At 41.2% G+C, this 230,686-nt stretch carries 227 protein-coding genes and 5 pseudogenes (2 of these 232 only partly in view); 157 read left to right on the top strand and 75 right to left on the bottom strand.

Translation table 11 applies throughout. The features are described 5' to 3' along the window. Both nfsA and C6W18_RS09030 read left to right on the top strand, forming a co-directional pair. Positions 1-53, top strand: partial view of an oxygen-insensitive NADPH nitroreductase gene (nfsA, locus tag C6W18_RS09035; protein WP_105927369.1) — the 3' end only. The gene continues 697 nt to the left of window position 1, outside the view; 53 of the gene's 750 nt are visible here — the last part of the coding sequence; its start codon lies beyond the left edge, outside the window; its stop codon occupies positions 51-53. A gap of 57 nt (positions 54-110) precedes the next feature. After that, complete coding sequence (locus C6W18_RS09030) at positions 111-1,112, top strand: LLM class flavin-dependent oxidoreductase (RefSeq protein WP_105927367.1); 1,002 nt, start codon at positions 111-113, stop codon at positions 1,110-1,112. Between the two features lie 258 nt (positions 1,113-1,370). Here C6W18_RS09030 and C6W18_RS09025 read toward each other — a convergent pair whose 3' ends face one another. Continuing rightward, complete coding sequence (locus tag C6W18_RS09025) at positions 1,371-3,797, bottom strand: S8 family peptidase (RefSeq protein ID WP_105927366.1); 2,427 nt, start codon at positions 3,795-3,797, stop codon at positions 1,371-1,373. Between the two features lie 500 nt (positions 3,798-4,297). On the opposite strand from C6W18_RS09025, the gene C6W18_RS09020 reads away from it, so the two are divergent. The 5 genes from C6W18_RS09020 to C6W18_RS09000 all read left to right on the top strand — a co-directional run bounded on the left by C6W18_RS09020 (position 4,298) and on the right by C6W18_RS09000 (position 9,022). Beyond that, the gene (locus C6W18_RS09020) at positions 4,298-4,573 is read left to right on the top strand and encodes a hypothetical protein (protein ID WP_034321992.1); all 276 of its coding nucleotides are present in this window, start codon (positions 4,298-4,300) and stop codon (positions 4,571-4,573) included. A gap of 52 nt (positions 4,574-4,625) precedes the next feature. Further along, the gene (locus tag C6W18_RS09015; RefSeq protein WP_034321994.1) at positions 4,626-5,459 is read left to right on the top strand and encodes a PRD domain-containing protein; all 834 of its coding nucleotides are present in this window, start codon (positions 4,626-4,628) and stop codon (positions 5,457-5,459) included. Between the two features lie 254 nt (positions 5,460-5,713). After that, positions 5,714-7,102, top strand: coding sequence for a sucrose-specific PTS transporter subunit IIBC (locus C6W18_RS09010; RefSeq protein WP_105927364.1), 1,389 nt, complete (start codon positions 5,714-5,716; stop codon positions 7,100-7,102). A gap of 19 nt (positions 7,103-7,121) precedes the next feature. Continuing rightward, positions 7,122-8,579: a sucrose-6-phosphate hydrolase gene (locus C6W18_RS09005; RefSeq protein WP_105927362.1), complete on the top strand. Its 1,458-nt coding sequence runs from the start codon at positions 7,122-7,124 to the stop codon at positions 8,577-8,579. Between the two features lie 188 nt (positions 8,580-8,767). After that, positions 8,768-9,022: a hypothetical protein gene (locus C6W18_RS09000; protein ID WP_008359596.1), complete on the top strand. Its 255-nt coding sequence runs from the start codon at positions 8,768-8,770 to the stop codon at positions 9,020-9,022. Positions 9,023-9,410: 388 nt separating this feature from the next. Here the strand turns inward: C6W18_RS09000 and C6W18_RS08995 are convergent. Then, positions 9,411-9,824, bottom strand: a pseudogene (locus C6W18_RS08995) (Rgg family transcriptional regulator); the annotation flags it as partial. 402 nt (positions 9,825-10,226) lie between these two features. On the opposite strand from C6W18_RS08995, the gene C6W18_RS08985 reads away from it, so the two are divergent. From C6W18_RS08985 to C6W18_RS08975, 3 genes are read left to right on the top strand one after another with little or no spacing between them, the layout of a single operon-like run. Continuing rightward, positions 10,227-10,745 carry a stage II sporulation protein M gene (locus C6W18_RS08985; protein ID WP_105927357.1) on the top strand — a complete coding sequence of 173 codons (519 nt, stop codon included), beginning with the start codon at positions 10,227-10,229 and terminating at the stop codon, positions 10,743-10,745. A 14-nt stretch (positions 10,746-10,759) separates the two neighbouring features. Continuing rightward, positions 10,760-12,541, top strand: a complete 1,782-nt coding sequence (locus C6W18_RS08980; RefSeq protein WP_105927355.1) for a hypothetical protein — start codon at positions 10,760-10,762, stop codon at positions 12,539-12,541. Positions 12,542-12,544: 3 nt separating this feature from the next. Further along, positions 12,545-13,273 (top strand): ATP-binding cassette domain-containing protein, encoded by a 729-nt coding sequence (locus C6W18_RS08975; RefSeq protein WP_105927353.1) that lies wholly within the window; start codon positions 12,545-12,547, stop codon positions 13,271-13,273. 854 nt (positions 13,274-14,127) lie between these two features. Here C6W18_RS08975 and C6W18_RS08970 read toward each other — a convergent pair. After that, positions 14,128-14,937, bottom strand: a complete 810-nt coding sequence (locus C6W18_RS08970) for a bifunctional hydroxymethylpyrimidine kinase/phosphomethylpyrimidine kinase (protein WP_105927351.1) — start codon at positions 14,935-14,937, stop codon at positions 14,128-14,130. A gap of 126 nt (positions 14,938-15,063) precedes the next feature. After that, the gene (locus tag C6W18_RS08965) at positions 15,064-15,369 is read right to left on the bottom strand and encodes a general stress protein (RefSeq protein WP_105927349.1); all 306 of its coding nucleotides are present in this window, start codon (positions 15,367-15,369) and stop codon (positions 15,064-15,066) included. Positions 15,370-15,497: 128 nt separating this feature from the next. Here C6W18_RS08965 and C6W18_RS08960 point away from each other — a divergent pair, with 128 nt between their 5' ends. Further along, positions 15,498-16,325: a glycosyltransferase family 2 protein gene (locus C6W18_RS08960; RefSeq protein ID WP_105927347.1), complete on the top strand. Its 828-nt coding sequence runs from the start codon at positions 15,498-15,500 to the stop codon at positions 16,323-16,325. Next, the gene (locus tag C6W18_RS08955) at positions 16,322-17,002 is read left to right on the top strand and encodes a uracil-DNA glycosylase (RefSeq protein WP_105927345.1); all 681 of its coding nucleotides are present in this window, start codon (positions 16,322-16,324) and stop codon (positions 17,000-17,002) included. Before C6W18_RS08960 ends, C6W18_RS08955 begins: the two co-directional genes overlap by 4 nt. Before the next feature lie 32 nt (positions 17,003-17,034). Here C6W18_RS08955 and C6W18_RS08950 read toward each other — a convergent pair whose 3' ends face one another. Then, positions 17,035-18,393 carry an aldehyde dehydrogenase gene (locus tag C6W18_RS08950; RefSeq protein WP_105927343.1) on the bottom strand — a complete coding sequence of 453 codons (1,359 nt, stop codon included), beginning with the start codon at positions 18,391-18,393 and terminating at the stop codon, positions 17,035-17,037. A 169-nt stretch (positions 18,394-18,562) separates the two neighbouring features. Here C6W18_RS08950 and C6W18_RS08945 point away from each other — a divergent pair, with 169 nt between their 5' ends. The 3 genes from C6W18_RS08945 to C6W18_RS08935 all read left to right on the top strand — a co-directional run bounded on the left by C6W18_RS08945 (position 18,563) and on the right by C6W18_RS08935 (position 20,678). Continuing rightward, positions 18,563-18,895, top strand: a complete 333-nt coding sequence (locus tag C6W18_RS08945; protein ID WP_034322014.1) for a YwdI family protein — start codon at positions 18,563-18,565, stop codon at positions 18,893-18,895. 33 nt (positions 18,896-18,928) lie between these two features. Beyond that, the gene (locus C6W18_RS08940) at positions 18,929-20,236 is read left to right on the top strand and encodes a purine/pyrimidine permease (protein WP_034322016.1); all 1,308 of its coding nucleotides are present in this window, start codon (positions 18,929-18,931) and stop codon (positions 20,234-20,236) included. Positions 20,237-20,306: 70 nt separating this feature from the next. Next, entirely contained in the window at positions 20,307-20,678 is a 372-nt protein-coding gene (locus C6W18_RS08935; protein WP_003215282.1) for a DUF423 domain-containing protein, read from the top strand. Positions 20,679-20,716: 38 nt separating this feature from the next. Here the strand turns inward: C6W18_RS08935 and C6W18_RS08930 are convergent, their stop codons facing one another. The 3 genes from C6W18_RS08930 to C6W18_RS08920 form a co-directional block, all read right to left on the bottom strand. Next, the gene (locus C6W18_RS08930; protein ID WP_034322019.1) at positions 20,717-21,334 is read right to left on the bottom strand and encodes a cupin domain-containing protein; all 618 of its coding nucleotides are present in this window, start codon (positions 21,332-21,334) and stop codon (positions 20,717-20,719) included. Between the two features lie 125 nt (positions 21,335-21,459). Then, on the bottom strand, positions 21,460-22,002 hold the full coding sequence (gene gerQ / locus C6W18_RS08925; protein WP_034322022.1) for a spore coat protein GerQ: 543 nt from the start codon (positions 22,000-22,002) through the stop codon (positions 21,460-21,462). A gap of 150 nt (positions 22,003-22,152) precedes the next feature. Further along, complete coding sequence (locus tag C6W18_RS08920; protein WP_105927341.1) at positions 22,153-22,827, bottom strand: YIP1 family protein; 675 nt, start codon at positions 22,825-22,827, stop codon at positions 22,153-22,155. 175 nt (positions 22,828-23,002) lie between these two features. Here C6W18_RS08920 and C6W18_RS08915 point away from each other — a divergent pair, with 175 nt between their 5' ends. The 12 genes from C6W18_RS08915 to C6W18_RS08860 all read left to right on the top strand — a co-directional run bounded on the left by C6W18_RS08915 (position 23,003) and on the right by C6W18_RS08860 (position 34,051). Then, positions 23,003-23,773 carry a glycosyltransferase family 2 protein gene (locus C6W18_RS08915; RefSeq protein ID WP_189318064.1) on the top strand — a complete coding sequence of 257 codons (771 nt, stop codon included), beginning with the start codon at positions 23,003-23,005 and terminating at the stop codon, positions 23,771-23,773. Positions 23,774-23,779: 6 nt separating this feature from the next. After that, positions 23,780-25,192: a capsular polysaccharide export protein, LipB/KpsS family gene (locus C6W18_RS08910; protein WP_105927339.1), complete on the top strand. Its 1,413-nt coding sequence runs from the start codon at positions 23,780-23,782 to the stop codon at positions 25,190-25,192. 21 nt (positions 25,193-25,213) lie between these two features. After that, entirely contained in the window at positions 25,214-26,392 is a 1,179-nt protein-coding gene (locus tag C6W18_RS08905) for a DegT/DnrJ/EryC1/StrS family aminotransferase (protein ID WP_105927337.1), read from the top strand. Further along, positions 26,389-27,264 (top strand): GNAT family N-acetyltransferase, encoded by an 876-nt coding sequence (locus C6W18_RS08900; protein ID WP_105927335.1) that lies wholly within the window; start codon positions 26,389-26,391, stop codon positions 27,262-27,264. The genes C6W18_RS08905 and C6W18_RS08900 overlap by 4 nt, the downstream gene beginning before the upstream one ends. A 1-nt stretch (position 27,265) precedes the next feature. Next, entirely contained in the window at positions 27,266-28,390 is a 1,125-nt protein-coding gene (locus C6W18_RS08895) for an N-acetylneuraminate synthase family protein (RefSeq protein WP_105927333.1), read from the top strand. Next, entirely contained in the window at positions 28,380-29,120 is a 741-nt protein-coding gene (locus tag C6W18_RS08890; RefSeq protein WP_105927331.1) for a cytidylyltransferase domain-containing protein, read from the top strand. The genes C6W18_RS08895 and C6W18_RS08890 overlap by 11 nt, the downstream gene beginning before the upstream one ends. Then, positions 29,117-30,145 (top strand): PseG/SpsG family protein, encoded by a 1,029-nt coding sequence (locus C6W18_RS08885; RefSeq protein ID WP_105927329.1) that lies wholly within the window; start codon positions 29,117-29,119, stop codon positions 30,143-30,145. Before C6W18_RS08890 ends, C6W18_RS08885 begins: the two co-directional genes overlap by 4 nt. Before the next feature lie 2 nt (positions 30,146-30,147). Beyond that, entirely contained in the window at positions 30,148-30,888 is a 741-nt protein-coding gene (locus C6W18_RS08880; RefSeq protein ID WP_034322044.1) for a sugar phosphate nucleotidyltransferase, read from the top strand. After that, positions 30,885-31,850 carry a dTDP-glucose 4,6-dehydratase gene (gene rfbB, locus C6W18_RS08875; RefSeq protein WP_034322047.1) on the top strand — a complete coding sequence of 322 codons (966 nt, stop codon included), beginning with the start codon at positions 30,885-30,887 and terminating at the stop codon, positions 31,848-31,850. The genes C6W18_RS08880 and rfbB overlap by 4 nt, the downstream gene beginning before the upstream one ends. 3 nt (positions 31,851-31,853) lie before the next feature. Next, positions 31,854-32,708 carry a dTDP-4-dehydrorhamnose reductase gene (gene rfbD / locus C6W18_RS08870; RefSeq protein ID WP_105927327.1) on the top strand — a complete coding sequence of 285 codons (855 nt, stop codon included), beginning with the start codon at positions 31,854-31,856 and terminating at the stop codon, positions 32,706-32,708. After that, positions 32,701-33,156, top strand: coding sequence for a dTDP-4-dehydrorhamnose 3,5-epimerase family protein (locus C6W18_RS08865; protein WP_105927325.1), 456 nt, complete (start codon positions 32,701-32,703; stop codon positions 33,154-33,156). Before rfbD ends, C6W18_RS08865 begins: the two co-directional genes overlap by 8 nt. A 103-nt stretch (positions 33,157-33,259) precedes the next feature. Further along, positions 33,260-34,051, top strand: coding sequence for an SDR family oxidoreductase (locus tag C6W18_RS08860; RefSeq protein WP_309219300.1), 792 nt, complete (start codon positions 33,260-33,262; stop codon positions 34,049-34,051). 13 nt (positions 34,052-34,064) lie between these two features. Here the strand turns inward: C6W18_RS08860 and C6W18_RS08855 are convergent, their stop codons facing one another. The 6 genes from C6W18_RS08855 to C6W18_RS08830 form a co-directional block, all read right to left on the bottom strand. Further along, positions 34,065-35,258: an aminotransferase class I/II-fold pyridoxal phosphate-dependent enzyme gene (locus tag C6W18_RS08855; RefSeq protein ID WP_189318063.1), complete on the bottom strand. Its 1,194-nt coding sequence runs from the start codon at positions 35,256-35,258 to the stop codon at positions 34,065-34,067. Between the two features lie 17 nt (positions 35,259-35,275). Beyond that, positions 35,276-36,697, bottom strand: a complete 1,422-nt coding sequence (gene bacD / locus C6W18_RS08850) for an alanine--anticapsin ligase (protein WP_105927319.1) — start codon at positions 36,695-36,697, stop codon at positions 35,276-35,278. A 15-nt stretch (positions 36,698-36,712) separates the two neighbouring features. Then, the gene (locus C6W18_RS08845; protein WP_105927317.1) at positions 36,713-37,474 is read right to left on the bottom strand and encodes a glucose 1-dehydrogenase; all 762 of its coding nucleotides are present in this window, start codon (positions 37,472-37,474) and stop codon (positions 36,713-36,715) included. Then, a complete protein-coding gene (gene bacB / locus C6W18_RS08840) occupies positions 37,471-38,178 on the bottom strand; it encodes a 3-((4R)-4-hydroxycyclohexa-1,5-dien-1-yl)-2-oxopropanoate isomerase (protein ID WP_034322057.1) in 708 nt (235 codons plus the stop codon). The genes C6W18_RS08845 and bacB overlap by 4 nt, the downstream gene beginning before the upstream one ends. Before the next feature lies 1 nt (position 38,179). Then, positions 38,180-38,782 (bottom strand): type 2 periplasmic-binding domain-containing protein, encoded by a 603-nt coding sequence (locus C6W18_RS08835; protein ID WP_105927315.1) that lies wholly within the window; start codon positions 38,780-38,782, stop codon positions 38,180-38,182. A 150-nt stretch (positions 38,783-38,932) separates the two neighbouring features. Beyond that, positions 38,933-40,165, bottom strand: a complete 1,233-nt coding sequence (locus C6W18_RS08830; RefSeq protein ID WP_034322059.1) for an MFS transporter — start codon at positions 40,163-40,165, stop codon at positions 38,933-38,935. Positions 40,166-40,310: 145 nt separating this feature from the next. Here C6W18_RS08830 and C6W18_RS08825 point away from each other — a divergent pair, with 145 nt between their 5' ends. Next, positions 40,311-40,790 (top strand): Lrp/AsnC family transcriptional regulator, encoded by a 480-nt coding sequence (locus tag C6W18_RS08825; RefSeq protein ID WP_105927313.1) that lies wholly within the window; start codon positions 40,311-40,313, stop codon positions 40,788-40,790. Positions 40,791-41,072: 282 nt separating this feature from the next. Then, entirely contained in the window at positions 41,073-42,041 is a 969-nt protein-coding gene (locus C6W18_RS08815; RefSeq protein ID WP_105927311.1) for an alpha/beta hydrolase family protein, read from the top strand. 234 nt (positions 42,042-42,275) lie between these two features. Here the strand turns inward: C6W18_RS08815 and C6W18_RS08810 are convergent. Both C6W18_RS08810 and hemQ read right to left on the bottom strand, forming a co-directional pair. Then, positions 42,276-42,392, bottom strand: a pseudogene (locus C6W18_RS08810) (MFS transporter); the annotation flags it as partial. A gap of 67 nt (positions 42,393-42,459) precedes the next feature. Then, positions 42,460-43,230: a hydrogen peroxide-dependent heme synthase gene (gene hemQ / locus C6W18_RS08805; protein WP_105927308.1), complete on the bottom strand. Its 771-nt coding sequence runs from the start codon at positions 43,228-43,230 to the stop codon at positions 42,460-42,462. 240 nt (positions 43,231-43,470) lie between these two features. Here hemQ and pta point away from each other — a divergent pair, with 240 nt between their 5' ends. From pta to lipL, 13 genes and pseudogenes are all read left to right on the top strand, one after another. Further along, positions 43,471-44,442, top strand: coding sequence for a phosphate acetyltransferase (pta, locus tag C6W18_RS08800; protein WP_105927306.1), 972 nt, complete (start codon positions 43,471-43,473; stop codon positions 44,440-44,442). 112 nt (positions 44,443-44,554) lie between these two features. Next, positions 44,555-45,406 carry a MurR/RpiR family transcriptional regulator gene (locus C6W18_RS08795; protein WP_105927304.1) on the top strand — a complete coding sequence of 284 codons (852 nt, stop codon included), beginning with the start codon at positions 44,555-44,557 and terminating at the stop codon, positions 45,404-45,406. A gap of 152 nt (positions 45,407-45,558) precedes the next feature. Continuing rightward, the gene (locus C6W18_RS08790; RefSeq protein ID WP_105927302.1) at positions 45,559-46,230 is read left to right on the top strand and encodes an RraA family protein; all 672 of its coding nucleotides are present in this window, start codon (positions 45,559-45,561) and stop codon (positions 46,228-46,230) included. 11 nt (positions 46,231-46,241) lie between these two features. After that, positions 46,242-47,117: a prephenate dehydrogenase/arogenate dehydrogenase family protein gene (locus C6W18_RS08785; RefSeq protein WP_105927300.1), complete on the top strand. Its 876-nt coding sequence runs from the start codon at positions 46,242-46,244 to the stop codon at positions 47,115-47,117. Positions 47,118-47,172: 55 nt separating this feature from the next. Continuing rightward, complete coding sequence (locus C6W18_RS08780) at positions 47,173-48,507, top strand: TRAP transporter large permease subunit (RefSeq protein ID WP_034318166.1); 1,335 nt, start codon at positions 47,173-47,175, stop codon at positions 48,505-48,507. Positions 48,508-48,520: 13 nt separating this feature from the next. Then, positions 48,521-48,787, top strand: a complete 267-nt coding sequence (locus C6W18_RS08775; RefSeq protein ID WP_034318169.1) for a hypothetical protein — start codon at positions 48,521-48,523, stop codon at positions 48,785-48,787. A gap of 166 nt (positions 48,788-48,953) precedes the next feature. Continuing rightward, complete coding sequence (locus tag C6W18_RS08770) at positions 48,954-49,361, top strand: YwqH-like family protein (protein ID WP_223251659.1); 408 nt, start codon at positions 48,954-48,956, stop codon at positions 49,359-49,361. Position 49,362: 1 nt separating this feature from the next. After that, positions 49,363-49,641 carry a YwqI/YxiC family protein gene (locus C6W18_RS08765; RefSeq protein ID WP_105927298.1) on the top strand — a complete coding sequence of 93 codons (279 nt, stop codon included), beginning with the start codon at positions 49,363-49,365 and terminating at the stop codon, positions 49,639-49,641. Positions 49,642-49,652: 11 nt separating this feature from the next. Beyond that, the gene (locus tag C6W18_RS08760; protein WP_105927296.1) at positions 49,653-51,323 is read left to right on the top strand and encodes a T7SS effector LXG polymorphic toxin; all 1,671 of its coding nucleotides are present in this window, start codon (positions 49,653-49,655) and stop codon (positions 51,321-51,323) included. 16 nt (positions 51,324-51,339) lie between these two features. Beyond that, positions 51,340-51,702: a hypothetical protein gene (locus C6W18_RS08755; protein WP_105927294.1), complete on the top strand. Its 363-nt coding sequence runs from the start codon at positions 51,340-51,342 to the stop codon at positions 51,700-51,702. Between the two features lie 102 nt (positions 51,703-51,804). Beyond that, positions 51,805-52,037, top strand: a pseudogene (locus C6W18_RS20625) (hypothetical protein). 80 nt (positions 52,038-52,117) lie between these two features. Next, a complete protein-coding gene (locus tag C6W18_RS08745; RefSeq protein WP_105927292.1) occupies positions 52,118-52,504 on the top strand; it encodes an SMI1/KNR4 family protein in 387 nt (128 codons plus the stop codon). Between the two features lie 282 nt (positions 52,505-52,786). Further along, entirely contained in the window at positions 52,787-53,632 is an 846-nt protein-coding gene (gene lipL / locus C6W18_RS08735; protein WP_105927288.1) for an octanoyl-[GcvH]:protein N-octanoyltransferase, read from the top strand. A 73-nt stretch (positions 53,633-53,705) separates the two neighbouring features. Here the strand turns inward: lipL and C6W18_RS08730 are convergent, their stop codons facing one another. Continuing rightward, on the bottom strand, positions 53,706-54,551 hold the full coding sequence (locus tag C6W18_RS08730; protein WP_105927286.1) for a hypothetical protein: 846 nt from the start codon (positions 54,549-54,551) through the stop codon (positions 53,706-53,708). Positions 54,552-55,026: 475 nt separating this feature from the next. On the opposite strand from C6W18_RS08730, the pseudogene C6W18_RS08725 reads away from it, so the two are divergent. The 3 genes and pseudogenes from C6W18_RS08725 to C6W18_RS08715 all read left to right on the top strand — a co-directional run. Next, positions 55,027-55,308: pseudogene (locus C6W18_RS08725) on the top strand (tetratricopeptide repeat protein); the annotation flags it as partial. Between the two features lie 118 nt (positions 55,309-55,426). After that, a complete protein-coding gene (locus tag C6W18_RS08720; RefSeq protein ID WP_105927284.1) occupies positions 55,427-57,703 on the top strand; it encodes a glycosyltransferase in 2,277 nt (758 codons plus the stop codon). Then, the gene (locus C6W18_RS08715; protein ID WP_034318189.1) at positions 57,700-57,933 is read left to right on the top strand and encodes a DUF5970 family protein; all 234 of its coding nucleotides are present in this window, start codon (positions 57,700-57,702) and stop codon (positions 57,931-57,933) included. Before C6W18_RS08720 ends, C6W18_RS08715 begins: the two co-directional genes overlap by 4 nt. 34 nt (positions 57,934-57,967) lie before the next feature. Here the strand turns inward: C6W18_RS08715 and C6W18_RS08710 are convergent, their stop codons facing one another. Next, on the bottom strand, positions 57,968-58,768 hold the full coding sequence (locus C6W18_RS08710) for an RsfA family transcriptional regulator (RefSeq protein WP_034318191.1): 801 nt from the start codon (positions 58,766-58,768) through the stop codon (positions 57,968-57,970). A 242-nt stretch (positions 58,769-59,010) separates the two neighbouring features. Here C6W18_RS08710 and C6W18_RS08705 point away from each other — a divergent pair, with 242 nt between their 5' ends. The 4 genes from C6W18_RS08705 to C6W18_RS08690 all read left to right on the top strand — a co-directional run bounded on the left by C6W18_RS08705 (position 59,011) and on the right by C6W18_RS08690 (position 62,273). Continuing rightward, a complete protein-coding gene (locus tag C6W18_RS08705) occupies positions 59,011-59,232 on the top strand; it encodes a YuzB family protein (protein WP_003215259.1) in 222 nt (73 codons plus the stop codon). A gap of 170 nt (positions 59,233-59,402) precedes the next feature. After that, a complete protein-coding gene (locus C6W18_RS08700) occupies positions 59,403-60,704 on the top strand; it encodes an HD domain-containing protein (protein WP_105927282.1) in 1,302 nt (433 codons plus the stop codon). Between the two features lie 30 nt (positions 60,705-60,734). Beyond that, complete coding sequence (locus C6W18_RS08695) at positions 60,735-61,235, top strand: YwgA family protein (protein ID WP_034318197.1); 501 nt, start codon at positions 60,735-60,737, stop codon at positions 61,233-61,235. A 225-nt stretch (positions 61,236-61,460) separates the two neighbouring features. Further along, positions 61,461-62,273 (top strand): zinc-dependent metalloprotease, encoded by an 813-nt coding sequence (locus C6W18_RS08690; RefSeq protein ID WP_034318200.1) that lies wholly within the window; start codon positions 61,461-61,463, stop codon positions 62,271-62,273. A 55-nt stretch (positions 62,274-62,328) separates the two neighbouring features. Here the strand turns inward: C6W18_RS08690 and C6W18_RS08685 are convergent, their stop codons facing one another. Then, complete coding sequence (locus tag C6W18_RS08685) at positions 62,329-62,514, bottom strand: 2-hydroxymuconate tautomerase (RefSeq protein WP_003214939.1); 186 nt, start codon at positions 62,512-62,514, stop codon at positions 62,329-62,331. A gap of 107 nt (positions 62,515-62,621) precedes the next feature. Between C6W18_RS08685 and C6W18_RS08680 the strand changes: the two genes are divergently transcribed. Beyond that, positions 62,622-63,284: a site-2 protease family protein gene (locus C6W18_RS08680; protein ID WP_034318205.1), complete on the top strand. Its 663-nt coding sequence runs from the start codon at positions 62,622-62,624 to the stop codon at positions 63,282-63,284. A 12-nt stretch (positions 63,285-63,296) separates the two neighbouring features. After that, the gene (locus tag C6W18_RS08675) at positions 63,297-63,815 is read left to right on the top strand and encodes a YwhD family protein (protein ID WP_105927280.1); all 519 of its coding nucleotides are present in this window, start codon (positions 63,297-63,299) and stop codon (positions 63,813-63,815) included. A 131-nt stretch (positions 63,816-63,946) separates the two neighbouring features. Here C6W18_RS08675 and C6W18_RS08670 read toward each other — a convergent pair whose 3' ends face one another. Further along, positions 63,947-66,016 carry a transglycosylase domain-containing protein gene (locus C6W18_RS08670; RefSeq protein ID WP_105927278.1) on the bottom strand — a complete coding sequence of 690 codons (2,070 nt, stop codon included), beginning with the start codon at positions 66,014-66,016 and terminating at the stop codon, positions 63,947-63,949. Between the two features lie 226 nt (positions 66,017-66,242). Between C6W18_RS08670 and speE the strand changes: the two genes are divergently transcribed. The 5 genes from speE (at position 66,243) to argS (ending at position 70,660) form a co-directional block, all read left to right on the top strand. Then, entirely contained in the window at positions 66,243-67,073 is an 831-nt protein-coding gene (speE, locus tag C6W18_RS08665) for a spermidine synthase (RefSeq protein ID WP_105927276.1), read from the top strand. A 69-nt stretch (positions 67,074-67,142) separates the two neighbouring features. Further along, positions 67,143-68,015, top strand: coding sequence for an agmatinase (gene speB / locus C6W18_RS08660; RefSeq protein ID WP_105927274.1), 873 nt, complete (start codon positions 67,143-67,145; stop codon positions 68,013-68,015). An 80-nt stretch (positions 68,016-68,095) separates the two neighbouring features. Continuing rightward, positions 68,096-68,443, top strand: coding sequence for a hypothetical protein (locus C6W18_RS08655; protein ID WP_105927272.1), 348 nt, complete (start codon positions 68,096-68,098; stop codon positions 68,441-68,443). A 124-nt stretch (positions 68,444-68,567) separates the two neighbouring features. Continuing rightward, positions 68,568-68,990 (top strand): YwiB family protein, encoded by a 423-nt coding sequence (locus C6W18_RS08650; protein WP_105927270.1) that lies wholly within the window; start codon positions 68,568-68,570, stop codon positions 68,988-68,990. After that, the gene (gene argS, locus C6W18_RS08645) at positions 68,987-70,660 is read left to right on the top strand and encodes an arginine--tRNA ligase (protein ID WP_105927268.1); all 1,674 of its coding nucleotides are present in this window, start codon (positions 68,987-68,989) and stop codon (positions 70,658-70,660) included. Before C6W18_RS08650 ends, argS begins: the two co-directional genes overlap by 4 nt. A gap of 129 nt (positions 70,661-70,789) precedes the next feature. On the opposite strand, the gene C6W18_RS08640 is transcribed toward argS, so the two are convergent. The 3 genes from C6W18_RS08640 to C6W18_RS08630 all read right to left on the bottom strand — a co-directional run bounded on the left by C6W18_RS08640 (position 70,790) and on the right by C6W18_RS08630 (position 72,192). Then, a complete protein-coding gene (locus C6W18_RS08640) occupies positions 70,790-71,107 on the bottom strand; it encodes a YolC/YozM family protein (protein WP_105927267.1) in 318 nt (105 codons plus the stop codon). Between the two features lie 370 nt (positions 71,108-71,477). After that, on the bottom strand, positions 71,478-71,864 hold the full coding sequence (locus tag C6W18_RS08635) for a hemopexin repeat-containing protein (RefSeq protein WP_105927265.1): 387 nt from the start codon (positions 71,862-71,864) through the stop codon (positions 71,478-71,480). Positions 71,865-71,907: 43 nt separating this feature from the next. Continuing rightward, positions 71,908-72,192: a hypothetical protein gene (locus C6W18_RS08630; protein ID WP_223251657.1), complete on the bottom strand. Its 285-nt coding sequence runs from the start codon at positions 72,190-72,192 to the stop codon at positions 71,908-71,910. A 497-nt stretch (positions 72,193-72,689) separates the two neighbouring features. Between C6W18_RS08630 and cls (C6W18_RS08625) the strand changes: the two genes are divergently transcribed. From cls (C6W18_RS08625) to C6W18_RS08605, 5 genes are all read left to right on the top strand, one after another. Beyond that, positions 72,690-74,192: a cardiolipin synthase gene (gene cls, locus C6W18_RS08625; RefSeq protein ID WP_223251656.1), complete on the top strand. Its 1,503-nt coding sequence runs from the start codon at positions 72,690-72,692 to the stop codon at positions 74,190-74,192. 105 nt (positions 74,193-74,297) lie between these two features. Continuing rightward, positions 74,298-76,013: an ABC transporter ATP-binding protein gene (locus C6W18_RS08620; RefSeq protein ID WP_105927433.1), complete on the top strand. Its 1,716-nt coding sequence runs from the start codon at positions 74,298-74,300 to the stop codon at positions 76,011-76,013. 315 nt (positions 76,014-76,328) lie between these two features. After that, positions 76,329-77,258 carry a DUF6731 family protein gene (locus C6W18_RS08615; RefSeq protein ID WP_105927263.1) on the top strand — a complete coding sequence of 310 codons (930 nt, stop codon included), beginning with the start codon at positions 76,329-76,331 and terminating at the stop codon, positions 77,256-77,258. Between the two features lie 35 nt (positions 77,259-77,293). Next, positions 77,294-77,905 (top strand): hypothetical protein, encoded by a 612-nt coding sequence (locus C6W18_RS08610; RefSeq protein ID WP_105927261.1) that lies wholly within the window; start codon positions 77,294-77,296, stop codon positions 77,903-77,905. A 330-nt stretch (positions 77,906-78,235) separates the two neighbouring features. Next, positions 78,236-79,234 (top strand): S66 family peptidase, encoded by a 999-nt coding sequence (locus tag C6W18_RS08605; protein ID WP_105927259.1) that lies wholly within the window; start codon positions 78,236-78,238, stop codon positions 79,232-79,234. Between the two features lie 219 nt (positions 79,235-79,453). Here C6W18_RS08605 and C6W18_RS08600 read toward each other — a convergent pair whose 3' ends face one another. The 3 genes from C6W18_RS08600 to cls (C6W18_RS08590) form a co-directional block, all read right to left on the bottom strand. Further along, positions 79,454-79,708: a hypothetical protein gene (locus tag C6W18_RS08600; protein ID WP_003215306.1), complete on the bottom strand. Its 255-nt coding sequence runs from the start codon at positions 79,706-79,708 to the stop codon at positions 79,454-79,456. A 73-nt stretch (positions 79,709-79,781) separates the two neighbouring features. Further along, positions 79,782-80,744, bottom strand: a complete 963-nt coding sequence (gene uvsE / locus C6W18_RS08595) for a UV DNA damage repair endonuclease UvsE (RefSeq protein ID WP_105927257.1) — start codon at positions 80,742-80,744, stop codon at positions 79,782-79,784. Between the two features lie 12 nt (positions 80,745-80,756). Then, a complete protein-coding gene (gene cls, locus C6W18_RS08590) occupies positions 80,757-81,953 on the bottom strand; it encodes a cardiolipin synthase (RefSeq protein ID WP_105927255.1) in 1,197 nt (398 codons plus the stop codon). Between the two features lie 142 nt (positions 81,954-82,095). Here cls (C6W18_RS08590) and C6W18_RS08585 point away from each other — a divergent pair, with 142 nt between their 5' ends. The 5 genes from C6W18_RS08585 (at position 82,096) to C6W18_RS08565 (ending at position 88,650) form a co-directional block, all read left to right on the top strand. Then, positions 82,096-84,207: a (Fe-S)-binding protein gene (locus C6W18_RS08585; RefSeq protein ID WP_105927253.1), complete on the top strand. Its 2,112-nt coding sequence runs from the start codon at positions 82,096-82,098 to the stop codon at positions 84,205-84,207. 101 nt (positions 84,208-84,308) lie between these two features. Next, positions 84,309-85,484, top strand: a complete 1,176-nt coding sequence (locus C6W18_RS08580; RefSeq protein WP_105927251.1) for an acetyl-CoA C-acetyltransferase — start codon at positions 84,309-84,311, stop codon at positions 85,482-85,484. A gap of 19 nt (positions 85,485-85,503) precedes the next feature. Further along, the gene (locus tag C6W18_RS08575; RefSeq protein ID WP_105927249.1) at positions 85,504-86,367 is read left to right on the top strand and encodes a 3-hydroxybutyryl-CoA dehydrogenase; all 864 of its coding nucleotides are present in this window, start codon (positions 85,504-85,506) and stop codon (positions 86,365-86,367) included. Between the two features lie 11 nt (positions 86,368-86,378). Next, the gene (locus C6W18_RS08570; protein ID WP_105927247.1) at positions 86,379-87,491 is read left to right on the top strand and encodes an acyl-CoA dehydrogenase family protein; all 1,113 of its coding nucleotides are present in this window, start codon (positions 86,379-86,381) and stop codon (positions 87,489-87,491) included. A gap of 16 nt (positions 87,492-87,507) precedes the next feature. Continuing rightward, the gene (locus tag C6W18_RS08565) at positions 87,508-88,650 is read left to right on the top strand and encodes an acyl-CoA dehydrogenase (protein WP_105927245.1); all 1,143 of its coding nucleotides are present in this window, start codon (positions 87,508-87,510) and stop codon (positions 88,648-88,650) included. A 346-nt stretch (positions 88,651-88,996) separates the two neighbouring features. On the opposite strand, the gene C6W18_RS08555 is transcribed toward C6W18_RS08565, so the two are convergent. Continuing rightward, a complete protein-coding gene (locus C6W18_RS08555) occupies positions 88,997-89,470 on the bottom strand; it encodes a DUF2798 domain-containing protein (RefSeq protein WP_223251678.1) in 474 nt (157 codons plus the stop codon). Between the two features lie 377 nt (positions 89,471-89,847). Here C6W18_RS08555 and rpoE point away from each other — a divergent pair, with 377 nt between their 5' ends. Both rpoE and pyrG read left to right on the top strand, forming a co-directional pair. Further along, positions 89,848-90,387, top strand: coding sequence for a DNA-directed RNA polymerase subunit delta (gene rpoE, locus C6W18_RS08550; protein ID WP_105927241.1), 540 nt, complete (start codon positions 89,848-89,850; stop codon positions 90,385-90,387). A gap of 238 nt (positions 90,388-90,625) precedes the next feature. After that, positions 90,626-92,233 (top strand): glutamine hydrolyzing CTP synthase, encoded by a 1,608-nt coding sequence (gene pyrG, locus C6W18_RS08545; RefSeq protein WP_034318251.1) that lies wholly within the window; start codon positions 90,626-90,628, stop codon positions 92,231-92,233. Between the two features lie 41 nt (positions 92,234-92,274). On the opposite strand, the gene C6W18_RS08540 is transcribed toward pyrG, so the two are convergent. Beyond that, positions 92,275-92,805 carry a DUF2529 domain-containing protein gene (locus C6W18_RS08540; protein WP_105927239.1) on the bottom strand — a complete coding sequence of 177 codons (531 nt, stop codon included), beginning with the start codon at positions 92,803-92,805 and terminating at the stop codon, positions 92,275-92,277. Between the two features lie 180 nt (positions 92,806-92,985). Here C6W18_RS08540 and C6W18_RS08535 point away from each other — a divergent pair, with 180 nt between their 5' ends. The 10 genes from C6W18_RS08535 to C6W18_RS08490 all read left to right on the top strand — a co-directional run bounded on the left by C6W18_RS08535 (position 92,986) and on the right by C6W18_RS08490 (position 103,379). After that, positions 92,986-93,360 (top strand): response regulator, encoded by a 375-nt coding sequence (locus C6W18_RS08535; protein WP_003214681.1) that lies wholly within the window; start codon positions 92,986-92,988, stop codon positions 93,358-93,360. A gap of 181 nt (positions 93,361-93,541) precedes the next feature. After that, positions 93,542-94,399 (top strand): class II fructose-bisphosphate aldolase, encoded by an 858-nt coding sequence (locus tag C6W18_RS08530; RefSeq protein WP_034318256.1) that lies wholly within the window; start codon positions 93,542-93,544, stop codon positions 94,397-94,399. A 111-nt stretch (positions 94,400-94,510) separates the two neighbouring features. Continuing rightward, complete coding sequence (gene fsa / locus C6W18_RS08525) at positions 94,511-95,149, top strand: fructose-6-phosphate aldolase (protein ID WP_003215343.1); 639 nt, start codon at positions 94,511-94,513, stop codon at positions 95,147-95,149. A gap of 247 nt (positions 95,150-95,396) precedes the next feature. Next, on the top strand, positions 95,397-96,686 hold the full coding sequence (locus C6W18_RS08520) for a UDP-N-acetylglucosamine 1-carboxyvinyltransferase (RefSeq protein ID WP_105927237.1): 1,290 nt from the start codon (positions 95,397-95,399) through the stop codon (positions 96,684-96,686). 32 nt (positions 96,687-96,718) lie between these two features. Continuing rightward, positions 96,719-97,684, top strand: a complete 966-nt coding sequence (gene glpX / locus C6W18_RS08515; RefSeq protein ID WP_034318265.1) for a class II fructose-bisphosphatase — start codon at positions 96,719-96,721, stop codon at positions 97,682-97,684. A 364-nt stretch (positions 97,685-98,048) separates the two neighbouring features. Further along, positions 98,049-99,332, top strand: coding sequence for a transcription termination factor Rho (rho, locus tag C6W18_RS08510; RefSeq protein WP_105927235.1), 1,284 nt, complete (start codon positions 98,049-98,051; stop codon positions 99,330-99,332). A gap of 130 nt (positions 99,333-99,462) precedes the next feature. Next, positions 99,463-99,663: a 50S ribosomal protein L31 gene (gene rpmE, locus C6W18_RS08505; protein WP_034318270.1), complete on the top strand. Its 201-nt coding sequence runs from the start codon at positions 99,463-99,465 to the stop codon at positions 99,661-99,663. 87 nt (positions 99,664-99,750) lie between these two features. Next, the gene (locus C6W18_RS08500) at positions 99,751-100,353 is read left to right on the top strand and encodes a thymidine kinase (protein WP_003214626.1); all 603 of its coding nucleotides are present in this window, start codon (positions 99,751-99,753) and stop codon (positions 100,351-100,353) included. A gap of 279 nt (positions 100,354-100,632) precedes the next feature. Then, complete coding sequence (gene malS / locus C6W18_RS08495) at positions 100,633-102,333, top strand: oxaloacetate-decarboxylating malate dehydrogenase (RefSeq protein WP_105927233.1); 1,701 nt, start codon at positions 100,633-100,635, stop codon at positions 102,331-102,333. Positions 102,334-102,422: 89 nt separating this feature from the next. Next, a complete protein-coding gene (locus C6W18_RS08490; RefSeq protein WP_105927231.1) occupies positions 102,423-103,379 on the top strand; it encodes an AEC family transporter in 957 nt (318 codons plus the stop codon). A 34-nt stretch (positions 103,380-103,413) separates the two neighbouring features. On the opposite strand, the gene racA is transcribed toward C6W18_RS08490, so the two are convergent. Then, positions 103,414-103,962: a chromosome-anchoring protein RacA gene (gene racA / locus C6W18_RS08485; RefSeq protein ID WP_105927229.1), complete on the bottom strand. Its 549-nt coding sequence runs from the start codon at positions 103,960-103,962 to the stop codon at positions 103,414-103,416. 210 nt (positions 103,963-104,172) lie between these two features. Here racA and prfA point away from each other — a divergent pair, with 210 nt between their 5' ends. The 21 genes from prfA to C6W18_RS08380 all read left to right on the top strand — a co-directional run bounded on the left by prfA (position 104,173) and on the right by C6W18_RS08380 (position 121,131). Further along, on the top strand, positions 104,173-105,240 hold the full coding sequence (prfA, locus tag C6W18_RS08480; protein WP_034318282.1) for a peptide chain release factor 1: 1,068 nt from the start codon (positions 104,173-104,175) through the stop codon (positions 105,238-105,240). Next, positions 105,230-106,114, top strand: a complete 885-nt coding sequence (gene prmC, locus C6W18_RS08475; RefSeq protein WP_105927227.1) for a peptide chain release factor N(5)-glutamine methyltransferase — start codon at positions 105,230-105,232, stop codon at positions 106,112-106,114. Before prfA ends, prmC begins: the two co-directional genes overlap by 11 nt. A 142-nt stretch (positions 106,115-106,256) precedes the next feature. Continuing rightward, positions 106,257-106,736 carry a hypothetical protein gene (locus C6W18_RS08470; RefSeq protein ID WP_034318287.1) on the top strand — a complete coding sequence of 160 codons (480 nt, stop codon included), beginning with the start codon at positions 106,257-106,259 and terminating at the stop codon, positions 106,734-106,736. Between the two features lie 120 nt (positions 106,737-106,856). Further along, complete coding sequence (gene spoIIR / locus C6W18_RS08465; RefSeq protein WP_034318289.1) at positions 106,857-107,513, top strand: stage II sporulation protein R; 657 nt, start codon at positions 106,857-106,859, stop codon at positions 107,511-107,513. Between the two features lie 63 nt (positions 107,514-107,576). Next, positions 107,577-108,020, top strand: a complete 444-nt coding sequence (locus C6W18_RS08460; protein WP_034318292.1) for a GNAT family N-acetyltransferase — start codon at positions 107,577-107,579, stop codon at positions 108,018-108,020. A gap of 161 nt (positions 108,021-108,181) precedes the next feature. Further along, positions 108,182-109,234 (top strand): L-threonylcarbamoyladenylate synthase, encoded by a 1,053-nt coding sequence (locus tag C6W18_RS08455; protein WP_105927225.1) that lies wholly within the window; start codon positions 108,182-108,184, stop codon positions 109,232-109,234. A gap of 60 nt (positions 109,235-109,294) precedes the next feature. Beyond that, positions 109,295-109,849 carry a manganese efflux pump MntP gene (locus C6W18_RS08450; RefSeq protein ID WP_034318298.1) on the top strand — a complete coding sequence of 185 codons (555 nt, stop codon included), beginning with the start codon at positions 109,295-109,297 and terminating at the stop codon, positions 109,847-109,849. A gap of 63 nt (positions 109,850-109,912) precedes the next feature. Further along, on the top strand, positions 109,913-110,371 hold the full coding sequence (locus C6W18_RS08445; RefSeq protein WP_105927224.1) for a low molecular weight protein arginine phosphatase: 459 nt from the start codon (positions 109,913-109,915) through the stop codon (positions 110,369-110,371). Positions 110,372-110,512: 141 nt separating this feature from the next. Beyond that, on the top strand, positions 110,513-110,962 hold the full coding sequence (gene rpiB / locus C6W18_RS08440) for a ribose 5-phosphate isomerase B (protein ID WP_034318306.1): 450 nt from the start codon (positions 110,513-110,515) through the stop codon (positions 110,960-110,962). A gap of 12 nt (positions 110,963-110,974) precedes the next feature. Next, a complete protein-coding gene (locus tag C6W18_RS08435; RefSeq protein ID WP_034318309.1) occupies positions 110,975-111,514 on the top strand; it encodes a TIGR01440 family protein in 540 nt (179 codons plus the stop codon). A gap of 177 nt (positions 111,515-111,691) precedes the next feature. After that, positions 111,692-112,939, top strand: coding sequence for a serine hydroxymethyltransferase (gene glyA / locus C6W18_RS08430; protein WP_105927222.1), 1,248 nt, complete (start codon positions 111,692-111,694; stop codon positions 112,937-112,939). 147 nt (positions 112,940-113,086) lie between these two features. Continuing rightward, positions 113,087-113,716: a uracil phosphoribosyltransferase gene (upp, locus tag C6W18_RS08425; protein ID WP_003214553.1), complete on the top strand. Its 630-nt coding sequence runs from the start codon at positions 113,087-113,089 to the stop codon at positions 113,714-113,716. A 497-nt stretch (positions 113,717-114,213) separates the two neighbouring features. Continuing rightward, on the top strand, positions 114,214-114,597 hold the full coding sequence (locus tag C6W18_RS08420; RefSeq protein ID WP_034318313.1) for an ATP synthase subunit I: 384 nt from the start codon (positions 114,214-114,216) through the stop codon (positions 114,595-114,597). A gap of 7 nt (positions 114,598-114,604) precedes the next feature. Further along, complete coding sequence (gene atpB, locus C6W18_RS08415; RefSeq protein WP_034318315.1) at positions 114,605-115,339, top strand: F0F1 ATP synthase subunit A; 735 nt, start codon at positions 114,605-114,607, stop codon at positions 115,337-115,339. 48 nt (positions 115,340-115,387) lie between these two features. Further along, complete coding sequence (gene atpE / locus C6W18_RS08410) at positions 115,388-115,600, top strand: F0F1 ATP synthase subunit C (RefSeq protein ID WP_003214968.1); 213 nt, start codon at positions 115,388-115,390, stop codon at positions 115,598-115,600. Between the two features lie 120 nt (positions 115,601-115,720). After that, positions 115,721-116,242: a F0F1 ATP synthase subunit B gene (atpF, locus tag C6W18_RS08405; RefSeq protein ID WP_034318318.1), complete on the top strand. Its 522-nt coding sequence runs from the start codon at positions 115,721-115,723 to the stop codon at positions 116,240-116,242. Continuing rightward, positions 116,239-116,784, top strand: a complete 546-nt coding sequence (locus C6W18_RS08400; RefSeq protein ID WP_105927220.1) for a F0F1 ATP synthase subunit delta — start codon at positions 116,239-116,241, stop codon at positions 116,782-116,784. Before atpF ends, C6W18_RS08400 begins: the two co-directional genes overlap by 4 nt. A gap of 16 nt (positions 116,785-116,800) precedes the next feature. Beyond that, on the top strand, positions 116,801-118,309 hold the full coding sequence (atpA, locus tag C6W18_RS08395) for a F0F1 ATP synthase subunit alpha (RefSeq protein ID WP_034318323.1): 1,509 nt from the start codon (positions 116,801-116,803) through the stop codon (positions 118,307-118,309). An 89-nt stretch (positions 118,310-118,398) separates the two neighbouring features. Then, positions 118,399-119,265, top strand: coding sequence for a F0F1 ATP synthase subunit gamma (locus C6W18_RS08390; RefSeq protein ID WP_034318324.1), 867 nt, complete (start codon positions 118,399-118,401; stop codon positions 119,263-119,265). Between the two features lie 24 nt (positions 119,266-119,289). Then, positions 119,290-120,711, top strand: a complete 1,422-nt coding sequence (gene atpD, locus C6W18_RS08385) for a F0F1 ATP synthase subunit beta (protein WP_034318326.1) — start codon at positions 119,290-119,292, stop codon at positions 120,709-120,711. A 24-nt stretch (positions 120,712-120,735) separates the two neighbouring features. Next, positions 120,736-121,131 (top strand): F0F1 ATP synthase subunit epsilon, encoded by a 396-nt coding sequence (locus C6W18_RS08380; RefSeq protein ID WP_034318329.1) that lies wholly within the window; start codon positions 120,736-120,738, stop codon positions 121,129-121,131. 48 nt (positions 121,132-121,179) lie between these two features. Here C6W18_RS08380 and C6W18_RS08375 read toward each other — a convergent pair whose 3' ends face one another. Further along, a complete protein-coding gene (locus C6W18_RS08375) occupies positions 121,180-121,647 on the bottom strand; it encodes a hypothetical protein (RefSeq protein ID WP_105927432.1) in 468 nt (155 codons plus the stop codon). Positions 121,648-121,817: 170 nt separating this feature from the next. Between C6W18_RS08375 and C6W18_RS08370 the strand changes: the two genes are divergently transcribed. From C6W18_RS08370 to C6W18_RS08345, 6 genes are all read left to right on the top strand, one after another. Continuing rightward, positions 121,818-122,048: a DUF1146 family protein gene (locus C6W18_RS08370; protein WP_008354922.1), complete on the top strand. Its 231-nt coding sequence runs from the start codon at positions 121,818-121,820 to the stop codon at positions 122,046-122,048. Between the two features lie 128 nt (positions 122,049-122,176). After that, positions 122,177-122,911, top strand: a complete 735-nt coding sequence (locus C6W18_RS08365; protein ID WP_105927218.1) for a YwmB family TATA-box binding protein — start codon at positions 122,177-122,179, stop codon at positions 122,909-122,911. A 32-nt stretch (positions 122,912-122,943) separates the two neighbouring features. Beyond that, positions 122,944-124,251, top strand: coding sequence for a UDP-N-acetylglucosamine 1-carboxyvinyltransferase (gene murA, locus C6W18_RS08360; protein WP_034318336.1), 1,308 nt, complete (start codon positions 122,944-122,946; stop codon positions 124,249-124,251). A 257-nt stretch (positions 124,252-124,508) separates the two neighbouring features. Beyond that, complete coding sequence (spoIID, locus tag C6W18_RS08355; RefSeq protein WP_105927216.1) at positions 124,509-125,534, top strand: stage II sporulation protein D; 1,026 nt, start codon at positions 124,509-124,511, stop codon at positions 125,532-125,534. A gap of 324 nt (positions 125,535-125,858) precedes the next feature. After that, entirely contained in the window at positions 125,859-126,557 is a 699-nt protein-coding gene (locus tag C6W18_RS08350; RefSeq protein WP_105927214.1) for a VWA domain-containing protein, read from the top strand. A gap of 82 nt (positions 126,558-126,639) precedes the next feature. Continuing rightward, a complete protein-coding gene (locus C6W18_RS08345) occupies positions 126,640-127,314 on the top strand; it encodes a VWA domain-containing protein (RefSeq protein ID WP_105927212.1) in 675 nt (224 codons plus the stop codon). Positions 127,315-127,366: 52 nt separating this feature from the next. Here C6W18_RS08345 and C6W18_RS08340 read toward each other — a convergent pair whose 3' ends face one another. Together C6W18_RS08340 and C6W18_RS08335 are read right to left on the bottom strand one after the other, a co-directional pair. After that, the gene (locus tag C6W18_RS08340; protein WP_105927210.1) at positions 127,367-129,715 is read right to left on the bottom strand and encodes an FdhF/YdeP family oxidoreductase; all 2,349 of its coding nucleotides are present in this window, start codon (positions 129,713-129,715) and stop codon (positions 127,367-127,369) included. Positions 129,716-129,798: 83 nt separating this feature from the next. After that, the gene (locus C6W18_RS08335; protein ID WP_105927208.1) at positions 129,799-131,064 is read right to left on the bottom strand and encodes an L-lactate MFS transporter; all 1,266 of its coding nucleotides are present in this window, start codon (positions 131,062-131,064) and stop codon (positions 129,799-129,801) included. Positions 131,065-131,198: 134 nt separating this feature from the next. On the opposite strand from C6W18_RS08335, the gene fdhD reads away from it, so the two are divergent. Next, positions 131,199-131,987 (top strand): formate dehydrogenase accessory sulfurtransferase FdhD, encoded by a 789-nt coding sequence (fdhD, locus tag C6W18_RS08330; RefSeq protein ID WP_105927206.1) that lies wholly within the window; start codon positions 131,199-131,201, stop codon positions 131,985-131,987. 10 nt (positions 131,988-131,997) lie between these two features. Then, the gene (gene moaA / locus C6W18_RS08325; protein ID WP_105927204.1) at positions 131,998-133,005 is read left to right on the top strand and encodes a GTP 3',8-cyclase MoaA; all 1,008 of its coding nucleotides are present in this window, start codon (positions 131,998-132,000) and stop codon (positions 133,003-133,005) included. Between the two features lie 254 nt (positions 133,006-133,259). On the opposite strand, the gene rpsN is transcribed toward moaA, so the two are convergent. The 4 genes from rpsN to C6W18_RS08305 all read right to left on the bottom strand — a co-directional run bounded on the left by rpsN (position 133,260) and on the right by C6W18_RS08305 (position 135,539). After that, the gene (rpsN, locus tag C6W18_RS08320; protein ID WP_105927202.1) at positions 133,260-133,529 is read right to left on the bottom strand and encodes a 30S ribosomal protein S14; all 270 of its coding nucleotides are present in this window, start codon (positions 133,527-133,529) and stop codon (positions 133,260-133,262) included. 16 nt (positions 133,530-133,545) lie between these two features. Beyond that, a complete protein-coding gene (locus tag C6W18_RS08315) occupies positions 133,546-134,742 on the bottom strand; it encodes a GTP-binding protein (protein WP_105927200.1) in 1,197 nt (398 codons plus the stop codon). Between the two features lie 81 nt (positions 134,743-134,823). Continuing rightward, a complete protein-coding gene (gene rpmG / locus C6W18_RS08310; RefSeq protein WP_003214771.1) occupies positions 134,824-134,973 on the bottom strand; it encodes a 50S ribosomal protein L33 in 150 nt (49 codons plus the stop codon). 143 nt (positions 134,974-135,116) lie between these two features. After that, the gene (locus tag C6W18_RS08305) at positions 135,117-135,539 is read right to left on the bottom strand and encodes a DUF5362 family protein (RefSeq protein WP_105927198.1); all 423 of its coding nucleotides are present in this window, start codon (positions 135,537-135,539) and stop codon (positions 135,117-135,119) included. A 298-nt stretch (positions 135,540-135,837) separates the two neighbouring features. Between C6W18_RS08305 and C6W18_RS08300 the strand changes: the two genes are divergently transcribed. After that, positions 135,838-136,032 (top strand): hypothetical protein, encoded by a 195-nt coding sequence (locus tag C6W18_RS08300; RefSeq protein ID WP_078061637.1) that lies wholly within the window; start codon positions 135,838-135,840, stop codon positions 136,030-136,032. Between the two features lie 33 nt (positions 136,033-136,065). Then, positions 136,066-136,467, top strand: coding sequence for a hypothetical protein (locus tag C6W18_RS08295; protein WP_105927196.1), 402 nt, complete (start codon positions 136,066-136,068; stop codon positions 136,465-136,467). Between the two features lie 48 nt (positions 136,468-136,515). Here the strand turns inward: C6W18_RS08295 and C6W18_RS08290 are convergent, their stop codons facing one another. Further along, on the bottom strand, positions 136,516-137,025 hold the full coding sequence (locus tag C6W18_RS08290) for a thioredoxin fold domain-containing protein (RefSeq protein WP_105927194.1): 510 nt from the start codon (positions 137,023-137,025) through the stop codon (positions 136,516-136,518). Positions 137,026-137,123: 98 nt separating this feature from the next. Between C6W18_RS08290 and C6W18_RS08285 the strand changes: the two genes are divergently transcribed. The 3 genes from C6W18_RS08285 to C6W18_RS08275 are packed head-to-tail and all read left to right on the top strand — an operon-like array spanning position 137,124 to position 140,009. Then, on the top strand, positions 137,124-138,923 hold the full coding sequence (locus tag C6W18_RS08285; protein ID WP_105927192.1) for an ABC transporter ATP-binding protein: 1,800 nt from the start codon (positions 137,124-137,126) through the stop codon (positions 138,921-138,923). A gap of 1 nt (position 138,924) precedes the next feature. Beyond that, positions 138,925-139,482 carry a MauE/DoxX family redox-associated membrane protein gene (locus C6W18_RS08280; RefSeq protein WP_105927190.1) on the top strand — a complete coding sequence of 186 codons (558 nt, stop codon included), beginning with the start codon at positions 138,925-138,927 and terminating at the stop codon, positions 139,480-139,482. Next, on the top strand, positions 139,479-140,009 hold the full coding sequence (locus C6W18_RS08275; RefSeq protein ID WP_105927188.1) for a TlpA family protein disulfide reductase: 531 nt from the start codon (positions 139,479-139,481) through the stop codon (positions 140,007-140,009). The genes C6W18_RS08280 and C6W18_RS08275 overlap by 4 nt, the downstream gene beginning before the upstream one ends. A 32-nt stretch (positions 140,010-140,041) precedes the next feature. Here C6W18_RS08275 and C6W18_RS08270 read toward each other — a convergent pair whose 3' ends face one another. After that, the gene (locus C6W18_RS08270) at positions 140,042-140,551 is read right to left on the bottom strand and encodes a GNAT family N-acetyltransferase (RefSeq protein WP_189318062.1); all 510 of its coding nucleotides are present in this window, start codon (positions 140,549-140,551) and stop codon (positions 140,042-140,044) included. 116 nt (positions 140,552-140,667) lie between these two features. Between C6W18_RS08270 and spoIIQ the strand changes: the two genes are divergently transcribed. Next, complete coding sequence (gene spoIIQ / locus C6W18_RS08265; protein ID WP_003214850.1) at positions 140,668-141,564, top strand: stage II sporulation protein SpoIIQ; 897 nt, start codon at positions 140,668-140,670, stop codon at positions 141,562-141,564. A gap of 85 nt (positions 141,565-141,649) precedes the next feature. On the opposite strand, the gene C6W18_RS08260 is transcribed toward spoIIQ, so the two are convergent. The 5 genes and pseudogenes from C6W18_RS08260 to C6W18_RS08235 form a co-directional block, all read right to left on the bottom strand. Continuing rightward, the gene (locus C6W18_RS08260) at positions 141,650-141,997 is read right to left on the bottom strand and encodes a P-II family nitrogen regulator (protein WP_034318379.1); all 348 of its coding nucleotides are present in this window, start codon (positions 141,995-141,997) and stop codon (positions 141,650-141,652) included. Between the two features lie 18 nt (positions 141,998-142,015). Then, entirely contained in the window at positions 142,016-143,224 is a 1,209-nt protein-coding gene (locus tag C6W18_RS08255; protein WP_034318381.1) for an ammonium transporter, read from the bottom strand. A gap of 192 nt (positions 143,225-143,416) precedes the next feature. Continuing rightward, positions 143,417-144,157 carry an amino acid ABC transporter ATP-binding protein gene (locus C6W18_RS08245; RefSeq protein WP_105927186.1) on the bottom strand — a complete coding sequence of 247 codons (741 nt, stop codon included), beginning with the start codon at positions 144,155-144,157 and terminating at the stop codon, positions 143,417-143,419. A gap of 10 nt (positions 144,158-144,167) precedes the next feature. Then, the gene (locus tag C6W18_RS08240) at positions 144,168-144,845 is read right to left on the bottom strand and encodes an amino acid ABC transporter permease (RefSeq protein ID WP_078061638.1); all 678 of its coding nucleotides are present in this window, start codon (positions 144,843-144,845) and stop codon (positions 144,168-144,170) included. A 41-nt stretch (positions 144,846-144,886) separates the two neighbouring features. Then, positions 144,887-145,773 (bottom strand): annotated as a pseudogene (locus tag C6W18_RS08235) (transporter substrate-binding domain-containing protein). 178 nt (positions 145,774-145,951) lie between these two features. On the opposite strand from C6W18_RS08235, the gene C6W18_RS08230 reads away from it, so the two are divergent. Beyond that, positions 145,952-147,340, top strand: coding sequence for an MFS transporter (locus C6W18_RS08230; RefSeq protein WP_034318386.1), 1,389 nt, complete (start codon positions 145,952-145,954; stop codon positions 147,338-147,340). Positions 147,341-147,378: 38 nt separating this feature from the next. Here the strand turns inward: C6W18_RS08230 and C6W18_RS08225 are convergent, their stop codons facing one another. The 3 genes from C6W18_RS08225 to C6W18_RS08215 all read right to left on the bottom strand — a co-directional run bounded on the left by C6W18_RS08225 (position 147,379) and on the right by C6W18_RS08215 (position 149,706). After that, positions 147,379-147,978, bottom strand: coding sequence for an undecaprenyl-diphosphatase (locus C6W18_RS08225; RefSeq protein ID WP_034318388.1), 600 nt, complete (start codon positions 147,976-147,978; stop codon positions 147,379-147,381). 111 nt (positions 147,979-148,089) lie between these two features. Beyond that, positions 148,090-149,277, bottom strand: coding sequence for an MFS transporter (locus tag C6W18_RS08220; RefSeq protein WP_034318390.1), 1,188 nt, complete (start codon positions 149,275-149,277; stop codon positions 148,090-148,092). Between the two features lie 15 nt (positions 149,278-149,292). Then, on the bottom strand, positions 149,293-149,706 hold the full coding sequence (locus C6W18_RS08215) for a MarR family winged helix-turn-helix transcriptional regulator (RefSeq protein ID WP_105927184.1): 414 nt from the start codon (positions 149,704-149,706) through the stop codon (positions 149,293-149,295). A 348-nt stretch (positions 149,707-150,054) separates the two neighbouring features. On the opposite strand from C6W18_RS08215, the gene spoIIID reads away from it, so the two are divergent. The 4 genes from spoIIID to C6W18_RS08195 all read left to right on the top strand — a co-directional run bounded on the left by spoIIID (position 150,055) and on the right by C6W18_RS08195 (position 153,332). Further along, positions 150,055-150,333 (top strand): sporulation transcriptional regulator SpoIIID, encoded by a 279-nt coding sequence (spoIIID, locus tag C6W18_RS08210; RefSeq protein WP_008343327.1) that lies wholly within the window; start codon positions 150,055-150,057, stop codon positions 150,331-150,333. A 184-nt stretch (positions 150,334-150,517) separates the two neighbouring features. Further along, positions 150,518-151,519: a cell shape-determining protein Mbl gene (gene mbl / locus C6W18_RS08205; protein ID WP_034318394.1), complete on the top strand. Its 1,002-nt coding sequence runs from the start codon at positions 150,518-150,520 to the stop codon at positions 151,517-151,519. Between the two features lie 124 nt (positions 151,520-151,643). Further along, entirely contained in the window at positions 151,644-152,483 is an 840-nt protein-coding gene (locus C6W18_RS08200) for a flagellar hook-basal body protein (protein ID WP_034318395.1), read from the top strand. Between the two features lie 30 nt (positions 152,484-152,513). After that, positions 152,514-153,332 carry a flagellar hook-basal body protein gene (locus C6W18_RS08195; RefSeq protein WP_105927182.1) on the top strand — a complete coding sequence of 273 codons (819 nt, stop codon included), beginning with the start codon at positions 152,514-152,516 and terminating at the stop codon, positions 153,330-153,332. 14 nt (positions 153,333-153,346) lie between these two features. On the opposite strand, the gene C6W18_RS08190 is transcribed toward C6W18_RS08195, so the two are convergent. Continuing rightward, complete coding sequence (locus C6W18_RS08190; RefSeq protein WP_105927180.1) at positions 153,347-154,402, bottom strand: tetratricopeptide repeat protein; 1,056 nt, start codon at positions 154,400-154,402, stop codon at positions 153,347-153,349. Between the two features lie 219 nt (positions 154,403-154,621). Here C6W18_RS08190 and fabZ point away from each other — a divergent pair, with 219 nt between their 5' ends. Both fabZ and mscL read left to right on the top strand, forming a co-directional pair. Next, positions 154,622-155,056 (top strand): 3-hydroxyacyl-ACP dehydratase FabZ, encoded by a 435-nt coding sequence (gene fabZ, locus C6W18_RS08185; RefSeq protein WP_034318400.1) that lies wholly within the window; start codon positions 154,622-154,624, stop codon positions 155,054-155,056. Positions 155,057-155,182: 126 nt separating this feature from the next. Beyond that, positions 155,183-155,578 (top strand): large conductance mechanosensitive channel protein MscL, encoded by a 396-nt coding sequence (mscL, locus tag C6W18_RS08180; RefSeq protein WP_105927178.1) that lies wholly within the window; start codon positions 155,183-155,185, stop codon positions 155,576-155,578. 27 nt (positions 155,579-155,605) lie between these two features. Here mscL and C6W18_RS08175 read toward each other — a convergent pair whose 3' ends face one another. Further along, complete coding sequence (locus C6W18_RS08175) at positions 155,606-156,016, bottom strand: YwpF-like family protein (protein ID WP_003215215.1); 411 nt, start codon at positions 156,014-156,016, stop codon at positions 155,606-155,608. 117 nt (positions 156,017-156,133) lie between these two features. On the opposite strand from C6W18_RS08175, the gene C6W18_RS08170 reads away from it, so the two are divergent. The 3 genes from C6W18_RS08170 to ytvA all read left to right on the top strand — a co-directional run bounded on the left by C6W18_RS08170 (position 156,134) and on the right by ytvA (position 158,693). Then, positions 156,134-156,490 (top strand): hypothetical protein, encoded by a 357-nt coding sequence (locus tag C6W18_RS08170; protein WP_034318403.1) that lies wholly within the window; start codon positions 156,134-156,136, stop codon positions 156,488-156,490. 402 nt (positions 156,491-156,892) lie between these two features. Continuing rightward, positions 156,893-157,753 carry a Cof-type HAD-IIB family hydrolase gene (locus C6W18_RS08165; protein ID WP_223251676.1) on the top strand — a complete coding sequence of 287 codons (861 nt, stop codon included), beginning with the start codon at positions 156,893-156,895 and terminating at the stop codon, positions 157,751-157,753. A gap of 151 nt (positions 157,754-157,904) precedes the next feature. Further along, on the top strand, positions 157,905-158,693 hold the full coding sequence (gene ytvA, locus C6W18_RS08160; protein WP_105927174.1) for a YtvA family blue-light photoreceptor: 789 nt from the start codon (positions 157,905-157,907) through the stop codon (positions 158,691-158,693). A 77-nt stretch (positions 158,694-158,770) separates the two neighbouring features. Here the strand turns inward: ytvA and C6W18_RS08155 are convergent, their stop codons facing one another. Beyond that, on the bottom strand, positions 158,771-161,548 hold the full coding sequence (locus C6W18_RS08155) for a DEAD/DEAH box helicase (protein ID WP_105927173.1): 2,778 nt from the start codon (positions 161,546-161,548) through the stop codon (positions 158,771-158,773). Beyond that, positions 161,535-163,142, bottom strand: a complete 1,608-nt coding sequence (locus tag C6W18_RS08150; protein WP_105927170.1) for an SWIM zinc finger family protein — start codon at positions 163,140-163,142, stop codon at positions 161,535-161,537. Before C6W18_RS08150 ends, C6W18_RS08155 begins: the two co-directional genes overlap by 14 nt. Positions 163,143-163,328: 186 nt before the next feature. On the opposite strand from C6W18_RS08150, the gene C6W18_RS20035 reads away from it, so the two are divergent. Continuing rightward, entirely contained in the window at positions 163,329-163,472 is a 144-nt protein-coding gene (locus C6W18_RS20035; protein WP_189318061.1) for a YwzD family small protein, read from the top strand. Between the two features lie 116 nt (positions 163,473-163,588). Further along, positions 163,589-164,908: a UDP-glucose dehydrogenase family protein gene (locus tag C6W18_RS08145; RefSeq protein ID WP_105927167.1), complete on the top strand. Its 1,320-nt coding sequence runs from the start codon at positions 163,589-163,591 to the stop codon at positions 164,906-164,908. Between the two features lie 40 nt (positions 164,909-164,948). Here the strand turns inward: C6W18_RS08145 and chrA are convergent, their stop codons facing one another. The 5 genes from chrA to alsS form a co-directional block, all read right to left on the bottom strand. Then, entirely contained in the window at positions 164,949-165,482 is a 534-nt protein-coding gene (chrA, locus tag C6W18_RS08140; RefSeq protein WP_034318729.1) for a chromate efflux transporter ChrA, read from the bottom strand. After that, the gene (gene chrB / locus C6W18_RS08135; protein WP_105927165.1) at positions 165,482-166,063 is read right to left on the bottom strand and encodes a chromate efflux transporter ChrB; all 582 of its coding nucleotides are present in this window, start codon (positions 166,061-166,063) and stop codon (positions 165,482-165,484) included. Before chrB ends, chrA begins: the two co-directional genes overlap by 1 nt. Positions 166,064-166,079: 16 nt before the next feature. Next, positions 166,080-166,556, bottom strand: a complete 477-nt coding sequence (gene chrS, locus C6W18_RS08130; protein WP_034318424.1) for a chromate efflux transcriptional regulator ChrS — start codon at positions 166,554-166,556, stop codon at positions 166,080-166,082. Positions 166,557-166,709: 153 nt separating this feature from the next. After that, positions 166,710-167,480, bottom strand: a complete 771-nt coding sequence (budA, locus tag C6W18_RS08125; protein WP_034318426.1) for an acetolactate decarboxylase — start codon at positions 167,478-167,480, stop codon at positions 166,710-166,712. Positions 167,481-167,515: 35 nt separating this feature from the next. After that, positions 167,516-169,216, bottom strand: coding sequence for an acetolactate synthase AlsS (gene alsS, locus C6W18_RS08120; protein ID WP_105927162.1), 1,701 nt, complete (start codon positions 169,214-169,216; stop codon positions 167,516-167,518). Between the two features lie 150 nt (positions 169,217-169,366). Between alsS and alsR the strand changes: the two genes are divergently transcribed. Together alsR and C6W18_RS08110 are read left to right on the top strand one after the other, a co-directional pair. Next, entirely contained in the window at positions 169,367-170,254 is an 888-nt protein-coding gene (alsR, locus tag C6W18_RS08115; RefSeq protein WP_034318431.1) for an acetoin biosynthesis transcriptional regulator AlsR, read from the top strand. A gap of 59 nt (positions 170,255-170,313) precedes the next feature. Then, entirely contained in the window at positions 170,314-170,931 is a 618-nt protein-coding gene (locus tag C6W18_RS08110) for a flavin reductase family protein (RefSeq protein WP_034318731.1), read from the top strand. 30 nt (positions 170,932-170,961) lie between these two features. Here the strand turns inward: C6W18_RS08110 and rbsB are convergent, their stop codons facing one another. From rbsB to C6W18_RS08065, 9 genes are all read right to left on the bottom strand, one after another. Continuing rightward, a complete protein-coding gene (rbsB, locus tag C6W18_RS08105) occupies positions 170,962-171,879 on the bottom strand; it encodes a ribose ABC transporter substrate-binding protein RbsB (protein WP_034318433.1) in 918 nt (305 codons plus the stop codon). A 13-nt stretch (positions 171,880-171,892) separates the two neighbouring features. Next, positions 171,893-172,846, bottom strand: a complete 954-nt coding sequence (gene rbsC / locus C6W18_RS08100) for a ribose ABC transporter permease RbsC (protein ID WP_105927160.1) — start codon at positions 172,844-172,846, stop codon at positions 171,893-171,895. Between the two features lies 1 nt (position 172,847). Then, positions 172,848-174,329, bottom strand: coding sequence for a sugar ABC transporter ATP-binding protein (locus C6W18_RS08095; RefSeq protein WP_105927158.1), 1,482 nt, complete (start codon positions 174,327-174,329; stop codon positions 172,848-172,850). Positions 174,330-174,344: 15 nt separating this feature from the next. Further along, positions 174,345-174,737, bottom strand: coding sequence for a D-ribose pyranase (rbsD, locus tag C6W18_RS08090; protein WP_105927156.1), 393 nt, complete (start codon positions 174,735-174,737; stop codon positions 174,345-174,347). Beyond that, on the bottom strand, positions 174,734-175,612 hold the full coding sequence (rbsK, locus tag C6W18_RS08085; protein WP_105927154.1) for a ribokinase: 879 nt from the start codon (positions 175,610-175,612) through the stop codon (positions 174,734-174,736). The genes rbsD and rbsK overlap by 4 nt, the downstream gene beginning before the upstream one ends. Further along, positions 175,609-176,592, bottom strand: a complete 984-nt coding sequence (locus C6W18_RS08080; protein WP_105927152.1) for a LacI family DNA-binding transcriptional regulator — start codon at positions 176,590-176,592, stop codon at positions 175,609-175,611. The genes rbsK and C6W18_RS08080 overlap by 4 nt, the downstream gene beginning before the upstream one ends. A gap of 117 nt (positions 176,593-176,709) precedes the next feature. Further along, positions 176,710-177,852 carry a Ger(x)C family spore germination protein gene (locus tag C6W18_RS08075; protein WP_105927150.1) on the bottom strand — a complete coding sequence of 381 codons (1,143 nt, stop codon included), beginning with the start codon at positions 177,850-177,852 and terminating at the stop codon, positions 176,710-176,712. Then, positions 177,842-178,939 carry a GerAB/ArcD/ProY family transporter gene (locus C6W18_RS08070; RefSeq protein WP_105927148.1) on the bottom strand — a complete coding sequence of 366 codons (1,098 nt, stop codon included), beginning with the start codon at positions 178,937-178,939 and terminating at the stop codon, positions 177,842-177,844. The genes C6W18_RS08075 and C6W18_RS08070 overlap by 11 nt, the downstream gene beginning before the upstream one ends. Continuing rightward, positions 178,929-180,410, bottom strand: a complete 1,482-nt coding sequence (locus C6W18_RS08065; protein ID WP_105927146.1) for a spore germination protein — start codon at positions 180,408-180,410, stop codon at positions 178,929-178,931. The genes C6W18_RS08070 and C6W18_RS08065 overlap by 11 nt, the downstream gene beginning before the upstream one ends. A gap of 748 nt (positions 180,411-181,158) precedes the next feature. On the opposite strand from C6W18_RS08065, the gene pgsB reads away from it, so the two are divergent. The 5 genes from pgsB (at position 181,159) to C6W18_RS08045 (ending at position 185,487) form a co-directional block, all read left to right on the top strand. Beyond that, on the top strand, positions 181,159-182,340 hold the full coding sequence (pgsB, locus tag C6W18_RS08060; RefSeq protein WP_105927144.1) for a poly-gamma-glutamate synthase PgsB: 1,182 nt from the start codon (positions 181,159-181,161) through the stop codon (positions 182,338-182,340). Positions 182,341-182,355: 15 nt separating this feature from the next. Then, positions 182,356-182,805 (top strand): poly-gamma-glutamate biosynthesis protein PgsC, encoded by a 450-nt coding sequence (pgsC, locus tag C6W18_RS08055; protein ID WP_012011488.1) that lies wholly within the window; start codon positions 182,356-182,358, stop codon positions 182,803-182,805. Between the two features lie 18 nt (positions 182,806-182,823). Next, the gene (locus C6W18_RS08050) at positions 182,824-183,990 is read left to right on the top strand and encodes a CapA family protein (RefSeq protein ID WP_034318460.1); all 1,167 of its coding nucleotides are present in this window, start codon (positions 182,824-182,826) and stop codon (positions 183,988-183,990) included. Next, complete coding sequence (gene edmS, locus C6W18_RS20030; RefSeq protein ID WP_167331424.1) at positions 183,987-184,157, top strand: extrachromosomal elements maintenance protein EdmS; 171 nt, start codon at positions 183,987-183,989, stop codon at positions 184,155-184,157. Before C6W18_RS08050 ends, edmS begins: the two co-directional genes overlap by 4 nt. A 109-nt stretch (positions 184,158-184,266) precedes the next feature. Continuing rightward, a complete protein-coding gene (locus C6W18_RS08045; protein ID WP_105927142.1) occupies positions 184,267-185,487 on the top strand; it encodes a C40 family peptidase in 1,221 nt (406 codons plus the stop codon). Between the two features lie 48 nt (positions 185,488-185,535). Here the strand turns inward: C6W18_RS08045 and C6W18_RS08040 are convergent, their stop codons facing one another. After that, positions 185,536-186,417 (bottom strand): Cof-type HAD-IIB family hydrolase, encoded by an 882-nt coding sequence (locus C6W18_RS08040; protein ID WP_189318060.1) that lies wholly within the window; start codon positions 186,415-186,417, stop codon positions 185,536-185,538. A 303-nt stretch (positions 186,418-186,720) separates the two neighbouring features. Then, positions 186,721-187,686, bottom strand: coding sequence for an LCP family protein (locus C6W18_RS08030; RefSeq protein ID WP_034318469.1), 966 nt, complete (start codon positions 187,684-187,686; stop codon positions 186,721-186,723). A 268-nt stretch (positions 187,687-187,954) separates the two neighbouring features. Here C6W18_RS08030 and C6W18_RS08025 point away from each other — a divergent pair, with 268 nt between their 5' ends. Both C6W18_RS08025 and C6W18_RS08020 read left to right on the top strand, forming a co-directional pair. Then, positions 187,955-189,322 carry a sugar porter family MFS transporter gene (locus tag C6W18_RS08025; RefSeq protein WP_105927137.1) on the top strand — a complete coding sequence of 456 codons (1,368 nt, stop codon included), beginning with the start codon at positions 187,955-187,957 and terminating at the stop codon, positions 189,320-189,322. Between the two features lie 136 nt (positions 189,323-189,458). Continuing rightward, positions 189,459-190,847, top strand: a complete 1,389-nt coding sequence (locus tag C6W18_RS08020) for a bifunctional glycosyltransferase family 2 protein/class I SAM-dependent methyltransferase (protein WP_105927135.1) — start codon at positions 189,459-189,461, stop codon at positions 190,845-190,847. Positions 190,848-190,868: 21 nt separating this feature from the next. Here the strand turns inward: C6W18_RS08020 and C6W18_RS08015 are convergent, their stop codons facing one another. The 5 genes from C6W18_RS08015 to kduI all read right to left on the bottom strand — a co-directional run bounded on the left by C6W18_RS08015 (position 190,869) and on the right by kduI (position 196,293). Continuing rightward, on the bottom strand, positions 190,869-192,014 hold the full coding sequence (locus C6W18_RS08015) for a Ger(x)C family spore germination protein (protein WP_105927133.1): 1,146 nt from the start codon (positions 192,012-192,014) through the stop codon (positions 190,869-190,871). Next, positions 192,011-193,111: a GerAB/ArcD/ProY family transporter gene (locus C6W18_RS08010; protein WP_105927131.1), complete on the bottom strand. Its 1,101-nt coding sequence runs from the start codon at positions 193,109-193,111 to the stop codon at positions 192,011-192,013. The genes C6W18_RS08015 and C6W18_RS08010 overlap by 4 nt, the downstream gene beginning before the upstream one ends. Before the next feature lie 3 nt (positions 193,112-193,114). Beyond that, positions 193,115-194,581 carry a spore germination protein gene (locus C6W18_RS08005; RefSeq protein ID WP_105927129.1) on the bottom strand — a complete coding sequence of 489 codons (1,467 nt, stop codon included), beginning with the start codon at positions 194,579-194,581 and terminating at the stop codon, positions 193,115-193,117. A gap of 106 nt (positions 194,582-194,687) precedes the next feature. Further along, positions 194,688-195,461 carry a 2-dehydro-3-deoxy-D-gluconate 5-dehydrogenase KduD gene (gene kduD / locus C6W18_RS08000; protein WP_105927127.1) on the bottom strand — a complete coding sequence of 258 codons (774 nt, stop codon included), beginning with the start codon at positions 195,459-195,461 and terminating at the stop codon, positions 194,688-194,690. A gap of 4 nt (positions 195,462-195,465) precedes the next feature. Then, on the bottom strand, positions 195,466-196,293 hold the full coding sequence (gene kduI / locus C6W18_RS07995) for a 5-dehydro-4-deoxy-D-glucuronate isomerase (protein ID WP_105927125.1): 828 nt from the start codon (positions 196,291-196,293) through the stop codon (positions 195,466-195,468). Positions 196,294-196,553: 260 nt separating this feature from the next. Here kduI and C6W18_RS07990 point away from each other — a divergent pair, with 260 nt between their 5' ends. The 12 genes from C6W18_RS07990 (at position 196,554) to C6W18_RS07935 (ending at position 210,800) form a co-directional block, all read left to right on the top strand. Further along, positions 196,554-197,564, top strand: coding sequence for a LacI family DNA-binding transcriptional regulator (locus C6W18_RS07990; RefSeq protein ID WP_105927123.1), 1,011 nt, complete (start codon positions 196,554-196,556; stop codon positions 197,562-197,564). Positions 197,565-197,650: 86 nt separating this feature from the next. Next, positions 197,651-198,667, top strand: a complete 1,017-nt coding sequence (locus tag C6W18_RS07985; protein WP_105927121.1) for a sugar kinase — start codon at positions 197,651-197,653, stop codon at positions 198,665-198,667. Continuing rightward, on the top strand, positions 198,639-199,238 hold the full coding sequence (locus C6W18_RS07980; RefSeq protein ID WP_105927119.1) for a bifunctional 4-hydroxy-2-oxoglutarate aldolase/2-dehydro-3-deoxy-phosphogluconate aldolase: 600 nt from the start codon (positions 198,639-198,641) through the stop codon (positions 199,236-199,238). Before C6W18_RS07985 ends, C6W18_RS07980 begins: the two co-directional genes overlap by 29 nt. A gap of 118 nt (positions 199,239-199,356) precedes the next feature. Beyond that, positions 199,357-199,812, top strand: coding sequence for a GNAT family N-acetyltransferase (locus C6W18_RS07975; protein ID WP_034318500.1), 456 nt, complete (start codon positions 199,357-199,359; stop codon positions 199,810-199,812). A gap of 69 nt (positions 199,813-199,881) precedes the next feature. Next, on the top strand, positions 199,882-200,883 hold the full coding sequence (locus C6W18_RS07970) for a sugar-binding protein (protein WP_034318502.1): 1,002 nt from the start codon (positions 199,882-199,884) through the stop codon (positions 200,881-200,883). After that, the gene (locus C6W18_RS07965) at positions 200,880-202,322 is read left to right on the top strand and encodes a sensor histidine kinase (protein WP_105927117.1); all 1,443 of its coding nucleotides are present in this window, start codon (positions 200,880-200,882) and stop codon (positions 202,320-202,322) included. The genes C6W18_RS07970 and C6W18_RS07965 overlap by 4 nt, the downstream gene beginning before the upstream one ends. Beyond that, positions 202,316-203,734: a response regulator gene (locus C6W18_RS07960; RefSeq protein WP_105927115.1), complete on the top strand. Its 1,419-nt coding sequence runs from the start codon at positions 202,316-202,318 to the stop codon at positions 203,732-203,734. The genes C6W18_RS07965 and C6W18_RS07960 overlap by 7 nt, the downstream gene beginning before the upstream one ends. 102 nt (positions 203,735-203,836) lie before the next feature. Next, the gene (locus tag C6W18_RS07955) at positions 203,837-205,102 is read left to right on the top strand and encodes an ABC transporter substrate-binding protein (protein ID WP_034318511.1); all 1,266 of its coding nucleotides are present in this window, start codon (positions 203,837-203,839) and stop codon (positions 205,100-205,102) included. Between the two features lie 56 nt (positions 205,103-205,158). Continuing rightward, positions 205,159-206,130: a carbohydrate ABC transporter permease gene (locus C6W18_RS07950; protein WP_105927113.1), complete on the top strand. Its 972-nt coding sequence runs from the start codon at positions 205,159-205,161 to the stop codon at positions 206,128-206,130. After that, entirely contained in the window at positions 206,127-206,948 is an 822-nt protein-coding gene (locus C6W18_RS07945; protein ID WP_105927111.1) for a carbohydrate ABC transporter permease, read from the top strand. The genes C6W18_RS07950 and C6W18_RS07945 overlap by 4 nt, the downstream gene beginning before the upstream one ends. A gap of 145 nt (positions 206,949-207,093) precedes the next feature. Then, on the top strand, positions 207,094-208,044 hold the full coding sequence (manA, locus tag C6W18_RS07940) for a mannose-6-phosphate isomerase, class I (RefSeq protein WP_105927109.1): 951 nt from the start codon (positions 207,094-207,096) through the stop codon (positions 208,042-208,044). A 125-nt stretch (positions 208,045-208,169) separates the two neighbouring features. Further along, positions 208,170-210,800: an N-acetylglucosaminidase gene (locus tag C6W18_RS07935; protein ID WP_105927107.1), complete on the top strand. Its 2,631-nt coding sequence runs from the start codon at positions 208,170-208,172 to the stop codon at positions 210,798-210,800. A gap of 17 nt (positions 210,801-210,817) precedes the next feature. Here the strand turns inward: C6W18_RS07935 and C6W18_RS07930 are convergent, their stop codons facing one another. Both C6W18_RS07930 and C6W18_RS07925 read right to left on the bottom strand, forming a co-directional pair. Continuing rightward, positions 210,818-212,005, bottom strand: a complete 1,188-nt coding sequence (locus C6W18_RS07930; protein ID WP_105927105.1) for a CDP-glycerol glycerophosphotransferase family protein — start codon at positions 212,003-212,005, stop codon at positions 210,818-210,820. Between the two features lie 11 nt (positions 212,006-212,016). Then, entirely contained in the window at positions 212,017-212,787 is a 771-nt protein-coding gene (locus tag C6W18_RS07925) for a WecB/TagA/CpsF family glycosyltransferase (RefSeq protein WP_034318523.1), read from the bottom strand. 370 nt (positions 212,788-213,157) lie between these two features. Here C6W18_RS07925 and tagD point away from each other — a divergent pair, with 370 nt between their 5' ends. The 10 genes from tagD to tagH all read left to right on the top strand — a co-directional run bounded on the left by tagD (position 213,158) and on the right by tagH (position 227,708). Further along, positions 213,158-213,547 (top strand): glycerol-3-phosphate cytidylyltransferase, encoded by a 390-nt coding sequence (tagD, locus tag C6W18_RS07920; protein WP_008343212.1) that lies wholly within the window; start codon positions 213,158-213,160, stop codon positions 213,545-213,547. A 96-nt stretch (positions 213,548-213,643) separates the two neighbouring features. Further along, complete coding sequence (locus tag C6W18_RS07915; protein ID WP_105927103.1) at positions 213,644-215,110, top strand: alpha-glucosyltransferase N-terminal domain-containing protein; 1,467 nt, start codon at positions 213,644-213,646, stop codon at positions 215,108-215,110. A 48-nt stretch (positions 215,111-215,158) separates the two neighbouring features. Continuing rightward, the gene (locus C6W18_RS07910) at positions 215,159-217,417 is read left to right on the top strand and encodes a CDP-glycerol glycerophosphotransferase family protein (protein ID WP_105927101.1); all 2,259 of its coding nucleotides are present in this window, start codon (positions 215,159-215,161) and stop codon (positions 217,415-217,417) included. Between the two features lie 298 nt (positions 217,418-217,715). Then, positions 217,716-218,927, top strand: coding sequence for a glycosyltransferase family 4 protein (locus tag C6W18_RS07905; RefSeq protein WP_105927099.1), 1,212 nt, complete (start codon positions 217,716-217,718; stop codon positions 218,925-218,927). Beyond that, a complete protein-coding gene (locus C6W18_RS07900) occupies positions 218,924-220,213 on the top strand; it encodes a glycosyltransferase (RefSeq protein ID WP_105927097.1) in 1,290 nt (429 codons plus the stop codon). The genes C6W18_RS07905 and C6W18_RS07900 overlap by 4 nt, the downstream gene beginning before the upstream one ends. Before the next feature lie 14 nt (positions 220,214-220,227). Then, positions 220,228-221,505: a nucleotide sugar dehydrogenase gene (locus C6W18_RS07895; protein WP_105927094.1), complete on the top strand. Its 1,278-nt coding sequence runs from the start codon at positions 220,228-220,230 to the stop codon at positions 221,503-221,505. Positions 221,506-221,559: 54 nt separating this feature from the next. Then, on the top strand, positions 221,560-222,303 hold the full coding sequence (locus C6W18_RS07890) for a hypothetical protein (protein ID WP_105927092.1): 744 nt from the start codon (positions 221,560-221,562) through the stop codon (positions 222,301-222,303). A gap of 6 nt (positions 222,304-222,309) precedes the next feature. Further along, the gene (locus tag C6W18_RS07885; RefSeq protein WP_223251654.1) at positions 222,310-224,988 is read left to right on the top strand and encodes a glycosyltransferase; all 2,679 of its coding nucleotides are present in this window, start codon (positions 222,310-222,312) and stop codon (positions 224,986-224,988) included. Positions 224,989-225,247: 259 nt separating this feature from the next. Beyond that, positions 225,248-226,087 (top strand): ABC transporter permease, encoded by an 840-nt coding sequence (locus C6W18_RS07880; protein ID WP_105927090.1) that lies wholly within the window; start codon positions 225,248-225,250, stop codon positions 226,085-226,087. 19 nt (positions 226,088-226,106) lie between these two features. Then, positions 226,107-227,708 carry a teichoic acids export ABC transporter ATP-binding subunit TagH gene (gene tagH / locus C6W18_RS07875; RefSeq protein WP_105927088.1) on the top strand — a complete coding sequence of 534 codons (1,602 nt, stop codon included), beginning with the start codon at positions 226,107-226,109 and terminating at the stop codon, positions 227,706-227,708. Between the two features lie 26 nt (positions 227,709-227,734). Here tagH and galU read toward each other — a convergent pair whose 3' ends face one another. Then, complete coding sequence (gene galU, locus C6W18_RS07870; protein ID WP_034318540.1) at positions 227,735-228,616, bottom strand: UTP--glucose-1-phosphate uridylyltransferase GalU; 882 nt, start codon at positions 228,614-228,616, stop codon at positions 227,735-227,737. A 269-nt stretch (positions 228,617-228,885) separates the two neighbouring features. Here galU and wecB point away from each other — a divergent pair, with 269 nt between their 5' ends. Next, positions 228,886-230,025: a non-hydrolyzing UDP-N-acetylglucosamine 2-epimerase gene (gene wecB, locus C6W18_RS07865; RefSeq protein WP_105927086.1), complete on the top strand. Its 1,140-nt coding sequence runs from the start codon at positions 228,886-228,888 to the stop codon at positions 230,023-230,025. 234 nt (positions 230,026-230,259) lie between these two features. Here wecB and tagU read toward each other — a convergent pair whose 3' ends face one another. Then, a protein-coding gene (gene tagU, locus C6W18_RS07860; RefSeq protein WP_105927084.1) for a polyisoprenyl-teichoic acid--peptidoglycan teichoic acid transferase TagU crosses the window boundary here: on the bottom strand, positions 230,260-230,686 show its final stretch. The gene runs 494 nt beyond the window's last position; 427 of the gene's 921 nt are visible here — the last part of the coding sequence; its start codon lies off the right edge, out of view — the gene reads right to left on this strand; it ends in the stop codon at positions 230,260-230,262.

Below are 230,686 nucleotides of genomic sequence, written 5' to 3'. Positions count from 1 at the left end.
AGCGTGCCTTCCTTGGAGATTTTGTGAAAGAGAAGGGCTTTAATCGAAAATAAATAATGACATCCCCCTTTCGATTGAGAGAGGGGGATTTCTGTAAGAGGTGCAGCTTAATGAAATTAAGTATACTGGATCAATCTCCTTTGATTGGAGATGCAACGCCTGCTGAAGCGCTGAGACAAACCGTTGAGCTGGCAAAGCAGGCGGAAGAGTGGGGCTATCACCGTTTTTGGGTATCAGAGCATCACTTTTCAAACCGGCTTGCAGGATCGAGCCCTGAGGTGCTTCTCGGCCATTTATCAGCCGTTACGTCACACATGCGCATTGGCTCAGGCGGCGTCATGCTTCCTCACTACAGCGCGTATAAAGTAGCAGAGAACTTCAGGGTTCTCGAAGCATTGGCTCCGGGCAGAATTGATCTTGGGATTGGACGTGCCCCTGGAGGTATGCCGATCTCCTCTATTGCACTTCATCATGGTGAACGAAAGCGTCTAGGTGATCAATATCCTGAGCAAGTAGAAGAATTGAAGATCTATTTACATGATCTAGCGGATGAATTCTACCCGCTGCCTCACCTGACCGCTTCTCCGAAGGTAGAAACCGCACCAGAGGTATGGATGCTTGGTTCATCTGGAGAAAGTGCAAGGCTAGCAGCGAAAGTAGGTGCTGGCTACACGTTTGCTCTTTTTATTAATGGTGAAGGCGGAGAAAACTCTGTGGAGCAATATATCAATCGGTTCGAGCCTTCAGCATTCGGTGATGAGCCGCGCGTCAGTCTTGCGGTTTTCGTTTTATGCGCAGAAACAGAGGAGCAGGCAGAAAAACTGGCTGTCAGCCTAGATTTATCCTTACTAGCCAATGAACAGGGTCAGAACCTTGGGGGCTTTCCTTCATATGAAGATGCAAAGGCTTATTCATACAGTCCATATGAACAAAAACGAGTGGCTGCCAATCGGAAGAGGATGGTGGTTGGGACGCCATCTTCTGTGAAACAGCAGCTTACAGCACTAGCAAAGGCTTATCGTACAGATGAATTGATCGCTGTGACCATCACACAACATATGCAAGATCGGCTCACATCGTATCGTTTATTAAAGGAAGCATTTGATGCATAATATGTATCTTTACCGTACGCGCAGCCAATAAAAGGGGCGTAGGACCATCATGATAAGGCTTGTCGCTAGCAAGCCATTAAGCTCGCATGTAAAAGGTAAAAAAAATAAACCAAGGTGATCGAAAGATAAAAAGCAGTAAAAAAAAGAAACGATCCATAGCCATCTCAACATCAGTCGCTCTTTCCTCCATACATGATAGAAATAAAAAAGCCTTGATGAGCTGATCCGCTCATACAAGGCTTTTTATGTGATTTTCGTTTATTCAGGATAAATGTCGAAAGGTTCTTTCGTTTGAACGGTATCTGATTTACCTTTCAGACTCGCATACGCAACCATTGTATACTCTCCAGCTTCTAGCTTTTGACCTTGATTGATCGTGCCATTCCATTTCAAGCGTTGTTCCCCTTTATCAACATGTTGATAAACACCCGCTTCACCTAAATACTCTCCATCTGTCGAGTAGACGAGGAATGCGAGGTTCTCAGCACCGCCTGGCAGATAGCTGCTAATGACATAGCTTCCAGCACGGTTATCAGGCTCTACGGAAACCGAAGTGACGCGCGGATAATCAGGCTCTTTCACAATCAGTAAAGTAGGGATTTCAGTGACCTTTTTGCCATTTTCGCGGATCGTGATACTGCCTTGGTGCGTTCCTTTTTTTGTTTTTGCGTAATTCACTTGTACCGCGGAAGTAAAGGATCCAGTGGAATTCCCTTTGACGGTGATTTTTTTCGTTCCGTTTGTACTAATGCCGCTGCCATCGAATTTGTAATCAATGGTATAGGTTTTCGGTGCTTTTGAAAGGTTTTCTACCTTGAATTTTTTCGTTTTGATTTGAACGCCTTTTTCTTTTAAGAAAGTGCCGTAAGAATAGCTGGCATCAGAAACGATAGAAGACGCTTGAAGTGATTCGATGATTCGAACGCTGCCTGTTCCCTGTGTGTTGTGAGGGAATGGGCTGCCATTTGCGTCATACAGTTTTTCCGATGTATTCATCATCAATGCTTTGATTTGTTCAGTTGAGTACGATGGTTTTGCTTGCTTAATGATCGCTGCAACCCCTGCGACATGTGGAGATGCCATGCTTGTTCCTTGCTTAGAGCCATATCCGTATGGCTGCGAAGGATCATGCGTCGGGATTGTACTCACAATGCTGACGCCAGGCGCTGATAGATCAGGCTTAATCATCCACGTATCCACAACAGGTCCGCGAGATGAGAAGTCCGCTACTTGTTCACTGAGTTCTTTGACAAATTGAATGGAGAAAGTCGTTGTATTGTTTCCAGCCTCAATGGCTTTGACAAGCGCTGTTCCTTCAGCTTTTGAAAGCTTAATTGTAGGAAGAGCAAGACCTGGTACATCTACTGGAATTTCTCCATCGGTATTGTTATACATGACAACGCCGATCGCACCAGCGGCTTTTGCATTGTCCACTTTATCAACAAAGGCAATGGCTCCGCGTTCAATCACCGCAACCTTTCCTTTGACATCGATGTATTCAAATGCATTTTCGTCACCAATACCTGCTGGGACGAGTGTGACTTGTTTTTGGTCAAGTGCTTTTAAATCACTTTCTTGATAATAGCCCATGATTTTTGCCGTAGAATAGTTCGGGAATTTCACATTGTAAAGGCTGTACGGAAGCTGAGTTGCTCCGACAGAAATGGCATCTCTTGACGTACCAGGAGAACCGACTGTCCAGCTGTTCGGACCGCTGTTTCCATTTGATGTAACAGCGACAACGCCTTCAGACATGGCCCAATCGAGTGCGATGCTCGTTGCGTAATCAGGGTTATTGACACTGTTTCCGAGGGATAGGTTCATGACATCTGCTCCGTCAGTGACAGCCCGGTCGATGCCTGCAAGGACGTTCTCAGTTGTCCCAGATCCACCTGGTCCAAGTACACGGTACGCAAGAAGTGTGGCATCTTTTGCGACACCTTTAATTTGCCCATTCGCCGCAATCGTTCCTGCGACGTGTGTACCATGATCTGTGGATTCGCCTCTAGGATCTCCTTTAGGTGTTTCTTGTGGAGAATAGTCATTATCAACAAAATCATAGCCTTTGTATAAACCGAAGTTTCCTTTTAAATCAGGGTGGGTATAGTCAACTCCAGTATCAATGACAGCAACTTTTACCCCTTTGCCAGAATAGCCGGCATCCCAAGCTTTTGGTGCACCGATAAATGGAGCGCTTTTATCCATAAGTGGGGAGACATCCTCATTTGGAAGCTGGACACTTTCCTTTTTCACTTCATCTGTTTTATATGTAACATCCGGATAAACGGCTTTTACTCCGTCAACTGCGAGCAGCTTCGGGATTTCGTTAGCAGGAAGTTTCATAGAGAAACCTGAAAAGACTTTTTCATATTCTTGACGAACACTCGCTTTATCTACCTCTTTGAGTGCTGCTTTCTTTACTTTTGTTCGAGATTTTTTGAGGGAGGCTTTCGTTTGTGCTTCGCCTTCTTGCTTGGCTTCAACTAAGGATTTTTCCTTTAATTCAACAATGACAGTGGTTTGTTTTCTTGAGTTGACATTGATTTCGCCGAAGACTTCTGCTTTTTCCAATTCCATCTTTTTGTTAGATGGAGCGGCAGCAGCCTGTTGACCTGAAAAGAATGTGGATAGAATAAAAATAGTGGAGAACAATAGAACAGAAGAACGAGAGATTCCTTTTTTCAATTAATTTTCCCCTTTCTAGCTGTGTATTTAGGGAGATAGCCTTTCTTTTTGTGGATAAATAGGAAAGATTCACTGCCCGTTATTAAGTATTCAATACGATGAAAACAATTCCTTTACTAAAATGGTCTTATTTTACATAGTTATAAAGAACTATTTTGTTTATAAAGTCGCACTTATGCACAATTGTCTGTTGATAACTCAAATATCCGGATACATATATGGAAAACAAAAAAAATCCATACACAAAATCTAGTGAGGGGGTGTTGATATGTGGATAAACCCTGTTGATAAGGTGTGCTTATCTTTTGGATAGTGTGTGTATAATATTTTTCTTAAAAGATCATGGAACGTGAGGATCTTCTGCACTTTTCAACAAAACCTCTGAAAACTAGTTTGTTTTTTCACCCAGATTGTGACAAACCTCTCTTTTTTCTCGGGATATGATAGGAGCAGTTATTTTGCTAGAGCTGCTAGATTCTAAGAAAAGCGGGGGATGTTCAGTGAAGAAATTGAAGAGCTGGTTGAGTGTATGGTTTGGTTTCATGATGAATGTGCTTGTGAATCCTGGTGTGATGATGAAGCAAGGCTTTAAAGCGGCCGCAGTGGATGCTGGATTCTTTCAAGTAGTGAAAGAGAGAGAGCTAGAGAAGCTGGCAGAGGAAAATAAGAAGAAGCGCAGGGCAGAGAAACAGTTTCAGCAAAGTCTGATGATGCTTTATGAGAAGGCGACGAGAGAGGCGCGTGCTGGTCCGCTCTTACCTTTACAGAAGAGGTGAAACAGGGTAAAATCCCACATAAGAAACGTTATCTGGTGGGAGAGGATACCCCTTGAAGATATATAAAATATTGAATAACAATGCAGTGGTTGTAAAGGAGGGTGATCAGGAGAAAATTGTGATGGGGCCCGGAATTGCTTTTCAGAAGGGGAAAAATGACGTCGTTCCCGTTCAAAAAATAGAGAAAATATTTGTTGTGCGTGAAGAAAATGAGAAATTCAAACAAATTCTTGCAACATTGCCAGAAGCGCATATTGAGGTGGCAGAGCATATTATCAGTTATGCAGAGGGTGAACTCATGATGCCGCTCAGTGATCATATCCACATATCACTGACGGATCATTTATCCTTCGCCATTGAACGCGTTCAAAAAGGCATTGTGCTATATAATAAATTGCTTGGTGAGATCAAAGTCTTATATAAGCAGGAATATGACATTGGAAAGTATGCCATTCGTTATGTAAAGGAGCGGCTTGGGGTTGAACTGCCGGACGATGAGGCAGGATATGTGGCGCTTCATATTCATACGGCCAAAATGAATACGGAGTCCATGAAGAAGACCGTCAAATACACAACGATGATCAAAGAAATGATCGAGCATATTGAAAGCTATTTTCATCACTCGATTGATGAAGATAGTATATCCTATCAGCGGCTAGTGACACATTTGAGGTATGCTCTAGGCAGGTTGGAATCGAATGAAGCATTTCAAATTATGGACGATGAGATGCTGATTTTTATCCAAACAAAGTATGATTCGGCTTACCAGTGTGCACTTGGACTCGCTGACTTGTTGAAAAATGAATATGGACTTCATCTCCCTAAATCGGAGATCGGCTACATCACGCTGCATGTCCAGCGTCTGCATGATGCCGAATTGGTTTAATGGTTGTGCCTGCATGCAGGCTTTTTTTTATGCACACTACTCTTATTAGTGTATATGGGTCAATTGATTCGAAAAAATAGATTGACGCAGGTCGCACTCTTATACTATGATGAAAGCGTAATCAAAATTCGATATCGTGGGATTGTGACTGTCAGGCAGGCAAGACCTAAAATTTGCGTAACGATTGGACGTGTATGTCCTTTGATCGTTGGTGAATTTTAGGTCTTTTTTGTTTTAAAAAAGGAGGAGACAGCATGGATTATCAAAAAACAGCCAAAGAATTAACAAAATTATTAGGTGGTAAAGAAAATGTCATCAGTGCAACGCATTGTGCCACACGACTCAGGTTGGTGATGAAGGATGAGGACCTGATTGACAAAGAGGCCATTGAAGAACTTGAAGGTGTGAAGGGGGCCTTCTCAAGCTCAGGACAATTTCAGGTCATTTTTGGGACTGGGTCTGTCAACAAAGTATATGAGCCATTTGCTCGTGAGACCGGTCTTGAGACAGACGACGAGAAACAAAAGCCTGTCAGCCATGATGAAGCAGTGAAACAAAAAATGAATCCACTTGCCCGTTTTGCCAAGACGTTATCGAATATTTTTGTACCAATTATCCCGGCGATTGTTGCGAGCGGTTTATTAATGGGTCTTCTAGGCATGATGAAAGCATTTAAATGGGTTGATCCAAGCTCTGCGATCTTCCAAATGCTTGATATGTTCTCAAGTGCTTCCTTTATCATTTTACCGATTTTAATTGGTGTCAGTGCAGCGAAAGAGTTTGGTGGAAATCCGTACTTAGGTGCCGTCATTGGGGGAATTATGATTCACCCTAACCTGCTCAACCCATGGGGACTGACAGAGGCGAAACCAGAGTATATGCATTTATTCAATTTTGATATTGCTCTTCTTGGTTACCAAGGAACGGTCATTCCAGTCTTATTGACTGTGTATATCATGTGTCTTGTTGAAAAGAATTTAAGAAAAGTCGTTCCAAACAGTATTGATTTACTTGTGACCCCGTTTGTGACGGTGATTGTGACTGGATTTGTGACGTTTATTGCGGTTGGGCCGCTCGGAAGAATGCTCGGTACAGGAATTTCAAATGCACTGACATTTGTTTATGACCATGCAGGATTCTTAGCCGGACTCATTTTCGGAGGTACTTACTCTTTAATTGTGCTCACAGGGGTTCATCATAGCTTCCATGCGATTGAGGCAGGATTGCTGAATGATATTGGAAGGAACTATTTGTTGCCGATCTGGGCAATGTCCAACGTAGCACAAGGCGGGGCGGGATTGGCTGTCTTTTTCTTAGCGAAGCGTGCGAAAACAAAAGAAATCGCGCTTCCAGCAGCATTTTCTGCTTTTTTAGGCATTACAGAGCCTGTGATATTCGGTGTGAACCTTCGCTATCGTAAGCCGTTTATTGCCGCAATGATCGGAGGCGCATTAGGCGGCGCATTCGTTGTCTTCACGAAGGTAGCAGCTAACGCTTATGGTTTAACAGGTATTCCGATGATTGCCGTTGCAGCACCATTTGGTTTACAAAATGTGGTAAATTATGTTATTGGTATGTTAATCGCTGTTGCTGTTTCATTTATTCTCACTATCATTTTTAAAGTAAAAGAAGTCGAAAAATAATCAAGGAGTGGTCACAGTCATGACAACAATTGATGCAGCACTTCGTCAAAAGGTAGCAGATCGTATTCGAAACTATGAGCATTTGGTGAAAAAAGATGTGTACCGCCAGCATTTTCATCTGATGCCGCCAGTTGGTCTTTTAAATGATCCGAATGGATTGATTCAGTGGAAGGGGATATACCATGTCTTTTATCAATGGCAGCCATTCAAAACGGGACATGGTGCAAAGTTCTGGGGTCACTACACATCTACTGATCTAGTAAATTGGCAGCATGAAGAAGCCGCTCTTGCCCCAAGTGATTGGTTTGATCAAAACGGCTGTTATTCAGGCAGTGCCTTTATAGACGACGGACACATGTGTGTGATGTACACTGGAAACGTTCGGGATGAACAAGGAAACCGTGAGACATATCAATGTTTAGCTGTTTCAGACGATGGAATTCATTTTCAGAAAAAGGGAGTCGTGGCGACATTGCCAGAAGGATTCACCGCACATTTTCGTGATCCGAAGGTATGGAAGCGAAATGGTCAGTGGTACATGGTTCTAGGTGCACAAAGCCAAGACCTCAAAGGACATCTTGTCTTGTTCACCTCTGATACATTAGACAATTGGACGTTTCAGGGCATGATTGCGGGCAGTGGAAAAAATGGTTTAGACGATTTCGGCTATATGTGGGAATGCCCAGATCTGTTTGAATTAGACGGCCGTGATGTATTGATTGTGTCGCCGCAAGGGCTCAAGCCTGATGGCTTAAAATATCACAATACACATCAATCAGGCTATTTTGTTGGCACATTGGATGATGCGTCTTATCAATATACACACGGAGCATTTGAGGAGCTGGATCGCGGCTTTGATTTCTATGCGCAGCAGACCTTTCAAGACGAATCAGGCAGACGTATTTTAATTGGATGGATGGGTGTGCCTGATCAAGGAGAAGAGCATCACCCGACGATTTCCTATCAATGGATACACTGTTTAACGATTCCGAGAGAGCTCCGTTTAGATGATGAGGGACATCTTATTCAAAAGCCAGTAACTGAGCTTCAGACCATGCGGACAAATGAACAAGAGCATGTATTTTATATTAAGCGCTCTGTTCATTCCATTCCTGTAGATGATATTACTAGTGCAGAGGTATTCATTGATCAAATTGAAACACAGAAAGGGTTTGAATGCTGTATTCGTGCGGCTGCCCGTATCATTTATGATAAAGACGAGGGGAAACTGACATTAGAACGAGATCGATTTGAAGATCGATCAAAGGAAATTCGTGAAGTGGAAATAGAGGAATTACAGGACCTGCATATCTTTATCGATGCATCGTCGATTGAGATTTTTGTAAACGGAGGCAGGGAAGTATTTACCTCACGCTACTTTCCTTCCCCGGGAAATAAATCAATCTCGATGAGTGGCAGAAATGAAACGAAGCTGAAATTGAAGACATGGCATTTACAAAAAGAAGCAGGTCATTGATCTGCTTTTTTCTAGTGAGATCAGCCTGTATCTTAGAGCCTATAGCGTGTATATACAAGGTTGGCCTGAAGCGGTTTGATGACGTTTTACATATATGATAACAGGTTGAATTATGGTATCATTTTAAAATATATACAGCTGAGGCTGACGTTTATCCAAATGCGGTGGGACAAAAAGGGGTTGTTTACTTGAATTCAAAACAGCAACCGACGACTAGAAAACGCTTGGAGACAATGGCAGATCATGTTGAAGATAAACGTGAAGAATATAAAGAATTGCTGATTCAAGTCCAATCTATTCTCGGTGAACCTTCTCTAGAGCAGGAAGAATTAAAAGAGAAGCTGTCAGATACGTATAAACAAATGAAAGAATATGCCTTATTTGTTGAATCTATTGAAGCCTTTATTCGAAAAATGGCGAAAGAATCTGATCAGCAAAAGTAGGTAAAAAAGTATGGTGAAAGAGTGTACCTGGGTGCGGGTATGCTTTTTTTATTTAAAGATTATCTATGTTAGTTTTATTCTAAATCTTAATGTATGAAGATAAATAGAAATTTGTAGATAGATTATTTAATGTATATGAGTTATAAAAGTGCAAGAAATATTACAATGGCGGAAGGATAACCATTCTTCTCAAAACGAATGTAGAGAGAACTGATATCCATATTTTATCTAATATATGAGTGGATAGTAAAAATAATCCTAAGGGCTGTCTTAGGATTATTTTTTGAAATTCTTTTATGTATTTCTTGAACCCACTTTCAATCCAGTAAAGTGAGATCAATTATAGTATTTTGTATCTTATTGAATTGTAGAATTTATTTTTATAGCTTTAATAATAGTTTTTGATCTCCGTATTTAACATTTCTTCTAGTTTTTTTTCCTCTAGTATATTAAGGACTGTTACAGCTTTTTCAGAATACTCTTCAGGTGAAGCTATATTTAAGTTTTTTAGACATATCCCTTTACGACCATAGCAGATTGCCATCTCCCTGTATGCACCATGTCTTTTACAGAGAGGGATTGCTTCTTCTAATACAACTAATGCCGACTTAAATTTATTGTATTTTATTAAAAGAAGCGAAAAATTAACTCGAATATTAATTTCAATTTTATAAGTATCTTGAAAATTCTTATATAAATTAAGTCTTTTCAATGCATTCTTTGCTATATGTATAGCCGTTTCTATAGGAAATATAAAAAGTATAGAGTTTATAAGTCTAATATCGATCAGGTACCAATTTTCAAGCTTAGAAAGACGTTCCCAAACAGTATCTGCGTGATTGCGTGCTTGCGTGCTTGTTCAATACTACCCGTTTCATGAAGCACTATTAAAGCTGTACAAATACATTGAATATCACTGACCAATTGGTCCTCAGAATCTGATAGCAACCTTTCAGATTCTGTTTTCAATTGTCTTAATTTGTTTGGATGATTGAAAGTCGTACGAAAAAAATCGTTAATAAACTTTTGCCTTCGAGTATATTGAAAATCGTTCATAATATAGTGAAACTCATCTAAAGAAACGTCTACTTTTTCCAGTAAAGCCATAAAAGATGACGCAAGTATGTCGATTCGATGTAGTTCAAACTTTGAATAAGCACTTTGTGATAGTAAACCACTAGAAACATAATGCTGAGTATATCCTTTGTTCTTTCTAATTGATCGCATAGTCCGTCCTATATTGCTAAGCAATTTATTGTCCCCTTTCAGTTTAGCCTTTTTATTCGGATATTTAACAGGCGATCACATAGATTTTTCTGAAAAAAACACTTTATTAACTGCACCTTCACCTAGTATAGAGTTAACTATAGAGCTTTTTGTTAACAATATTACGGTATGCTTATTTCTGATTAGTGGAGTTTTTTTATTCAGTATACCAACTGTTTTTTTACTTTTACTTAATGGTTTTTTTCTGGGTATCGGTGTAAAATCATTAATGATGTTAGGGCTAAATGGAACAAATCTCTTTATGAAGCTGTTGCCACATGGAATTCTAGAAATCCCTGCATTCTTATTATCAGCTAGCATAGGATTTTTAGGTTTAACTTTTTATTTCAATTCTCCTAAAAAATATCTGAAGAAAATACTAAAACCGTTGATTTTAGTAGTCATTTTAGTTTTTATGGCTGCTATAATTGAAGGTTTTATAACTGTTTCTTTATAAAGTGAGTGATTACTTTGCAAACAATATTTTCATGGGTTAAATGGAAAACTTATATTAGATGGAAAAGTACATGGGGGTCTTTTTACTTTGTAAGCGGTAAATGGGGTGAGAGACTGGGTTTATTAATTCTATTAATAGATTCAGTTAAAGCTATACTTTATACAACAGTATATTACTCAGTGTTCACATTTATTATATTTAATGAAAATTTGGATTTAATTGATAATCAAAACGCAACTATTGGCTACATAATAAATAAAATAGCCAGTATACAAAATAATTCTTTAATAATATGGAATATTTATTTTTTAATCCTGCTAATGTATTGTGTATTCGTTGGTGTCAAAGCCTCTAACTGGAGTCAGTTTTCAGAGGATATAGAACTATTATCAAACACTAAATTGTCAAAAAAGTATACTAGATCACTTTTGCTTTTTGAGTCGATGATATGGAACTACAGAACTTTTGTTTTAAATATAGTTACTTTAGGTATATCCTTAAATTTAGCTGCGGGAGCAAATTTTATTAATATAGTTATTTTTTTCATAATTGCGAATTTCCTTTATCTTATTTTGAGTTTTACTTTTGCTCTCATACACTATTTGTATATATTTTATAGAAGCTATTGGATGAAAGGAAGTATATTGATCCTCCAAATAGTTTTAACCAGACTCATATTGATTTATGTTGGATATAATTTAGCATCAATATTTCAAAATTGGATTCGGAAAGCACCATTTTATTCAACTGGATTTACTAACGAAGACTTAGAATTATGGACTCACCAGGGTTATTCTATTGTGACAGATAATATATCTTTTCTTTTCACTTCAAAATGGATTCCATACAACTATATATCCTCATTATATTATAATGATAGATTTGGTTTGCTATTTTTGATTTTATCCGCTTTAGTATTAATAATTTTTTTCGTACTAGTCATATTCAAAAATATATTCACATTCGAAAAATACAAGTCTGATTATAATTACACACTCCTACCTCTTTTGGAAAAGTTACATCGTAATTTTATGTTTAAAATACCATTTATAGGTAAAAAAAGCAATTATTTTAAAATGTTTTTCCGTTCTTCTATTGCCTTTAGAAAAATGGATCATCTTGTGGGGGGATTGTTCTTTTGGGGATTAATCGGGATATATAGCGGTTTGCTAAGCGGAACCGATCTATCTGAAAAACCTTCAATATTTATTATATATTTAATTGTCTATTTTAATACATATTTTTTCTGTGAAAATTTTTATAATCACTTTAAAGGTTTAATAGCTCTAGATAGCGAAGGAGAGAAGGCTTTGCTTTATCTAAACACAAGTCAAAACCTATGGAAATTATTGAAACAAAAGATATTAATATTCTCAGTATATACAATTTTAATTACCCTTATTTCACAAACTATATTAACAGTTGTTTCAGGATCTAATTTGAATTTAATGATTTGGTTATTATTAAGCCAGACGTCATCTTTAATCATGTTTATTCTCTTTTTGCTAATTCCAAGTGTCTATAATGCTCACTTTAATTTTTTTAATATTGAACAAGTAGGGGAATTTGCAGATCAAAAAACAACTTCTTCTATCATAAATCTAGTTATAACAGGAGCTTTAATTCCATTATTAATGATACCTTGTATCTTGTATTTATTTGAAAGAATTGATTTAACCAAGTTGATATTTGTGAATTGTATAATTATTCTAGGGCAATTTCTTGTATCGATTGGATTAATTGTCTTATTTAAGAAAAAAGTGAGTAATACAAAATATTTTTGGGGGAGGTATTAGAGTATGAAGGCGGCAACTGAAGATATTTTTTTTGAAGTATCTAACTTAACAAAGAAATTAGGAGATACAGTTGTTTTGGATAATTTGTCTTTTAGAATTCCTCAGGGATCCATTGTAGGTTTTTTAGGGCAAAATGGAGCTGGAAAGACTACAACACTAAAAGTACTTGCAAATATTATTCCTGAAGATAGTGGCATTCTGAAGTTTAATGGTAAAGTCCATACTCAGAAGGATAAAGGGGAAATCATGTTTCTTCCAGATACACCATTAGTATATTCGGTACTAACTGGTAAAGAATATCTTTCTTTTATGAGTGAATTATTGCAACATGATGCAAGTAAATACTCGTACTATACAAAAAAGTTATGTATAGAGGATGCTCTTGATAAAAAGATTTCGGAGTATTCTTTAGGTATGAAAAAAAAGATATCGCTTATACCATTATTATTGAAAAGACCAAAACTTCTCTTATTAGATGAGTATTTCTCAGGTATAGACCCTATCAGTATGAGAGACATAAAGATAGTTTTAAATGAATATATAATAGGTGGTAATAGTGTTCTATTATCTACGCACCAATTAGATGCAGCACAAAGCACATGTGATTTTATAATAGTAATTGATAAAGGTAAGATACATAAGCCAGTCATTAGTATGGAAGAAATTTTGGGAAATGAAAATAGTGTAGAGGACTATTTTATAAACAGCATTACAAAAATAGAGGAGAGTTGACTAAATGATAATTTGGGCTTTAATCACTACAATAGTATCTTTTATTTTAATTTTTAATTTTTGGAATGAAGATAGAAAAACATCATATGTATTCATAATGGCGACAATTTTTCTTATTTTTCTTGACCTTGGTTTAATATTTATTTGAGTATTAAAATTGTGTTTATTTTGCGGGTTGAAATAAGAGTATTTGTCGTGATTATGATTTCTCGCCTAATATTAATAATTGCCTCTATAAACTTTAAAGAATACTTAGGTAATAGAGAAGTAATCGTTGATGTTGTTGTACCGAAATAAAAAATTTCTTTTGAGACGATAAATCAGGCGAAGTTCGACTTAAAGAGTACCAAAAAATTGCCGTGTTGCAACTTTATGTGAACATATTACATACATATGTTGGAGTAGAAGGGGTGTTAAAATAGGAACACCTATTATTCAATATTTAAACCTAACTTTAATAAGTGAATTGTAATCGCACAATTCCTTAGAATATAACTCTATGTTCCAAGGAAGATGTGGAAAGGTATCTTTGGAAAAGATAGTATCAAAACGAATTAAGATTGATTAAATCAAATGAATGGAACATCCGGAGTTTATAAAAATAGGAGAATTCAGGAAATATCTAAGTAGAAGAACTCTTATAATGACTTAGCGGAAGGCTTGTATACTGATATAAGTTGAACCCCCAAAATTTACTTATTACATATAGAATGCAACAAATATAAGAAGGGAGTTCAACTGTTGATGAATTGTAGTTTACACATCAATACGCTCTGTAAGTTTTATAAATTACTTTGAAATTTATTTATACATATGGTTTATTGCGATGCTTCTGTATCCTTTAAATTTTTCCCTTATTTGTCCAAACGATGTGCGGAATGTTTCGTTGGTCCGATGTATTCGTTTAGTTGGAAAGAGCCTTTAATGGCAGCAGTGATGAATTCTTTTGCTGCATAAATGGCTTCTTTCACGTCTGAGCCGTTTGCTAGTTCAGCTGTGACTGCCGCAGAGAATGTGCAGCCTGCGCCATGTGTGTATTGTGTGTCGATCTTATCAGATTCAAGGCGTTCAAAGGTTTGTCCATCATAAAGCAAATCAATCGCTTTATCTTGGCTTAGCTTACCGCCTCCAGTGATGACGACATACTTTGCACCAAGTTCGTGGATGCGTTTTGCTGCTTCTTCCATTTGTTCGATCGTTTTGATCTCACCGATGCCGCTTAATTGACCTGCTTCGAAAAGGTTAGGTGTGATAACGGTTGCCAGTGGCGCGAGCTTTTCACGTAAAGCTTCAGCATGCTCTGGGTAAAGGACTTCGTTTGCACCCTTACAAACCATGACAGGATCAATGACGACATTTTTCAAATCATATGTTTTGATGGTTTCAGCCGCGAGTTCAATCACGTCGACCGTTGGGAGCATACCTGTTTTCAGAGCGTCTACACCAATGCCTTCCACAATTGTAGAGAGCTGCGCACGAATGGTCGCCGTATCGATTGGAAACACCTGATGATCCCATGAGTTATGAGGGTCCATTGCAACGACAACTGTTAAAGCTGTCATCCCGTAGACGTTTTTCTCTTGAAACGTTTTTAAATCTGCTTGGATACCTGCACCGCCGCTTGAATCCGAACCTGCGATGGTGAGTGCTTTATTCATAGACATAGTTGCTGAACCTCCAATGTGATGTGTAACAGTTATTGTTCTATCCCTTATTATAATCAGCTTTTCCATTTATCACAATGAAACGGCATAAAAAAGCGTTCCTCAACGAGAGAAACGCTTCAAATCTTATCTTTTACAAATCACCAATTTCCCTTTTTTCAGTTCCTCTAAAAGTGTTAAGGCTAACTCCTGATCAGCGCCGACCGACATCATTTTGGCCATGAGCTCATCATCCCTCGTGCGAATGACATTGGCTACTTGATCTAAAATCCCTTGATCGACTGCTGTCATGCTTTTGGCATCCGTATACTCAGTTACGGTATCAGAGCGTTCTGGATCGTACGCAAAAACGAAGATGGCATCCTTTGATGAATGTAAGCTTTCAATAGTCTGTTTCGCTTCTTTGCTATTCTCTACCGTGATATATTCCATAGTGATCACTCCTTTTCATCAAAAATTCCCATTTTCCCACAAGATCAAACCGCCTTTTATATCATGAGAAGAAAGCCAATTTATGTTTTAATGGAAAAAGACGAATCTATTAAAGGAGTAAGTTCAATATGAAGATATCCTTATTAATTGTGACGCATAACAGACTAAGCGCACTGTGTGAGCTGCTTGAATCTATTTCGAGACAAACCGTACAGCCTTTTGAAATTGTAGTAGTGAATGATGCAGGTAAGCGAGTGGATATCATTCAGGAACTCTATTCTGAGCTTCCGATCCGCTTAATTCATTTAGATGAGAATGTCCAGCATGTCAATGCAAGAAATGTGGGGGTGCGTGAGCTGACAGGCGATGTCATCATGCTAAGTGACGACGATGATTACTTTACACCTTGTCATATCGAACGTATGAGCAAGGCGCTGGACGACGCCGACTTTGTCTTTTCTGACGCGGAAATAGTTTCATTTGAAGAAAAAGGCGCTACCCGTTTTCCATTATCGAGACGTTTGTTTGCTTATACAGCGGATATTGAGGATATGCGTGTCTTTTCTACATATGTTCCTTCAGGCAGTATGTATAAACGCCACATACACGAAGAGGTTGGCTACTTTGACCCGGCCATGCATCATTACTGGGATTGGGATTTTTTCTTGCGTGTATCACAACATGCGCGAGTAAAACGGGTACCAGCTGCCAGCGTGATCTATGCGTTTTTTGACGGCGGTGGTAATCAGTCTAGTGATCTTGGGGAAACAAGGAAGAACTACTTAGATGATCTAAGTGAAAAGCATGAACTGGGCGATCTGCCGACAGCTAACTTTGCTGTCCTATTAGAAGAACCAGCGATGAAAAAACGAGAATCAGAGAGTGAGATTGTGTGGGATGGAAAACCGATGATCTCAAGATTGGCACAGCAGACAGAAGGAGGAGAACCGCAATGAAGCCATTTTTAAATGATAGCTGGTGGGCTGTCATGAAGAGTGAATTTGAACAGCCGTATTATCAGGAGTTACGTGAGTGGATGAAGGAAGAATATCGCACGCAGACCATTTTTCCGAAACCAGAAGACGTTTATCGTGCCCTTCATTTGACGTCGTATGAAGAGGTCAAAGTGGTGATTTTGGGACAAGATCCTTATCATGGCCCAGGACAGGCACATGGGTTAAGCTTTTCTGTTCAGCCTGGTGTCAGACAGCCGCCTTCTTTAAAAAATATTTTTCAGGAGCTAAAGGATGATCTTGGCTGTCCTGTCCCAAACCATGGCTCGCTTGTCAGCTGGGCAGAACAAGGTGTGCTGCTCTTAAACACCGTGCTCACTGTGAGAAAGGGTGAGGCGAATTCGCATAAAGGCAAGGGCTGGGAACGTGTGACAGACCGGGTGATTGATGTGCTGAATGAACGGGATCAGCCCGTCGTCTTTGTGTTATGGGGAAGACATGCCCAAAATAAGAAAGAACGCATTGATCAAAACAAGCATTCCATCATTGAATCACCTCACCCAAGTCCTTTTTCTGCAAGAAACGGCTTTTTTGGCAGCCGTCCGTTTTCTCAGGCAAACGCATATTTAAAGCAACTGGGACTTGAGGAAATCAACTGGTGTATCAAGGATATTGAATGAAAATAGGACGAGGGGAAACCCCTTCGTCCTGTTTATTTTAAAAATTTACGAACAATGTCGAGTCCGTTTTTCGCATTTGGATAACGGAAGGAAAAATCAAAGCGATTGGTCTGGCGCAGGACACTTTTTTCATGCGTAAAGGTGGAAAAGCTTTCCTTACCATGATATCGTCCCATGCCGCTTTCACCGACGCCTCCAAACGGCAAGTAAGACGTGGCCACATGCATCAGTGTGTCGTTGATACAGCCTCCGCCAAATGAGAGGTTGTCTAGAATATAGGATTCTGTTTCTTTATTTGTTGTAAATAAGTAAAGGGCGAGCGGCTTCGGCCTTGCCTTGATCATGTCAGCTGCTTCATGCAGAGAATCAAATGTCATAACAGGCAGAATTGGTCCGAAAATTTCCTCCTGCATCACTGGATCTTCCCATGTGATGTGATCTAAAATGGTCGGTGCGATTTTAAGCTCTTGTTCGTTGCGCTGTCCGCCCGTCACGATCGTACCATTTGAAAGAAATTGTGAGAGCCTATCAAAATGACGCTGGCTCACATTTTTCCCAAAGTGCGGATGCGTTTCGGGTTGTTCGCCATAAAAGTCTCGGATACAAGCCGTCATTTCCTGCAAAAGGTCCTCTTTAATAGATTCATGAACAAGCAAATAGTCTGGTGCAATGCATGTTTGACCAGCATTGGTGAATTTCCCAAAAGTGATTCGCTTTGCAGCAAGCTTAATGTCTGCATCAGGCATGACAATGCAAGGGCTTTTTCCGCCAAGCTCAAGTGTGACAGGTGTCAGATGCTTTGCGGCGGCTTCCATGACGACTTTGCCGACAGCCACACTTCCAGTAAAGAAGATATAATCAAAGGGCAGCTTCAGCAGCTCTGTACTGACATCTACACCGCCTTCTACGACTGCCGCATGATCTTCTTTAAACACACGTTCCACAATTGAGCCGATTACTTGTGAGACTTGCGGCGTCAGTTCTGACGGTTTTAATGTGACGGCATTTCCCGCAGAAATGGCTCCGACTAATGGAGAAAGGGCCAGTTGGAAAGGATAGTTCCAAGGGGCAATAATGAGCACACTTCCGTAAGGTTCCTTGATGATCATGCTTTTCGATCCAATATGAGTCAAAGGTGTTTTCGCGCGGGATGGCTTTGCCCATTTGTGAAGGTGCTTGATGGTATGATTGATTTCTTCATACACCATCCCAATCTCTGTTGTATAAGCTTCCTGTTCCGATTTATGTAAATCATGTGCTAAGGCTTGTAAAATATCCTTTTCATGCTGTTTGATTTCTGCTTTCAAGTCTTTAAGGATGCGGATACGGTCTTGAACCGCCGGCTTGTGAAAGACTTTTTGTTTGTTAAAAAGAGCAGTGAGATTGTTCATTATTCAATCCTTTCATAGACGAGTTTGTCCCTTTTATTATGTGTGAATAACCGATACTGGTCAAATAAGAGGTACATAAGCGCACTGCTTTGAAAAAATGAACCCATTTGGTTTGTTCATTTGGTAAAATAATGTTGAAAACGAATTTTTATGATTGGAGGGTCTACCCTTGAATATTCATATATCAAGTCTGCTTCAAAAAATGGAGGAAGCGATTCAAAAAGCGAAACACAGTGGAAATGATGAAGAGGTGAAGCGTCAAGTGGCGGCGATTTCTTCACTATGTGATGTCATTCTTGACGCGCCGTCACAGGTGCAAATGCCGCAGTCTTCGGTCATTTCACCACCTCCATCGATATCTACACCATCTGCACCGTCTGTGTCTACGGATCAAGCCATGCTTGAGAAGCTGATGGGCACTAGTGGTGCAAAAACATTTCAGCATAAAGAAGAAGGGCAAAAAGGGAAGGATGGGAACGGCGACTCTATTTTTGATTTTTAGTGGTCTTGTCACGACAAAGGGAAGGTGATCGGTTTGAAACTATTTTTGGGCGCCATTCAGTGGATGGCATTTTTTATCGCAGCTTCTATTGCAGTACCGATTGCGATTGCACAAGCGTTTGAATTGAATCAAGTGCAATCGGCAGAGCTGATTCAGAGTACATTCTTTTCACTTGGACTTGTGGCGATGGTGCAGTGTTTATGCGGCCATATGCTGCCAATCAATGAAAGTCCAGCAGGGCTGTGGTGGGGTGTGTATACCCTTTATGCAGGCATGACAGGGACGATCTTTGCGACGTATCCTGAAACCCTGCAAGCATTACAAGGGGCTTTAATTTTTAGTGCTGTTTTCTTTTTTATTTTTAGTTTATTTAAAATCATTAATTGGCTCGCATCTTTATTTACGCCAGTCGTCACAGGTATTTACCTGCTCTTACTTGTTGTGCAGTTAAGTCAGCCGATCATGAAAGGGCTGATGGGCATCGGCTATCGGGGAAATCAGGTGGACGGGCTTGTCTTTTGTTTATCAATCTTGATTATTGTCCTCACCTTCATGATCAGCCGTTCAAAATGGCATTACTTAAGACAGTTTTCTGTGTTATTCGCACTTGCAGGCGGGTGGCTGTTATTCGCTTTACTCGGATTGGCGAAGCCGGTTCGAATTCCTGAGCATATCATCGAGTTTCCGAAGCTGTTTCCATTCGGCATGCCGGTTTTTGACAGTGGATTGCTTGTCACGTCCTTTTTTATTACGATTTTACTCATTGTGAATATGCTGGCAAGTATTCGAATTGTGGAAAGTTCAGTGAAGGCATTTGGTGAACTGCGTGAGCGTAAAAGAGCTCGACCTGCTGGTTTTGTGGCGGCTTTTGGTCATTTACTAAGCGGGATGATCGGTGCGATTGCGCCTGTACCTATTTCGGGGGCAGCAGGCTTTATACAGACAACAAAAATTCCATCGAGAAAGCCATTTTTCCTCGGAAGCCTGCTCATTGTGTTGATTAGTTTATTCCCATTATTGATGAGCTTTTTCTCAGCATTGCCATCACCAGTAGGGCTCGCTGTGAACTTTGTGGTTTTCTCATCTATGATTGGGATCGCCATGTCTGAATTTGATCAATATGAAAAGGAAGAGGTTCCACGCATTCGATTTGTACTGGGAATTGCGGTTTTAGCAGGTGTAGGGGCGATGTTTGTTCCGCAGGCAGCCTTGAAAGGCATGCACCCTGTCTTGATTTCTTTATTAAGCAATGGTCTTGTTCTCGGTACACTCATTGCGATCGTTGTTGACCAAGTCTTGTTAAGAAAGAAGAAGAAATCCGACAATCTCGTGTCAGCATAAAAGGAAAGTTGAATGTCTGATGTGAGGCACGCTATGATAAACATAATGAACGAGATAAGGAGAATGACGAATGAAACTATTTTTCATATTAGGTGCAATTAATGCCATGCTTGCTGTTGGTCTTGGAGCCTTCGGTGCACATGGACTGGAAGGGAAAATCCCTGAAAAGTATATTGAGATTTGGAATAAAGGTGTTCAATATCAGATGTTCCATGCGATTGGACTATTTATAGTGGCCTTTCTTGCAGATAAGCTGTCAGGTGTCTCTTTAGTACCGACCGCTGGCTGGGTAATGCTTGCAGGTATCCTTTTCTTCTCGGGAAGCCTTTATGTGCTGGCATTGACTCAGGTGAAGATTCTAGGTGCCATTACCCCAATTGGCGGAGTGGCATTTATCGCTTCTTGGATCATGCTTGTCATTGCAGCAGCAAAAAATTTATAAGTCAAAAAACCGATGCTCAGATGGGGCATCGGTTTTTTTTAACTCCAATAAGGGGTGTAGTTGGGGGGTGCTTGATAATAAGGGACGTAGTGAGAAGGAGGGACAGGATGCGTTTGGGCCTCTTCCTCTCTGTGGCAGAACGGACCGATAAACACACCTGGTTTCACAGGCTGTGTCGCCTTCTTCCACTGCGTTTCGTTCATGCAATAAGTATGTGCCATGATGTGAGATGGGGTAAGGGTGAGAAGGTCTGAGCCTAGGATCACTTCTGGCGTAGATGCGTTGAAAATGGCTAACAAATGGGTTCTGTCCTGCAAGGCGACTTCATAGTGCCACCAGCCTTGAGGCACGTTCGCCACCTGCCCAGGGGTAATGGTATAGGTATGCAGCTTTTTTGTGAATGGATTCAGCATGGATACAGCAGCAGAACCGGCTATACAGTAAACAAGCTCTGCGGCATTTTGGTGATAATGAGGCTCTACTACTTTGCTTTTACTCAAATATATATCCAGCAGGGATACTTGATCCAACGAGTTTAATTGTTTTTTTCCTAAAACATTTATCAGGTTATGTTGATCATATTTGACAAGGGGGCTTTGATTCAGATCGAATGAATATTTGATATTTGGTGATGTATAATCCAGCTCAACAGTCATTGATGTCACCTCTAGGCTTTTGATAAAAACTACTAGGCATCTTATGAGCGGCGCCCGAAAAGTGTGTCAAAAACCTAGTCAAAAGAAAAAAGCAAGGGCGTCTGCGCCTTGCTTCTTGCTTGAAGTTATCTTGGAGAATACGTTGACATAGAGTATGGATAGTCATATTGAATTTCTCCATCAAACGTAATGTAATCAAGGTAGATCGTTAACAGTAAGTATCGTGTCCCTGTCTTGTTATCACTAATGATAATGTGGTCACGTCCTGCGGCTTCAATGACCCCTCTAAAAATCTTCGAATTCCATTCCTTACTCGCCTCAAACGTCATATAAATCGTGGCTACCTTGCCGCGGTTCAATCGTAAAATATTTTCAATATAGGACTGCTCAATTGGCAGCTGACCGGTGACATTCTGCTGATAAATCGGTCCAGAAGGAATTTGATATGGCTGTCCGCCGCTCTGCGCGCCTTGGCCTCCTTGTGATGGACCAGTAGATGGCATTGGCGAAAAACCCTGCTGCATTTGACCTTGCATTTGACCCTGCGTTTGGGGAGGGACTGAATAACCCATCTGCTGCGCAGGATACGGATTTGCTCCATATTGTTGCTGGCGAAAATCTTGACCTTCGAAACCCGAACCTTGCCCAAATTGATTTTTCAATTTCATAACGTTCCTCCTCTTTCCTCATGGTGTTCTAAACAGAAGGCGTTTAAGCCTGTTGTTTCCATAGCATTCTTTCTCTCTTTCACACTATGAGACAGGAGGGGAGAATATGTACATTGAACGAAAAAAAGGAACTGCTTGAAGGAGTTCCCTTTACATCATCCAGTTGACAGCCCGCTGGACATCAAATAAAAGTGTCATGATGAGAAAAAATGCGGCCAGCGGTGTGATGACGACAATGAAGGCTTGCCATACTCTTAGCTTCATCACAGCGACTATGCCTAACACAGCCATCCCCAATATCCATGTCTTTGCATACGCATTAATAAGTTGCAATATATCGAGATAATACCAAACTTCAAAATGCTGATCTAAATATGGTGAGATTTTCACAAATGTATACGGACCGAGCATCCCCACAGTGGAAATCCAAGTAAGAGCAAATAAAGCGGAAGGGAAAATGACCGTCAGCGTGCAGGCCTTGAGCACATCTCGATAAGGCGTTTTATTGCCAAAAAAGAGCCGTCCTAACCACTGTAAAATGAGTGAACCGATAAATAGAATGAAATTGCCTGCTAAAATACCAAAACCCGCCCCATGTAACAGAATAAAAGGGAATGGAATATGATTGCCCATATACTCGCTAAAATACCCTTCGTAGATCCAGCTCGTACCAGCGATACTTGCAAGGAGCATCATCAGCCAAATTGGGATAGAGGAATGTTGGTATGAGCGAATAATCGTTTTTGTTGCGATGAAAATTTTAAAAAATCGAAAAAATCCTTTTGCTTCCTCTTCTTGGGAGAGATCACTTTTCATAGCTTCCAATGTTCTTTACTCCTTTAATACACACAAATGATTACTTATATTACCAAAAAGTTCGCGTTTTTCAAAGATAGATCAATAAAAAAATACAATTTTATAAAAAATAGGTCCCTCTACAGTCTCTTTAAGAGGAGACACATATGATAAACATAGTTTGAAAGAGACCGAGGTGAAAACTTTGACAAAAGTAACTGTCATTATGACGAGCTACAACAAGGCGGCTTACGTTGGCAGATCGATTGAAGCGGTACTGCAACAGACGTTGTCAGACCTTGAACTTTTTATCATGGATGATGGATCAAACGAAAAAACCCTTGCTGCTATTGAGCCTTTTCGAAAAGATTCGCGTGTTCATTTTATCCAAAGCGGTGTCAAAACGCTGGAGGAGAGAACAGCGAAAACCCGCTATGCTGTGCTCATTAATCAAGCATTAGAACAGGCAAAGGGCGAGTATATTTCCTATGCAACAGATGACAATGTCTACGCCCCGGATCGTTTAGAGAAGCTCATAAATTATCTAGATGCCCGCCCGGGTGAAGATATTGTCTATTCTGGTTCTAAAGTGATCTATTTAAATAGCGAAAAAGAGCCAGTGAAGGAAACGATTCGACCTGCGAAAACAGTGCAATGGAATGCACCCTGTGCCATTGATCATTGCTCAGTCGTTCATCGTGCATCTATTTTAACAAAAATTCATGCTGAATTTGGGTCCTACTGGGACGAGAGTCCGCATTTTTATCGAATAGGGGATGCCCGGTTCTTTTTTCGATTAAATCATTTTTATCCGTTCTACCCCTATGATGAAGTATTAGATACAAATTACATCACAGAACAGTCCATTCATTATCAGCTGGCAGAAGAAGAGAAAAGTGACTTTATTCAAGCACTTCCTCCGCAGTCTACCTGCTGGGAGCTCCGTCATATATTAAAACAAAGACATGGGAGATGACCTTAAGTGACGCACTATATTCATCATTATTGGCAAGTGTACTTTGAGTATGTGAATCTAATGAAGGACTTGTCCTATAAGCAAATTCCACTTGGCTTGATCAGTAATTTTTATCAATACATCAGCCCTGAAGTGAGAGAACATATGGAAGATGAAGCGTTTGGTCAAGAACTGACGACCACTTGTCCATCGCCTGAAGAGATTCAGCCATTTTTTGATCAACATAAACAGCAGATCAATCGTACCGCTTATCGTCCGACGAATGGAAAGGTATTGCTTCATTTCGAACACCTGCGCTTTACTGAACAAAATTACACACGGTTCCATCCGGATCAAACAGTGGTACTCGCTCGCTGGAAGAAGGCTGATTATTTCGGATTACCAGTCATCAGCAAGCCGGAATTAGCCGGAGAGGTTAATAAAGAAGCCCATGCTGAATATATTGAAAAAGCAAATGCTTTACTTAAACCTTACGCACAGCACCCTGTCTTTGGCAATGTCTTTTTTAGAGAAAAACTTCGGAAGGACATTGTGCAATTTATTGATGTGATTGACCAGACAGAAACACTATTTCACCTGCAGCCTATTGCAGCTGTCATTGTTGGGACGACGGAGGATGTTTACAGCCGTGTACTCGCTCTGCAAACAGTGAAACGCCATCTCACGAGTATCTGCCTTCAGCACGGCGCGCTCATGGGAGACGAAGCCTTTTTGCCGATTTTCACCACATGCCACGGGGTGTTTGGAAAGTATGAAAAGGACTGGTATGAAGACAAAGGCTGTCAGCCTGAACAGGTGGAGATCACAGGTCATCCGAGATTTGATTTGGTGAAGGAACGAACGCCGCTTCAACAGGAACTAATATTTCGTAAATTGAACTTCAGTCCAGCCAGAAAGACAGTGCTTGTGGCAACACAGCCGTTTTCAGAAGCCTTCTATGGTGATGTTCTTAAAACGATTGCAAAACGCAAAGACATTCAACTGATCATGAAGCCGCATCCGTGGGAAATCGCCCGAAACCGTTTAGATGAGTACGTGGCCATTGAGCGGGCGGGGAACCATGTGAGGTTGATAAAAAAAGAAATCGACTTGTATGATCTGTTGCCGTATATGGATATGGTCATTACGCTCACATCAACAGTCGGTCTAGAAGCGATGCTTTTTGAAAAGAGTGTGCTGATTGGGAAAATGACAGAAGGCAGAAGATACCCTTATTACGAGTCGCTTGGCAGCTATCATATGGAAAACCCTGTTGAACTGGCTGAGAAAGCAATTCGTATTTTGTCGGATGAACAAGAGATGAAGCTGGCGAAACAGCAAGGTGGTCATTTCATTAAACAGCATTATCCGCATGCGCGATCTACCGATGTTCTGCTTTCTCTGCTCAAAACAAAAACAGGTGTGGATTTTCAGAGATGAAGATAGGGGTGTGCAAGCGATATGGGACAAAAGAGAGCACAATTTCTTCCTTATGCATTGCCTTTGATTGAGCAGGAGGAAATTGACGAAGTCATTGGAACATTAAAGTCCGGCTGGCTGTCAACCGGACCAAAAGTGAGGCAATTTGAAGAAGAATTCCGGCAACTGACAGGTGTGAAACACGCGATAGCTGTCAATTCATGTACAGCTGCTCTATTTTTAGCGTTAAAGGCGAAGGGAATTGGGGCTGGTGATGAAGTGATCACAACCCCACTGACGTTCTGCGCAACAGCCAATACGATCATCCATACGGGAGCAGCACCTATTTTTGTCGATATTGATCCAGAGACTCTCAATCTGGATGCAGAGAAATTGGAAGCGGCCATCACACCACATACAAAAGCGATTGTACCTGTTCATTTTGCTGGTCAATCGTGCGATATGGACCGGATTTTGGCCATTGCCAAAAAGTACGATTTGTTTGTGCTTGAGGATGCTGCTCATGCCCTCTATACGACGTATCATGGTCAGCCCATTGGATCAATTGGTGATGCAACCGCCTTTAGTTTTTATGCGACGAAAAATATAGCGACCGGAGAAGGCGGCATGCTGACGACAAATGATGATGCACTTGCTGCTCGAATCAGAAGACTAGCGCTCCATGGGATGAGCAAGGGAGCGTGGAATCGTTATGGAGAAAAGGGAACATGGTACTACGAGGTCGAGGAACCTGGCTATAAAATGAACATGTTTGACGTGCAGGCGTCGTTAGGACTTGTTCAGTTAAGCAGGCTGGATGACATGCAGGCGCGCAGAGAACAGATTGCGAAAGCATACAATCAGGCTTTTCAAAAAGAAGCAGGGTTGATCTTGCCGCCTGTCCATCAAGAGGGAAGACATGCATGGCATTTGTACGTGCTGCAAGTTGATCCAAGAGAAGCATTCATCACACGTGATGAGATGATCGATCAGCTGCAAAAGGAGTATAAAATCGGCACAAGTGTTCACTTTATTCCTGTTCATTTGCACCCATACTATCAACAAACCTACAACTATTTACCAGAGGATTTCCCTGAATCACTCACCTATTACAAGCGGACTCTCTCACTTCCTCTTTATCCAAGTATGACAGATGAAGATGTGCAGGATGTCATGAATGCGGTGTTATCTATTTTAAAAGATAAGAAGGCATCTGCATGAAGGTCGTTCATGCAATAGACGATCAGGTGCTCTCCACTTGGCTGGTGAAATATGGTCATCAAGCGGAACACATGAAAGGCTTCAAACAGTTTGCTCTTGTCAGCGGTGCCCAGCTTAGAGCGGTGTTGTTATACGATTGGTCAAAATGGGAGAGCGGCATTTTTGATCAGCATATTTTTCATGTGAAGGTTGTGGAAGCTGAGTCAGCGCTTATCTTTAAAGAGTTGATGGAGAAATTCATCAACTGGATGAGAACGGAGAAATGTGATTTCTTCTTTTTACGTCTTGAAGCGGCTGATCTTGAAAAAAACCGCATTGTCCAAAGACTATCACATGTGTACTATGTCGGCGGTCTCACTCGGCTTGAGGCACCGCCTGCTCGAATGGAGATGCCATCAACTGGTCAAGATGTGATGATCAGTCTGCCAGCTGAAAATGAATACGATGAGGCAGTTTTACTAGGTGATCAGGCTTTTGTGAAAAGCCGGTATGCACTTGATCCATATTTAGACCAGAGTGTCGTCCAGCATTTCTATCAGGAATGGATGAGGAATAACTTACTCGGACGCGCAGATATCAATCTCGTGGCAAAGATGAACGATGAAGTGGTTGGCCTGATTCAAGGGATGACAAAGGGCGATGAGATGGCACTTGAGCTTTTTGCGATTAGACCGGATGCACAAGGAAAAGGGATTGGGAAGAAGCTATTTATTGAGATGATGAAGGTCTCTTATGATAGAGGGCATCGATTCATTTCTGCCGGGACACAGCTGCATAATACGACAGCCATCCAGCTGTACGAAAAGATGGGGTTTAGAACAACAAATGCCTTTTTGTATTACCATGTGTGGCCGAAAAAAGGAGAGAGGTAAGATGGCACATTTCTATATTGGAGATCGCAAAGTGGGGGATGGTGCGCCTGTCTTTATCATTGCAGAGGCAGGCATTAACCATGATGGAAAGCTGGATCAGGCCCTTGCTTTAATTGATGTGGCAAAAGAAGCAGGTGCCGATGCGGTGAAGTTTCAGATGTTTCAAGCTGATCGGATGTATCAAAAGGAACCGGGTTTGTACGAAACGGCCAAAGGTGAAGAAGTGTCCATTTTTTCTTTAGTGGAACAAATGGAGCTGCCGCCAGAATGGCTGCCAGCTTTATTAACACGTTGTGAGGAAAAGGGACTGATCTTTTTAAGCACAGTGTGTGACGAGGAATCTGCGGATTTATTGAATCAAACCGATCCGCCTGCTTTTAAACTGGCATCCTATGAAATCAATCATTTACCTCTTTTGCGTCACACCGCTTCTTTTAAAAAGCCGATCATTTTTTCAACAGCTGGGGCAACCATTGCCGATGTTCATGAAGCATATGAGGCCATTACAAGCCAGCAAAATAAGCAAATCGCCATTATGCATTGTGTGGCAAAGTATCCTGCACCAAGAGCATTCACGAATCTTCGTGTGCTTCAAACCTTAACCTCAGCTTTTCCTGAGGCAGTCATTGGCTTTTCAGATCATAGTGAGCATCCGACTGAAGCGCCTGTTGCCGCTGTGAAGCTTGGGGCAGCCATGATTGAAAAGCATTTTACAGTGGATAAAACATTACCTGGAGCAGATCATTCCTTTGCCCTTAATCCTGAAGAATTAAAGGAAATGGTTCAACATATTCGAGCAGCAGAAAAGCAACGAAATCAAACAGAAGGAGACGCTCATTCTGTGTCAGAGGAGCTTCTTGGCAGTTCTTATAAAACGACAACAGCCATTGAAGGTCAGATTCGTGAATTTGCGTATCGAGGGATTTTTACGACAAGAGACATTGCAAAGGGCGAGACATTGACTGCAGAAAATCTAGCTGTATTACGTCCAGGGCAAAAAAGCCAAGGCCTGCACCCGCGATACATGGAGCTTTTACTTGGCGCACAGGCTGTGAGAGACATCCCAGCCCATACAGGCGTTTCGTGGAAAGATGTGCTCACGGAGGAGTCCCAAAATGATCAATGATGTGCTCTTTGTGATACAGGCTAGGATGGGTTCGACAAGGCTGCCAAAAAAGGTAATGAAACCGATCGGAGGTATGGCGCTGATCGATTTGATTGTTGAACGGGTAAAGCAATCAAACCATTACAATCACAAAACGCAAAACCTCATGATCGCCACCACAGTTGAGGCAGAAGATGACCTGTTGGCTCATTATTGTTTATCAAAGGGCTATAAGGTGTTTCGTGGCAGTGAGACGGATGTGCTGCAGCGTTTTGCTCAGATTGTCCGTCAGTTTGAACCACAAACTGTTGTACGCTTAACGGGAGATAATCCATTCATAGATCCGGCACTTTTGTCGAAAATGCTTGAAAAACATAGACTGGAGAAGGCTGATTACACGTATACAAACGGAACACCACTCGGTATTTCCGGGGAAATGATTGATGCACCTATTTTAAGTGAAATCGACAATTTTCCCCTCTCGCAGCCGGAGCGTGAGCATGTCACGCTGTATATCAGAAAGCATCCTGAGCAATTTCACCTTCAATTATTCACACCGCCCAAAGAACTTGCATATCCTGCTTATCGATTCACAATTGATACAGAAGAAGATTACGTGTTTGCTACCCGTTTACTTGAGAAAGCTGGTGGTTCCATTGCTGTGCCAACGGCTGAGCTCATATCCATCTGTGAACAAGATCCAGACATTGTTCGGTTGAATCAATTTGTGAGACAGAAGGATGCTGAATGAACAAAAAAATCATGATTGTTGTCTATGGTGGTTTTTTAAGAGGGATGGGGCATGTCATCAGAATGAAACGGTTAGCAAGGGAGCTGCTTGAGGAGGGGAACGACCTATTTTTCTATACAAATGAGCAGATTTGTGTAGAAATGCTTTCGCATCCAGATTGGCACGTCCACATGGTGCAGGAGTCAAATGCGCTCCTTCAGCTGCGGCAGGATATGAAAGAGCTGAAGCCAGATCTCCTACTGATTGATGTCCTTGAATGTGACCTGTACTTTCTCCGAATGATTAAGCATTCCTGCGGCCTTGCAAGGCTGGTCTTATTCGAGGAAAGAAGAGCGGAAGCCTGTCAGCTTGCGGATGCTGTCGTGAACGGTATTTATGGAGGTCTGGACGGGAAGCACATGCAAGTCAATGGGACGACATATTTTTTTGGAACGCCTTATTTATTGTTAGATCATGAGATTGGCAGATTAAAAGACACATATGAGGTTCGAAAAGAATGCAAAAAGGTGGTCATCAGCCTTGGGGGCAGTGATCCGCGCGGATTGTTACCGAAGGCTGTATCAGCACTCCTCACAGCAAATCATTTACACATTCTAGGGATTACAGGAAAAGCCTCTCACATCAAAGAACAAGTAGACGCTGAACATATTCAATTCATTCGTCATACAGATCAATTAACTGCCCTGCTATGGGAAGCTGATTTGGCTATTGTGGCAGGAGGCATGACATTATATGAAGCGGTTTGTATAGGGGTGCCCAGCATTGTACTTTCGCAAGTAGACCATCAAGCAGTTACAGCCAGTAATTTTGCGCAAAAGGGAGCCTGTCTACATCTTGGATTAGGTGATCATGTGGAAGAAACAGATATATTACGTGCTGCTCGAAGGCTGTCCGGCAGCTACTTTCTCCGCAGGAGTATCCATCTCAACGGACGGACACTCATTGATGGAAAAGGAACCGAACGAGTGAAAAACATTCTTATACACCTCATGAATCATCACCAAAAAGAACATAAGGATGTGTAGATGTGAAGGGAGTTATTTTAGCAGGAGGAAAAGGATCGCGACTGGCCCCATTAACGAAGATTTTTAACAAACATTTATTGCCGGTTGGTCCATATCCGATGATTTATTGGTCATTGTTCAAACTGAAAGAAGCAGGTATTTTAGATGTGATGCTGATTTCACAAGAAGAACAAATCCCGCTGTTTCAAAAATTGCTTGAGGGCGATCAGGGACTTGGGATGAACATTGTTTATCAAGTACAGCCAGAGGCTTCTGGCATTTCAGACGGTTTATCCTATGCAAAGCCCTTTGTAGAAGGAGAGAAGTTTGTGCTCATGCTTGGTGATAACGTATTTGAGGATTCATTAAGCCCTTTTGTCGAAGCCTTTCAGCGGCAAGAAAGCGGAGCTAAGGTCCTTTTGAAAGAAGTCGCAGATCCGAAGCGGTTTGGCATTGCAGAAATTGATGCTGCACACCACCGGATTTTATCAATAGAAGAAAAGCCAGAGCATCCGCGTTCATCCTATTGCGTCACTGGTATCTATTTTTATGATCAAGAAGTCTTTCAATATATTGAGAAAATCTCGCCGTCAGATCGAGGCGAATTAGAGATTACAGATGTGAATAATCTCTATATCTCTAATAGCCAGCTGACCTATGATATGTTAAAAGGGTGGTGGATTGATGCTGGAACACATGAATCTCTTCACCAAGCATCTACGAAAATGTTTGAAACGATGAAGAAAAAAGAGGGATACGAATGACGAAGTCTTATTTAATAACAGGCGGAGCGGGATTTATCGGACTGAATTTTGTGAAACTGCTGCTTCAGGAATCAGATGTCCGGCTCACCGTATTTGATAAATTAACGTATGCCAGTCATCCAGAGGAAGTGGATCAATTATCAAATCTGCCTCATTTCCGTTTTATTCAAGGGGATATCACCCTGCAGCATGAGCTGGATCAAGTATTTGATGAAGCCTATGATGCCATCATTCATTTTGCAGCAGAATCGCATGTCGATCGCAGTATTGAATCGGCAGAACCTTTTATTCAAACAAACGTCCTTGGTACCTATCGTATGCTGGAAGCTGTCTTAAAGGGAAAGGCGAAAAAACTCATTCATATTTCAACAGATGAAGTATATGGAGATTTGGAGCTGGATGATCCTGCTTTCACAGAACAAACACCACTCTCACCGAATAATCCTTATTCAGCAAGCAAGGCGAGTTCAGACCTGCTTGTGAAATCCTATATCCACACCCACCAATTACCCGCAATGATCACACGATGCAGCAATAACTATGGACCCTATCAGCATGAGGAGAAATTAATCCCGACCATTATCAGAAAAGCGGTCAATGGCGAAAAGATTCCGATTTATGGAGACGGCCAGCAGATTCGTGATTGGCTGTATGTAGAGGATCATGCGAGAGCTGTGAAGCAGGTAGTAGAGAACGGGACAGCCGGGCAGGTGTACAATATTGGCGGTGGCAACGAGAAAACGAATCTCGATTTAACCAAAACCATTCTCACACAACTTGGCATCAGTCATGACCAAATTGCGTTTATTCAAGATCGAAAAGGGCATGACAGACGGTATGCTATTGATGCCAGTAAGCTAAAAGGAGAGCTCGGCTGGGCGCAGGAGACTTCATTTGAAGAAGGTATCGAAAAAACGATCAATTGGTATCGTGCCAAATATGATCAGAGCGAAGAAGGGTGACGGATGAAAGTTTTAATCACCGGTGCAGGCGGTCAATTAGGGAAAGAATTGAGCAAACAGCTCAAGGAAAAAAACTTCATCGTCATTGCCTTAACAAGGAGCATGCTCAATATCGCAGATCAACAGGCAGTCAGACACGCGATGAGACATTTCCGGCCTGATATTGTTGTCAGTGCGGCAGCATATACATCTGTTGATCAATGTGAAATAGAAACGGAAAAGGCCTATCTTGTGAATGGCATTGGCGCCTATTATACAGCGCTGGAAGCAAAGAACGTAGGGGCAGATGTGTTACATGTCAGTACAGATTATGTGTTTGACGGGCAAGCAGCTACCCCTTATCAGGTCGATGCACAGGCGGATCCTCAAACCATTTATGGAAAGAGTAAAAAGCTTGGTGAGGAATTGATTCACCTTGTGTCAGATGAAGTGAAAATCATCCGTACATCTTGGCTCTATGGACATGAGGGACACAACTTTGTGAATACCATTCTTCGGCTCGCTCAAACGAAGGATCATTTGCGCATTGTGAATGATCAAATAGGCTCTCCTACGTATACAAAGGATGTAGCAGAGGCCTTGATTCATTTAATTGATCAGAAGGCAGGCATTTATCATGTCAGTAACCGAGAGAGTTGTTCCTGGTTTGATTTTGCGTCAGAAATTGTTGCGAAAAGCGGCCTGTCTACAACCATTGAGCCGATTTCCACGGAAGAGTATGGCTTCCAAACACCTCGTCCAGCCTATTCTGTTTTAGACCTTCAAGCGATTGAAGCCACAGGCTGGCAGCCAAGACATTGGAAGGATGCACTTCACGAATATTTGCAGAAAGAAGGGAGATGGTATCAGCATGATTGATGGTGTACAAACGAAAAAACTCATGAAACATTGTGATGATCGCGGCTTTTTTGCAGAGCTCATTCGAGATGACGAACCGATGCTGAAGCGCTTTGGGCAGGCGTCGTGGTCCAAAAGCTTTCCAGGAGTGATCAAAGCCTTTCATTACCATGAAAAACAAGACGATGTTTGGTTTTTTCCAGCAGGTCATGCACAGGTTGTTTTATACGATTTGAGAAAGGGTTCTCCGACAAACGGTCAAACCGATGTGTATTATATGGGAGAAGACAATCCGATGCTGCTTCTTATTCCGAAAGGTGTCGCACATGGCTACCGTGTACTAGGCGAGACGCCACTGCAAATTGTTTATTTTACTACAGAATCCTACGACCCGAAAAACCCAGATGAAAAGAGAATCGCTTGGAATGATCAGACGATCGGGTTTGACTGGGAAACGACGTTTAAATAGAGAACAGAGGCCTTTCGCAGGAGAAAGGTCTTTTTTTGTTGAAATATATTCTGTATGTGTCATTTTATGTATATTTACTAAGTTGAAAAGAAAAGGGATGTGGATGAGTTTGTCTAAAAGAATTGCATTTGTAACAGGAGCAAGTACAGGTATTGGAAAGGCGATCGCCATAAAGCTTGCTGCTCAGGACGATGTAAAGGTCATCATCAATTCGAGAAATCAATCCTCACTAGAACAGACGCAGCAGCACATTCAAGACATGGCAGAAACAAAGGAGCCGGTGGCTCTTTTCTGTGGTGACATGTCGCATGAGGCAGTGAGGGCTAAGGCCTTTGCGGTAATAGAAAAAGAGTTTGGCAGACTGGATGTGTTAATCAATAACATTCCAGGAGGGAAGCCAGATACATTTGATTCATGTGAAAGTGAGCAGATGCTGGCAGCTTTTTCGCAAAAAGCCATTGCGTACGTTGATACGATGAAGCGTGCGGCAGCCATGATGAAAAGACATGAATATGGACGTATCATTCAAATTGTCGGAAACCTTTGGAAGGAGCCTGGTGACCAAATGTTTACGAACAGTATGATGAATGCAGCGATTATCAATGCAAGTAAAAATGCAGCCACACAGCTAGCACCTTCTGGGATTACGGTGAACTGTTTAAATCCAGGGTTTATTGCAACAGATCGGTATGAACAATTTATCGGTAACATGATGCGTGAAAAGGCATTATCGCGGGAAGAAGCTGTACAGGCTGTCGCTTCAGGTATCCCGATGCAAAGAGTGGGCTCACCGAGTGAGATGGCTTCATTGGCAGCTTTTATCGCATCAGAGGAAGCCTCCTATCTCACAGGACAACAAATATCTGTCGACGGTGGTTCGATGAAGAGTATATAACATCAAAAACCCGCTACATGCGGGTTTTTTGATGAAAGTGAATCGGAAGGATATGAAGCCGGTCGATAAACAGTGCAAGCTGGTCAATTGGAGCAACCATTGAGATGCGTACATGACGTCTTCCATGTGCACCAAACACACCCCCAGGCGTCACAACGACATCAGCATGTTCGAGTAAATAGTCAGCAAATGCATGAGAATCCTTGAAATCATCAGGGATAGGAGCCCACAAATAAAAGGCGCCGGCTGGACGTTCAATGGTCCACCCAAGCTGCTTTTCTGCTCGACGGATGAAGAAATTCATTCGTTCGAGGTACGCTTCTCTCAATGATTGAAGATGACCATCATCACTTTGCAAGGCAATGGTGGCAGCCTGTTGAAATCCGCCATACATACTGACAAATACATGATCTTGAAAGGCGTTAATGGCATTGATGATTTCCTCATTTCCAACAGCAAAAGCGACTCTCCATCCCGCCATATTAAACGTCTTTGATAGAGAATATAACTCCACTCCTACGCTTTTTCCATGAGGAGCATTCATAAAGCTTACTGGTTTTTGCTCATAATGAAATGAACCATAGGCGAAATCATGAATCACATGCAGTCCGTGAGCGGCCGCAAATTCAGCAGCCTCTTCAAAAAATGCCTCATTTGCCACAGCACCAGTTGGGTTATTCGGGTAATTTAAGAAAAGCACCTTTGCCTTTTTTAACACCTCAGGATCAATTGAAGAGAGATTAGGCAAATAGCCATTCTTCTCATCAAGCTGGATACAGAATGGCTTTGCGTCAGCCATTAAAATTCCTGAATGATATTCTGGGTATCCTGGATCGGGGACGAGTGCGATATCCCCTGGATCAAGCAGACACTGACTCATGACATAAAGACCTGTTTTCCCACCATTGAAAAGGGCAATTTCCTTCTGGGGGTCAATCTCAGCACCGAATTCCTTTCTATAAAAATCTGCAATGGCTTGCTTGAAAAAGTCAAAGCCTCTAAAGGGAGCATATTGCTGGAATTGCAAAGTGCCCGCTGCCTCTTGAAGGGCGCTCACGATATGTGCAGGAGTAGGAAGATCGGGATTTCCTTGACCAAGGTTTATGATGTTCGCTCCGTTTTGTGTTTTATGCGCAATTTTCTCAAATACGGTTCCAAATTTCTGTTCTGGCAGCCGTTCAATCATGTTAGATGGTAAGATTTTCACCACATTAGCCTCTCTTTCTATCCCTTCACTAATTCATCCATCAACTGAATCGTTGCCTGCTTCTGAATGTTGCGGATGGACGAGGCAACATTTTGTGAGGATGACCCTTTTAATTCAAGAGACACGATGCCATTAAAGGCTTCAAATAAAGATAGATCCACAAAGGTGCCTTTGGATGGGACTGATTTACTGACGATCACTGTATCTCCAACTAAAGCGTCCTGCGGAATATGAACATGATCAATGGTGATATGCGTGACCTCTGGCGGTATGTGTCCGCTCTCTTTGAAATGCTGAGGGTATAAATGGCAGTCTGCCATATAATAGGTGTGTCCAGAAAGCAGCTGTTTTGGCAGTTCAGCCTTTTTTCCATCGACTAATACATCAATCAGCAGCTTGGCCATATCCACTCCAAAGACCTTTTTGATATTCGGAATCATATTCCAGCCGGCAAATCTAGCCGCTGATTCGATCAGTCCGGTTTCTCGATTTTTCATGAGCTTGATCTCTGTATGGGTTGCGCAGTTTTCAAGACCTAACCCTTCATTTGCCTTTCTTGCTGCCTCAATGATGATTTGCTGAGCTTCATTGTCTAAAATCGACGGAGTGATATGAGCCGTTTCTGTAAAACCGATTTGAGGGGTCTTATCATGAATGACAAAAGGGATATATTCACCCTCGACGACCAACCCTTCAACACTGACATAATCAGAATATCCCTCTTCTTGATACCAATCCTCGTAAGCACCCTCTAAATACGTTTCAGCGACAAGCGGTGCTTCATATGTCACAGCGTTTGGGACTGGAATGGTTTGCAAATAGGATTGTACGTTTAAAAAGAGATCATCACTGCCGGCTCGGTCATGAAAAAGGGTAACGCCAATGGAGCTAGCTAAATATGTAGGCTTTAAAATAAGCGGTGTACCGATATGCTCAATGGCTTTCTGGAAATCAGATAAAGTGGTGACAGGCTGAGTTTTCACCGCTTTGACACCAGCAGCGTTGAATGCAGCCCTCATTTGACTTTTATCACGCGCCATTTCAGCTGCCCTTACCCCGGCACCGCGCAGTCCAAGACGTTCAGCGGCTTTCGCCATTGGTGCAATGAATAATTCATTATTGGTGGTCAGCGCATCTGCTTTGAAAAAGGAAGCCACTCTGATCAGGTCTCCCACAACTTCTTCTTCTGATTTCGGATAATCATCATGTGCCCAATAAATAGAATCATGATGTTCAAAAGAGGGATGTGTTTCAAAATAATCACGATCTTTTATGACCGCAATGGAGTATTTTTCTATTAGCTCAGCGTGTCCCTTTGTAATGGCAAAGGGTCTTGGGATATACGAAACGATATGATACGAAGCAGCCACGCTTTCATAAAACATATGGGGCGGGCATCCTCCTAAGTCAGCGATGACAAGTACGGTTTTTTTACTCAATGAAAGCACTCCTTTTTATCTAGCGGTGTAACCGCCATCTGCTGTGACAACACTCCCAGTCATATAGCTGGATAGATCAGAGGCGAGAAATAGCATCACGCCAGCAATTTCTTCGGGTTTTCCAAGACGTAACAATGGATTCACCTTTGCTTTTTCCTTTTTGACATCCTCAAGACTTTCTGAGTGATTGTCTAAAAAGGATTTTTCATTTAACGGCGTATCAATGATTCCTGGGGCGATACAATTCACCCTAATTTGATGGTCGGCATAGTCGATCGCCATTGACTTTGTTAGTTGGATGACACCGCCCTTTGTTGCGTTGTATGCAGGAATGTCTGGCCACCCAACGAGACCTCCAACAGATCCAGTATTAATAATACTTCCGCTTTTCTTTTCAAGCATATGCGGCAATGTATGCTTACTCATGAGAAATACGCCAGTCAGGTTGACCTGTAGAATGTGGTTCCAATCCTCTAACGTCATCTCGTGAATAGGAGAGACAATTTCAATGCCTGCATTGTTAATCAAAACATCAATGGTCCCGAAACGGCTCAGCACGGCCTGAACGGTTTGACGACAGTCAGCCTCATTTGTTATATCCGTTTTGAAAAACGCAAGATGCTCATGCGACAATGATTCGACGAGTTGTGTGCCGCTTTGTTCATTGATGTCAGCCACTGCTACTTTTGCCCCGTGCTCAAGGAAGAGCTTGACGGCCGCAAGCCCAATCCCTGATGCACCTCCTGTAATCAGGACAACTTTTCCAGCAATGTTCATTTCTTCACCTTAGATGCTTTTGGCTTCAAACGATTATAACGGGGAGGGAAGAAGAGATTAATAGATTTTGATGCTTCTGGCTTTGGATTTATCGCACCGTGATCTTCCTTTGGATCACAGAAATAGGTGGTGCCAAATTCCATTTTTTCTGTAAAGCCTTCAATCGTCATATCATAGCCCCCGCTGATGCAAATGCCGATTTGTTCATTTCGGTGCTTATGAAAAGGCATTTCTCCGCCGTTTCCAGGGATGTTGGCAATCATGAGCTCCATCCAATCCTCCACAAAAAAGGTTACTTCCATGCCAGGGAGTAAATCCCGTGTTTTGAAAATATCTAAGAAATAAGTGGGAGGAGCCGTATATTCTTCACCATCCTTTAATCTCTTAATATCGATTGCTATCACTTCTTCATCTGTCAGATTAGATGCGCCGTGAGGGACAAACGGTGGTGCGATATAGGCAGATTCTAATGGGGTGAGCAATTGGGTAGATTGGCCGACTGTCATTTGAAGCTCGCCTTTTAATACGATTCCGATTTGCGCTTCGGGATGCTTGTGAGGTTCTATGATTGTGTGAGGAGGGACGTATGAAATTAACACTTCAGTATCGCCTCGTACAGTGGAATATTGGGTGACGCCATTATCCCATTCTATTTTTTTCGCTTGAGGAAAATATCGTTCTTGCGTCTTTTGTTCAGTTTGCATATTAAATCTCTCCTTTTCCAAATATGGACCAGCTCATGGGTATGCTTTTAAACGTTCGAATGAAGGTGAGGCCGTATGTGACTCTGGCAACCTCGTTGGTTAAGGCGAAATCAAATTCGCCGTCTCTTACTTTTTGGGCGGCAGTACTTGTGGAATTGACAAGTTCAAATTCAGCATTTTGATGAATGAAATATTGAATCAAATTGACAGGTGCAGGATGAGAGACAATTTTTAAATGGTGGAGCATTTGTTCTTGAAATGGGAAATCTGGTCTGACAGCCAAACCATACATGGGTGTATCACATCTGAAAATTTGTAAAAGCTGTAGGTCGGGTCTCATGTAGAAATGTTTGATTCCTTCGTATGCGTGTGGAACGAGAGTGTATTGAAGTGCGTTAGAGAGTGTGTGTTCAATGCAAGTTTCGAATGTGTCGTAAAGGGATAGTTTCGTATGGGTGCCGAGTGTAGTGGTGGAATGAGAGATGAAATGTTTTGCTGCATATTCACTGCTTGTCCCCTTAGGGCCTAGTGTATTGACTGTAAACATCTTAGGTGAAACGATGGGCTCTTCTTTGAAATGAAAAACATCATTCTTTAAGATCATGTTTACCATCCAATCTTTTTTCAAATTTTTACTAGATTATAAAAAATAAAATTGGCAATTGTCAACAAAATTTATAAAAAATGTATTTTATGATGATATTAAAAATTGATCTAAAAAACTGCACATATCAAGATGTGCAGTGAAATGAGCTTATGTTTCAAATGTGTTTTTATGTTCTTGATGTAAGGCACGTTCACGTTTATAGCTGACGAAGCTAATGATACAACCAACAAGAGTAATGAATGCACATACCAGCCCTACGGTATGATAGCCGAGATGGATATACACTGGTCCCATAAGAGCGGAACCGAGCATAACGGCAAGATTGGAAGCAAGACTGTAAAAAGCCATCACTTTCCCTCGATGGGTTTGGGAGCAGTCGCTCAGAACGGTGCTCAGAAGCGTGACGGATAGACTTTGCATCGCACCCCAAATAAATAGGGCAAAAATCAGCAAAAACCATGAGAACGGTGCATAAGGAAGTAAGGCTAGAACGAGCGTAATTCCACCTAGCACAAAGAAGAGAGAACGCGTTTTACCGAACCAGTCTGCTAATTTCCCGGTAAATACACTCATAGAAAAGCCGACGCCGTAAGCCATGATTAGAAGTCCTGCCGTCGATTGCCCTCCAGAAAACAGACTTTGCAGATAAGCTCCTAAAAACGAGTACATACCATAAAATCCAAGCATATTACAAAATGTCACGGTCAAATAGGCAGGGACACGATCGATTTTCAAAGCTCCCCATAAAGAGCCTGTTTTCCCACTAGCTTGAGGTGCCTTCGTATCAGCTGTTGCGATTTGTTTTCGAGATTCAAGGATGACGAGCAGCAATACAATGAGACTCATCATAGCGAAGATCCAAAATGTCCAGCGCCAGTTCAAACTTTGGCCGATAAATGCTCCAATCGGTACACCAAGCACAAGAGAAAGAGACCAGCTTGACACAATGAGTCCCATCACTTTGCCTCGATATTCGTAAGGAACCCGGTCGCCCACAAGAGCATAGGCCGTTGGCACAAATACACCAGTCGCCAGCCCAGAAATGGCACGGCCAGCAAAAAACACCGCCAGATTCGGTGCAGCAGCACACATCACTGTTCCGATCAAGAAGAAAGAAAGCCCAATGATCAAACACAGTTCTCTTGAATATCGGTCTCCTAAAGGAACGAGTAGTGGTGCTCCGACCAGCACAGCTAACCCATAAATACTGATGGAGAGGGCGAGAATATCAAGAGAGTGCTGAAAGGAGTTAGATAAATCAGGCAGCAGTGGTGAAATCACCAGTTCTTCCGATCCCGCCGCAAAGACGCCAAGTGTGAGCGCAATGGCAAGTGTGATGGGAAACGTTTTAGAAGCCTGGCTGTCTAAAGATTCTTTCATCAGGTGATCCCTCCATACTTGCTTTTTCATTCAATTCCGTTAAAATAAATTCTACCATTATTTAGTTTTATTTTACATTTCATATCATAAGTATCATCATAAAATACTTTTCAAATGGAACGATTTTGGGATAGGAGGGTAACGAATGAAAATCACCGATGTGGATGTGCATATTTTAAACGAATTGAGAGAAGATGCTCGCTTATCGATGAGAGAATTGTCCAAACGAGTTAATTTATCGGCGCCTGCGGTAGCAGAAAGAGTGCGAAAACTAGAGGATGTAGGGATCATTGAAGGTTACTCCGTCCAGGTCAATTATAAAAAGATTGGTCTGATGATTGACTGTTTACTGGAAGTCACCGTATTAAATGGGGAGTATCAGCGTTTTGTGACATTTATGAACCAGCATCCACGTGCGTTCTTTGCTTATCGAGTGGCAGGACAGTCCTGTTTTTTCATTAAGCTGTCTGTTGCTTCACTTGAAGAAATTGAAGCGTTTATTCAAGATGTGTCTGGTTTTACAAAAACGGTCTCCCATATTGTCTTGTCAGAGCACTCTTTTTCTCATCCCATTCAGGAACGTGTGAAACAAATAGAAGAGCCAGAAATGACCGTGGTGAAATAGAAAAAGGACCTGTCTCAGGTCCTTTCAGCGTGAAGACAAACCCTCGCATTCGTTGTCAATCCTGCGCGCTGGTGCTCACGAATGTCTAATTCGCTCCGCGCCAGTGCTCGTCTTTCCTAGACTTCAAGGGTTTTCATATCACGCTGAAAAGAAGACAAAGGGCTAAAATAAAGATCATTTTAGCCCTTTGTAGACAATCTGAAAGGACCTGTCTCAGGTCCTTTTTCCTCTATATTAAAATATTCGTATAGTATTAATTTGAGATTAAAGGAGTTCATTCTTTTGAAGCTTTTAAAAGTAATAGATTACGCAGCATTAATGGATATGCACAGAACAAGAAGCAAAGAAAGTCACTATAATAATTTGCCTATTGACGTAGGTAATAGGGATCGTTTTTTTAGTGCTCAGCCAATTGATTTAGAATTTTACATCGATAACCATACAGCAAACTTAAAAAGTGGAATATTTTCTCTTAATTCAAGCATCAAATCTGGTGAAGATAAGAATGACAAGGTTTCTGGGGAAGTGTTTTTACGAAAAGAGTCAAAGTACAAGCCCAATGTAATCTTCGTACATGGATGGCGAATGGATTCATACGACAGAATCAAGAAGATTTATCACGATAAGATCGTTAAAAATTATGATTGGAATATGTATTACTACACGCTGCCTTATCATTTCGATAGGGAACCACAAAATTCAACATATTCAGGTGAACACATGATTAGCGCCAATATCAGTCGAACAGTTCAATCCTCCCAGCAAGCTATTGTTGAACTTAGAGGGCTGATTAAATGGATCAAGGAAAACGAAGGTGGAGAAATAATAGTAGTTGGCATTAGTTTAGGAGGGTGGCTAACAAACTTATTAGCAACAGTCGAGAAAGACGTGAATATTGTTGTATCAGCTTTTTATGCGAACAATATTGCGCATTCCATTTGGAATACTCTTCCTGGCAAGTATATACGAAGAGATCTGGAGGAACATGGAACAACGTATGAAGAACTCGACAAAGCTTGGGACATTATGAACCCTAGTAAAGCAAAACTTCTCGTAGACAAAGAAAATGTACTCTTAATATCAGGAAAATATGACATGTATATCGACATAAACGATGCTGATACTCTGTGGAATAGCTGGAATCAACCTAAAAGGCACGTATACAGTTGTGGGCATGCTGGAATTGTTCTATCTAGAAATAGAATAGCAACTGACACACTTCAATTTATTGAAAGTAGGTTAAAGAAATAAAATGATGTTCATCCTAACTGCATTGTTGTGGGCCATGAGTTTAGTTTTGTTTCTTACTTATCCTGAAAATGAAAAAACAAGATGGGGCAGTTTTATTGGTTTTTTTTGGGGATTTGGTGGTTTAAGTGTAATTTTATCTTATTACTTGGAGGGTTCATCTAGCCAGCTACAGCTGATCCACTACATTACATCATCGATTGGACACTATGAAACAGCACATGCAATCATGATTTTCGATACATGGAGATCATTTGCGACGTTTGGCAACAGCCCCATAATGACAAATTCAGTCATGCCAATCGAAAATGCACCGAGTGTTAATGCAAAAATAGCGATGGGGAAGTTTTTCATGATGAGATCACCTTTCTAAACAAATACATAAAAAGGCTTCGGAGAGATCCGAAGCCTTAAAAGTTTATCATACATGGAAATATGACGCCAGTTGCTCGTTTGCTAATCGGTTTCCAACAAAGAAGGAACCAAATTCGCCGTAGCGTGCACTGACTTCATCAAATCGCATTTCATAAACCAGTTTTTTGAATTGAAGAACATCGTCAGAGAAAAGGGTGACGCCCCACTCATAATCATCAAAACCGACGGACCCTGTAATGATCTGTTTTACTTTACCAGCATAGCTTCGCCCAATTAAACCGTGGCTTCTCATGAGGGATTTACGTTCATCCATAGAGAGCATGTACCAGTTGTCATTGCCAGAACGTCTTTTATCCATTGGATAGAAGCACACGTATTTAGAAGAAGGGAGCTCAGGGTATAGACGTGCACGTACATGTGGGTTTTCGTAAGGATCCCCGCCATCGCCGCCTCCTGCTAAGTAGTTGCTGAGTTCAACAACTGACACGTACGAATAGGCTGGTATCGTAAATTCTGCTAGTCGTGATTTGTTGAATTCAAGCTCGATTTCATTCAGTTCTTCCATTGTCGGACGTAAAATCATGAGCATAATATCTGCTTTTTGGCCGACAATACTATAGATTGTTTGGCTTCCAGCCTTATCTTGCTCAGCTGTTTTCCATTTTTCCATTAGACCTGTGAACTCATGAATAATGGCTTGACGCTCATCGCTTGTCAGCAGCTTCCAAGCTGTCCAGTCAATTGTTCTAAAATCATGCAGCGCATACCACCCGTCTAGTGTTTGAGCTGCTTCATTTGTTGTATGTTGTTCGCTCATTTCATTCACTCCTATTTACAGTTTTCCATCTGTTCCAACTATAACATAGTTTGTCTACATGAAGATGTGATCAAAACTTGAACGAAGAAAACAGCTTTTATGGAAATTGATTAAATTAGTTTGAAAAATAAGAATTTAATTTGTAAGCGCTATAATATAAGTTGGTAGTTTGAATTTAGGTAGAAGAAGAGTATGCTTAAAAGAGAACGCTTTTTTTGTAAAATCAAGGAGGGTATTGAAGTGGCAGATATTTTTTCAACAGTTCAGGAAAAGGTTGCAGGTAAAGACGTAAAGATCGTTTTTCCTGAGGGAATGGACGAGCGCATTCTAACAGCCGTTCAAAAACTAGCAGATGGCAAAGTTTTGCAGCCAATTGTTGTAGGTAAAACACAAGAAGTTGAAGCAAAAGCAAAAGAATTAGGTCTTACACTTGATGGTGTTGACGTGTATGATCCTCATACATATGAAGGTTTTGAAGAGCTTGTACAAGCTTTCGTAGAAAGACGTAAAGGCAAAGCGACAGAAGAGCAAGCAAGAAAAGCATTACTGGATGAAAACTATTTCGGTACAATGCTTGTATATAAAGGTCTTGCAGACGGACTTGTGAGCGGTGCAGCACACTCAACTGCTGACACAGTACGCCCAGCACTTCAAATCATCAAAACAAAAGAAGGCGTAAAGAAAACGTCTGGCGTCTTCATCATGGCTCGCGGCGAAGAGCAGTATGTGTTTGCTGATTGTGCGATCAATATTGCACCAGACAGCCAGGATCTCGCTGAAATTGCGATCGAAAGTGCAAACACAGCAAAAATGTTTGACATCGAACCACGTGTAGCAATGCTTAGCTTCTCTACAAAAGGTTCAGCAAAATCAGACGAAACAGAAAAAGTATCTGAAGCGGTTCGCATTGCAAAAGAAAAGGCACCTGAGCTTGTACTTGATGGAGAATTCCAATTCGATGCAGCTTTCGTTCCTTCAGTGGCAGCGAAAAAAGCACCAGATTCCGTCATCAAAGGCGACGCTAGCGTATTTGTTTTCCCTAGCCTCGAAGCTGGAAACATCGGCTACAAAATTGCACAGCGCTTAGGTAACTTTGAAGCTGTAGGTCCAATTTTACAAGGCTTAAACCAGCCAGTAAACGATCTTTCAAGAGGCTGTAATGCAGAAGACGTTTACAATCTTGCGCTGATCACAGCAGCTCAAGCACTTTAATGTCATCTCGACTAAGGCAGCCAGTACGATAGATTCGTGCTGGCTGTTTTTTTATTGATGACAAATGTGTACAATATAGGGTGTAAAGCCGATAGAATGGGCAGGTGCTATAATGGAAGATTTAATACATAAACTTCAGCATAAAGTTGTGGAATTAACCGAGGCACAAAGAAGAATTGCAGATTATATTGTACAAAACCCGATGGAGGTCGCTTTTTTAACTGTAGATAAATTGGCGTCAAAAGTAGGGACGAGTACAGCTACCATCATGAGGTTTTCTGCTGCTGTGGGGTATTCCGGTTTTTCTGAGCTTCAAAAAGAGCTTCAATCAAATATGAAGCATAAGGCGGCACCTCAAACGAGACTTGAAGCGAACCTAAAGCATTCAAATAAGAGTAAGCTTCTGCATAATCATGTAGAACTGCAATTCCAAAATATCCAGTACGCACTGGACAATATCACTGAGGAAACCTTTCAGCACATTGTTGAAAAAATAGCAAAGTCCCGCCAGGTTCTCTGTACAAGTGTGCGAAGTGGAAGACCTGTTGGGGAGTACCTGTCACTAGGAATCAATCGGCTATTGGGGAACTGTCAATATATTGATGCAGATCAAAGTGACTGGGTGGATGATCTGGTTCATTTCAATTCTGATGACTTCATTATAGCTGTCAGCTATCCTCGTTATGCAAAACGTATGAAGGACTTGCTGGAGGTAGCGAAGTCATATCAGGTGGAAGTGCTCTTAATTACAGACAGCTACAGCTCTCCACTAACCAAGTATGCACAATATGTATTACCATGTTCCTCAGCGAGTGTAGGTTCTCATAACTCCGTCGTATCTGCTATCTTTATCGTAGATTTCATTTTAAGTGCTTTAGCGATTAATGATCCTGAAAGAACAAAACCACGTTTAGATCAAATCAATCACATGCTAACGAAAATGAGTTATCACACGACACATTAGTGGTGTGGTGACTCATTTTTTATTTTCATATTTTTTATGAAAGCGCTTTACTAAATAAAAACGAGGTGGTATGATCGTATCACAAAAGTAATATATATTACTTTTAATAATTTTAATGTAATGAATATAACTCAAAGGGGATGATGGAAACAATGAGTACAGTTCATTTAGAGTCAAATGATCTCATTGATCGGGCAAAAAAGCTTAACTCGACCTTGCTGTCAGACGTGATGGGGTGTACAGGTGCGATGGATCATCAGATCAAACCAGTTGCGAGAGGCATGAATGTAGTAGGTACAGCTTTTACCGTTAGCTTACGGCCAGGGGATAATTTATTTCTTCATCAAGCGATTTACTCTGCTCAAAAAGGAGATGTTCTCATCGTTGATGGAAAAGACCATAAGGGTCATGCCTATTTAGGGGAATTAATGGCCAGTTCAGCAAAGGCTGTTGGAATAGAAGGAATCGTGATTGACGGGCTTGTTCGCGATAAAGTCGCTTTAGAGGAATTAGCTTTTCCGATATATAGTAAGGGGTTTACGCCAAATGGACCTTTTAAGGACGGACCTGGTGAATTGAACCAAATCATCTCGTGCGGAGGTGTCAAAGTAACACCGGGAGACCTAGTCGTTGCTGATGATGACGGAGTGGTGATTGTTCCAAAGGAGAAGGCAGAAGCTATGCTGTCACTAGCTGAAGAGAAACTAGAATATGAAAACCAAAGACTAAAAACCATTCAACATTACATGAGCGAAGGAAAACAGGATATCAGTCTCTTAGCACCCGCATGGCTGGCAGACAGAATGAAAAAATTCCAGGGATAGGGGAAATGGTGATGAAGTTCGGTTTTATTGGTTATGGAGAAGCTGCATATGAGCTGTCAATGGGTTTAAAAACGGAAGGGTTAGATCATTTTTATGCGTATGATGTACTATTACAGAATGAGAAATATGCTGGAGCGATCAAAGAAAAAGCAGCTCATACAGGAGTTGAATTAACCAGCAGTGTCAGTGAAGTCATTGAGAAATCTGATATTGTGATTGCAGCTGTACCAGCGAATAAAACCTTAGAGGTGGCGCAATCCGTGTTAGGAAGTTTGAAAAAGCAGCAAGTATATGTGGATGTGTCAGCATCAACACCAGACATCAAAAAGCAAGTGGCAAAAGAAATTGACAAGCAAAATGCGCTTTTTGTAGATGCAGCCATGCTAGGATCTCTTCCAGTAAACAAACATAAGGTACCAATCACGGCAAGCGGTAGTGGAACAGACCGGTTCATTGAAGAAACGAAAAAGTATGGCATGAATATCACAAAAATCAGTGACCAACCAGGAGATGCTTCGGCCTTAAAATTGATAAGAAGCATTTATATGAAAGGTATTGTCGGACTTTTGATTGAATTTTTGGAAATTTCAAAAAAATATAATGTCGAAGATCAGGCCATTTCTTCTCTCAGTGAAACGATGGATAGCAAGAGCTTTGAAGAAACCATGAATCGCCTTGTGACAGGCAGTGCTCTGCATGCAAAAAGACGGGCGGTTGAGCTTCTTGGCTCTATTGAAATGCTTGATTCAGCTCATATTGATGCCAGCATGTCTCGGGCAGCACAACAGAAGTTAGAGAAATTAGCAGATTTCAACTTCTTTGAACGATTTGACGGGAAAAAACCAGTCAGCTGGGAAGAGGTCATTGAAGTGATGCAGCAAGGCTGATGTATTTGAAGCATTTCATTTCATCTATTTAATCAGGAGGAGGCGAAGATACGTCATGGGTTTTATTGCATTGATTGTATTCATAGCTGTCATCATTATATGGAATGTCGTAGTGAAACGGAATATGGGAGAAGCCATGCTATTAGGTTTTATTGCAACCACATTATTTGGCGGAATGGATGCATTAAGACTTTTCTGGGATGGTTTAATATTTGCATCCACATATGAGGTGCTTTATGCAGCCGTAGCATTTGTATTTATGGCCTATTTAATCGAAAAGTTAGAATTAATTCATGCACTCTTGCGAATCTTGAATTCAGTTGTAGGCAAACTTCCTGGTGGAGCGGCTTATATGAGTACGTTAGGTTCAGCTGTCTTAGGTGCTCTTTCAGGTTCGAATTCCGCAAACACAGCCGCTACTGGATCTATAACGGCCTCTTGGATGATTAAATCAGGGTGGAGCCGAACCCATACGGCCACTATTCTAGCGGGGAATGGCGGACTTGGAGCCGCACTGCCTCCGAATTCTTCGATGTTTATCATGCTAGGGTTTGCACCAGTTGCAGCCCTCGTGTCTGAGGGGGATTTATATATTGCCCTTTTAATAGGAGGACTGTATCAAGTCGTTTACCGATTTATTCTTGTGTATATTCTTGTGAAAAAGAATAAAATTCAAGCCATGCCGCCAGATGATATTGTCTCCTTTGGGGAAGCTGTAAAAAAAGGGTGGAAGTCGATCTTTATTTTTTTTGGTGCATTGATCCCTATTATCATGACGATTGGTCCACTGGCAAACTATTTAAAAAGTAATCCAAACATCGGACCAGAGGCGATGGATCAAATTTCATTAATTACGTGGATTCCGATTCTCATGATGTTGATTAGCTTAACAATTGGAAGAAAGAAGGCGTCTGCACTAGATTGGTCTAAGTTTTTCAAATCGGCCATTCCTAAGTTTACAACGATTGGAGCATTGATGCTGTTTGCTGTCGCTGCTAGTCAGGTACTGGCTGAGTTAGGATTGGCAGAAGATTTAACACAAATCACGTCAGTGCTTGCGATTCCGAAGTGGCTCATGGTGCTGATTGTCGGTGTTCTTGTGACACTTGTGGCTGGACCATTATCTTCAACGGCTACGTTAACAGCTGTTGGCCTTGTCTCATTTTCAGCTTTAATCTCAGTCGGAGTTGATCCAGTTGTGGCTGTTGTCGCCATTCTTGCCTTTTCATCAACAGAAGGGGCTTCCCCGCCTGCATCAGGGTCGATCTTTATTGCTTCTGGTCTTGCAGGAGCCAAACCGGAAAAAACTTTTATACCGCTGATTCTTTATTATATGCTGCCGATCGTGGGAATTGGCTGGCTCATCGGGATGGAGATACTTCCAGTATAGAAAGGAGAAACACATGAGAGCATTTATGGAATTTTTATTTAAAGTGCTGCTTGTCCTATTTTTAACATCAGGAACTTTGTTGGTATTCGGTCAAATCCTAGGGATTCTCTTGCAAAAGGGAGACATGATCATTGCAAGTACGAACCTATTCAAAAACCCAACACTTGTGTTAAGCGCCTTTTTCAGTCTTGTCGGTTTTTCTCTCCATTATATTCCTGAAAAGAAAGACACCATATATAGCGATCATGAATCAGCATCAGCTGGTGATTCGTTAAAATAAGCGTCAGAAGCTGAATTCAGTTGATGGATTCAGCTTTTTTTGTGCACGAAATAGGTATAAAAACCCAATACATACGATTCATTTTTGCTGAATTCTTTTTCAATCATATGCCTATTGTGCTAGTAAATGGTAACATAACGGAGGACTAATTGAGGAATAGAGGTGTTTGACGATATCTGGAGCAATCATTGGATATAAAGCAGCCTTGTATTCGTTAAAGGCAGACATATCCATAAAAAAAGAACAAATCACAGAACTCAACATGTGTCGAAAAGAAGTAAAAGCGGCAAAAGCGGCCCTGTCAGATGCCAGCAAGAAAATCACTCATCCAGATCTGACTTCACATACATGGTTTGGGAGTCTGGCAGATACGTTTGATGGCCTTCGGGATGAGATGGCATCGGCCAGTCAAGAGATAAAGGGTGCACAGTTGACCAATCTATTGAATCGAATTGATGAAAAAATCAATGATCTCACATCGGATATCCATTCGTTAGAACGTGACATCCATTCGGTTGAAAGAAAAATAGAGAAAGAAAAGCAGAAACAACTAGAAGAAAAAAGAGGTAAGTAAAATGGGCAGAGAAATCAAAATAGATGCCAATGAGGCGAAAAAAGCATTAAAAAATGCAAAACAAGCAGGCGCTCAATTCCGTTCAACATTTCCAAAAACCATCAAAGGGAAAAATGAGCTCACTACCACAGAAAAGATAGAAAAGATCAATCAGCAATTGAACGAACTAAGTACATCCTATATAGACATTCTTCAGAAACAGCTTGTACAAACAGAACAAGCCGTTCACACCATGATTGAGACGGACAAGGCGCTTGCTTCTAGTAGTAAAAGAAAATAAAGGAGAACGCAATGAAAACCCTTGACGCCTTTGCGCTAATAAACGGAATTGATCAAACGCTGAATACGTTAAAGCAGCAATCACAACATATCAGCTCTTTAGAAAAACAAATTCATCATATCATTTCACTCGATGGTGCACTAAAGGGAGAAGCGGGACAAGCCATCCGAGCGTTTTATACAGAATGCCATATCCCCTTCCTGCAATTCTTTCAGGTCGTCATTGAGGAATACAGCTCTGCATTGAAAAAAACAAAGCAGGCACTTCATGCCCTTGAATCAAACCAGCACGGTTTTATTTCACAATCATTTATCGAACACGAACTTGATCAAGGATTAAAAAAAGCTGAGCGTGCGATTTCTGAAATCGTATCAGATGTGAGCCACGCCACCGGCAGAGTCAGTCATATTGTTCATTTACCAAGTATAGATGAATCTGCTTTTCAGCAGAGCTATCAAAAAGCCTGGCTCGAGACCTCAAGAACCATTGGACTGCTTCATGCATTTGACAGAGAACAAACGAGTGCTTTAAATGAAACCAAAAGCTCCCTTCAAACAATGAAGCAATACATAGACACCTTGAGTACTATGTTCACCGGTCCAAGAATCGAGATCACGAGCTATCAAAAGGGATCTATTTTTAAAGATGGAAAAGAAGAAAAAGTGAGCAGTACGATCAGTGGATTGAATGACAAAATAGACAACCCGAAAGACAATCCGATGATGATCATACTTAAGAAGCTGAGTGAGAAAGAACGGGCGAATGTGGAGACGGTTGTTCGTGGTGACACCCACCCAAACATCAACAAACAAGTCAAAGCAAACGAGCCATCGCTTACGACATTGCAAAGGGAAGCCGTAAGCGGAAAAAACAAGATTCATAGAGACATCAGGGTGGTAAATGGTAAACTATACAACGTAAAAGGAATCAAAAAGTTAAAAGAATTCGACATCGCAGATGAAGTCGTCACAAACCCATCAGACATTAATTTTATAGGCGGCCGATATACCGTTTACGCCAATAAACAAATCATTCGAACGTATATCGCAAACGGCGAAGTAAGAATTGAAGAAGTCGACAAAATCCCACAAAGCCGAAGCCGCGGAAACGCCAAACGCATATTAGACGGTGAAGTCGTCTCAACTACCGAAAACATCATCCTAGAATACAGCGGCATCTATGACGGCTACCGAGCTGTCACAGGCAAAGACCCCGAAACCAGCAAAAAAATCAGCAGCACCGACCAAGCCCTATCCGCAACCTCTATTATCCCATTTATGAAAATCATCAAGGGCGGGAAATATGTTTTTAAGATGGATCAAGGGAAGAATGTGGTCAAGAGGATTGAGAAGCCAGCTAAGGGTGCGGGTGAACTGATTAAATTCAAAGGTGATGAAGCTATTATTCATTATGAAAAGCATAGTAAAGAGATAATGGATGCAATGGGTAAAAACCAATACAATATCAAAAATTATCTTGAAGATGCAAATCACCTTATTCAGAAGGGACAATATGTACCAGAACTGAATGGATATGTGAGACTTGTTGGTGGAAAGGGAAGTGCAAAATACGGATTTGTTGGGCTCGATAGAAAAACAGGAAATGTCACCACATTTCATATAAAATCGGTTAAAGAACTTTCTAAAAAAGCACCAAGTTTGGGGATAAAAACAAAGAAGTAAGAAAAGAGTGATCGTATTGAAAATAAAAAAAATAAACTGGATTTCACAAGAAGCTTCAGAAGCTGAAGTAATTGTAACAGATGGTGAACTTGAAATAATGTGTTTTGCACAACCATTAAATTACCTTGAAGAAAGTGAACTATTAGAGCCTATTTATTGTTTAAATGTCTCAGACCTTGTGAAAGTTGAAATGACAGAGTATAGAATTGAAAAATTAGATGATAATTTTAGCTATAGATTTATAGGACAATTAATTGATAAGCATGATGAAAAAGTGAAAATAGGTGAACTTTTATTAGAATTGGATAACAATCTACCAGGAGATATAGCTGAAGGCGATTTTATAAGTTTTAGTTGTCAACGATTAGATATTTATTAATATAAGGTGAAGTCTTAAATAAATAGAGTTGAAAAATAGTATACCTACACTCTATTGCATTGATAAGGGAATGAAAAAGTGCGGAGTCTTTAGTGGCGTTAAATGAACAAAAAAGAAGAGCTAACTAAACAAGTTCAAATAGTAATAGACATTCTAGTGAAAGAATATTCTCATAAGATAATCAAGGTGTTCTCCAATTAATATATAAAAGATATAAGGATGCTCGAAGGATTATTCAAAACAATGAAGATTTCCAAAAGGTCTGTATTATAGTCGGTGTAAGAGCTTATTTGGATAGTGACAATGACTATCTAAATCCCTTTCTAAACGAATGACATAAAGCGAATGTATAAAAGGTTCATGAAAAAGTCAGCTGCTTAAAATATATCTCAACCTTTTAGGAGGCTCTCAAAAAATGATCAATTTACCTCAAATCCCAAACCTGCTCATGAACGAACCAGCAACTGACATACACATCAAAGAGGCAGAATTCCAACTCAACATGATTTTGCCTCATGCCTATAAAGCCTTACTGAAACATACCAATGGGTTATCCATTGGCGGTGAGCTACTTCTATACGGTACTGAGGACATTGTGGAACGTAATGAAACGAGGGAGGTCCACCATTATGCAAACGGCTATGTGGCGATTGGCGATGATGGCGGCGGGCAAGTATTTCTCATGCAGCAGGCTGAAGAAGAGAAAAAAGTATGGATCGTCGATGCTGGTGTGATGGACCCTCAGCATGCGGAGTTGATGACCGAAAACTTGATAAAATGGGTAAGTGATGGCTGTACATAGAAACATGATCCATAAAGGAGATGATCGATTTGCCTTGGAACACATTGATCGCTGCCGGCCTCATAATTGGGGTACCTTTCATTTTGTTCGCCACTGTTTATTTCATCATGAAAACCAAGAACAAGAAAACCAAATCATCCAGCTGAGACGCTCTGTGACGCCCAATGTCATAGAGTTTTTTTGAAATGAATAACTGACAAGTCTCTTATTTTCCCTCCATTCATCCCATGTTCCTTCCATGTTATAATAAACACAGTTTATGAACGAGAGGATATGCAGGAGATGAAAAATGAACCTATTGAATTACTGACACAGCCGAAATGGCGAATCATAGATCAGTCAAGCCTGGGTCTCTATGTAGACCCGAAGCAATCCTTCGCTATGGATGATACGCTTTGTGCGTCGGTGGGGAAGGGGCTCTCACCAGCAACAGCCCGTTCTTGGGTGCATCATAAGACGATTGTACTTGGTATTCAGGATACAAGACTTCCATTTCTTCAAGATGGTGTGAAGCTGCTTGAGGAAGAGGGCTATCGTGTGATTGTGCGCAATTCAGGCGGTCTTGCTGTGGTGCTGGATGAAGGTGTACTGAATGTGTCTTTAATCTTTGCGGAACAAAAGAAGGGCATTGATATTGACCGCGGATATGATGCGATGGTGGCGTTGATTCGCCGAATGCTGGCAATGTATGAGGTGGAGATTGAAGCCTACGAAATTGTCGGCTCTTATTGTCCTGGCAGTTATGATCTAAGCATCAATGGAAAGAAATTTGCAGGCATTTCTCAGCGTAGATTACGCGGTGGAGTTGCTGTGCAGATTTATTTGTGTGCAGATGGAAGCGGGCGGGAACGTGCCGACTTAATCCGCCGTTTTTATGATGCCGCCTTAAAGGATAAACGGCAAGAAGTGAAGGCAGTATTTCCTGATATACAGCCAGATACGATGGCGTCTTTATCAGAATTAACTGGAGAACCAATTGATTGTGCGCTTCTGATGCGTCTTTTACTAGAAGAACTCCAAAAGCTGAGCGAACAACTGATAGCTTCAGGACTGACCACCGAGGAACAGCTAGATTTTGAGAAAAACATGACGCGGATGATTGAACGGAATGAAAAGGTGTTTTCGTGAAGGGGAAGTAAATTTTTAAAAAATATATTTTAGATCGACAAAACAATCAAGGCATTTTGTCGATCTATCTCTATTATTTTAATTCAACTTTATAGCCAATATAAATGTTAGGATAAAAAGTGTATGTTCCAGGCTGATTAAATGTTAATGCATATATTTTGAAGGCATACTTTTGTTTAACCGGATTCCATGTTCCATTAGGGTAATATGATGGGTAGATTTTGAAATCAGGGTATTTTGTGTCAATCCAGGTCATACTAGAATTTGGACGTATACTTCGTTTCAATGTATATAGACTTAGTGAATTTCGACCGCTGTCAGGACCATCAGTTCTAACTTCTGTTATGTAACTATTATCTGGAATTGAACTGTCATTTGATAGGTCGAAATATTGTAGCGAGCTAGTTTTATTAAATGACGTAATCGAAGCTTGGTTAAGCGTAATCCTTTTTTCCATAACCGAGGAGGTCGGAATAGGGTACAAAACAGGCACACCTACAGCAACATTTAATTCATAGGGAAATTGATTTTTTTTATCATCAGAAGGTTCAATGTAAATTAAATAATCTCCTACTGTATTCGTTGGAAATTCAACTTGCGCTGTTCCTTCTTCATTAATCGTGCTTCTTCCTATTCCTCTACTTTGTGAAATGATTTCACTATTAGGATTAGTAATTATGACATCAAATGTTTTAGAAGAGCGAAGGGTTAGTTTTTCTGTCTTATTCATGCCAAGGGAAACTTTATACAGTCGTCGATCCTCTGCATGTGTAATAGTTGTCTGAGTTTCATCTGGCTTTATAAAATTATTATTTCTTTTTAATTCAATTGAATTACTTGGCTCATCTGCTGCTTGTGCGTTAAAGGAGATAGTGCTTAATAAAATAATGATCACTAACCCAAATAGTATTTTCCTCAATATTTAACAACTCCCTTTTAAGTATTAATATGTATATCGGAATTTCTCGTTAGAAATTAACATTATTTCAAATAAATTCATTTTTAGTTTATTAGTTGCAGATAATTAAAATGGAGAAGTTGTGATGAAATCCCAAAAAATCAGTTACCTTTATTTACCATTATTTCCTGTCATTATGGGAGCGGGCTAGGCCAATGTCGATCTTTATATTTTTATGTTCGTAATTTTGGTTAAAGTATGATGCTATTTATGGAGACATTCACCTACAAATTTAAAGCTGTTTTCAAAAAAAATTATCCGATACAATAGAAACACGTCTTAAAAAAGAGAGAAGAAACGATGGATAATCGTAAAATTTGAAATAAATTAAGGAAAAAGTATTTAAAGATCCAGTACGCCGTTATGTTCATGCGAGACATATATAATATTGGGTTTAATAGGATTTTAGCTCCTTCGATCAATTAAACAGCTAGGAGAAGAACTAGAAGACGCTTTACTAGGGTTAGGAAGTACGTACAGAACGTTAGGAGAATATGAAAAGTCAAAACACATATTCCTAAACGGGATGGAAACTTATCCGGATAACAAAGCTATTCAAACGTTCTATGCCATGACTTTGTATAATTTGAAAGAACATCGCAAGGCGATGGAAATATTACTGAACTGTTTAACTGAAACAACAAAAGATCCTGCTATTTTGAGTTATCGAAAAGCGATTGATTTTTATTCAAATCAGTTAGATACATTGTGGAAATAATCAGTTGGTTTGGTTGTTCAAATAGATTCGGAGGGGCAATGTAATGGAAGAATCCTCTCCTTTGTTATGAAATTTTATATGTGATGGTCATTTATGGCGTAAGAAAGAAGGGAATTTGTTGTCATTATTCACCACGTATTACCCGCTATTCATGCTTTGCATTTTGTCTGTGCTGTATGTGATGTATCGTATACAGCCAATAGCTTCTACTGTGAAAAAAATCATCATTGTGCTTTGTGTGTTAACAAATGCCGCATATATTTGCTGGCGTCTCTTCTTTACACTGCCGCATGAAGGTACATTTAATATTGTGATGGGGATTTTGCTTGTTGCCTGTGAATGTATTGGATTTTTACAGCTGCTTGTGTTTTATACACTTGTTTGGAAGCCTTCAAACAGGAAACAAGTCATGATCAGTGATCTTGAAAGGCTGCCAACAGTTGATATTTTCATAGCTACATATAATGAACCAATTGAAGTGCTGAAACGCACGGTTGCTGGTTGTTTGAATCTCTCTTATCCAAAGGAAAGCGTTCAAATTTATTTATGTGATGATGGCAAGAGGGAGGCTGTAGAGCAGCTTGCTTCTGAGTTTGGTGTTCATTATCTGACAAGAACAGATAACCAGTTTGCTAAGGCAGGTAACTTAAATCATGCGATGTCTCAAACGAATGGGGAGCTGATCCTGACTCTTGATGCAGATATGGTCCCCCTTCCAGCCTTTTTAGAAAAGACAGTGCCTTACTTTCATGATGGAGCGACTGCGTTTGTTCAAGTTCCACAGGCGTTTTATAACGAAGATCCTTTTCAATATAATATGTTCTCGAAGGATCGAATTCCAAACGAACAGGACTTCTTTATGCAAACCCTCCAAGCTGGTAAGGATCGGTTTAATGCTGTCATGTATGTGGGGAGTAATACTGTATTTAGAAGAACGGCCTTAGATGAAATTGGTGGATTTGCTACTGGGGTGATTACTGAAGACATGGCGACAGGAATGCTTCTCCAAGGGAAATTCAAATCTGTGTCTGTCGGAGAGGTATTAGCCGTCGGTCTGGCACCTGAAAGCTGGCTTGATTTGTTAAAGCAGAGAGACCGGTGGTCGAGAGGGAACATTCAGTGTGCCCGTAAATTTAATCCTTTGAAGGTTCGCGGCTTAACGTTGATGCAGCGAGTTCTTTATTTAGACGGCATTGTGTATTGGTTTAACGGTTTGTTTAAAATGATTTATATTCTCACGCCGATTTTGTTTTTATTGTTTGGTATTCAAAGTTTCTGGGCGGATTTCCAGTCCATTTTCATGTTTTGGCTGCCGGCATTCTTCAGTTCGTATTTAGCGTTTAAACTTGTGTCGAATCAAAAAAGAAGTATGTTTTGGAGTCATATTTACGAAAGCTCTATGGCATTCCACCTAGCAGGTGTGGCTTTAAGTGAGCTGTTTTTGAAAAAGAGAGTTGAATTTCTTGTCACACCGAAGGGAATTCAAACGGACAAAAGACATTTTCATTTGAAAACGATGATTCCCCATTTGATCTTCTTGCTGCTCTCATTGCTTGTCCTTGTGAAAATAGGATATGAAGTGAAGGTAAAGGGGACGATGAATGCGGATCTCATGCTGATTAATATTTTTTGGGTGCTTTATAACGGTGCAGGTCTATTCATGGCACTGATTGTGGCGTTTGATCGTCCGCGTTATCGGAAATCAGAGCGATTTGTCATTGAAAAAGAGGGGCACCTTCGTTCTGATCATCAAGATCAGTCTATCGCTTGTTTTCTACTAGATATGAGTGATTCAGGTGCACGTCTATCCATTCCATTGGATCAAGCTTCTTCTCTAAATCAAGGACAAATGCAATTATTCTTTTTAGAGGATGAAAGTGTGGCGTGTGATGTGGTTTGGAGCCATTCAGAGGGAGACCAGCTGATGGTTGGTGTTGCTTTTACTGACACACAAAAATCAGAGTATCTATCACTGATTCGCTTCTTATTCACACGAGAGCATGTAGCGATTACGGATCGTGAGAAAAAATCCTATGCTGTACGGACGTTTCTTCGCTTTTTGAGAGAAACAGAGAAAGTGCCAAAGGCCTTGCAGCGCAAATGGCTGAGAAGACCTTTGCAAGGTGTGACAGGAACGTTTTCCTATGAGAGCCAATTAGAAGAGAAGGTGCCGATGATCATACATGATATCAGTTTATCTGGGTGTAAAATCGAGTCTGAAGCTTCCATTGAATTACATGAGAAAGTGCTGATCACCATTGACACAGAATCTCTGACCGATCAGCCGGCGGTTGCGGTCTGGACATCACGAAAGCGCGGCCGTACAATGGTTGGACTCAAGTTTGTTCAGCCTAAAATCAAGCAGATAGAAGAAAGAGAGGGAGTGGTTTCTTGAAATCCAAAAAAGGTGGTTATCTCTACTTACTATGGCTTCCTGTCATCATGGGAGCCGGCTATGGCATTTCGCTTTTAGTACCATTTCTTCAGCCTGTACTGACACTTGGCATCGCAGGGCTTTATATTTTTATTTTTGGTGATTTTCAGGTGAAACAGGTCAGGTATATCTTTATGTTTGTGTTTTTGATCAATGTCCTTTTTAGTGTGATGCTATTTTTGGATATATAAAAAAGTGCTTCCCGCATGCGGGGAGCACCTTTTGTTATTCTGCCATTTTTTCAAGGTTGCCGTTACGATCCATTTTAAAGGTTGGTGCGGCATTGTCGTCATCTTCAAACAAAACTAGTTTTCTTGCACGGTTCATGATTTTGACGAGTGTTTCATAATCTTCTTGAATGGTGAGCTGATCCTTTTCAAGCTTTTTCACTTCAGCCTCTAGCTGGGAGACTTTATGAGAAAGCTCGTTGTTTTCTCGTTTTAAGCGGCTGTTTTCCATACGTAATGCAGTGGATTGCTGTCCATCACCTTCATAGCGGCGTAAGAAATCAATGATATCTTCGATGGTTAATTCCTGACGCTGTCCAAATGGATTGGCTTCTGGCTTTTTCTCTGCGACGTGGGAAGCCTGTGACAATAAATGTGATAAACTAGCTAACTCTTCATTGTAGCTTTGATCCACAAACTGGAGCTGTTCTGCTGTTTCGGCTGCTGGTGCAAACGTTTTGTCTTGCGCTGGTTCCAGCTCTTGAGAGAATTCCTCCTGTGTGATCGTTTCTTCTACTTGCGGCTGATAGAGTAATCGTTTTTTCGCAGGCTGGCCATTGCCGAGTGCACGCATTCGTTGCTTTCGCTGTTTTTTGGCAAGTGCCAAGGCTTTTTCATATTGATGCCTCACGACAGCATTCCATCTAAAACCGCATGCCGCTGAGGTGCGGTTCAGCTTGTCTCCTACTTCTTCAAACGCATTCAGCTGTGTGCTGCCCTCTCTGACATGGCGTAAGACGGTTTCTGCCAGAAGAAGATCATCTTCCTCTGACCAAGCATCTTGTCTTTGTTTTGACATGTGTTTAAACCCCCATATGATTTGATGGTATTAGATTAGCCAAGTTGAAGAAGGTTTATACAAGTTTGCTAAAAGGATAGTGGAAAATACTAGCTTTTATGTGAACACGTATCGGCGGTTACAATGCGTCTTGCAAGTCCAGCCGCTTCGATGTACAATGTTGGGTGGTATATTATTCACTCTTTGTTGTCCAACTGTTTCAGATAGATTGAAGTATCATCATTGAAAGGAAGCGTAAGACCATGGCTAATGAGTTTCGCGTATGTGACGATTGTGATGCGACGAACCTGAAGACGTTATTGCCTCGACTCAAATCGGTTGACCCTGATGCAAAAATTGAGATTGGCTGTCAATCCTATTGTGGTCCAGGACGAAAAAAGGCTTTTGCGTTTGTGAACAATCGCCCATTATCCGCACCAACAGAAGATGAGTTACTCGAAAAGGTTCAAAAAAAAGTCAAATAAATGTCACTGAATGTGTTCAGTCGACCTAAAAAGAGGTCCGTCCCTGTCAGGTCGGGCTTTTTACGTCCGTGTAATCTTTGAGAACACAATCACCAGCAAATTCAAGGATGTTTTCGGGAAAAGTTACCCGATATAATAGAAACACGTCTTAAAAAAAGAGGGACGAAACGATGGCGTATCCAAAAGGGAAATTATCTGAAGAAAAGGTATTTAAAGATCCTGTGCACCGGTATGTTCACGTACGGGACGCATTAATATGGGATTTAATAGGAACAAGAGAGTTTCAGCGCCTGAGACGAATTAAACAGCTAGGAACCACTTACTTGACGTTTCATGGTGCAGAGCACAGCCGATTTAATCATTCACTCGGTGTATACGAGATTGTGAGACGGATTGTCGATGATGTGTTTAAAGGACGACCTGAATGGGATGAAGGGGAGCGTGAGCTTGTACTCAGTGCCGCCTTGCTTCATGACCTCGGTCATGGTCCATTTTCTCATTCCTTTGAAAAGGTCTTCCACTTAGATCATGAATTGTTTACAAGAGATATTATTTTAGGGCAAACGGAAGTAAATGAAGTGCTTCGCCGGGTCAGTGATGATTTCCCAAAGCATGTGGCGGAAGTCATTGCTAAAACCTATCAAAACAAACAGGTTGTCAGTTTGATCTCAAGTCAAATTGATGCTGACCGAATGGACTATTTGCAGCGTGATGCCTACTATACAGGCGTCAGCTATGGCCACTTTGATATGGAGCGTATTTTGCGTGTGATGCGTCCGAGAGAAGATCAGATTGTGATGAAGCAGAGCGGGATGCATGCCGTAGAGGATTATATTATGAGCCGCTATCAAATGTACTGGCAAGTTTATTTCCACCCAGTGACACGCAGTGCGGAAGTCATTTTAACGAAAATCCTTCATCGTGCAAAAGAACTGCATGAAACTGGCTATATATTTACACATGCCCCTGTTCATTTTTATTCGATTTTTGAAGGGAATGTCACCACAGAGGACTATATTAAGCTGGATGAATCCATTGTCTTATTTTATTTTCAGGCGTGGGAAGATGAAGAAGATCATGTGCTGGCTGATTTGTGCCGCCGTTTTATGAACCGCCGATTGTTCCAATATACAGAGTTTAATCCAAATGAAGAAATGACGAAATATTTCAAGCTGACCGCCTTGTTCAAGGAGGCAGGCATTGATCCTGATTATTATTTAGTGGTCGACTCTTCCTCTGACTTGCCCTATGATTTCTACAGACCAGGGGAGGAAGAAGAGAGGCTGCCAATACACCTCTTGACGCAAAGTGGTCATATTAAAGAACTGTCGAGACAGTCAGATATTGTTGACGCCATTTCCGGTAAACGAAGAACCGATCATAAACTTTATTTCCCGATGGACTTAATTGTAGATATGTCGGAAAAAGCTGAAGAAAAGAAGGCGATCATGAAGCTGCTTGGATTGGGATAAGGAAGTACTGAAAAAGGAGATGTCGGGAATTTGTTGAAAGAGCATGCAAAGTTGATGAAGGTATTCTCTGAATCAGGGGAAATCGTTGGACGGAAGAAGCTGCAAAAGATGATTTACATAGCAAAAAAGCTAGATTTGCCTTTTTACGAGAAATACGATTTTCATTTTTATGGCCCCTATTCAGAGGAGTTGACGCTCAGAATTGAAGAGCTGTGCAACCTTGGATTCTTGGACGAAATGAAGGAAAAAAAGGGCGGATACTATCAATATCGCTATTCGCTGACGGACAATGGGAAAGAGTTTCTCGATCAGTGTGAAGTGGACATGCCTGACCTCAAAGTGCTGACGCAGCAGATGAACGAGCAATCGTCTCGTTTTCTAGAGCTTGTCTCAACGATTTTATACTTTGATGATCTGCCAAAAGATGAGGTAAAGGAAAAGGTCTTCACCATTAAAAGCAAGCAGCGCTATACGGACGAAGAATTTGAAGCTGCTCTTCTTTATATCGATCAGTTGAAGGAACTGAACTAGTTTCGCAAAAGCCCAGCATTTAGGGCTTTTTTTTGTTTTGTAAGACCCAGACCAAAAGCGCTATTTTTCGATGAAATTTGTGCCAAAATATCCGAAAAATTAGTGAAAATGACGTGATTCGACTTTCTTCCTGTGCATCTTATTCCCTGTTTTTGACTGAAAAGAAGGAAAATGGTGAATTTTCAGTGAATATATAACCTTGTGAAAAACAAAGGAGGGATAGGAATGAAAAAGCGTTCAGTCTTTTTGTCATTTTTATTGGTAGGTAGTTTGTTACCGGGGGTTAGTTCAGCTTCAGCACCAGTAGCGAGTGCAGGTCATGGGCATGATCATGGTCATGCGCCGTTCGAAACACATATTGGTGAGGGGTTGCCAAAGGCAAATGATTTTAAAGATTTGACGACAGCACCTTCCATTGAACGAGATGTCACAACAAAGGTGTTAGATGAGTCTGGTAAGCAGGTAGGCTCCAGAACCTTTAAGGCCAATACAGGTGATTCTATTTCAACAAAAGCAAGTACAGGCAGTCAGAAAGTGACAGTCTATGCAGTTGCTGATGCGCAGTATCGAGCGAAATATAGTGATTGGCAGACGCGGATTGTCAGCATCATCGAGCAAGCGGACGTCACTTTTAACCGCGATCATGATGTGGACTTTGTGGTGCAAGCAGTAGGATCTTGGACGTCTTCTGGATCAAATGCAGAGCAAATTCTATCAAACCTTCAGCGCAGCTTTGATGGCAGAGGGTACGACTTTGTCACAGGATTTACAGCAAATCCAAACTTTGACGCTGGCGGTATCGCTTATGTATACAATAGTGCACCGCGCGGAAGTGCATTCGCCGTCAACCTTGATCAAGGAACAGCGAATACAGCAAAAGCCGCTACGCATGAATACGGCCATAACTTTGGCTTGCCGCATGACCCTCAAGGCAGTGGAATTGTCTGCTTAATGAATTATGATTATTCCTATACAGTTGATTACTTTGATGCGGCTCACAAAAATCAAGTGAACCGTAATAAAGCATGGTACAGATAAGATAGAATAAGAGACAAAAGGACAAACACAGAGGTGTTTGTCCTTTTTTATATGCTTACAGGTCGCTCATTCTCTTTCCTGCTACAGCATAGTGTTCTTTTTTCATTTCTTCAATAATGACAGAGACTTTTTCTGCACCTGCGCCTGTTGTTTCAACAACGGCATCAGTGACTTTCTCCACAAGAGCTCTTTTCTGCTCGTCTGTTCTTCCTTCAAGCATTTGAACGGTGACAATCGGCAATGCAAAAACCTCCTTTTTCCATTAGTGCTACGCTTCCCTTTAGTTTAAGGGACTTCTTATAGTATACTGAATGAAGTAAATCATTGTATAGAAAGAAAGAGGGATTCATGCCTTTGAACCAATTTCTTGCTTATCCATTAGAACTGATTCCATTTGTCGCCATTACACTTGTTGTTGCATTCACGATGCACGAGCTGGCGCATGCATATGTTGCGTATCGTTTCGGAGACCCGACAGCTAAGAACCAAGGGAGACTCACGCTAAATCCACTAAAGCATCTCGATATATTCGGGACGATCTTGATCTTTGTGGCTGGGTTTGGCTGGGCAAGACCTGTACCGGTAAATCGGTACCATTTTAAGAACCCGCGTTTAGCAGGGATTTGTGTGTCGATCGCTGGGCCTTTAAGTAACTTCGTTTTAGCGTTTCTGGGCTTTTTTGTGTATGTGCTTCTTCAGAAATTTGGAGGAGAGTGGATCATGCGCTTTGAGCCAGGGGTCGATAATTTCTTCTTAATCTTTATTAACTTGAACGTCATTTTGTTCCTATTTAACTTGTTACCGATCCCGCCTCTAGACGGGTATCGTATTATTGAGGACGTCGTCAGTCCGGGCATCCGTGCGAAAATGACGCAATTTGAACAATACGGGATTATTATTTTCCTCATATTCGTCATTACGCCACTCGGTCAGTTTGTGTTTGGTCCATTGATCAGTATGAGAGATCAAATTATTTACTGGTTTAATTTAATTTTGAAACCGCTGCTTTAGGAGGTCTAACAAATGGAAGGTAAAAAGAAGAAACCGATTGGTTTTAATATCATTAAAAAAACAGATGCAACTGACGGTCATGGAGGTTTTGGGGCAGGCGCCCTCAGTCTTGATAATATCTCGCCAGTCATCATTGATGTAGAGGAAAAGGAAGCTATCATTGATATTGGTGCCATGCATGCAAGAAGTGCCGTCGAAAAAGGGATTAAATTTTTGAAAACAAAAGAAGAGGTGCCAAACGGAAAGCCGTATTGGCTCGTATGGGTGACCATTGACCGCAGAGAAGACGGACCTTATTATGCAGGGGTGACGGCTTGTGAAATGACCGTCGACCGTTCGATTCGCCGCGGATATAAGTCACTTCCAGAGCATGTGAATTTAATGGATAAATCGATGAAGCGCAAAATTGTCGTCAATCATATGGATGACGTATCGAAAAAAGTGCTTGCCGATTTTTTGAAGAATCATAATGAAGCATTATGGGAAGCATCCACAGATGAATTAAAAGAAGGATTGGCTGTTCCTGAATAATTGTGAAATTTTTGTGAAGAATGGCGAATGATGACCAATTCCAGCCGTTTTTTGAGTAAACTGGTGTTAAAGCTAGGACATGGAGAATCCCGAGATGTAGTAGATCTCGGGGTTTTTCATGTCTTTTTTATTTATCGCTTCAGCCATTTTTCCCACCATTTCTTTGGTTTTTGATCCTGCACGGGGTCTTGCTCAGAGGATTTCTCCTCAGCACCATAGCAGACACCTGTCGGCTCAGTTCCTTCTATAAAATAGGTGAATACCTTTGATTCACATCCTGGACCAGCAAGGTCGCCGGTTTTTGGATTGATATACACACCTTTTACGCCGTCTGGCGGCATGAAGGAGGAGGCTGGCTGCTTAGAGAGGGCTGTTTCCATAAAGGAAGCCCATATTTTTTTCGCATAGGCGCTTTCTTCGACCGAGTCAATGGTGCGCCCTTTATCGTAACCCGTCCACACTCCAGTGACGAGCTGGGGAGAGAAGCCGATCATCCAGCTGTCGGCTCCTGTTGTTCCTGATTTCCCCCCGTATGTTCGCGTAAGATCCTTCATAATGGTACGTCCAGTAACACTTGTATAGCCATTTAATTGATCATTGAACATCCCTGACATCATGTCGGTGGTAACAAATGCTGCTTTTTCGTCTAGGGCTTGCTCTCGTTTTTGTTTCTCCTCAAAGAGCACGTTGCCTTTTGCGTCTGTTACTTTCGTAATAAAGGTTGGTTTGACGCGTTTTCCACCATTGACAAGCATAGCGTAAGCGTTGGTCATTTCAATTGGTTTGACAGGAGACGTGCCTAGGGCAAGTGAGGGCACTTGATCTAGTTTCTCGTTGATACCAAATGTCTTACCTGCACGTACAAGCTGCTCCATGCCCAAAAACAGATGGGTTTTGACCGCATAAATATTATCAGATAGCGCCAGGGCTTGAAGCATCGTAATGCCGTCATTGGCGTAATAGCCGTGATAGTTGCTTGGTGAATAAGCAGCACCACTTCCTTGATCATCCAGCTCAAAAACCGTTTCCTCACTGCGCATGACAGTTGCTGGTGTAAAACCATTTTGCAAGGCAATGTAATAGAGAAGTGGTTTCATTGTCGAACCGGGCTGTCTTTTGGCTTGTGTCACCCGATTGAATGGACTTTTCTCATAATCTCTTCCCCCAATGAGGGCAAGCACATGTCCTGTTTGGGGATGGATGGCGGTAAAGCCGACTTGGATGTCTGAATGAGAATTCATCGTTTGTTTCAATGTCTTCTCTGCGATGTTCTGTAACTCTGGATTTAGGGTCGTTTGTATATGAAGTCCATAGGTTTCGATCTGTTCCTCTGTTAACCCCAAGGTTTGTTTCAATTCTCTAATCACATCATCATAAAAGTACGGGGCTTGCTTTGCTTGCAGCTGCTTCTGCTTGAGTGGACGATAGGACAGCGTTTCTTTTGCGGCATCAGCGACTGCTTTTTTTGAAATCATGCCATCCTCTTGCATCTGCCTTAGAATCATGGCTTTTCTTGCTTCGGCTTTCTCCTCATTCACATAAGGAGAATAGAGGGAGGGTCCCTTTGGGATACCAGCAAGCAGGGCTGATTCGGCTAGGGTCAAGTCCTTCGCTTTTTTCCCGAAATAAAGACGGGACGCCGCTTCCACACCGTACGCTCCATGACCATAATAAATGGTGTTCAAGTATCCTTCTAAAATCTCATCTTTTGTATAGTTTTGCTCTAAGCGGATCGTATAAAAGGCTTCATTCCACTTCCGCTTCCACGTTTTATCATGATCTAAATAAAGATTTCGTGCATATTGCTGGGTGATCGTGCTGGCACCTTGTACCTTTGCCATTGCACGAATATCGGCTACCGCAGCACCCGCCATCCGTTTCACATCAAAGCCATGATGCTCATAAAAGGTTTTATCCTCAACAGCTACAACTGCTTGCCTGATATGAGGGGACATGTCCTTTAACGGGATCCAATACCTCTTTTCTCCAAAGGTTGACTCTCCAAGTTTTGAGCCATCTGCTGCATAAATGGTCGTGGATTGGGGAACTTGAACAGAAGGGGCACCTTGCCACTTTGCAAGTAATAGAATCGTCAAAAAGACAGTGCCTGCAAATAGAAAAGCGAGCAAGCCAATAAAAAAGCAGGCTCGAATCGTTTTCACGGTCATGCGGATTTTTTTATTACTCATGATTGTGTCCATGCAAAGCCCCCATTTTGACGGTTTTTTATCAGTATGGAACAAAGAAAACCGTTTTAAACAAGCGATTGCATGAGCGTACTTTAAAAAGTGAAGATATGTTATGCGGTTCTTTACAATTTGATATGAATCCACTATACTTTTTTCTTGGACAATCGATATAGTCATAGCCGATATAAGGCGCTAACAATAGATGTTTGTTTATTATTGGATGAGAGGAAGATGGACAATGAGCGAACTTTGGTATACAGAGAAGCAAACGAAGAATTTTGGCATTACATTAAAGGTGAAGAAAACCCTTCACACAGAACAAACAGACTTTCAGCATTTAGAAATGGTGGAAACAGAAGAGTTTGGCAATATGCTGTTTTTAGACGGCATGGTGATGACATCTGAGAAAGATGAGTTTGTATACCACGAAATGGTGGCGCATGTTCCTCTTTTCACTCATCCAAACCCGGAAAATGTTCTTGTCGTAGGCGGAGGAGACGGCGGTGTGATTCGTGAGATCCTCAAACACCCAAGTGTGAAAAAAGCGACACTTGTTGATATTGACGGAAAGGTCATCGAATACTCGAAGAAATTCCTTCCTTCTATTGCTGGGAAACTAGACGATCCTCGAGTGGATGTCAAAGTGGGAGACGGCTTTATGCACATTGCGGAAGCTGACAACGAGTATGACGTCATCATGGTTGACTCGACTGAGCCAGTTGGACCAGCTGTGAACCTGTTCTCTAAAGGTTTCTATGCAGGAATCTCAAAAGCACTGAAAGAAGACGGTATTTTCGTTGCACAAACGGACAACCCTTGGTTCACACCAGAGTTGATTACAAATGTACAGCGTGATGTAAAGGAAATTTTCCCGATCACAAAGCTTTACACAGCGAATATCCCAACGTATCCAAGCGGTCTTTGGACGTTTACAATAGGTTCTAAAAAATATGATCCACTTGCTGTGGAAGACAGCCGCTTCTTTGATATTGAAACAAAATATTACACAAAAGAATTGCACAAAGCGGCATTCGTTCTGCCGAAATTTGTGAGCGACTTATTGAAATAAATCAAGCGAAATGGAAATGCGCAAATGACGGTTTGCGCATTTTTTGAAGCGTAAAAGGAGGAATCTTGCATGAGATTCGACGAGGCTTATTCAGGAAAAGTGTTTATTGGAAGTCAACCGACATGGGAAGATGCAAAGGTCATTTTATACGGCATGCCGATGGACTGGACAGTCAGTTACCGCCCAGGATCACGTTTCGGTCCGAACCGCATCCGTGAAGTATCGATTGGTTTAGAGGAATACAGCCCTTATTTAGATCGTGAGCTTCACGAGGTGCCATTCTTTGATGCGGGTGACATCCCACTTCCTTTTGGGAATGCACAAAAGAGCTTAGATTTAATTGAAGAGTATGTCGATAGTATTTTAGAAAAAGGGAAGTTCCCATTAGGGATGGGCGGAGAGCATCTTGTGTCTTGGCCAGTTTTCCGTGCGATTCATAAGAAATACCCTGATTTGGCGATCATCCATATGGACGCACATACGGATCTTCGTGAGGAATATGAGGGTGAGCCGCTTTCACATTCGACACCGATTCGTAAAGTTGCAGGACTTATTGGACCTGAAAATGTATACTCCTTCGGCATCCGTTCTGGGATGAAAGAAGAATTTGAATGGGCAAAAGAAGCAGGTATGCACATTTCTACATTTGAAGTGCTGGAGCCGTTGAAGCAAGTATTGCCAAAGCTGAAAGGGCGTCCAGTTTATGTGACAATCGACATTGATGTATTAGACCCAGCTCATGCACCTGGTACAGGCACGGTGGATGCTGGCGGTATTACATCAAAAGAGCTGCTTGCATCCATTCATGCGATTGCAGGCTCTGATGTCCAAGTAGTCGGTGCAGACCTAGTTGAGGTAGCACCTGTATATGATCATTCTGACCAAACAGCGAATACAGCGAGCAAGCTTTTGCGTGAAATGTTGCTTGGATTTGTGAAATAAACCTTTTGATAGAGGAGCTTGTCATCTCATGTGGACAAGCTCTTTTTTGACATTGGGCAAAAAGATAAAGGAGGCAGCTCATGGTTTCTTCTATATTGATGGTGATCCTCGCTTTATGTGTGTTAGCGGCAGGTTTTCTCACACTGAAAAAAGAGCTGGCAGCCGATCCGCCCATTTTTAGTTCGAAAAAAAAGGCAAAGGAAGAGATGGTTGGTCTGTTTCAGGATCGAGGTTTTTTCTATCTCACTGGCATTGCGTTATTGATGCAGGTGGTATGTAAGCAAGCGCATATCGTTCCATTTGATTTTTTTCAGGCATTTTTGGCAAGTTCAGGCATACAAGCTCTATTTTATTTCATAAAGAGAAAGGACTTGGGATTAAAGACTGTGCTCGTTATATTGGTCAGTTTCATTTTCCTCTTTTTCTAAAGTGATTCTAGAAGATCAAAAACGAAGTTTAATCCTAGTGAAGAAGAGAAATGATGGTATGATAGGCGATCGTGAATATGGTATACTATTTTAGTTAAACGGGTCTTAGCAAAGGAAGTGCAAAATGACACAAAACCAAATTTCAATTCATGTAAAGTCAGTGATGAAACCAGAGACGGAGCCGGCTGAAACGATCGAATTCCGAACAACTGGAACGTATCAAGAGAAGAATGACAAAACGTATCTCACTTACCATGAAGAACATGAAATGGGTCAAGTAAAAACCGTTGTGAAAATGAGTGAAAAAGAAATTTTTGTCATGAGATCAGGTGCCGTTCAAATGAAGCAGCGCTTTCTCATTGGTGAAACGACCGTGACACATTACACGATGCCATTCGGTACACTTCAGCTCGATGTGCACACACATGGCATTGATCTCGATGCGGACAAGGGTTTACTACACATTACGTACGATATGCTGACAGGTGAAGATCAAAAGCATTTACATACATTATCGATTTCGTATAAGGAGGATTTACGTTCATGAATATCGCAGAACAGGTCAAAGATGCGTTAAAAGAAGAAATCATTGCGGCAGTCGTCAAAGCAGGACTTGCCGAGGAAAGCCAGGTGCCAGATGTCCTTTTGGAAGTGCCAAAAGAGAAAACGCACGGTGATTACTCAACCAACATGGCGATGCAGCTTGCCCGCATTGCGAAAAAAGCACCTCGTCAAATCGCAGAAGACATTGTCAATGCGTTTGACAAAGGGAAAGCTTCTATTGAAAAACTGGATATCGCAGGTCCAGGATTCATCAACTTTTATATGAACAATCAGTATTTAACAAAACTCATCCCAGCTGTCCTTGAGGCAAAAGAGGCATATGGCGAAACGAATACCGGCGGTGGCCAGAAGGTACAAGTCGAATTCGTTTCAGCAAACCCAACAGGTGATCTTCACCTTGGACATGCACGCGGAGCAGCTGTAGGTGATTCCCTTTGCAACATCCTTGATAAAGCAGGGTTCGATGTGAGCCGTGAATACTATATCAACGATGCTGGGAATCAGATCAATAACCTCGCTTTATCTGTAGAAGTACGTTACTTTGAGGCACTCGGTCTTGAAAAAGAAATGCCTGAAGACGGCTACAGAGGAGAAGACATCAAAGGCATCGGGCAGAAACTTGCTGATGAATTTGGTGACCGTTTCGTGCATGAATCAGAAGAAGAGCGTATGAAATTCTTCCGTGAGTACGGATTAAAATACGAATTAGAAAAATTACGTGTAGACCTTGAGAATTTCCGTGTTCCATTTGATGTATGGTATTCCGAAACATCTTTATATGAAAACGGCAAAATCGAACCGGCGCTACAAACGCTTCGTGAAAAAGGCTATATCTTTGAAGAAGATGGCGCAACATGGCTGCGTTCAACTGATTTTGGTGATGACAAGGACCGTGTGCTGATTAAAAAAGACGGTAGCTTCACGTACTTGCTTCCAGACATCGCATATCATAAGGACAAACTGGACAGAGGCTTTGATCAGCTTATTAACATTTGGGGAGCGGACCATCACGGCTATATCCCTCGAATGAAAGCGGCCATCCAAGCCCTCGGATATCCTGCTGATAAGCTTGAAGTAGAAATCATTCAGCTCGTTCACCTTTACAAAAACGGTGAAAAGATGAAAATGAGTAAACGAACAGGAAAAGCAGTCACAATGCGTGATCTGATTGAAGAAGTAGGCTTAGATGCCACTCGTTATTTCTTTGCGATGAGAAGTGCGGCGACACATATGGACTTTGACCTAGACTTAGCGATTTCTACGTCTAACGAAAACCCTGTCTACTATGCGCAATATGCGCATGCGAGAATTTGCAGCATGCTGCGTCAAGGTCAAGAAAAAGGCTACGAGCCGAACCTTGAGAAAGCAGATTTCTCTCACATTCAATCGGAAAAAGAATACGATCTTCTGAAAATCATTGGCAGCTTCCCAGAAGTTGTAGCAGAAGCAGCTGAAAAACGTATTCCGCACCGCGTGACGAACTATATTTATGACCTTGCATCAGCCCTTCACAGCTTCTACAATGCCGAGAAGGTCATTGATGTTGAAAATGAAACAAAAACGATAGCACGTCTATCGCTTATGAAAGCGACACAAATTACGCTTGCTAATGCATTAAAACTAATTGGTGTATCTGCACCGGAAAAGATGTAAGAACACGAAGAAACCCGCTCTGAATAAGAGTGGGTTTTTTTGATGTGAATGAAGGTGTGTGAAGAACTTATAAAATTTTTATCTTGTTATGAATGTATCGTTGAAGGAATGCTCTGTTTATATTTTTCGTCATTCAGCTTTCATATCACTTTTATTTCTCTTAAAAATCTCAATTTCATAAAGCTCTAATGCTTGTTTAGGAAGTTTCTTTTCTAATACAGATTGCAAACCTGCCATATCTTTTGAAGCATTGATACCAATGGAAATCGTTGGATCTGTCTTAACAATTTGATAATGAAACAATCCATGCTCTTTCCATAATGCGTCTAATACTTGTGTTACCTGTTCATCTAATTCCTCTTCAGAAAGAGTGAGAGCATTTGAAGTGGAATTTAATCCAAGGATACAAAGAGCAATAAAAAACAAACCAATCAAACGTTTTTTCATTATAACTCCTTTTGTAAAATAAGTTAATATATTCCTTTACTAGATCATAACATCTAATTTACTAGAATTCTTTGTTAAATAAAAAACCCGCTATCTTTTAGAGAAAGCGGGTTTTGAAAATTAACCAAGCGTATTAATAATGTTAGAAATAGAATCAAATAGTTGGCTGAGGACATCTGAAAACATGTTTGTCCCTCCTTTCTTTTCGTTGTACACCTACTTAACGAGGGGGCTGAAGGTTTGGATCACATTTTTTAAACATGTCATAGAAAAAAGCACCTGATGTACAGGTGCCTTTTGGCTTTATGATAGGCTGTCTTAATTTTAACTGCCCCCATTTATAAATTTCTTTATCATTGAAATATAGAAATCAACTGAGATAACCAAGTAGCCCAAGCCAATTGTTCTTGATGAATAATGGATATCCAGAATCCACCTCGAAATTATTGAGGTCATATCGCAAATATTTCCAACCCTTAAACATATATGCTTTTTTATTAGTAGGCCATACCAGCATTCCGTTTATTGAATGAGACCATGATCCTGGAAACTCACTGATAATTTGAAGTGGGTTGGATGGATCTACTTTGTCCATTTTAATATCATAGCGCATGTATTTATAATCTTTGAAAAACCAAGCTACTTCGTTGTTTAAAACCACTCCTGCATCAATTCTGGCGGCCCAAAGCCCAGGCCAATTATTTTCGATTGGTAACGGGTAGCCTGAATCTACCTTTTCTTTAAGATCCCTAATCATTCAATAAAACTCTATTCCGAATCAAAACAGTGCAGTTTTGGTTTTAATGAATAACATCATGTATATTAGTGATATGAGCATTACCTTCCAAATCAGCATATATAATGACCACTTTACAACCTTGTATTGGGGGATTAGTAGTAGCAGTCGTTTTACAGATAATACAATAGTTATTACCAGAAACTAACTGAGAAGCAACATATAGAACCGGGACATATTGAACACCTACAAAACCTTCAAAAGCCTTGCTGAATGCTGTTGCTACAGGTTGGGGTAAATTACAACCTTCCATATCTTGAAATTCCCATCCGCCGAAACTAATTGACATTTCGAACACATCCTTTCTTGTCTTTAACTTATTTATCTCCTCTCTTGTGTTTTTTATGCAATTATTCAAAGTGACCAAAACAATAACACGAAATCAGCATAAACATGTATTTTTGAATATGATTCCCTGTTCTCTATATGCATATCATTACTTTGTCTTTGTTTCACGGATGTTGTGTTAGAAATTGTGGCATCACTCTGAAAGAAACAATCAACAAGAAGTAAAGAAGAGATTGTATAATTCAACGTAATGAAGGTTGTAATGCGAAATGATATAAGTGGAGAAAAACAGAGTTCGTTTTTTTGTCTCTCAGCCGTTATTTGATGATTTTTTTCAAATATGACATGATTCTGGACGGTAGACGCCCGAATGTAAAGAATCAAACTGCTTCAGACTGTCAAAGCTAGGCTAGAAGAAAGAAGTGGACCGTGCGTTTCATACAAGCTGTGCAAAGGGTATGGAAGAGAAAAAGACAGAAACGAATGAGGGCGGAGAATGTGAAAAAGAGGAGACTGGAATTTTTATTTTTATATTTCATGATATTCGGGGCATATGTGGTGTTTTGGTGGCCAGTGCCAGCATGGGGCTTTCAGCTTTACGCAGCTAGTTATATCGCCATTATTTTATTTAGTATCATCTCGCTGATGCTAGAGAACCGGACATCACAGCACACATTGTTATGGATATATGTGCTGATCTTTTTCCCGATCATTGGCTATATGTTTTATTTATTCTCGGGGCAGCTCTACGTAAAAGGTCATTTGTTCAAATCGAAGAGAATGTATAACCGTGAAAAGTTACGTAGAATATCTGAGCTTGAGAGCAAGCCGGATGAAACACGTTTAACCGAGAATCAGCGTGCTTTTTTTGATTACACAGAAAAAGCGACAGGAATGCATGTGAATACAAATAGTGATATGGAGATTTTAAAGAATGGGGAGGAAACCTTTCCCCGGATTTTTGAAGAGTTGAAAAAGGCAAAAACGTTCATTCATATTGAATATTACATGTTTAAATCTGATTTCCTCGGTCACCAAATGATGGAGATTCTGATTGAAAAAGTGAAAGAAGGGGTAGAGGTTCGCTTCATCTATGATGCGGCAGGCAGCATTCGCTTCTCTCGAAAAGATATTAAACGATTGAAGCAGGCAGGTGTAAAAGTCGCTCCCTTTCTGCCTTTAAAATATGGATTCTTTAATCAAAAATTCAATTTCCGAAATCACCGAAAAATCGTGATTATTGATGGGGAAACGGGATTTGTCGGCGGGTTAAATGTCGGGAAGGAATATGTAGGGCGAGATGCAAGCATCGGCTTTTGGCGTGATACGCATGCGATGTTAAAGGGTGAGGCTGTTCAAACCCTTCATTCCATTTTCATGCTGGACTGGGAGTATGTATCAGATGAAGTGTTAATTGATGATCCGAAGTATCATACGCCGCACCCTGTGACAGGAGAGGATGTCATTCAGGTTGTACCAACTGGACCAGATATGAAGGAAAGTATGAGTGATTTATATGATGCACTCATTTCAAATGCGAAACAATTTGTCTGGATTGCTACACCGTATTTTGTGCCAAATGAGTCGATTCGCACAGCGTTAAAAATCGCTGCCACTAGAGGGGTGGACGTACGTGTGATGGTACCGGAGACAAATGACGGCTTTCTCACACAATACGCCACACGATCCTATTTTGCTGAGCTTCTGAAAGAGGGCATCAAGGTGTATCACTATCAAAAAGGCTTCATGCATCAAAAGGTCATGATCGCAGATGGGGAACTTGCCTCTGTCGGTACCGCAAATGTGGATATGAGAAGCTTTCAGCTCAATTTTGAGGTCAATGTCTTTACAGCCGCGAAGAAGCCAATCGAGCAATTGATAGCCCATTATGAGGAAGATATGAAGGAATGTGAGCAAATGGGACCCGTTCATTTTTATAAAAGAGGCTTAAAAGAGCGTTTGAAGGAATCGTTTGCCCGGTTGTTTTCAGGTGTGTTGTGACCCTTCCCATTAGAAGAAATCATTTCCGAATCTAGTATTTTCATGAGGATTCCTCTATAATTGAAAATGATTATCAATTATAGAGGAAATGAGGTTTTTTTACATATGCTTAAACGCTTTTTCGCCTATTACAGGCCCTATCGAGGTCTGTTCTTTTTAGATTTCTTTTGCGCTGTCGCAGTTGGACTGATGGAACTAGGTTTTCCGCTCATCGTGAACTACTTCATTGATACATTATTACCGTCAGGGAACTGGACGATCATTGGCTGGACCGCACTTGCGCTTTTTGTCATTTATGCACTCAGCTCGGTTATGCAATTTATTGTGTCGTACTGGGGGCACATGCTAGGCATCAATATCGAAACAGATATGAGGAAGAAGCTATTTGATCACTTTCAGCGTCTGTCATTTAAATTCTTTGATAACAACAAAACGGGTAAGCTCATGTCACGAATGACAAATGACCTCATGTACATTGGAGAGGTGGCGCATCATGGGCCTGAAGATTTGTTTATTGCGATTATGACGATTCTTGGTGCCTTTGTTGTCATGCTGATGATTAACTGGCAGCTTGCCATATTAACCTTCCTGATCATGCCGGTCATCATCTGGCTTGCCCTTCATTTTAATAAGAAAATGACGCATGCGATTACACAGCTGAACAATGACATTGGAGACTTTCATGCAAGGGTTGAAAACAATATCGGCGGCATTCGTCTTGTTCAAGCCTTTGCCAATGAACATTTCGAGAAAAAACGTTTTGCTGAAAACAACAACCGTTTTCGCAAGGCGAAGCTTCTTTCCTATAAAATTATGTCGGTCAATGGATCGATTAGTTATATTCTCACGCGGCTTGTGACCCTGTTTGTCCTTCTGGCAGGTACATGGTTTGTCCTGCAAGGTCAATTAACGGCAGGTGGCTTTATTGCGTTTGTTCTGATCACAAATGTTTTATTTAGACCGATTGATAAAATCAACACGGTCATTGAAATGTATCCAAAAGGCATTGCGGGCTTTAAAAGCTATGTCGATTTACTAGAAACAGAGCCGGATGTGAAGGATACAGAAGGGGCACGTGATGTGTACGGATTGAAAGGTGAAATTGAATATCGAAACGTGACGTTTGGCTACGATGAGCACAGTCAAGTGTTGAAGGATATCAATTTGAAGATCAAGCAAGGAGAAACCATTGCGTTTGTAGGGCCTTCAGGAGCGGGGAAATCGACCATTTGCAGTTTGCTGCCTCGTTTTTATGATGTGGATGAAGGAGAGATCACGATTGATGGAGTGAGCACAAAATCCATGACCTTGTCTTCTTTAAGACAGCAGATCGGCATTGTGCAGCAGGATGTCTTTTTATTCTCAGGCACCATTCGTGAAAACATTGCGTACGGCAACCTAGAAGCGAATGATGCAGAGATTTGGGAGGCCGTACGACGTGCGCATTTAGAAGAACTCGTTCAGCGTTTCCCAGAAGGGTTGAATACTGTCATTGGTGAACGTGGCGTTAAGCTATCTGGCGGACAAAAGCAGCGCTTGTCGATTGCACGGATGTTTCTGAAAAACCCTTCCATTCTTATTTTAGATGAAGCCACGTCAGCACTTGATACAGAAACAGAAAAAGCAATACAGGATGCACTGAGCGAACTGGCTGTCGGCAGAACAACACTGGTCATTGCTCACCGGCTTGCGACGATCAAACACGCAGACCGTATCATCGTCGTGACGGAGGAAGGCATCCAAGAACAAGGCCGCCACCAAGACTTAATCCAAATGGGCGGGGTATACAGCAGACTGCATGAAGCGCAGTTTGGTCATTAATTGAAACTTTCAAATTCTGAGTTCATCTTTAGAGATGGACTCAGAATTTAGAAAAAAGGCTAAATTAAACATCACTTTAGCTTTTTTTCTACTTTTAGTGTATTTGAGAACTCTGCAATTTAAGCAGAACGAGCATTGATCGGGGTAAATTTGTGAACGCGAACACTAATTTTTCAGTAGGGACAGCAAATTCGAAGTCGGTATGGACACTGATAATAACTTCTATATATTTCTATAATTTCGATGTTAAGTGTTTAAATCTGAAAGCATGTACCGATGAAAATAATGATAAATAAAATATATAGAGGTGTTCAAGTGAACAAACAAGCATATTTATATAACTGTTTCGTATCATTTAATGGAAAGAAAACAGACTTAGCCTTTGATGATCTTTTGGATAAAATCGTGACTCTAAAACCAGAAAAAAAGTTAAAAAGGGTAAAGCAGGATGATTATACTAGTCTCAGTATGATCCCTGAGAATAATTCACGAATAAGAAAAGTTGGTTTTGGGAAATATAGAAATAAAAAGCCATATGAAACAGAAAAAGGTACTGACGTTGTAGAACTTATTAAAAGAGATGTACTAGAGATGAGTTCAGCTGTTTTTATTCCTAACTCTAGATTAGCAATTATAGAATACAACCATTATGGACCTAAAATGAGTGCGATTTCAGACTATTTAACAAGTTTTTTATATAAAGATGACGATAATCTTTGGGAAGTTGAATTTGAGCCGGTCGAAAGTAAACTTGGGTGGAAAGATATATCTGCCTCAACTGATATAAAAACTCTTGAAATAAAATTAGATATCGGAGGTAAATCAAGACATTTTATTTCAAGAGCTAACAATCCGGAAAGTTTATTTTTTAAATTAATCAAGACTACAGTAACTACACATAATGAATTCGGAGCAAATAAAGCTACTCTATCTTTCAGTAAAGGAAGAAAAGGAATAGGTTTTAATAAAGATAACTTAATGTCTTTACTGGAACTACTTAAATTAGAAAGTGAACTTTTTGAAACTGTTAAGATTAAATATCTTAGTCCAGAAACGAGAAGAACAGAAACGATAGATCTAAAGAACGAGGGTGTGAAAGGACTATATTTAAAAAATGTAACTATAAATAATAACTGGGAATTTATATGCAACGAAATTTTAGAAGAATATCCAAATAACGAAGATTCAACATATGCAAAATATGGTCCTCTACTTCCCAAAAGAATTTCAGATGTGATAATATAGAACAAATGTTCCTATTTTAAGGAGGTCTCTTTTCTATGCATCTTTTAGATCGTCTAGTTAAATTTCTAGAAAAATGGGGCATAATAATTCTATTGTTTATTGTCACATTAAGTTTATTTTGCTTACTTTATTTTCAAAGAGATCTTACTCTTGACACATTTGAATTCTTTTTAAATGAAAAAGAAGGAGCTTTTCTAACAATTGCAGGTATATTTATTGGGATATATTTTGCCATTTTCAGCTTTTTTATTGGAATAAAACCTGATTCTGTAATGGCAGATCTTGATGATGAAGATATACTAACACTGGTTAGATATTTGCGACAAAGTTTTGTGGGTAGTTTTGCATACATCTTTTTAACTCTCTTAAATTTCCCTTTTTTAACGGGTGTATCAAAAATTTGTTATTACTTTATCCTTATTGTTTCATTGTTATACATGCTATTGTCAGCTCTTAAAGTTGGCATTTATATGTATCTTACTTTTAAAGAGGATGTAGTAAACTTAAAAGATAATGTAGAAAATGCAAGAGAAGACTCCTATAAACTCCAAAGAATGTTAAATCTTTTTGAAGATTTTCTCGAAGAAGAGAAAAGAAAAGAGCGAGAACTACGCAATGAGAGAATACGGAACGAAAGCGATGAATGACAAAGGATTTCAATATGATAATAAATAACATATAAGTCCTAGACTATTTGAAGCATGCAAGGACATCAGTAAAGCCGCTTGAAGAATATTTTTTTAAAAGTCCTCGCAAAGACTTTAAAAATCTATAAACAATAATAAGAGAATTCTTTGGGTGATGAATGCGCAATCGAAGCGGGTAAGAATCAATTTAAAGTAATGTGATCTAGCTTCTAAAAAACATCTTGTGCGAAAAGTGCTCAACCTCCTTTTTTGCTAAGATCCAGTAGCCCTTTAGAAATAGGGCTTTTTTTGTTAGGATAGTAAAAACTCGTGTAGGAAGGATCTGATGGAATGAAGGGGCTTCGGCGTTTACAGAAGGGCGATAGGATCGGCATTTTTTCTCCGTCAAGCCCTGCATCAGCAACCTCGCCTCTTAGGTATCAGCGGGCGAAGGAATGGCTTGAACAAAAAGGATTCATTGTGGTACCAGGTTCTTTAACAGGGAAGGAAGATCATTACCGTTCAGGTACAATTCAAGAACGAGCAGATGAGCTGAATGAACTGTTGGCTAGAGACGATTTGGCCTGCGTGATGTCGATGATTGGCGGGACGAATTCGAATAGTTTGCTGCCTTATCTTGATTTTGAGCTGCTGAACAAACATCCGAAGATCCTGATCGGTTATTCAGATGCGACGGCGATTCTTTTAGCGGCTTATGAAAAAACGGGTCTGCCTGTTTTCTACGGACCGGCGCTTGTCCCATCTTTTGGAGAGTTTGAACCGTTCGTCACCCATACATATCAGTCGTTTGAGGACATCCTGATGCACCCGCAGACCATTCCATATCAGGTGGAAAAGCCACCCTTTTGGACAGATGAACGGGTCAACTGGGAAGAGAAGACCTGTGACAAAGAAAAGCGTCCAAACGATTGGCTGTGCGTCATAGAGGGACAGGCAGAAGGCAGACTGATCGGGGGGAATCTAAATGCCATGTATGGCATATGGGGGAGTGAGTTCATGCCCACGATTCGGAAGGGAGACATCCTCCTGATTGAAGATTGTATGAAATCCGCTTCGGTTGTAGAAAAAAACTTCTCTCTTTTGAAGGTAAATGGTGTGTTTGAACAAGTATCAGGTATCCTCTTAGGGAAGCATGAGCTATTTGATGATGAAGGAACGGGCAAGAAACCGCACGATATTTTACTTGAGGTGCTCGGAGATACAAAGAGACCGCTCATCACTGATTTTGACTGTGCTCATACACACCCAATGCTCACCATGCCAATAGGGACACGAGTGAAAATGGATGCAGCTGCAACACAAGTTTGGCTGACAGAAGAGTGGATATAAAGAAGAGCAGCCCAGAGGCTGCTCTCAGCGTGTAGACAAACCCTCGCATTCGTTGTCAGTCCTGCGTGCCGGTGCTCACGAATATTTCATTCGCTCCGCTCCGGTACTCGTCCTTCCTAGACTTCAAGGGCTTTCTATCACGCTGAAAAGAAACAAAGTGCTAAAATAAAGATCATTTTAGCGCTTTGTCAACAATCTGAGAGCAGCCCAGAGGCTGCTCTATGAAACCTTCTCTTTTTCAAATGGTTGAAGGAGATCTTGTGCCTTTTTTCCCTCTACTACAATTAAGTAGTCTGACTCTAAATGAGTGAGCCTGAAGGTTTCAAGCTCTACGATGTTTTTAATGTTGCACATTGTTTTTTTAGAATACACATATAAACGATGCTGAGCCTGATGGCACTTTTCATATAGAGAAATAAGCTTATGTAAATTCAATGCTTTCGCAGCGATTTGGATTGAATAGATTTGAGACATCTTCATATCCTCCTGTTAATAACTTTTTCACAATAGCTTTTTTACCCCTGTTTGCATAGGGATAAACCTTTCTCTATGATTTCCACTCAATGGTTCCTCCGCCCGTTCGCCGATTCCCTCTAATTGCAGACAGCTCTTCGACAAGACGGAGCAGGGCTTGATCCTTTAGCTTCGCCTCAATCATAAAATCCACATCGCGTCCATACGGCTTTAATGCTTGAAAAAGCGGTAAGACAAAGGACATATCTACACCATCGGCATGGCTGCGTATGGCCTTTTCTGATTTTGGTGAGGACAAATGGATTTTAGGCGGAATGCCAGTGTTGATCCAGGTGTCGAACGTTCTTGGCAGAATGTCATCAAGTGCGGCATCGTCATCTTTGTTTGCCACATGATGATGGTAATCAAAAACAAACGGAATGCCGTGCTTTTCGCATACACTGAGCGTTTCTAACGACGTATACGTTTTGTCATCATTCTCAAGAGTCATTCTCGCCTTGATATGAGCCGGAAGCTGTTTTATATTTTCATCAAAGCGGTGAAGTGCCGATGCCTTATCTCCATAAGCACCGCCCACATGAATATTCATATAGCCTTCCATTTCGAGCTTCATCGCCTCAAGCATCTGATAATGATACGTCATATCGATCACGGCATTCTCTGTAATTGAGGGCTTTGGGCTTGTAAATAAGGTGAATTGATTGGGATGAAAGCTAACTCGTAACCCGTGGCGTTTGACCAATTGACCGATCTCAAGAAATTCCTTGCGAAAGGGTGTCACAAAGTCCCAGCGAACCTCAGGATGGGTTGCCAGCGGAACAATCGAGCTGGAAAAACGGTAAAGCGGAATGTCATGAGCAATCGCAAAATAAAGTGTTCTTAATGTATTGACGAGATTGGCCTTCGTAGTTCGCAATAAAGACTCTTCTCTTTCTTCCTTTGAGAGCTTGCTGTATCTTGCAAAGGTCAGCGACTTGGCAGGAGAAGCTTCCCACAGGGTGACGGCATTGGATACATAACCAAATCGATAACGCATATGTCATCTCCTTTATAAAAAATACGAGAACATGGCGCCTACCCACTCAAGCGGCCGTGTGAAAAGCGGGCGCTGTTTAAATTTCTCTTCTGTCATGAGCTCAGACACTTCAATGTGTTCACGAATCTTTTCCTCCACGTGTGCAGTAAAGGCTGCATCATCAATGGCCACATCTACTTCCTCGTTTAAAAACAAGCTTCGTTTATCAAAATTCGCCGTACTGATGATGCACCGACTGTGATCAATGAGAATCGCTTTGGAATGATAAAACCCTTTATAAAAACGATACACAAGACAGCCAGAGGCAATCAGATCCTTCAAATAATGAAATCCAGCTTCTTTCACAAGAGGATGATCTGCCTTCATGGGGATGATGATTTCCACAGTGACGCCTCGCGTTCTCGCCTCAAGCAGGGCCTTGAGAAGAGGGACTGATGGAATAAAATAAGGCGTACAGATGGTGATCTGCTGCCTAGCCTGCTGAATATCACGAAGAAATAAAGCTTCTAAAGAAAAGCCAGCAGTCGCACGTGTAGTGCATTGTAAAGTTCCCGGTTCCAGTGCAGGGAAAACCTCGTATTGCAGCTGATGAATGCCTGACGATCGGTACAAATCATTGAGGAACACATGCTGGAGGTCTGCGACAACCTGTCCTGTCATTCGCAGGTGATAATCCTTCCAAATACCAAATCGCCCCTTTTTCCCTACATATTCATCACCGATATTAAACCCGCCAATATAGCCGATCTTCCCATCAATCACGGTGATCTTACGATGATTCCTCATGTTTAACCGATAAATTAAAAAAGGGAAACGAGGTTTATTTAAAAAGTAAAATTGGATGCCGCTTTTTTCTAGCATGTCAATTGACTTTTGATCAAACGGATAGGACCCTAATCGATCTGTTAGCAAAAAGACTGAAACCCCTTGTTCCGCTTTGGTTTTCAATGCTTGTAAGATCCTTTGCCCAATATCGTCGTTCTTTACAATAAAGAACATCATATGAATAGAAGAAGAGGCATGATGAATATCCGTGAGCAGCTGATCAAAAAGTGGTTCGCCATCATGATAAAAGGCTGCATCGCCACTTGTTTGATTAAAGGTTCGTTCGAAAGCATGGGTAGAAAAATATTTCTTTGCTGTATAAAGGTCCAACATCACGAGTAGTACGATTGCGATGAGTACGAGTAGGATGATCAATGCGATCATGAAGGTTCCTCCTTTTTTGCATATTTCAATAGTGTACCCAAACGCGCAAAAAATATTGACTGAATACTCATTCATTATTTATGATAGAGGTACAACATGGAAACGGAACAAAGTGGGTTGTGGGAATGAAAGGGGGAGCAAGATGAATAGCCTTTTAATGATTAACTTGATCGCTTTTGCGGCGGTGACCGCTTACGCTGTGTATTTGTTTATTTATCTCATTCGAACACGAGCGGCGTATATTCGTCTTGGCAAAAAAGAAGAGTTTCAACAAGACATGAAGAAACGCTTAGAGCGTGTTTGGGTCAATGTGTTTGGGCAAAAGAAGCTGTTAAAGGACAAAAAGAGCGGCATCATTCATGTGCTGTTTTTCTATGGATTTATTCTTGTTCAGTTCGGAGCCCTTGATTTTATTATGAAGGGACTTGTCCCAGATAGCGGGCTCCCGTTAGGTCCGCTGTACGGCGTCTTTACATTCTTCCAAGAGGTCGTCACACTTCTGATTTTAGTGGCGGTTGTTTGGGCTTTCCATAGAAGATATGTAGAGAAGCTTGTCCGTTTAAAAAGAGGCTTTAAATCAGGTCTTGTGCTGCTGTTTATTGGCGGTTTGATGCTGACAGTATTATTAGGGAACGGCATGAACATCATCTGGCATGGACACTCTCTATCACCAACTGAGCCAATTGCTTCAGGCATTGCGTTCTTGCTGGGCGGGCTCTCGCCTCTGGCGGCAACGATTGTTTTTTATGTCGCATGGTGGGTGCATCTCCTGATTTTGCTGACGTTCTTAGTGTACGTCCCGCAATCTAAGCATGCTCATCTAATTGCAGGGCCAGTGAATGTATTTGTCAGCAGATTGGACCCGCCAGGCAAGCTGCAAAAAATTGATTTTGAAGATGAGACGCAAGAGACCTTTGGTGTTGGGAAAATTGAAGATTTCCGTCAGTCTCAGCTGATTGACCTTTACGCCTGTGTGGAATGTGGGCGCTGTACGAATATGTGCCCCGCAACAGGGACAGGAAAGATGCTTTCTCCAATGGATTTGATCTTAAGATTAAGAGATCATTTAACAAATAAAGGGGCCGCCATTACATCAAAGACACCGTGGGTCCCGCAGCTTGCCTTCAAGCAGACAACAGGGAACCAGCTTGCGATGCAGGCGAGAGGAGCTGGAGCGGAAGAATCGGCTGCCAGCACCATGTATCATCCTTCTCTCATTGGTGAGGTCATTACAGAAGAAGAAATCTGGGCATGCACAACGTGCCGAAACTGTGAAGATCAATGCCCTGTCATGAATGAACACGTCGACAAAATTATTGATATGCGCAGATATCTCGTGCTGACAGAAGGAAAAATGGACGCAGATGCACAGCGTGCCATGACAAGCATTGAGCGCCAAGGAAACCCATGGGGATTGAACCGGAAAGAAAGAGAAAATTGGCGTGAGCTTCGAGAAGATGTGCATGTGCCGACAGTGAAAGAGCTGAAAAAATCAGATCAGACCTTTGATTATTTATTCTGGGTTGGTTCGATGGGGGCATATGACAATAGAAGCCAAAAGATTGCGCTTGCCTTTTCAAAACTGCTCAATGAAGCAGGGGTCTCCTTTGCCATCCTAGGCAATAAAGAGAAAAACTCAGGCGATACACCAAGAAGACTTGGGAACGAATTTTTGTTCCAAGAGCTAGCTACAAAGAACATTGAAGAATTTCAGAAAAACGGCGTGACAAAGATCGTCACGATTGATCCGCACGCCTACAATTTATTTAAAAATGAATACCCAGACTTCGGGCTTGAGGCAGAAGTATACCATCATACAGAATTACTGGCAGAGCTAGTGAAAGAAGGGAAATTAACACCTGTACATGAAGTGAACGAGGTGATTACCTTCCACGATTCTTGCTATCTGGGCAGATATAACGAGGTGTATGACCCGCCAAGAGACATTTTAAAAGCCATTCCTGGTGTGACGCTGAAAGAAATGGAGCGCAATCGTGAAACCGGTATGTGCTGCGGTGCAGGCGGAGGCTTAATGTGGATGGAAGAAGAGACAGGTACGCGGATTAACACAGCACGAACGGAGCAGGCCTTACAGCTGCAGCCATCCATTATCAGCTCAGGATGTCCTTATTGTTTAACCATGCTTGGAGATGGAACAAAAGCGAAAGAAGTAGAGGAGCAGGTCGGCACATTTGATGTCGCAGAACTTCTTGAAAAATCAGTGTTTGGCGAGGCTAAAACACAGGCTTCGTAAGGGTGACAGGCCGATGAATATGATGTTCATCGGCCTAAACATGGCACTGTTCATCAGCTGCCTGGCTAAAATGTAAGCGGTAACAAATAGGAGGGGAATGCATGAGCACGACAGTCATTGTATCTGGAGCGAGAACACCATTTGGAAAACTGGGCGGATCTTTAAGTGGTTTAACTGCCGCAGAATTAGGCGGAATGGCAATCAAGGCTACGCTGGACAGAGCCTCAAGTTCTCATAAGGTGGATGAGGTCATCATGGGAAGTGTTCTTCAAGGAGGCCAAGGTCAGATCCCTTCTAGGCAAGCAGCTAGATATGCTGATCTTCCATGGTCGGTTCCGACACAAACCATCAATAAAGTCTGTGCATCTGGCATGCGCAGTGTTAGCACAGCAGATCAAATGATTCGAGCAGGAGATGCAGAGGTCATAGTGGCGGGCGGTATGGAATCCATGTCTCATGCCCCTTATCTTCTAAAAAAAGCGCGATGGGGCTACAAAATGGGAGATGGTGCAGTGCAAGATGCGATGATTTTAGATGGATTAACCTGTTCGTTTACAGGTGTTCATATGGGCGAATATGGAAGCATGACAGCGAAGGAGCTCGGCATCACGCGAGAAGAGCAAGACCTTTGGGCGCTAAGAAGCCATGAGCGAGCCATTGAAGCTCAAAAAAGTGGCTTTTTTAAAAATGAAATCACCCCAGTCACCGTCAAGACGAAAAAAGGGGATCAGTTGATCACAGAAGATGAATCCCCGCGGCGTGATACGTCTTATGAAAGGTTATCAAAGCTCATGCCTGTTTTTGATCAGACCGGTACCATTACTGCTGGGAACGCACCAGGTGTCAATGACGGAGCAAGTGCGCTTCTTCTAATGAAAGACACATATGCTAAGCAGCATGGCGAAAAACCAATGGCTGTCGTGCTTGGACATACACAGGTAGCAGTAGAGGCAAAGGACTTTCCAAAAACACCAGCCTTTGCGATCGAAAAATTGATACAGAAAACAGGAAAGCGTGTAGAGGATATCGATTTGTTTGAAATCAATGAGGCTTTTTCAGCAGTGGCTCTGGCATGCGAAAAAATACTCGGGCTGGACCGGCGGAAAATGAATGTCAACGGAGGAGCAGTCGCGCTCGGTCACCCGATTGGGGCAAGCGGAACACGTATCATACTGACCTTGATTCATGCACTCAGACAAAGAGGCGGCGGCATTGGCATCGCGGCGATTTGTAGTGGGGGCGGTCAAGGAGATGCCATCATGATCAAGGTGGATTAAAAGGGAGGCGTTTATTGTCATGAGTACAGAAGAGACCGTCATGGTCGTCGGGGCTGGTCAAATGGGATCAGGCATTGCCCAAGTGTTTGCTCAGTCAGGCTACACAGTCCTGCTCCATGATGCACAAGAAGAGCAGATTCATAGAGCGATTTCCTCCATGACCAAACAACTGACGACACGAGCGGAAAAAGGAAAGCTGGCACATCAGGCAGTCCGTGATATTACGCAGCGGCTTGCAGTCTCCACGGATTTAAAGGACGTACAGCATGCACATTTAGTGATTGAAGCGGCATCTGAACAAATGAGTGTTAAGAAACAAATCTTTAAAACTCTCGATCAATTTGCAGAGGAGAAGACGATATTTGCGACCAATACGTCTTCCCTGTCCATCACCGAATTAGCAGCCGCTACGACAAGGCCAGAGCAGGTCATTGGCATGCATTTTATGAATCCGGTTCCTGTGATGAAGCTGGTTGAGGTCATCCGTGCACTGCAAACGAATGACGAAACGTATCAAATCGTTTTTGAAACAGCGAAGAAATTAAACAAAACCCCAATTGAAGTGGAGGACTTTCCGGGTTTTGTATCAAATCGCATATTGATGCCGATGATCAATGAGGCCATCTACACCCTTTATGAAGGCGTGGCAGATGCAGAAAGCATTGACAGCGTCATGACACTTGGGATGAATCACCCAATGGGTCCGCTTCGTCTCGCTGATTTAATCGGACTGGATACATGTTTATTTATTATGAATACCCTTCACGAGGGTCTTGGAGATAGCAAATATAGACCTTGTCCTCTTTTGAAAAAATACGTGAACGCAGGCTGGCTTGGCAGAAAGACAAAGAGAGGTTTTTACACATACCACGACCACTCATAGGGGGAGTCAAGATGGATGTTATGCTAACGGAAAAACAGCGTCTCTGGAGAGAACAAGTGGCATCATTTGCACGTCAGCATGTATTCCCTGAAGTAGAAGCCATGGAACAAGGCCAGTTTCCAAAAACACTTTTAGCTGAGATGGGACGTCAAGGCTTTCTAGGGCTTCCGATACCAGCTGCGTATCAAGGATTAGGGGCAGATTTTACAACGTATATCATCGCGATTCATGAATTATCGAAAGTGAGTGCAACCATCGGTGTCATTGTGTCCGTTCATACATCTGTTGTGACGATGCCTATTTTGGCTTTTGGTACGACCGAGCAAAAAGAATCCTATGTTCCGCTGCTTGCGTCTGGGCAGAAGCTGGGCGCCTTTTGCCTGACTGAACCAACAGCTGGCTCAGATGCTTCTAGTATTCAGCTAAGAGCAGAGCGGGTAGACGACCACTATGAGTTAAATGGAACGAAAATTTTTATCACAAGCGGCGGGGAAGCAGAACTGTATCTTGTATTTGCAGTGACAGACCCTGCTTCTGCTAAAAAAAATATATCGGCGTTCATTGTCGAAAAAGATACGCCGGGTTTTACGATCGGAAAAGATGAGAAGAAGATGGGGCTGCACGGATCAAAAACAGTGACGCTTCATTTTGATGGCGTGCGAATTCCGAAGGAGCAGCTGCTCGGTGCGGAAGGAGAGGGCTTTCGAATGGCCATGTCTAGCTTAAATGCGGGGAGAATCGGTATCGCGGCCCAAAGCCTTGGTATTGCAGAAGCCGCATTAACGGAGGCAGTGACTTATTTAAAGCAGCATCCAGCCGGTCTTGAAACGACCATTCGGTTAGGCGATTTGGCGGCGAAGCTTGAAGCGGCCAAGTTGCTCGTCTATCAAGCAGCTTCTTATAAAGAGGCAAATCGCCCAGTCACAAAGGAAGCGTCGATGGCAAAGTTATTTGCTTCAAAAACGGCGGTTGAGATCAGTACAGAAGCCATCCATTTGCTAGGCATGGACGGTTATACCAATCGATATCACGCAGAACGCTATTTTCGTGATGCGAAAATTTGTGAAATCTATGAAGGAACAAGTGAAATTCAAAGGCTGGTCATTTGTAAACAGCTAATATGAAATGAGGTGGCTCATGATGCAGTTCCAATTAAGTGATGAACATGAAATGATACAAAAAATGGTGAGAGATTTTGCGAGAAATGAAGTGGAGCCAACAGCAGCAGAGCGGGATGAGTCAGAAACCTATGATGCAGCTATTTTTCGCCAGATGGCGGAGCTCGGTTTAACGGGCATACCTTGGCCGGAAGAGGTTGGCGGGATCGGCAGTGACTATTTAGCCTATGTCATAGCGGTTGAGGAGCTCTCAAGAGTGTGCGCCTCTACGGGCGTTACCCTGTCTGCTCATACATCTCTCGCCTCATGGCCAATCTATACCTTCGGGACAGATGAGCAAAAGGAGACCTATTTAAAGCCGCTTGCAGAGGGACAGAAGATAGGTGCATACGCACTTACTGAAAGCGGCTCCGGTTCTGATGCAGGCGGAATGAAGACAACGGCAGTGAAAGCGGGTAGTGAATACGTCCTGAATGGTGCGAAGATCTTTATAACAAATGGAGGCATTGCGGATTATTATATTGTGTTTGCCGTGACTGACCAAGAAGCTACATCTCGAAATACAACCGCCTTTATTGTCGAAAAAGAGACACCGGGCTTCTCGATAGGTAAAAAAGAAAGCAAGCTGGGCATACGGTCATCGCCAACAACTGAAATCATATTTGAAGATTGTCGCATTCATGAAAGGAACCGGCTCGGTAAAGAAGGAGAAGGGTTTAAAATAGCCATGATGACGCTCGATGGCGGCAGAAACGGCATTGCTGCACAGGCTGTAGGGATCGCCCAAGGTGCTCTTGATGCGGCGGTCAATTATGCAAAGGAGCGCAAGCAATTTGGGAAACCAATTATACAGCAGCAAGGGATCGCTTTTAAGCTAGCCGATATGGCGACAGCGATCGAGGCGTCGAGACTGCTCACGTACCAGGCAGCATGGCTTGAAACGAAAGGGCTTCCGTATGGAAAGGAATCAGCCATGTCCAAGCTCTTTGCTGGTGATACAGCCATGAAGGTCACGACAGAAGCGGTTCAAATCTTCGGCGGGTACGGCTATACAAAGGATTACCCAGTCGAACGATACATGCGTGATGCGAAAATCACTCAAATTTACGAAGGAACACAGGAAATCCAGCGGCTGGTCATCTCACGGAAACTGCTAGATATGTAGAAAAAAAGCAAAGACCACCTGAACGTGAGGTGGTCTGTTTTGGTTTTGTTTCAATCATTTTTCGAATTTGAGGCAATTTCCAATATTGATCCATATCATCATGGCATTATGTTAAAATTGGGAAAAATATAAATATGGAGGTTATGATGATGACGACCATCTTAGCATTAGTCACTCTGGTTATTTGGATCATGGTTTCCACAGAGCTTTCGAAGTCTTCAAAGAAGGACGATCAAGAAAAAAGTCGCAGAAAGTTAATCGTATTAATGTCTGCGGGAACTTTGTTTACCATACCTGTTGTTTTCTCATTAATTCAGAACATCCAGCTTTAAATATGCACATTCGCCTATATTGCGGCTGTCTGTTTCGATTTCATCCATTTGAAAAAGACATAACGGACAAGCGGCCCCATAATCAAAAGCTGTAAAGGCAGCGCCATGATCACATTATGACCGAAAATCGTAAAGTAATCAGACAGAATTGATTGTGCTTGAAATCCTGTGCTGATGCTTTGAACCACATATCCGCATAAAGACATGAGGCACACCATCCCAAATACGATGCAGATGGAAAGAGTGAGTATAAAATAGATTTTCTTGCCTTTCGGGGCAAAGCGGCTGGCTGCTTTTTTTGCTGAAGGTTCAACAATGTACATTTCAATCAACAAAGCGATGACAAAACCGAGCACATAGCTGAGAACCCCTTCTAACCACGTCATATGTCCAAGCTGCCCGTTTAGAAATAGATTGTAAAAGAACATTACTGAAAACATACAAAAACACATCAATACACCAAATTGTATATCTTCTTTTCTTGTCATTGGCAATTCGATCAACCTCTCAAAATTAGTCTACTTATTATAGATTTTTGTATCAAACGGTCGTAAGTGAACATTTTGTGAAGGAATAAATTCCCTTTTTAAAGAAGAAGAAGTAGCTCTTATACAATCAAAATGGAAGATAAAAATGCACGCAAAATGTGTACGGCACACAAGAACCAGTCCAATTCTGCGCAAATGATTGACCTCTGGAGGCTCCTCATGAGAAAAAATCAAAATTTAACATCGATAAAGGTGGCATAAACTCCCCTAATTTGTTTATAATGAGAGGTATGGTTTGTCGTAAGAATAAGGTATAAATACTTATTATTTCACTGATAAATGGATACATATATGTAATAGAAAGGGAGTGTCTGACCTTGAGTTTGAAAGAATACTCACAGGAACAGCTCAAACAAATGTCTTTAGTTGAACTTGCTTATGAAATTTTCAGAGACAGCAAAACACCGATTACGTTTTCCGAGTTAATAGATGAAATGATCCGTTTGCAAGGGATACAAAAATCTGATCTTGATGATCGACTTGCCCAATTTTATACAGACTTAAATATAGATGGCCGCTTTATTTCGTTAGGTGATCAGAGATGGGGACTTCGCAGCTGGTATCCAGTTGATCAAATCGAAGAAGAAGTTCAGCCAGCTGTGAAAACAAAAGCGAAAAAGAAAAAAACAAAAGCAGCTGTCGTTGAAGAAGACTTCGATGAGATTGAAGAGGAAGAAGAAATCGAAGAGCTTGAAGAAGATATTGATCTTGTTGAAGACGACGATGATCTCGACTTAGATGAAGAAGAAGTTGATGAAGATCTAGAAGACTTCGACGAAGATGATGATGACGAAGATGATGACGGCTTAACGGAGATTGATGAAGACGATTTAGACGAGGAAAAGGAAGGCAAATAATCCTTTGAAACCGGTCCTTAAAACAGGACAAAACCGTCTTGACTTTCGAGAGCGAACTATGTAGTATGTATTTTGGGCTCTCTAAAAAGAGTACGTAAAGATACGTTCATTTACGCTCCCTTTCATTTATTTGAAAGGGAGCTTTCTTATTTTTCAAGAGATTTAGGGATACACTCTAAAAAGGATGAAGCTGTGCATGTCTAGTCATGCAAGGGTAAAAAAGAGAGGAGCATACGAAATGACAAAGTATATTTTTGTAACAGGAGGAGTTGTTTCCTCACTTGGAAAAGGGATCACGGCTGCATCGTTAGGCCGCCTTCTAAAAAACAGAGGGATGGATGTCACCATTCAAAAATTCGATCCATATATAAATGTAGACCCAGGGACAATGAGTCCATACCAGCATGGTGAAGTATTTGTTACAGATGACGGTGCTGAAACAGACCTTGACTTAGGTCACTACGAGCGTTTCATTGATATTAACTTAAATAAGTATAGCAACGTAACAACGGGTAAAATCTACTCTACTGTCTTGAAAAAAGAGCGTCGCGGCGACTATTTAGGCGGTACAGTACAGGTCATTCCCCACATTACAAATGAAATCAAAGACCGTGTATACCGCGCAGGGAAAGAAACTGGTGCGGATGTTGTCATTACAGAAATCGGCGGAACAGTTGGAGATATCGAATCCCTTCCATTCCTTGAAGCGATTCGTCAAATGAAGAGTGACATCGGACGTGAAAATGTCATGTACATTCATTGTACCCTTGTTCCTTACATCCGTGCAGCGGGCGAACTGAAAACAAAACCAACACAGCATAGTGTGAAAGAACTTCGCAGCCTTGGCATTCAGCCAAACGTCATTGTTGTTAGAACAGAAATGCCAATGACACAAGACATGAAGGACAAAATTGCTCTATTCTGTGATATTGATACAAAAGCTGTCATCGAATGTCAGGATGCAGACACCCTTTACTCCATTCCGCTTGATTTACAAAAACAAGGATTAGACAAGCTTGTATGTGAACACATGAAGCTTGAATGCCAAGATGCGGACATGACTGAGTGGACGGCTCTTGTCGACAAAGTGCAAAACCTTTCAAAACAAGTAACGATTGGACTTGTAGGGAAATATGTTGAGCTGCAAGATGCATACATTTCTGTTGTTGAATCACTTCGTCATGCTGGCTATGCATTTGATGCTGATGTTCAAATCAAATGGATCAATGCAGAGGAAGTCACAGCGGAGAATATAGCTGATTTCGCTCAAGATGTTGACGGTATGATCGTTCCTGGAGGCTTCGGAGACCGCGGAGTGGAAGGGAAAATCATTGCAACACAATATGCCCGCGAAAACAAAGTGCCATTCTTCGGCATTTGCCTAGGAATGCAAGTCGCTTCTATCGAATATGCGAGAAACGTACTAGGTCTTGAGGGAGCTCATTCAGCGGAAATTGATCCGGAAACAGCATTCCCAATCATCGACCTTCTTCCAGAACAGAAGGATGTAGATGATCTAGGCGGAACACTTCGTCTTGGCCTGTACCCTTGTAAATTAAATGAAGACTCGAAAGCATTTGCTGCATACAATGACGAAGTGGTCTACGAACGCCACCGTCATCGTTATGAGTTTAATAACGAATACAGACAGCAAATGGAAGCAGCGGGCTTTGTATTCTCTGGTACAAGCCCAGACGGACGTCTTGTTGAAATTATCGAGCTGAAGGATCACCCTTGGTTCCTTGCTTCTCAGTTCCACCCAGAATTCATTTCAAGACCGACAAGACCACAGCCATTATTTAGAGATTTCGTTGGTGCTTCTTTGCAAGCATCTGAATCAAAATAAAACAAAAAACTGCCGAGAATATCATCTTCTCGGCAGTTTTTTTATTCATATTCTTCAACGATTTCTTTCACAGTAAACGATAGAGCGTGGTAGACATATAAGCAGGTCATTAACGCAGGATAGCCGAACCTTGTTCCATCCTCAGCAGGCACAAGTGGTTTCTTGAGCTGGTAATCAATGTGAACATCGCAATGCTCTTCAATCATTGACGGCTCCTTTTGTGCTGGCCCAACTCCAACAATGGGCGTACCTTGCGCCTGCAGTTCTTTTACGAGGGATTGGATCTCCTGATCTTCTGGATCTGAATAAAAAAGCAGCACCCTGTCACTTGGGTGAAGTAAGCTGCGCTCCTTTTGATCCAGCGGCAGTACTTTCGCACCGGGAAAGGGCTCCTTGCTTTCGGATGCCTCTAGGGCTACAGCAGCCAGCTCTTTCTTTCCGTGGAAATAAACGGCATGTCCACTGACAACGGATTGAGCAAGAAGGCGTGCGCCGTCCTCAATCGCTTCTGTCTGCTTTTCTCCAATACGTGAAAAAATACCTGATAACTGGGTTGTGAAAATTTTTAACAAGACTCATTTCCTCCTTCGGTTAGCTCATTTTATAATAGAATATAAAGAGAATATTAGGAAAAATGCTCAGAAAATGTCGTAAAGTAGACTATTATAAATAAAGGAAATGTGAAAATCAAACAGAATTATTTAACAACTGCTCTTTTTATGGCGAAAAATGAAAGTAATGGGGTGTAACAGATGAATGAGAAAATTTTAATTGTCGATGATCAGTACGGTATTAGAATATTGCTGAATGAAGTGTTTCATAAAGAAGGCTATCAAACCTTCCAAGCGGCCAATGGTCTACAAGCGTTAGATATTGTGAAAAACCATAGACCGAACCTTGTTCTGCTTGATATGAAGATTCCCGGAATGGATGGGATTGAGATTTTAAAACGAATGAAATTAATTGATGAAGACATCCGCGTGATCATTATGACAGCTTATGGCGAATTAGATATGATTCAAGAATCCAAAGAACTCGGTGCGTTGACACACTTTGCTAAACCATTTGATATTGATGAGATCCGAGATGCAGTCAAAGAATACTTGCCTCTTGAAACAAATGGCTAGCTGGAAATGATTGAATCGAGTCATTCTGTTGCCGATTTGTCGAATAATTGGTATTCTAGATAAGAAGAAGAAGAAAGCGATCTGACTTTGAAAGTTTACATATGGCGAGAAATTCTGGTCATGCTAGGGTGGAGAGCTTTTTTTAGTAAGCAAATTAGCTACATAGGGAGGATTTTTCATCATGCCTTTAGTTTCAATGACAGAAATGTTGAAAGACGCAAAGGAAAAAGGTTACGCTGTTGGACAGTTTAACTTAAATAACTTAGAATTCACGCAAGCGATTTTACAAGCTGCTGAAGAAGAGAAATCTCCAGTTATCTTAGGAGTATCTGAAGGAGCAGGACGCTACATGGGCGGCTTCAAAACAGTTGTCGCAATGGTTAAAGCGTTAATCGAAGAATATAATGTAACAGTTCCTGTTGCGATTCATTTAGATCACGGTTCAAGCTTTGAATCTTGTGCAAAAGCGATTCATGCAGGATTTACTTCTGTTATGATCGATGCTTCTCACCACCCATTCGATGAGAATGTGGCAACAACTGCAAAAGTAGTTGAGCTTGCACATTTCCACGGTGTATCTGTAGAAGCTGAGCTTGGAACTGTTGGTGGACAAGAAGACGACGTCATCGCTGAGGGCGTTATTTATGCTGATCCAAAAGAGTGCAAAGAGCTTGTAGAACGTACTGGTATCGACTGCCTTGCACCTGCACTAGGTTCAGTTCATGGTCCATACAAAGGTGAACCAAACCTTGGTTTCGCTGAAATGGAAGAAATCGGTAAAACAACAGGTCTTCCACTTGTTCTTCACGGCGGAACAGGTATCCCAACTGCTGACATCAAGCGTTCAATTTCACTTGGTACAGCAAAAATCAATGTAAACACTGAAAACCAAATTGCTTCTGCGAAAGCAGTTCGCGAAACACTTGCTGTAAAAACAGAAGAGTATGATCCACGTAAATATCTTGGACCAGCTCGTGACGCAATTAAAGCAACTGTTATCGGCAAAATGCGTGAATTTGGTTCTTCTAACCAAGCATAATTTGATGAGAACCGAAAGCCGCCTGAGTCACAGGCGGTTTTCTCCATATCTTGAGAAAGCGCAATCAAATTTACATTTCAGACAATTTATTGATAGGAGAGTGGCACAGTTATGTTATTTTTTGTAGATACAGCGAATATCGCAGACATCAAAGAGGCGCACGAGCTTGGCATTTTAGCAGGCGTCACAACAAACCCTAGTTTAGTAGCGAAAGAAAAGGACGTATCATTCCACGACCGTCTTCGCGAAATCACTGACGTGGTATCAGGCTCTGTCAGTGCAGAAGTCATTTCCCTCAAAGCAGAAGAAATGATTGAAGAAGGAAAAGAGCTTGCTGCCATTGCACCAAATATCACGGTTAAAATCCCAATGACAACAGATGGTCTTAAAGCTGTCAAAGCGTTAACAGACCTTGGAATTAAAACAAACGTCACTTTGATTTTTAGTGCAAACCAGGCACTTCTTGCAGCTAGAGCTGGTGCGACGTATGTCTCTCCATTCCTCGGCCGCTTAGATGACATTGGCCAAAATGGTCTCGATCTCATCAGTGAAGTGAAAACCATATTTGATGTTCATGGCTTAGATACACAAATCATTGCTGCATCCATTCGTCATCCGCAGCACGTGACAGAAGCTGCACTTAGAGGTGCTCATATCGGCACAATGCCGCTGAAAGTCATCAAGCAGCTGACGAAACACCCATTAACGGATGCGGGCATTGAGCAATTTTTAGCTGACTGGAATAAATAAGTGATTGTGGCAGGCGGGATTGTCTCCTGCTTGCCGCAGTTTTCCTTAAAAACGCTAAGAAATGTTTTGTGCAAAGAAGAGAACATCACAGCCTCGCAAAGCTTCGATTATTTTTCTTCCGACAAATTTCGTTTAACCTGTATTCTTTCTCTTGATATTGGCTAAATTTTGGACAAGACCTTTTAAAGCGCGACATCCACAAACAGTATAACTCCAACAGTGATCTTCTTTAAGAAGGGAGACAAATATGGAAAAGTTAAACATTGCCGGCGGTGACCCCTTACGCGGGACCGTACATATTAGTGGTGCGAAAAATAGTGCAGTGGCACTGATTCCTGCCACGATTCTCGCTGATTCTCCAGTAACGATTGAGGGCCTTCCGCATATTTCAGATATTGACACATTACGAGATCTGTTAGAAGAGATTGGCGGAAAGGTCACATTTGAAAAAGGTGAAATGGTCGTCAATCCTGCTTCCATGATCAGTATGCCGCTTCCTAATGGGAAAGTGAAGAAACTGCGTGCGTCTTATTATTTAATGGGCGCTATGCTGGGAAGATTCAAGCAGGCTGTCATTGGGCTGCCAGGAGGGTGCCACTTAGGACCTAGACCGATCGATCAGCATATCAAAGGCTTTGAAGCACTTGGAGCCGAGGTGACAAATGAGCAGGGTGCGATTTATTTGCGTGCTGAAAAATTAGTCGGAGCCCGTATTTATCTTGATGTTGTCAGTGTCGGTGCGACCATCAATATCATGCTGGCAGCTGTACTGGCCGAAGGGAAAACGGTGATTGAAAATGCCGCAAAAGAGCCCGAAATTATTGACGTAGCAACACTGCTTGCAAGCATGGGAGCCAGAATCAAAGGTGCGGGTACTGATGTGATTCGAATCGAAGGTGTAGAATCTCTTCATGGCTGTAAGCATTCAATCATTCCTGACCGCATAGAAGCAGGTACGTTTTTAATTGCTGGTGCAGCGATGGGAGATGAAGTTGTACTTGATAATGTGATCCCAACTCATTTAGAATCAATTACGGCGAAACTTAGAGAAATGGGATTCACCATTGAAACGAGCAACGATCAGATGTTGATCGTTGGCAGAAACGAAGGACTCAAGCCTGTCGATATCAAAACCCTTGTGTATCCGGGCTTTCCGACTGACCTTCAGCAGCCGATGACGGCTTTGTTAACAAAAGCGAAAGGCACGAGTGTGGTCACAGATACGATCTACTCTGCCCGTTTTAAGCACATTGACGAATTGCGTCGAATGGGTGCAAACATGAAGGTGGAAGGAAGATCTGCCATTATTACAGGACAAACGCAGCTTCAAGGAGCAAAGGTGAAAGCAAGTGATCTGCGTGCAGGTGCTTGTCTCGTTGTCGCAGGGTTGATGGCAGACGGTGTGACCGAAATCACAGGGCTTGAACATATAGACAGAGGTTATAGTTTGCTTGAGGAGAAGCTTGAAGGCTTGGGTGCAACCATCTGGCGTGAAAAGCTGAATGACCAAGAAATAGAAGAACTTCAAAATTCATAAGGCTTTGACTGTGAGAGGAGATTTGGACAAAAATGGAAAGAAGTTTATCGATGGAACTAGTACGGGTGACAGAAGCAGCCGCTTTAAAATCTGCCCGTTGGATGGGAAGAGGAAAGAAAGACGAAGCGGATGATGCTGCAACAAGTGCAATGCGTGATGTATTTGACACTATTCCGATGAAGGGAACAGTCGTCATCGGCGAGGGAGAAATGGACGAAGCGCCAATGCTTTATATTGGGGAAAAGCTTGGCAACGGATATGGACCTCGCGTGGATGTCGCTGTTGATCCATTAGAAGGAACAAATATTGTGGCAAGCGGCGGCTGGAATGCCTTAGCTGTCATTGCGGTTGCAGATCATGGCAACTTGCTGAATGCACCTGATATGTACATGGATAAGATCGCAGTAGGTCCAGAAGCGGTAGGCTGCATCGACATTGAAGCGCCTGTCATTGATAATCTTCGCGCTGTTGCAAAAGCGAAAAACAAAGATATTGAAGATGTTGTTGCGACGATTTTAAACAGAGGTCGACATGAGAAAATTATTGCTGAGCTGAGAGAAGCAGGAGCAAGAATCAAACTAATCGATGATGGTGACGTTGCAGGAGCCATTAATACAGCATTTGATCACACAGGTGTTGATATTCTATTTGGTTCAGGTGGAGCGCCTGAGGGTGTCCTTTCTGCTGTTGCGTTAAAGGCACTTGGTGGAGAAATCCATGGTAAGCTTCTTCCTCAAAGTGAACAAGAGCTGATACGCTGTGAGAAAATGGGGCTGGATGTTGGGAAAGTCCTAAGAATGGAAGACCTCGTAAAAGGAGACGACGCCATTTTTGCAGCGACAGGTGTAACGGACGGCGAGTTATTAAAAGGTGTTCAATTCAAAGGCTCTGTTGGAACAACACATAGTGTTGTCATGCGTGCGAAATCGGGTACTGTTCGATTCGTTGATGGCAGACACAGCTTAAAGAAAAAACCGAATCTTTTTATTCGTCCGTAATCAGAAAGCGGGTATTCATTACCCGCTTTTCATATAGGTTTCAAATGTATATCATTTTCTTTTTAAAGTTGAATATTCTCTGCAAATGAGGTAAAACTAAAGAGTGCTGCGAAATTTCCTGCGAATTTACTTCTTTTAAGCTTCAACAAGTTTAAATACTGCCGCATCATGACGATATACTCATTATCCTTCTCTATGTTGACAAAGCTCTATTCCACATTGATTCTATCGATCACGATACAACGAGTGGGAGCGTTACCATCAGAGCGAGGTCATTCCAACAAAAAAGGAATTAAAGCTAATCAAATACAATGGTCATGCATTTGTAATGAAATACATTGACTAGAAAAGTGTGGTGTCCATATTGAAAGATGTTTCGATCTCATCTTTGGAAAATATGAAATTAAAAGAGCTGTATGAGTTAGCAAAACGCTACAAAATCTCTTATTACAGCAAACTAACAAAAAAAGAATTAATCTTTGCCATTCTAAAGGCAAATGCTGAGCAAGAGGATCTCTTATTTATGGAAGGGGTTCTTGAAATTATTCAGTCTGAGGGATTTGGTTTCTTAAGACCGATTAACTACTCCCCAAGTTCTGAAGATATTTATATTTCTGCTTCACAAATCAGACGCTTTGATTTGCGAAATGGAGATAAAGTGTCTGGAAAGGTACGACCTCCAAAAGAGAATGAACGCTACTATGGCCTCCTTCATGTAGAAGCGGTAAATGGGGACGACCCAGAATCAGCAAAGGAACGTGTTCACTTTCCTGCACTCACACCGCTATTTCCTGATCGCCAAATGATTCTTGAAACGCAGCCTAATCATCTGTCTACTAGAATTATGGATATGATGGCGCCAGTTGGGTTTGGACAGCGTGGATTAATCGTTGCGCCGCCTAAGGCAGGGAAAACCATTCTACTCAAAGAAATTGCCAACAGCATTTCTGAAAATCATCCAGAGGCAGAACTGATTGTCCTTCTGATTGACGAACGCCCGGAGGAAGTAACAGATATCGAACGGTCTGTTGCAGGGGATGTTGTTAGTTCAACCTTTGACGAAGTACCGGAAAACCACATTAAAGTAGCAGAGCTTGTATTAGAGCGTGCCATGCGTCTTGTTGAACATAAAAAAGATGTCATCATCTTAATGGACAGCATTACAAGGCTTGCTCGTGCATACAACCTTGTCATCCCACCAAGCGGCCGAACGCTTTCCGGCGGGATTGATCCAGCGGCTTTCCATCGCCCGAAACGTTTCTTTGGTGCTGCGCGTAACATCGAGGAAGGCGGAAGCTTGACGATTTTAGCTACTGCACTTGTTGATACTGGATCACGTATGGATGATGTGATTTATGAGGAATTTAAAGGAACTGGAAACATGGAGCTTCATTTGGACCGTTCTCTTGCAGAGAGAAGAATCTTCCCAGCGATCGACATTCGTCGTTCTGGTACGAGAAAAGAAGAACTACTTGTGCCAAAAGAGCATCTTGATCGTCTATGGGCAATGAGAAAATCGATGTCAGATACACCTGACTTCGCTGAGAAGTTCATGCGCAAAATGAGAAAAACAAAGACAAATCAAGAATTTTTCGAAATTTTAACGCAAGAATGGAAACAAGCAAATATGTCTGCATCAAGAAGATAACTTTCTGAAAAAATACATTTGCAATCATAGACTCACACTGTTATAATTTTATCATGTGCGTTTCAGAATTTATTCTGAGATATTAACTCTGTTTCCGAATTGGATTCAGGGCGGAAGGAGATGACAGTAGATGAAAACAGGAATTCATCCTAACTACAAAAAAGCTACAGTCAAATGCGCTTGTGGAAATGAGTTTGAAACTGGATCAGTAAAAGAAGAGATTCGCATCGAGATTTGTTCTGAGTGCCATCCTTTCTATACAGGCCGTCAAAAATTCGCTTCTGCTGATGGACGTGTTGACCGCTTTAACAAAAAATACGGTCTTAAGTAATAATAGATACAATAAACAGGCAGGAATCCGTTCTTGCCTGTTTTTTTACGTGGATTGATGGAACTTTAAAACGGGGGAGAAGACTTTATGTATGTGATGAAACAAAGCGGTTGGCTTGAAGTCATCTGCGGTAGTATGTTTTCTGGAAAGTCGGAAGAATTGATTCGGAGAGCCAAAAGAGCCACCTTTGCCAAACAAGAAGTAAAAATATTCAAACCAGCGATTGATAACCGATATAGCACGAGCTCAGTTGTGTCACATAACGGTTCATCAGTAGATGGGATTGCAGTAGCCTCACCAAAAGACATAATAACGCACATATCAGAAAGAACCGATGTCATTGGCATTGATGAGGTGCAATTTTTTGATGAGACAATCATTGATATTGTCACTCAATTGGCTGATAAAGGCTACCGAGTCATTGTTGCAGGCCTGGATCAAGACTTCAGAGGAGAGCCATTTGGTGTTGTTCCGCATTTAATGGCATGTGCAGAGCTTGTAACAAAACTTCAAGCCGTTTGTTCGGTATGCGGCTCCCCAGCGAGTAGAACACAACGCTTGATCGACGGTAAACCCGCATCCTATGATGATCCCATTATTTTAGTAGGTGCGCAGGAATCATATGAAGCACGATGCAGACATCACCATGAAGTACCAAGACTTGACGTTGGTACAACACTTGACAATTAAAAAAATAGCAAATGCCGCTGTGTTTCGTTTTTCGAGATTTTGGCTGAACACCCATCATTTGTACTTAAATAAATTAAATAACACTACGAAAAAATTATCTAATTTTCAACGCTTGCGTTTTGGCATAAGCAGGCATAAAATGACTAACTGTAGTGTAAAGCATTTTAACGAAAAGTTCGATTTCTTGTCATAATTTTTTTGATTAAGGGTTTTTCTCCTTAATCGTTCTTTTGATTAATAGTTAACTTTATTTATATTTTAGAAAGAGGGTAGTTTTTGATGAACAACGTGAAGAAAACAAAAGAAGGGTACCTCGAAACCACTTTAACAGGTAAAGATGTATTATCGATTCCAACGTTGAACAAAGGAGTTGCTTTCTCTGAAGAAGAAAGACAAGAGCTTGGACTAGAAGGATTGCTTCCTCCAACTGTTCTAACTTTAGAACAACAAGCAGAGAGAGCATACAAGCAATTTCTTGCTCAGCCAGATCGTCTTCGTCAAAACGTATACTTAAGTGATTTACAAAACCGTAACGAAGTATTGTTCTACAAGCTGTTAAAAGACAAGCTTCGTGAAATGCTTCCGGTTGTTTACACACCAACTGTTGGTGAAGCGATTCAAGAATACAGCCATGAATACAGAAGACCTCATGGTGTCTATCTTTCAATCGACAACATTGACGGCATTGAGAAAGCATTTGAAAACTTACATGCAACAGCTGGAGATATTGACCTAATCGTTGCAACTGACTCTGAGAGTATCCTTGGAATTGGTGACTGGGGTGTTGGTGGTATCAACATCGCAATCGGTAAATTAGCTGTTTACACTGCAGCAGCAGGTATTGATCCAAGCCGTGTGATTCCAGTTGTATTAGATGTTGGAACAAACAATGAAAAATTATTGAATGATCCATTATACATCGGTAACCATCACAAACGTGTACAAGGTGAAAAATACGAAGAGTTCATTGATGCTTATGTAAAAGCAGCACTTAAATTCTTCCCGAAAGCATTGCTTCACTGGGAAGACCTTGGAAACAAAAATGCTCGTAACATCATGAAAAAATACAATGATAACATCCTAACGTTCAATGATGATATTCAAGGTACTGGTGCCATTACTTTAGCGGGTGTACTTGCAGCTGTCAAGAAAACTGGTACACAATTGAAAGATCACCGTGTTGTGATTTTCGGAGCAGGATCAGCTGGTATCGGAATCGCAGATCAAGTGCGTGACACAATGGTACTTGAAGGTCTGACTGAAGAAGAAGCAAACAATGCATTCTGGACATTAGACTACAGAGGGCTGTTAACAGATCAATTTGAAGATGAAGTGCTTGATTTCCAAAAACCGTATCTTCGTTCATCTGACGAAGTTGAGGGCTGGGCACGTGATGAAAAAGGACAAATCTCATTTGCAGAAACCGTTCGCAAAGTGAAGCCAACGATCCTAATCGGTACATCAGGTCAAGGCGGCGCATTCACTGAAGAAATCATTAAAGAAATGGCAGCTCATACAGAGCGTCCAGTGATCATGCCAATGTCTAACCCAACACCACTTGCTGAGGCAGTGCCAGAGGATCTGTTTAAATGGACAGACGGCCGTGTGCTGATTGCAACAGGAAGCCCGTTCGAAAACGTTGAGTACAACGGAATCGAACATGAAATCGGACAATCAAACAATGCGTTCGTTTTCCCAGGACTTGGTCTTGGTTCTATCGTCACAGAATCAAAAATCATCACAAAAAGCATGTTCGTTGCTTCTGCAAATGCGATTGCTGAAATGGTTGATCACGAAAAACCAGGTGCTGGCTTACTTCCAAGCATTGATAACTTGCAAGAAGTGTCAATCCATGTGGCAATTGAAGTAGCGAAAGCAGCGATTGAAGATGGAGTCGCAAGAAAAACTCCTGACAACATTGAACAAGCTGTGAAAGATGCAATGTGGATTCCTGAATATAAAAAGATTGTAAGAGCATAATAAAATGTGTAACGCGGCATTGTTTAGGGTAATTTAAGCAATGCCGCAATAAATAGAAATATGTAAAGGATTTAAGGAGGAAGAGTAAGGTGGACTTTTTAAATATTTTGATCCTCCTAGCACCGATTTTTTTCGTTATCGCGCTGGGTTGGTTCGCAGGGAACTTCGGCAGCTATGACGCTAAATCTGCAAAAGGTGTAAGTACACTTGTGACAAAGTATGCTTTGCCAGCGCACTTTATCGCCAGCATTCTGTCAACACCAAAAGATAAATTCTATAGTCAAATTCCGTTTTTCGTTGCATTAATTTTAGGAATCGTTGGTTTTTATATCATTATCCTTCTTGTTACGAAATTTGCTTTTAAATACGATTTAACAAATTCATCTGTTTTCTCGTTAAACTCAGCTCAACCGACCTTTGCATTTATGGGGATTCCGGTCCTAGGCAGTTTATTTGGGGCTCAAGAAGTTGCAATTCCGATTGCAATTACCGGAATAGTTGTAAATGCAATGCTTGATCCAATTGCGATTATTGTGTCAACTGTCGGTGAAAAAACGAAAGGAAAAGGCAAAGACGGCGAAAGTTTCCTTAAAATGACGACGAAAGCCATTTTGCACGGTTTATCAGAGCCTCTTGCACTTGCACCGCTAGCAAGTATCATTCTTGTTCTTTTAGGATTTAAACTTCCTGAAATTGGACATGAAATGTTAGAGGAAATTGGAAGTGTTACATCAGGGGTTGCGCTATTTGCAGTCGGTGTCACTGTTGGTATCCGTAAGATTAAATTAAGCATACCAGCATTCAGTATCGCATTGCTAAAAGTAGCTGTACAACCATTACTTATGTATTTCATCGCCATTTTTATGGGTCTTTCGGCTGATGAAATTACAAAAGCTGTATTGCTTGTTGCCTTCCCAGGTTCAGCTGTTGCAGCGATGATCGCAACGCGATTTGAAAAACAAGAAGCAGAAACTGCATCCGCATTTGTGATCAGTGCAATCATGTCATTAATTTCATTACCGATCATTATTGCACTTACCTCATAATAAAGTAGAAAGGCTGCCTAAACAGGCAGCCTTTTTAGCGAAATGAATGAAACATAGGGAAGAGCACACGTTTCTTTTTGATCTTAGGAGGTGCGATTTCCCGCTCTTCTACTACTTGTGACGGCTTTTTAACTGTCGCGGCGAGGCGTTCAAATTTTGTGGTTAATTCTTCAATTTCTCTACGATGCTGGAGCAGCTGATAGGACACACCTTCATCTGCTTTTTTAGCCAGTTTCCGTTCAAGCTCTTGTAAACGCTCTTCAACATCATGGACGTGTGATTGCTGCTGAATGAGCTGCTTCACTTGTTCTTCTAATGCTTCCATCCTTTGTGTAGAGACGTCAGTTTCGACAGCAGGTGCTAATTGACGAACGGTTTCCTTATGAATGGGCAGTTGAATGTCTTGGAGGATCACACCTTCATTCATTTGGTGTTTGACCTCTTTGAGCAGCTGCACAATATCTTCATGAAAATCATAATGTCCAAGTTCATTTCGGGCGACAGGGATGTTGAGCTGTTTGACCCAACGCTGAATCGTTTTTGAAGAGACGCCAATTTCCTTTGCAACCTCATTTGTATTCAAACCAAATGCCCTCCCTTTTTTCAATTACAAGTACCTTTCTCTTCAAGGAGGCCCTGTTCCTTCACGTTAGACAAAACAAGTAACCAATCGTCAAAGATCGTGTTTTCTAGCGGAAAATTGCAGAAAATCAATTGTTTTGGAAATTTTTTTGACTGTCATACCCCGCTATACTATAATTAGACTGTTACGCACAAAACAGAGGTGAAGACCATGTTAGACCGTTTAAAATCAATTGAAGAACGCTATGAAAAGTTAAATGAATATTTAAGTGATCCTGAAGTGGTGAACGACCCTAAGAAGCTTCGTGAATATTCGAAGGAACAATCTGATATTCAAGAAACTGTTGAGGTATATAGACAATATCGTGCAGCGTACGACCAGCTGAGTGATGCGAAAGCCATGCTGGAAGAGAAGCTGGATGCGGAGATGCGCGACATGGTCAAAGAAGAAATTTCAGAGCTCACAGAGGAAACGGAACGTTTAGAAGACGAGCTGAAAATCTTGCTGATTCCGAAAGATCCAAATGACAACAAGAACGTTATTGTGGAGGTTCGCGGTGCAGCGGGCGGAGAAGAGGCTGCTCTTTTTGCAGGAAACCTTTACCGTATGTACAGTCGTTATGCTGAAATGCAAGGCTGGAAAACGGAAGTCATGGAAGCAAGTGTCACTGGCACAGGCGGTTATAAAGAAATCATCTTTATGATCAGCGGGAAAGGCGCATATTCTAAATTAAAATTTGAAAATGGCGCACACCGCGTGCAGCGTGTTCCTGAAACTGAATCAGGCGGACGGATTCATACATCAACTGCGACAGTCGCGGTATTACCTGAGGCTGAAGAAGTTGAAATTGATATCCATGAAAAAGACATCCGTGTAGATACTTTCACATCAAGCGGACCTGGCGGACAGAGTGTAAACACGACCATGTCTGCTGTTCGATTAACTCACCTACCAACAGGGGTCGTTGTATCCTGTCAGGATGAGAAATCACAAATCAAAAACAAAGAAAAAGCAATGAAAGTATTACGTGCGAGAATTTATGATAAATTCCAGCGTGAAGCACAGGCTGAATATGATCAAACGCGTAAATCTGCTGTTGGAACAGGGGATCGTTCAGAGCGTATCCGTACGTACAACTTCCCGCAAAACCGTGTAACAGACCACCGCATCGGTTTGACGATTCAAAAGCTTGATCAAATTTTAGAAGGAAAACTTGACGAGGTCATTGATGCATTAATTATGGAAGACCAAGCAAGGAAGCTTCAAAATGCAAAATAATCAACGAACAATCTTTGAAGCCCTTAAATGGGCTTCTTCTTTGTTAACGGAAGCCGGTAGAGACCAAAATGCAGCAGAGCTTCTTCTGATGCATGTACTAGGATGGAGCAGAAGTGAACTTCTTGCGCGTTTTCATGACCCACTGCCAGAAGAGAAAGATCGACTGTTCAGCGAGTTTGTCACACAGCACAAACTTGGAGTGCCTGTGCAGCATTTAACAGGTATTGAATTCTTCTATGGTCGTCCCTTCGAGGTGAACAAGCATGTGCTCATTCCTCGTCCTGAAACGGAGGAAGTGGTGCTGGCGGCATTGAATATGATGAATCGCGTTTTTCCTAATGATCAGCCGCTCAAAGCTGTTGATGTAGGAACAGGTAGCGGTGCAATTGCGATTACGTTAGCTCTTGAAAAGGAATCTCTATCTGTCACAGCGACTGATATCTCACGTGATGCACTTGCAGTAGCGAAGCGGAATCAACAAGCGCTTGGTGCAGACGTTCATTTTTTACATGGAGATTTACTTGAACCAGTCATAGCTCAAGGCATCAAAGTGGATTTGTTTATTTCCAATCCACCTTATATTGCGGTAGAAGAAATGGATAGCCTATCAGAGGTTGTCACAAAGCATGAGCCAGTCCATGCGCTGACTGATGGACGTGACGGTCTGTGGTTTTACCAGAGGCTCGTTCGAGATCTCCACAACGTATTGAGCGAGCAAGCGGTGGTCGTCTTTGAAATTGGACACACCCAAGCGCAAGATGTAAAAGCGCTTCTCATGCAGGCATTCCCTGCGGCTGATGTTCGCATCGTTAAGGATATTAACGAGAAGGACCGAGCTGTTTGCGCACACATTCAAAACGAAAAGTCCGGCTGAATAAAGTCGGACTATTTTATTATGTAAAGATGAAACTTATGGTAAAAGAGAAACGTATATATAAAAGAATGAACATTCTGATCATGATTTTTTTACATAAATTTGTTTTGAAGGAGCGAATGGTGTGAACAGAAGGTATGCGATGGTGTTGGTCATCGTCAGTGTACTATTGATTGTGAGTGCTTGCGGTAAACCGAGCTTTAAAAAAGAGGCAGCAGCATTTGGAGAAAGCTATAAAAAAGCACAATACACAGTGAATCGAACGGATGACCTATCTGACATGAAGGAGAAGTTGAAGTCTTATTTAACCGAGCATGAATATCAAGAATATACACAAGACAGCATGTTTCCAAGTGTATTAGAAGCAGCCAAGGATCAAGATTGTCAAATTAAGCTGAAAAAAATTACGTTTACGCCTTCAGATGAAAGCGATGACAGAATTGAATTTGACTATGAAATGATCATTCAATTTATTGATCAAAAAGGAAAGGTCAAAAAAGAAATCGAGAAAAAGGGGGCAATGACTGTCATCAAAACAGAAGCAGGTTTAAAAATCAGCCGTGATTGGGATGGAAGACTGTACCCTTCTGACTACCAATCCTCAGTCCAAAGTCGTTCTTAATTTGAACGGCTTTTTTTGATTTGACTCATAATCTATTAAAAACATCATGTTTGCTGTTTAAGAGATGGGTTTCCTGGACACAATGTTTGTAGCGAAGAGAAAAAGTGGGGGGAACACATCATGTTCAAAAGTAAAATGATGATTTGTCTTTATATGTTTCTATTATTATGCGGTGCTTTTGCAAACCTTGGCCGGGAGGAGACGGCGGCTGCTTCTGCAAACCAGCCTGTCGTGATACCGGATGAAGCGATTCGATTACGAATTTTAGCGAATAGTGATCGTTCAGCGGATCAGGATGTGAAAAGAAGCATTCGAGATGAGGTCAATGCCAATATGACGGAGTGGGTCAAAGACCTGACATCCATTGAAGAAGCAAGACGTGTCATTCGGTCAAAGCTGCCAGAAATCAATCGTATGGCCAAAGCAAAGTTGAAAGAACAACACATTGATCAATCCGTGTCGGTCAGTTTTCAAAAAGCCTCTTTTCCAACAAAGCTATATGGAAATTTTGTCTATCCTGCTGGAAAATATGAAGCCATTTTAATTACGCTTGGAGAAGGGGACGGAGCCAATTGGTGGTGTGTGTTATTCCCGCCTCTCTGCTTTATCGACTTTTCAAATGGAGAAGCCATTGCCTCGCCAGAAGGGAATGATGAAGACCAAGTGACAGCGCAGCAAACAGGTGAGTCCGTCAATGAAGTGGTGAAAGAAGAGGAAGAAGAGACTGGAGAAGTGAAATTCTTTCTGTTCGAATGGGTCTCTAGTCTTTTCTCTTAAAAAAGGTATAAAACTGTTTTTGCCTCATAGAGTTGAAGTAAGAGATCAAAAAGAGGTGAAAGCATGTATTATCAATTGAGGATAGCCACAGAAGAAGATGCTCCTACTATTAATGCTTTTCTTGAAAAGGGACAAGCGAAAGGTGGAGTAACGATTGCAGAGTGTACCACATTTGTTGTCATGGAAGATGCGAATGGACAGCTGGCAGGCTGTTTAGGTCTTGAACAGCTTAATGAACAAGAGGGATTGCTGCGGTCACTTGTCATTTCAGATAAACTCGGTCAGGGGCACATTGTTTCTTTGTTCCAAAGTGTTCAAACACTGGGAGAAAAAAAAGGTGTGGATACTTTTTATGTCGTAGCAAACCATTCAGCCTCACATGACTTTTTAGCATTAATGGGATTCACACCTTTAAAGGATATTCCGGATAGCGTGTGGGTATCTGCGCATGCAAAAGAGTCATTGGACAAAGAACAGGCCGTGGTGCTGCAAAAAAAGAGCAGTTAATCACAAAACACTGGACTTATTCACATACTTATCCACTGTTAAACAAGCGTTATCCACAAATTGTGGACAACGCTTGTTTTATTTAGCATCATCTTTTATACTTTCAAAAGGATAATTGAGATATATCAACAGTTTTATCTTTTTTAAAAGGAGTTTGTATGATGTTAAATACAAAAAGATGGTCTGTGGATTTAGAAAAGGATTTATCCACATACTATCCACAAATTGAACAGGCTGCCCTTCTGTTGCAGCAAAACGAAGTGGTCGCTTTCCCGACAGAGACCGTTTATGGACTAGGGGCAAATGCGAAAGAGACAGAGGCCGTCATGAAAATTTATGAAGCGAAAGGACGTCCAAGTGATAATCCGTTGATTGTTCACATTGCGGAGGTTCAGCAGCTTCATGAATTTGCACAAATAGAAAACGAAAAAGCGAAGGCGCTAATGGATGCCTTTTGGCCGGGTGCCTTAACCATTGTCCTTCCGTGTAAATTGGGCACTTTATCAAAGCAGGTCACAGCGGGTCTATCCACAGTTGGCGTGAGAATGCCTGATCATCCCATTGCGCTTGAGCTCATCCGAGCAGCTGGTCTGCCAATTGCCGCACCAAGTGCCAATCGCTCAGGGAAACCATCACCGACACTGGCTGACCATGTAGCCAGTGATCTCGATGGAAGAATTGCAGGGATTGTCGATGGTGGTTCTACTGGTATTGGTGTTGAGTCAACGGTTGTATCCTGTGTAGATGAAACTCCAGTGATTTTAAGGCCGGGCGGTATTACAAAAGAAGCGTTAGAAGAAGTAGTCGGTGCAGTCAGTGTCGATCCAGGGCTAACGAAAAAGGACGAGGCACCAGTATCGCCGGGGATGAAATACACACATTATGCACCTGAAGCACATATGTATATCTTTCATGGAAGTGATGAAGAGATGCAGCGTCACATTCAGAAGTATCAGGCTGAGGGGCAAAAAGTCGGTGTACTGACAACAGAAGAAAAGAAATCGTTGTTTACGGCAGATGTTGTGTACAGCTGTGGATGGAGAGAGAAGCCTGAAACTGTTGCTGCAAACCTATATCGTGTGCTGAGACAATTTGATGAGACGGATGTAGACTTGATCATTTCAGAAGCCTTTTCAGAGCAGGGGGTTGGTTCTGCGATTATGAACCGTCTGCAAAAAGCGGCAGGAGGGCGTACACTCTCTTCTTTCAAATAGTTCTAACCTTCCTTGGACAAACATAGGTTAAAGGAGAATGCGTGTCCAAGGGGGATTTACATGAATGAACTAGCTGGCGAATTGCTGACACTCAGTATCATGGCTTTTGCGCTTGGGATGGATGCCTTTTCGGTTGGACTTGGCATGGGGATGATTCAACTGAGGTTCCGTCAGATCATTTATATTGGACTTGTCATTGGGATATTTCATATGTTTATGCCTCTTTTTGGCATGCTGACAGGTCAGCTCTTATCTGGTTGGCTCGGTCTCCTTGCAACCTATATCGGAGGGGCGCTGCTTATCGTGCTGGGGCTGCAAATGATCATTGCGTCTATCCGAAAAGAGGATAAACCATTTATCGCACCTGTTGGTACTGGTCTCGTTCTTTTTGCGACAAGTGTGAGCTTAGACAGTTTCTCCGTTGGTTTAAGCCTGGGGATTTACGGTTCTCGGGTGTGGATGACCATTTTATTGTTTGGTTTTTTTAGTATGTTGCTTACATGGCTTGGATTATTACTCGGTAAACAGGTCCGGTCATGGGTTGGTTCTTATAGCGGGGCGCTTGGCGGCATCATTTTACTAGCCTTTGGAATCAAATTATTATTTCCGCTATAGCCAGTCTCCTTACATAACATGTAGAATGAAATCCTATATAATAGAAGAAAAGGAGGGCGAATGATGAATATCTTATTTGTTTGTACTGGTAATACATGCAGAAGTCCGATGGCTCAAGCCCTTTTTGCTTCAATTGCAGATGAAAAAGGTTTACAGGCCACTGTGAAATCAGCGGGCATCTTTGCCACTAATGAGGGGAAGGCTTCTCCGCAAGCGGTCGAAGCATTATTTGAGAAAAGCATTCCACTCAATCACTCATCGTCAAAGCTGACAGAGGATCTTCTTCACGAAGCTGATTACGTCTTCACCATGACGATTCAGCATAAACAGTTGATTTTGGAGCAATATGGATATGAAAAAGAAAAGGTTTTCACATTAAAGGAATTTGCGACAGGAACAGAAGGCGATGTATCCGATCCATTTGGAGGAAGTCTTGCTGTTTATCAGGAAACACGTGATGAACTAGAAGCATTGCTGTATCAGCTGGCTGAAAAACTAAAAAAGGATAGGACATCCTCATAAATGGACAACCTGTAAAACCGTTTCGAAAACGGTTTTTCTGCTTTTGTTTGCAAATGACTAGGCAGAGGTTAAAATATAACTGTGAATAAAGAATGAATGTAAGACATGACAGATCAACTCACCCTTAGGAGGAATAGCCTGATGAAAGTAGCCATTGCATCCGATCACGGCGGAACGAATATTCGTGAAGAAATCAAGCAACTGATGGATGAATTGAAGATTGAATACATTGATATGGGTTGTGAATGTGGATCAGGATCTGTAGATTATCCGGATTATGCTTTTCCTGTAGCCAATATGGTGGCAAACGGAGAAGTCGATCGTGGCATTTTAATTTGTGGGACAGGCATCGGCATGAGCATCTCAGCAAACAAAGTGAAAGGCATTCGCTGTGCACTGGCACATGATACATTTAGTGCGAAAGCAACGAGAGAACATAATGATACAAATGTTCTTGCGATGGGGGAACGTGTCATTGGACCAGGACTAGCACGTGAGATCGCACACATTTGGCTGACGACAGAATTTATGGCAGGGCGCCATGCTACGCGGATTGGTAAAATCTCTGATTATGAAGAAAAGCACCTATAAGGAGCGCTTAACATGAACATTGGTCAAGATTGGCTTGAAATGTTAAAAGAGTTTCATCAAGCAGTCGAACTGCGTGCTGGCCAAATCTTAGTGATTGGCTGCAGTACGTCGGAAGTGGCTGGCGAGCATATTGGTACAGCAGGAAGTGAGCAAATTGCGGAGGCCATTTATCAAGAGCTGGACCAGCTAAGAAGAGAAACCGGTATTGAGCTAGCCTTCCAGTGCTGCGAGCATCTCAATCGTGCCCTCGTCGTTGAAGAAGAAGTGGCTTTCCGGCTAAACCTAGAAATTGTGGCCGCAGTACCTGTACGTAAGGCAGGGGGTTCTATGGCGGCTCATGCATATCAGCAAATGGAACACCCTGTATTAGTTGAATCCATTACGGCGCATGCAGGAATTGATATCGGCGATACATTGATTGGGATGCACTTAAAGCGAGTGGCCGTTCCTGTCCGCCTTAGTCGTCATCAATTAGGGCAAGCGCATGTGACGTTTGCGAAAACACGTCCGAAGCTGATTGGTGGAGAACGAGCGGTTTATACAAGATCATAGCTCGATTATATTTCTAATATAATGTTGAATGATGAAGACGCTTCACCCCTTTAATATTCGGTTTTTCATAAAAAAGAAGTCCATTTTCCAAAAAAAACTTTTACATTTTACTCAAAAACCGTGTACAATGAGATGGTGAAAACATCGAATGGAAATAGATTGGAGAGGATTTCGCTGATGAAACATTTACCTGAGCAAGACGCACAAGTATTCAAAGCAATTCAACTAGAGCGGAAACGCCAGCAGGACAAAATCGAATTAATTGCATCAGAAAACTTCGTAAGCGAAGCAGTCATGGAAGCACAGGGCTCAGTTTTAACAAACAAATATGCTGAGGGCTACCCTGGTAAACGCTACTATGGCGGCTGTGAACATGTAGACGTTGTAGAAGATATCGCACGTGATCGCGCAAAAGAAATTTTTGGCGCTGAGTATGTGAACGTACAGCCTCACTCAGGTGCTCAAGCGAATATGGCCGTATACTTTACAATTCTTGAGCATGGCGATACAGTGCTAGGCATGAACTTATCACATGGTGGGCATTTAACACACGGAAGCCCTGTAAACTTTAGTGGTGTACAATACAACTTTGTAGAATATGGTGTAGATAAAGAAACACAGCATATCGACTATCAAGATGTACTTGAAAAAGCACGTGAGCATAAGCCGAAGCTAATCGTTGCGGGTGCAAGTGCATACCCACGTCAAATTGATTTCAAAAAGTTCCGTGAAATTGCTGATGAAGTCGGTGCTTACTTTATGGTCGACATGGCTCACATTGCGGGTCTTGTTGCAGCAGGTCTTCATCCAAATCCAGTTCCTTACGCAGATTTTGTGACAACGACAACTCACAAAACTTTACGCGGACCTCGCGGCGGAATGATTCTATGTCGTGAAGAGTTTGGTAAAAAGATCGACAAATCGATCTTCCCTGGTATTCAAGGTGGACCACTGATGCATGTTATCTCTGCAAAAGCTGTTTCTTTCGGTGAAGTATTGAACGGAGATTTCAAAACATATGCACAAAACGTGATCGATAACGCAAAACAACTAGCTGAAACACTTTTATCTGAGGATATTCAGCTTGTATCTGGTGGAACAGATAACCATCTAGTTCTCATCGACTTGCGTACTCTTGGCATCACAGGGAAAATTGCAGAAAATGTTCTGGATGAAATCGGCATCACAGTGAACAAAAATGCGATTCCTTATGATCCAGAGAAACCATTTGTCACAAGTGGTGTACGAGTAGGTACAGCAGCAGTGACAAGCCGCGGGTTCGATCAAGAAGCGATGAAAGAAGTCGGTTCCATTATTGCGCTTGCTCTTAAACATCATGAAGATGAAGCGAAATTAGAAGAGGCGAAAAAGCGTGTGTCTGATCTCACTGCCCGCTTCCCTCTATATAATGAATTAGATTATTAAAAAGCAGACCCATTTGCCTATTTTTGGCATGTGGGTTTTTTTTGTAGGATTTGCGAATCATATTGAAAGATGATGTCTTTTTATGTAGAATTGTAGGAAGTGTGCAAAGTTCACCGGAAGATGACAGAAAAGGAGTTGTAGCAAGCAATGGCAAAGGTTTATGTATTTGATCACCCGCTAATTCAGCACAAACTTACATATATTCGTGACGTTCATACAGGAACAAAAGAATTTAGAGAGCTAGTGGATGAAGTCGCAACATTAATGGCATTCGAAATCACAAGAGACTTACCGCTTGAAGAGGTAGATGTAGAAACACCTGTACAAGTAGCTAAATCAAACGTGATCTCAGGTAAAAAACTCGGTGTTGTGCCAATTTTAAGAGCAGGTCTTGGAATGGTAGACGGGATTTTGAAGCTCATTCCAGCTGCTAAAGTGGGACATGTCGGTTTATACCGTGATCCGAAAACATTAAAGCCTGTTGAATATTATGTGAAGCTTCCATCTGATGTGGAAGAGCGTGAATTTATCGTAGTAGACCCAATGCTTGCAACTGGCGGCTCAGCAGTCGAAGCGCTAAACAGTTTGAAAAAACGCGGTGCGAAAAACATTCGCTTCATGTGTCTCATTGCTGCCCCTGAAGGTGTAGAAGAAATGCAAAAACATCATCCAGATGTCGATATCTACATTGCAGCATTAGATGAGAAGTTGAACGAAAAAGGTTACATCATTCCAGGTCTTGGTGATGCTGGTGATCGCATGTATGGAACAAAATAAGAATGTTCAAATGAAACCCCACATGCAAACGTGCATGTGGGGTTTTTGAAAAATATGACAAACGGGTGATATCGTTCTTAGAAAAATCAATGTATACTGAACATTAGCTGTTTTTTTCAATGAATGTCACAACTCTCCTAAAGTTTGATGAAATTGTGAACATTTTGTGTGCTCTATCACTATAGAAAAGTTTTTTAACTTTCAACGGATTGACACATCATAGACGCTATTGTATGCTAAACGAGGGTATTATGGTAAGGTTTTCATAGCCTATAGCACTCTACTAATCCTCATTGTGAACCCTTTAATTATCAGGGTTTGTATCAGCGAATGAAGCAGCATCCCATAGATCTAAAGATTCCAAGTCTGATTGTGCAATTAGACCGATGGGTGATTGATTTTTTTCGAACAAGACGTCTTATCATCAGCGTCTTCTACGCAGTTTTCATCACCATTTATCATCTTTTTTACAATATTTTTCATCGGGAGTCAGATGAATGAACGATCCAAACGCGATTTTCCGCAGACAGAGTAAATACATGTTGTATCTATTGGCAATTTTTGTGTTTGGCTTTGCCATGCCTGGTTTTAAACCACTGTTCCTTGGTTTCATTATCGGCACAATTTTTGCTTTCTTTAATTTATTCCTACTTATACGGAGAATGCACGCTTTTGATCGGGCGGTTAAAAAAGGAAAATCCATTCGTTCAATGGGAAGTACAGCCAGGTGGGCCAACGCGATTCTCGCAGTAGCGATTGCTTGGCGTTACCCTAATGAAGTTCATCTGGCAGGTGTTGTTATAGGATTAATGACAATATATCCTGTCATTATGATAGATTCCTTCATTCAACTTAAACGTTCTACTATGGAAGAGAGGTGAATACTCTTTGGGTCACAGTTCAAAAACTACAGAATTTTTAGGGTTAACGTTCAACTTATCCAATGTTCTCATGATTACGATTGCTAGTATCATCGTTCTTCTCATAGCGGTGCTGACTACTCGTGTTCTGTCTATTCGTCCGACAAAGGCGCAGAACTTCATGGAATGGATTGTTGATTTTGTTCGAAATATCATAGGTAGTTCGATGGACATGAAAACAGGAGCCCCATTTCTAGCGCTTGGCGTTACATTACTCATGTACATATTTGTTTCAAACATGCTTGGACTGCCATTCTCGATTTCGGTCGATCACAACTTGTGGTGGAAATCACCAACAGCAGACCCAGCAATCACAATGACACTAGCGATTATGGTCATGGGATTGACACATTACTACGGTGTCAAGGCAAAAGGAGTCAAGGAATATACGAAAGACTACTTTAGACCAATTCCGCTTTTAGTACCATTGAAACTTATTGAAGAATTTGCAAACACGCTAACACTTGGTTTGCGTCTTTATGGAAATATTTTCGCTGGAGAGATTCTTCTTGGGTTACTTGCAGGACTTGCGACCAATTTTTACTCGCAAAACATTGCGCTTGGTATCATTGGTACATTAGGTGCCATCGTGCCGATGATTGTATGGCAGGCATTCAGTTTGTTTGTCGGAACAATCCAGGCATTTATCTTCACAATGCTGACAATGGTTTACATTTCCCATAAAGTCAGCGACGAACACTAAAAATTTGAGAGTCCAAAAAGGACGTTATTTTAAAGGAGGAGCTTTTTAATGAATTTAATAGCAGCAGCAATTGCAATCGGTTTAGGAGCACTAGGAGCAGGTATTGGTAACGGTCTAATCGTATCTAAAACAGTTGAGGGAATCGCTCGTCAGCCAGAAGCTGGTAGAGAACTAAGAACACTTATGTTCATCGGGGTAGCTTTAGTTGAGGCACTTCCAATTATCGCTGTCGTTATCGCATTCTTGGCATTCTTTGGTTAATATGTGAGAAGCGTTCTAATATGAATTTTAATGGCGAAGATCAGATTAGTTCGAAACTTCGCCATTCCTTTATGTTTTGTTTCTTAACATATTATTTGAAGAAGGGAGTTGCCGTACTAAATGTCTCAGTTACCAGTGGTTTTAGGAGCAGGAGGCTTAAGTTTCAACGCCGGGGATATGATATTCCAGCTTATCGCTATGCTCATCCTGCTTGTACTTTTAAAGAAATTTGCGCTTAAACCTTTATTAGGTATTATGAAGCAGCGTGAAGATTATATAGGAAATGAAATTTCAAGTGCTGAACAAAAGCATGTTCAAGCTGAAAAACTTCTTGAAGAACAACGTGTTTTATTGAAAGAAGCACGCGAAGAATCACATACACTCATCGAAAATGCGAAAAAGCTTGGTGAGAAACAAAAAGAAGAGATCATTCAAGCAGCACGTCAAGAGTCAGAGCGCTTGAAAGAATCTGCTAGAACTGAAATCGTGAAAGAAAAAGAACAAGCTGTGGCTGCACTGCGTGAGCAGGTTGCATCACTATCTGTGCTAATTGCTTCTAAAGTGATTGAAAAAGAACTTGATGAGCAAGCACAAGAGAAATTGATCCAAGAGTATCTTAAAGAGGCAGGCGAAAGCCGATGAGCGTAACAATTGTCTCTAAGCGTTACGCTTCTGCTCTTTTTGACATCGTTCTTGCTTCTTCGGCAGTAGACGAAACTGAAAAAGAGCTGAATGAGATCAAAAAAGTGCTAAAGGCTGATCAAGAACTGAACCACTTTCTTGTTCATCCGAAGATTACGGCAGACAAAAAGAAACATTTGATTGCAGAAGCTTTCAAAGGTGTTTCAACTTATGTGTTGCACACAATGTATTTACTGATTGACCGCGGACGCACGAATATTTTCCCTGAAATGACGTCTGAGTTTGTGAAACTTGCAAACCGCACGAAACAAATAGACGATGCGATCGTGTATTCAGTTAAACCGCTTAGCGGGGCTGAAATTCAATCATTATCTGAAGTATTTGCCAAAAAAGCCGGAGTCACATCACTGCGTGTTGAAAATGTGATTGACAAGGATCTAATAGGCGGAGTGAAAATCCGTATCGGAAACCGCATTTATGACGGCAGTGTCAGCGGAAAGCTTTCCCGCATTGAACGTCAGCTTGCAGGCGAAAATCGTTAGAAGGGGTGAAACCTTAGTGAGTATCAAAGCTGAAGAGATTAGCGCGCTGATAAAGCAGCAAATCCAAAACTATCAATCTGAAATCGAAGTAAAAGATGTCGGTACAGTCATTCAAGTAGGGGACGGTATCGCGCGTGTACATGGCCTTGACAACATTATGGCAGGAGAACTAGTTGAGTTCTCTAACGGTGTAATGGGTATGGCTCAAAACCTTGAGGAGTCTAACGTAGGTATCGTTATTTTAGGACCTTACAAAGATATCCGCGAAGGTGATGACGTAAAACGTACAGGTCGTATCATGGAGGTTCCTGTAGGTGAAGAGTTAATCGGACGTATTGTGAACCCACTTGGTCAGCCTGTTGATGGACTAGGTCCAATCTTAACAAGCAAAACACGTCCAATCGAAAGTGAAGCACCAGGCGTTATGGATCGTAAATCTGTACATGAGCCGCTTCAAACAGGAATTAAAGCCATTGATGCCTTGATTCCAATCGGACGTGGACAGCGTGAATTAATCATTGGTGACCGTCAAACAGGTAAAACATCTGTTGCAATTGATACGATCCTAAACCAAAAAGATCAAAACATGATCTGTATCTATGTAGCGATCGGACAAAAAGAATCAACAGTTCGTGGCGTTGTTGAAACACTTCGTAAGCATGGTGCGCTTGACTACACAATCGTTGTCACAGCTTCTGCATCACAGCCAGCTCCACTTCTTTACCTTGCTCCATATGCAGGTGTAACGATGGGGGAGGAATTCATGTATAACGGCAAGCATGTACTTGTTGTATATGATGACCTTTCTAAACAAGCGGCAGCTTATCGTGAGCTTTCATTATTGCTTCGTCGTCCTCCAGGTCGTGAAGCATTCCCTGGTGATGTTTTCTATCTTCACTCTCGTTTATTAGAACGTGCAGCGAAGCTTAGTGACGAAAAGGGTGGCGGTTCTATCACAGCATTGCCTTTCGTAGAAACGCAAGCTGGTGATATCTCTGCATATATCCCAACAAACGTTATTTCGATCACAGATGGACAGATCTTCTTACAATCTGATCTCTTCTTCTCAGGCGTACGTCCAGCGGTAAACGCAGGATTGTCTGTATCCCGTGTAGGTGGTTCTGCACAAATTAAAGCGATGAAAAAGGTAGCAGGTACACTTCGTTTGGACCTTGCTTCATATCGTGAGCTAGAAGCATTCGCTCAGTTTGGATCTGATCTAGACCAAGCCACTCAAGCGAAATTAAACCGTGGTGCAAGAACAGTTGAAGTCTTAAAACAAGACTTGAACAAACCGCTTAAAGTTGAAAAACAAGTAGCGATTCTTTATGCACTGACAAGAGGATACTTAGATGATGTAGCCATTGCTGATGTCAAGCGCTTTGAAGCTGAGTTATTCATGTACATTGAAGAAAACCATAAAGACTTGTTTGACACGATCTCTCAAACAGGAAACATGCCTGCTGATGAAGAGTGGAAGACAGCAATCGAAGGCTTTAAACGTACGTTTGCGCCAAGCAACTAATTAGTAATCTTTCCGAGAGAAAAAGATTCTCTTTTTCTCTCTTTTCACGTAAATGAACACGGATTCCTGAAAAAAAGGTGGTGAAATCTTTGGCCTCATTACGCGATATAAAGTCAAGGATCACGTCAACGAAAAAATCGAGTCAGATCACAAAAGCGATGCAAATGGTATCAGCTGCGAAACTGAATCGTGCTGAAAACAATGCGAAGTCTTTTGTTCCTTACATGGAGAAAATCCAGGAAGTCGTTGCTGCAATAGCAACTGGAACAAGTGCTAAGCACCCAATGCTTCTTTCAAGACCGGTCAAGAAAACAGGGTATCTCGTCATTACATCTGATCGAGGGCTTGCAGGACCTTTTAACAGCTCGATTTTGCGTGCCGCTTACCAAACCATTCAATCTCGTCATCAATCTGCTGATGAATACGCGGTGATTGTCATTGGTAAAATCGGACGCGACTTCTTCAAAAAGCGCGGTATTCCAGTTATTTCTGAAGTCACAGGGCTTGGAGACGAAGTAGCGTTTGCTGATATTAAAGAATTAGCAAGCAGTACAGTTCAAATGTTCTCTGATGAAGCGTTTGATGAACTTTACATGTTCTACAACCATTTTGTCAGTGCCATTTCACAAGAAGTAACAGAGAAAAAATTATTGCCGCTAACGGACCTTTCGGCCGCAGCGACATCAAATAAACGTTCCGCATCTTATGAGTTTGAGCCTTCTGAAGAAGAAATTCTTGAAGTTCTCCTTCCTCAATATGCAGAGAGTTTGATTTTCGGTGCGCTTCTTGACAGCAAAGCAAGTGAACATGCTGCAAGAATGACAGCAATGAAGAGTGCAACAGACAACGCGAAAGAATTGATCGACAACCTGACACTCTCTTATAACCGTGCTCGTCAAGCAGCGATTACACAAGAGATTACAGAAATTGTCGGCGGAGCAGCTGCCTTAGAATAGAAATAATTGTCAGGAGGGAATGCAATGAAAACAGGACGCATCAGTCAGATCATGGGACCAGTCGTAGACGTTCATTTTGAAGACGGTCACTTGCCTGAGATTTATAATGCGATCAAAGTTTCGCATAAAGCGGAAAGCGAAAGTGAAGTTACGATCGACTTAACTTTAGAAGTAGCACTACATTTAGGTGATAATACAGTCAGAACCATCGCAATGGCATCAACAGATGGTGTTAAACGCGGCATGGAAGCTGTAGACCTTGGAAAACCAATTTCAGTACCTGTTGGTAACGTAACACTTGGACGTGTATTCAACGTACTGGGAGATAACATTGACTTAGATGAGCCACTTGGTGTGGAAGCTCAAAGAGATCCAATCCACAGACAAGCGCCATCTTTTGATCAACTTTCTACAGAAGTTGAAATTCTTGAAACAGGTATCAAAGTTGTTGACCTTCTTGCTCCTTATATCAAGGGTGGGAAGATCGGTCTATTCGGTGGAGCCGGTGTAGGTAAAACCGTTCTGATTCAAGAATTAATCAACAACATCGCACAAGAACACGGCGGTATTTCTGTATTCGCTGGTGTTGGAGAGCGTACACGTGAAGGAAACGACCTTTACTACGAAATGAAAGATTCTGGCGTTATCGAAAAAACAGCGATGGTCTTCGGTCAAATGAACGAGCCACCAGGTGCACGTATGCGTGTTGCCCTAACTGGTTTAACAATGGCAGAGCATTTCCGTGATGAACTAGGTCAAGACGTATTGTTCTTCATCGATAACATCTATCGTTTTACACAAGCAGGTTCTGAAGTATCAGCCCTTCTTGGACGTATGCCTTCAGCGGTAGGTTATCAGCCGACACTTGCAACAGAAATGGGTCAGCTGCAAGAGCGTATCACATCTACAAACGTAGGATCGGTTACATCGATTCAAGCGATCTATGTACCTGCGGATGACTATACAGATCCAGCTCCAGCAACAACGTTCGCTCACCTTGATGCAACGACGAACCTTGAGCGTAAGCTGACAGAAATGGGTATTTACCCAGCGGTTGATCCACTTGCATCAACATCTCGTGCACTTGCACCTGAGGTTGTTGGCGAAGAACATTATGCGATTGCGCGTGAAGTTCAGCAAACATTGCAACGTTATAAAGAGCTACAAGATATCATTGCCATTTTAGGTATGGATGAATTATCTGAGGACGATAAGCTTGTGGTACACAGAGCACGTCGTGTTCAATTCTTCCTATCTCAAAACTTCCACGTAGCAGAACAGTTTACTGGCCAAAAGGGTTCTTATGTGCCATTGAAAGAAACTGTTAAAGGCTTCAAGGAAATCTTATCTGGTAAATACGATCACCTTCCAGAAGATGCATTCCGCTTAGTCGGTCGCATTGAAGAAGTGGTTGAAAAAGCCAAAGAGATGGGTGTAGAGGCCTAATCTGGTCCTTAGGAGGGTAAAAGCATGAAGACCGTTCAAGTCAATATCGTTACTCCCGACGGCCCAGTGTATGAAGCGGATGTGGAAATGGTCAGTGTAAGAGCAGAAAGCGGTGAGCTTGGTATTTTAGCTGGCCACGTTCCAATGGTTGCTCCGCTAAAAATCGGTGCAGTTCGCTTAAAACATAGTGGATCAACTGAATTGGTTGCAGTAAGTGGGGGATTTGTTGAAGTTCGCCCTGAAAAAGTAACCATTCTTGCTCAGGCCGCTGAAACATCAGAGAAAGTTGATGTAGATCGTGCTAAATCAGCGAAACAGCGTGCTGAAGAGCATTTGAACCACCCGAATGAAAGTGATGTACGCCGGGCGGAACTCGCATTAAAACGGGCGTTAAACCGTTTAAATGTAGCAGGGAAATAAAACAGAAAATCCTTCTTATCACAATGATAAGAAGGATTTTTTTAAGAATTACAGGAGAGACTGATACATCGACACATAAGGATGAGATGCTTGTTTTTCAAGATATAAGTGCTCGCAAAACTGAATACTATGCCATGTTTTATTGTTTCTGCGCAAGCCAAGGGTATATTGATGCGAAGAGTCCATATAAGGCCGCACTACCCAGTCAGCATCTAAATGATGCCTAATGACAACCTCACCCATATACACACTCATCATCGCTTCTAATGCATCAATGGGCATTTTCCACTCAGCAAAAAGCTGCTGGGTAAACGCATCAAAGTATAATGACTCTAACTGATACAGGCTTTCCTCTGAGTAATCCAAAGAAATGTTATGAAAATGACACAATTGTGCTAATTCTTCTAGCTGTGTCTGTCTATAATCAAAGTAGAAAGCAATGGCTTCCCATTCATGATCAAATGAGGGAACCAGTTCTCCGTACAAATCAACAAAATCAGGAAAAGAATCTTTCAAACTGATCAGCTCCTTCCACACGCAGTATATCATCTCCTATGCAACAGGATAAGAGGGGATTCACACTAAATGTAGCTCTTTTTTCCAAATGATTCATCTTTCCGATTTTCGAGGATATAATGAAAGGGAGTTTTCCTTTACAGAAATAAATAGAAGGAGGATTCAACTGTATGGAAGACGTAGGACAACAAGCAATTGTGAGTATTGTGATCCACCTATTTTTTATCGCGATCACTTGGTGGGCATTGCTTGCCGTAAATATTGATCCACTGATTAAAAAAGGGAAAATCGTTCAGGCAAGATTGCTGATGATGCTCATCACCATTGCCATCGCATCTGCGGTCAGCAATTTCTTCCTTGATTATTTAAATTTCTCCAGACAAATTCCTTATATGTTTTAACATAAAAGGTTTGGTCAAGTCCTTCTGCGGGAACGTAAAAAGAAGTGTCAAAAGTCCGGCCTTTGATGACTTTTCCACGTATGCATTTATCTCCTTGCGGCAACACTGGTAGCAAGGGGGAATGACAAGTGAGAAAGTATTTGAAAGGTTGGCCATTATTTGCGTTTATTCTTTTTTTTGTTCTGATGATTCAAGGAGTTCGTGCGGAAGAATCTTCCCCACTCGCCCAAATAGCAGAAGGTCTGAAAAACCAGCAAATCGAAGTAGATGGATGGACCCTTCATGCCAAAACAAATGTAGACATTTCATCCGAACAATTTTCAAAAAAAGTGAAACGTTTGAAAGACGAACTACGACAGTATGAGTGGACCGAAAAAAAAGAGAAACATGTCACCAAAGTCACAGGAATGTACAAAGATGAAAAAAATGATACATTATCGAAAATTTTACTCGTGAAGACCGACACAAAATCAAACCAAAAGTCGTATTTATTATATGAGCAAAAAGGTGCTCGCCCACTGAATACCTGGGAGCATACATATGATCAGTTCGTACGTCATGCAAAAAGCATATTACAAGAAAAATTTGTGATTTTTACTTGTCTCGATGGTCATGTAAATGGTATGATGGATGTTGTTTTGCAAAAAAAAGCTGAAATGTTAGCAAAAGAATTTCAAGCAAAACCAGTTGAGTATCTCGTTGAGTCTAATTTTGTGTCGCTTTCCGCTTACACAGATAAGTGGGAACAGTTCATTATGACTTCAAATGATAAAATGAATGTTCAAATTGCCATCAGAAGTTCGGAAATGAACGAAAATCATACGATTACGGTTGGCACACCAATCGTAACGACTGAATATTAATATAGAGAATTTGGGACGCGGAGGGGAAGACCTTGGAAAAAATCATCGTCCGCGGCGGTCAAAAGTTAAACGGCACAGTTAAAGTAGAAGGCGCAAAAAATGCCGTTTTACCAGTTATCGCTGCATCTTTGTTAGCAAGTACAGAAAAAAGCGTAATTTGTGATGTACCTACGCTCTCCGATGTATATACAATCAATGAAGTGTTACGTCATTTAGGAGCAGAAGTACATTTTGAAAATAACGAAGTATCAGTAGATGCATCTCATGCACTAGAAACTGAGGCTCCGTTTGAGTATGTGCGTAAAATGCGAGCATCTGTGCTCGTCATGGGACCACTTTTAGCAAGAACAGGTCATGCAAGAGTTGCATTACCTGGAGGCTGTGCGATTGGTTCAAGACCAATTGATCAGCACTTAAAAGGCTTCGAAGCAATGGGAGCTAAAATTCAAGTAGGTAATGGTTTCATCGAGGCTGAAGTAGAAGGCCGTTTAAAAGGTGCGAAAATCTATTTGGATTTCCCGAGTGTGGGTGCAACTGAAAATATCATCATGGCAGCAGCACTAGCTGAAGGAACAACGATTTTAGAAAACGTAGCAAAAGAACCTGAAATTGTTGATTTAGCAAACTACATCAATGCCATGGGCGGTAAGGTTCGTGGGGCAGGTACTGGTACAATCAAAATCGAAGGTGTGGAAACACTTCATGGTGCAAAACACAACATCATCCCTGACAGAATTGAAGCGGGTACTTTCATGGTGGCAGCAGCCATTACAGAAGGAAATGTCCTTGTGAAAGGCGCAGTACCAGAGCACATGACTTCACTTGTTGCAAAAATGGAAGAAATGGGTATTCAGATCATTGAAGAAGAAGAAGGTTTAAGAGTCATTGGACCATCTGAGCTCAAGCCAATCGATCTAAAAACAATGCCGCATCCTGGGTTCCCAACGGATATGCAATCTCAGATGATGGCGCTATTGCTTCGTGCGAACGGAACAAGCATGATCACAGAAACTGTATTTGAAAACCGTTTTATGCATGCTGAAGAATTCCGCCGCATGAATGGCGATATTAAAATTGAGGGTCGCTCTGTGATTATCAATGGGCCGGTTCAACTTCAAGGAGCTGAAGTGGCAGCGACTGACTTAAGAGCAGGAGCAGCACTTGTACTTGCTGGATTAGTGGCAGAAGGTCATACACGTGTCACTGAACTGAAGCATATTGACCGTGGATATGTGAACTTCCACCAAAAGCTTGCAGCAATCGGTGCGGATATTGAAAGAGTAAACGATGAATCAGCAGATGTTACACAAGAACAAGTTGTGTCAGATCTGAACGCGTAATGATAAAGAAATCAGTGTGTCCATTTGGGCATGCTGATTTTTTTTTAGAATCATAGAATGCTTCATGTTCAAAAGCTTATCATTAGTGTATCCAATCGTATGAAATTTTATTCATAAAGACGAACAGTAAAATCAATTGGTGAAGAGCATGTTGGCATGATCAAAAGTCTTGTCCAATGAATGAAAGAAGCTGTCATATTAGCTTGTCCTTGCCCATAGGATAAAAGAGATTCAATGACAAATGGGGGCAGCCAAATATGAAACCAATGATATGGACTATCGCAGGTATATGCATCATCATTTTAATGATTCCAACCTTACTCGTGTTGCCGACGTTTCAAGGGAAACCTGCGGCCGACCAACACGTAGCAGCAGAACCATCAGTTAAAAAAGAAGTGAAAGGTTCAGTCAAATTGAAGCAATCACCCGTCTCCATTCCCGTCTATCGCTCGACTCATCAGCAGGTAGAAAACATTCCCTTAGAAGAGTATGTGATCGGTGTCGTAGCTTCTGAAATGCCAGCTGATTTTGAAATGGAGGCGCTCAAGGCACAGGCACTCGCTGCTAGAACGTATATCGTCAGACAAATGATCAGCGATAAGACCGTAAAGTCACCAAAAGGCTCTCTTGTAGATGACACACAAATGTTCCAAGTCTACAAAAACAAGCAGGAACTCAAGAAAATTTGGGGGAAAGCGTACAATTGGAAATTAAAAAAGGTCACAGAAGCTGTCGCGAGCACACAAGGGAAAGTACTGACCTATGACGAAAAACCAATTGATGCTTCTTTCTTTTCTACAAGTAATGGGAAAACTGAAAATGCAGAAGCCTATTGGAAAAACGAAATCCCTTATTTGAAAAGTGTCTCAAGTAAATGGGACGAAAAATCACCAAAATTTCAAAACACGAAGACCATCACCGTTAGTGAATTTCAGCAAAAACTAGGTGTGACCCTCAGTCAGCAGGCTCAGGTAGGAGAGATTGTAGAGCGGACACCAGGAAACCAAGTAGCCAAAGCCGTGATAAACGGTAAAACACTGACAGGCAGAGACATTCGAGAATCACTGGGACTTCATTCTGCAGATTTTACATGGGAAAGAAAGGGCCAGCAAATTGTGATCACGACAAAAGGATACGGCCATGGTGTAGGGATGAGCCAATATGGTGCGCATTATATGGCGCAGTCAGGTAAAAAAGTAGAAACCATTGTGAAACATTATTATAAAGGGATTCAAATTGAATCAGCTGATCGTTTTCTCAACACGTATATGGCTAAAAAATAAAAGCAAAGGTGCCTCAGAAACGGGGCATCTTTTTGTTTGTTCAAAGAGGTTTGAACAGAATGTGTCAAATAGCGACTTAAGATGCAGGTCAGGAAATCTTAAACATTTATGTCCTGACAAGCACCGATGGCCGATACAAAGTCCCTCGAAAGACAGAGAAAACGAGGGGGATAAATGATGTGTTAGGTGAAAATATCTAGACATCTGACAGAATTTTAGTGATTTTGATGAAAGAGAAAAAGGGACCGAGTCCTATACCATTCCAAGTGAGAATAATTTACGATTAAGATGTATCAATCAAATACATAAGGAGGAATGAAAAGTATGTTGAAAAAAGTATTTACACTCGTAGCCTTAGCTGTATTGACATTATCCATGTCAATCTCTTCACCAGTATTTGCAGAAGCATCAACAGCCAAAAAACATAAGAAAGATGTAAGAGTCACAATCTTACTTGATGCAAGTGGAAGCATGGCAAGAAAAGTAGATGGAGAGCGCAAATTTGATCTAGCAAAACAAGAGGTATTTAAATTTGCACAGTCACTTCCGGAAGACGCTAAAATTCGTATGAGCTTGTTTGGTTCTGAAGGAAACAACAAAAATTCAGGTAAAGCTCAATCATGTGAAGTCATTAGAGGAGTTTACGGCGTACAGCCTTACGAAAAGGATAGCTTTGAAAACTCTTTAAACGGACTTGGACCAAACGGATGGACACCGATTGCACGTGCTCTTGAAAGTGCAAAGCAAACAGATAAGCAGCTTCATAAAGGAACAAAACATATTGTGTACTTAATCACTGATGGTGAAGAAACTTGTGGTGGAGATCCTGTGAAGGTAGCAAAAGAATTGCATCAATCAAAAGGATCTACTGTTGTCAATGTCATCGGATTAGACTTTAACGATGGCTATGAAGGCCAATTAAAGCAAGTAGCCAAAGCTGGTAAAGGTCATTACTACCAAGCAAGCACTGGTAAAGAGATGGGTTCTATCTTTACGGCAGAATCATTAAAATTACACGAATAACTTGTTGAACAAAAGAGAAACGATTGATTTATGCTTTCGTTTCTCTTTTTCTGTACAAATGTAAAAAGGGAGGTTTTTATTTATGAAAAGAAATATTGTCTTAACTATTTTAGCTAGTCTTGTCTTGCTTCTTTCTTCACCAGCTCATGCTGTGACAAAACAGGAGCCTGCTCATGTGGTCATATTACTCGATTTAAGCGGCAGCATGACACAATCGCTTGAGGGAGAAAAGAAAATCGACATCGCAAAACGTTCTATTCAAAGCTTTGCAAGTATTTTATCTGAAGATACGCAAGTCCTGCTTCGTGTGTTTGGTCATGAAGGGACCAATAAAAATGCAGGAAAAGCCGTTTCATGTGCTAGTTCTGAAGCCGTTTATGGATTTGGAACATATGAGCAAACAACATTTCAGCAAGCGCTCAATGTGTATGATCCAACAGGCTGGACACCACTAGCAAAAGCATTAACTGATACGAAACAAGATTTTGAAGATCACCAGGCTGAAGGGAAGAATATTGTATATGTTGTCAGCGATGGTGAAGAAACATGTGGTGGAAGCCCTTCTCAAGCAGCAAAGGAATTACATGAAGACGGTATTGATACAATCGTCAATATCATTGGCTTCGATGTGAATGAAAAAGAAGCCAAAAGTTTAAAATCTGTTGCAAAAGCTGGTGGTGGACAATATCAACCGGCAGCAAATGCAGAAGAATTGAAACAGATTCTTCAACAAGAAGCGAGCGCTTTTGGTCAGTAGGATATGAATGGCAGCTGGGGGGAAACAACCCCAGCTGTTTTTTAGTTGAAGATCAATTTAAAGTCGTTTCTAATTCATCAATTCGTTTCTCCACGTAGTGCTGATCTTTTCTTGCATGAAAGGTTTCGGCTTTTTCTAATATCGCAGTTGTATTATATTCTGGAATCTGTGAATAGCTCTCATAAATACCTTTAGGAATTAAAACGTTCCCTTCAGGCCAATAAACAGCGATATTTCCACGTGTCAATTCCCCAAATTGAGCAACTCCTTGATAGGACCCATATTGATTAAAAAGAACAACTGGATCACCTTCTTGGACGTAAAGCTCTTTTGCATCTTCGTCATTCATCAAGATAGAATGACGCTTTCCGCCATTAAAGGCATCCTTTTCACTGTAGATCATAGAGTTGAATTGTTTACCTCGTCTTGTCGTGATATTGAAATGTCCCTCAGTTTTCCGGTATTGAGGCAGCTGGGCAGGTAGAAGGTGTCCCTTGCCATCCGGTGTTGGACATACACCATCTTCGCAAAGCCATGCGCCTCCCCATTGAAAAACGTCCCCTTTATGACGCAAATGCTGTATGCCATCATAGTTTCGATTCGCAATGGCAATCTCACGGCGAATGTCTTCAGCATGTTCAAAATGAATCAGCTCGGCATCCTCTGGTCGGACCCTTTTCGCAAGATCAATATAAATGTCCCATTCTGCTCTGGCTTCTTCAATACGAGGTCCTTCAATTTCTGGACTGAAATATACCATCCGTTCCGTACTGGTTGACGTACCGCCGCCTGGCTGTTCATATCTTGTCATAGCAGGCAGAACAATGACCGTCTCTTCTGCCTCTACGAGTGTAGAGGTATTCAAAATGATATCTTGATGGACACGGAGTTCAAGCTTAGATAATGCTTTTTCGATCGCTTCTGGATTTGGCATCGTTTCTAAAAAGTTTCCACCGCTAGTAAACAGCATTTTAAGTTTTTGCGGGTGTTCTTTTGGGAGCGCCATCTTTTCAAACGATTGACCGATAGTATCACCATGCCATTTCGGAATGTCAAATCCCCATATCTTCTCGATTCTTTCGATATTCTCTTCATCAAAATCACTGCCTGGCAAAACAAATGGATCGGCGCCCATTTCGCCTGAACCCTGAACACCACTATGTCCACGAATCGGCATGACGCCACAATGTTTTCTGCCAATAAATCCACGTAACATGGCAAGGTTTGCGACTTGCGATATATTATCTGTTGCAAATCGGTGCTGAGTAAGGCCCATACTCCAAATAAAAACGCCGGAATTGGCATTGGCAAGGAGGACTGCAAATTCCTTCATTCTTTCTTTTGACATGCCTGACGATGCTTCTAGATCCTCCCACTTCAACTGTTCGACATGTTGCTTTACATCCTTTATGCCGGTTGTATGGGCTTGAATAAATTCATGATCAAGAGCGGAATGAGGAGCATGCTGCTCCATATCAAACCAATGTTTGATGACGCCGTTCATAAACGCAATATCGCCGCCTATATTGACTTGATAAAAATCATCAGCTATTTTTGTTCCGAATAAAGCACTTTCTGGAATAGAGGGAACCCAGTACTTTTCCATCGCAGGCTCTTTATACGGATTGATGACAATAATTTTGGTTCCTTTCTTTTTAGCAGCGTACATATATTTAGTGGAAACGGGCTGATTGTTTGCTGCGACTGATCCCCAAAAAATCAATACATCCGTTCCGATCCAATCACTGTAATTACAGCTAGAAGCACCTATGCCAAGGGAGCGTTTAAGAGCGGTTTTGCTCGGTGAATGGCAAATGCGAGAAGCATTATCGATATGATTTGTTCCTATAAATCGTGCAGCCTTCGCAGCAGTATAATAAACTTCATTTGTGATTCCTCTGGCCGTTAAGTAGAAAGCGAGCTGTCGTTTATCAATTGATTTGATTTTAGCCGCGATTTGATCTAATGCATCATCCCAAGAAATACGTGTAAAGGCATTCTGCCCTTTTTTTCGAATTAGTGGATAAGGAATACGCCCGAGCTTACGCAGAGAGGTGCTATCCATTTTTTTTAGCTGATGAATATCTTCAAACCATTTTGGGTCAATAGCTGACATTGTGTTAAGACGAAGTACATTTAGCCTTGTTGTGCATATATGAGGTCCTGCGAGTGTCTGATCGTATAAGCCTGAAACACCAAGGGCACAGCCGTCACAAACGCCCTGCGTTAAAATACGGTACGCGTAGGGGAGGTTATCTTTGTTTTCCCAAGCCACCTTCATCGTATCTCGAATGTGCTTAGGTTTCACTTTTCCAAGCCCCATAGGAGCAAAAGAGGCCCATAGCTTTGGTGAGGGTTTTTTGTTGAGTTTAATAGGCCCCTTGTGTTTTGTTTTCCCCATGATATTCATCACCCTCCTATTACTTTATAAAGCGTTTTCATATCTAAAAATTACCTTTAGATTGCGAATCTGTCAAATTCAAATTAAGGTCGGGCTGAAACAGAAGAGGTAGCAGTAAGGTTTGATTCTTTAAGCTGTTGAATATCCTTCCGAATGAGAAGAGATATGATAAAAGCAATGAAAAATAAGCCAGAGAACACCATGAGACTTTGTGTGTAATTACCTGTTATATCTCGAATGAAGGATGAAAATAAAGGTCCTGCTAAACCAGCAGCGGCCCAAGCGGTCAGAATATAACCGTGTATTGCACCAAGCTGCTTCGTACCAAATAAGTCTCCAATGTAGGCTGGAATTGAGGCGAATCCTCCTCCATAGCACGTATAAATGATTGCCATCACGATTGAAAAGATGAGTGGTTCTTTTAAGTAGGGTAGTAAAGGAAAAGCAATGAGCTGGATACTAAAGAAAATCGTATACGTATTCGGTCTTCCAATATAATCTGAGAAGGATGCCCAGCCAATCCGTCCTAAGCCATTAAAAGCACCTAAAACACCAACAAGAGTAGCCGCAGCACCTGCAGTGAATCCAACACTTTCTTGAGCAAGAGGCGAGGCTACTGAAATAATGGCAATTCCGCATGTAATATTAATAAAGAGCATGAGCCACAAATAATAAAAACGCCTTGTTTTAATCGCTTCATTTGCTGTAAGCTGTGATAAATCTTGAGGAATTTTTCTTTGATTTGTTTTCAATTCGTCAAATTGTTTGACGTCATCGGGCGTTGGTGGTGATAAATAAAGAGATGAGGTCACCATAATGATAAAATATGAGAGTCCAAGAATATAAAAGGTATTCGCGATATCAACTTTTTCAATGAGAAATTGAATAATTGGGCTGCAGATAAGTGAAGCAAATCCAAAACCCATAATGGCTAAACCGGTTGCAAGACCTCTTCGATCTGGAAACCATTTGACTAATGTTGATACAGGTGCAATATAGCCTACACCTAATCCTATTCCACCAAGTACACCATAAAATAAATAGAGGAGAGGCAGTGAAGACATGTGGACAGCGAACCCTGACCCAGTCATTCCGATGCCGAAGAAAATAGCTGAGAAGAGCCCCGATGTCCTTGGTCCATACTTTTCAACGAAGTGTCCCATGAAAGCAGCAGATAAACCTAAAAATAAAATGGCAATGCTGAAGGTGAGGCTTATTTCTGTTAATGACCACTGAAAGGTTTGATGTAAAGGATTCGTAAAAACACTCCATGCATAAACAGACCCGATAGATAAATGAATTCCCACAGCACTTGTCGCAATGAGCCAACGATTCTTTGATTTGTTCATTGTGTTCCCCCCATATAAAGCAATCAAAAAGTTTGATAAGATAGAAATATGTTACATTTTTATGACTTTTTAAAATAATATCACAATTTGTTTGGTTCATATAACTAAATTTGTGTTGAAAGGAAGATCATACAATGAACCCTTCTGTTAAAAAGAAACGAGTCATACACCAATATCGTGATGGCCAATTTACCTGCAAAACAGATGATGTTGTAGAAGAATTTCCTTTAACTGTGATTGTGAATGGAGAAGAGTTTGTGACACTCGTTTGTTCACCAGAGCATTTGAAAGAATTGGTTATCGGTTTTTTAGCTTCAGAAGGAGTCATTCGATTTGAAAATGAGATTAAAAGGTTTACAATAGATGAAAGTATGGGCTTTGCATATGTTGATTTAATCCACTCAAGTCGTTTTCATTCATCAGACTTTACAAAGCGAGTGATTGGTTCTTGCTGTGGGAAAGGGAGACACTTTTATTTTCTCCAAGATGTGAAGACAGCAAAAACAGCCACTGATCATATTAATATATCTGCTGAAACCTGTATGCACTTAATGAAATGTTTACAAGACGAAAGCCAATTATTTCGACATACTGGTGGTGTGCATAATGCTGGACTGTGTGACACAGAGAAGCTATTCATCACTAGAACTGATATAGGAAGACATAATGCTTTGGATAAAATCTATGGATATTGTTTACTTCACCGAATCCCACTTAGAGATAAAATCCTTGTATTTAGCGGCCGGATATCGTCGGAAGTTCTATTGAAGGCAGCGAAACTAGGAGTATCTATTGTGATATCAAAATCAGCACCTACTGAGCTAGCGCTTAAAATGGCAGAAGAATTAAATATCACGACAGTTGGATTCGTCAGAGGAGGATCTTTTAATATCTATACTCATCACCAGCGTATTACAGAATAGGAGGCAAAGTATGGTCAGTATTTTGGATAAAAGGCATCGACCATTGCGCGATTTAAGAATATCGGTAACCGATCGCTGTAACTTTAGATGTACGTACTGTATGCCTGCTGAAATCTTTGGACCAGATTATCCTTTTTTAAATAAAGAAGAGCTACTTAGTTTCGAAGAAATTGAACGACTTGCTACCCTTTTTGCAAAGGACTTAGGTGTGGTGAAATTACGCATCACGGGCGGTGAACCTTTAATGCGTAAAGATCTGCCCATCTTAATAGAAAAGCTCGCAAAAATTCCAGGAATTGAAGACATCGCTATGACAACCAATGGAACGCTTTTACCTTTATATGCTGATAAGTTAAAGAAAGCAGGGCTTCAGAGAGTCACCATTAGTTTGGATTCATTAAACCCCGAACGTTTTAAGCAAATGAATGGAAGACATATTTCCATCCAAAAAGTGTTTGATGGGATTAAGGCAGCAAAAAAGGCTGGACTTGCTATTAAGATCAATATGGTTGTCCAAAAAGGTGTGAATGATCAGGATATCTTACCAATGGCAGCCTATTTTAAAAAAGAAGGACACATTTTGAGATTTATCGAATTTATGGATGTCGGCAATACAAATAAATGGAATTTAGAGCATGTGATGACGAAAAAAGAGATAATTGATCTGATTGATACAAAAAATCCTATCAAACCCGAACCCCCTCGATATGCGGGTGAAGTAGCCAATCGATTTTTTTACGAAGATGGTTCAGGAGAGATTGGTATTATTTCTTCCGTTTCAGATGCTTTTTGTGGATCATGTAATAGAGCAAGACTATCTGCACGTGGTGAATTGTTCACATGTCTCTTTGCATCATCGGGTTTTGATCTAAAACGGATCATTCGTACGACAGAAAATGATGAAGATATAACGAGAATATTGAAGGAGCTATGGTCAAATAGGCATGATCAATATTCAGCTGAGAGAGAGCAAAAGAAAGGTCAGAAAAAAGTTGAAATGTCATATATCGGTGGGTAGTGACAACAAAGTATCATGATCATGTATTTTTGAAAAGAAGAGGAAATGGCATAATCACTGTTGAAAATCTCTTTTTAAAAACAGGCCAATTCATCATATAAACTCAATCATCATAAAAAAACAGCAGAGATTCTGCTGTTTTTTAAAATGCTATTTTGTGACTCTAAAAGAGTAAGATAAGTCTGGAAAATAGTTTTTCAATCATACTGCGCTGCTTTACTTTTACAGGAGCTGTGATAAGATCGAATCAATCTTTACCAGCTCGATTTTTTCACTCCTGGGATATGTCCTTTATAGGCAAGCTCACGAAAAGCAATCCTAGACATTTTGAATTTCCGTAAGTAACCTCTAGGACGGCCTGTTAATTCACAGCGGTTTTTTAAGCGAGTGGGGGAGGAATCTCTAGGTAATTTCTGCAAAGCCTCATAGTCACCTTTTTCTTTTAACGCTTTCCTTAATTCCGCATATTTCAAAACAAGCTGCTGCCGCTTTTTTTCTTTAGCAATCTTTGATTTCTTTGCCATTTAAAACCCTCCTGGTTTAATTGTGTATTTTCCATTGAAAGGGGTCTTCAAACGTTGTCCAATCTTGATCATATTCCTCAGGAGTGAGTAAGCATTGGTCAAGTGTGCGAATGATATCTGCTTTAGGTAAGTCCACACCGATAAAAACCAGTTTCGTATGTCGATCGCCAAACTCTGCGTCCCACTCATCAAGAAGCTCTGGTTCCTGATTTAAAATCCGTGCTTTTTCTTGCTCGGGCAAGGCAGCAATCCAGTATGCAATAGGTTCAATCGCAACAGATTTTCCGGCTTGTGAAATTAAAATGGTTAAATCATGATGTGTGGCAAGCCAGGTAAATCCTTTAGCGCGAACAATCTGCTCTGGCATCTGATCTAACCAATTATTCAGCCTGCCAGTATGAAAAGGGAGTCTTCTTTCATAAACAAATGAAGAGATTTGGTATTCTTCTGTTTCCGGCGTATGCTGAGAATGTCCAGCATTGATTTCCTTTATCCAGCCAGCAGAAGCACTGGATTTTTCAAAGTCGAATAAACCAGTATTCAAAATGTCGCTTGGCTGTACTTTACCTTTTGTGGTTCTTATGATAGTTGCTTCTGGCTGAAGCGTGGTCAGCACGTGCTCAAGTCGATCTAGTTCTGATGGTGATACAAGATCACATTTATTAATAATTAGCACGTCACAAAATTCAATTTGATCAATGAGTAAATCAGAAATTTCACGTTCATCATCATCGGAAACGGCTTCTTTACGATCTAATAGACTTTCTCCAGATTGGAAATCAGTCCAGAAACGGTTTGCATCTACCACTGTTACCATCGTGTCTAGTCGGCAAAAGCGAGTCAAATCTATGCCCATTTCTTCATCGATGTAAGAAAAAGTTTGAGCGACAGGGATTGGTTCACTAATACCTGTTGACTCAATGAGGATATAATCGATATGACCAACCTGACAAAGGCGCTCTACTTCGATTAACAAGTCCTCTCTCAATGTGCAACAAATACAACCATTAGATAGTTCAACAAGTTTCTCATCTGATCGAGAGAGCTCGCCGCCTTGCTTGACTAATTCCGCATCAATATTAATTTCACTCATGTCATTTACAATAACAGCTACTTTTAATCCTTTACGATTTTGAAGAACATGATTTAATGTCGTTGTTTTTCCCGCTCCTAAAAAGCCGCTTAATACTGTAACAGGTATTTGTTTATTCATTTGTTTCTGTCCTTTTAAAAATGCTCATTTTGTTTTCCGCCTCACTTAAAAAGTAATCGTTACGATTTAAAATCTAAAAAATTATTTTGTTTCTCTATGAAGGGTATATTTCTTTAATCGAGGAGAATATTTTTTTAATTCCAATCGGTCCGGATTTGTTCGTTTATTTTTTGTAGTGATATAGTTTCTGTCACCTGTTTCAGTACAGGCTAAGGTGATTTTCACGCGCATAAGTGATATGATCCTCCTTTTATTCGTAATCGTTACGATTTGTATTTTAAAATGATAAAGGCTGATTGTCAAGCTTAGTATCATGATCAATGCCAAATCACAAAACAAAGGGGGTATCTCATGTTAATTGATACCCCCCTCCATTAATAAAAGTCACCGAGTTCTTGTTCGTAATCACCGTCGTACTGCTGGAAATCACTAGGGATCTCTTGGAGAAAGGCTAGTCCTCCTAGTACAAGCATCAAAATGATGGCGATGAATGAGAGAATGACTGCGGCGATACTTGAAATGGCGAACAGTGTCTGCATTTTCATCATCTTAGCATATTGTTCTAACAAGTCTTCGTAAGAAGTATCAGGAGCTTGAATCAATTGTTCAGCTGCTTTCACAGATTTTTGTACATGAATCCCCATCATAATGAGGAAAACGCCAAGGGCAGCAGGAAGAACAAGCCAAAACCCAATAAGGATCGAAAGTCCACCTGAAATATAGAGAAAGATACTACCAACTTTTCCCCACTTTGTAATTGAATGAAGAGATTGAAGGATTTTTTCAGTTTGTTGCAATCGTGTTCACTCCTTTATGTATTCACTCTTTATCATACTTGAGCAAGTAGTACTTTAGGAAGAGTGAATGTTGAACAATTTTAAATGTTTCTATCTTCTCTTTACTATTTATGGATAATTAAATTATTTTCAAATAAGAAAAAAGTAACATTCACTATGATTTTTAGCGACAAATTATGTCATATACAAGGGTAGTAGTCAAAAATAATTAGTAAATTTATCAAAATATGTTGTTAGTTGTCTTGTAATTGGTTATTATTGTTTTGTATTACCATAAAAATTGGAAGGTGGAATTCATATGTTAGATCGTTTTTTAAACAAAATGACCAATGTTCAACCTGCATTATCTAGATGTATTTTGCAAAAATTAGTAACTTCTTGCAAATCAGCACCAACTTGTTTCCTTCAAGGTGTTGGAACTTTCCGTTACTACGTGGATCGTGACACAGGTGAGATTTGTACTAGCGAAGAACGCATTAGATGTGGCTGCTAAATCTAGGTATCTTATTTAATAGGATGTGAACGCATGAGCATAACTTCAATTTCATTCTTAACAAATGCTATGCAGACGTCGAACAGTCGTCAAGCGGGCCAAACATCAAACTCTTTTTTAACCCAAGCTGCGCAAATTGTTCAAGGCGACCATTCTCCAGAAGAGAGAAAGGCATTGTTTCAACAACTGACTTTAGTTCAGCAAGGAAAGGATTTAGAGCTTCATGTTTCTAAATTAAAGGAACTAGAGAAAGAGGTTCAAAAAGAGGGGGCTTCTTCGTCTGTTACTGTGAATCAGCACGGTGATCAAGTAGACATTTCAAATGAAGCTCGCAGTGAGTTTGAACAAGCTGAGGAACAAGCACCAGCTTCAAGTGAAGCTAGTGAAGTCGCTGCAGGGGAAAAAGATAAGGATATTCAGCCAAATTCACAATAATAAATCATGAGGCGTGTGTTTGATACTCTTCACATGCCTCATTTATCTTTATTTTGCAGGCAGCCTTGAATAAAGACCATCCGGAAAAGGTGCTGCATATGAGATTGTTTCATCGTTTTCTACCATGATGTAATATGGAAACTCTTGAATCTGGAATGCCTCTATTAATTGCTCATCCACCTGGATAATTTGCATGTTGGTTTGGTTATCACGATATAATTCTTGATCCTTTTTTTGCCCATTCTTTAACAAGATACTAAATGCGACGTTTAATTTACGCTGTTCTATCGTTTCTAGGAATTGTTCAAGTGATGGTATACAGTGCGGACATGCTGTGTCAGTGAAAATAAGTAATTGCTGCTTGTGATTTGTTTGCAGCAGATCATTCATATGAATGGGTGATGGTTGTTCGAGAAGCGGGTGCGAAAGTTTTTGTCCAACATGTTGAATAGGTAAGATGATCAGTTTCATCTGATGTTTTAAATAGGTGATGATTCCGACAGTTAATAACAGACTGCAAAGAATAAGAGTGAGCTGTAAAGTTAAGATTGAATTCATCGTATATCGTCCTCTCAGAGTGAAGTTACGCAAAGCTATCATAATACAAATATCAAAAATATGTCAATTATACTAAATGGTGTAAGGTGGAGCATTTGATGATTACAGTAAACCATTGTTTATATGCAATCTCCTATACTTGGAAAAGAAGTCGTTCTTATCTTCTTTTAACTTTGTTGGTCCAAGTGATCGTTGGTTTTATGCCTTTGGCTAGCGTCTGGATTATTCAAACATTGATTAATGAAATTATTCTATTTATGACTTCTTCAGGAGACATACAAAAGGTTTTATGGTTATTTGGGTTGCAAATGGTCATTGTGGTTTTAGGATATGGGCTTCAGTTCATTCTTCAGCTTAGTCAGCAGAAAGCGACAAATCTGATTGGTTTGCATTTGAAGGGTGAATTGCTTCAGAAGGCGATAAGGCTTCCATATATTACGTTTGAACACCCGTCTTTTTATAATGAGAGTCAACGTGTGATGAGCAGTCATCAGCACGTTCTGAGTATGGTCAGAAGTATTTTCACAATCATGAGCGCGTTGATTACTGTTGTATCACTTCTCATTTACATGATCGGTATCCACTGGGGCTTGGCGGTCATTCTGATCGTGTTTACCCTGCCTGTCTTGTGGATTGAACTTTTCTTTGGAGGTGCGCGTTATCAATTAAACCGTATGTTAACTGCCAATGACCGAAGAGAAATGTATGTGTCCGATCTTGTAGCACAAAGAGATTCTCTGAAGGAAGTACGTTTATATGGAATAGGGAATTATCTTCTTCAAAAATGGAAAGGTCATTATGTAAAAAGTGCAGATGAGAAATATAAATTGCTTAAAAGGCAAGTTCGCTGGGAGATGGCGGGCGGATTGCTCATGACCTTTGCCTATGTGTGCTGCGGTCTTTTTATTGTCTTTCTTATTTTCCAAAAAAAAATAGCGGCGGGGACGTTTGTCGCTGTGCTGCAAGCTGTACAAAACATTCAAAGTGGTTTTCAAGATTTAACGAGGGAATTCTCTAGTTTATATGAAACGAGTCTTTATGTGGATGAAATGAGGGCTTTTCAAAAGAGAGAAGAGGAGATTCATGAACAGTCAGAAGGTGCAGCATCGCTTCGGAGGATCGAGCATATTCAGTCTATTACACTAGAAAATCTCTCTTTTACTTATCCGAATATGAAAACGCCTGCTATTGAGCATATACATTTTCATATCAATAAAGGTGAACGTGTAGCATTAGTCGGGGATAACGGATCAGGAAAAACCACTTTGATCAAATGTTTGACCGGCTTATACGATCCAGATCAGCCGAATATGCAGAAAGTCAATGGTGAGTCCATTTCTACCATTCATAAAAGGTCATATCATGCTAGAATGTCTGTTCTTTTTCAAGATTTTATGAAGTACGAATTCACTGTGAAAGAAAACATTGGATTTGGCCGTATCGACGATATAGATGAGGAAGAGCGAATGATTTTAGCTGCGCGGCAAGCAGGTATAGAAAAAAGAATTCATCAAATGGAAGAGACGTATGATGCGCAGCTTGGCCGCTTTTTTGAAGAAGGTCATGAACTGTCTGGTGGACAATGGCAAAAGCTTGCGATGGCGAGAACCTTTTTTAGAGAGAGTGATTTTATCATTTTAGATGAACCAACATCTGCTCTCGATCCACTGTCGGAGATTTCACTCATTCGAAAGTTATTCGATCATACGCAGGATCAAGGTGTTTTGTTTATTACACATCGTATGGGAGCGGCCCGCTTAGCAGACCGTATTATCGTTATGAAAGATGGTGCTTTCGTTGAAGAGGGGAACCATGATGAGCTTATGACGCTAAACGGAGAGTACAAAAGGCTTTACGAGGCACAATCTCAACTATTTCAACAAAAGGAGATGGTGTAAGGTGAGTGTCTTTTATTTCATAGGTGTCTATCTACTAGGAATCATTTTTGCAGGTGCGTGGCTTGATAAAGTGAGAAAACAGACGGCGCATGTGCAGCAGATGAATGCTTATCGGTTGCTGCCTCCATCTTTCGCAGCACCAATGTTTTATTTATTTTTGTTTGTTGAATTGGTTTGTACGGTTCATTTGTTCATTTGGAATATGTCTCTCGTACCTGCGATTGGTCTTACAGCACTTTTATGTATCTATACTGGAGCGGTCACGTTTAATTTATTGAGAGGGCATCGTGATATTTCGTGTGGCTGTGGAGGCCTTCTTGAAAACGAACGTCTTCATTGGGGGATTGTGATTCGAAATATGTTGATGTTGGCACTTGTGATGGGGTTATTTTATGTGCATTCCTATGTAGAGACGATTCCATTGAACTTCAAAATCATTTGTTTTCTGATTGCAGTGGCTGTCTGTTTCATCATAGCGGTCAGTCAAGAAATCATGTTATTCAAGCGAAAGTGGATCAATCAATTTGGATCAATTATAGAAGGAGATAAAATGAAATGACAGATATTCTATTAATCATTGTGTTATTGATTGTCATTGCTCAGCTGGCTGTGGTGTTTCTGCTTGCCCGTTTTATCGGGAAATTTATGAATAAAATAAAAACCCTTGATGGGATTGAATTGAAGGAAGCGGAAGTTGGTGATCCGGCTCCGTTATTTCGAAGCTATACGCATTTAGGGGAAAAGGTGATGTTAAAGGAATATTTGCAAAGCGGGAGAGCCGTGATGCTGTTATTTGTGAATTCTACTTGTATGACGTGCAAAAGCATTTTGGCTGATATGCAGCAGCAAATTTCTAGTGATGATGTTCAGTTCATTTTTATTAATGGAGATGAACAAGCGGATGATGCGTCGCTCCTTCAATTGCTGCCGGATCAGGCCGTTTATATGCGCTCTTCACAAATCATGGAGCTGTATGGGGTAACTGTTGTCCCGCAAGCGATTCACATTGATGAACATGGAATCATCCTACAAAGAAAATCTCTTCAAAATGCGAAACAGTTTGAACAGCTGTTGCACGCTTCATAAAAAAGCGTCTCTTTCTTTTAGAGACGCTGGTTTTATAATTCTTTTCCTAGAATATCTAAATCGTACCTGTTGCCGTCCATTTCTGCGATGCGTGGCAGGTGTCCCCAAGTCTCAAAGCCGTGTTTTTTAAATAGTCGAATGCTGGCTTCGTTGTGCCCGAAAATAAAGGCAAGCAACGTTCGGATGCCTATTGAGGGTGCCAATTCAATGGCCTCTTGTAAGAAAATCGATCCTAAGCCTTTTCCTCGATAGTCTTGGTTTAAATAAATACTCATTTCAACGGTTCCGTTGTATGCAGGTCTTCCGTAAAACGTTTCAAAGCTGAGCCAGCCGTAGATATTCCCTTCTTCATCTGTTTTCACATAGAGAGGTCTTTTCTCTGAATGATTCAAAAACCACTGCCTGCGGGCTTCAACTGTAACAGGTTCTGTATCGGCAGTTGCTTCTCTTGAAGCAATGGTTGAATTGTAGATATCGACGATTGTTTTGAGGTCATCTTCTGTTGCAATGCGGTTGAAAGTTTTCACAATAAAGTCTCCCATCTTTTTTTCATTCATCATACATATTATTGATGCGATTGCGCAAAATAAAAAGAAAAATGATTTCGGGTGTATATATTTTTTGAAAAGTGTTCAGAATGTTGCTGAGGTGATGAAAAATGAGAGAGGAAGAAAAGAAACGTACTTCCAAAATCACAAAAGTTCAGCAATTTTTCCGTAAGCGCTGGGTATTCCCTGCTATTTACTTGGTCAGCGCAGCGGTCGTGTTAACAGCAGTTCTTTGGTATCAAGCTGTATCAAAAGATGTGAAAGATCAACTATCTGATGGAAATCAAACAGGACAAGAACAGCGTGATGATGCCGTTGAAGTTGGAAAGCCAATTGAAAATGTTGCAATGCCAGTCCAGAATTCTGATAATGTTTCTGTCGTGAAAAAGTTCTATGAAGCAGATGCTGATCAAAAAGAAAAAGAAGCAGCACTTGTAAACTATAATAACACCTATACCTTAAGCAAAGGTATTGATCTTGCAGATAAAGATGGCAAAGTGTTTGATGTCACAGCTGCTCTTAGTGGAACGGTCGTTCAAGCGAAAAAAGATCCAGTTCTCGGTCATGTCGTTGAAATTGAACATGAAGATGGATTGTCAACTGTTTATCAATCGTTGTCTCAAGTGAGTGTAAAAGAAGGCGATGAAGTGAAGCAGAATGATGTCATCGGTGCTTCTGGTAAAAATCTTTATGGTGCTGAAAGCGGCAACCATGTGCACTTTGAAATTCGTATGGAAGGTTTAGCGCTCAATCCACTTAGCTTCATTGATAAGCCTGTTTCTACTATTGAAAAAGCAGCACAAGAAGTAACGGAAGAAGCAAAAGAACCTGCTCAGCCAAAGGCTGATGAAAAAACGAAGGAACCTGCTGCTGAAGATAAGGCCAAAGAGCCGGCTGGAGAAAAATCTGAAGAAAAGTCTGATGAGAAGGGGAAATCCTCTGATCAAGAAAAGTCTTCAGATTCCTCTAAAGACAGCAGTCAGTCAGAAGAAACAAAACAATCTTAATGTCTTGTAAGATCCTCTGTGTAGATGACTACACAGAGGTTTTTTTCTGTCTTAAAAAGATCCCCGCCACGCGGCGGAGGATGTATTATAAGGCGGCAGGTCCTTCTTCACCTGTTCGGATGTTAATTGTATTCTCTATTTCATATATAAACATTTTCCCATCCCCTGGTTCGCCTGTGCGAAGTACTTTTTGTGCTGTTTCAACGACCTGTTCGACAGGTACCTTGCTCAGGACGATCTCGATCTTTAATCGTTCGTACACGTTGCTTTCCTTTTTGACGCCGCGGTATAGCTCTGTATGTCCCTTTTGTAAGCCGCAGCCGTGCACATTTGAAAAAGTAATTGAGGTGACACCAATCTTTCCAAGCTCCACCTTTAATGTTTCAAAATTAGCTGGCCGTGTGACAATCTCCACTTTATACATTTTGCTCATCGAGACACCCCTTTTTCTTTAATCTTGATATGCTTTTTCGCCGTGCATGGTCAAATCAAGACCCACTGATTCTTCTTCTTCGGTTGCACGAATCTTGAAGAAGATATTGACCACTTTGATGATCACGTATGTTACAACAGCAACAAAGACGTAAGTGGCGACAATGGCGACAACTTGCTTCCAAAGTAAGCTTGGATCTCCGTAAAATAAGCCATTGGCTCCGCCATCATTGACAGAGGTTGTTGCGAAAAGTCCTGTTGCAATTCCTCCCCAAGTACCACCAATTCCATGAAGACCGAATGCATCAAGGGCATCATCATAGCCGAATTTGGCTTTGAGTGAGAAGACTCCCCAGAAACAGACGATTCCGCCAATGATTCCTATAATAATAGAAGCAAATGGTGTGACAAAGCCTGCGGCAGGTGTAATGGCGACAAGACCTGCAATGGCTCCAGAAATGGCGCCGAGCATTGTTGGTTTTTTGTTGATCATCCACTCTACTAACAGCCAGCCGATGATTCCTGCGGCAGCTGCTGTATTGGTGTTAATAAAGGCAAACATGGCGACGCTGTCTAACGTCAGGGCGCTTCCGACGTTAAAACCAAACCAGCCAAACCAGATGACAGCTCCGCCAAGAAGTGTGTAGATCAAGTTATGCGGGGAAGAACTTGCTGCTTCTTTTCGCTTCCCAAGAACAATCGCAACGATTAGACCGGCAACACCGGATGAGATGTGAACCACGTTTCCTCCAGCGAAGTCAAGTGCGCCCATTTCTCCAATCCAACCGCCGCCCCATACCCAGTGTGCGACTGGAGCGTATACAAATGTGACCCAAAGGATTGTAAACACGACCACTGCCGAGTAACGAATACGTTCGGCAAAGGCACCTGAGATGATGGCTGTTGTTAAGACGGCAAAGGTCATTTGGAACATCATGAACAATGAATGTGGAATGGTATCGCTATATGAACCAGGTTCAAAGCCAACCCCTTTTAGCCCAGCCCATTCGAAGCCTCCGATCCATGCATTGCCTGGCGCAAAAGCCAAGGAATAGCCAAACACGATCCAGACGATCGAGACGATGGCTAGTGATGTTAAGCTGTGCATTGTTGTACTTAACACGTTTTTACTTCTCACAAGTCCCCCGTAGAATAAGGCTAAACCCGGTGTCATTAACCACACGAGTAGTGTGCAGAAGAACATAAATACTGTATCACCCATTTGCATGCTGCATTCCCCCGAATCATTCAGAATTAATTGATTTCTTAATTCTTCATTATAGAGAGAAAAGTCACATATAACATACTCGTGTAAGTTTATCTAACATGGTTTTTGGTTATGTTCAATATAAATGGATGAAATGTTCGTGGAAAATGAGAAAAAACGTGCGTTGATCACTAAAAATAAAGGGCATTTGACCTATAAAATGGAGCTGAGAAACAGTTTGGTTCGCTCCTCTTGAGGAGAATCGAACAATTCCGATGGAATCCCTTCTTCAACGATGCGCCCTTCGTGCATATAGACGACACGATCGGCGACTTCTTTCGCAAAGCCCATTTCATGTGTAACAATGACCATTGTCATGCCTTCTTTTGCGAGGCTTTTCATGGTTTGCAGCACCTCGCCTACAAGCTCTGGGTCAAGGGCAGACGTAGGTTCGTCAAATAACATGACATCAGGTTTCATGGCGAGAGACCGTGCAATGGCAACACGTTGCTTTTGTCCGCCTGATAGTTTAGAAGGATACACTTTGGCTTTATCTGCAAGTCCTACTTTTTCTAACAAGACTTTGGCTTCAGCGATGGCCTGTGCTTTCTTTGTTTTCTTTACCATCACAGGTGCTTCGATGATGTTTTCAAGCACAGTTTTGTGCGGGAAGAGATTAAAATGCTGAAACACCATGCCTATTTTTTGTCTCATTTCGTTTAGTTGATCACGCTTTGGTTGTACAGGGCTGCCATCAATGATGATCTGACCGTCATTTTTTATTTCTAAAAAGTTCATACAGCGGAGCAAGGTGCTTTTTCCAGAGCCGCTTGCCCCAATTAAGACGACGACATCATTTTCGTACACGGTGAGATCGATATCCTTTAAGACATGCAGATCTCCAAAGTATTTATTGAGTTTTTCAACACGAATGATTTCCTTTGATTCTGTCATGCTTCTCCTCCTAATGATCACTGACTGAAAGTTTCTTCTCAAAGGTTTGGACAGCGAATGTTAATAGCAGGACAAGAACTAAGTAATAGACAGCGACAACAAGTAAATACGTCATATTGTCAAAGCTGTTGGAGCCTTGAGTGGTGGCTACGTTAAATAGTTCATTGACACTGATAAAGGCGGCAAGTGATGAGTCTTTTAAGCCGATAATGAACTGATTACCGAGAGGGGGGAGGGCTCGCCGCATCGCTTGCGGGAGAATGATACGTCTCATGGTTAAAAAACGGCCCATTCCAAGAGAACGTCCTGCCTCTTTTTGACCTTGGTCGATTGATTGGATGGCGCCTCTGAATATTTCTGCTATATAGGCACCATTATGAAAGGCTAGCGCAATGGAAGCAGCCCAGAAGTCGGGTATATTTAATTCCGTGAGTCCAAAATAAAGGATAAAGATTTGAACAATGAGTGGTGTTCCGCGTACAAGAAAGATATAGGCATTTGCGATATAACCGAAAACCGCCACGCGGGATATCTTTAGTAAAGCAAAGAAGAGCCCAATGAACATACCGATGAAGATGCTGATCACAGTTAGTTGTAAGGTGAGCAGCATCCCTTCTAAGAAAATGCCTCTAGAATCAATCAGCGTCTGAAAAAAGTGTGATAGGGTAGGCAAAACAATCATCTCCATTTGAAGAAAGTGCGCCTAGAAAAGGGCGCACAATCGTGGTTTTAATCCTGTTTGACGGTAATATCTTCGTTAAAGTACTTTTCGCTAATTTGTCTTAATGTTCCGTCTTTTCTTAGTGCGTCGATCGCGTCGTTGATCTCTTCTATGAGCTGTTCATTTTCTTTTGATACAGCGATTGCTTGTTCACTTTGTCCGAGTCTTTTCTGCGCTTCGATTTTCAATTTTTTCTTCATGGCTTCTGCACCTGTGGCAAAATCAGTCACGACCGCATCGTGTTTTCCGTTGGCTAGTGCTTCTAAAGCGACCACATCACTGTCGTAATATTTTGGTTCCTGCCCGCTATGTTCTTTCGCAATATCAGCGTAGGACGAACCTTTTGATACAGCGATTTCTTTGTCTTTTAAGTCATCAGCACTTTGAATGTCTGCGCCAGGTCTTGTGAAGATTTGTGGACCCGAGTAATAGTAGGGCTTAGAAAAAAGGACGTGTTTTTTTCGTTCCTCATTGATGGTGTGACTGGCAACTGCCGCATCAAATTTTCCTGACTTGATGCCTTCGACAATACCTGCGAATTTATATTTTTTCTGTACAGGCTCGAGACCGAGCTTGTCGCTAATCGCATTGCCTACATCGATATCAAAGCCGGACATCTGGTTTCCATCCATGTAACTGAATGGGTGAAATTCACCTGATGCTGCAAAAATAAATTTTCCATCCTCCAAAATCGGGGACCCTTTCGCTGTAGAATTACGTTTATCTCCGTTCCCATTTGTTTCATTTGAACCACACGAAGACAGAAGTAATACTGCAACCGAGAAAAGGGCTGGGACCCAAAACCGTCTTTTTTTAATAATATGCTTCTCCTCCTTTTCAGCCGTTCTCCTATAAGGAGAAAGTAGGCTTTCAAACATGAAATGAATATTACCATCTCTTCCTCATATTCTCAATTTTGCATGTGTTTTTCTAATGTGCTCCCTTTTTAAAATGTATGTCTTGCTGTTCCAAGAGAGAACTTGAATTGATAAGGGTAAAAAAGGGAAATGAATCTCATAATAACGGAAGGATAGGCAAAGAACATGCCATATAACAATGAGGGGGATCGGTGTATGAACAAGTGGAGGGACAACCGAAAGGTCTTTTTAACCGCTATTGCTTTTGGAACGATGTTAAATCCACTGAATTCCTCGATGATTTCTTTGGCCTTGCATCAAATTCAGCATGAGTTTGGTTTGTCGTTTACGACCGTATCCTGGCTCATTTCGACTTTTTATTTAGCCAGTGCGGTGACGCAGCCGGTGAGCGGCCGGATTGGGGATCATGTGATGAGCCGGAGAACATTGTTTTTATTTGGGTTGGCTCTTGTAGCCATTTCGGCCATTTGTGCCCCTTTTGCCCCGACTTTTGCAGTGCTGATTGTGATCCGGCTGTTGCAGGCGATTGGAAGTAGTGCCATCTATCCTTCCGGTGTTGGACTCATTCGAGATCATATTAAGGAAAGACAGGCTTCGGCATTAGCGGTATTGTCCATTTTTGCTTCAGCGATGACAGCACTCGGACCAACGCTTGGCGGGTTTTTGATGACAATCGGCGGCTGGCCGGCTATCTTTTTAGTGAATCTGCCTTTTATTCTGATTAGTTTCTTTCTTGGGCTATCTTTGTTTCCGAAGGAGCAGAAGAAGAGAAAGCTCCGCATAGGAGAAACTGTACGAAAGCTCGATTTGCCAGGAATGCTTCTTTTTACAGTTTGTATTGTACTCCTGCTTTCATTTTTATTATCACTTGCTGATGGTATTCAGTATGTACAGGGCATTCTTTGTCTCCTGAGTGCAGGTGCTTTTATCTGGTGGGAATATCAGGTGGATGAACCATTTATTCAAATTCGGATGTTTCGTAAGGAGAAGCGGCTGTCGCTTGTGTATGTGCAATTTATCATCTTAAATATTTTTTTCTATTGTCTCTTTTTTGGTTTGCCGAGTTATTTCCAAGATGAATTAGGCTGGCGTGTGGAGATGACGGGTCTTTTTATGCTGTGCATGTCTGGGATGAGCATCATTGTGTCGCCGCTGACAGGAAAGTGGGTGGATCGCGGGGATGAACGTCATCCGATTTTAGCAAGTACAGTATTGATGCTGGGTGGAGCTTCTGCGATGACATTCTTTTTTATTCCTGCGCCCTTATGGGGGAAAGGAGTGGTTCTTGCGTTACTCGGACTCAGTTACGGCATTGGGAATGTTGCGCTTCAAGCTGCGATGCTAAAAGCGAGTCCTCAGCAAATGATTGGCACATCCTCCGGACTTTTTCAAACATGCCGGTACCTTGGTTCCATTCTGTCATCTGCCGTGCTTGGCATGCTGTTTGGTGAGGAAATCGCTGGTTCCCATTTTGAGCAGTTAGGCTGGACGTTGATCATCATTTCTCTTATCGGCATTGGTGTAAGTCTTTATTTTTCAAGTATGGTTAGAGGGAGACAGCCAATAAAAAAAGCAGCCGGATAAAGTGGAAGAAGAATCTTCATCACTTTATCGCGAGCCGCTTAAGAATTGGACAGGTCAGAGCCCTGATCCTTTTGCTTCCTTCTGAATATTTTCCCCATGATTGTTTCATAGAACGTCACTATGCGATCAATTGGAGCGTCAAAGAACTTCCATAATTTATTCATGATAAAGACAACCACAATCGATACGACCAAGCTGCCTAATACATCAAATGGATAATGGTGACCGACCCAGATGCGGGAGAATCCTGTAAGTAATCCAAAGACGAGCAAAATGTTGCCGAGCTTTTTATTACGGGATCTAATGGCTAATGAAAGAGCCAGTGCGCCTGTTGTATGGTCACTTGGGAAGGAAGCGTCTGCTGAGTGCGGGATGAGCGTGTCGACTTTATGCGCCACAAACGGCCGCTCTTCATAGTAAAACAGTGTAATGGCAAAATTGACGATAAGTGCCACGATACCTGTTACACCGGAGAAGAAGACATGCTTCTTAAATTTGTGATTACCTAAAAACCAGCAAATCAATAAGACAAGGGCATACACAAGAATGGCTTTTTTCGTAATGAAAATCATGGCCTGATCTAAAAACTCAGAATGATGAGCCATCCCGTGTATGACTTTAAACAATTCGTAATTCAAAACATCACCTATACTTTCGCTTAACGCCAACTATTTTTCAAACAAGCCTGTATGCTTTATTTGAAATATCCTATATTTTAGCATGTTTCCGGTGAAGTTTAAAACAGTATCCTATTCTGACAGTGAGACCTTTTGTGCTTTTGCTTCTTGGGGTTTTCGTTCGCTCCAGTAAAAAACGCCCATGCTTAGCAAGACAACGATGCCTGCAATGAGATACACATTTGAAAAGTCTGTGAAGCTGACAAGAAGACCAAATACAAATGAGCCAGCAGCAATGCCAGTATCATATAGTGTAAAGAAAGTGGCCGTTGCATAGCCCGTACGGTGAGCTGGGGAGTGCTGAATCGCTAGTGTTTGCAAACAAGGCACCAAAGATCCATAGCCGAGGCCAATCACAGCGCCTGATAAAAGAAGCATTGTCGCTGAATGTGTAGCGGTCAGCATCCATAAACCAATGGCAAAAAGGGCAATGGATGGATAGATCACAATGTGAGGTCCTACTCGGTCAAAAAGTTTGCCTGTAAACGGACGGGATCCAAGCATTGCAGCCGCAAAAACAATGAAGAAATAACTGCTTGCATCCATCAGATGAAGTGAATTGGCATAGACTGAAATAAACGAAATGATTGGCGAATAACAGAAGGAAATAATGATTCCGACTGCCGCTGTTTTTAAGGCACCTTTTTCAAAGAGGTGAGAAAAAGTGAATCGAAAGACGACGCTTCCTCCGTTTTCAGGCTCCGGCTGTCTAATCATGATCGTAAAAGCTGCTCCGATGGTGACGATGATGGAAAAGAGAAGAAATAAGGAATGGAATCCTACTTTTCCTACTTGATTCAGTGCGATAAACGGACCGATGACCACTGCCAGGTTCATTGACATCACAAAATATCCTAAGCCTTCCCCTCGTTTATTTTTCGGGATCATATCGGCAGCAATGGCACTCGCTACTGTTGTCAAAATGCTAAAAAAGATTCCTTGTACAAAACGCAGCATGAGCAGCGTTTGGAATTGATCTATTGGAATGTATAAATAAGTGAGTAAGGCAAAAGCCGTTGAAGAGAAAATCGCCATGCGTTTTTTGCCGAATTTCTCAATAATTGCTCCGGAAAACGGCCTCGTCACAATGGCGGATAATAAGAAGACCGTCACAAGGAGTCCGCCCTGTGATTCTGTTCCATTTAGTTCATCCATTGTGTAAATGGGCAACAATGTCAAAAGGGCATAAAAAGAGGTGAATGTAAATAAATTCACCAGGACAATCATGATAAAGTCTCTCGTCCAAATGCGTTCGTTCATGATGTATGTCACTTCCTATTCAGTTGATAATTTGTGTAAAAGTGTATGGAGGAGCTGTTTTTCTTCGTAGGTAAAGCCTGAAAGGCATTCTTCTTCAAATTGTTCCATCGTGCGCTTAATTTCTTCAAATCGAGCTTTTGCATTATCTGTCATCACGATGAGATTTTGGCGTTTGTCTTTTCCTTGTACACGCTTCACCCAGCCGTTTGCTTCTAAACGGGTAACGGTTCGGGTAATGGTCGGTGCTTCGACGTTCAAATATGTCCAAATGTCTTTTTGTGTTTTCGGGCCGAATGTATCCAAACAAAAAAGTACAGTCCACTGGGACATGTACAAGTCATAAGCAGCAAGCGCTTCGTTCGCCTTTTTAGACAGCAGTCGTGCGCTTTGATGTATTTGATGTAAACACTCTCTGTTTAACGTATCCATATGCTCACCTTTATTAAATATTTATCTAGGTAAATAAATTCACCTTTTCTATTTTACGTGCTTGATCCATGCTTGTAAAGTGAAAATTTTCGCCACCCGAAATGAATTTTATATTTTGCCTTTTCTGATAAATCCCTTGTCCCATCTTCATTTTTAGCATATTCCCTGTGCAATGCTAATACACTGTTACAAACCTGACAAAGAGAGTGTTTGAGGTGAGGGATCGTGTTTGGCATTTACTACCTAATGGATGAGAAATTACGACGAACAAGCGCTGCTAAAAATGGATAATCTTCATACGGATCTCATTTCACACTTCTCACATCCATTTTAGGGAGGTCGAGTGGTGTGCACGATTACATCAAAGAGCGAACAATCAAGATAGGAAAGTATATCGTGGAGACAAAGAAAACCGTTCGTGTTATTGCGAAAGAATTTGGAGTCTCTAAAAGTACTGTACACAAGGATCTAACAGAAAGACTGCCAGAAATTAATCCAGATCTGGCTAATGAAGTGAAGGAGATACTGGATTATCATAAATCAATCCGCCACTTGCGAGGAGGAGAAGCCACAAAGTTAAAGTATAAAAAAGAAGAAATTTTAGAAGGCGAGCCTGTGAAACAGTAAGCTTAGTTCTTTGTTCATAAACATGATATATATATCTTCCTCATATCGGTAGTTTCTAACCACAAAATTTGTAAAGACTTTTGTAAAGAAATATCTTTTTTTCTGCAAATTATGATAGAATATATAATTAGGGCAGAATGTGGTATTTGCTATGGAAACAGATTATCAAGGAGGATATATATAGATGTTTGCTAGGGATATTGGAATTGATCTTGGTACTGCCAATGTACTGATTCATGTCAAAGGAAAAGGAATTGTGTTGAATGAACCATCTGTAGTAGCACTTGACAAAAATAGCGGGAAAGTACTGGCTGTTGGAGAAGAGGCTAGACGTATGGTTGGACGTACGCCTGGGAATATTGTTGCGATTCGACCATTAAAAGATGGCGTAATTGCCGATTTTGAAGTAACTGAAGCAATGCTCAAGCATTTTATTAACAAATTAAATGTGAAAGGGCTGTTCTCTAAGCCTCGTATGCTCATCTGCTGCCCAACAAACATTACATCTGTTGAGCAAAAGGCGATCAAAGAAGCTGCTGAAAAAAGCGGCGGTAAGCATGTATTTCTTGAAGAAGAGCCAAAAGTAGCGGCAATTGGTGCTGGTATGGACATTTTTCAGCCAAGTGGAAACATGGTCGTAGATATTGGAGGCGGAACGACAGATATTGCTGTCATCTCTATGGGTGACATTGTAACCGCCTCTTCTATTAAAATGGCTGGAGACAAATTTGATCTGGAAATTTTGAATTACATTAAAAAAGAGTACAAGCTGTTGATCGGTGAGCGTACATCAGAGGATATTAAGATCCAAGTTGCAACGGTATTCCCAGACGCACGTAACGAAGAGATTTCGATTCGTGGACGAGACATGGTGACAGGATTACCAAGAACGATTACCGTCACAAGCAAAGAAGTAGAAGAAGCATTACGTGAATCTGTATCTGCGATTGTTCAGGCAGCGAAGCAAGTTCTTGAGAGAACACCACCTGAACTATCAGCTGATATCATCGATCGCGGAGTCATCATTACAGGTGGCGGAGGTCTTCTAAACGGGCTTGATCAATTGCTTGCAGAAGAGCTGAAAGTACCAGTTTTCGTAGCTGAAAATCCTATGGACTGTGTAGCAGTTGGTACTGGCGTGATGCTTGATAATATGGATAAGCTGCCCAAGCGTAAACTCAGCTAATGATTCCCCTCATTCTTTTTAGAAAGAATGGGGGATTTTTATTAAAGAACCCTGCAAATATGCCGATATATTTCATAGAAGATTGTGTTTAGGTCATGCGAAAGAATCTTAATGAGGTGAGCACGTGTTAAAAGGACTATACACCGCAACATCTGCCATGATCGCTCAAGAGCGACGGACAGAAATGCTTTCAAATAATATCGCAAATGCGAATACACCAGGATATAAAGCTGATGAAGGGGCAATGCGGGCGTTTCCAGAAATGCTGCTGAGCCGAATGGAATCAGGACGTTTCCAAACATCCTCAGGCAAAGGCTTTAATGTCCCACAACAAACGCCGATTGGTGGAATTAATACTGGGACATATATGCAGGAACTGATCCCTCAATTTACACAAGGAACATTAAAGACAACGGATCAAACAACAGATGTCGCACTAGTAGAAAATAATGTACCAATCAACCCAGAGACAAATCAAAAATCAGCACTATTTTATGCCGTCAACACACCAGAAGGCGTTCGTTATACGAAAAGTAGTTCTATTACATTAAACGCCCAAAATCAATTGACCATCAATGGCCGTGCCCTTCTTTCAGTGACGGGTCAGCCGATTACGGTTCAGAGTGAGAATTTCAAAGTGAATGCAGATGGAACTGTGAGTGAAAATGGGCAAAATCTCGGGCAAATCGATGTACGTGTTGCAATGGACACAAGAAATCTTGCGCGTGAAGGAAATGATTTATACCGTACGGCTGATAACCAGCCCCTGCCAAGTGCAGTAAATAACGGTCAAATGTCCTATTCGTTAAGCCAAGGTGTATCGGAGCTGTCAAACGTGGATGTGACGAAATCATATACAGAAATGACAACAGCCTATCGAGCATTTGAAACAAATCAAAAAGTTGTTCAGGCGTATGACAAAAGCTTAGAAAAAGCAGTGAATGAAATCGGAAGAGTGTACTAATCAAGAAATGAAAGGGAAAGGAGGATTCTTATGCTCAGAACAATGATTAATGCAGCTGTGTCGATGAACGAAGTGCAAAAGCAGCTTGATATTATCAGTAATAACATCGCGAACAGTGAAACAACAGGGTATCGCGCGAAAAACACCCGTTTCTCGGAGCTGGTCAGACAGCAATTTAATCAAGTAGATGAAAAAAATGAGCAGGTGGCAAACAGTCGTCTGACACCTGCTGGACTAAGACTGGGAACAGGTACAATGGTCAATGCGTCCATTAACTCATTGCAGGGGTCTATTAAAGAAACAGGCCGTGACCTTGATGTTGCGTTTGGGGCGCCATCGCAGTATTTGCAGGTCAATGCCGGCGGTAATATCCGTTATACAAGAGATGGTTCTCTTTACTTACAGCCAGGCAATAACCGTAACCAAGTTCAGCTTGTTACAAGTGAAGGTCATCCGATTCTTGATGAAAACGGAAATGAGATCGTCTTAAATGCTAATTTTCGTGATATTTCCATTGATAAAAATGGACGACTCACGGCAATTTCTAGAGATAATCAACCGAATCAGCAGGTGAATCTAGGCGTTGTACAAGTTAATAATTCTTCAGCACTCGTCTCTGAAGGAGAGAATTTGTTCTCAGTAGATGGTAACTATCAAGGTGCATTAACGGCGCTGAATGGGGCAAACCGCCAAGCCATTCAGCTTCAGCAAGGTGCACTTGAAACCTCAAATGTGGACATGTCTAAAGAATTAACTGATTTAATGACTACACAGCGCTCATATCAGATGAATTCAAGAACCATTACGATGGGTGATCAGATGCTGGGATTAGTGAATACGATTAGATAATCAGCAGGCTGATGTCAGCCTCTCATGATAAAAAAGGCGGCTCGCTCAAAGTCGCCCTTTTTTTTATAAAAATCTGAGACATCTGCAAGTAGATCCTCAAGATCAATCCAGGCTTCTTTTCGTTCAAGACATGTGACGAGTGTGGCAATCTGCTCATCTGCTTTGGGCGCTTGGTTGTAGAGAAGGAACAGGATTTGGAATTTAATTCTTAATATATCAAACTGAGAAGCAACCGCTTCTTTTAGCCCTTTTTGTATATATTTCATTCCTTCTTCGGTTAAATTTTCTTTAAAACAGGAGCGCACAGTTTCGTAGAGACACGATACGTAGGAGTGTGCGGACTTCCGGTATGCTGGGAGACGAAGCGCTTTTTTAAAGTATTCTAGCGCTCTCTTATGACGGTTTTGTCTCGACTGAATAAAACCAGCATCATAATAAACGATTCCGAGCAGTTCTTGGTCATCAATCATTTTCACGTATTCGATAATCTCAATGAAAATAGCTTCTGCTTCCTCGTATTTTTTTTGGTCGCTAAAATTAAGTGCGAGCACAATTTTACAACGATAAATGCTATGGATATCCCCGTGTTTTGCAAAGATATCCATGGCTTTTTGAATATGACGAATCGATAACAACGAGTAGCGGTTGTTATAATAAACACCACTTGTACGAAAATGGAATTCTGCTTCCTCGAGCTCATCGTTTAGTAAGGGAAGGCGTTCTTCTGCCTTTTCAAGATAATGAATGGCATCATTTTGATCGCTGTTTAAAGATTCGTATAGTCCGAGAAAGAAGTGAAAATAATATTGTAGTTCTTCGTTCATTTGATCCTTATGAAGCATCAGTTCATGTTTGAGTTTTTCTAAGTCCTCTGTCTGATTCATCCAGAGCTGATGACGGAATAGCATGAGTTGATAATGTAAATAAAGCCCCGGTTTCTTTGATAATTTACGTTTATGTTTTGATAGAGTTGTTTTGATATCTTCAGCCTTCGAAAAATGTCGATGCTTCAGCATTGTATACCACGAATGGAGAAGTTTTTTAATGGATTTATCGCTCATAAAATTCATTTTTACCCTCTTATTCAATCAATGATGTAATATATATTACCATATTTGTGAAAAAACAATGAGTGTAGTGTGGATTATATTTGATGACAATTGGCAATGGTAGATTCTATTTTCTACCATATATGTAGAGTGAACATTGAAAAATGACAGCATTCATAATATACTTTTATAGGAATCAAATGAAGATCAGCCATATAGAAAAGAAGGAGAGATCAAGATATGCTTGATGCTCAGCAAATTCAAGAGATTATTCCACACCGTTACCCATTCTTATTGGTCGACCGTATTTTAGAGGTTGAAGGTGAGAAAAGAGCGGTTGGGATTAAAAATGTAACAGTCAATGAAGAATTCTTTAACGGTCATTTCCCAGGATACCCAGTCATGCCGGGTGTACTTATTGTGGAAGCACTCGCACAGGTTTTTGGGGTGATTATGTTGGGCAAAGAAGAAAACAAAGGGAAAATTGGTTTATTCGCTGGGATTGACGGCTGCCGATTCAAAAGACAGGTCAAGCCTGGTGATCAGCTACGTTTAGAGGTTGAAGTGACGCGTCTCCGTGGTCCGGTTGCAAAAGGAAAAGCGGTAGCTACAGTCGATGGCGAAGTTGCATGTGAAGCAGAACTTACATTTTCTATCGGTCCTAAAGTATCATGATTTGCCTAGCGGTTCATCTTGTATGAACCGCTTTTTATATGGGAAAGCTCAGTCTGAAAGGACCAGGACTTGCATTTTTGACAAAAAAACGTCATATTAGACAAAAAAAGATGAAGGTGATAAAGGATGCTGAAAGAATTTAGAGAGTTTGCAGTTAAGGGGAATGTTATTGACCTGGCTGTAGGTGTCATCATTGGGGGAGCATTTGGCAAAATTGTCACTTCTCTTGTGAATGATTTGATCATGCCACTTGTCGGTATTATTATCGGGGGACATGATTTTAGCAATTTAGCCATTAAAATCGGATCTGCTCAAATTTTGTATGGTAACTTCATTCAAACAGTGATTGATTTCTTGATTATCTCGTTTTCCATTTTTATCTTTATTCGTTATTTGAATAAATTAAAACGGAAAAAGGTAGAGGAAGAAGAGGCTGTGGAAACACCAGATCAATCAGAGGTTTTACTAACTGAAATTAGAGATCTATTGAAAAATCAAAGCCAATCTAAAGATGTGCAATAGAAAAAGAGCGGCTAATCCCGCTCTTTTTTATGTGTTTTGTTTAAAAGCATCCAGCAGTTTTTCTCCTGAAAGCCCCTCTTTGACGAGGTCTTTTAATACTTCTTCGGTTTCTGTTCTGTAACGATTTGTAATCATTTTACCATCGAGTAACACAGAAATGTTTTCTTCTAAGGCAACGATGTTTTTGACTTGGACAGATAGATGAACAGGGCGGTTGTTTTCTTTAGTGATCGTCACGAGAATCTTCACTTCTGTGTGCTGCTGAAAGAGCACCTCAAACACCTGTCTATGCTTCTTTGGAATGAGTGCCTCGATCATCCAGTGATTTTCACCGTCTTCTTTATTAATGATTAAACCGTCGCGAAGAGGAATGCTGGACATTTTATCTTGCTTTGGATCAAGTTCGATTTTGAGATCAATCAGCCTAAAGGTTTTCATATTTATCACCTCACAAGCGTTCGTTATTCGTATGTATCATTATAGCATACAACATCTGTATAAATGAAACCGCTGCCTACTCAGAACTAGCTGCATATAAGTGAAAGGAGATATTTTATGGAGTCCTATCAACTGCGAAAAATACATATCGGTGAGGAGAAGGCAAAAAGCAATATGCGAGTATATTCATGGGGAGACATTCTTTCATTTTGTGATGTGTATATGGAAGAAGGCGAGTCTCTCACTTTTCAATACGTCACAGAGGATCAAATGGATTGCTTTGAATTTCAACTGTCCATTCATGACGGGCGGCTTTGTTTTTATTGGTTTGCGTGGGACGGATCTGATTATATTCACATGCCTTCTAGTAATTGGATTCATTCAGATATTTTTAATCAATTTATGAAAAATAAGTATTTCGTCAAACAAAACAAGATGATGTTTTATACTCAAGCGGTAAAAAACAAAAATTAACGAGGAAATAGAGAATTTGAAGGGCGATTTTGACATTTTCATGTTTTGTCACATACAACCTTTCTCAGTAGACTAGGGGTAGTTGAAAGGAAAGGAGGCCAGTCTTGATTCAAAAGGTAAACGTCTAGCATCTCATAGCCCCCCTCTAGCTAAAGCTGATAGACTTTGCCTAGTGCAAATGAACACTGCGTAATAGAACCGATGCTTCTTTGTATAGGTCATGTGTCCCCTATAATCCCCTTATATGTATCCGGTCATGTTTCATGGCCGGGTACCCTTTTATTCACTGATAAGCCGATCATCCCTTGCAAATAGTGGATACTCATTTCATAATGATGGTGGATTTGATCAGTGGTATGTCAATTGAAAATGGAGACAAAAAAGGAGAGAACGATGACAAACATTCAATTAATCGCAACGGATTTAGACGGAACTTTATTAAACAGTGAACACAAAGTGAGTCAGGAAAACGAGCAGGCATTAAAGGAAGCATCAGCGAATGGGATTGAGGTTGTCGTTTCAACAGGAAGAGCGTATTTTGATGTGAAGTCTATTTTTGATCAGCTTGGTATGAATACGTGGGTGATTAGTGCGAATGGAGCTGTGATTCATGATCCAAGTGGACAAGTGTATCACTCAGCTACTTTACAAGAAGAAAAGGCCAAACACATATTATCATGGCTTGAGGAACGTGATTATTACTATGAAGTCTTTACGAATGAGGCCATTTTCACACCGAATAGCGGTAGAGAGCTTCTTGCGATCGAAATGGACCGTTTAAAAAGTGCAAATCCAGAAACGGATCGAAGTGTTCTAAAGCAAGCGGCAGAAGTTCAATACAGCCAGTCGGGTTTTGCCTATATTGATACATATAAAGAATTGTTTCGTGAGGATCAAAAGCTTTCATTTTATAACATCTTAGGCTTCTCTTTTTTTCAAGACAGACTGAAAGCCGGATGGGATACATTTGGACATGATTCAGATTTAACATTGGTCAGCTCAGCTGATCATAACTTTGAGATTGGTTCAAAGGATGCGTCTAAAGGGCAGGCATTAACTAGGCTAGCAGAAAGGCTTGATATTCCTTTAAGCCAGACAGCAGCTGTAGGAGACAGCTTAAATGACAAATCGATGCTTCAAGTAGCTGGTGTTGGGGTTGCGATGGGGAATGCAAGAAAGGATATAAAAGAAATAGCTGATCAGGTCACGTTAACAAACGATGAACATGGTGTGGCACATATGATTCGACACCTTTTGAAATAGACGAATCGGATGTATTGGTATAAATCATATAGGATAAAGCGCATTCTACAAAAGAGGAATTCAGAACTACTTCTATTTACACCTGATGTGGAACATCATATAATTTAATTATGAATATAACCCGCTTGTAAGGATTAAGGAGAGTAAACGAATGGCGCTGGAATCTTATAAGTCCGAAAATCTTCATTTAATCAAGGAAGCCTTAGACTATACTCAGGTCGGCCTGACGGTGACGGACCCGTCTTTACCTGATAATCCTTTAATATATGTGAACAAGGGCTTTTTAGATATGACAGGCTATCAAGAAGCAGAAGTACTAGGGAAGAATTGTCGTTTCCTTCAAGGAGATGAAACTGAGCAAATCGCTTTAAATCACATTAGAACAGCCATTGAGAACAAAGAGGCTGTCACTGTTCAGTTGAAAAATCACAAAAAATCTGGGCAAATGTTTTGGAACGAGTTAAGTGTGGCTCCTCTTTGGATTGATGAAAATGAAGGAAAACGTCTTTATTTCGTTGGATTACAAAAAGATGTCACGAAAGAGAAGGAGCAGCAGGAGCTTCTTGAGCAATCGATTGATGAAGTGTTGAATATTTCTGTCCCAATTGTTCCGGTGAAGGATGGTATCTCTGTGTTACCGATCATTGGTACGTTAACAGCGCCAAGATTTGATAAAATCATCTCAACGGTCTCCACCTATATCTCTCAATCCAAGGATGATTATTTCATTGTGGATCTGTCTGGTTTATTAGAGGTGGACTCATTTGTGGCAGATGCGATCTTTAAGCTGAACGATTTAATTTTAATGACTGGCACTGAACTGATTGTGACAGGAATTAAACCAAATCTTGCGATGAAAATGGGAGAAATGAGAGAGGACTTCCGTGATTTGAATACGTATATGAACGTGAAATCTGCATTGAAAAAGCTGCAAATTTAACAATCTTCTAGCATGAATATGAAATTAAAAAAGAGGCCTTTTCATCAAGCTTGTGAAAAGGCCTCTTTTTGTTGTGATTAAGATGATTGAGCTGCCGCACTTAATGTGAATAAATCCTCTAGTTCGTTCGTCGATAGCTCTGTAATCCAGCTTTCACTTTGGATAATTTGATCATTTAATGTTTGTTTTGTTTCGAGCATTTGATCGATTTTTTCCTCAATCGTGCCGGTTGTAATCATCTTATGGACGTGAACAAATCGTTTTTGTCCAATACGATAAGCACGGTCTGTCGCTTGGTTTTCCACAGCAGGATTCCACCATCTATCGTAGTGAATGACATGATTTGCGGCGGTTAAGTTGAGTCCTGTTCCTCCTGCTTTTAAAGAAAGAATTAAGATGTTGAATTCTTTCTTCTGGAAGCGTTCCACCATTTTGTCCCGCTCCTGTTTTGATAAGCTGCCATTTAAAAATTGAACAGGTTCTCCAAACATCTTCTCCGCTAGCTGCTTGATCATGTTGCCCATTTCAATATACTGCGTAAAAATGAGGCAGCTTTCTCCTTGTTCATGTATCGCTTTTAACAGCTCTGCTAATTTATCCATTTTTAATGAACGTTTCAGCAGCTTCACATCTGTCCCGCTTTCTTTTAAATAGAGAGCAGGGTGATCGCAAATCTGTTTGAGTCTGCCGAGCATACTTAAAATAATGGCTTTCCGCTGCATCCCTGTTAATGAAGCCATATGTTCGAATGTATCCTTGACGAGCTGTTCATATAAAGAAGCCTGTTCAGCGGATAGTGGGATGAATTCTTTTTCTTCTAGTTTCTCAGGCAGATTCAGAGCGACCTCTTCATCTTGTTTTGTTCGTCTTAATAAGAAAGGTTTGATCAGCTGCTGCAGCTGTTCGATTCTTTTCTCTTCACGATCTTTTTCAATCGGAAGAACGAACTTCTTATGAAAGCTGGTCAGGCTGCCGAGATACCCTTTGTTGACGAAGTCGAAAATGGACCAAAGCTCCGTCAAGCGGTTCTCCATTGGTGTACCGCTGAGGGCAATGTGATGCTGTCCTTTTAATTGCCTGATCGCTCGCGATTGTTTCGTATGGGCATTCTTGATGTTCTGGGCTTCGTCTAAACAAATGGTATTCCACTTTGCTGATGTTAATTCATCGCGATCAGAATGTGAGAGTCCGTAAGACGTCAGAACAATATCTGTTGACTCGTATGCTTTTGTAAAGTTCTCCCCTTGTGGGCGTGATGGCCCGTAATGCAAGGCGACACTCAAATGTGGTGCAAATGTTTCAAGCTCTCGTTGCCAGTTTCCTAAAACAGAGGTTGGCGTAATGATGAGAGATGGAGCAGTCGTTTGCTGCTGCTCCTTCAAATAGGTGAAATACGCGATCATTTGAATCGTTTTTCCAAGTCCCATATCATCTGCTAAACAAGCCCCGAACCCATGAGATCTTAAAAATAGAAGCCAGTTCACACCGTGCTGCTGATACGGACGTAGCGTGCCTTTAAAGGACTCACTCATTTCGTAAGAAGGCAGCTCATGTGTATCATTTAACTGGTGGACCAGTCCTCTTAATTGAGATGAAAGTTCAAATTGAATATGGGCAAATGCGGTACTATCCAAAAGCTCTGGGATGGCTTCAGAGGATGCCTCTTGATCTGCCAGTTCACGTGACAAGATATCAGACATATGAAGCCCTTCGTTTTCGGCACGCTCCATCCATTTTTTCATTTGCTGGATGAAGGTCGGATCTATTTTGATCCATTGCCCGCGAATATTGACAAGGCGTCGTTTACTTTGGACAAGCTCGTTGAACTCATCTTCTGTCAGCTCGATGCCGTTTGTCGCAAAGCGCCAATTAAAGTCCATTAAGGCATCCATTCCGACGTGCGATTCGCCTCGTGGTGTAGATGAAATCCTTGCTTTTAGCATCATCGTGCTTTCCTTTACGATTTGCCACCACGACGGGAGCAGGATCTCAATGCCCATATTGACAAGTGTTTCACTTGCTTCAGATAGGAAAAGCCACGCTTCTTCTTCTGACATGAGCGTAGTGCCAGATGTGAAAGAGAGCCAAGGAACGATCTGACTGAATCGCTCCAGCTCTCTTGAGATTTTTTCTTGATATGGACGCCAAGATTTTTTTAATGAACGGATGCCTTCAAAGAAATGAAGGTCACTGTTTTTCTTATCGCGTAAAAACAATTCGATTTTCCAATCATCCCCGTCGAAATCTGGCTCATCTAAGCGCAAGCCGACAGTGAAAGGTGTCTCATCATCAATCCAGCCAATCGTCTCCAAGAAATCCTGCTCATCTAAAAAATGCCCTTGGAAGGATGAAAGCGCAGGCGATTGTGCAGTCATGCGGTTCCATTTGTGCTGCAAGGCATCATCATATTGAATGTAATCCTGTACGGCAAAGGAGAACCAATCAGCCGTATAGCCATCTAATATGCCTTCTTTGTCTTTAAACCGAAGTACACCTTCTGTCCATGCTTCGTAATCGGGAATGAAATCTTCATCCTCGATGAATTCGTAAATGGTAGAGGCTGTTTTCATCAGCGGCTCGGTTTCATCCGTCAATGTCACGTGACTAAAGGTATTAAATGAATTTTTCCCTAGCAGTTCAACGGTCATCCAAGGGCTTAACAGGAAGGCAGGTGTGCCAATAAAGCTCACATCTTCTAAGAACGTTCCGTAAAAAGAAGATTCGTGCCATTGGAAAAGTTGTCTTTTCATTTCATTAAGCGGAACAGGGTGTCCGTCCTCTGCTTGCGCTGAAATGGTGAAAGAGAAATCTTCTGTTTGTTCTGCATGAATGACAATTTGTTTATGGCGTGTCATCAATTAATTTTCCTTTCTTCATTTCCTCTTGGAACGCACGCAGCCGTTTCGTTGAATCTTGCAGCTGCTTCACATATCTTTCCCAAATCGCGGTTTTTTTCGTTTTATGATAAAGCGTACGCAGTTTCTTGAGCATTTTCACAGACTCTCGATAGGCACTTCGATTCTTTTGATCGAGAAGCAGTGCGATTTCACGGTGGTACGATGGAATGAGCGCTTCAGGCTCCTCTTTTGCAATCTGTTTGATTAGTTCCTTTTCCAATTCACTGATGGAGAAACCAACAAGGCTGTGAATCTCAATCCATTCTGCATATCGCTGCTGTGCATATAAAAGCTGACTATATTCAGTAAAAGCATAGGGCATGCAGATTTGGCAATAACGTTCATATAAATGATGATCCTTCGTCTGCTTAAAGTACGCATCTAAATAAAAGAAGAAATCACTGACGGCTCCTCGCAGTTCTCTGTAGGAAAGATCCAGCTGGCAATATTCTTCTAATACATAGGAGATCTCGTTATACCAAAGCTTGAGTCGTTTCCAGTCCTTGCGGTTTGTGAGATCCTTCAGCCAATTGAGCACATTTGGCAGCATATCTGCATTGAGCAGCTGTAATTGCTGAAAGAGCCTTTCGTCTTCTTTGAGCAAATAATCCATGTGCATGAGCCCGATGGTGCGTTCAACCGTTTGTTCTTGCTGCTGAGCGTTCTTTAATAATTCTGTTTCTTTTTTGACCCATTTTCCTCTATTTAATATGGTTCCCCAAATCTCCATAAAGACCGCTACTCGTTCATGCTGGAAAGGTCCGCTTATTTGAAGAAGGGTCCGAACGGCAGTTGGTGTGTTTTCAAGAAACGGATCGAGGGAAAAGGAAAGGGCGTATGTCTTCAAATGATCCACTGAATCAAAAATGGTGTTCATGAGCTGTTCTACATATGGATTCATGGAATAAAAATCCTTTTCGGCATCGAGTTGGCCGAGGTCAATCAGCTCATGGAGCCGTAACCACACATCGATGGATGTATGAATCGCATACAAACTTTTGAATTCAGGTGAAGTAGGTGCGTGTTTTTTCAGGATCGATAAATAACCGTAATACAAATGCTGTGGTGTTTGCTGATGCTTCGGTGTCCGTTTCAGCCAGAGGTTAAATTCCTCTTGGAAAAAAGACAGCCAGCTTTGGAGTGATTGTTCGTCTGGGCGCTTCACCTGGAAGTGCTGTCGAATCAACTCTTTGCTGCGCTGTAACTCATCCTTTTCTGACCAATTTTCTGTAAAGCTGGTCACACTCTCTACTTGAGCGTATAGCGAAAAGAAGACAGCGAGAATATGTTTACAAAGTCCATCAGCTGGACAAGTGCATCTACTGATGATTGGTAACAATAGTTGCAGATTAACCTTTGCTGCCACGACATCATGTACATAAGCTGACCATTCGGTATCAGACTCTTGCTTGAGACGATATACGCTGTCCTGTCTATAAGTAATCAATGCTTTTTTGATGAGTTGTTTGTTTTCATCTGTCGCAGGAAGAAGTTCTTTGATCTGTTCGGCTGTTTGTTTGACTTCTTCTTCGTTGAAGTTGTGCTGAAGCATTTGATCCGCTCCTAACCAAGTAAAAGATTCCAATTCTTTTATTATAGCTCAATGGTGATTTATAAAAAAGTTTTTCATGAAAATGGTCATAAATTTCAAAAGCTGTCGAATGATGTATTAGAGTATTGCATAAACCAACCTTACAGCATATAATAATGAAATTAGTGGAATCGAAAGGATACAGACATGGATAATAAGGGTTTAAATCAAGAAGAGTTTTTAAAGATTTTGATGTACGCTCATGATATTGGTGAAAATTCAAAAGATGTCACAACTAAAGAAATGCTTGAAAATCTGATTGCTCATATTCGAAATGGTCTTGTTTCATAAAAATGACCCCCTGCTAGTTGCGGCAGGGGGTTTTTGTATGCTTTTATGAATGGAAAGAAAAACCCCGGCATACGATGACATTACAAGCATAAGGAGTATGGGGAGCTGATGGTGTCATGAATATTGCGATTGCAGGCTGTGGGTATGTGGGGCTTGTCACGGGAGTGTGTTTAGCAGAGGCAGGGCATGACGTGACATGTATTGATATTGACCGCCGAAAGGTCATGCAGCTGAAGCAGGGAAATCCTCCGATGTATGAACCCGGGTTAAAAGAGCTGCTGAAACGGAATCTTGAGCAAGGACGAATTCATTTCCACGTCAATGGAGTAGCAGCCTACCCGCGGGCTGATGTGTTAATGATTGCCGTCGGTACCCCGCAGCAGGCAGATGGTCAAGCCGATTTGCAGTATGTGTTTCAGGCTGCAAAAGAGATGGGCATAAAAGCAAAGTCAGGTGCGGTGCTTGTGGTGAAAAGTACAGTGCCTGTAGGAACAGGGGATCAACTCGATCGTTTGATTCATCAAGAATTAGGGCGGAATGAGCCGTTATTTATCGCATCTAATCCGGAATTTTTACGGGAGGGGTCCGCCATTTCAGATACATTGAGAGCGGATCGGCTTGTGATTGGAGCTGAAACAAAAGCCGTATTAGACCAGCTAGAGGACATGTATGTAGATTTCCACCTTCCAGTTGTGAAAACAGATCGTAAAAGTGCAGAAATGATCAAGTACGCATCAAATGCTTTTCTAGCGACAAAAATTAGCTTTATGAATGAAATTGCTTCGATTTGTGAAAAAACAGGTGCTGATGTTGAATGGGTGGCACAGGGAATGGGGCTTGATCAGCGGATCGGTTCTTCGTTTCTCAGGGCGGGTATTGGCTACGGAGGTTCTTGTTTTCCAAAGGATACAAATGCACTTGTCCAAATCGCAGGGCATGTGTCCCATGATTTTGAGCTGTTAAAGGCTGTGATCAAAGTAAACAATGAGCAGAAAGCCAGTTTTATCCGAAGTATTCAGGAGCGGCTGGGGGGAAATCTGGAAGGGAAGCGAATCGCACTTCTTGGTCTGTCCTTTAAGCCAAATACAGATGATATGAGGGAGGCGCCATCGATCCAGATTGCTCATGAGCTCCATCAATTAGGCGCGGAGCTGGTGGCCTATGATCCTGTTGCTGTACGCAAGGCAGCCCGTGAACTGCCTGATCAAGTCTTTTTTGCTCAAACCATTGAAGAAGCGATAAAGGGTGCCAATGCGGTCTGTATATTAACTGAGTGGGCGGATATACAGGCTTTTCCTCTCTCAGGCTATAAGGAATGGATGAGACAGCCGCTCATTTTTGATGGTCGAAACTGCCATACGCTTGAAGCGGCAGAGCGAGCAGGGATCGAATATCATTCTATTGGACGTAGGCCGGTCTCTCCTATTTATATGTAAAAGAAAACCGATAACAGATGATGTTATCGGTTTTTGAACGTTAATGCGGAAGAATGAATCCGCCATATAAAAATGCAGCCACAATGAGAAAGGCAGGGTGCATCTTGAATTTGGTCATAAAGAAAAATGAGATGGCAGCAATGGCGAGCGATTGAGTCCAGCCAATGGCTTTCACGGCATCTCCGCCGATTTCCCATGTTAATAAAAGCATCATTATGGCGATGACAGGCTGTACGGATAGAGTCATGCCTTTTACGACAGGAGATTGGCGAAAGCGGTCAATGAGCTTTAGTAATAAAATCAATCCGACAGCGGACGGCAGTACAGTTGCAAGCAGTGCTACGATAAAGCCTGGCCAGCCCATCACATCATAGCCGACATATGCCGCAATTTTCGTAGCGATTGGCCCTGGAAGTGCATTGGCTAGAGCAAGCATATTGGAGAATCCTTCGTTCGTCATCCATTGAAAATGATGAACGATTTCTTCATAATTCAGCGGGATCGATGCAGGGCCTCCGCCATATCCTAACAAATTGGACAAGAAGAATGCCCAGAATAAAAAGAGAATCAGCATCATGAAGACACTCCTTTCTCTTTATTTGTTCGATTCCAGCGTTGATTCAGTTTGAAATGGAAGGCACCGTAACATAAAAAGAGAATCACAATAATTCCTGGATGAATGGATAGCACCTGAAGGCCGATAAATGCAAGAAGGAACAGAGTGACACCAAAGATCATTCCGAAGCCTTTCAGCGTTTTTTGTCCAAATTCATATGCCATGATGCCTAATAGAACGGCAATGACTGGTGTCACAGCGCCAATCATATTTTGAATGATTTGTGAGGAGCTTAAGACGCTGACAAGTGTGACAAGTGCAACCATGGCGAGACATGACGGTAAAATATGAGCAACTGTTGCGACAATGGCACCGCGTGTCCCTTTTAATCGATAACCGAGGTATGCTGACATTTTAGTGGCGATCGGACCGGGTAATGCATTGGCGATGGCGAGTGTTTCTCCAAATTCGTCATCATTGATCCATTGATATTTCACGACCGCTTCATGGCGAATGAGCGGTATCACGGAAGGACCTCCGCCGAAGCCGAGAATACCGGTTCGCACCATAGCGATGATGAGTTCGATATATGATTGCAAGTGGTTCAACTCCTGTCTACAATTTCATGCCCATTCGGCTTTTGTATCGTTTAATGAGCATCTGGCAGTCGACACTGACGACGCCTTCTAGCGGATATAGCTTCTTTGTAAGGAATGTCTCCATTTCCTGTTCGTTTTGAAAAATGCCATGCATATGCAACTTGCTTGGTCCTGTCATATGGTAAAGGCTTGTGACTGCTGTTTCCTGCTCAAGCTGAAGGGCTACTGCTTCTAAAAATTTCGGCTCAACCTCTACATTGAAGAAGACAGAAACATGAATGCCGATCTTCGCGGGGTTAATCACTGCGGTGAATCGTTCAATGACACCTGCTTCAATGAGCTGCTGAATTCGGGCTTGCACGGCAACACGCGAAAGGCCGACTTGTTTCCCGAGATCTGTATAGGACATACGCCCATCCTCGTGTAATATGGATAAAATTTGTTTATCTCTTTCATCTAATGTTAAGTTCGGAATGCTATAGTCGTTTGACACCGTATGACCACCTTTCTTCTGTTGATATTCTATCATATTTCATTACGAATAGAATGTATGATTCTTAATTTACTAACGAAATGAAATCGTTATATGTGATAAAAAGTCGATTTGTATAAAAAGACACCCCGGCATCACCGGGGTGTCTTCATTTTATTGATCTGGGCTACTTTCCGCACTGGCTATTTGCTGTGCAAGGTCAGCTCGATCAAGGTCTGCTTGGAAGAAATCCTGCGTATTTGGCAGGTGTAAATTCATATGACGTTTTTGAGAGATTCGGATGGTGACTTGATCAACGGTGTAATCAAATACGTGCCCGCCGACACGCCGATCATCATCAATAAAGTGAAGGTGATATCCACTCACCGCAATGCCATGTGCGTACTGCGGTGTACGGAACCCTGCGATGGTTCCATGAATATCCTCAAAATCGAAAATAGGCTGTGACTTTACTGCTTCCACCATTGGAACGTAAGGTTTTTCCTGTCTTTCGACCGTTCGGGTTTGAACCTTTTTGAATGATCCATCAATTCGGATCGCATAAAAAACATTCTTACTTGGTAAAATGCGGTCGATTTCTTCTTCTAGCTCTTTAGAAGTCATTGGTGCATCAATTCGATGAACGATATCCGTTTCAAAGAATGCTAGAGAGCAGAATGGTGAATAATCTTGATCTGTTACCGGTGTCGCTGTTCCATCTGAGCGCAGTCGATAAAATGCGCCGTCAAAGCCGATCAGCTCTCCATCTAATTGATTGAATGTGCCAATGCCGAAATCACCATGTTCAGGAATTTGCGCGAGGGAGAAGTCTCCATCGTATACGGCTTCCAGCAGAGAGGTCATCGTTGATACTTGATAGACCTCTTGCTGTTTGTCATGCTGTCTTGTGTCGCTGTGTTGATTCATTGGGTGCATCATCCCCATATCCGTTCACTCCTTTGATGTAATGTATGGACATCTTATCTGACGTTCAATGTGTGTGTTTCGCTAAAGACTTCTGGCCATTTTTGACTGGCGAGGTCTGGGTTGTCTTGATAGTCAATCGGTATATCAATAATGACAGGTCCTTCTATGTTTATACCCTTTTGAAGGACGGTTGAAAGCTCTTCAGGTGAGTTTACACGTAACCCAGTTGCTCCAAAGCTTTCCGCATATTTCACTAAGTCGATCTGACCGAATTCAACGCAGGACGTGCGGTCATATTTCATTTCTTGCTGGAACGCCACCATATCATATGTGCTGTCATTCCAAACGAGATGAATGAGGTTTGTTTTCATGCGGACGGCTGTTTCTAACTCCATTGCAGAGAAGAGAAAACCACCATCACCTGAGACAGAAATAATTTTCTCATCTGGATTCAAAATAGAGGCAGCAATTGCCCATGGTAATGCCACACCGAGTGTTTGCATTCCGTTACTGACTAGGAATGTGTTCGGTTCATAGACACGGAAGTGGCGGGACATCCAAATCGCGTGAGATCCGATATCACATGTGACCTTCGTGTCATCAGAAATCAGGCGTCTCAATGTATGAATGACATCGAGCGGGTGAGACAGATGACTTTCTCTTTCTGGTGCTTTTTCAATATCGTTTAATAGTTCCTGTAAATCAGTGACTAGCTCTACTTTCTCTTTGCATAGTGAAAGTGGAACACTGTCATGTGCTAGGTGTTGGACGGTTTCAGATATATTGCCAACAAGCTCAAGCGTTGGTTCATAAAAATGGTCAATATCCGCCTGCATGTCATCAACATGGATGATCTGGCGCTGCTGTGGCTTGATATTCCAATGCTTCGGATCATATTCGATCGGATCAAAGCCGATGGTTAAAATGACATCTGCTTGTTCAATGAGAAGATCTCCCGGCTGATTACGGAATAAGCCGATTCTGCCCACATATTGAGACTCCAGCTCTCTTGAGAGAACGCCGGCTCCCTGATACGTTTCGACAAATGGGATACCAAGTGTTTTTAATAAACTTCTTGTGGCGTTTGCCGCAGCTGGACGGCTAGCTTTCATTCCCACAATAGCCACAGGTAAGTGTGCATTTTGAATTTTGGCGATGGCCGAACTGATGAGAGCATCCGGTGCAGGACCTAGTTCTGGAGAAGGGTGAGCAGACACTGGTGTTTGTGTGGTGTGTTCTGTCACGACATCTTGTGGAAAGCTGATAAATGCTGCTCCAGCTTGACCTCTTTGTGCCGCGCGAAAGGCATTTGTTAAAGCTTCTGGTATATTGTTTACGTCTTGTACTTCAACGCTATATTTTGTTACTGGTTTGAATAATGCCGCATTGTCGAGTGATTGATGTGTTCGTTTCAGCCGATCCGCACGAATGACGTTTCCAGCGATTGCAACAACAGGGTCACCTTCAGTATTGGCTGTTAATAGACCTGTCGCTAAATTAGATGCGCCAGGACCTGATGTGACGAGACAAACGCCTGGTTTGCCAGTTAAACGACCAACAGCAGCAGCCATAAATGCCGCATTTTGTTCGTGTCTGCATAGAACAAGCTCTGGACCTCTGTCTTTCAATACATCGAATACCGCGTCAATTTTTGCACCTGGAATCGCAAAAACATGGGTCACACCTTGAGCAATCAGCGTATCGACAACCAACTCTGCTCCTCGTCTTGTTAGGGGTTGTGCTTGAGAATTCATATACCCCGCACTCCTTTCGGCAAGTAAAATTTTTTATGAAAATATATTTTCGTGATATGATTTACTATACATTTCATAAAATAAAATTCCCAATATATGTTTAACGTGTTTTTGATATGTTTTACGAATAAGTGTGCGAGGAGTGAAAGGATGGAACTGAGACATTTGCAGTATTTTGTCACAGTAGCGGAGGAGCTGCATTTCGGCAGAGCGGCCGCACGGTTGAATATGACACAGCCTCCACTTAGTCAGCAAATTAAGCAGTTTGAGGAAGAATTGGGGTTTCCTTTGTTTCACCGGTCTAAACGAGTGGTGGAGTTAACAGCTGCTGGGAAGGTCTTTTTACATGAGGTTCGGGGAGTACTGCATCAGCTTGATAAAGCCGTTGATCATGCCCGTCATACAGCAAGAGGGGAGCTTGGAAAGATTATCATTGGTTTTGTTGGAACAGCGACGTATGATATTTTGCCACCAGTTGTACGTGAATTCAGAGAGCTGTATCCCTCAGTCAGTATTGAACTAAAGCAGCTTTCTGTCTCGCAGCAGCTGCGGGCGCTTTTAAATGGGGAGATTGATATTGGATTTTTACACCCTACATCGCCGCATGAAGAACTGGTCAGTCGTTTAATGAAACAAAGTGAATGTATTTTTGCGATTCCGAAAAATCATCCATTGGCGAAAAAAGAAGCTGTCACCATTGAAGATATTCGTCATGAACCCATTATTTCTTTATCGAAAGAATCGTGGCCGTCCCTTTATCAGCACTTTATCCTGTTATGTGAAAAGTACGGGTTTTCTCCGAATATCGTGCAGGAAGCGGCGGAATATCAAATGGTCATTGGACTTGTCACAGCAGGGATCGGCATTGCAGTTATTCCAACATCGGCCCGGCGTTTATTTAACCTAGATGTTGTGTATCGGTCAATTGAAGATGAACAGCTTTTGGCAGAATGGACCATTTCCTATAGAAGAGAAAATCATAATCCTGCTTTATTTCATCTTGTTCATCATATTCTCCATCGTGCTGAGCCGAGGTAAGGGCATAGAGAAGTGGATATGGTATGATGTCGTTACATAAAAGAGGAGGCGTGCCTGAAGTGATTACATTACAAATGGATCAGCTGTCACGAAAAGAAGCATATAAATTATTATCTGGCTCCATTGTTCCAAGACCGATTGCGTTTATTACAAGTCTGTCTAAAGAAAATGTCGTAAATGCCGCACCATTTAGTTTCTTTAATGTCATCAGTGGACACCCGCCGCTCATCGCTGTTTCCATCGGACGACGTCAAGGAGAGATGAAAGATACGGCGCAGCATATCATCGATAGGAAAGAGTTTGTTGTTCATGTCAGTGATGAAGACATGATACAGGATATTAATGAAACGGCTGCTACTTTGCCGCAGGAAGAGAGTGAGCTCGATCGAACCCGTCTTCATCAAGTAAAGAGCAGTGTTGTTTCAGTTCCAGGCATCAAGGAAGCGCGCATTCGCTTTGAATGTCAGTTAGAACAACATCTGACCTTTCAAAATGATGAAGGTGAAATTACGGTCGATCATATCATTGGCCGGGTTGTGTGTGCGCATTTAGATGAGGCTGTCTATGATGCGGAAAAAGGGTATATTTTGACTAATGAATTAAAGCCAGTCGCACGTTTAGCAGGAAATGATTACGCTCATTTAGGTACGTCATTTGTGCTGAAAAGACCAGAATAATAGGGAAAACCCCCGAGGCTGTCGGGGGTTTTATTTCTTTTGTTCCAGTTTTAACGGAGCTGCGATATTTTTTTGTACTTTCTTCCCTTTTAATACGTCGTTTGCAGCACCAACTGCCAGTTTACCGATGAGCTCTGGCTGCTGTGCGACCGTTGCTGAGAGCTTTCCTGCTTTGATTGAGTTTAGTGCATCTTCGTTTCCATCAAAGCCAACGACGAGAATGTCTTTCCCGGAGCTTTGGATGGCCTCTAGTGCGCCAAGAGCCATTTCATCATTGTGTGCAAAGACTGCTTGAATGTCAGGGTTTCCTTGAAGCAGGTTTTCCATGACGTTCAGTCCTTTTGTTCGGTCGAAGTCAGCGGCTTGTTTCGCTGTCACATCTAAATCTTTGTCTGCAATTTGATGGAACCCTTTTCCGCGCTCACGTGTGGCAGAAGCTCCTGGCACGCCTTCTAATTCAGCGACCTTCGCTCCTTTGCCAAGCTTGTCGATGATAAAGTCAGCGGCCATTTCGCCGCCTTTAACGTTATCTGAGGCAACAAGCGCTTCTACCTTGCCACTTTCTGCTGAGCGGTCTAAGGTGATGACAGGTATATCTGAAGCATTCGCTGATTCGACAGCGGTTGATATAGCAGAAGAATCTGCTGGGTTGATGAGTAATGCGTCAACCCCTTGCTGGATTAAATCTTCGACATCACTCGTTTGTTTAGCTGAATCATTTTGTGCATCTGCAATCACAACTTCAATGCCAAGCTTTTTCGCTTCTTTTGTCACGCCGTTTTTCAGAGAAACGAAGAATGGATTGTTTAAGGTCGAGATTGATAGCCCGATTTTGATGTCTTTTTTCTTGCCATCCTTTGATGACTTGGCCCACTCTGGCGGTTCAAGCGAGCAGGCAGAGAGCATGAACAACGAGAGAGTCAGGATGAGAATGAGATATTTTTTCATAGCAGCTGCCTCCTTAAGCAGATTTCTTTCTGTCTAGTAGGACTGCAATCAGGATTACAATTCCTTTCACAACAGATTGATAGAATGATGATACACCAAGTAAGTTCATACCATTGTTCAAGACACCGATGATGAGCACCCCAATGAGTGTGCCGACAATTCGTCCTCTTCCGCCAGATAGGCTTGTCCCGCCAAGTACAACGGCAGCAATTGCATCAAGCTCATAGGACGTACCAGCTGTTGGCTGAGCAGAGTTTAGACGAGAGGTTAAAATCGCACCGGCTAAAGCAGACATGAAACCTGCTAATGAATAAATCATGATTTTGACGCGCGGTACTTTTATTCCTGAGATGAGAGCGGCTTTTTCGTTCCCGCCGATGGCATACGTTCTTCTGCCGAAAGGCGTTTTATGAAGCAGCACCCAAAGCACAATGAAGGTGAGAAGCATCGTGATCGCTGGAACAGGAATGCCTAAGAAATATCCGCGGCCGAATAATTGAAAGGCATAGTTAGAGCCAAGCCCTGTAATCGGATTTCCGTCTGTATAAACAAGCGTCAATCCTCTGAAAATGGTCATCGTTGCAAGAGTGGCAATGAAAGGAGCCATTTTTCCTTTTGTGATTAAAAGACCGTTGATCATCCCAAGGATCGCACCGATGATGCATCCCACGATAATGGCTAGAATCGGGTCCATGCCAGAAACGATAAAGCCTGCGGTCAAAGCACTAGACAGGGCTAGAATCGCACCGACAGACAAATCAATGCCTCCAGTTAAAATAACAAACGTCATCCCAAAGGCAATGAGGGCATTAATGGAGATTTGTCTCAGTAAGTTTAAAATGTTTAATGGCTCTAAAAAGGCTGGGTTTAAAATAGAAACAATGGCAACAAGGATGATGAGTCCTAAGAATGGCCCAAGCTTTTGCATGATGTGGTCAAATCGTCCATTTGAAGTAAGTGGTTTCATGTTACTTCCCTCCTGTAGCTAGTGTCATGATTCGTTCTTGTGTCGCTTCTGTTTTATCTAATTCTCCGCTGATCGTTCCTTCATGAATGACAAGCACTCGATCGCTCATCCCGAGAACCTCCGGGAGCTCAGAGGAGACCATCAAAATCGCAACGCCTCGATCGGTCAGCTCGTTCATTAACTGATAGATTTCTCGTTTTGCCCCGACGTCAACACCTCTTGTCGGTTCATCTAAAATCAAGACCTTCGGCTGAATGCCAATCCATTTAGCGATGACGACTTTTTGCTGATTACCACCAGACAGGCTCCGGGCAGAGATTTCAGAGGAAGCCGTTTTAATTGTCAGTCTTTTGATGAGCAGGTCGACAAAATCTTGTTCATTTTTCTTATCAATCAGTCCCTTTGGAGAGAAGCTGTCTAAGTTTGGCAGACCAATGTTTTCTCGGATAGATGCATCAAGCATCAGTCCTTCATCTTTGCGATCCTCTGTGATAAAGCCGATGCCGAGCTTGACCGCATCACTTGGTTTTTTAATGACAGCCTTTTTCCCGTGTACCCAGATTTCACCTTGGTCAAGAGGATCGAGACCAAACAGTGACCGCATCATTTCGGTTCGACCAGCGCCCATTAAGCCTGCGACACCGACGATTTCTCCAGCCTGGACTGAGAAATTGATATCTTGAAAGCGTCCTTTTCTCGTCGCTTGTTTTACCTCTAGGACAACATCTCCTTTAGAAGGCGTACGATTAGGGTAACGATCTGTTAATTCTCGGCCGACCATTTTTTTGACGACTTCATGGAAATTCGTTTCTGGTATAGCTTTCGTATCGACCGTTTTTCCGTCACGCATGATTGTAATCCGATCACAGATCGCAAAGATTTCCTCCATACGGTGAGAAATATAGACGATGGAAACGCCTTCTTTTTTGAGTGATTCCATGACCTGGAATAGCTTTTCAATCTCACGGTCTGTTAGAGCTGCCGTAGGCTCATCCATGATGATGACCTTCGCATCGGTCATTAATGCTTTCGCAATCTCGATCATCTGTTTTTGCCCAACGGAACAGCTGCCTGCATCCTGATCAAGCGAGAGGTTAACAGACAATCGGTCCAGTTGCGTTTGAGCGAGGGCTTTCATTTTTTTTGTGTCTAGGAGACCGAGTTTCGTATAGATTTCTTTACCAATGAATAGATTCTCCAATACGGTCATATCAGGCCATATGTTTAGCTCCTGATGAATAAAGGCAATTCCGTGCTGTTCAGCTTCCTTTGGATTTTTGAAAGCGGTTTCTTTTCCGTCGATTTGAATCGTTCCTTGATCTAATGAATAAAGACCTGTCAGCAGGTTCATCAAAGTTGATTTTCCAGCCCCGTTTTCACCCATTAGCGCGTGGACTTCACCTGTGACGAGGTCAAAGGAGACCCCGGAGAGAACGGTGTTTTTTCCAAAGGCCTTATGGATGTTATGCATCTCAATGTTCATTTCTGGCTCCTCCTTTTAAAAGATGACACCGGCTTGAAGAATACAGTTTGCGTATGGGGTGGCTTCACCCGTTCGAATAACTGCTTTTGCCTGTTTGGTCATGTCTTTGAAAGTCTCGTGATCTACATCATGTAACGGCTGTGAGAACGCTTTCTTCAAAAATAAATGGTCTCGCTCATTGGCTTCTTTGATTTCACTGGCTATAGTGATTTTTTCAACGGCCATTTCCTGAAGAAGGAGGGAGGTGACCTCCTGAAAGGACGGCGTGCCGATCGATAACGCAAGATCGATCTTGACTGGGCCTTCTGGAATAGGTAGACCGCAGTCTGCGATGACGACTGTGTCTGTATGACCAAGGTCAGCAAGCACCTTGGCGATATGGCTGTTTAAGATGCCGTTTTTTTTCATTTCTTTCTCTCCAATTCTTCTCTTGTTGGCATGCCGCCTTGTGCGCCGAATTTTGTCACAGAGATAGATGCTGCAAGATTGGCAAAGGCAAGCGCGTCGTATAGGGATTTGCCTTCTATTAGTGCCACAGCCAAAGCGCCGTTAAAGGTATCGCCAGCTCCTGTTGTATCGACTGCTTTTACAGGATAGCCTGGGACTAAAACTTCTCTCGATCCGTCAAAATATCGAACCCCACTTTTTCCTTCTGTGATCAGTAATTTATTAGGGTATTGACGCAAGGCGTCTTCAATCGTGAGACCATCAAACATAAGAGCGGCTTCGTGCTCATTCGGTGTAATATAGGCAGCTTGCTCTAAAACTTGCTGTGACACTTTGCGGGCTGGTGCGGGATTTAAGATCACTGGGATCTTTTGTTCGCTGCAAATGGCGCAAACTGCTTCGACCGTTTCTTCAGGAATTTCCTGCTGAATGAGGACCATACCGATATCATCAATAGTAGAAAGAGCATTTTTTACATAGTGAGGTGTGACTTCGTTATTTGCTCCTTTCACCACAACAATGCTGTTATCGCCTTCTGCTAAAATGATATGAGCCGTCCCGCTTTCCATTTCGGTAACCGGTTTCATATATGTGGTACGGACACCTTGTGCTTGTAAATTGCTTACGATCTCTTGACCATAAGCGTCATCACCGACTCGGCCGACCATGTATACATCTGCACCGAGTCTTGCACTTGCTACTGCTTGATTTGCTCCTTTTCCGCCTGGGACGGTTTTAAAAGATTCGCCTAAGACAGTTTCTCCGGCATTTGGCCGCTTATCTGATGTGACGACTAAATCCATCGAACAGCTTCCTACTACGACAATATGACTCATTGTGAATCCACCTTTCTCGTGGTCTCTCGTTCAATAAAAGAGACGGGCATTTGAATAACTGGTTGATCTATTGGTTGCTTTTGAATGGATTTAATTAACAGCTTCGCTGCTTCTTTCCCCATATCATAGGCAGGCTGCCTGATCGTTGATAAGGAGGGGAAGAGCAGTTCGCTTTGCGGAATATCATCAAATCCAATGATTTGGACTTCATCTGGAATGGCTTTTCCGATCCGAAGCGCTTCGTGTATGACCGCTGTTGCGACAATATCATTGCTGGCAATAATGCCATCTGTCTCAGGGTACAGCTGGAAAAGAGCTTTGGCGCTTTTTCTGGCTTCTTGAAAGGAAAAAGAAGCGTTAGACATCACATGAAAGTTGACACCTTTTTCAGTGAGGACATCAAGTGCACTTTTGAATCGCTGCCGAGCTGTTTGAAGATGGGCAGGTCCTTTTAGCAGTGTAATCTGCCGGCTGCCGCGCTTGATCAATTCCATTGCGGCCATTTTCCCGCCAGTTGCAGCATCTGCAAACACAGAAGGTGCATTTGGCACTGTTCGATCTAAGAACACAACGGGTAAATCATCATTGTACATATCCGATTCAGGTTCGTTGGTGACAGCAATGACACCAACCACTTGATTTTGCTTAAAAGTTTGTAAGTAAGCCATTTCCTTTTCACGGTCTTCATCACTGTTTCCGAATAATAACCGAAAACCATGGGCATGAATCTCATCCTCAACGCCTCTAGCCAGCTGAGGGAAGAATGGATTTGTGATATCAGGTAAGATTAAACCGATTAATCGGGATTCTCTGTTAAAAAGGGATCTCGCCACTTCATTGGGAAAGTAGTTCAACTCCTGCATCGCTTGTGTCACACGGGTTTTTGTATCTGCATGGACATATCCAGTATCGTTGAGCACGCGTGAAACAGTAGCAACAGACACTTGTGCGGCTTTTGCAACATCTTTAATTGTAGCCAATGGAGTGCCTCCCTTCGTCAATGTGTAACCGTTTACACAAATAGATTATCACGAAAGCTTAGAAATGACAATCTTAAAAAAATAAAAAAAGAAAAGAAAGATGACTTCTTCCTTTTCTTAACTAATAATACCTGTTTGTGTAATATTTACTTTGATTTTTGGAATGATTTTTACCTTTGGATAATCGGTTACCCAGTTCATTTTCATATACTCATCATAATGTCTTACCCGATATTTTCTGCCGAGGCTTAGGACATCTGAATTTGCTTCTTGCAGGGAGGCGACAATTTTTTCTGCTTCTTTTGTCAAAATGGCTGAAAGCTTTTTGTTTAGCATTTCGATTTTTTTATCTGTATCTAGATTATCTTTCGGATACTCAAGCACAGAGGTGGTGAATTCATAATCGAGAGAGAATGTTAAGTTTCGATGATCAGGATTCACAATCTTGATGTCCCGCTTTGAATCGGTGACTTGAATGGTGATGTAATTGTTCTCCTTTGATTTCATGTCACTTCTCACTTTTTTCGTGAAGTTGGCATACCTGCCCATTTTCCCGTCCATGACGGTGAGAAGAATGGCATCTTGGCCAAATAGCTCGCCTTTCTTTCTCTCGTTATCAAATAGGGCAACACCCTTCACACTGATTATTTTCTTCGATTGATCGAAATGGATTAATGGCAGGGTGAAGTCCTCACCAGTTTGAAGCATTTTAGACCGGACATTTTGAATGTTTTTAGGTGCTACTTGGGAAGAGAGTGAAGCAGTTGTGATCAGGTTGTTTAAATAATCGCTCACAATGAGCTTTTCCTTCAGTAGCTCGTTGATCAATTCCACACAACTTCCCCCTTGTACCACTGCAAGGTTTGCGAGTAACGGACTTTTGGGATCACGATAAAACATATCTAAGTAGGGAAGAAGACGATTTTGAGCAAATTCATCACCGATCAGCATGACCCGCATTTTCGATATGTCGATTTTTTGGTCTACAATCCGGCTAAAATTAGTTCTTGCTTTTCTTAAAGTAGGTGCTTCGGTTGTGAGAACCGTGGTTAAATAGCTGCCTGTATTACCTTGCTCCATGCTTTGAGACTGCTGCACTTTTCGATAGGTGATCGAATATTTCGCATTGTCATCTTCTCCTTGATCCACAGCGGAGGTTAAAACAAGAGAGATATTTTTTAATAAGTTTTGATCCCAGCAGCCAGGCATAAATATGAGGGAAACACACATAAGCAGAGTCAGTATATATTTATGACGCATGTGATTTCACCTTCCCTTTGCGATGTTTGATAAAGATGATAATGGCCATCAAGATCGGGAGTGTGTAAATAAATGAATATTGTGCAATAGTGGTAAAGTCATTAAAGCGCTGAATTCTAAAGTTATCAGTTGCGAGAAAACAGCTAGCGACATAGATCAAAATGGCAAAATAATAGACATATTTTTTGTGCTTTTTTTTCTTGAGAATACTGGCTACGCCATTTGCACAGAAGTAAAGGTAATTGCTGAGTGTGGCAAGAATGACAAATACCCAGAAACTAAGGAAAATTAAGTCTGTTCGCTCAATGACACCAAATGAAATGGTTTTTAATAAATAAAGGACAGGATTTGGAATCACCTTGAGCTCAATTGGGCTAAAAAACATAAAACAAATTAATGTAATAAATAGGTAGTAAAGTGTTGTACATATATTGGAAATGGTCATTACCTTATACCGTTCCTTGATGGTGCCTTTCATAAATGGAGAGATGATGAGAATCATCTCGAATCCATTCATGGATAGAACAACGTCCTTCAATCCAAGCTGAAATTGAGAGAAATCTGTTTGAAAAAAAGGCATGAGGTAGTCGATATTGGTTCCTTTTAACGAATAGAACATCAATAGAGACAACATGAGCAAAAAGGGAGTCAAAATAAAGTTAAACCTCACAATGGCATTCACTTGCTCTTTTGCAATGTAAATGATGCATATGATCATTAATAGATTAATGACCCAGTTTGGCGTAAGCGGCAGCACCCAAATGCCAAGAATTCTTGTGAAAATGGATAGAACGACAATGCAAACTGAGGCAAAGTATATCGTATAAAGCGCCACCAAAGTCCGACCAACCCATTTTCCGAATACGTCAATTAATGCTTGGAAAAAGGATGTATCAGGATACTTGTGGATGATGTAAAGAAAAATGGTGTTGATGATTTGGATAAAAAAGCAGGCTAAGATGATCGCCATCCAGCCATCGTGGCCCATGTCTTTCATCAGCAAATGGGGCAGAGCTAAAATACCGACACCAATTTGAGATTGGATGATAAAAAAGACAGCTTGAGGTGGAGATATTTTATTGTTCATTTTTCTTTTTCCACCCTCTCAAATTTTCTATTTGTTTTTTCTTTTGCGGATTTAAATAAACAGGGCGCATTTTGTACATCCACATGGGTAGCCGAATCACAGTGTCTTTTAAGTCCTGCCAGTTAAATGGGGAAACTGGTGACAAGTAAGGCACGCCTAGTGATTCCAAGCGGCATAAATTCATGAGGACGAGCGCCAATCCGAATGAAATGCCAATAAAACCAAACATCGATGCCATAAACATGAGCGGGAATCGAAGCATTCGGATGGTTGACGTCATTTCAAAGGATGGGAGTACGAAGGAAGCAACGGCTGTCACTGCGACCACAATGACAAGGACATTCGAAATGAGTCCGGCTTTTACAACGGCATCTCCAATGACCAAACCGCCTACGATACCAATCGTTTGACCAATTGGTTTTGGAAGACGCACCCCTGCCTCGCGTATGAGTTCAATGGTGATCTCCATTAGCATCGCTTCTATCAAAGGAGGAAAGGGGATACCGATAATTGAATTTTTCATCGTAATGGCTAATTCATCTGGGACGACCTCATAATGAAAGCCAATGACTGCGATATAAAAAGATGGCAAAATGACTGCGATGATACAGGCAAGATAGCGGAGAACACGGATAAACGTAGCCGGAATCCAGCGACTATTATAATCATCAGGTGATTGAAAGAAGCTAAAGAAAGTGACAGGAAGAATGATGGCCATCGGGCTGCCATCCATCAGCACCACAATTCTCCCTTCAAGGATTGCAGATCTTACTTTGTCAGGGCGCTCTGTATCAATGAGCTGTGGAAAAATAGAAAATGAATCATCCTCAATCGCCTCAACAATAGAGCCAGGACTTATCAGTGTGTCTACTTTAATAGAAGAAATCCGTTTGTTTACCTCTTCAATCTTTTCTTGATTAGCGATATCAGAAATATAAACAATCGCAAGCTTTGTTTCCGATTTTGTACCGATCTTATGATACTGGACGGCGAGTTTTCGATCATTTAAGTGGGAACGAAGTAAATAGATATTGGTATCGAGACTTTCAACAAATCCATCATGTGCACCAGCAATAATACTTTCAGAAGAAGGTTCAGAAATAGATCGAAGCGGCGGCTGTCCGACAGTAAATAATTTGATCTGCGAGGAATTTTCATCAAGAAAGGCAATGCTTCCTGCAATAATACTGTCAGTAATCAACGTCAAGTCGCCTGTTTCGAGTGTGCTAAGAGATTTTGTATAATCCTGCTTTCCAGGAGGACCTAACAAGTTGCCGATAATGAAATCGTTCAGTTTGCCTTCATCAATTCTCGTTTTAATAAAGAACAGCACAGATTTCGTTTCATTCACCATTAACTCTCGGTATTCAAAATCGTCGCTTTGCTGAAATGTTTTTTTCAGAATCCGAATTTTCTCCTCAAAGCTGCCTGATAAAAAGTGCAAGCGTGTTTGTTCATTGGTGTTTGGCATCTTTAGCCTCCTCTCACATTATTTTTTAACCATAGTGTAAGCGGAGAAGCTGATTTTATTCGTCATCTTTGGGGAATGCATGACATGAGCCGACAGCTTTCAACTAAATTCATATTAAAAATGTTAAGAAATGATGAACCTTGATAAAAACAAATGAATATTGTTTCATTGTTTAGGTCATAAGGAGTGAATATCGTAAAGAGAAGGTATAACGAAATGATCAAATTTTGACATCTTATCCCAATTTTTCGTGACCTATAAATAAGCATATGACTTGATTTTTTGAGAGGTGACCTTTGTCATAGGTCAACACGTAGCGTTCTGACCGTTGAGGATGACTTTCTAACCTGTTCATTCAAAAATATAAAATATTCTAAAACACGCACTATTCATTTAAAGCGCTGATACGACTGATTTTTTAGAGATAAAAGGGTTTTAAAACATTGATTCTAAATACATCTTTATAATTGTCGAAAAATTTAGGGAGAAAAGGACAAAAGATTTTTCGATGATTGATGGTAACGCTTTCTATTGAATAAAGCAGAAATTCAGTCTGAATTTTGTCCGTCTTTTGGCCTTTTCATTTGAGGGAGAGATAGGCAATTACACCTTAGGATTAGAGGAATTTGGCATACGCGGAAGTGAAAGATTATGTTACATAATACCGATTGTGATTTTATGCTGAACAGATATACTGTTGATTGAATTTACATATCACACTCATAAAAAAAGGAGATGTAGATAATCGATGTGGTTAATCGTTATAGCCTGCGTCATCATGTTAGGGATTGGCTTTATTGAAAAGAAGCGTCATCAGAAAAATATCGATGCCCTGCCGGTGCGTGTCAATATTAATGGTATTCGCGGAAAGTCCACCGTTACAAGATTGACAACCGGTATCTTAATGGAGGCAGGTTATAAAACTGTCGGCAAAACAACGGGAACGGATGCAAGAATGATTTATTGGGATACGCCAGAAGAGAAACCGATTAAAAGGAAACCGCAAGGACCGAATATCGGAGAGCAGAAGGAAGTTATGAGAGAAACAGTTGAAAGAGGAGCAAATGCCATCGTCAGTGAATGTATGGCGGTAAATCCAGATTACCAAATTATCTTTCAGGAAGAGCTGCTTCAAGCGAATATTGGCGTGATCGTAAACGTTCTTGAAGATCATATGGATGTAATGGGACCAACTCTTGACGAAATAGCAGAAGCCTTTACAGCCACAATTCCTTACAATGGACACTTGGTTATTACGGATAGTGAATATACGGATTTCTTTAAAGAGATTGCGAAAAAACGCAACACGGAAGTGATTGTTGCAGATAATTCCAAGATTACCGATGAGTATTTACGGAAATTTGAGTACATGGTTTTCCCAGATAATGCTTCGCTTGCACTTGGTGTCGCTCAAGCATTAGGGATTGATGAAGATACGGCATTCAAAGGAATGTTAAATGCGCCGCCTGATCCAGGAGCGATGAGAATTCTTCCATTAATGGACGCGAAAACACCTGGACATTTTGTAAATGGATTTGCGGCAAATGACGCATCATCTACATTGAACATTTGGAAGCGTGTGAAAGAAATTGGCTATCCAACAGATGAACCAATTATTATTATGAACTGCCGTGCGGATCGTGTAGATAGAACGATCCAGTTTGCGGAGGATGTACTTCCTTATATTGAAGCTAGTGATCTTGTTTTAATTGGTGAAACGACTGATCCAATTGTGAAGGCATATGAGGAAGGGAAAATTCCGGCTGACCACTTACACAACCTTGAATATCAATCTACAGAACAAATTATGAATATGCTTGAGAAAAAGCTTCATAATCGAGTGGTTTATGGAGTCGGCAATATCCATGGCGCCGCTGAACCTTTAATCGAAAAAATTCAAGAATACAAAATTAAGCAGCTTGTCAGCTAGGAGGAAATATAGAAAATGTTCGGATCAGATCTTTATATCTCGTTAATTTTAGGTGTTCTACTTAGTTTAATCTTTGCAGAAAAAACAGGAATCGTACCAGCTGGACTAGTTGTTCCGGGTTATCTTGCGCTCGTATTTAACCAGCCAGTCTTCATTTTAGTCGTCTTATCTGTCAGCTTGCTTACGTATGTCATCGTTCGCTTTGGTCTATCAAAATTTATGATTTTATACGGACGCAGAAAGTTTGCTGCGATGCTGATTACAGGGATTGCCTTAAAGCTCGTATTTGATTTCTTCTATCCAGTGGTCCCGTTTGAAATAGCAGAATTTCGCGGAATCGGGATCATCGTACCTGGATTAATTGCAAATACGATTCAAAAGCAAGGTCTTACGATTACCCTTGGAAGCACATTACTTCTAAGTGGTGCAACATTTGCCATCATGTATGTTTACTATCTATTTTAAGATAAGGTGTGTCCAATCATGAATAAAAAATTGAGCTTTCAGGAAAAGCTGCTGAAAATCACAAAGAATCAAAAGAAAAAGACGAATAAACATGTATTGATTGCTTTACCGATCGTCATTGCTTGTACATTTCTATTTACATTTATCGGGAAAGCACAAGTGCCAACTGTAGAAAAGAAACCAGAAAACATCCTGACCGCTTCGTTTGTTGGTGACATTATGTTTGGAAGAAATGTAGAGAAAGTGACCGATCGCTATGGGAAACAGCATCTCTTTCGCTATGCCAAACCATATTTTGATGTGTCAGATTATGTAACAGGTAACTTTGAGCATCCGATTGCATCAGAAAAGGAACAGGCGGCGCAAAAGAATATTCATTTGAAAACGGATGAAGAGTCTGTCCAAGCGTTGAAGGATTTGAATTTCTCTGTATTAAACTTTGCGAATAACCATGCGGCAGATTTTGGTGAAAAAGGTCTGAACAACACGATTAATGCCTTTGAAAAAGCTGACATGGATTACACAGGGGCAGGGCGTAACCTTAAAGATGCGAAGCAGAACATTTCGTACAAAGAAGTGAACGGTGTCAAAATTGCTACACTTGGTTTTACAGATGTGTATGGGAAAGATTTTAAAGCAACGAATCGCAAAGCAGGTATTCTGCCAGCCGATCCATCTATTTTTATTCCGATGATTTCACAGGCTGCTGAAAAGGCAGATATCGTCGTTGTTCATGCTCACTGGGGACAGGAGTATAACAATGAAGTAAACGATAGACAAAGAGAATTGGCAAGAGCGATGTCGAAGGCTGGTGCTGATATCATCATCGGTGCACACCCGCACGTCCTTGAGCCAATGGAAGTCTACAATGGAACAGCGATCTTCTATAGCCTGGGGAATTTCATTTTTGACCAAGGCTGGTCTAGAACACGTGATTCTGCCCTTGTTCAGTATCATCTGAATGAAGATGGAAAAGCGACATTTGAAGTTGTCCCAATGTATATTAAAGAAGCAACACCTGCTCCAGTAAAGGCAGGATCATTTGAATCAAAATCCATTATTCGTATGCTGACCAATGGCACGAATACGGATTGGAAAGAAAAAGACGGACACATTTTCTTTGAAGTGGATCACGCTAATAAAGTTCAAACATTGAAAGAAAACGGGGGAAAAGATAAAAAATGAAATTACTAAAAGCAAGCTGGCCGTTTGTTGCGTTAATTTTAGTATTTGTCTTTATGTCTGCTTTTAAATTTAGTGATAGCCTCACAGATCATGAGAAGCAAAAGATCTCAGTTGAAATGCAGAAGATCGAGCAGCAAAAGCAGTCGAAAGAGGAAACAAGTAAATAGAGTCATAGTGAAAAGAAGGGCATGCCTTGCGCGTGCTCTTTTTTGTCGAAAAAAGGTGTAAAATGCAAGGGGTCATGTCGAAACTATAGAAGAAAGGAGGGGAAAGACCATGAAATGGAAAGGAATGTTGATTGGAGGCTGTGCGCTCGTAGGGCTGATGTTCATGTCCCAATCAGAGGTGTCTGCTCAAACAAAGTCTCCTTTGGAGAAAGCGGAAACGCTGATTGGAACACCTTATCATAAAGGAGGAACCGATCCAAAAACGGGCTTTGATGCATCTGGGTTTATTCAATATGTGTACAAGACATCAGGCACATTTGATTTGCCGCGGAAGGTGATCGACCAATATCAGATTGGAGAAAAGGTATTATGGGAAAAAGCCAAACCCGGAGACCTCGTGTATTTCCGCAGCCCTGAGGAAACAAAAGAGATCCCGACACATGTAGCTTTGTATGCTGGAAACCATCAGGTGATCCACATCACGCTGAGTCAAGGTGTGGTGAAAACAGATGTTAGCAAAAGCAAATATTGGACAGACCGATTTTATGCGGTCAAACGGCTGCCAGTCTCCCAAGAAATCTCTGATGATCGTGTTGTGAAAGATGCGATGGGATATTTAGGTATTCCTTATGTTTTTGGTGCAGCAGATCCAAAGGTTGGTTTTGATTGTTCAGGCTTTTTACAATATTTATTTGAAAAATCACTTGGCATTTATTTGCCTAGAAGTGCTGAACAGCAATGGATGATCGGAGAAAAAGTAGCACTAGACGATATTCGTCCCGGGGACTTTGTCTTTTTTAGCAACACATATAAACCCGGAATTTCTCATGTAGGGATGTACATTGGGGGCGACCGTTTTATTCATGCGAGCCGTTCTGAAAGTGTGACGATCTCTTATTTATCCGAATCGTATTGGCGCGAGAAATGGACAGGTGCGAAACGATTGACTGAGCTGAAACTCGCAAAAGAAGACCCAATCGTATCAAAAGCCGCTACATATATTGGGGAAGCCCCTTATGTCAAAGGCGGCACGAACCCAGAGCAAGGGTTTGATACAGCAGGTTTCACGCAGTATGTGTACCAAGAAGTGCATGGCATTGAGCTTCCTCGCTATGCATCAGGACAAGCTAAGGCAGGCACACCTGTAAAACGTTCGGAGCTTCAGCCAGGAGATCTTGTCTTCTTCAAAGGGACTTCATTGATGCCTGCCATTTATGCAGGTTCAAATCAAGTTATTCATGTGACCGTCTCAAATGGTGTTGTCATTACCAATATGAAAACAAGTACGTACTGGAAGGATAAATATGAGATGGCTGTTAGAATAAAATAAAGAAAAAGCCCGATCAACGCTCGTATCGGACTTCTCTCTAGGCGCTGATCAGACAAGCGTCTTTTTTTCATGGAATTGATCTTGTAAAAGAAGATCAATAAAATAGGCGACACCATCTTCATGATTGCCTTTTGTGATATACGTGCTCTTTTCTTTAATGACATCCACTGCGTTCCCCATCGAAATCCGGTGACCTGCTTCCTCAAACATGGAGAGATCATTTGGGCTGTCACCAATTGCATAAATGTTTGAGCGGTCTACACCATAATGGGCTGCTAGCTTTTTCAGGGCATGTCCTTTTCCTGACTCTTTTGGCAGCACCTCGATAATATGTTTTCCAGACGAGGTTAATGAAAGCTCGGGCATTTTCGCAAGAAGATCTCGTGCTTCCTGAAGCTTGTTCATATCAAATGAGAAGCACAGTAATTTATAGGTCGCTTCATTTGACTCAAAGATCTGACGAATATCATCCACTGGTTTGATGCCAAATTGTTTGAATTGCGTCATCGCCCCTTCCCATAAATCAGCTAGATCCTCATTTGGATTTGCGCTATTGATCACATCAAATTCTGCTTTCAGCTTCTCTTTTCCATCAAATGGGGAGAGAAGGGCATCGTCAGTATACACCTCGAAATAAATGTTCCGTTCCACTAATGCCTTTGCAGCAAGCTTTCCAGCTTCTTGGTCAAGTGTGATTCTGTTAAAGAGCTTGTACCCTTCGGTGTGAACTGTTCCTCCGTTTGCTGCAATAATTGGAATGTCCAGATCACCAAGAAGGTCCTTCACGTCAAAAGTCGCCCGCCCTGTACAGATGGTGACAATATATCCAGCTTCCTTCGCACGAATCAACGCCTGCCGGTTTTGAGCGGAAATTTCACTTTTTGTATTTAAGAGTGTACCGTCTAAATCAATCGCAATCATTTTTTTCATCGCTGTCAAATCCTCCTTCATTCATGCAATAGCCTTTTAAAAGTATGTACGATTTCCTTCATTCTCATGAAAGAGTGAGGACATTTGATTCCTCTCTATATCAAGGCTAAACAAAAATGTCCAAATGATCAATGGTGAGAAGAGAAAAAGCGCCCCAAAGGGACGCTTTCAGCGTGAGACAAATCCTCGCATTCGCCCGCAGCTCTGCGCTCCGGTGCTCGTTCTTCCTAGAATTCAAGGGTTTTCTATTACGCTGAAAAGAAGACAAAGGGCTAAAATAAAAATCATTTTAGCCCTTTCTGTTTAAGATAATTCAAGCTGCTTCTTCAATTCAGTCTTTACTTCGTTCAGTTGATTTTGATCCAATTGGAAATAATAAACGCCGTTTGGCTGATAGTCCGTTCCTTTTAGCTGAATGGTATCCACAGATTTCAATGAAGTCAGAAGTGGGAAAAGACCGACTAATTCTTTCATAGAAAGGGTGGTTGAGACATTATCGCCGAGTGTATCAATGATATTGTCATATGACGGAATGGACGTTAATGATTTTGATTTATTAAAAATGGCTTTTAATACTTCCATTTGACGTTGCCCGCGCATTAAGTCACTATCTGCTTTTCGCGTTCTCACATATGCGAGAGCTTGATCACCATCTAGCGTATGAGTTCCTGTTTGAAGCACAACCTTGCCTTTTGTATCTTTTTGAATTTGTTTGACAAGATATTCATCCTTAATGTTAATAGGAACACCGTTGAGTTCATTCACAATTTCTTGAAATGCTTTGAAATTACTTTGAATGACAAAGTCAACCGGAATATCTAATAAATTCTCAACTGTATTCACCGTTAAATCTGCACCGCCAAATGCGTGTGCGTGAGTAATTTTGTCATAACCATGACCTGGAATATTGACGTATGAGTCCCGAGGAATGCTTAATAATTTAACGGTTTTATTTGTACGGTTAATTGTTGCCAAAACCATTGCATCGCTTCGCGCTTGTTTCACTGTTTCGCCCGGTCTGCTGTCAATTCCAAGCAGCAAGACAGAAAAGCTGTCTTTCCCAGGGTCAAAAGCTTCAATCCGTTTGACAGATTGTGCGCCACGTTCTAGAGATACTTGTGCTTTTTTTGCAGCACTTGTCACTTTATAGTAGGCATAGCCTGTGACAGAAGCGGTTGTCAGTAAAAGAATACCGAATATAAAAAGAGTGACTTTCACCCATGGTTTTAAACGCTTTTTCCCTTTGCGTTTGCTTCGTGATTGATCCATATATTTTAAACCCTCGCCTATGATTTTTATAGTAAAGATGTCCTTCTTCTCGTTTACAAACTAAAACAAATATACCTTAAAACGGGATATAGTGCGACATTTTTTTCACCAACGCTTAATTGACGTTTCCTTCTCGTAAAAAGTTTCATTGATACAAAAATGAAATATATTTGTCATAAAACATTGAAATGTTTGAAATGACAGGAAGTGAGGAAAATGATTTTTCATAGAGAAACATCCAGTACACACAGACAAAAGAGGGGTTATGATGATGAAAAATCGGAATGGATGGCTTTATTTCTTCGGCGCACTTGGCGGCGCCTTATATGGCTATGATACAGGTGTCATTTCTGGCGCCATCTTATTTATGAAAGAGGATTTAGGTTTAAACGCGTTTACAGAGGGGCTTGTCGTTAGTTCGATTTTAATCGGGGCGATGCTCGGTTCCTCTCTTTCTGGAAAATTAACAGACCAATTTGGGCGGAAAAAAGCAATCATCGCCGCAGCTATTTTGTTTATTATCGGCGGATTTGGAACAGCATTTGCCCCAAATACGGAAGTAATGGTCTTATTCCGAATCGTACTAGGGCTTGCTGTAGGCTGCTCGACGACGATTGTTCCATTATATTTATCTGAACTTGCTCCAAAGGAATCAAGGGGTGCACTGTCCTCTTTAAACCAGCTCATGATCACATTCGGTATTCTTCTAGCCTATATTGTGAACTACGTTTTAGCGGATGCGGAGGCATGGCGCCTGATGCTTGGAATTGCAGTGGTTCCTTCTGTTCTTCTATTATTTGGTATTTTATTTATGCCAGAAAGTCCTCGCTGGCTGTTTGTCCATGGACAGGCTGAGCGAGCGAAGGCGATATTATCAAAACTTAGACAGAGTAAAGAAGAAGTCGAAGAAGAAATTTCAGATATTCAAAAGGCGGAAAGTGAAGAAAAAGGCGGTCTTAAAGAATTATTTGAACCGTGGGTACGCCCAGCTTTGATCGCTGGTGTTGGCCTCGCCTTTTTGCAGCAGTTTATTGGTACAAATACGATTATTTACTATGCACCAAAAACATTCACAAGTGTCGGATTCGGTAACTCAGCAGCGATCTTAGGAACCGTAGGAATTGGCGCAGTGAATGTCATCATGACGTTTGTGGCGATCAAAATGATCGACCGTGTAGGGCGTAAAGCGTTACTCCTATTCGGTAATGCTGGAATGGTCCTCAGTTTAATTGTTCTGTCAGTGGTGAATCGATTTTTCGAGGGATCAACAGCCGCAGGATGGACAACCATTATTTGCTTAGGACTCTTCATCGTCATCTTTGCCGTCAGCTGGGGTCCAGTCGTATGGGTGATGCTTCCAGAGCTGTTCCCGGTACATGTTCGGGGCATTGGTACAGGGGTATCTACATTCCTTCTTCATACAGGGAATTTGATCATCTCACTAACGTTCCCAACTTTATTAAGTGCGATTGGCATCAGTAATCTCTTCCTCATTTATGCGGTCATCGGCGTAGGCGCCTTCTTATTTGTGAAATACTTAGTGACAGAAACGAAAGGGAAAAGTCTTGAAGAAATTGAAGAGGATTTAAAAAAGAGAAACCGTGCCGTCGTAAATGACGAAGGGGAAACGGTGTAAAAAAAGACCAGCTGCCTCATGTAGCTGGTTTTCCTTTGTTAAACAAACGTTTAATCAAGAAAGGACAAACTTTCATCTTCTGAACGTGCTGCATACGACATACATATGGAACAGGCGGGCGAAAGGTGGAAATGAGATGAAAGGAAAAACGAGCATTGTCATGCTGACGTACAACGAACTGCATTTAACCAAAAAATGTATCGACAGCATCAAACGGCATACCAGAAGTGACCAATATGAACTCATCATCGTCGATAATGCGTCAACAGATGGAACGAAGGAATATGTGAGAGAGCTGGAAGATGTTATTTTCATTGAAAACGAGGAGAATCAAGGCTTTGCAAAGGGCTGTAATCAAGGAGCGAAAAAAGCGACAGGAGAGAGCATTCTCTTTTTAAATAATGACACGATGTTGACTGAAAACTGGCTTTCTCCATTAAAAGAAGCGTTATTTGCATCAGATCGTATTGGAATGGTGGGACCTGTCTCCAATTATGTGAGTGGTCCTCAGATGGTCCAGCCATCGTATACAGATGTGAAGGAGCTTCCTGACTTTGCGAAGGAATATACGACTGCGAGAAAAGGTCAGAGAACGTACGTACACAGACTTGTGGGTTTTTGTCTGCTGGTGAAAAGAGAGCTGATCGAGGATGTGGGGTTATTTGATGAACGGTTTTTGTACGGATCATTTGAGGATGATGATCTTTGTTTGCGTTCATTGCTGAAGGGATATCAGCTGCAGATGGTCCATGATTCATTTGTCCATCATCACGGTCATGCAACCTTCCGTGCGAATCAAGAAACGAATATCTCTACACTGTTTGCAGAGAACAGGCTTCGGTTTTTAGATAAATGGGGCATTGATTTAAACCTGATCACCCCTCATCCATATTTTGCGGCACTGCTGCCTCAAGAGGCCAAATATGTGCTGGATGTTGGGTGCGGCGCAGGAGCAACGGGTCTTGAGCTCATTAACAGGCAGTCTGTTGACATGTACGGGGTAGAGGCCGATGCCTTAAAAGCAGCGATCGCCAAGGCGTATTACCAAGAAGTCATCGAGGCCAAAGCGGATGAGTACCAATGGTCAGAGAAGGAAGCCTTTTTTGATGCGGTCATCTTTTCAGATGTATTAGAGCATGTGTCAGATCCATGGCAAATCATCGCTCAAGCGCACGCGTCTTTAAAGCCAGGCGGCGTGATCATATGCTGCTTACCTAACATGATGCATGCGGAGGTGCTTCTTCCATTAATGACAGGTGATTTTACGTATCAAGATGTAGGGATTTTAGACCGAACCCACATGAGGTTCTTCACACCAAAAACGATGCGTGCGCTCTTTCCAGACCATTTGTTTGAACGCGTGATAGAGCAACATATCAATGTACAAATTGATCAAAACGTCCAATTGTTTTTTGACGAAGTGGCAAGAGTAGGAGAGTCACTTGGCTTTCAAACAAAAGCTTTATCCGATCAAGTGACCCAATACCAGATTCTGATCGTGGCACGTAAAAAAGGCGGTTCCTGATGGATACCCGCCTTTTTGCTGTTACCATTTAAAGCTCTTCGTTGCTCCTTCTGCACCAAAGTTCAAGATGCTGACTTTTACATCATAATCAATGTCTGCTTCTTGGAAGAGTGTGTCCCACTCGTCTCGATGTTGATCCCAAAAGTCAGGATACTTAATGCGCACCTGCCGGTTTAAAAAGATAGGATCTACGCCAACTTCTGTTTGCAAGTAGCTGACGGCTTTTTGAATCCGTTGTTTGATTTTTTTGGCGAAAATATGCTCGAATCGTTGGATGTATTGCTCATCGAATGAGTTTTCAGAGGGGTATTGATCCTCTGATAGTTTACCATTTGTTTTTACGCTGATTTTAAAGGAAATCTTTCCATCTTTTAAATAGGGTTCGACCTTGGATTTTGCTTTCTTGATTTCATACGTAATAGGAAAGCCTTTGAAGGTGGCTGGTACAACTCCGCCTGAAATACGACTCATGATCCAATTTAAAGATTGGACATCCTTTGCAGGAATAAATCCTATCAACTTTCGCGATTTCCCATCAATGATCCCTGCCCCATCATAGATGAGTTCACCGTTAATGGCATCTACACTTTGGACAAGAAAGCTAATACCCATCTGAAAGTAATCAGACGCTCGGCCAATACGTGTTGGCATCATAATTTTCCCGTTAAAGCTTCGGTTTTTGGATGTTTCAAAGATATGCTCAACCGGAATCTTTTGCTGTGATTTTAATTTTTGGTTGATGACTTTTGACGCTTGATCTCGTGACACGAGAAAATAGCTACTTCTTCGAACCTCATCATCTCGTATAAAGTGATTGAGTGTCCCTTGAATATCGTGATGCTCTGCCTGACTTTTTCCAAACAAGAAGATTTTGAGATGATCACTATAGATCGGCGGATCCTTCAAGGCGACATTACTGACAGCCTCTAGCACATTTTTCCCCTTCGAGACGACATTCACATAATCAGGAGAATCAGCTTCTTGTGTCCCGCCCATTTTCGGTACAAGATTTTGATAGGTGAGTTTGACCCCATGATCTTCTTCCTCGTCAATACCAACGCCGCGTACAAACGATAATTTTTCAATATCCTTTAAGTCCCAGCAGCCTGCTGATAGAAGGAAAAGACAGCAGGAAAGAAAGAATAACAGTAAACGCTTTCGACTCATGCAGAACGACCTCCCCATTTTTTACGAATCATCAGCAGGATAGCAGTAATAAAAGGAATGGCTAAAATAGCGAACAACGCGTAGCCGAGTAAAGTGGAATAGTAAAAGACTTCATTAATACTTCTCGGAAAAAGAGAGAGTGCAGAGGTAATCAAAAACAGCAGCCATAGCAGTCTCGTTAAATTGGTGGTCTTAAAGACCGTGTGGCACCCTCTAATGGCAAATTGGAAAAAGCCAAGCATACAAATGAACTGCTGGCATGTCCAGATCGTCAGTAAGAAAATATCAAAGCGTTCAATGAAGACCCCTTCAAGTTCTAACGCTTGAATAAGGGAAACCGTCGGCCAAGTGAGGGATTTTGTTTCTCCAACGGTCATGGAACCAATGACAATAAAGAGCGTGAGGGAGTACACAAGAGATGTAATCCCAACACCGATCGCAGCGGCCCATTTCGCTTTCGACCATTTGTCTTTATAGATGAGCGGCACGACAAACAAAATGACTTCAAAGCCTGTAAATTGAATAAATGTTTGAGAGAATAAATTACTGAAATCTTTAAACCCGTGCGCCATGACAGGACGTAAATAATCAAAATCGAATATTTTCAGACAAAACAGCATGAGCCCAATGTAAATGATCAAGGCGATGGGATAAATATAAGTGACCAATTTGACGATTGGGAAAATACCGCTTTTCAAATGATAGATCGCCACGAGTAAAAAAATCATGACAATCACGGACATGGGGGTCGATTGCAGGAGGAAAAACTGAACCACTTCCCCGAGTACACGCGCTTCAAAGCCGACAATGCCTAGTAAATATGCAATCAGCATTAAATTAAAGATCGTGCCAAAGAATGCACCGGCTCCTTTTGTATTTGACTCAAAAATAGTGTCCGGTGCATTCTTTTCGGCAATCCAGCCTAACAAAAAAGCAACGAAAGCAAAGATGACTCCCTGTATTAATACAATGATCCAGCCATCAGGGAATCCTGAATTGGCAGAACTGCGTGGAATGGTTAAAATTCCAGCGCCTATCATTGTAGAACTGCACAGAATGGTGACTTGTAACAATGATAGCTTCTTAGCTCTGTACATCATTTACTCTCCTTGTCTTTTGAGATTTTTTGTCTTTGCTGTTTTCGGTCTCGATTTAAATAGCCCTATTGGTAAACGAACGTACGTATCCTTTAAATCTGAAAATGGTGAAGATAAAACAGGTGTGAAATAGTCAAAACCAAAGGTCTTTAATTGCATCAGGTGACAAAGCACAAATAAATAACACATGATTAAGCCGTATAACCCAAACATCGCTGAGCTAAAAATCGCCATAAACCGCAAGATGCGTAATGGGAAACTAAAGTCATATGAGGGTGCAGTAAAATCGGCCAATGCGGTCAGCGATACAATAATCACCATTAAGGCACTGACGATATTTGCTTGTACAGCCGCCTGTCCAATAATGACGCCGCCGATAAGTCCAATCGTCTGTCCAATTGCCCTAGGAAGACGAAGTCCAGCTTCCCGCAATAGTTCAATCGTAAAAGACATGAGAATGGCTTCGACCACAGGAGGGAACGGAACATTTTGCCGGCTGCCTGCGATGGTGATGGCCATTCGTGTCGGTAATAAGCCGGGATGATAAGAGACAAGAGCGATGTAGAGCCCGGGTAAAAAAATCGTTAACAGTACGGCGAAATAACGGAGTAGGCGTAAAAGAGTTGCACTTGTCCATCGCTGATAATAATCCTCCGGTGATTGCATCAAGGCTGTAAGTGTCATAGGCATGATGAGGGCAAAAGGTGTGCCGTCGAGCAAAATGGAAACCTTGCCTTCAAGCACAGATGCGATCACCCGATCAGGGCGTTCTGTATTTTGAATCTGTGGAAAAATAGAGAGGTGGCTGTCCTCGATTAGCTGTTCAATATAACCGGTTTCAGGGATATCATCCATTTTGATTTCCTTCATGCGAGATAGAACATCTTCTACTAGTTTTGGATCTGCAATATCACGAACGTACACGAGAGCGGCAGACTTCTTATTACGAGTGCCTACATTCACCTTTTGAATGATAAGATTAGGGTCGTTTGCCCTTTCGCGTAGTAAAGCTGTGTTTTTTTCAAGATTCTCAATAAATCCTATCCGTGGTCCTCTTACAAGTACTTCAGATTGCGGCTCCTCTACTTCTCTAAACTGAAAAAGGTTTGTTTGGAGTGCAAGCGCTTGTGTCGCCCCGTCCACAAATAAAATAGCCCTGCCGTTATATAACTGCTCGATGGCAAGGTTCATATCTTCCAGCACATCATTTTGAATGCCAAAGAACTTCTTAGACAGGGAAGGAAGTGTGGTGTGATTGACTTCGGTGATGTCCAGTTCCTTTTGCATAGGTGAAATGATTTGTTTGGAAAGCATCTCAAATTCTGTGAGTCCCTCAACGTACACGAGACACGCAGAGACAGCGGAAGGACCAAATGAAAAAGAGTGGAACACGATATCATCACTTTTTCCGGCAAAGCTTTTGATGCGCTTGATGACGGACGCTATATCTTGTTCAATACGACTTTTCATACTACCTCACCCTCATGTCATGTTTTTTATAGAGTGACTCGGAAGGGGGAGAATTATGCAAATAGAAAAAAGAGAATCCCTGAAAATGGGGATTCTCTCGATATGTTTATCTCGCAAGCCAGCCGCCATCAACAGCTAAAATGTGGCCGTTCATATAATCGGAAGCTGGTGAGCTAAGGAAAACAGCTGCACCAGCTAAATCCTCAGGCTGTCCCCAGCGCCCAGCGGGGATTCGTTTAAGAATCTCTTCATTCCGATTCGTATCATCACGAATGGCTTGAGTGTTATTGGTCGCAATATAGCCAGGTGCGATCGCATTTACCTGAATTTGATGTTTCGCCCATTCGTTTGCAAAAGCTTTCGTCAGCCCAGCGACAGCATGCTTACTCGCCGTATAAGCGGGAACAAAGACGCCGCCTTGAAACGATAGGAGGGAGGCGATATTGACGATTTTCCCTTGCCCGTTTTTTAGCATTTGCAGCCCAACCTTTTGAGTGAGAAAAAAGAGACTGTTGATATTCACATCCATGACAGTATGCCAATTTTCCTCTGAATAGTGAGCGGCCTCTTCTCTTTTAATGGTTCCAGCATTATTGATTAAAATATCAATGGTATGTTGCTCTAAAATAGCATCGATATCCCGCTGTGCAGACTGAGGATCGGCAAAGTCGACCTGAACCGCATGAAATGATCTGCCAGTCTGTTCGACAAGCGATTTTGTTTCATCAAGCGGTGTGTGGTGGTACGTGCCGATGATATTTGCGCCTGAACGGGCAAGCGCCACGGCAATGCCTTGACCAATACCAGTTCCAGGGCCTGTCACAAGGGCTGTTTTGCCTTCGAGGGAAAAGAGGGACTCAACATATGATGTCGTCGTCATCTCGTTACCTCAGCTGGTCCATTGGGACAAAGTCCATATCTTTGAACGTATAGTTTTCTCCCGCCATTGCCCAAATAAATGAATAATTCGCTGTACCTGACCCTGAATGAATGGACCAGGCAGGAGAGATAACCGCTTCCTCATTTGCGACAACGAGATGTCTCGTTTCAGATGGCTCCCCCATAAAATGAAAGACACGAGCATCTTCTTCTATATCAAGATATAAGTACACTTCCATACGCCGGTCATGAATATGAGCAGGCATCGTGTTCCATGTGTTATTCGTTTCAAGCTGAGTAATTCCCATCATGAGCTGACAGCTTTGGATGCCATCTGCATGAATGACTTGATACAGGTTTCGTACGTTTGAGGCAGACGCCTCTCCTAAGTGGTTCGGTGTTAATTCAGCGATGGCTGCCTTTTGCGTAGGATATGTTTTATGAGCCGTTGCTGACACAAGATAGAACTTGGCCTGCTCGCCTGATGAACTAGTAAACTGTACATCTTCGTGTCCAAGGCCAATATATAAGAAATCTTTATGCTCCAGCACAAAAGACTCACCATCGACTGTGACCGTTCCTTGTCCGCCAACATTCACGACGCCAATTTCTCGTCTTTCAAGGAAATAATCCGTACGTAAAAAGTCGCCGGCATCCAGCTTGAGTGGTTCTGCTGTCGGCATTGCCCCACCAATGACCACACGATCCTCATGCGAATAATAGAGCTTCAATTCACCGCTGACAAATAGCGTAGGAATATGAAAATGACGACGAAGTTCCTCTGTTGTAAAACGTTTGACCTGCTCAGGATGTACAGCATAACGATTTTCCATTTGAGATAAGCCTCCCTTTCCATCTGAAACAAAATATTGGTGTTTTATTTGGTATCGGTTTCAAGGAAAATTTTAGAGGAAAAAGTGAGCGGCGTCAACCGTTAATTTGAAATCGCTTTCTTTTTGTCTGTTATTACGATTTTTTCTCACATGAATCAAAAAAATCTTCTGATATTAATCAAATTATGGTATGCTCTTTTTAAGTTTATTTGAAATCGGTTTCAAAACAAATCAGAAGATTGATTGTGGGAGTTTTTTGAATGAAAGAGAACAAGCAAACGAAAGTCACCATTAACGAAGTTGCAGCTTATGCAGGCGTTTCAAAATCAACTGTCTCCAGGTATATCAATGGCAGAACAAATGAAATTTCTTCTGAAAAGGTCAAAAAAATTAAGAAAGCCATTGAAGAGCTTCATTATCGTCCGAGTCAGCTTGCTCAAGGACTAAAAGTAAGAAAAAGCAAGGTCATTGGCTTTATTGTAGCCGACATTACGAACCCATTTTCTGTGGCTACGCTTCGTGGTGTCGAAGAGATTTGTGATGAATATGGATACAGCATCATGGTCTGTAACACAGATAATCGTCCAGAAAAAGAACGAGAAATGCTCCTGAAGCTGAATGCGCATTATATTGAAGGGCTCATCATCAATACAACAGGTCAAAACAATGACATTCTGCAAGACTTTAAGAAAAACGGTGTACCGATTGTTCTTGTTGACCGCAAATTACCTGAACTTAAGGTCGATACAGTGACAACGAATAACCGTGACATCACGATTCGTCTACTTCATCAAATGTATGAGAAGGGCTACGACCATATCGCTTTCTTTACTGAGCCGGTCGATGGAATTAGTCCTCGTGAAGAACGAAAAGAAGCATATGAGCAGACAGCAATGAGTAAACATAAGAAGCCCATTATTGCAGAGATTGATTTGAAGCAAAAGGAACAAATGCGAGAAGAGATTGTCCGTTTTTTGCAATCAAACCATTTGAAAAAGGCGATTTTAGCAGGCAATGGCTTACTCATGCTGAAGCTCATTAGTGAACTTGTGGAGCTTGGCATCAAGATTCCTGAGGAGATAGGCATTGCCGGGTTCGATGATACAGAATGGTATAAGCTGATTGGGCCAGGAATCACAACTGTTGCGCAGCCATCTCATGAAATGGGGAAAGCAGCCATGCAAAAAATCAAGACACGGCTTGAAGGGGATGAGAGTGCACCTCAAACCATTCAACTCGATGGAGAAATCATTGTTAGGAAGTCTTTATAAGCGAAAGGCAGAGAAGGGTACACATACGTGCATACTCTCTCTTTTTCAACTAATTTGAAACCGGTACCAAGAAAGGGGAGAAATGAGTGAAAGCATTGGATGCGGTCACATTTGGGGAATCAATGGCGATGTTTTACGCAAAAGAAGTCGGAGAACTTCATCAAGTGAATACGTTTCAAAAGGCGCTTGCTGGTGCAGAGAGTAACGTCGCTGTCGGCCTTTCAAGGCTGGGTTTTGAGGTTGGCTGGATGAGCAAAGTCGGGGCAGACTCACTTGGCACATTTATTTTAGAAGAGCTTCAAAAAGAAGGGGTCGATACAAGTGCAGTGCTCCGTTCAAATGATGGGTCTAAAACGGGGATATTACTTAAATCAAAAGTCATTGATGGAGACCCCGACGTGACGTATTACCGGAAAGGCTCTGCTGCGAGCACAATGAACCCAAGCGACTTTCCCTCCGGCTATTTCAAACAAGCAGGACACCTTCATATGACAGGTATTCCCCCTGCATTGTCCAATGAAATGAGAGCGTTTTCTTTTCATGCCCTTCAAGCAATGAAAGAAGCAGGCAAAACCATTTCATTTGATCCGAACCTTAGGCTTCAGTTATGGGAAGAGGAAGAGGATATGATTCATACAGTGAACCAGATAGCCTCTCAAGTCGATTGGTTTTTCCCGGGGCTTGCAGAAGGCCAAAGGCTCACGGGGTGCCACGAGCCGGAAGAGATTGCAGAGGTTTATTTACAAAAAGGTGTCAAGCTAGTGGTGATTAAGCTCGGAGCGGAAGGTGCCTTTTTTAAAAGTACAGCCGGTCAAGGGATTGTGAGCGGATTTCATGTTCATGATGTCGTTGATACGGTCGGCGCTGGTGATGGGTTTGCAGTGGGGGTCATTAGTGGCTTACTTGACGGCTTATCATATGAAAAATCTGTGACAAGAGGCAATGCCATAGGGGCACTTGCGGTGATGTCTCCTGGTGATAAGGACGGACTGCCCACTCGGAAGGAGCTTCAGGCGTTTATGAAAGAAGCCAAACGATATTACAGGCGGGAGTATATGAAGGGGGATGAAAGATATGGGGAAATCAGCAAGTTTGAGCGTTAAAGAGCAGCTCGCAGCCTGTAAACTGATCGCAGTGGTCAGAGCGGATAATGAAGGAGAAGGCATTCAGATGATTCAGCGTTTAAAGAAAAAAGGGGTGCGTGCCATTGAAGTCACGTATACCACGCCCAATGCTGAACGCATCATCGCATCCTTTCGGCGTGAGCAAGATCTGATTGTAGGAGCAGGAACGATTACGACGCTTGAACAGGCGCAATCAGCCGTTGAGGCAGGCTCGCAATTTATTGTCAGTCCAGGATATCTCCCTGTGATCGGAGAGCATCTTTCATTTCATGATACCCTCTATGTGCCAGGTGTCCTGACTCCAAGTGAAATCATGCAGGCAAAAGCAAATGGATACCGCTTGCTCAAGCTTTTTCCAAGCGGCTCCTTCGGCTTGTCCTATATGAAAAACTTACAAGGCCCATTTCCAGAGATAGAATTTATTCCAACAGGCGGCATTCATCCAGTCGATGTCCCAAAATGGCTCGCAGCAGGTGCTGTGGCAGTAGGTGTCGGCAGTCAGCTTGAAAGCAGTACAGCAGAAGAGTTACAAGCGGTTCTTTCTTCATAAATACTTGATATGAGACAAACAACTGGCTCATGAATGCCGGTTGTTTGTTCGTTTATCTGACATAACAGCGGGTAAGATTCAATTCTTCACGTACAATGGTCGTGAAGGAGGGATTGGAATGTACATTCAACAAGATGAACTCACAGATGGGCGAATAGAGCAGCTGATCACCGCTCATGTAGAAGAGATGAAGGAGCATTCTCCGCCAGAAAGCATTCATGCCCTTCCGTTAGACGACTTGAAAAAACAAGATGTCACAGTGTGGAGTGCGTGGGATGGAGAGGAACTTCTTGGCTGCGGAGCGATAAAGGAACTATCAAGTGAACATGGCGAAATCAAATCGATGAGAACGGCAGCTCTCCATATGCGAAAAGGGATAGCAAGGCAAATGCTGACCTACCTTCTTCAAGAAGCCAAACAGCGAGGCTATACACGTGTCAGCCTCGAAACAGGTGCGATGGCTTTCTTTGAACCAGCAAGAAGACTATATGAAAGCTTTGGGTTTCAATACTGCCCGCCTTTTGGTTCATATGGAGAAGATCCAAACAGTTTATTTATGACAAAGGAATTATAGAGGTCGAGAGAGTATGCTTATAAGCAGCTCTTTTTTTTATGCGGCAACAATGAAAGGAGGGGGATGTGAGTGAAATTGTCTAAGTGGATGGGAATAGGCGCATTTCTCACATTTTGTGTGCTATCTGCCATTTTTTTATGTTTATTAGGTCAAGATTTATTTAAAATTGAAAGCGCTTCCGAAAAAGTGGTGTCAACCTATCAATATCACTTTGTCCTTGTACCGGAGGAACTTGATAACGAATATTGGCAACTGGTGCAAAAGGGAGCTGCTGATGCAGCGGCCGTTCATCGTGTGTATCTCGAATACCTGGGCCCAAAGCAGGCTGATTTGGATGATCATCTTAAAACCATTGATATGGCGATCGCTGGGCATGTAGATGGTATTATGACGCAGGGACTTGACGCGAAGAAATACAAACCGCTCTTTCAAAAAGCAAGAGAAAAAGGCATTGATGTCGTCACAGTCGATACGGATGCAGAGGGGAGCAAGCGCCAAGTGTATGTAGGAACGGATAATTATTATTCAGGCTTTATCGCCGGGCAGGCGCTCATCGCAGATACAAAAGGCGAACAATATGTAGGAATTGTCACGGGTCGGCTTGATGCCATCCACCAGAAGCTACGCGTCAAGGGATTTCGAGATGCCGTTTCTGCTGAAAAACGCATTCATATTGCTGGAATAGAAGAATCAGCCATTACGAAGTCAGGGGCTTCCGGTGCAGCGTATAAACTATTAAACAATCATTCAGAGCTGACCGCATTTTATGGAACAAGCGCATTAGATGGTGTTGGCATCATTCAAGCAACAGAGCAATATCGAGCATCCACTGATTTTTATGTACTCGCATTTGATACATTGCCTGATACGATTCAGGCGCTTGATGATGAAAAAATCGATGCGGTGGTCGTACAGCACCCGTATGAAATGGGCTACCAAGCGGTTGAATCACTTGTTCGTTTGCAGAAAGGTAAAAAGGAAGAACCACTGCAGTACACAGGAACGAGTGTGATTCGACGCGGGGATTTGCCTCTTCATCAAACAGAAAGACCACAGGGGGTTCAGCCATGAGAAGGATTCGAAGTAAATTGTTATTGGCATTTTTAATCCTTGTGCTCCTTGGTAACGTGGCTGCTTTTTTTGTCTATTGGAGCAGCTCGAAATTAACCTCAGAATATAGCAGGAGCTTTCGTTCTTTTCTCCTGCTGAATGATATATCGACAGAGGCAAAAACGATGTATGAAAAGGTCAATGCCTATGCCATTGAGAAAGATCGGCAGTTTGCCAAAGAATATCTTGAATCAAAACAGAAAATGAAATCCTATGATCAGGCGCTGCTAAAAGATGCCGGGCTTCATGCGGCGATACCCTCTATTGAAAAATATCAATATATGATGCGGACGCTCATAAATGAAAGTGATGCGACCATGGCACACGTAAAAGAAGGGAAAATCAAAGAATATGCTGCCAGTGTGAAGGAAGTGAGAACAGTTTCCTCTTATATACAAGAGCAAACGATGACCCTGCTAGACGATGAATTATCTGAATATCAGGTGCTCTATCAATCACTTCAAAAAAGACATCAAACTTATGCGCTTTTTACCCTGTGCCTGGTTACGTTATCGATTGGGGTCGCCTTATGGATGGCATATATCATTGCTGGCGGGATATCAAGACCAATTGTCCACCTGTCTCGGAGTGCCAAAGAAGTATCAGAAGGAAATTTTGATGGAGCGAATTTGCATGTCACATCAAAGGACGAAATATCTGTGTTAAATGAAGCCTTTCAACGAATGCGGCAAGAGATGAAAATGATGATTGAAGAGATGAAACAAAAGGCTGCCTTAGATCAAAAAATCAAAGACATGAAGCTGAAAACGCTGCAAAATCAAATGAATCCACACTTTCTATTTAACACATTAAACATCGTATCACGCATGGCTTACTTAGAATCAGCAGATGCCACATCGAGATTGATTCAATCGGTTTCCACGCTGATGCGTTATTCACTGTCTGCTCTCAGTACGTCCGTTACATTGGAACAAGAAGTGAAAGTGGTCAAAGAATATTTTCATATCCAAGAAACGAGATTTGCCGATCGTATTACATGTAAAACAACCATAGATGAGTCGTGTCTATCTGTTCACATTCCAAGTCTCACATTACAGCCGCTTGTCGAAAATGCCTTTATTCATGGAGTAGAACCAAAGGAGGAAGGCGGGCTTGTTGAGCTCTCCATCTATCAAGACAATGGTTTTGTGATGATTCGGATTCGGGACAATGGGACGGGAATCAATGAAAGAGAAAAAAGCAGGTTGCTATCGGAAAAAGAAGAGGATGATCCGAACACATTGAGTAGAGGCCATTCTACAGGAATTGGTCTTCGAAATGTCGTGTCAAGACTGCGTTTGTTTTACGGGGTGCAAGATGCTCTTCAAATTGATTCAAAGCCAAACGAAGGCACCACTATTCAATTGGCGATTCCGATAAAGGAGGGACCAGCATGCTAAATGTGCTGATTGTAGATGATGAAAAAATAGAACGAATGGCGATGCGGAAGTTCCTGACCGAATGGCTCCCAGAATGTCATATCACAGGGGAAGCTGGAAATGGAAAGAAGGCGGTTGAATTTGCGCGGTCGGAGCCGATTGATCTGGTGCTCATGGATATTCAGATGCCTGGCATGGATGGACTGACAGCCATCAAACAGATCAAAGCAAGCAGCCCGCATACAAAATTTATTATGCTGACAGCCTATGATACGTTCGATTATGCTAAGCAAGCGATGCAGGAAGGGGTTAAACAATATCTCGTCAAACCAGCTGATAAAGACGAAACCATTGCAGCCATTCGAACTGTTGCGGCAGAAATTCAGCAGGAGGCATCTCAGCGGCAGGCAGCGACGGTCAATCAGCAGTCAAAGTGGCTGGAAGCCCATGTGATCAACGGTCAATCTTATACCTTTACTGAGTTTCAACAATGGTTCCAAGAATGTGAAGCCTGTCTCGTCATCGCTGTTCAGCGGGCAGGCGGGGATCAGCTGTTGAATGATTTACAGCAGTCCGCTCTTTTTCAAGCAGTGCCTATTCAGATGGGCGGTGAGCTGTTAACATGCTTCATTTATAGCCACCAAGGACCAGGTCAGCTAAAGGCAGATGTACTGCAAGCCATTCGAACTGCTATGACAAGTAGACAGTCTTCACCTGTCGTTGGCATAGGGCACCCAGTCTCAAACCCACTTCAGCTTCAGAAAAGTGTAGCAGAAGCAAAGCTTTCCTATTATCAGCGAAAAAAGGATGGCGGCGTTGTTCGTTATGGTTTTTACAATACAGAAGTGCAGTCCAATCTGTTGATCAACCTGCCCGAGCTTGCCGACGACATGATGCTGGCACTGGAAGAAGGAAGAAGAGAGGATGCGCTTGCCTTATTTGATGCTTTTGAATTAGAGGGAGCGGCACTTTCACATGTAAAAGAACTGCTGATTCTATTAAAATCACGACTCCGTGCAGACCTCTCCATTCTGACCATCAGCACAGCAGCAGAATGCCGCCAGTGCTGTGAGCATCTATTTGACGTGTATGAAGCGAGAACCCAAACCGTGAATGACATCGAGCGGGCAAAACGTTACATCAAAACGCATTTCTGCGAGCATATCACGCTTGAGCAAACTGCTGCCTATGTTGACTTAAGCCCAACCTATTTCACAAAGCGCTTTAAAGATGAGACGGGTCTGACGTTTAAAGAATATGTGACGACCTGTCGGCTAGATAAAATCAAGAAGCTTCTCAAAGACAGCTCGCTTAGTTTAAAAGAAATTACTTATCAGGCAGGATATACAGACCCCAATTACGTCAGCCGTGTATTTAAGAAAATGGTCGGTTGTTCACCGAAGGAATATCGAAAACCAGCCGTAAAAAAATGAAGAATTTCATAAAAAAGTGAAGAAGTTTGCCTGAAAAAAAGCAAGGATCTACCATTATACTTATTTTGATAACGCTTACAAAATAGGGATGGGGGATCAATCATGAAGTTCAAATTAGGCTTTACTTTGTTGGCACTCTGCATGCTTCTCGTCACGGCTTGCAGTTCATCGACGAACTCAGATGCAAAAAAAGAGGGCGGAGCGGAGAAGCTTGAAATTTTCTCTTGGTGGACAGGAGCAGGTGAGGAAGACGGACTGAAAGCACTCATTCAATTGTTTGAAGAGAAAAATAAAGACATTCCAATTGAAAATGCAGCCGTCGCAGGAGGTGCTGGTACGAATGCTAAGGCTGTTCTGACTAGCCGGATGCAAGGAAATGATCCGCCAGCTACCTTCCAAGTACATGGCGGGGCAGAGCTGAACGAGAGCTGGGTCGCGGCAGGCAAAATGGAGCCGCTGGATGATCTTTATGAAAAAGAAGGCTGGAAGGACAAATTCCCAGAATCACTGATTGACCTGGTGAGCAAGGATGGGAAGATCTATTCGGTTCCAGTGAATATTCACCGAGGCAATGTGCTTTGGTATAACAAAAAAGTATTTGAAGACCAAGGTTTAGAGCCGCCAACGACATTTGATGAATTTTTCAAAACAGCAGATGCTTTAAAGAAAAAAGGGATTACACCACTTGCGCTTGGGGATAAAGAGCCTTGGGCAGCGACTCACTTGTTTGAGAGTGTTCTACTCGGTGTATTAGGCGCAGATGATTATCAAAAACTTTGGGCGGGCGACTTGAAAATGGATGACTCAAAAGTGAAAGAAGCGGCAGACATCTTTGGACGCATGCTCGAATACGTCAATGATGATCATAGCTCACGTAACTGGCAAGATGCCTCGCAGCTCGTGGCAAAAGGGGAAGCGGCGATGAATGTCATGGGCGACTGGGCGAAGGGATACTTTGTGAATGATCTGGACTTGAAGGTAAATAAAGATTTCGGATACGTGGCGACCCCTGGTACGGAGGGAAGTTTTATGGTGATCACTGATACGTTCGGACTGCCAAAGGGTGTCAAACAGCCAGAAAACGTGAAGAAATTCTTATCTGTCTTAGGATCTGTGGAAGGACAGGATGCGTTTAATCCGTTGAAGGGATCGATTCCTGCACGTGTGGATGCGGATGTATCAAAATATGATGAATACGGAAAATCGGCGATGAAGGCATTTAAAGAGTCCAAACTGGCGCCGTCTCTCGCCCACGGCTCAGCTGCTGAAGAAGGTTTTGTGACGAAAGCAAACCAAGCCGTCAATATTTTTGTGACACAAAAAGACAGTAGCCAGTTTGTTTCATCTTTAAAAGATTCAATGAAATAAAGACGAAGGAGGCGGCGACCAGGCACCGCCTCTTTTTTAAAAAGGAGTGTAGCTTCATGCGCATAGACACATCGCCGATCGCAAAAGCGTCAGCGCCGAAAGTGAAACGTGTTCGGAAAAAATGGAATGGAGATCAGCTGCTTGCGCTGCTATTTTTAGCCCCGTCAGCTGTTTTATTATTCATCTTTGTTTACGGCTTTATTGGCTGGACAGGATATGTTTCATTATCAAACTGGACCTCGCTTGTTCCAGATTTCTCTTTCGCAGGACTTCGCAATTATGTCATGCTGTTTCAAGATTTCCGTTTTCAGTCAGATCTACGAAACACGGTCTTTTTTACTTTATTCTTTATTGGAGCCGTCATTGCCTCTGGGCTCACACTTGCGATTTTACTAGACCAGAAGATCAAGGGTGAATCTCTTTTTAGGAATTTATTCTTCTTTCCGATGGCCCTTTCCTTCGTTGTGACAGGTGTCGTGTGGCAATGGATTTTAAATCCGTCAACTGGGGTGAATTTATTTTTGAAAACGCTAGGCATCCAGCCCAAGTGGTACACGGATACGAATATTTTAGCTGGATTTGTCTGGGGGAAAATTGAATTTGGTGTACCCGCGGCAATGATTGCAGTTGTTATTGCAGCTGTATGGCAAATGACAGGGTTCTCACTTGCGATGTATTTGGCAGGTCTTAGAGGAATTCCAGAGGAAGTGAGAGAGGCTGCTAGAATGGATGGAGCAACTGAGTGGCAAATCTACCGAAAAATCATTTTTCCGCTTTTAAAACCGATTACTGCAAGTGTCATTATTATCATGGCTCATATTTCTTTAAAGATTTTCGATTTGATTTACTCAATGACAGGACCAGGGGCGAACTTTGTTACGGATGTTCCGGGCGTTTACATGTTTGAAATGACCTTTAGAGGAAACCATTATGCAGGCGGAGCCGCCATTGCGATCGTCATGCTGATCTCTGTTGCGGTGTTTATCGTGCCATATCTCTTGTCGAGCCGGAAGGAGGCTTCATCATGACAGCCAGATGGTTTGTTCGTCCAGTTCTGTATGCTTTATTGATTCTGTGCAGCCTCTTTTTTCTAATGCCTGTCTATGTCATGCTCGTCACAAGCTTGAAGCCTTTAGGGGAAGTCACCCTTGAGCAAATGTGGTCGCTGCCATCAACGCTTGATTTCTCTAGCTATCAAATCGCTTTTGAAAAGCTATCGCCCAATTTGATGAATTCACTTTATCTTGTCATTCCTGCTACCTTATTGTCAGCCGTATTAGGTGCGATGAATGGCTATGTCCTATCCAAATGGCGTTTTAAAGGATCAGAAGTGGTTTTTACGTTGATGCTGTTTGGTATGTTTATTCCATATCAAAGCATTCTCATTCCACTCATTCAATTTTTACGTGAAGTCGGATTGTATAATTCGATTCCAGGTCTAGTGCTTGTCCATGTCGTATATGGTCTTCCGATCACAACACTCATGTTCCGCAATTTCTATGTGGGCATCCCTGATGAAATGATTGAATCGGCCAAAATGGATGGCGCAGGGTTTATCGGGATTTTCAGACATATGATTCTTCCGCTTTCGATCACAGGGTTTGTCGTGGTCGCCATTTGGCAGTTCACGAATGTGTGGAATGAGTTTTTATTTGCGGTCACGATGACCACTGCGGAGCATCAGCCGGTGATGGTCGCCTTGCAAAATCTATCAGGCAGTCAAATTGTGCAATGGAACGTCCAAATGGCAGGAGCTATATTGGCTGCACTGCCGACACTTTTGGTCTATATTCTGCTCGGAAAATACTTTGTGAAAGGGCTTCTCGCAGGCTCTGTCAAAGGATAAAAAAAATTTCATGTTATCGTTTTCATTAGGGGTGTTGAAAGGATTGACTTCTCTTTAGATAGCGTCATAATAAAAGTTGAGACTTGCTAGTTTTCAATGCTTGGCAAGGATTATCAAAGGGTAGGAAAGGGAGGAGTCATCCTGAATGAAGCAGTCACCAATTTTTTTACTGCCTGAATTGAAGGAGAGAATATGGGGAGGTACAGCCTTAAGGGATCAATTTGGCTATGATATTCCTTCTGATCAAACGGGAGAATGCTGGGCAATATCTGCTCATCCAAACGGACCAAGTGTCGTGCAAGACGGTCCATATAAAGGGAAAACGTTGATCGAACTATGGGACAATCACAGAGAATTGTTCGGGGGAATAGAAGGCGATCGCTTCCCGCTGTTAACAAAAATTTTAGATGCAAACCAAGACTTGTCCGTTCAAGTTCATCCAGATGATGATTATGCTGAAAGACATGAAAATGGAGAGCTTGGAAAAACAGAGTGCTGGTATATCATTGACTGCAAAGAAGGAGCAGAAATGATCTATGGGCACAATGCAAGAACAAGAACTGAGCTTGTGACCATGATGAACAGCGGAGATTGGGAAGGTCTTTTGCGGCGAGTGAAGATTAAGCCTGGTGATTTTTATTATGTGCCAAGTGGTACCATTCATGCGCTATGCGAAGGAACGCTTGTCCTCGAAACGCAGCAAAGCTCAGATACAACCTATCGGGTATATGATTATGAACGAAAAGACCAAGATGGCAATGAACGTGAACTTCATTTTGCGCAAGCCATTGATGTCACAACGGTTCCTCATGTAGACGGTTATGCAGATGAATCAGTCGAAACACGTCGAGGAGTGACCATTAGAACATTTGTAGAAGCAGAATATTTCTCTGTGTATAAATGGGAAATTGATCAAAAAGTAGAGCTTTCGCAAGATTATTCATTTTTACTGTGCAGTGTCATTAATGGAGAAGGGTCTTTAGAGCATGACGGGAACACATATCCACTGCCAAAAGGAGCCCATTTTATCCTGCCAGCTGAAACAGGGAGCTTCTCGATTGAAGGATCTTGTGAACTGATTGTGTCACATATATAAAGGAAAAGAGGACTTCAAGAGGGTCCTCTATTTTTCTATTGCATAAATGACTTGAAAGAAGACTTGTTTTTGTCGATAAAGAGATTAGTAGACTATTATGCAAAGTTAAGAGAGGGACAGGGAACGTGAAAAAAACCATCAAGATTATGTTACTCGCAGCTGCCTTTTGTATGACATTACACACGGGCAAAGAAGCGCAAGCAGCCTCCTATGTCGATCAATCCATTTATACGATTAGCACCTCAAAAGTATTTACGACAGAATCAGAAGTGAAAAAAGCAGTAGAAACACTGAAAAAAGATAAAAAGTGGACAGCAAGTTATCAAACCTCAGGGAATACGGCGACCTATCAGCTCACTGCCTCAGGATATGACTCACAAGATGCAGCGAATGCAAGTGCTGCGGCGTTAAAAAAAGAGGTGGGCATAAATGGCACTGTGTCTCCAGTTGGTGACCGCCTTCCTTTACAAAAGGTCGTATCTGACCCGATCAACGATGAAAGTCAGGCGAAAAAATTCTCGCTAGAGTTAGCAAAAACATCAGGGCTAAAGAGCTCCTATGAAGTCATCAATCAAAGCAGACCTTCTTATCAGGTCATATCAGGAACCATTGATTCTGAAACGAAAGTCAAAACCATTCAAACAGAACTACAAAAACAGGCCGGAGTCACCAGTACATACCAAACCGAAAACAAAGCTGGCACCGTGTATCAGCTGATCTCAGGCGGTATTGTTGGACAAAGTAAGGCGAATATCATTCTGCAAGGTTTTCAAAAGGAATCTGGCTTAAAAGCAGTGCTCCAAACGATGGTAGCAGGGAAGCCGTATTACATCGTCACATCAGCTGCACAAACGAACCAATCTAAAGCCCAAACACTTCTGACCCAGCTGCAAAAAGAAGCAAAAATCAGCGGGAAGATTCAGAAGGCAGGAGCCGCTAAAAATGTCTATAGCATGGAATCAGGCTATTTCAAAGACAATAAACAAGCAGCCTCAGCTGCGGCTCAAATTAAGAAACAAACCGGTGCTGCAGGTACTGTGCAGCGAGTAGGGAAAACAAAAAATTATATCGTGAAGCTCAATCAATTGAACGATACAGCTTACGCAAAAACGGTTGCTTTTTTCAAGAAAAAGAAATGGCGCTATACATCCAAAAAAATCTCTTCTATACAGCCATATCAAGTAGTGACTGGGAACCTTTTAGGAGATGATCAAGCGAAAAAAGCGACGACCTTCTTCCAAAAGAAAAAGGTATCTGCGACAACGAAAAAAACAGGCAAGGCATCTGATAGCACGTATCGACTCGTCGTCAATCAAGCAACTGACCAAGCAAAAGTAAACAAAGGTGCCGCATACTTAAAGGCGCAAAAAATCACAAGCAGCATCACGACAGGTAAGGGACAAGCCGTCAGCCGAGCGTATAGTCTCAAGACAACACCTGTATATGATCAAAGTAAAGTCAAGCAGGCGCAAGAAATCATCAAGAAAAACGGGGTAGCCAGCAGTACAAAAACGCTGACAGAAGCTGTCAAGCAATACCGTATCACGACAGAGGCGACTGTGAATCAGACAAAACTGAATCAAGCACTTAGCTATTTGACGAAACAAAAAATGAAGGCAGCTGCCCAAAAAACGGGTACAACCGATTATGGTCAATATCAAATGAAAACAGGAGTCATTGCGACTGCTGCTTTGAGAGACCAAGGCATGGCGTTTTTCAAAAAGCGGAATGAAAAAGCTGTTTATACAACAACAACGAAACCAGCCTACAAAATCATCATTACGCAGCAATTTACAGGATTACCAGATACGAATGCGGCCATTGCTTTTGTGAAAAGCCAATATGGCTGGACAGCCACAGCCACTAAAATCAAAAATGGCCCAATGGTCATGCAAACGAATTATAACCTGACTGTTAATGAGATGGTGAACAAACAAATGAAGGTGTCACCACAGACAGATGGTGCGGCCTATGTCTATGCGACATATGTGGACCCAGCTACGTCAACAGTGAATACGGACGGGTTAAATGTTCGTTCTACACCTGATTCAAGCTCTGCAAGCAACATCGTGGCACAGCTCAACAAAGGAACAAAAGTGAAACAGCTCGGGAAAGAAGGCAATTGGATCAAGATTAGCCTTGGCTGGAGAAATGCGAGTTCAGCAGAGGTGCAAAAATATGTAGACCCAGCCAATATTGCTGAGGGCACTCAATCATATTTTCAATTTCTCAAACTCTCTGAAGCTGCGAATCTAAATCCAACTGAAGTCAATTCGAAGATTTTAGCAGGCAAAGGAATTCTTGCCGGAAAAGGACAAGCCTTTATTACAGCTGCGAAAACGTATCATATCAACGAAATCTATCTGATTTCTCATGCACTGCTTGAAACAGGTAACGGAAGTTCGATTCTAGCGAACGGTACGAAGTTTAATGATAGGATTGTATATAACATGTATGGCATTGGCGCATATGACAGTAATCCGAATTACCTCGGTGCAAAGTATGCGTATGAACAGCAATGGTTCACGCCGGAGGCAGCCATTATTGGCGGGGCAAAATTCATTGGCAACAGCTATATCAATAACGCAACATACAAACAAGACACCATTTATAAAATGCGCTGGTCTAGTGCAGCGACTCATCAATATGCTACGGATATTGGATGGGCTTATAAGCAAGTCACTCGTATGTATAGTTTGTATAACTTACTTGATAACTATACGCTGTATTATGATATCCCGGTTTATAACAAATAAAAAAACGTCCGTGCTTCCTAATGAGAAGCCGGACGTTTTTTGCGTAAGAGCTGTTTTTCAATAAATGATAAAAGCTGTTCGCTTGATTGTCCCTTTGAGTATTGGTTCCATTCCAGAGCAAAGGCTTTTAATGTATCTTGATTGGCTGCTTCGTTTAGATGCAAAAGCTCCTTCAAGAGCATGTCTTGAGTGACGCAAGCCTTTCCGGGAATGATGTCTTCATAACGATCGACTAAGCCCCGTTTCTTTCGATAAGTCTCTAGATCATAAGTGAAGAATAAAACAGGTTTTTCAAGCAGTGCATATTCAAACACAATCGACGAATAATCCGTAATCAGCACATCGCAAGCACAGAGCAAAGGATAGAGCGGCTGATCGGATACATCAAATATCCATTCACCATCTGTTTCTGCCTTCGCTAAATGTTTAACCGCAGGATGAAGTTTGACGAGCAGGATATAGTCGCCATTCAGCTCTGTCTGCAATTGCTCCTTTGAAAAGGGCAGGACAAGACCGTCCATTGCATAATCTCGATAGGTCGGTGCATAAAGCAGTATTTTTTTTCCTTTAGGGAAATCATCCGGCTTCAAGGAAGGCGGGCGCTGATCATAGTATACATCCGTGAGTGGCACACCTGTTGGTAAAAAACGTTCGTCATTGATCCCAAACGATGACTTGAAAATCTCACGCATGTGATCTGAACCCGTGACGATAAAATCGAAAGACGCATAGACCCGCTTGAAGCGTTCAATATCACGTGCACTCCGTTCCAAATTTGACGCGTCTTCAAGGCCAAACTTTTTCAAAGCGCCATTGGCATGCCATACTTGAATACAGGTTGTCGTGGGCCTGTTTCTTAGCACACTTGTCATGAGAAAGTAATTATCCGTCACAACGACCTTGCTTTTCAGCATTGTATAAATACATTGAATGAGATGGAATGGATTTTTTTCATGAAAATAGCGAAATGACAAATGAGGCTCGTCCTTTTCTATATTGGAAGCATGTTTCGTATAGAGGACTGTCAGCTTCATCGTCATATTCGCTTGTTGTTGATAAGTATCAATAAGAGCAGCCGCATTCTCCTTGAATGAAACAAGCAGCGTCACCTGGTTTTCACGAGGTTTCACGCCGCTCATCAGCCATCCAATAAAAGAAACGAAAGCTGCATAGCATGAAATAATTATTGAGTGTATAGTCATCATTGATCAGTCTCTCATAGCTGCTTCGTCTGATCCTTTACTTGCTCAGGATAGTAACGTTTTTTCCCTTTGTTTTCTTTCAATACAGCAAAGGCGTACTTTGGAATATTCAGCATTCGTTTCCATCTCCACGGATTGACAATCAGTCTGTACAGCCATTCCGTATTGGTCTTGATCATCCAGCGAGGTGCACGCTTCACTGTTCCGCTAAATACATCGAAGCTTCCGCCTAAACCGATGCAAACAGCCTGCGGGAATAAATGGCGGTATTCATAAATAAAGTTCTCCTGGTTTGGATAACCTAAAGCAACGAACACCATATCTGCTTTCGAGCGTGCAATTTGTTTCGCCACGAAACGCTTATCAGCTTGATAGCCGTCACAGCTTCCTGCAATGACCACATTTGGATATTCCGTATCAATTCGCTGTTTGACAGCCTCAAGCACTTCTTTTTTTGCACCATATAAAAAGACACTTTTAGACTGTTTGTTTGCTAGGTCAAGCATAGACATGAAGACATCAAAGCCTGCAATTCTTGATTTCAGCGGACTTTGTGTCATGCGTGACATCAACACGACGCCCACACCATCTGGCAATACATAATCTGCAGAAGAGACTACTTGATGGTACGCATCATCCTTCATGACGGCATAGCCAATCTCTGGATTCACAGTCGCAATCATGGCGCCTCTTTTCTGAGAAATATGATGCTGGTTGATATAGCTGATAAATTCATTTAAGTCGCCGTTTACATAAGAAAGGTTAGAGACCACTTCTGTTTGCATTGTTTAGACCTCCTTTTTCATCTTGTTATTTATGAACGTTCATTGTAAATTCATTCTTCGCCTACTCATCATTTTATCACAGTTGCTCCATGAAATATTAACAATAACTTTACAATCCTTTAAATTTCATGACATTTTGATATTTTCATAAGTTCTAAAAAGCATGAAACAGTGAGTTTTCGCACTTTCACGATTTTACCCACTAAAATGGAAATAGTTTGTCTTTACATTTTCTTAACCTTTCATAGGCATTGTGATATAATAAGGTTCCGAAGAACGAAAAAAATGATCGATGATAATAGGATTACGGATAAACATTACTGCATTGAAGGCAGTCGAATAAGGATGAAGAAAGGAGTTTATGTTTGCAATGAAGAAAGTTATTACTTACGGTACATTTGATTTATTACACTGGGGTCACATTAAGCTGCTGGAGCGTGCCAAGCAGCTTGGAGATTACTTAGTAGTGGCCATCTCTACAGATGAGTTTAATTTACAAAAATCAAAAAAGGCTTATCACAGCTACGAGCATAGAAAGCTGATTTTAGAAACGATTCGTTATGTAGATGAAGTCATTCCAGAAAACAGCTGGGATCAAAAAGTCCGAGACGTGCAAGAGCACGACATCGATGTGTTTGTCATGGGAGATGACTGGGAAGGTAAATTCGATTTCTTGAAAGAGCATTGCGAAGTCGTATACTTGAAGAGAACAGAAGGCATCTCTACAACACAAATTAAGGAAGAAATTGCAGGACTTTAATAGATCGAAAAAAAGTACTTCTTATCTTTTGGTGAGAAGTGCTTTTTCATGTAAAATACAATAGAAAGTCATCATTATTTTTAAGGAGAGCTTCCTTTGTTTCAAAATTGGATGAAGAAAAAAGTTGAACACACATTGGATCAACCTGAACAACATGAAACAATGACATCAGCTGAAATGCCTGATATGGACTACTACTTTATTATGGGTGATGTGCCAAAACAGGACGAGAGCTTAACGAATTCGTTAAAAGCAAGAGTAAAGCCATTGGCTGAGAAACATAAACGTGCTACGATATTAACTTTGAATTACGATGCAAATGTGAAAGAACGGATTCACAGCATGGAGGAGACCCTTCACCCTCAAATTGACATCATGAATGTATTTGAACACTATATTCTACCGGAGAGCGGGAGTAAAAGACGCTACTCGGAGTTTATTACAGGTGAAATATCGTATTCGATCAATGAAGCAGTCATCCCAGCAGACGAAGTGACCATTCAGGTGACCAGATATGAACTGCCTTCTTCCCCCATTTGTTATATTGATCAATATAATGAAGAGCAGCAATTAGTGAAGAGGGAAGAATACAATTGGGATGGAGCTTTGCGCAGAGTACAAAGCTTTGTTCCTCATACAGGTGCTCTTTACTTGGAGGAATTGATCAAGGATGATGGTAGCATCTTTATGGAGATCATTTATTCTGGTGATGCAAAAAAGAATCCAGTTCGCCATATCAATTGGTATAAAAAAACAGGAATTCAAACATTCACAAAGAAAACAGATATAAAACAACAATGGCTATCCAGCGTTCAATCACAAAATAACCGTTTGAAGCTGATGATCACAGAGGACCGAGATCAGGATCGCCACCTGTTTAAAATAGATCAACCTGAAACAACTTATTATGCTGCATTTGTGCATGATGCCCATTATGAAGAAGATCCACATCAACTCTATTCACAATATGGAGAATTATTTAAACAAATAAGGAAACAGCAAGTGGATGCCGTCTTCTTTGGGGATACTAAGCATAAAGAAGATGTCGAGAAGGTATTGGGAGAACAAGCCTATTTTTATCTTGTGCCCTCTGACGAAATGTCTGTTTGGAATAGAGCTCTTCACCATATGCTCGAAAATCGTGAGCGTAAAGATGAACTGAGAAGGGTCATGGACCGTACGAAATGGGTCCTGCGTGATCTAAGCTCTGAACATCATGTTCTTCATCTTCAGCTTGAGATGAAAGACGAAATGAGCCGTGCGGATCATGTGCAAATAGATTTCGCAGGATATGATCGAGCCAATGGAGCTGAAATCATCTCTCAAACAATCGATGAAAACAATCAAGTCAGCTTCCCAATTGGTCATTTTCAAACAAAGAAAAACATTGACCTCAACCAAACGAAATATGTTGATTTTTACATTCGCTTTAAAACAGAAGAACTTCAAGAAGTTTTGCAGCGTCTAGAGGTAGAGGGCGAGCTACTCACCAATAAACCATCGTCGATCGATGGATGGTCGTATCAAACGAAACAAGGAAACTATTCTTGGAAAGTGAAATAACGATACAACACAACGGTAAGATTTCTGAACAGAGGAGATTAACGATTAATGATTGAAGAGGGTATTCAAAAGAAGAGTGTCGTTGAAGGGTTAAAAAATCATCATGAGAAACTAGAAATGTTCATTCGCATCGACGATGACATGCCGTTAACAGATAGAGAATTTTATTTGTTTATGAGGGAAAGGGTATCAAAACAAGAACTTTTCCTTCCGCTTGTTCATCAAGAAGAGAATCTTTTTAAATTGGTATTGAGTGAAGCAGCGTTACCGCTTGCGCTAGAGCAGGGCCAGACATATAACCTGTATGTCACGGACTATCTGAGCGCAAACAAAGAAGAGGATGAAGACGAGCTTGAGGACTCATCCTATGACTCTGATTCGGAAGAAGAGGAAGACGAAGTAAAAGAAGCGGATAATTCTGAGGTAGAAGAGAAAACGTCATACTATAAACGTCGTTTAAAAATGGAGATAGAGAAGCCAGAGCTGACTTTCTTAGAAAATAAAGACGCGATGCTATATGTCATTCCGTATCGCACAGACAAAGGGAATGCATCTTTCAAAATCAAGCGTGAGCTAAAGGTTGTGAAATTTCATCACATCGAGCTCAACAAAGAGTGTACGTTATCTTTATCTGGGTATGCAGGTGTTCTAAGTGCGGAGCATCCTTATCAGATCAAGGAAGTAAAGCTTCTGTTGAAGAAAAATGGTGAAGAACCAATTGAGCATCACTTTCCGGTAAACATGGCTCATATAAAAGATGAAGTGGCCAAGTACCGTGATGATCATCAAGCACCACAGCTGTATGAATTTTCAGCAGAAGTTCCTTTGCAGGAATTAACCTATTCCTTAAACAAACGCTTTGTATATCGCTTCTACCTTGAATTTGTTTGTGATGTGAACGGAGTAGAGGAAACATTAACAACTGCTTCTTTAGTACTTGGAGATCGCTCAAACAAACTCAAAGGTCTTGTTCAAATTCATAAAAGAAACGATGTACCTATTCGATATGAAGTGTATCGAAAGAAAAAGAGACAAACGCTTGGTATCCGAATTAATGATTACACAATGAAAACACGTGCGAAGTACTATGTCAAAAGCAAGTGGAAGAAATTTAAAAAGCAAATCGGCAAAATCAAAAAAGTCCGCAATCGTCTTGTGACAAGGACCTTCCAAACGACCTTTAAGCTAGCGAGTAAGCTGTCCGTGAAAAAGAAAACCGTTATTTTTGAAAGCTTTAATGGAAAACAATTCAGTTGTAATCCGCGTGCTATTTATGAGTATATGAAAGAAAATCACCCTGAATATACATTGATCTGGAGCGTCAAAAAAGGGCATGAAGCACCGTTTAAGGAAAAGGACATCTACCATATCAATCGTCTGTCATTCAAATGGATTTTTGCGATGGCTAGAGCCGAGTATTGGGTCGTGAACAGTCGTTTGCCGCTTTGGGTCCCAAAACCAGACCATACAACATACTTGCAAACTTGGCACGGTACGCCATTAAAACGATTGGCGATGGACATGGACGAAGTGCATATGCCTGGAACAAACACGAAGAAATACAAAAAGAATTTCACGAAAGAAGCATCGAATTGGGATTATCTCATTTCTCCTAATGCATACTCGACTGAAATCTTTACACGTGCGTTCCAATTTGAAAAGACCATGATTGAGTCAGGATATCCGAGAAACGACTTCCTTCACAATCAAAACAATGAAGAAACGATGAGGGCACTCAAACAAAAAATGAATTTGCCGCTTGATAAAAAATTGATCTTATACGCACCGACATGGAGAGACGATCAATTTTATAAAAAAGGGCAGTACAAATTTGATTTAGACCTTGATCTGTATGAGCTAAGAGCATCTATCGGAGACGAATATATCATCATTCTTCGTATGCACTATTTAGTAGCTGAAAACTTTGATTTAGGGCCATATGAAGGCTTTGCCTATGACTTCTCTCATTATGAAGACATCAGAGACCTTTATATGATTTCTGATCTGCTCATCACAGATTACTCATCCGTGTTCTTTGATTATGCAAACCTCAAACGTCCGATGCTGTTCTATGTGCCAGACATCGAAACATATCGTGATAAGCTGAGAGGCTTCTACTTCGACTTTGAACAAGAAGCACCTGGACCGCTTGTGAAAGAGACAGCAAGTGTCATTGACTGGGTAAGAGAAACAGAACAACCAACCTTTGCATTACCAGCTTCATTTGCACCGTTTTATGAAAAATTCTGCTATTTAGAGAGCGGAGAGTCTTCAAAACGGGTCGTAGAGACCGTTCTGAAATATTAATATTAAAAGATGAAGGGCATAAATCAGTTAACATACGATCGTTGTATGTTTATCTGTTTTATGCCTTTTTGTTACTTTAGTTTTAGAACTTTAAGCCTGAAAATATCTATTTTTCATAGTTAAATAGAGCTTTTTTTATCGAATTATGTTGAAATATAAAAGATTTAAAGGCTTTAGAATCAAAAATATGTTGTTTTTAACGCATCATAAACCTATAATTGTTGTTATAGTTAAAAAATTGTTTAAATATGTTGTGTTTGCCAATATTGATTGTCAATTGAAAGTGCAGGGGATTTGATTGTCAAAAAGAATTTTATTAATTACTCAAAATTTCTACCCTGAAATAGGTAGCGCTGGTAATAGACTCAAGAATATATTTTTGATGCTGCACAGAAAAGGTTACGATGTCAAAGTTTTAACAACTGATCCAACTTATCCAGAGAAGAATTTTTATGACCATCATGACCTTTGGGATGAAGAGGAATTAAATAACCAGGATGAAAGATTTATAAGAGTAAAAGTAAAGAATAAGAATTATGCATTTAATTTTTTAAATAGGCTGTTCTATTATTTAGAGATAATGTTTAGAATGATCATATTTATTTTTAAGGATAAAAATAAATATGATCTAATTTATGTTACAACTCCGCCCATATTTGTTGCCTTTGCTGGAATAATTGCTAAATTTAGATACAAAACAAAAATGATATTGGATATAAGAGACTTGTGGCCAGACTCATTAAAAGGAGTGGGTATATTTAAGAATCCAATGATCATTGGATTTTTTAAACTTGCAGAAAAATATGTTTACTCCAAGTCTGATCATATTATCATCAACAGTCAAGGTTTCCAAAAACACTTACAAGATCAAGAGGATAAATTGACTTTTATACCTAACTCTGCAAGACGTGAAGAGCTGCCAAAAAGTATAGCCAAAATGTCCAAAGAGTTTAAGGTGGTATTGGCAGGGAATTTGGGTTTGGCTCAAGATGTAAACGTCTTTCGAGATATTGTGATTAGATTAAAAGATTATAATATAAAATTTATAATTCTAGGATATGGTGTAAATAAAAAAGAATTAGAGAGAGAGATACTAGAAAGAGAATTGAATCAAGTTGAATTTATTATGCCAGTATCGAGAAAAGAGTGTCTTAAAATAATGGCAAATTGTGATATTGGAATAGCAACATTGAATCATTCAATCATTTTTGAAACGGTTCTGCCAGGACGTATTGTAGATTATTTGAGCTGTCAGTTACCTGTAGTGGCTTCACTTTCTGGGTATTCAAAAAAATTGATTGAGCAAGAAAACGTAGGTTTAGTAGCTAAAACAAAAACGAGCGATGAAATGGTTTCTCTTATTTTACGTCTATATCATCATCCGGAGTTGGTTCAAGAAATGAAAACAAATTGTGAGAATTTTATTGAGAAGAATTTTTTATGGGATAATAATATTATAATTTTAGATGATGTAATCAAAAATACTATAAAAAAGGTTAATGAAGCATGAAAAAAAATATATGTATGTTTGTATGGAATCACTTTACCAACGATGCTAGGGTTTTGAGAGAGTGTACTGCCCTGTCAGAAGACGGATGTGATGTAGACCTAATCTGTATACACGATCCATCAATGGCTGAATTAAAGACATATGAAGAAATAAATGAACGATTCCGTGTCCACAGGGTGAAAAGGTACCCACAATGGTTAATTCTATTTCAATCCATGATGAAATTGTTAAAAGAGAAAAAATATCTTTTACTTCTTCTTATGTTAGTTTGGGTCGCGGGTGTTTTTTACTTACCGTTAATAACGATCCCTTTGACCATCCTTTTCTCAGTATTACTAATTAAAAAAGTAAGAACATTAATTATTCGAGCAAGTATTTTCTTAAGAATGATCTTAAAAGGATGGCAAAAAAATTACGATGTCTTTCATTCTAATGATTTAAATACTTTACCACAGGGTGTTATTTGTGCAAAGTTTAAACTTTTCAACAGAAAAAAGCTGATCTATGATTCACATGAAGTTCAAACAAGCAGGACTGGATATGATAGCAAACTGTACGGAAAAATGGAATCTTTTCTATTGAAGTTTGTTGATCAAATGATAGTCGAAAATCACACGAGAGCAAAATACAATGAAGATCTCTATGGTTTTTACCCTAAAGTAGTGCATAATTATCCGTTCGATCAAAAAAAAGATATAAAGAAAATTAATTTGCATGAAATTTTAAACATTCCTAAAAATGAAAAAATTCTGTTGTATCAAGGTGGAATTCAAACTGGAAGAGGTTTGGAAAATTTGGTTAAGGCAGCACCTGATTTTAAAGAAGGTATCCTTGTCTTTATTGGGGATGGCCGAATTAAAGAAAGCCTCATGCAATTGACTGAAGATATGAAGCTCACTGATAAAGTCAAATTCTTACCAAAAGTACCTTTGGAAGATCTCCCTAAGTATACAAAAAGTGCTTACTTAGGTTTTCAAGTACTGAACAACGTGTGTTTCAACCATTATTCAGCCTCTTCAAATAAACTATTTGAATATATTATGGCGGGTGTACCAGTCATAGCATGTGATTTCCCAGAAATTAAGAAAGTTGTTGCTGGTGAAAATATTGGAGTGGTAGTTGATTCTCACGATCCAAACTCAATTGCAACAGGTGTAAACAAGATAGTTTTAAATACTGATTTGCGAAATCAGTATAGTGAGAATTGTCATAAAGCAAGGCTTAAATACAATTGGGAACAAGAAAAAAAATCACTTCTAGAAGTTTATGGACAAATTCAATCATAAGGAGAGTAAAAATAATGAAACTTTGTACAGTAGGTTTGGGGTATATTGGTCTGCCAACTTCAATTATGTTTGCGAAACATGGCGTTGAGGTCGTAGGAGTAGATGTGAAACCAAGTGTGATAGATTCTTTAAATAATGGTACTATTCATATAGAAGAGCCTGGACTCCAAGAAGCTTTGACTGAAGTCATTAAACTTGAAAAATTTAAAGCTTCATTAACACCGGAGGAAGCAGATGTCTTTATCATTGCTGTCCCTACACCTAACCGTGATGACATGTATAAATCATGTGATTTAACTTACGTAGAGAGCGCAGTTGAGAAAGTAATTCCATTCCTGAAAAAAGGGAATGTTGTTATTATCGAATCTACTATTGGTCCAAGAAGTATGGATGATGTTATTAAACCATTATTTGAAGAAAAGGGTTACGTTATAGGCGAAGATATATATCTAGTACATTGTCCAGAAAGAGTTTTGCCAGGTCAAATTCTTCATGAACTAATCTTTAATAACCGAATTGTTGGCGGTATTACAGAAGCATGTACAGAGGCTGGAGCAAAAGTATACCAGACCTTTGTTCAAGGTGAAATTATTAAAACAAATGCTAAAACAGCTGAAATGTCTAAACTAATGGAAAATACATTTAGAGATGTTAACATAGCACTGGCAAATGAACTCACAAAAGTATGTAATGACCTAGACATTAATGCGCTAGATGTCATTGAAATGGCCAATAAGCATCCACGTGTTAACCTACATACACCTGGGCCTGGTGTTGGCGGACATTGTTTAGCTGTAGATCCGTATTTCATTGTAGCAAAGGCTCCTGAAACAGCGAAAATGATTAACTTATCACGCTCTATCAATACATCTATGCCGTATTATGTTGTCGAAAATGTTGAGAAACTCATGCAAAAAGTAGAAGGAAATAAGATCACTATTTTCGGACTTACGTACAAAGGTAATGTAGACGATATTCGAGAAAGCCCAGCAATGGAAATCTATCATTTGTTAAAAAATCAGAATAAATATGAAATCGATGCATATGATCCGCATGTGGATCAGGAGTTTGTCATCAATAACTTAGAAGATGCAGTTAATCAATCTGATTTAATTTTGGTTCTAACAGACCATCAAGAGTTTAAAGAATTTGATTTTGAAAGATTAGATGGTATGAACAATAAATTGATTTTTGATACAAAAAATGTTCTTCAAAATCGTCATGAAAGCTTCACCTATATAAATTTTGGGAATCTTTCTTCTGAGTTGAAAAAAGAAGAAGCCATGGTTTAAAATTTGATTTTCCTTGGTGGATGTAAAGCGTGGTTTTCATAGAAAGGAGCAGCAATGGATACACCTTCAAAAGAAATTTTTAATATTTTCAAAGAAAATGCTGAACAACCAGAAAACTGGTTATTAACAAACACTAGGGGAAAAAGAGTCTTCTTTCAATTTGGTTTAGGAGAAGAGGAAAAGAAATATCTATCTTTTATAGGCAAAGAAATCATTGAAGAAAGTTCTTTGTCTAAGCAGTCCGAAAAAATAGATACTATCGTGTTGGGGAATGCAACAGAATTTATGTTGGACACAGATCGATTAGTGGACAAGGCGCTGCCGTTTTTAAAAGATGATGGTGTTTTGTTATTTTGGATTAACCATGATCAAAATTCATTGCAATTAAAGTCAATTTTAGCCCTGTTACTTTACTTGCATAAAAAAGATTACAGGATGGAACAAGTTGTCAGACCTTTATGGACAGGGTTTATCGCTATCCCAGCAATTTCTAATGAAATTGACTTTGCAGAAAATTTTCTAAGTATATTCTCACGAATAAAACAAATAGAAGATAAAAGTCAAAATGAAAATCAGGGTACTGAATTAACCTCAAAACTGTTAAAAAGATTAGTAGAGGCAAAAGAAGAAAAGTTGAATTTAGTATCTAATGAGAGAAAAATATTAGAACAAGCTAATAAGACTGAAAAAGAACTAAACCTAATAAAAAGACGTTATGAAGCTCTATCCTCATCCAAATTAGGTAGATTGACACTAGCTTACTGGAGATATAAATCTCAAAAAAGAAAGAATAGGTGAATTTGAGTGGGGAAATACCAGAACCATTTATTACTAAATCAAAAGAAAAAAACAAGTGCTATTCAAGAGCTCGCCTATTATAAGGAAATGCTAAAAGTTTTTAATCAAAATAAAGACTTTAAAGAGCTAGATAGTTTATTGGAAAAAACACCTTCTCAGAAGCTTTCTCATCATCCTTCAGATGATGGGAAAGTTTCTGAGCACGAGAGAAAAGAATATGTTCAATATATGAAAAAAAATCATAAAAAAGGCTTTTATGATTCAGTCAAACCTCAAATTGAAAACTTACCTTCTAGTAATGGAACGAAGTACTTTCAAAAAAGTAATGTTTCCATTGGAATTATTGCGGATGAATTCTTGTATAAAAGTTTAAAGGATGCAGCGAACTTTATTTATATTCATCAAGGTAATTATAAAAAAGAGGCTGAAAAGATTGATTTGTTTTTATTGTCAACCGCTTGGAAAGGGTTGGATGGGAAATGGAAAGGACTTGGCAATCCTAAAATTAAAAAGGTAAGGAACGAAATAAAGGCCATAATTCAGTTTTATAAAAGCAAAAATATTCCGGTGATTTTTTATTCAAAAGAAGATCCAGTTAATTATGAATATTATGTTGATTTGGCGCAGCAGGCGGACCATATTTTTACAACATGCAGTGAAAAATTACAGGATTACAAAAAAGATTGTCCGAATGCTACATCATATAATACACTCGAATTTGCAGTTAACCCTCTTTATCACAATCCAATTGGTACGAGAATAAATAGAAGAGAAGATATTTTATTCGCAGGTTCTTGGTATCAGAAATATCCATCGAGGCAAGAAGATACACGGGAGCTATTTGAAGGCGTGATCAATGCAGGTAGAGATTTGACTATTGTTGACAGAAACTTCGAGTTAGAATCTGACCGTCATTTTTATCCGAAAGAATATGTGCCATTTATTGTAGAATCCACCGATCATGAAACTCTGCAAAAAATACACAAATTATATGACTTCACTTTAAATCTAAATTCTGTTAAAGATAGCAACACAATGTTTGCTAATCGAGTATATGAACTTCAAGCTACAGGTACAGTTGTCATATCGAATTACAGTGTCGGGATTAATAGCAAATTTCCTAATGTGTTTTTAGCTAATACGAGTGAAGAACTGAAAGTTTATTTGCAAAAAATGTCTAAAAGAGAGATGTATCAAACCCAAATGGAAGGTGTGCGAACAGTTTTAAGGTCAGAAACCGCCTTTCATAGAGTACAGGAATTGATACAAGTAGTAAGTGATCATCAGACGAATCTTTTGAAACGAAAAGTTCTTGTTGTTGCGGAAAGTTTAGACGAACATATAATAGAAATGTTTAATAAACAATCCTATCCTGATAAGAAACTCATTTCTCAAGATGAAGTGACTGAGGAATTGTACAGAAGTTTTGATATCGTAGCTTGTTTTAGCAATAAATATGAATATGGTCAATTTTATTTAGAAGATATGATCAATGCATTCAAGTACACAAATTGTGACTATATAACAAAAGATGCCTATGAGCATAACGGTGAATTAACTAAAGGTGTAGAACATAATTATATTGAAAAAATAGAAGATCGTTTTAGAACTGTTTTTTGGAGTGACTCATTTAATTGGGAAGATATTAAATCAATATCAAATGCCACCATTCCTAATGGATATAGTGTTGATCCTCTAGAGCTATCAGTAACTTCAAATGATGTCGTGAGAAGTAAGCAAGTTCGTGAGTATGACTTATCTGTTATTATTCCTATTTATAATAATGGCCGGCACCTTCTTTATAAATGTTTCAAAAGCTTACAAAGAAGTTCTATTTTTGAACAAATGGAAATCATCTTAGTTGACGATGGTTCGACTGACAACATGACGCCTTATATAGTGCAGGCACTTGATAAACATTTTGACAATGTAAAGATGTTTATGTATCCACAAGGTGGAAGTGGCAGCGCGTCTAGACCAAGAAATAAGGGGTTGGAGTTTGCTTCTGCAAAATGGGTAACTTACTTAGACCCAGATAATGAAGCCATAACTGATGGATACAAAGAACTGCTAGATAGTTCATTAGAAGAGGATCATGATATGTTTATCGGAAACATGGTTAGACTATCAGATATAAAGGGATTGTCTTCTTATTATCCTAATATGATGTCACTTAATGACGGGATTGATTACAGACATGCTCCGCATTCAGACTTTTTAATTAAGGCTTCATTTAAAGCAATGAGTATACAGGCCTTAATAGTAAAAAGAGATTTATTATTAAAGAATCAACTTAAAATGGTTGAAGGAGCAATTGGTGAGGATACCTTATTCTTTCATGAGATGTTGATGAAGACTAAATCTTTTAAGGTGCTGAATACGCCCGTCCATATTTATTATGCTATGGTAGAAAATTCATCGATTAATCGAATTAATAAGAAGTTTTTTGAAAAGTATTTAGTGCTAGAAAAAGAAAGAATCGATTGGTTAAAGCGCGAAAATTTATTAGTGGCTTATAAAAAAGATAAATTAGAAAATTATGTAGATAATTGGTATTTAAAGAAATTTAGCAATATTGAAGATGAGGATCGAAGTGAGGCAAAAGAAATATTAAAAAACATTTTGAAATTGTATGAAGGTATGAAATGGAAAAACGATAAAATAATAGAGTTTCTAAAAGATTAAGCTTAATTCTAAACGCCTTATGTTTGACATAAGGCGTTTAATATTTGAAGCGTAAACAAAGTTTCTTGTGTATTCTTCATTTCAAGTGTTTTTCTTCATGGGCTAGCGTAGAAATCGTTTTAAAATATATGTTACCCAAATGTGACTACTTTGTATAATGGTGAAAGATGAAAAGAAACCACTTTTCTGTTACAATTATGAGCGGTACTTTTATCAATATAGGATCTATTCTATTCAATTAAAATTAAGGAAGATTAGAGTGAATGCATTGTATAAAATTCTAAAAGAGCAGTTTGGTTCAATGCCATTAATTTTAAGGTTAGCTATTTATGAAACAAAATCAAAATATCAATTGAATTATCTGGGTGTGCTGTGGCAATTACTGAACCCTTTAATTCAAATTATGGCTTATTGGTTTGTGTTCGGTTTAGGCCTTAGAGGGGCTGGAAGAACCGCGGAAATGGCAGATGGTTCTCACGTAAGTATTCCTTTTCTCATTTGGATGTTAGCTGGTTTAATCCCATGGTTTTTTATCAGCTCGACTATTACAGAGGGTGCAAATAGTGTTTTTAAGCGTATTAATTTAGTATCTAAAATGAACTTCCCTATTAGCGCGCTGCCTTCAGTAGTCATCACATCAAATTTATTCAGCTATTTTTTAATGATGGCTATTTATGTCATTATGCTCATAGCAAATGGCATATATCCGGATATCCATTGGATTCAATATATTTATTACCTTATCTGCATGATAGTGTTTATGTTTGCTTTCAGCCTATTTAATTCAACGATCAGTGTACTTGTTCGGGATTATCAACAACTATTACAATCATTAACAAGGCTGCTGATGTTTTTATTGCCTATCTTGTGGGATATTGGAGATAAATTTACTGGTAAGTATGAATGGATTGCTACTACCTTAAAATTAAATCCTCTATACTATATCATTGATGGGTTTAGGAAAAGTTTTATTAAAGGAGATTGGTTCTTTCAAGATGTCAAATATACGCTCTATTTTTGGCTGATCACATTCCTCCTTTTAATAGTTGGCTCATTGCTACATTTGAAATTTAGGGATAAATTTGTCGATTTTCTTTAAAAAGTAAGGAGATTATACGATGAAACTAAAGGTTTCGTTTCGAAACGTATCCAAGCAGTATTTTCTATATAAAAAGCAGTCAGATAAAATCAAAGGGCTGTTTTTTCCTAATAAAAATAATAAAGGTTTCTTTGCTGTTCGTAACGTTTCCTTTGACGTATATGAAGGTGAGACAATTGGTTTTGTAGGGATCAACGGTTCTGGAAAATCAACGATGTCGAATCTTTTGGCGAAAATCATACCACCAACAACTGGTGAAATTGATATGGACGGCCAGCCTTCGTTGATTGCCATTGCGGCAGGGCTGAACAATCAGTTAAGCGGTAAAGACAACATTCGTTTAAAGTGCTTAATGATGGGGCTGACGAATAAGGAGATAGACGAGCTTTATGAAAAAATCGTAGAGTTTGCGGATATTGGTGACTTTATTGATCAGCCTGTAAAGAGCTATTCAAGCGGAATGAAATCACGTCTTGGCTTTGCCATTTCAGCGCATATCGATCCAGATATTCTCATTATTGATGAAGCATTGTCTGTTGGAGACCAAACCTTCTATCAAAAATGTGTCGATCGAATTACAGAGTTTAAGGAACAAGGAAAGACGATCTTTTTTGTCAGTCACTCCATTGGCCAAATCCAAAAGATTTGCGATCGGGTTGCTTGGATGCATTATGGTGAACTGCGCATGTTTGATGATACGGATAAGGTTGTGGAAGAATACAAAGAGTTTGTCCAGTGGTTTAACAAGCTTTCCAAGAAAGAGAAGAAAGAATACCAACTGAAACACAAGGAAGGTCGAAAAGGCGTACAAAAGACAGCAAAGGTGTCTCGTTATAATGAAAACGGGAAACGACGTTCATTTTTTGGACCAGCATTTCAAGTGACCATTATAGCGGTCTTAACCATCTTGCTTGCCCTTTCTATGTTTTCGGATCGCCCGCTTCGTACGCTAGCAACATTTGGTGCAATACCATCAGATAAGACAGAGGTGCCTCAGTCAAAGAATCCTAAGACGAAGGGTGCGCCTGATATGAAAAAGGTGGATCAACAGGCCGTTGTCACGGCAGATCCAGTGACGGTTTACAAAGATCAAGCCATGAAAAAAAAGGCGGATGTCACTTTACCATTTGGACAAGAAGTACAGGCTGTGGCTGAAAATAAACAAACTGTTCAAATCAAAACAGCGTCAGAGACGTATTTTGTGAAACCTGATGCACTGCAAGCTGCAGATGAATTGAAGCCATTATCCATTGGACCAGGACAGTTCAATTCCTATGTATCACCTGCATCAGCAGGTTCATATGAGTACTTACTTTCTTTCCTTGGAAAAGAAGAATCTGTGCTTCAGCAAAGAATGCAAACGCTGAGCTCGATCAAAAGTGATCAAGGCGACACCATTGAGCGATTGACCACAGAGAAAACCGATTATGTGATTCAAAATGGTCAAGCTCACGCGATTGTGTTCCGCGAGATTATGCCAATTTCTCCTTCAACACTTGGGCTGACAGAACAAAATGTCTGGATGAATGAGAAACAGACGAAATTCGCAGTGAAGGGCGAAAATAACCTGTTTGTCATTGATAATGAACAGCATACGCTGACGATTTCAGCGATCAAATAAAAAGCTGCCGATGCCGGCAGCTTTTTTTAATTGGCTTCTTCTTTTTCAAGAAGCTGTTTCATAAATGGAATGAGTTTCTTTTTCAGATCTTCATCCTGAAGGGCAAACTCAAGAGTCGTTTCAATGAAACCTTGCTTCTCTCCGACATCATATCGTTTTCCTTCAAAATCATAGGCAAATACACGCTGGATGTCATTGAGCTTTTGGATGGCATCTGTCAGTTGAATTTCTCCGCCTGCACCAATTTCTTGTTGATCGAGGTACATAAAGATCTCTGGCGTGAATATGTAGCGGCCTAAGATGGCTAAATTCGATGGTGCTGTTCCTTGCGGCGGCTTTTCAACAAAGTTCTTCACCTGATAGCGACGTCCTTCTTGTGTAAGAGGATCAATGATCCCGTAGCGATGCGTATCGCTGTCTGCTACCTGCTGAACGCCGATCACAGATGAAAGGGTTTTTTCATATTCATCCATCAGCTGGCGAAGCCCAGGTGTTTCGGCTTGAACAATGTCATCACCTAGTAAAACAGCAAAAGGTTCATCACCGATGAAGTTACGTGCGCACCAAACGGCGTGTCCAAGTCCCTTCGGTTCCTTTTGACGTATGTAATGAATGTCAGCAATATTAGAGGACTTTCTCACCTTTTCTAAAAGCTCGCTCTTCCCTTTTTCCTCAAGGTTCCGCTCAAGCTCTGGTGCAAAATCGAAATGGTCCTCAATGGCTCTTTTTCCTTTTCCAGTGACGATAATAATGTCTTCAATTCCTGATTCAACAGCTTCTTCAATAATATATTGAATGGTTGGTTTATCAACGATTGGTAGCATTTCTTTAGGCATGGCCTTTGTGGCAGGGAGGAAACGTGTCCCGAGACCTGCAGCTGGTATAATGGCTTTACGTACTTTTTTCAATGAACTTTGCACCTTCCTTACATAGATAACCGATTTAATCATTCAATGTGTGTTCTTGGTCGTCTTATTAAAGTGTAACTTACAAATCATAGGAAAGACAAATGATTTCACTAAAATGAACTTTAGTAATTCATATTTTATATGTTAAATGTAAAGGAAAAAGAAATATAACGTTAATTCAATGTTAAATTTCTTTTTTTATATCATTAAATTTATCCTCCAAATTGTGTATAATTGAAAGTACTATACTAGGAAAGAGGCATAAACAAGTGAAAAAACTAAATGTAATGACTATTTTCGGTACTAGACCTGAAGCAATCAAAATGGCTCCACTTGTCCTTGAACTTAATAAACATCCACAAATAAATTCAATTGTCACTGTAACAGCTCAGCATAGAGAAATGCTTGACCAAGTCCTTGAAGCTTTTTCTATTACGCCAGATCATGATCTAAACATCATGAAACAGCGTCAAACATTATCAGAAATCACATCAAATGCACTGTTGAAGCTAGATCAGTTATTCCAAGAGGAAAAGCCTGATATTGTCCTTGTTCATGGTGACACAACGACAACCTTTGCGGGAAGTCTGGCTGCTTTTTATCACCAAATTTCAGTTGGTCATGTTGAGGCAGGCCTAAGAACACACAATAAGTATTCACCATTCCCAGAGGAATTGAACCGTCAAATGACAGGCACCATTGCCGATATTCATTTTTCACCTACAAATGAGGCGAAGCAGAATCTTTTGGTAGAAAATAAAAAAGAAGAGACCATATGTGTGACAGGGAATACCGCCATTGACGCTCTGCAAACAACGGTCACAGAACAGTATCAACATCCTATTTTAGAGAAAATAGGCACAGATAAAATGATTTTGTTAACAGCTCATCGCAGGGAGAATCTTGGCCAACCGATGAAAAACATGTTTAGAGCGATTAGACGTGTTGTAGAAGAGTTCGAAGATGTACAAGTCGTATACCCTGTTCATTTAAATCCTGCCGTTCGTGATGCGGCTCAGACGGAATTCAGTAATCTCGATCGTGTGCACTTAATTGAACCGCTTGAAGTGGTTGATTTCCATAACTTTGCGGCAGCTTCACACTTTATTTTAACGGATTCTGGCGGCGTGCAAGAGGAGGCTCCTTCTTTAGGGAAGCCAGTATTGGTGCTGCGTGATACAACGGAACGCCCAGAAGGCGTCAAAGCTGGCACGCTCAAGCTTGCTGGGACAGATGAGGATACCATTTACCAGATGGCAAAAGAGCTGCTAGAAGACCAGCAAGAGTACGACAAAATGTCGAAGGCTTCTAACCCTTATGGTGATGGACAAGCGTCGAAACGAATCGTTCAAGAGCTCCTTCATCGTTTTGGATTAAGTGAAGAAAAGCCAGCCCCATTTCAATCATAAAAAAAGAAGACTACATTCCTGTAGTCTTCTCAGCGTGTAGACAAACCCTCGCATTCGGTGTCAGTCCTGCGCGCCGGTGCTCACGAATGTCAAATTCGCTCCGCTCCGGTGCTCGTCCTTCCTAGACTTCAAAGGTTTTCAATCACGCTGAAAAGAAGACAAAGGGCTAAAATAAAGATCATTTTAGCCCTTTGTCAACAATCTGAGAAGACTACATTCCTGTAGTCTTCTTTTTTACTGTTCCAAACTTTCCTTCAATTCCTTCTTCACTTTCGCTAAACTACTGTCATCAAGCTGGTAGTAATAAATGTTATTGATTCGTGTGCCTGTGCCTTTCAACTCGTGCTGTTTCACACGCTTTCTAGCATCACGATAATCATTCATCATCGTCCACATATCGTCAAATGACATGTTTGTTTTCATGTTATTTTCTACAACTTTGAACATATCGCCGAATTTCGTAATGGATGAAATGTTGGCACCTTTTGCAATGATGCCTTCAATCACTTGACGCTGTCTTTGCTGACGTCCGAAGTCACCTTTTGGATCTTGCTTTCTCATTCTTGTATAGGCAAGGGCTTGATCACCATTCAGGTTAATCTCTCCTGTACCAAAAGAATGACCGTCATAGCTGAAAGCAAACGTGCTATTCACCGTGATG

This window comes from Bacillus sp. LLTC93, from assembly GCF_002993125.1.
Lineage (GTDB): Bacteria > Bacillota > Bacilli > Bacillales > Bacillaceae > Bacillus > Bacillus zhangzhouensis.
This window is presented reverse-complemented; position numbering and strand designations above follow the sequence as displayed.

Bases quoted from the DNA above. Each gene is read 5' to 3' on its own strand.
- C6W18_RS08930 (WP_034322019.1), bottom strand. From the start codon at position 21,334: ATGACTGTTGAGCTGGATTATACATCACCAAATATCAAATATTCATTC.
- C6W18_RS08895 (WP_105927333.1), top strand. From the start codon at position 27,266: ATGGCACATTTCTATATTGGAGATCGCAAAGTGGGGGATGGTGCGCCT.
- C6W18_RS08825 (WP_105927313.1), top strand. From the start codon at position 40,311: ATGAAAATCACCGATGTGGATGTGCATATTTTAAACGAATTGAGAGAA.
- C6W18_RS08555 (WP_223251678.1), bottom strand. From the start codon at position 89,470: ATGACAAGAAAAGAAGATATACAATTTGGTGTATTGATGTGTTTTTGT.
- C6W18_RS08315 (WP_105927200.1), bottom strand. From the start codon at position 134,742: ATGAATAAACAAATACCTGTTACAGTATTAAGCGGCTTTTTAGGAGCG.
- spoIID (WP_105927216.1), top strand. From the start codon at position 124,509: ATGAAACCAATGATATGGACTATCGCAGGTATATGCATCATCATTTTA.
- C6W18_RS07890 (WP_105927092.1), top strand. From the start codon at position 221,560: ATGGATACACCTTCAAAAGAAATTTTTAATATTTTCAAAGAAAATGCT.
- C6W18_RS08760 (WP_105927296.1), top strand. From the start codon at position 49,653: ATGAAAACCCTTGACGCCTTTGCGCTAATAAACGGAATTGATCAAACG.
- C6W18_RS09005 (WP_105927362.1), top strand. From the start codon at position 7,122: ATGACAACAATTGATGCAGCACTTCGTCAAAAGGTAGCAGATCGTATT.
- C6W18_RS07980 (WP_105927119.1), top strand. From the start codon at position 198,639: ATGGGGAAATCAGCAAGTTTGAGCGTTAAAGAGCAGCTCGCAGCCTGT.
- C6W18_RS08700 (WP_105927282.1), top strand. From the start codon at position 59,403: ATGGCGTATCCAAAAGGGAAATTATCTGAAGAAAAGGTATTTAAAGAT.
- tagH (WP_105927088.1), top strand. From the start codon at position 226,107: ATGAAACTAAAGGTTTCGTTTCGAAACGTATCCAAGCAGTATTTTCTA.
- C6W18_RS08220 (WP_034318390.1), bottom strand. From the start codon at position 149,277: ATGAACGAACGCATTTGGACGAGAGACTTTATCATGATTGTCCTGGTG.
- C6W18_RS08655 (WP_105927272.1), top strand. From the start codon at position 68,096: ATGGTTTCTTCTATATTGATGGTGATCCTCGCTTTATGTGTGTTAGCG.
- C6W18_RS08005 (WP_105927129.1), bottom strand. From the start codon at position 194,581: ATGAAAAGTCGTATTGAACAAGATATAGCGTCCGTCATCAAGCGCATC.
- C6W18_RS08190 (WP_105927180.1), bottom strand. From the start codon at position 154,402: ATGAATTTTATGAGCGATAAATCCATTAAAAAACTTCTCCATTCGTGG.
- C6W18_RS08570 (WP_105927247.1), top strand. From the start codon at position 86,379: ATGGATGTTATGCTAACGGAAAAACAGCGTCTCTGGAGAGAACAAGTG.
- C6W18_RS09030 (WP_105927367.1), top strand. From the start codon at position 111: ATGAAATTAAGTATACTGGATCAATCTCCTTTGATTGGAGATGCAACG.
- C6W18_RS08020 (WP_105927135.1), top strand. From the start codon at position 189,459: ATGAAAGGAAAAACGAGCATTGTCATGCTGACGTACAACGAACTGCAT.
- moaA (WP_105927204.1), top strand. From the start codon at position 131,998: ATGGTCAGTATTTTGGATAAAAGGCATCGACCATTGCGCGATTTAAGA.
- malS (WP_105927233.1), top strand. From the start codon at position 100,633: ATGAACAACGTGAAGAAAACAAAAGAAGGGTACCTCGAAACCACTTTA.
- rfbD (WP_105927327.1), top strand. From the start codon at position 31,854: ATGAAAGTTTTAATCACCGGTGCAGGCGGTCAATTAGGGAAAGAATTG.
- C6W18_RS08780 (WP_034318166.1), top strand. From the start codon at position 47,173: ATGGGTTTTATTGCATTGATTGTATTCATAGCTGTCATCATTATATGG.
- C6W18_RS08230 (WP_034318386.1), top strand. From the start codon at position 145,952: ATGAACAAGTGGAGGGACAACCGAAAGGTCTTTTTAACCGCTATTGCT.
- C6W18_RS08845 (WP_105927317.1), bottom strand. From the start codon at position 37,474: ATGAACATTGCTGGAAAAGTTGTCCTGATTACAGGAGGTGCATCAGGG.
- C6W18_RS08610 (WP_105927261.1), top strand. From the start codon at position 77,294: ATGCATCTTTTAGATCGTCTAGTTAAATTTCTAGAAAAATGGGGCATA.
- glyA (WP_105927222.1), top strand. From the start codon at position 111,692: ATGAAACATTTACCTGAGCAAGACGCACAAGTATTCAAAGCAATTCAA.
- C6W18_RS08275 (WP_105927188.1), top strand. From the start codon at position 139,479: ATGACAGATATTCTATTAATCATTGTGTTATTGATTGTCATTGCTCAG.
- C6W18_RS08745 (WP_105927292.1), top strand. From the start codon at position 52,118: ATGATCAATTTACCTCAAATCCCAAACCTGCTCATGAACGAACCAGCA.
- C6W18_RS08620 (WP_105927433.1), top strand. From the start codon at position 74,298: ATGCTTAAACGCTTTTTCGCCTATTACAGGCCCTATCGAGGTCTGTTC.
- glpX (WP_034318265.1), top strand. From the start codon at position 96,719: ATGGAAAGAAGTTTATCGATGGAACTAGTACGGGTGACAGAAGCAGCC.
- chrA (WP_034318729.1), bottom strand. From the start codon at position 165,482: ATGCTGATTCTCTTTTTATTCTGGGCATTCTTCTTGTCCAATTTGTTA.
- C6W18_RS08635 (WP_105927265.1), bottom strand. From the start codon at position 71,864: ATGATTAGGGATCTTAAAGAAAAGGTAGATTCAGGCTACCCGTTACCA.
- C6W18_RS08470 (WP_034318287.1), top strand. From the start codon at position 106,257: ATGGTGTTGGTCATCGTCAGTGTACTATTGATTGTGAGTGCTTGCGGT.
- mbl (WP_034318394.1), top strand. From the start codon at position 150,518: ATGTTTGCTAGGGATATTGGAATTGATCTTGGTACTGCCAATGTACTG.
- C6W18_RS08350 (WP_105927214.1), top strand. From the start codon at position 125,859: ATGTTGAAAAAAGTATTTACACTCGTAGCCTTAGCTGTATTGACATTA.
- manA (WP_105927109.1), top strand. From the start codon at position 207,094: ATGAAGCAGTCACCAATTTTTTTACTGCCTGAATTGAAGGAGAGAATA.
- C6W18_RS08775 (WP_034318169.1), top strand. From the start codon at position 48,521: ATGAGAGCATTTATGGAATTTTTATTTAAAGTGCTGCTTGTCCTATTT.
- pgsB (WP_105927144.1), top strand. From the start codon at position 181,159: ATGTGGTTAATCGTTATAGCCTGCGTCATCATGTTAGGGATTGGCTTT.
- C6W18_RS08290 (WP_105927194.1), bottom strand. From the start codon at position 137,025: ATGAATTCAATCTTAACTTTACAGCTCACTCTTATTCTTTGCAGTCTG.
- C6W18_RS08075 (WP_105927150.1), bottom strand. From the start codon at position 177,852: ATGCGTCATAAATATATACTGACTCTGCTTATGTGTGTTTCCCTCATA.
- C6W18_RS07925 (WP_034318523.1), bottom strand. From the start codon at position 212,787: ATGCAAACAGAAGTGGTCTCTAACCTTTCTTATGTAAACGGCGACTTA.
- C6W18_RS07955 (WP_034318511.1), top strand. From the start codon at position 203,837: ATGAAGTTCAAATTAGGCTTTACTTTGTTGGCACTCTGCATGCTTCTC.
- budA (WP_034318426.1), bottom strand. From the start codon at position 167,480: ATGGGGATGATGCACCCAATGAATCAACACAGCGACACAAGACAGCAT.
- C6W18_RS08010 (WP_105927131.1), bottom strand. From the start codon at position 193,111: ATGTACAGAGCTAAGAAGCTATCATTGTTACAAGTCACCATTCTGTGC.
- spoIIR (WP_034318289.1), top strand. From the start codon at position 106,857: ATGTTCAAAAGTAAAATGATGATTTGTCTTTATATGTTTCTATTATTA.
- C6W18_RS08675 (WP_105927280.1), top strand. From the start codon at position 63,297: ATGGAAGGTAAAAAGAAGAAACCGATTGGTTTTAATATCATTAAAAAA.
- C6W18_RS08565 (WP_105927245.1), top strand. From the start codon at position 87,508: ATGCAGTTCCAATTAAGTGATGAACATGAAATGATACAAAAAATGGTG.
- C6W18_RS08650 (WP_105927270.1), top strand. From the start codon at position 68,568: ATGACACAAAACCAAATTTCAATTCATGTAAAGTCAGTGATGAAACCA.
- C6W18_RS08400 (WP_105927220.1), top strand. From the start codon at position 116,239: ATGAGCGTAACAATTGTCTCTAAGCGTTACGCTTCTGCTCTTTTTGAC.
- C6W18_RS08340 (WP_105927210.1), bottom strand. From the start codon at position 129,715: ATGGGGAAAACAAAACACAAGGGGCCTATTAAACTCAACAAAAAACCC.
- C6W18_RS08795 (WP_105927304.1), top strand. From the start codon at position 44,555: ATGGAAGATTTAATACATAAACTTCAGCATAAAGTTGTGGAATTAACC.
- C6W18_RS08240 (WP_078061638.1), bottom strand. From the start codon at position 144,845: ATGGAGATGATTGTTTTGCCTACCCTATCACACTTTTTTCAGACGCTG.
- C6W18_RS08575 (WP_105927249.1), top strand. From the start codon at position 85,504: ATGAGTACAGAAGAGACCGTCATGGTCGTCGGGGCTGGTCAAATGGGA.
- C6W18_RS08670 (WP_105927278.1), bottom strand. From the start codon at position 66,016: ATGGACACAATCATGAGTAATAAAAAAATCCGCATGACCGTGAAAACG.
- C6W18_RS08975 (WP_105927353.1), top strand. From the start codon at position 12,545: ATGAAGGCGGCAACTGAAGATATTTTTTTTGAAGTATCTAACTTAACA.
- alsR (WP_034318431.1), top strand. From the start codon at position 169,367: ATGGAACTGAGACATTTGCAGTATTTTGTCACAGTAGCGGAGGAGCTG.
- atpD (WP_034318326.1), top strand. From the start codon at position 119,290: ATGAAAACAGGACGCATCAGTCAGATCATGGGACCAGTCGTAGACGTT.
- C6W18_RS07960 (WP_105927115.1), top strand. From the start codon at position 202,316: ATGCTAAATGTGCTGATTGTAGATGATGAAAAAATAGAACGAATGGCG.
- C6W18_RS08195 (WP_105927182.1), top strand. From the start codon at position 152,514: ATGCTCAGAACAATGATTAATGCAGCTGTGTCGATGAACGAAGTGCAA.
- C6W18_RS08890 (WP_105927331.1), top strand. From the start codon at position 28,380: ATGATCAATGATGTGCTCTTTGTGATACAGGCTAGGATGGGTTCGACA.
- C6W18_RS08155 (WP_105927173.1), bottom strand. From the start codon at position 161,548: ATGACACGCCATAAACAAATTGTCATTCATGCAGAACAAACAGAAGAT.
- fabZ (WP_034318400.1), top strand. From the start codon at position 154,622: ATGCTTGATGCTCAGCAAATTCAAGAGATTATTCCACACCGTTACCCA.
- C6W18_RS07965 (WP_105927117.1), top strand. From the start codon at position 200,880: ATGAGAAGGATTCGAAGTAAATTGTTATTGGCATTTTTAATCCTTGTG.
- cls (WP_105927255.1), bottom strand. From the start codon at position 81,953: ATGATCGCATTGATCATCCTACTCGTACTCATCGCAATCGTACTACTC.
- C6W18_RS08860 (WP_309219300.1), top strand. From the start codon at position 33,260: ATGAGTTTGTCTAAAAGAATTGCATTTGTAACAGGAGCAAGTACAGGT.
- C6W18_RS07945 (WP_105927111.1), top strand. From the start codon at position 206,127: ATGACAGCCAGATGGTTTGTTCGTCCAGTTCTGTATGCTTTATTGATT.
- spoIIQ (WP_003214850.1), top strand. From the start codon at position 140,668: ATGAGAGAGGAAGAAAAGAAACGTACTTCCAAAATCACAAAAGTTCAG.
- uvsE (WP_105927257.1), bottom strand. From the start codon at position 80,744: ATGCGTTATCGATTTGGTTATGTATCCAATGCCGTCACCCTGTGGGAA.
- C6W18_RS08045 (WP_105927142.1), top strand. From the start codon at position 184,267: ATGAAATGGAAAGGAATGTTGATTGGAGGCTGTGCGCTCGTAGGGCTG.
- C6W18_RS08145 (WP_105927167.1), top strand. From the start codon at position 163,589: ATGAATATTGCGATTGCAGGCTGTGGGTATGTGGGGCTTGTCACGGGA.
- C6W18_RS08630 (WP_223251657.1), bottom strand. From the start codon at position 72,192: ATGTCAATTAGTTTCGGCGGATGGGAATTTCAAGATATGGAAGGTTGT.
- C6W18_RS08905 (WP_105927337.1), top strand. From the start codon at position 25,214: ATGGGACAAAAGAGAGCACAATTTCTTCCTTATGCATTGCCTTTGATT.
- C6W18_RS08065 (WP_105927146.1), bottom strand. From the start codon at position 180,410: ATGCCAAACACCAATGAACAAACACGCTTGCACTTTTTATCAGGCAGC.
- rpsN (WP_105927202.1), bottom strand. From the start codon at position 133,529: ATGGCAAAGAAATCAAAGATTGCTAAAGAAAAAAAGCGGCAGCAGCTT.
- kduI (WP_105927125.1), bottom strand. From the start codon at position 196,293: ATGGAAAATCGTTATGCTGTACATCCTGAGCAGGTCAAACGTTTTACA.
- rbsC (WP_105927160.1), bottom strand. From the start codon at position 172,846: ATGAAACCACTTACTTCAAATGGACGATTTGACCACATCATGCAAAAG.
- C6W18_RS08765 (WP_105927298.1), top strand. From the start codon at position 49,363: ATGGGCAGAGAAATCAAAATAGATGCCAATGAGGCGAAAAAAGCATTA.
- fsa (WP_003215343.1), top strand. From the start codon at position 94,511: ATGTTATTTTTTGTAGATACAGCGAATATCGCAGACATCAAAGAGGCG.
- C6W18_RS07910 (WP_105927101.1), top strand. From the start codon at position 215,159: ATGATTGAAGAGGGTATTCAAAAGAAGAGTGTCGTTGAAGGGTTAAAA.
- upp (WP_003214553.1), top strand. From the start codon at position 113,087: ATGGCAAAGGTTTATGTATTTGATCACCCGCTAATTCAGCACAAACTT.
- C6W18_RS08680 (WP_034318205.1), top strand. From the start codon at position 62,622: ATGCCTTTGAACCAATTTCTTGCTTATCCATTAGAACTGATTCCATTT.
- C6W18_RS09010 (WP_105927364.1), top strand. From the start codon at position 5,714: ATGGATTATCAAAAAACAGCCAAAGAATTAACAAAATTATTAGGTGGT.
- C6W18_RS07975 (WP_034318500.1), top strand. From the start codon at position 199,357: ATGTACATTCAACAAGATGAACTCACAGATGGGCGAATAGAGCAGCTG.
- C6W18_RS08335 (WP_105927208.1), bottom strand. From the start codon at position 131,064: ATGAACAAATCAAAGAATCGTTGGCTCATTGCGACAAGTGCTGTGGGA.
- prfA (WP_034318282.1), top strand. From the start codon at position 104,173: ATGTTAGACCGTTTAAAATCAATTGAAGAACGCTATGAAAAGTTAAAT.
- C6W18_RS08015 (WP_105927133.1), bottom strand. From the start codon at position 192,014: ATGAGTCGAAAGCGTTTACTGTTATTCTTTCTTTCCTGCTGTCTTTTC.
- C6W18_RS08050 (WP_034318460.1), top strand. From the start codon at position 182,824: ATGAATAAAAAATTGAGCTTTCAGGAAAAGCTGCTGAAAATCACAAAG.
- C6W18_RS08450 (WP_034318298.1), top strand. From the start codon at position 109,295: ATGAATGAACTAGCTGGCGAATTGCTGACACTCAGTATCATGGCTTTT.
- speE (WP_105927276.1), top strand. From the start codon at position 66,243: ATGAGCGAACTTTGGTATACAGAGAAGCAAACGAAGAATTTTGGCATT.
- C6W18_RS08955 (WP_105927345.1), top strand. From the start codon at position 16,322: ATGAAGCCATTTTTAAATGATAGCTGGTGGGCTGTCATGAAGAGTGAA.
- C6W18_RS08900 (WP_105927335.1), top strand. From the start codon at position 26,389: ATGAAGGTCGTTCATGCAATAGACGATCAGGTGCTCTCCACTTGGCTG.
- speB (WP_105927274.1), top strand. From the start codon at position 67,143: ATGAGATTCGACGAGGCTTATTCAGGAAAAGTGTTTATTGGAAGTCAA.
- C6W18_RS08370 (WP_008354922.1), top strand. From the start codon at position 121,818: ATGGAAGACGTAGGACAACAAGCAATTGTGAGTATTGTGATCCACCTA.
- C6W18_RS08070 (WP_105927148.1), bottom strand. From the start codon at position 178,939: ATGAACAATAAAATATCTCCACCTCAAGCTGTCTTTTTTATCATCCAA.
- rbsB (WP_034318433.1), bottom strand. From the start codon at position 171,879: ATGAAAAAATATCTCATTCTCATCCTGACTCTCTCGTTGTTCATGCTC.
- rbsK (WP_105927154.1), bottom strand. From the start codon at position 175,612: ATGAGTCATATTGTCGTAGTAGGAAGCTGTTCGATGGATTTAGTCGTC.
- C6W18_RS08245 (WP_105927186.1), bottom strand. From the start codon at position 144,157: ATGACAGAATCAAAGGAAATCATTCGTGTTGAAAAACTCAATAAATAC.
- C6W18_RS08170 (WP_034318403.1), top strand. From the start codon at position 156,134: ATGGAGTCCTATCAACTGCGAAAAATACATATCGGTGAGGAGAAGGCA.
- C6W18_RS08835 (WP_105927315.1), bottom strand. From the start codon at position 38,782: ATGATCTTAAAGAATGATGTTTTTCATTTCAAAGAAGAGCCCATCGTT.
- C6W18_RS08300 (WP_078061637.1), top strand. From the start codon at position 135,838: ATGTTAGATCGTTTTTTAAACAAAATGACCAATGTTCAACCTGCATTA.
- C6W18_RS08040 (WP_189318060.1), bottom strand. From the start codon at position 186,417: ATGAAAAAAATGATTGCGATTGATTTAGACGGTACACTCTTAAATACA.
- C6W18_RS08270 (WP_189318062.1), bottom strand. From the start codon at position 140,551: ATGGGAGACTTTATTGTGAAAACTTTCAACCGCATTGCAACAGAAGAT.
- C6W18_RS08285 (WP_105927192.1), top strand. From the start codon at position 137,124: ATGATTACAGTAAACCATTGTTTATATGCAATCTCCTATACTTGGAAA.
- C6W18_RS08215 (WP_105927184.1), bottom strand. From the start codon at position 149,706: ATGGATACGTTAAACAGAGAGTGTTTACATCAAATACATCAAAGCGCA.
- C6W18_RS08520 (WP_105927237.1), top strand. From the start codon at position 95,397: ATGGAAAAGTTAAACATTGCCGGCGGTGACCCCTTACGCGGGACCGTA.
- C6W18_RS08260 (WP_034318379.1), bottom strand. From the start codon at position 141,997: ATGAGCAAAATGTATAAAGTGGAGATTGTCACACGGCCAGCTAATTTT.
- C6W18_RS08885 (WP_105927329.1), top strand. From the start codon at position 29,117: ATGAACAAAAAAATCATGATTGTTGTCTATGGTGGTTTTTTAAGAGGG.
- hemQ (WP_105927308.1), bottom strand. From the start codon at position 43,230: ATGAGCGAACAACATACAACAAATGAAGCAGCTCAAACACTAGACGGG.
- C6W18_RS08030 (WP_034318469.1), bottom strand. From the start codon at position 187,686: ATGGATCAATCACGAAGCAAACGCAAAGGGAAAAAGCGTTTAAAACCA.
- C6W18_RS07930 (WP_105927105.1), bottom strand. From the start codon at position 212,005: ATGATGACTATACACTCAATAATTATTTCATGCTATGCAGCTTTCGTT.
- C6W18_RS08530 (WP_034318256.1), top strand. From the start codon at position 93,542: ATGCCTTTAGTTTCAATGACAGAAATGTTGAAAGACGCAAAGGAAAAA.
- atpE (WP_003214968.1), top strand. From the start codon at position 115,388: ATGAATTTAATAGCAGCAGCAATTGCAATCGGTTTAGGAGCACTAGGA.
- prmC (WP_105927227.1), top strand. From the start codon at position 105,230: ATGCAAAATAATCAACGAACAATCTTTGAAGCCCTTAAATGGGCTTCT.
- C6W18_RS08710 (WP_034318191.1), bottom strand. From the start codon at position 58,768: ATGTCAAAACAAAGACAAGATGCTTGGTCAGAGGAAGATGATCTTCTT.
- C6W18_RS08640 (WP_105927267.1), bottom strand. From the start codon at position 71,107: ATGAAAAAACGTTTGATTGGTTTGTTTTTTATTGCTCTTTGTATCCTT.
- bacB (WP_034322057.1), bottom strand. From the start codon at position 38,178: ATGCAAACTGAACAAAAGACGCAAGAACGATATTTTCCTCAAGCGAAA.
- pyrG (WP_034318251.1), top strand. From the start codon at position 90,626: ATGACAAAGTATATTTTTGTAACAGGAGGAGTTGTTTCCTCACTTGGA.
- pgsC (WP_012011488.1), top strand. From the start codon at position 182,356: ATGTTCGGATCAGATCTTTATATCTCGTTAATTTTAGGTGTTCTACTT.
- C6W18_RS08455 (WP_105927225.1), top strand. From the start codon at position 108,182: ATGTTAAATACAAAAAGATGGTCTGTGGATTTAGAAAAGGATTTATCC.
- C6W18_RS08585 (WP_105927253.1), top strand. From the start codon at position 82,096: ATGAATAGCCTTTTAATGATTAACTTGATCGCTTTTGCGGCGGTGACC.
- C6W18_RS08950 (WP_105927343.1), bottom strand. From the start codon at position 18,393: ATGAACAATCTCACTGCTCTTTTTAACAAACAAAAAGTCTTTCACAAG.
- C6W18_RS08345 (WP_105927212.1), top strand. From the start codon at position 126,640: ATGAAAAGAAATATTGTCTTAACTATTTTAGCTAGTCTTGTCTTGCTT.
- C6W18_RS08460 (WP_034318292.1), top strand. From the start codon at position 107,577: ATGTATTATCAATTGAGGATAGCCACAGAAGAAGATGCTCCTACTATT.
- C6W18_RS08535 (WP_003214681.1), top strand. From the start codon at position 92,986: ATGAATGAGAAAATTTTAATTGTCGATGATCAGTACGGTATTAGAATA.
- C6W18_RS08785 (WP_105927300.1), top strand. From the start codon at position 46,242: ATGAAGTTCGGTTTTATTGGTTATGGAGAAGCTGCATATGAGCTGTCA.
- C6W18_RS08965 (WP_105927349.1), bottom strand. From the start codon at position 15,369: ATGGAATATATCACGGTAGAGAATAGCAAAGAAGCGAAACAGACTATT.
- C6W18_RS08830 (WP_034322059.1), bottom strand. From the start codon at position 40,165: ATGAAAGAATCTTTAGACAGCCAGGCTTCTAAAACGTTTCCCATCACA.
- C6W18_RS08095 (WP_105927158.1), bottom strand. From the start codon at position 174,329: ATGAACATTGAGATGCATAACATCCATAAGGCCTTTGGAAAAAACACC.
- C6W18_RS08025 (WP_105927137.1), top strand. From the start codon at position 187,955: ATGATGAAAAATCGGAATGGATGGCTTTATTTCTTCGGCGCACTTGGC.
- rfbB (WP_034322047.1), top strand. From the start codon at position 30,885: ATGACGAAGTCTTATTTAATAACAGGCGGAGCGGGATTTATCGGACTG.
- edmS (WP_167331424.1), top strand. From the start codon at position 183,987: ATGAAATTACTAAAAGCAAGCTGGCCGTTTGTTGCGTTAATTTTAGTA.
- alsS (WP_105927162.1), bottom strand. From the start codon at position 169,216: ATGAATTCTCAAGCACAACCCCTAACAAGACGAGGAGCAGAGTTGGTT.
- atpF (WP_034318318.1), top strand. From the start codon at position 115,721: ATGTCTCAGTTACCAGTGGTTTTAGGAGCAGGAGGCTTAAGTTTCAAC.
- C6W18_RS08960 (WP_105927347.1), top strand. From the start codon at position 15,498: ATGAAGATATCCTTATTAATTGTGACGCATAACAGACTAAGCGCACTG.
- C6W18_RS08255 (WP_034318381.1), bottom strand. From the start codon at position 143,224: ATGCAAATGGGTGATACAGTATTTATGTTCTTCTGCACACTACTCGTG.
- fdhD (WP_105927206.1), top strand. From the start codon at position 131,199: ATGAACCCTTCTGTTAAAAAGAAACGAGTCATACACCAATATCGTGAT.
- C6W18_RS07895 (WP_105927094.1), top strand. From the start codon at position 220,228: ATGAAACTTTGTACAGTAGGTTTGGGGTATATTGGTCTGCCAACTTCA.
- C6W18_RS08445 (WP_105927224.1), top strand. From the start codon at position 109,913: ATGAATATCTTATTTGTTTGTACTGGTAATACATGCAGAAGTCCGATG.
- rpiB (WP_034318306.1), top strand. From the start codon at position 110,513: ATGAAAGTAGCCATTGCATCCGATCACGGCGGAACGAATATTCGTGAA.
- C6W18_RS08420 (WP_034318313.1), top strand. From the start codon at position 114,214: ATGAACGATCCAAACGCGATTTTCCGCAGACAGAGTAAATACATGTTG.
- C6W18_RS08435 (WP_034318309.1), top strand. From the start codon at position 110,975: ATGAACATTGGTCAAGATTGGCTTGAAATGTTAAAAGAGTTTCATCAA.
- C6W18_RS08150 (WP_105927170.1), bottom strand. From the start codon at position 163,142: ATGCTTCAGCACAACTTCAACGAAGAAGAAGTCAAACAAACAGCCGAA.
- C6W18_RS07950 (WP_105927113.1), top strand. From the start codon at position 205,159: ATGCGCATAGACACATCGCCGATCGCAAAAGCGTCAGCGCCGAAAGTG.
- C6W18_RS08175 (WP_003215215.1), bottom strand. From the start codon at position 156,016: ATGAAAACCTTTAGGCTGATTGATCTCAAAATCGAACTTGATCCAAAG.
- C6W18_RS20035 (WP_189318061.1), top strand. From the start codon at position 163,329: ATGGATAATAAGGGTTTAAATCAAGAAGAGTTTTTAAAGATTTTGATG.
- mscL (WP_105927178.1), top strand. From the start codon at position 155,183: ATGCTGAAAGAATTTAGAGAGTTTGCAGTTAAGGGGAATGTTATTGAC.
- ytvA (WP_105927174.1), top strand. From the start codon at position 157,905: ATGGCGCTGGAATCTTATAAGTCCGAAAATCTTCATTTAATCAAGGAA.
- rpmE (WP_034318270.1), top strand. From the start codon at position 99,463: ATGAAAACAGGAATTCATCCTAACTACAAAAAAGCTACAGTCAAATGC.
- gerQ (WP_034322022.1), bottom strand. From the start codon at position 22,002: ATGAAATTGAAAAATCAATTTGGGCAAGGTTCGGGTTTCGAAGGTCAA.
- rpmG (WP_003214771.1), bottom strand. From the start codon at position 134,973: ATGCGCGTGAAAATCACCTTAGCCTGTACTGAAACAGGTGACAGAAAC.
- C6W18_RS08605 (WP_105927259.1), top strand. From the start codon at position 78,236: ATGAAGGGGCTTCGGCGTTTACAGAAGGGCGATAGGATCGGCATTTTT.
- lipL (WP_105927288.1), top strand. From the start codon at position 52,787: ATGAAAAATGAACCTATTGAATTACTGACACAGCCGAAATGGCGAATC.
- C6W18_RS08500 (WP_003214626.1), top strand. From the start codon at position 99,751: ATGTATGTGATGAAACAAAGCGGTTGGCTTGAAGTCATCTGCGGTAGT.
- C6W18_RS08790 (WP_105927302.1), top strand. From the start codon at position 45,559: ATGAGTACAGTTCATTTAGAGTCAAATGATCTCATTGATCGGGCAAAA.
- C6W18_RS08690 (WP_034318200.1), top strand. From the start codon at position 61,461: ATGAAAAAGCGTTCAGTCTTTTTGTCATTTTTATTGGTAGGTAGTTTG.
- C6W18_RS07990 (WP_105927123.1), top strand. From the start codon at position 196,554: ATGAAAGAGAACAAGCAAACGAAAGTCACCATTAACGAAGTTGCAGCT.
- tagD (WP_008343212.1), top strand. From the start codon at position 213,158: ATGAAGAAAGTTATTACTTACGGTACATTTGATTTATTACACTGGGGT.
- C6W18_RS08380 (WP_034318329.1), top strand. From the start codon at position 120,736: ATGAAGACCGTTCAAGTCAATATCGTTACTCCCGACGGCCCAGTGTAT.
- C6W18_RS08935 (WP_003215282.1), top strand. From the start codon at position 20,307: ATGAAACTATTTTTCATATTAGGTGCAATTAATGCCATGCTTGCTGTT.
- C6W18_RS08970 (WP_105927351.1), bottom strand. From the start codon at position 14,937: ATGTCTATGAATAAAGCACTCACCATCGCAGGTTCGGATTCAAGCGGC.
- C6W18_RS08580 (WP_105927251.1), top strand. From the start codon at position 84,309: ATGAGCACGACAGTCATTGTATCTGGAGCGAGAACACCATTTGGAAAA.
- C6W18_RS07900 (WP_105927097.1), top strand. From the start codon at position 218,924: ATGAAAAAAAATATATGTATGTTTGTATGGAATCACTTTACCAACGAT.
- argS (WP_105927268.1), top strand. From the start codon at position 68,987: ATGAATATCGCAGAACAGGTCAAAGATGCGTTAAAAGAAGAAATCATT.
- C6W18_RS08705 (WP_003215259.1), top strand. From the start codon at position 59,011: ATGGCTAATGAGTTTCGCGTATGTGACGATTGTGATGCGACGAACCTG.
- C6W18_RS08865 (WP_105927325.1), top strand. From the start codon at position 32,701: ATGATTGATGGTGTACAAACGAAAAAACTCATGAAACATTGTGATGAT.
- C6W18_RS08600 (WP_003215306.1), bottom strand. From the start codon at position 79,708: ATGTCTCAAATCTATTCAATCCAAATCGCTGCGAAAGCATTGAATTTA.
- C6W18_RS08295 (WP_105927196.1), top strand. From the start codon at position 136,066: ATGAGCATAACTTCAATTTCATTCTTAACAAATGCTATGCAGACGTCG.
- rbsD (WP_105927156.1), bottom strand. From the start codon at position 174,737: ATGAAAAAAAACGGCATCTTAAACAGCCATATCGCCAAGGTGCTTGCT.
- kduD (WP_105927127.1), bottom strand. From the start codon at position 195,461: ATGACGACGACATCATATGTTGAGTCCCTCTTTTCCCTCGAAGGCAAA.